The organism is Agromyces cavernae, from assembly GCF_021044935.1.
In the GTDB taxonomy this organism is placed as follows: domain Bacteria; phylum Actinomycetota; class Actinomycetes; order Actinomycetales; family Microbacteriaceae; genus Agromyces; species Agromyces cavernae.
The window spans coordinates 280961-509860 of sequence record NZ_JAJNMP010000003.1; the positions used below are offsets into that span (position 1 = coordinate 280961).

General features: G+C 69.3%; 205 protein-coding genes and 1 tRNA gene (1 of these 206 running past the window's edge). 94 read left to right on the forward strand and 112 right to left on the reverse strand.

Annotated features, from left to right (window positions below):
* Positions 1-78: 78 nt before the first annotated feature.
* The 3 genes from LQ757_RS12670 to LQ757_RS19420 form a co-directional block, all read right to left on the reverse strand.
* Positions 79-756 (reverse strand): response regulator transcription factor, encoded by a 678-nt coding sequence (locus LQ757_RS12670; RefSeq protein WP_231047610.1) that lies wholly within the window; start codon positions 754-756, stop codon positions 79-81.
* Positions 749-2824: a GAF domain-containing sensor histidine kinase gene (locus tag LQ757_RS19415; protein WP_231047611.1), complete on the reverse strand. Its 2076-nt coding sequence runs from the start codon at positions 2822-2824 to the stop codon at positions 749-751. The genes LQ757_RS12670 and LQ757_RS19415 overlap by 8 nt, the downstream gene beginning before the upstream one ends.
* 78 nt (positions 2825-2902) lie before the next feature.
* A complete protein-coding gene (locus LQ757_RS19420; RefSeq protein ID WP_231047612.1) occupies positions 2903-4975 on the reverse strand; it encodes a sensor histidine kinase in 2073 nt (690 codons plus the stop codon).
* 198 nt (positions 4976-5173) lie between these two features.
* Here LQ757_RS19420 and LQ757_RS12685 point away from each other — a divergent pair, with 198 nt between their 5' ends.
* Positions 5174-5656, forward strand: a complete 483-nt coding sequence (locus LQ757_RS12685; protein ID WP_231047613.1) for a hypothetical protein — start codon at positions 5174-5176, stop codon at positions 5654-5656.
* Positions 5640-7148: a multicopper oxidase family protein gene (locus tag LQ757_RS12690; protein ID WP_231047614.1), complete on the forward strand. Its 1509-nt coding sequence runs from the start codon at positions 5640-5642 to the stop codon at positions 7146-7148. The genes LQ757_RS12685 and LQ757_RS12690 overlap by 17 nt, the downstream gene beginning before the upstream one ends.
* 4 nt (positions 7149-7152) lie before the next feature.
* Here the strand turns inward: LQ757_RS12690 and LQ757_RS12695 are convergent, their stop codons facing one another.
* Positions 7153-7584 (reverse strand): MarR family winged helix-turn-helix transcriptional regulator, encoded by a 432-nt coding sequence (locus LQ757_RS12695; protein WP_231047615.1) that lies wholly within the window; start codon positions 7582-7584, stop codon positions 7153-7155.
* A gap of 94 nt (positions 7585-7678) precedes the next feature.
* On the opposite strand from LQ757_RS12695, the gene LQ757_RS12700 reads away from it, so the two are divergent.
* The gene (locus LQ757_RS12700) at positions 7679-8332 is read left to right on the forward strand and encodes an FMN-dependent NADH-azoreductase (protein ID WP_231047616.1); all 654 of its coding nucleotides are present in this window, start codon (positions 7679-7681) and stop codon (positions 8330-8332) included.
* 36 nt (positions 8333-8368) lie between these two features.
* On the opposite strand, the gene LQ757_RS12705 is transcribed toward LQ757_RS12700, so the two are convergent.
* Positions 8369-9052, reverse strand: coding sequence for a TetR/AcrR family transcriptional regulator (locus tag LQ757_RS12705; RefSeq protein WP_231047617.1), 684 nt, complete (start codon positions 9050-9052; stop codon positions 8369-8371).
* A 93-nt stretch (positions 9053-9145) separates the two neighbouring features.
* Between LQ757_RS12705 and LQ757_RS12710 the strand changes: the two genes are divergently transcribed.
* From LQ757_RS12710 to LQ757_RS12735, 6 genes are all read left to right on the forward strand, one after another.
* Entirely contained in the window at positions 9146-9961 is an 816-nt protein-coding gene (locus LQ757_RS12710; protein WP_231047618.1) for an alpha/beta fold hydrolase, read from the forward strand.
* Between the two features lie 161 nt (positions 9962-10122).
* Positions 10123-10716 carry an NADPH-dependent FMN reductase gene (locus LQ757_RS12715; RefSeq protein ID WP_231047619.1) on the forward strand — a complete coding sequence of 198 codons (594 nt, stop codon included), beginning with the start codon at positions 10123-10125 and terminating at the stop codon, positions 10714-10716.
* A gap of 164 nt (positions 10717-10880) precedes the next feature.
* Positions 10881-11453 (forward strand): GNAT family N-acetyltransferase, encoded by a 573-nt coding sequence (locus LQ757_RS12720; RefSeq protein WP_231047620.1) that lies wholly within the window; start codon positions 10881-10883, stop codon positions 11451-11453.
* Between the two features lie 104 nt (positions 11454-11557).
* Entirely contained in the window at positions 11558-14401 is a 2844-nt protein-coding gene (locus LQ757_RS12725; protein WP_231047621.1) for an MMPL family transporter, read from the forward strand.
* Position 14402: 1 nt separating this feature from the next.
* Positions 14403-16325 (forward strand): YhgE/Pip domain-containing protein, encoded by a 1923-nt coding sequence (locus LQ757_RS12730; protein WP_231047622.1) that lies wholly within the window; start codon positions 14403-14405, stop codon positions 16323-16325.
* Positions 16326-16517: 192 nt separating this feature from the next.
* Positions 16518-17837 carry an MFS transporter gene (locus LQ757_RS12735; RefSeq protein WP_231047623.1) on the forward strand — a complete coding sequence of 440 codons (1320 nt, stop codon included), beginning with the start codon at positions 16518-16520 and terminating at the stop codon, positions 17835-17837.
* A 329-nt stretch (positions 17838-18166) separates the two neighbouring features.
* On the opposite strand, the gene LQ757_RS12740 is transcribed toward LQ757_RS12735, so the two are convergent.
* A complete protein-coding gene (locus LQ757_RS12740; RefSeq protein WP_231047624.1) occupies positions 18167-18673 on the reverse strand; it encodes a MarR family winged helix-turn-helix transcriptional regulator in 507 nt (168 codons plus the stop codon).
* A gap of 40 nt (positions 18674-18713) precedes the next feature.
* Here LQ757_RS12740 and merB point away from each other — a divergent pair, with 40 nt between their 5' ends.
* Both merB and LQ757_RS12750 read left to right on the forward strand, forming a co-directional pair.
* Positions 18714-19409, forward strand: a complete 696-nt coding sequence (gene merB / locus LQ757_RS12745) for an organomercurial lyase (protein WP_231047625.1) — start codon at positions 18714-18716, stop codon at positions 19407-19409.
* Between the two features lie 159 nt (positions 19410-19568).
* Positions 19569-20555, forward strand: coding sequence for a hypothetical protein (locus tag LQ757_RS12750; protein WP_231047626.1), 987 nt, complete (start codon positions 19569-19571; stop codon positions 20553-20555).
* 31 nt (positions 20556-20586) lie between these two features.
* Here the strand turns inward: LQ757_RS12750 and LQ757_RS12755 are convergent, their stop codons facing one another.
* The 11 genes from LQ757_RS12755 to LQ757_RS12805 all read right to left on the reverse strand — a co-directional run bounded on the left by LQ757_RS12755 (position 20587) and on the right by LQ757_RS12805 (position 33178).
* The gene (locus LQ757_RS12755) at positions 20587-21384 is read right to left on the reverse strand and encodes an alpha/beta fold hydrolase (RefSeq protein ID WP_231047627.1); all 798 of its coding nucleotides are present in this window, start codon (positions 21382-21384) and stop codon (positions 20587-20589) included.
* A gap of 69 nt (positions 21385-21453) precedes the next feature.
* The gene (locus LQ757_RS12760; protein ID WP_231047628.1) at positions 21454-22818 is read right to left on the reverse strand and encodes a class I SAM-dependent methyltransferase; all 1365 of its coding nucleotides are present in this window, start codon (positions 22816-22818) and stop codon (positions 21454-21456) included.
* Positions 22815-24194 carry an FAD-binding oxidoreductase gene (locus LQ757_RS12765; protein ID WP_231047629.1) on the reverse strand — a complete coding sequence of 460 codons (1380 nt, stop codon included), beginning with the start codon at positions 24192-24194 and terminating at the stop codon, positions 22815-22817. Before LQ757_RS12765 ends, LQ757_RS12760 begins: the two co-directional genes overlap by 4 nt.
* A gap of 58 nt (positions 24195-24252) precedes the next feature.
* Positions 24253-24456, reverse strand: a complete 204-nt coding sequence (locus LQ757_RS12770) for a hypothetical protein (protein WP_231047630.1) — start codon at positions 24454-24456, stop codon at positions 24253-24255.
* Between the two features lie 82 nt (positions 24457-24538).
* Entirely contained in the window at positions 24539-25033 is a 495-nt protein-coding gene (locus LQ757_RS12775) for a bifunctional nuclease family protein (RefSeq protein ID WP_231047631.1), read from the reverse strand.
* Positions 25034-25136: 103 nt separating this feature from the next.
* Positions 25137-25562, reverse strand: a complete 426-nt coding sequence (locus LQ757_RS12780) for a DUF779 domain-containing protein (protein ID WP_231047632.1) — start codon at positions 25560-25562, stop codon at positions 25137-25139.
* Positions 25563-25574: 12 nt separating this feature from the next.
* A complete protein-coding gene (gene exaC / locus LQ757_RS12785; RefSeq protein WP_231047633.1) occupies positions 25575-27098 on the reverse strand; it encodes an acetaldehyde dehydrogenase ExaC in 1524 nt (507 codons plus the stop codon).
* Between the two features lie 200 nt (positions 27099-27298).
* On the reverse strand, positions 27299-28606 hold the full coding sequence (locus LQ757_RS12790; RefSeq protein ID WP_231047634.1) for a GAF domain-containing protein: 1308 nt from the start codon (positions 28604-28606) through the stop codon (positions 27299-27301).
* A gap of 146 nt (positions 28607-28752) precedes the next feature.
* Positions 28753-31113 carry a M14 family zinc carboxypeptidase gene (locus LQ757_RS12795; protein WP_231047635.1) on the reverse strand — a complete coding sequence of 787 codons (2361 nt, stop codon included), beginning with the start codon at positions 31111-31113 and terminating at the stop codon, positions 28753-28755.
* 550 nt (positions 31114-31663) lie between these two features.
* Positions 31664-32566: a lytic transglycosylase domain-containing protein gene (locus LQ757_RS12800; protein ID WP_231047636.1), complete on the reverse strand. Its 903-nt coding sequence runs from the start codon at positions 32564-32566 to the stop codon at positions 31664-31666.
* 147 nt (positions 32567-32713) lie between these two features.
* Entirely contained in the window at positions 32714-33178 is a 465-nt protein-coding gene (locus tag LQ757_RS12805; protein ID WP_231047637.1) for an Lrp/AsnC family transcriptional regulator, read from the reverse strand.
* Positions 33179-33257: 79 nt separating this feature from the next.
* Between LQ757_RS12805 and LQ757_RS12810 the strand changes: the two genes are divergently transcribed.
* Entirely contained in the window at positions 33258-33983 is a 726-nt protein-coding gene (locus tag LQ757_RS12810) for an AzlC family ABC transporter permease (RefSeq protein ID WP_304504435.1), read from the forward strand.
* Positions 33983-34306 (forward strand): branched-chain amino acid transporter permease, encoded by a 324-nt coding sequence (locus LQ757_RS12815; protein ID WP_231047638.1) that lies wholly within the window; start codon positions 33983-33985, stop codon positions 34304-34306. The genes LQ757_RS12810 and LQ757_RS12815 overlap by 1 nt, the downstream gene beginning before the upstream one ends.
* 75 nt (positions 34307-34381) lie before the next feature.
* Here LQ757_RS12815 and LQ757_RS12820 read toward each other — a convergent pair whose 3' ends face one another.
* Complete coding sequence (locus tag LQ757_RS12820) at positions 34382-34681, reverse strand: hypothetical protein (RefSeq protein WP_231047639.1); 300 nt, start codon at positions 34679-34681, stop codon at positions 34382-34384.
* A gap of 30 nt (positions 34682-34711) precedes the next feature.
* Entirely contained in the window at positions 34712-34993 is a 282-nt protein-coding gene (locus LQ757_RS12825) for a hypothetical protein (protein ID WP_231047640.1), read from the reverse strand.
* Positions 34994-35112: 119 nt separating this feature from the next.
* Between LQ757_RS12825 and LQ757_RS12830 the strand changes: the two genes are divergently transcribed.
* Positions 35113-35793, forward strand: coding sequence for a YdeI/OmpD-associated family protein (locus tag LQ757_RS12830; protein WP_231047641.1), 681 nt, complete (start codon positions 35113-35115; stop codon positions 35791-35793).
* A gap of 347 nt (positions 35794-36140) precedes the next feature.
* On the forward strand, positions 36141-37130 hold the full coding sequence (locus LQ757_RS12835; RefSeq protein ID WP_231047642.1) for a cell wall-binding repeat-containing protein: 990 nt from the start codon (positions 36141-36143) through the stop codon (positions 37128-37130).
* Between the two features lie 4 nt (positions 37131-37134).
* Here the strand turns inward: LQ757_RS12835 and LQ757_RS12840 are convergent, their stop codons facing one another.
* From LQ757_RS12840 to LQ757_RS12855, 4 genes are read right to left on the reverse strand one after another with little or no spacing between them, the layout of a single operon-like run.
* Positions 37135-37878, reverse strand: coding sequence for a formylglycine-generating enzyme family protein (locus LQ757_RS12840; protein WP_231047643.1), 744 nt, complete (start codon positions 37876-37878; stop codon positions 37135-37137).
* A gap of 39 nt (positions 37879-37917) precedes the next feature.
* Positions 37918-38769: a DUF6999 family protein gene (locus tag LQ757_RS12845; protein ID WP_231047644.1), complete on the reverse strand. Its 852-nt coding sequence runs from the start codon at positions 38767-38769 to the stop codon at positions 37918-37920.
* 1 nt (position 38770) lies between these two features.
* Complete coding sequence (locus LQ757_RS12850) at positions 38771-39514, reverse strand: iron-containing redox enzyme family protein (protein WP_231047645.1); 744 nt, start codon at positions 39512-39514, stop codon at positions 38771-38773.
* Positions 39511-40653: a 3-oxoacyl-[acyl-carrier-protein] synthase III C-terminal domain-containing protein gene (locus tag LQ757_RS12855; RefSeq protein WP_231047646.1), complete on the reverse strand. Its 1143-nt coding sequence runs from the start codon at positions 40651-40653 to the stop codon at positions 39511-39513. Before LQ757_RS12855 ends, LQ757_RS12850 begins: the two co-directional genes overlap by 4 nt.
* 83 nt (positions 40654-40736) lie before the next feature.
* On the opposite strand from LQ757_RS12855, the gene LQ757_RS12860 reads away from it, so the two are divergent.
* The 7 genes from LQ757_RS12860 (at position 40737) to LQ757_RS12890 (ending at position 44974) form a co-directional block, all read left to right on the forward strand.
* Entirely contained in the window at positions 40737-41348 is a 612-nt protein-coding gene (locus LQ757_RS12860; RefSeq protein WP_231047647.1) for a TetR/AcrR family transcriptional regulator, read from the forward strand.
* Positions 41341-42072, forward strand: coding sequence for an ABC transporter ATP-binding protein (locus tag LQ757_RS12865; RefSeq protein WP_231047648.1), 732 nt, complete (start codon positions 41341-41343; stop codon positions 42070-42072). The genes LQ757_RS12860 and LQ757_RS12865 overlap by 8 nt, the downstream gene beginning before the upstream one ends.
* Positions 42069-42830 (forward strand): ABC transporter permease, encoded by a 762-nt coding sequence (locus LQ757_RS12870; RefSeq protein ID WP_231047649.1) that lies wholly within the window; start codon positions 42069-42071, stop codon positions 42828-42830. The genes LQ757_RS12865 and LQ757_RS12870 overlap by 4 nt, the downstream gene beginning before the upstream one ends.
* Positions 42831-42912: 82 nt before the next feature.
* A complete protein-coding gene (locus LQ757_RS12875) occupies positions 42913-43278 on the forward strand; it encodes a CHY zinc finger protein (RefSeq protein ID WP_231047650.1) in 366 nt (121 codons plus the stop codon).
* 77 nt (positions 43279-43355) lie between these two features.
* Positions 43356-44264, forward strand: a complete 909-nt coding sequence (locus LQ757_RS12880) for an alpha/beta fold hydrolase (protein WP_231047651.1) — start codon at positions 43356-43358, stop codon at positions 44262-44264.
* A 30-nt stretch (positions 44265-44294) separates the two neighbouring features.
* Positions 44295-44507 carry a hypothetical protein gene (locus LQ757_RS12885; protein ID WP_231047652.1) on the forward strand — a complete coding sequence of 71 codons (213 nt, stop codon included), beginning with the start codon at positions 44295-44297 and terminating at the stop codon, positions 44505-44507.
* Positions 44504-44974 (forward strand): MarR family winged helix-turn-helix transcriptional regulator, encoded by a 471-nt coding sequence (locus tag LQ757_RS12890; RefSeq protein WP_231047653.1) that lies wholly within the window; start codon positions 44504-44506, stop codon positions 44972-44974. The genes LQ757_RS12885 and LQ757_RS12890 overlap by 4 nt, the downstream gene beginning before the upstream one ends.
* A 38-nt stretch (positions 44975-45012) precedes the next feature.
* Here the strand turns inward: LQ757_RS12890 and speB are convergent, their stop codons facing one another.
* Genes speB through LQ757_RS12910 form a run of 4 tightly spaced genes read right to left on the reverse strand, consistent with a single transcriptional unit; the run spans position 45013 to position 50730 of the window.
* On the reverse strand, positions 45013-46050 hold the full coding sequence (gene speB, locus LQ757_RS12895; protein WP_231047654.1) for an agmatinase: 1038 nt from the start codon (positions 46048-46050) through the stop codon (positions 45013-45015).
* Positions 46051-46098: 48 nt separating this feature from the next.
* Positions 46099-47718: a thiamine pyrophosphate-binding protein gene (locus tag LQ757_RS12900; protein WP_372459663.1), complete on the reverse strand. Its 1620-nt coding sequence runs from the start codon at positions 47716-47718 to the stop codon at positions 46099-46101.
* A gap of 22 nt (positions 47719-47740) precedes the next feature.
* Complete coding sequence (locus LQ757_RS12905) at positions 47741-49411, reverse strand: amidohydrolase (protein WP_231047656.1); 1671 nt, start codon at positions 49409-49411, stop codon at positions 47741-47743.
* Positions 49408-50730, reverse strand: a complete 1323-nt coding sequence (locus LQ757_RS12910) for an MFS transporter (protein WP_231047657.1) — start codon at positions 50728-50730, stop codon at positions 49408-49410. Before LQ757_RS12910 ends, LQ757_RS12905 begins: the two co-directional genes overlap by 4 nt.
* A gap of 246 nt (positions 50731-50976) precedes the next feature.
* Here LQ757_RS12910 and LQ757_RS12915 point away from each other — a divergent pair, with 246 nt between their 5' ends.
* A complete protein-coding gene (locus LQ757_RS12915) occupies positions 50977-51882 on the forward strand; it encodes an Lrp/AsnC family transcriptional regulator (RefSeq protein ID WP_231047658.1) in 906 nt (301 codons plus the stop codon).
* 9 nt (positions 51883-51891) lie between these two features.
* On the opposite strand, the gene LQ757_RS12920 is transcribed toward LQ757_RS12915, so the two are convergent.
* The gene (locus LQ757_RS12920; RefSeq protein WP_231047659.1) at positions 51892-52815 is read right to left on the reverse strand and encodes a LysR family transcriptional regulator; all 924 of its coding nucleotides are present in this window, start codon (positions 52813-52815) and stop codon (positions 51892-51894) included.
* 78 nt (positions 52816-52893) lie between these two features.
* On the opposite strand from LQ757_RS12920, the gene LQ757_RS12925 reads away from it, so the two are divergent.
* Positions 52894-54642, forward strand: coding sequence for an L-aspartate oxidase (locus tag LQ757_RS12925; RefSeq protein ID WP_231047660.1), 1749 nt, complete (start codon positions 52894-52896; stop codon positions 54640-54642).
* Positions 54643-54662: 20 nt separating this feature from the next.
* Complete coding sequence (locus tag LQ757_RS12930; RefSeq protein ID WP_231047661.1) at positions 54663-55070, forward strand: VOC family protein; 408 nt, start codon at positions 54663-54665, stop codon at positions 55068-55070.
* A gap of 58 nt (positions 55071-55128) precedes the next feature.
* On the opposite strand, the gene LQ757_RS12935 is transcribed toward LQ757_RS12930, so the two are convergent.
* On the reverse strand, positions 55129-56124 hold the full coding sequence (locus tag LQ757_RS12935) for a helix-turn-helix transcriptional regulator (RefSeq protein ID WP_231047662.1): 996 nt from the start codon (positions 56122-56124) through the stop codon (positions 55129-55131).
* Between the two features lie 103 nt (positions 56125-56227).
* On the opposite strand from LQ757_RS12935, the gene LQ757_RS12940 reads away from it, so the two are divergent.
* Together LQ757_RS12940 and LQ757_RS12945 are read left to right on the forward strand one after the other, a co-directional pair.
* Positions 56228-56695, forward strand: coding sequence for a VOC family protein (locus tag LQ757_RS12940; RefSeq protein WP_231047663.1), 468 nt, complete (start codon positions 56228-56230; stop codon positions 56693-56695).
* Between the two features lie 92 nt (positions 56696-56787).
* On the forward strand, positions 56788-57795 hold the full coding sequence (locus LQ757_RS12945; protein ID WP_231047664.1) for a hypothetical protein: 1008 nt from the start codon (positions 56788-56790) through the stop codon (positions 57793-57795).
* 79 nt (positions 57796-57874) lie between these two features.
* Here the strand turns inward: LQ757_RS12945 and LQ757_RS12950 are convergent, their stop codons facing one another.
* Positions 57875-58642 carry a hypothetical protein gene (locus tag LQ757_RS12950; protein ID WP_231047665.1) on the reverse strand — a complete coding sequence of 256 codons (768 nt, stop codon included), beginning with the start codon at positions 58640-58642 and terminating at the stop codon, positions 57875-57877.
* Complete coding sequence (locus tag LQ757_RS12955; protein WP_231047666.1) at positions 58639-59619, reverse strand: ArsR family transcriptional regulator; 981 nt, start codon at positions 59617-59619, stop codon at positions 58639-58641. The genes LQ757_RS12950 and LQ757_RS12955 overlap by 4 nt, the downstream gene beginning before the upstream one ends.
* Positions 59620-59876: 257 nt before the next feature.
* Here LQ757_RS12955 and LQ757_RS12960 point away from each other — a divergent pair, with 257 nt between their 5' ends.
* The gene (locus tag LQ757_RS12960; protein ID WP_231047667.1) at positions 59877-61340 is read left to right on the forward strand and encodes an SNIPE associated domain-containing protein; all 1464 of its coding nucleotides are present in this window, start codon (positions 59877-59879) and stop codon (positions 61338-61340) included.
* A complete protein-coding gene (locus LQ757_RS12965) occupies positions 61337-61915 on the forward strand; it encodes a hypothetical protein (protein ID WP_231047668.1) in 579 nt (192 codons plus the stop codon). The genes LQ757_RS12960 and LQ757_RS12965 overlap by 4 nt, the downstream gene beginning before the upstream one ends.
* 207 nt (positions 61916-62122) lie before the next feature.
* Here LQ757_RS12965 and LQ757_RS12970 read toward each other — a convergent pair whose 3' ends face one another.
* The 6 genes from LQ757_RS12970 to nrdH form a co-directional block, all read right to left on the reverse strand.
* Entirely contained in the window at positions 62123-63262 is a 1140-nt protein-coding gene (locus LQ757_RS12970; protein ID WP_231047669.1) for a hypothetical protein, read from the reverse strand.
* Between the two features lie 149 nt (positions 63263-63411).
* A complete protein-coding gene (gene nrdF / locus LQ757_RS12975; RefSeq protein WP_231047670.1) occupies positions 63412-64431 on the reverse strand; it encodes a class 1b ribonucleoside-diphosphate reductase subunit beta in 1020 nt (339 codons plus the stop codon).
* On the reverse strand, positions 64428-65216 hold the full coding sequence (locus LQ757_RS12980) for an NUMOD3 domain-containing DNA-binding protein (protein WP_231047671.1): 789 nt from the start codon (positions 65214-65216) through the stop codon (positions 64428-64430). Before LQ757_RS12980 ends, nrdF begins: the two co-directional genes overlap by 4 nt.
* 40 nt (positions 65217-65256) lie before the next feature.
* A complete protein-coding gene (nrdE, locus tag LQ757_RS12985; protein WP_231047672.1) occupies positions 65257-67383 on the reverse strand; it encodes a class 1b ribonucleoside-diphosphate reductase subunit alpha in 2127 nt (708 codons plus the stop codon).
* A 5-nt stretch (positions 67384-67388) separates the two neighbouring features.
* On the reverse strand, positions 67389-67805 hold the full coding sequence (gene nrdI, locus LQ757_RS12990) for a class Ib ribonucleoside-diphosphate reductase assembly flavoprotein NrdI (protein ID WP_231047673.1): 417 nt from the start codon (positions 67803-67805) through the stop codon (positions 67389-67391).
* Positions 67806-67862: 57 nt separating this feature from the next.
* A complete protein-coding gene (nrdH, locus tag LQ757_RS12995; RefSeq protein ID WP_026481845.1) occupies positions 67863-68096 on the reverse strand; it encodes a glutaredoxin-like protein NrdH in 234 nt (77 codons plus the stop codon).
* A gap of 521 nt (positions 68097-68617) precedes the next feature.
* Here nrdH and LQ757_RS13000 point away from each other — a divergent pair.
* On the forward strand, positions 68618-69415 hold the full coding sequence (locus LQ757_RS13000; RefSeq protein WP_231047674.1) for an alpha/beta fold hydrolase: 798 nt from the start codon (positions 68618-68620) through the stop codon (positions 69413-69415).
* A gap of 19 nt (positions 69416-69434) precedes the next feature.
* Here the strand turns inward: LQ757_RS13000 and LQ757_RS13005 are convergent, their stop codons facing one another.
* Positions 69435-70010: an HhH-GPD-type base excision DNA repair protein gene (locus tag LQ757_RS13005; RefSeq protein ID WP_231047675.1), complete on the reverse strand. Its 576-nt coding sequence runs from the start codon at positions 70008-70010 to the stop codon at positions 69435-69437.
* A 520-nt stretch (positions 70011-70530) separates the two neighbouring features.
* Between LQ757_RS13005 and LQ757_RS13010 the strand changes: the two genes are divergently transcribed.
* A complete protein-coding gene (locus LQ757_RS13010) occupies positions 70531-70920 on the forward strand; it encodes a glyoxalase superfamily protein (RefSeq protein ID WP_231047676.1) in 390 nt (129 codons plus the stop codon).
* A 177-nt stretch (positions 70921-71097) separates the two neighbouring features.
* On the opposite strand, the gene araA is transcribed toward LQ757_RS13010, so the two are convergent.
* From araA to LQ757_RS13045, 7 genes are all read right to left on the reverse strand, one after another.
* Complete coding sequence (gene araA, locus LQ757_RS13015) at positions 71098-72621, reverse strand: L-arabinose isomerase (protein WP_231047677.1); 1524 nt, start codon at positions 72619-72621, stop codon at positions 71098-71100.
* A 123-nt stretch (positions 72622-72744) separates the two neighbouring features.
* Positions 72745-74355, reverse strand: coding sequence for a xylulokinase (locus LQ757_RS13020; RefSeq protein ID WP_231047678.1), 1611 nt, complete (start codon positions 74353-74355; stop codon positions 72745-72747).
* Between the two features lie 119 nt (positions 74356-74474).
* On the reverse strand, positions 74475-75719 hold the full coding sequence (mmsB, locus tag LQ757_RS13025; protein WP_231047679.1) for a multiple monosaccharide ABC transporter permease: 1245 nt from the start codon (positions 75717-75719) through the stop codon (positions 74475-74477).
* Between the two features lie 26 nt (positions 75720-75745).
* Complete coding sequence (mmsA, locus tag LQ757_RS13030; protein ID WP_231047680.1) at positions 75746-77275, reverse strand: multiple monosaccharide ABC transporter ATP-binding protein; 1530 nt, start codon at positions 77273-77275, stop codon at positions 75746-75748.
* A gap of 85 nt (positions 77276-77360) precedes the next feature.
* Entirely contained in the window at positions 77361-78434 is a 1074-nt protein-coding gene (gene chvE / locus LQ757_RS13035; protein ID WP_231048181.1) for a multiple monosaccharide ABC transporter substrate-binding protein, read from the reverse strand.
* A gap of 163 nt (positions 78435-78597) precedes the next feature.
* Positions 78598-79323 carry an L-ribulose-5-phosphate 4-epimerase gene (locus tag LQ757_RS13040; RefSeq protein ID WP_231047681.1) on the reverse strand — a complete coding sequence of 242 codons (726 nt, stop codon included), beginning with the start codon at positions 79321-79323 and terminating at the stop codon, positions 78598-78600.
* A 302-nt stretch (positions 79324-79625) separates the two neighbouring features.
* Complete coding sequence (locus LQ757_RS13045) at positions 79626-80600, reverse strand: LacI family DNA-binding transcriptional regulator (protein ID WP_231047682.1); 975 nt, start codon at positions 80598-80600, stop codon at positions 79626-79628.
* Positions 80601-80859: 259 nt separating this feature from the next.
* On the opposite strand from LQ757_RS13045, the gene LQ757_RS13050 reads away from it, so the two are divergent.
* Genes LQ757_RS13050 through LQ757_RS13060 form a run of 3 tightly spaced genes read left to right on the forward strand, consistent with a single transcriptional unit; the run spans position 80860 to position 82961 of the window.
* Positions 80860-81567, forward strand: coding sequence for a hypothetical protein (locus tag LQ757_RS13050; protein WP_231047683.1), 708 nt, complete (start codon positions 80860-80862; stop codon positions 81565-81567).
* 36 nt (positions 81568-81603) lie between these two features.
* Positions 81604-82173 carry a PadR family transcriptional regulator gene (locus LQ757_RS13055; protein ID WP_231047684.1) on the forward strand — a complete coding sequence of 190 codons (570 nt, stop codon included), beginning with the start codon at positions 81604-81606 and terminating at the stop codon, positions 82171-82173.
* On the forward strand, positions 82170-82961 hold the full coding sequence (locus LQ757_RS13060; RefSeq protein WP_231047685.1) for an alpha/beta fold hydrolase: 792 nt from the start codon (positions 82170-82172) through the stop codon (positions 82959-82961). Before LQ757_RS13055 ends, LQ757_RS13060 begins: the two co-directional genes overlap by 4 nt.
* 43 nt (positions 82962-83004) lie before the next feature.
* Here the strand turns inward: LQ757_RS13060 and LQ757_RS13065 are convergent, their stop codons facing one another.
* From LQ757_RS13065 to LQ757_RS13095, 7 genes are all read right to left on the reverse strand, one after another.
* Positions 83005-84495 (reverse strand): MFS transporter, encoded by a 1491-nt coding sequence (locus LQ757_RS13065; protein WP_231047686.1) that lies wholly within the window; start codon positions 84493-84495, stop codon positions 83005-83007.
* Positions 84496-84545: 50 nt separating this feature from the next.
* Complete coding sequence (locus LQ757_RS13070; protein WP_231047687.1) at positions 84546-85376, reverse strand: aldo/keto reductase; 831 nt, start codon at positions 85374-85376, stop codon at positions 84546-84548.
* 55 nt (positions 85377-85431) lie between these two features.
* Positions 85432-86367, reverse strand: coding sequence for a cyclase family protein (locus LQ757_RS13075; RefSeq protein ID WP_231047688.1), 936 nt, complete (start codon positions 86365-86367; stop codon positions 85432-85434).
* A 53-nt stretch (positions 86368-86420) separates the two neighbouring features.
* Entirely contained in the window at positions 86421-87809 is a 1389-nt protein-coding gene (locus tag LQ757_RS13080; protein WP_231047689.1) for an APC family permease, read from the reverse strand.
* A 57-nt stretch (positions 87810-87866) separates the two neighbouring features.
* Positions 87867-88676, reverse strand: coding sequence for a slipin family protein (locus tag LQ757_RS13085; protein WP_231047690.1), 810 nt, complete (start codon positions 88674-88676; stop codon positions 87867-87869).
* A 161-nt stretch (positions 88677-88837) separates the two neighbouring features.
* The gene (locus tag LQ757_RS13090; RefSeq protein WP_231047691.1) at positions 88838-90004 is read right to left on the reverse strand and encodes a cystathionine gamma-synthase; all 1167 of its coding nucleotides are present in this window, start codon (positions 90002-90004) and stop codon (positions 88838-88840) included.
* 40 nt (positions 90005-90044) lie between these two features.
* Positions 90045-91412, reverse strand: coding sequence for a cystathionine beta-synthase (locus tag LQ757_RS13095; protein ID WP_231047692.1), 1368 nt, complete (start codon positions 91410-91412; stop codon positions 90045-90047).
* A gap of 314 nt (positions 91413-91726) precedes the next feature.
* Between LQ757_RS13095 and LQ757_RS13100 the strand changes: the two genes are divergently transcribed.
* Positions 91727-92410: a thioredoxin-like domain-containing protein gene (locus LQ757_RS13100; protein ID WP_231047693.1), complete on the forward strand. Its 684-nt coding sequence runs from the start codon at positions 91727-91729 to the stop codon at positions 92408-92410.
* Positions 92407-93141: a DUF305 domain-containing protein gene (locus tag LQ757_RS13105; protein ID WP_231047694.1), complete on the forward strand. Its 735-nt coding sequence runs from the start codon at positions 92407-92409 to the stop codon at positions 93139-93141. The genes LQ757_RS13100 and LQ757_RS13105 overlap by 4 nt, the downstream gene beginning before the upstream one ends.
* A gap of 82 nt (positions 93142-93223) precedes the next feature.
* Here LQ757_RS13105 and LQ757_RS13110 read toward each other — a convergent pair whose 3' ends face one another.
* From LQ757_RS13110 to LQ757_RS13130, 5 genes are all read right to left on the reverse strand, one after another.
* Complete coding sequence (locus LQ757_RS13110) at positions 93224-95143, reverse strand: ABC transporter ATP-binding protein (RefSeq protein WP_372459664.1); 1920 nt, start codon at positions 95141-95143, stop codon at positions 93224-93226.
* Positions 95144-95207: 64 nt separating this feature from the next.
* Positions 95208-96881: an alkaline phosphatase D family protein gene (locus LQ757_RS13115; RefSeq protein WP_231047696.1), complete on the reverse strand. Its 1674-nt coding sequence runs from the start codon at positions 96879-96881 to the stop codon at positions 95208-95210.
* Between the two features lie 110 nt (positions 96882-96991).
* Complete coding sequence (locus tag LQ757_RS13120; RefSeq protein ID WP_231047697.1) at positions 96992-97987, reverse strand: carbohydrate ABC transporter permease; 996 nt, start codon at positions 97985-97987, stop codon at positions 96992-96994.
* Complete coding sequence (locus LQ757_RS13125) at positions 97984-98952, reverse strand: carbohydrate ABC transporter permease (protein ID WP_231047698.1); 969 nt, start codon at positions 98950-98952, stop codon at positions 97984-97986. Before LQ757_RS13125 ends, LQ757_RS13120 begins: the two co-directional genes overlap by 4 nt.
* A gap of 111 nt (positions 98953-99063) precedes the next feature.
* Positions 99064-100422: an ABC transporter substrate-binding protein gene (locus LQ757_RS13130; RefSeq protein WP_231047699.1), complete on the reverse strand. Its 1359-nt coding sequence runs from the start codon at positions 100420-100422 to the stop codon at positions 99064-99066.
* Positions 100423-100719: 297 nt separating this feature from the next.
* Here LQ757_RS13130 and LQ757_RS13135 point away from each other — a divergent pair, with 297 nt between their 5' ends.
* Entirely contained in the window at positions 100720-101745 is a 1026-nt protein-coding gene (locus LQ757_RS13135; protein WP_231047700.1) for a LacI family DNA-binding transcriptional regulator, read from the forward strand.
* Positions 101746-101848: 103 nt separating this feature from the next.
* Here LQ757_RS13135 and LQ757_RS13140 read toward each other — a convergent pair whose 3' ends face one another.
* From LQ757_RS13140 to LQ757_RS13175, 8 genes are all read right to left on the reverse strand, one after another.
* Positions 101849-103012, reverse strand: a complete 1164-nt coding sequence (locus LQ757_RS13140; RefSeq protein WP_231047701.1) for a GDSL-type esterase/lipase family protein — start codon at positions 103010-103012, stop codon at positions 101849-101851.
* Positions 103009-105138 (reverse strand): hypothetical protein, encoded by a 2130-nt coding sequence (locus LQ757_RS13145; RefSeq protein ID WP_231047702.1) that lies wholly within the window; start codon positions 105136-105138, stop codon positions 103009-103011. The genes LQ757_RS13140 and LQ757_RS13145 overlap by 4 nt, the downstream gene beginning before the upstream one ends.
* 8 nt (positions 105139-105146) lie before the next feature.
* Positions 105147-105959, reverse strand: coding sequence for a carbohydrate ABC transporter permease (locus LQ757_RS13150; RefSeq protein ID WP_231047703.1), 813 nt, complete (start codon positions 105957-105959; stop codon positions 105147-105149).
* A gap of 2 nt (positions 105960-105961) precedes the next feature.
* Positions 105962-106903: a carbohydrate ABC transporter permease gene (locus LQ757_RS13155; RefSeq protein ID WP_231047704.1), complete on the reverse strand. Its 942-nt coding sequence runs from the start codon at positions 106901-106903 to the stop codon at positions 105962-105964.
* A 6-nt stretch (positions 106904-106909) separates the two neighbouring features.
* Positions 106910-108184: an ABC transporter substrate-binding protein gene (locus LQ757_RS13160; RefSeq protein ID WP_231047705.1), complete on the reverse strand. Its 1275-nt coding sequence runs from the start codon at positions 108182-108184 to the stop codon at positions 106910-106912.
* 190 nt (positions 108185-108374) lie between these two features.
* Positions 108375-110192 carry a class I mannose-6-phosphate isomerase gene (locus tag LQ757_RS13165; protein WP_231047706.1) on the reverse strand — a complete coding sequence of 606 codons (1818 nt, stop codon included), beginning with the start codon at positions 110190-110192 and terminating at the stop codon, positions 108375-108377.
* Positions 110189-111142, reverse strand: coding sequence for an ROK family protein (locus tag LQ757_RS13170; protein WP_231047707.1), 954 nt, complete (start codon positions 111140-111142; stop codon positions 110189-110191). The genes LQ757_RS13165 and LQ757_RS13170 overlap by 4 nt, the downstream gene beginning before the upstream one ends.
* Positions 111143-111230: 88 nt before the next feature.
* Entirely contained in the window at positions 111231-112265 is a 1035-nt protein-coding gene (locus LQ757_RS13175; protein ID WP_231047708.1) for a LacI family DNA-binding transcriptional regulator, read from the reverse strand.
* A 191-nt stretch (positions 112266-112456) separates the two neighbouring features.
* Between LQ757_RS13175 and LQ757_RS13180 the strand changes: the two genes are divergently transcribed.
* The 3 genes from LQ757_RS13180 (at position 112457) to LQ757_RS13190 (ending at position 114936) form a co-directional block, all read left to right on the forward strand.
* Complete coding sequence (locus LQ757_RS13180) at positions 112457-113584, forward strand: DUF5005 domain-containing protein (RefSeq protein WP_231047709.1); 1128 nt, start codon at positions 112457-112459, stop codon at positions 113582-113584.
* Between the two features lie 84 nt (positions 113585-113668).
* Positions 113669-114172, forward strand: a complete 504-nt coding sequence (locus LQ757_RS13185; RefSeq protein WP_231047710.1) for an SRPBCC family protein — start codon at positions 113669-113671, stop codon at positions 114170-114172.
* Positions 114173-114315: 143 nt separating this feature from the next.
* Positions 114316-114936 carry a peptidoglycan-binding domain-containing protein gene (locus tag LQ757_RS13190; RefSeq protein ID WP_231047711.1) on the forward strand — a complete coding sequence of 207 codons (621 nt, stop codon included), beginning with the start codon at positions 114316-114318 and terminating at the stop codon, positions 114934-114936.
* 161 nt (positions 114937-115097) lie between these two features.
* On the opposite strand, the gene rplL is transcribed toward LQ757_RS13190, so the two are convergent.
* Both rplL and rplJ read right to left on the reverse strand, forming a co-directional pair.
* The gene (gene rplL / locus LQ757_RS13195; protein WP_127792363.1) at positions 115098-115487 is read right to left on the reverse strand and encodes a 50S ribosomal protein L7/L12; all 390 of its coding nucleotides are present in this window, start codon (positions 115485-115487) and stop codon (positions 115098-115100) included.
* Positions 115488-115538: 51 nt separating this feature from the next.
* Positions 115539-116054 (reverse strand): 50S ribosomal protein L10, encoded by a 516-nt coding sequence (gene rplJ, locus LQ757_RS13200; RefSeq protein ID WP_231047712.1) that lies wholly within the window; start codon positions 116052-116054, stop codon positions 115539-115541.
* 313 nt (positions 116055-116367) lie between these two features.
* Between rplJ and LQ757_RS13205 the strand changes: the two genes are divergently transcribed.
* From LQ757_RS13205 to LQ757_RS13215, 3 genes are all read left to right on the forward strand, one after another.
* Entirely contained in the window at positions 116368-116754 is a 387-nt protein-coding gene (locus tag LQ757_RS13205) for a RidA family protein (RefSeq protein ID WP_231047713.1), read from the forward strand.
* Positions 116755-116895: 141 nt separating this feature from the next.
* Complete coding sequence (locus LQ757_RS13210; RefSeq protein ID WP_231047714.1) at positions 116896-118569, forward strand: MDR family MFS transporter; 1674 nt, start codon at positions 116896-116898, stop codon at positions 118567-118569.
* Positions 118570-118579: 10 nt separating this feature from the next.
* Positions 118580-119014, forward strand: a complete 435-nt coding sequence (locus tag LQ757_RS13215) for a MarR family winged helix-turn-helix transcriptional regulator (protein WP_231047715.1) — start codon at positions 118580-118582, stop codon at positions 119012-119014.
* Between the two features lie 46 nt (positions 119015-119060).
* Here LQ757_RS13215 and LQ757_RS13220 read toward each other — a convergent pair whose 3' ends face one another.
* Both LQ757_RS13220 and LQ757_RS13225 read right to left on the reverse strand, forming a co-directional pair.
* Positions 119061-119663, reverse strand: coding sequence for a TetR/AcrR family transcriptional regulator (locus LQ757_RS13220; RefSeq protein ID WP_231047716.1), 603 nt, complete (start codon positions 119661-119663; stop codon positions 119061-119063).
* A gap of 81 nt (positions 119664-119744) precedes the next feature.
* The gene (locus LQ757_RS13225; RefSeq protein WP_231047717.1) at positions 119745-120659 is read right to left on the reverse strand and encodes a sugar phosphate isomerase/epimerase family protein; all 915 of its coding nucleotides are present in this window, start codon (positions 120657-120659) and stop codon (positions 119745-119747) included.
* Between the two features lie 227 nt (positions 120660-120886).
* Between LQ757_RS13225 and LQ757_RS13230 the strand changes: the two genes are divergently transcribed.
* Positions 120887-125317: a ThuA domain-containing protein gene (locus tag LQ757_RS13230; protein ID WP_231047718.1), complete on the forward strand. Its 4431-nt coding sequence runs from the start codon at positions 120887-120889 to the stop codon at positions 125315-125317.
* Between the two features lie 177 nt (positions 125318-125494).
* Here LQ757_RS13230 and LQ757_RS13235 read toward each other — a convergent pair whose 3' ends face one another.
* Entirely contained in the window at positions 125495-127123 is a 1629-nt protein-coding gene (locus LQ757_RS13235) for a sensor histidine kinase (protein ID WP_231047719.1), read from the reverse strand.
* A complete protein-coding gene (locus tag LQ757_RS13240; RefSeq protein WP_231047720.1) occupies positions 127120-127869 on the reverse strand; it encodes a response regulator transcription factor in 750 nt (249 codons plus the stop codon). The genes LQ757_RS13235 and LQ757_RS13240 overlap by 4 nt, the downstream gene beginning before the upstream one ends.
* A gap of 192 nt (positions 127870-128061) precedes the next feature.
* On the opposite strand from LQ757_RS13240, the gene LQ757_RS13245 reads away from it, so the two are divergent.
* The 3 genes from LQ757_RS13245 (at position 128062) to LQ757_RS13255 (ending at position 132698) form a co-directional block, all read left to right on the forward strand.
* Positions 128062-129552 carry an ABC transporter permease gene (locus LQ757_RS13245; RefSeq protein ID WP_231047721.1) on the forward strand — a complete coding sequence of 497 codons (1491 nt, stop codon included), beginning with the start codon at positions 128062-128064 and terminating at the stop codon, positions 129550-129552.
* A gap of 146 nt (positions 129553-129698) precedes the next feature.
* On the forward strand, positions 129699-130367 hold the full coding sequence (locus tag LQ757_RS13250) for an ABC transporter ATP-binding protein (protein WP_231047722.1): 669 nt from the start codon (positions 129699-129701) through the stop codon (positions 130365-130367).
* A 537-nt stretch (positions 130368-130904) separates the two neighbouring features.
* A complete protein-coding gene (locus LQ757_RS13255; RefSeq protein WP_231047723.1) occupies positions 130905-132698 on the forward strand; it encodes a cell wall-binding repeat-containing protein in 1794 nt (597 codons plus the stop codon).
* Positions 132699-132716: 18 nt separating this feature from the next.
* Here the strand turns inward: LQ757_RS13255 and LQ757_RS13260 are convergent, their stop codons facing one another.
* Both LQ757_RS13260 and LQ757_RS13265 read right to left on the reverse strand, forming a co-directional pair.
* The gene (locus LQ757_RS13260) at positions 132717-133805 is read right to left on the reverse strand and encodes an alpha/beta fold hydrolase (RefSeq protein ID WP_231047724.1); all 1089 of its coding nucleotides are present in this window, start codon (positions 133803-133805) and stop codon (positions 132717-132719) included.
* Positions 133806-133837: 32 nt separating this feature from the next.
* On the reverse strand, positions 133838-134239 hold the full coding sequence (locus LQ757_RS13265; RefSeq protein ID WP_231047725.1) for a hypothetical protein: 402 nt from the start codon (positions 134237-134239) through the stop codon (positions 133838-133840).
* A 205-nt stretch (positions 134240-134444) separates the two neighbouring features.
* Here LQ757_RS13265 and LQ757_RS13270 point away from each other — a divergent pair, with 205 nt between their 5' ends.
* Both LQ757_RS13270 and LQ757_RS13275 read left to right on the forward strand, forming a co-directional pair.
* Positions 134445-135143 (forward strand): YqaJ viral recombinase family protein, encoded by a 699-nt coding sequence (locus LQ757_RS13270; RefSeq protein WP_372459657.1) that lies wholly within the window; start codon positions 134445-134447, stop codon positions 135141-135143.
* On the forward strand, positions 135140-135943 hold the full coding sequence (locus tag LQ757_RS13275) for an alpha/beta fold hydrolase (protein ID WP_231047726.1): 804 nt from the start codon (positions 135140-135142) through the stop codon (positions 135941-135943). Before LQ757_RS13270 ends, LQ757_RS13275 begins: the two co-directional genes overlap by 4 nt.
* 59 nt (positions 135944-136002) lie before the next feature.
* Here the strand turns inward: LQ757_RS13275 and LQ757_RS13280 are convergent, their stop codons facing one another.
* A complete protein-coding gene (locus tag LQ757_RS13280; protein WP_231047727.1) occupies positions 136003-136692 on the reverse strand; it encodes a Pr6Pr family membrane protein in 690 nt (229 codons plus the stop codon).
* A 127-nt stretch (positions 136693-136819) separates the two neighbouring features.
* On the opposite strand from LQ757_RS13280, the gene LQ757_RS13285 reads away from it, so the two are divergent.
* A complete protein-coding gene (locus LQ757_RS13285; RefSeq protein ID WP_231047728.1) occupies positions 136820-137791 on the forward strand; it encodes an NADP-dependent oxidoreductase in 972 nt (323 codons plus the stop codon).
* An 87-nt stretch (positions 137792-137878) separates the two neighbouring features.
* Here the strand turns inward: LQ757_RS13285 and LQ757_RS13290 are convergent, their stop codons facing one another.
* Complete coding sequence (locus LQ757_RS13290) at positions 137879-138838, reverse strand: ArsR/SmtB family transcription factor (RefSeq protein WP_231047729.1); 960 nt, start codon at positions 138836-138838, stop codon at positions 137879-137881.
* 56 nt (positions 138839-138894) lie between these two features.
* Between LQ757_RS13290 and LQ757_RS13295 the strand changes: the two genes are divergently transcribed.
* The 5 genes from LQ757_RS13295 (at position 138895) to LQ757_RS13315 (ending at position 146568) form a co-directional block, all read left to right on the forward strand.
* Positions 138895-140271 (forward strand): MFS transporter, encoded by a 1377-nt coding sequence (locus tag LQ757_RS13295; protein ID WP_231047730.1) that lies wholly within the window; start codon positions 138895-138897, stop codon positions 140269-140271.
* 146 nt (positions 140272-140417) lie between these two features.
* Entirely contained in the window at positions 140418-140930 is a 513-nt protein-coding gene (locus LQ757_RS13300) for a septum formation family protein (RefSeq protein ID WP_231047731.1), read from the forward strand.
* A 176-nt stretch (positions 140931-141106) separates the two neighbouring features.
* Positions 141107-141472, forward strand: coding sequence for a hypothetical protein (locus tag LQ757_RS13305; protein ID WP_231047732.1), 366 nt, complete (start codon positions 141107-141109; stop codon positions 141470-141472).
* A gap of 66 nt (positions 141473-141538) precedes the next feature.
* Positions 141539-142918: an ATP-binding protein gene (locus LQ757_RS13310; protein WP_231047733.1), complete on the forward strand. Its 1380-nt coding sequence runs from the start codon at positions 141539-141541 to the stop codon at positions 142916-142918.
* Between the two features lie 341 nt (positions 142919-143259).
* Positions 143260-146568 carry a 3-keto-alpha-glucoside-1,2-lyase-like domain-containing protein gene (locus LQ757_RS13315; protein ID WP_231047734.1) on the forward strand — a complete coding sequence of 1103 codons (3309 nt, stop codon included), beginning with the start codon at positions 143260-143262 and terminating at the stop codon, positions 146566-146568.
* A 140-nt stretch (positions 146569-146708) separates the two neighbouring features.
* On the opposite strand, the gene aceB is transcribed toward LQ757_RS13315, so the two are convergent.
* The 4 genes from aceB to LQ757_RS13335 all read right to left on the reverse strand — a co-directional run bounded on the left by aceB (position 146709) and on the right by LQ757_RS13335 (position 151835).
* Positions 146709-148388: a malate synthase A gene (gene aceB / locus LQ757_RS13320; RefSeq protein WP_372459665.1), complete on the reverse strand. Its 1680-nt coding sequence runs from the start codon at positions 148386-148388 to the stop codon at positions 146709-146711.
* 137 nt (positions 148389-148525) lie between these two features.
* On the reverse strand, positions 148526-149848 hold the full coding sequence (gene aceA, locus LQ757_RS13325) for an isocitrate lyase (RefSeq protein WP_231047736.1): 1323 nt from the start codon (positions 149846-149848) through the stop codon (positions 148526-148528).
* A 170-nt stretch (positions 149849-150018) separates the two neighbouring features.
* On the reverse strand, positions 150019-150696 hold the full coding sequence (locus tag LQ757_RS13330) for a response regulator (protein ID WP_231047737.1): 678 nt from the start codon (positions 150694-150696) through the stop codon (positions 150019-150021).
* Entirely contained in the window at positions 150693-151835 is a 1143-nt protein-coding gene (locus tag LQ757_RS13335; RefSeq protein ID WP_231047738.1) for a sensor histidine kinase, read from the reverse strand. Before LQ757_RS13335 ends, LQ757_RS13330 begins: the two co-directional genes overlap by 4 nt.
* Positions 151836-152014: 179 nt before the next feature.
* Between LQ757_RS13335 and LQ757_RS13340 the strand changes: the two genes are divergently transcribed.
* The 6 genes from LQ757_RS13340 (at position 152015) to LQ757_RS13365 (ending at position 158827) form a co-directional block, all read left to right on the forward strand.
* Positions 152015-152653, forward strand: a complete 639-nt coding sequence (locus tag LQ757_RS13340) for a hypothetical protein (RefSeq protein ID WP_231047739.1) — start codon at positions 152015-152017, stop codon at positions 152651-152653.
* Between the two features lie 210 nt (positions 152654-152863).
* Positions 152864-154033, forward strand: a complete 1170-nt coding sequence (locus LQ757_RS13345; RefSeq protein WP_231047740.1) for an ABC transporter ATP-binding protein — start codon at positions 152864-152866, stop codon at positions 154031-154033.
* A 35-nt stretch (positions 154034-154068) separates the two neighbouring features.
* A complete protein-coding gene (locus tag LQ757_RS13350) occupies positions 154069-155253 on the forward strand; it encodes a polyamine ABC transporter substrate-binding protein (protein WP_231047741.1) in 1185 nt (394 codons plus the stop codon).
* A gap of 7 nt (positions 155254-155260) precedes the next feature.
* Positions 155261-156235 (forward strand): ABC transporter permease, encoded by a 975-nt coding sequence (locus LQ757_RS13355; protein WP_231047742.1) that lies wholly within the window; start codon positions 155261-155263, stop codon positions 156233-156235.
* A complete protein-coding gene (locus tag LQ757_RS13360; protein WP_231047743.1) occupies positions 156232-157071 on the forward strand; it encodes an ABC transporter permease in 840 nt (279 codons plus the stop codon). Before LQ757_RS13355 ends, LQ757_RS13360 begins: the two co-directional genes overlap by 4 nt.
* 100 nt (positions 157072-157171) lie before the next feature.
* Complete coding sequence (locus LQ757_RS13365) at positions 157172-158827, forward strand: amidohydrolase (protein WP_231047744.1); 1656 nt, start codon at positions 157172-157174, stop codon at positions 158825-158827.
* Here LQ757_RS13365 and LQ757_RS13370 read toward each other — a convergent pair.
* The gene (locus LQ757_RS13370) at positions 158806-159819 is read right to left on the reverse strand and encodes a helix-turn-helix transcriptional regulator (protein WP_231047745.1); all 1014 of its coding nucleotides are present in this window, start codon (positions 159817-159819) and stop codon (positions 158806-158808) included. The two genes, LQ757_RS13365 and LQ757_RS13370, sit on opposite strands and share 22 nt — an antisense overlap.
* A gap of 103 nt (positions 159820-159922) precedes the next feature.
* On the opposite strand from LQ757_RS13370, the gene LQ757_RS13375 reads away from it, so the two are divergent.
* Positions 159923-160351 carry a VOC family protein gene (locus LQ757_RS13375; RefSeq protein ID WP_231047746.1) on the forward strand — a complete coding sequence of 143 codons (429 nt, stop codon included), beginning with the start codon at positions 159923-159925 and terminating at the stop codon, positions 160349-160351.
* A 12-nt stretch (positions 160352-160363) separates the two neighbouring features.
* Here the strand turns inward: LQ757_RS13375 and LQ757_RS13380 are convergent, their stop codons facing one another.
* From LQ757_RS13380 to LQ757_RS13390, 3 genes are read right to left on the reverse strand one after another with little or no spacing between them, the layout of a single operon-like run.
* Entirely contained in the window at positions 160364-161194 is an 831-nt protein-coding gene (locus LQ757_RS13380; RefSeq protein WP_231047747.1) for a dienelactone hydrolase family protein, read from the reverse strand.
* Positions 161195-161237: 43 nt separating this feature from the next.
* A complete protein-coding gene (locus LQ757_RS13385) occupies positions 161238-161717 on the reverse strand; it encodes a hypothetical protein (RefSeq protein ID WP_231047748.1) in 480 nt (159 codons plus the stop codon).
* Positions 161714-162862, reverse strand: a complete 1149-nt coding sequence (locus LQ757_RS13390) for an FAD-dependent monooxygenase (protein WP_231047749.1) — start codon at positions 162860-162862, stop codon at positions 161714-161716. The genes LQ757_RS13385 and LQ757_RS13390 overlap by 4 nt, the downstream gene beginning before the upstream one ends.
* A gap of 98 nt (positions 162863-162960) precedes the next feature.
* Here LQ757_RS13390 and LQ757_RS13395 point away from each other — a divergent pair, with 98 nt between their 5' ends.
* From LQ757_RS13395 to LQ757_RS19195, 3 genes are all read left to right on the forward strand, one after another.
* The gene (locus LQ757_RS13395; protein WP_231047750.1) at positions 162961-163557 is read left to right on the forward strand and encodes a TetR/AcrR family transcriptional regulator; all 597 of its coding nucleotides are present in this window, start codon (positions 162961-162963) and stop codon (positions 163555-163557) included.
* Between the two features lie 165 nt (positions 163558-163722).
* A complete protein-coding gene (locus LQ757_RS13400) occupies positions 163723-165213 on the forward strand; it encodes a helix-turn-helix transcriptional regulator (RefSeq protein WP_231047751.1) in 1491 nt (496 codons plus the stop codon).
* A gap of 127 nt (positions 165214-165340) precedes the next feature.
* Positions 165341-167980 carry a PKD domain-containing protein gene (locus LQ757_RS19195; protein WP_255681397.1) on the forward strand — a complete coding sequence of 880 codons (2640 nt, stop codon included), beginning with the start codon at positions 165341-165343 and terminating at the stop codon, positions 167978-167980.
* Positions 167981-168016: 36 nt separating this feature from the next.
* Here the strand turns inward: LQ757_RS19195 and LQ757_RS13410 are convergent, their stop codons facing one another.
* Entirely contained in the window at positions 168017-170374 is a 2358-nt protein-coding gene (locus tag LQ757_RS13410) for an arylsulfatase (protein ID WP_231047752.1), read from the reverse strand.
* Between the two features lie 220 nt (positions 170375-170594).
* Here LQ757_RS13410 and LQ757_RS13415 point away from each other — a divergent pair, with 220 nt between their 5' ends.
* Positions 170595-172046, forward strand: coding sequence for an NAD(P)/FAD-dependent oxidoreductase (locus tag LQ757_RS13415; protein ID WP_231047753.1), 1452 nt, complete (start codon positions 170595-170597; stop codon positions 172044-172046).
* Complete coding sequence (locus LQ757_RS13420) at positions 172043-172414, forward strand: cupin domain-containing protein (protein WP_231047754.1); 372 nt, start codon at positions 172043-172045, stop codon at positions 172412-172414. Before LQ757_RS13415 ends, LQ757_RS13420 begins: the two co-directional genes overlap by 4 nt.
* A gap of 8 nt (positions 172415-172422) precedes the next feature.
* On the opposite strand, the gene LQ757_RS13425 is transcribed toward LQ757_RS13420, so the two are convergent.
* Complete coding sequence (locus LQ757_RS13425) at positions 172423-173049, reverse strand: hypothetical protein (protein WP_231047755.1); 627 nt, start codon at positions 173047-173049, stop codon at positions 172423-172425.
* A 252-nt stretch (positions 173050-173301) separates the two neighbouring features.
* Here LQ757_RS13425 and LQ757_RS13430 point away from each other — a divergent pair, with 252 nt between their 5' ends.
* Entirely contained in the window at positions 173302-174732 is a 1431-nt protein-coding gene (locus tag LQ757_RS13430; RefSeq protein WP_231047756.1) for an HNH endonuclease signature motif containing protein, read from the forward strand.
* Between the two features lie 47 nt (positions 174733-174779).
* Here the strand turns inward: LQ757_RS13430 and LQ757_RS13435 are convergent, their stop codons facing one another.
* From LQ757_RS13435 to LQ757_RS13455, 5 genes are all read right to left on the reverse strand, one after another.
* Positions 174780-175517 (reverse strand): winged helix-turn-helix transcriptional regulator, encoded by a 738-nt coding sequence (locus LQ757_RS13435; RefSeq protein WP_231047757.1) that lies wholly within the window; start codon positions 175515-175517, stop codon positions 174780-174782.
* Positions 175518-175530: 13 nt separating this feature from the next.
* Positions 175531-175992, reverse strand: a complete 462-nt coding sequence (locus tag LQ757_RS13440) for a VOC family protein (RefSeq protein ID WP_231048184.1) — start codon at positions 175990-175992, stop codon at positions 175531-175533.
* Positions 175993-176101: 109 nt separating this feature from the next.
* Complete coding sequence (locus LQ757_RS13445) at positions 176102-176542, reverse strand: GlcG/HbpS family heme-binding protein (RefSeq protein ID WP_231047758.1); 441 nt, start codon at positions 176540-176542, stop codon at positions 176102-176104.
* A complete protein-coding gene (locus tag LQ757_RS13450) occupies positions 176526-178016 on the reverse strand; it encodes an APC family permease (protein WP_231047759.1) in 1491 nt (496 codons plus the stop codon). The genes LQ757_RS13445 and LQ757_RS13450 overlap by 17 nt, the downstream gene beginning before the upstream one ends.
* Before the next feature lie 170 nt (positions 178017-178186).
* Complete coding sequence (locus LQ757_RS13455) at positions 178187-179908, reverse strand: PucR family transcriptional regulator (RefSeq protein ID WP_231047760.1); 1722 nt, start codon at positions 179906-179908, stop codon at positions 178187-178189.
* 123 nt (positions 179909-180031) lie between these two features.
* Between LQ757_RS13455 and LQ757_RS13460 the strand changes: the two genes are divergently transcribed.
* From LQ757_RS13460 to LQ757_RS19310, 4 genes are all read left to right on the forward strand, one after another.
* On the forward strand, positions 180032-181597 hold the full coding sequence (locus LQ757_RS13460; protein ID WP_231047761.1) for a CoA-acylating methylmalonate-semialdehyde dehydrogenase: 1566 nt from the start codon (positions 180032-180034) through the stop codon (positions 181595-181597).
* Positions 181598-181716: 119 nt separating this feature from the next.
* Complete coding sequence (locus LQ757_RS13465) at positions 181717-183141, forward strand: aspartate aminotransferase family protein (RefSeq protein WP_231047762.1); 1425 nt, start codon at positions 181717-181719, stop codon at positions 183139-183141.
* A gap of 155 nt (positions 183142-183296) precedes the next feature.
* Complete coding sequence (locus LQ757_RS13470) at positions 183297-184529, forward strand: aminotransferase class I/II-fold pyridoxal phosphate-dependent enzyme (RefSeq protein WP_231047763.1); 1233 nt, start codon at positions 183297-183299, stop codon at positions 184527-184529.
* Between the two features lie 26 nt (positions 184530-184555).
* The gene (locus tag LQ757_RS19310; protein WP_304504436.1) at positions 184556-186082 is read left to right on the forward strand and encodes a flavin monoamine oxidase family protein; all 1527 of its coding nucleotides are present in this window, start codon (positions 184556-184558) and stop codon (positions 186080-186082) included.
* Here LQ757_RS19310 and LQ757_RS13485 read toward each other — a convergent pair.
* The 7 genes from LQ757_RS13485 to LQ757_RS13515 form a co-directional block, all read right to left on the reverse strand.
* Positions 185970-186728, reverse strand: a complete 759-nt coding sequence (locus LQ757_RS13485; protein WP_231047764.1) for a Pr6Pr family membrane protein — start codon at positions 186726-186728, stop codon at positions 185970-185972. The two genes, LQ757_RS19310 and LQ757_RS13485, sit on opposite strands and share 113 nt — an antisense overlap.
* Before the next feature lie 73 nt (positions 186729-186801).
* Entirely contained in the window at positions 186802-187929 is a 1128-nt protein-coding gene (locus tag LQ757_RS13490; RefSeq protein ID WP_231047765.1) for an NAD(P)/FAD-dependent oxidoreductase, read from the reverse strand.
* Between the two features lie 32 nt (positions 187930-187961).
* Positions 187962-188858, reverse strand: coding sequence for an amino acid ABC transporter ATP-binding protein (locus LQ757_RS13495; RefSeq protein ID WP_304504437.1), 897 nt, complete (start codon positions 188856-188858; stop codon positions 187962-187964).
* Entirely contained in the window at positions 188845-189510 is a 666-nt protein-coding gene (locus LQ757_RS13500; protein ID WP_231047766.1) for an amino acid ABC transporter permease, read from the reverse strand. The genes LQ757_RS13495 and LQ757_RS13500 overlap by 14 nt, the downstream gene beginning before the upstream one ends.
* Positions 189511-189584: 74 nt before the next feature.
* Positions 189585-190409: an amino acid ABC transporter substrate-binding protein gene (locus LQ757_RS13505; protein WP_231047767.1), complete on the reverse strand. Its 825-nt coding sequence runs from the start codon at positions 190407-190409 to the stop codon at positions 189585-189587.
* A gap of 154 nt (positions 190410-190563) precedes the next feature.
* Positions 190564-191760: an acyl-CoA dehydrogenase family protein gene (locus LQ757_RS13510; protein ID WP_231047768.1), complete on the reverse strand. Its 1197-nt coding sequence runs from the start codon at positions 191758-191760 to the stop codon at positions 190564-190566.
* A gap of 25 nt (positions 191761-191785) precedes the next feature.
* Positions 191786-193018, reverse strand: coding sequence for a CaiB/BaiF CoA transferase family protein (locus LQ757_RS13515; RefSeq protein WP_231047769.1), 1233 nt, complete (start codon positions 193016-193018; stop codon positions 191786-191788).
* 169 nt (positions 193019-193187) lie between these two features.
* Here LQ757_RS13515 and LQ757_RS13520 point away from each other — a divergent pair, with 169 nt between their 5' ends.
* Positions 193188-194552: an NAD-dependent succinate-semialdehyde dehydrogenase gene (locus LQ757_RS13520; protein WP_231047770.1), complete on the forward strand. Its 1365-nt coding sequence runs from the start codon at positions 193188-193190 to the stop codon at positions 194550-194552.
* Between the two features lie 184 nt (positions 194553-194736).
* Here the strand turns inward: LQ757_RS13520 and LQ757_RS13525 are convergent, their stop codons facing one another.
* A complete protein-coding gene (locus tag LQ757_RS13525) occupies positions 194737-196239 on the reverse strand; it encodes a flotillin family protein (RefSeq protein ID WP_231047771.1) in 1503 nt (500 codons plus the stop codon).
* A gap of 182 nt (positions 196240-196421) precedes the next feature.
* On the opposite strand from LQ757_RS13525, the gene LQ757_RS13530 reads away from it, so the two are divergent.
* Complete coding sequence (locus LQ757_RS13530) at positions 196422-196781, forward strand: SPW repeat domain-containing protein (RefSeq protein ID WP_231047772.1); 360 nt, start codon at positions 196422-196424, stop codon at positions 196779-196781.
* A 98-nt stretch (positions 196782-196879) separates the two neighbouring features.
* Positions 196880-197461, forward strand: a complete 582-nt coding sequence (locus LQ757_RS13535; RefSeq protein ID WP_231047773.1) for a TetR/AcrR family transcriptional regulator — start codon at positions 196880-196882, stop codon at positions 197459-197461.
* On the opposite strand, the gene LQ757_RS13540 is transcribed toward LQ757_RS13535, so the two are convergent.
* Both LQ757_RS13540 and LQ757_RS13545 read right to left on the reverse strand, forming a co-directional pair.
* Positions 197378-197785 carry a PQ-loop domain-containing transporter gene (locus tag LQ757_RS13540; RefSeq protein WP_231047774.1) on the reverse strand — a complete coding sequence of 136 codons (408 nt, stop codon included), beginning with the start codon at positions 197783-197785 and terminating at the stop codon, positions 197378-197380. The genes LQ757_RS13535 and LQ757_RS13540 overlap by 84 nt on opposite strands.
* A gap of 80 nt (positions 197786-197865) precedes the next feature.
* Positions 197866-198252, reverse strand: coding sequence for an iron chaperone (locus LQ757_RS13545; RefSeq protein ID WP_231047775.1), 387 nt, complete (start codon positions 198250-198252; stop codon positions 197866-197868).
* Between the two features lie 35 nt (positions 198253-198287).
* Here LQ757_RS13545 and LQ757_RS13550 point away from each other — a divergent pair, with 35 nt between their 5' ends.
* Positions 198288-198560 carry an acylphosphatase gene (locus LQ757_RS13550; protein ID WP_231047776.1) on the forward strand — a complete coding sequence of 91 codons (273 nt, stop codon included), beginning with the start codon at positions 198288-198290 and terminating at the stop codon, positions 198558-198560.
* A 15-nt stretch (positions 198561-198575) separates the two neighbouring features.
* On the opposite strand, the gene LQ757_RS13555 is transcribed toward LQ757_RS13550, so the two are convergent.
* Positions 198576-200198 carry a helix-turn-helix domain-containing protein gene (locus LQ757_RS13555; RefSeq protein WP_231047777.1) on the reverse strand — a complete coding sequence of 541 codons (1623 nt, stop codon included), beginning with the start codon at positions 200196-200198 and terminating at the stop codon, positions 198576-198578.
* A gap of 176 nt (positions 200199-200374) precedes the next feature.
* Between LQ757_RS13555 and LQ757_RS13560 the strand changes: the two genes are divergently transcribed.
* On the forward strand, positions 200375-201166 hold the full coding sequence (locus tag LQ757_RS13560) for an alpha/beta fold hydrolase (RefSeq protein ID WP_231047778.1): 792 nt from the start codon (positions 200375-200377) through the stop codon (positions 201164-201166).
* 74 nt (positions 201167-201240) lie between these two features.
* Here LQ757_RS13560 and rplA read toward each other — a convergent pair whose 3' ends face one another.
* From rplA to LQ757_RS13585, 5 genes are all read right to left on the reverse strand, one after another.
* Positions 201241-201930: a 50S ribosomal protein L1 gene (rplA, locus tag LQ757_RS13565; protein WP_231047779.1), complete on the reverse strand. Its 690-nt coding sequence runs from the start codon at positions 201928-201930 to the stop codon at positions 201241-201243.
* A gap of 146 nt (positions 201931-202076) precedes the next feature.
* Positions 202077-202505 (reverse strand): 50S ribosomal protein L11, encoded by a 429-nt coding sequence (gene rplK, locus LQ757_RS13570; RefSeq protein WP_231047780.1) that lies wholly within the window; start codon positions 202503-202505, stop codon positions 202077-202079.
* Positions 202506-202733: 228 nt separating this feature from the next.
* Complete coding sequence (gene nusG / locus LQ757_RS13575) at positions 202734-203660, reverse strand: transcription termination/antitermination protein NusG (RefSeq protein ID WP_231047781.1); 927 nt, start codon at positions 203658-203660, stop codon at positions 202734-202736.
* A gap of 63 nt (positions 203661-203723) precedes the next feature.
* Positions 203724-203999 (reverse strand): preprotein translocase subunit SecE, encoded by a 276-nt coding sequence (secE, locus tag LQ757_RS13580; protein WP_231047782.1) that lies wholly within the window; start codon positions 203997-203999, stop codon positions 203724-203726.
* Positions 204000-204039: 40 nt separating this feature from the next.
* Positions 204040-204112, reverse strand: a tRNA-Trp gene (locus LQ757_RS13585).
* A 316-nt stretch (positions 204113-204428) separates the two neighbouring features.
* Between LQ757_RS13585 and LQ757_RS13590 the strand changes: the two genes are divergently transcribed.
* Positions 204429-204839 carry a DUF7144 family membrane protein gene (locus LQ757_RS13590; RefSeq protein WP_231047783.1) on the forward strand — a complete coding sequence of 137 codons (411 nt, stop codon included), beginning with the start codon at positions 204429-204431 and terminating at the stop codon, positions 204837-204839.
* On the opposite strand, the gene LQ757_RS13595 is transcribed toward LQ757_RS13590, so the two are convergent.
* Positions 204836-207838, reverse strand: a complete 3003-nt coding sequence (locus LQ757_RS13595) for a hypothetical protein (RefSeq protein WP_231047784.1) — start codon at positions 207836-207838, stop codon at positions 204836-204838. The two genes, LQ757_RS13590 and LQ757_RS13595, sit on opposite strands and share 4 nt — an antisense overlap.
* Before the next feature lie 98 nt (positions 207839-207936).
* Between LQ757_RS13595 and LQ757_RS13600 the strand changes: the two genes are divergently transcribed.
* From LQ757_RS13600 to LQ757_RS13615, 4 genes are all read left to right on the forward strand, one after another.
* Positions 207937-209454: a deoxyguanosinetriphosphate triphosphohydrolase family protein gene (locus LQ757_RS13600; RefSeq protein WP_231047785.1), complete on the forward strand. Its 1518-nt coding sequence runs from the start codon at positions 207937-207939 to the stop codon at positions 209452-209454.
* A gap of 109 nt (positions 209455-209563) precedes the next feature.
* The gene (locus LQ757_RS13605; RefSeq protein ID WP_231047786.1) at positions 209564-211816 is read left to right on the forward strand and encodes an esterase-like activity of phytase family protein; all 2253 of its coding nucleotides are present in this window, start codon (positions 209564-209566) and stop codon (positions 211814-211816) included.
* 120 nt (positions 211817-211936) lie between these two features.
* Complete coding sequence (locus LQ757_RS13610; protein WP_231047787.1) at positions 211937-213154, forward strand: pyridoxal phosphate-dependent aminotransferase; 1218 nt, start codon at positions 211937-211939, stop codon at positions 213152-213154.
* Positions 213155-213217: 63 nt separating this feature from the next.
* Positions 213218-213433 (forward strand): dodecin, encoded by a 216-nt coding sequence (locus tag LQ757_RS13615; RefSeq protein WP_231047788.1) that lies wholly within the window; start codon positions 213218-213220, stop codon positions 213431-213433.
* A 9-nt stretch (positions 213434-213442) separates the two neighbouring features.
* Here the strand turns inward: LQ757_RS13615 and LQ757_RS13620 are convergent, their stop codons facing one another.
* Positions 213443-214357 (reverse strand): LysR family transcriptional regulator ArgP, encoded by a 915-nt coding sequence (locus LQ757_RS13620; protein ID WP_231047789.1) that lies wholly within the window; start codon positions 214355-214357, stop codon positions 213443-213445.
* Positions 214358-214432: 75 nt separating this feature from the next.
* Here LQ757_RS13620 and LQ757_RS13625 point away from each other — a divergent pair, with 75 nt between their 5' ends.
* The 12 genes from LQ757_RS13625 to LQ757_RS13685 all read left to right on the forward strand — a co-directional run bounded on the left by LQ757_RS13625 (position 214433) and on the right by LQ757_RS13685 (position 226400).
* The gene (locus tag LQ757_RS13625; RefSeq protein ID WP_231048187.1) at positions 214433-215140 is read left to right on the forward strand and encodes a LysE/ArgO family amino acid transporter; all 708 of its coding nucleotides are present in this window, start codon (positions 214433-214435) and stop codon (positions 215138-215140) included.
* A gap of 294 nt (positions 215141-215434) precedes the next feature.
* On the forward strand, positions 215435-216439 hold the full coding sequence (locus tag LQ757_RS13630) for an isopenicillin N synthase family dioxygenase (protein ID WP_231047790.1): 1005 nt from the start codon (positions 215435-215437) through the stop codon (positions 216437-216439).
* A gap of 106 nt (positions 216440-216545) precedes the next feature.
* Positions 216546-217388: a YciI family protein gene (locus tag LQ757_RS19425; protein WP_308195629.1), complete on the forward strand. Its 843-nt coding sequence runs from the start codon at positions 216546-216548 to the stop codon at positions 217386-217388.
* Positions 217385-218725, forward strand: a complete 1341-nt coding sequence (locus LQ757_RS13645) for an RNA polymerase sigma factor (RefSeq protein WP_231048189.1) — start codon at positions 217385-217387, stop codon at positions 218723-218725. Before LQ757_RS19425 ends, LQ757_RS13645 begins: the two co-directional genes overlap by 4 nt.
* Positions 218726-218832: 107 nt before the next feature.
* Complete coding sequence (locus tag LQ757_RS13650; RefSeq protein ID WP_231047791.1) at positions 218833-219717, forward strand: ABC transporter ATP-binding protein; 885 nt, start codon at positions 218833-218835, stop codon at positions 219715-219717.
* Positions 219714-220517, forward strand: coding sequence for an ABC transporter permease (locus LQ757_RS13655; RefSeq protein ID WP_231047792.1), 804 nt, complete (start codon positions 219714-219716; stop codon positions 220515-220517). The genes LQ757_RS13650 and LQ757_RS13655 overlap by 4 nt, the downstream gene beginning before the upstream one ends.
* A gap of 45 nt (positions 220518-220562) precedes the next feature.
* The gene (locus tag LQ757_RS13660) at positions 220563-221714 is read left to right on the forward strand and encodes a sensor histidine kinase (protein ID WP_231047793.1); all 1152 of its coding nucleotides are present in this window, start codon (positions 220563-220565) and stop codon (positions 221712-221714) included.
* Complete coding sequence (locus LQ757_RS13665) at positions 221711-222337, forward strand: response regulator (RefSeq protein ID WP_231047794.1); 627 nt, start codon at positions 221711-221713, stop codon at positions 222335-222337. Before LQ757_RS13660 ends, LQ757_RS13665 begins: the two co-directional genes overlap by 4 nt.
* A gap of 87 nt (positions 222338-222424) precedes the next feature.
* The gene (locus tag LQ757_RS13670) at positions 222425-223078 is read left to right on the forward strand and encodes a phosphatase PAP2 family protein (RefSeq protein WP_231047795.1); all 654 of its coding nucleotides are present in this window, start codon (positions 222425-222427) and stop codon (positions 223076-223078) included.
* Positions 223063-224019, forward strand: coding sequence for a diacylglycerol/lipid kinase family protein (locus LQ757_RS13675; protein WP_231047796.1), 957 nt, complete (start codon positions 223063-223065; stop codon positions 224017-224019). Before LQ757_RS13670 ends, LQ757_RS13675 begins: the two co-directional genes overlap by 16 nt.
* Before the next feature lie 75 nt (positions 224020-224094).
* Positions 224095-224739, forward strand: a complete 645-nt coding sequence (locus LQ757_RS13680) for a TetR/AcrR family transcriptional regulator (protein WP_231047797.1) — start codon at positions 224095-224097, stop codon at positions 224737-224739.
* Positions 224736-226400 carry an MDR family MFS transporter gene (locus LQ757_RS13685; protein ID WP_231047798.1) on the forward strand — a complete coding sequence of 555 codons (1665 nt, stop codon included), beginning with the start codon at positions 224736-224738 and terminating at the stop codon, positions 226398-226400. The genes LQ757_RS13680 and LQ757_RS13685 overlap by 4 nt, the downstream gene beginning before the upstream one ends.
* 47 nt (positions 226401-226447) lie before the next feature.
* On the opposite strand, the gene LQ757_RS13690 is transcribed toward LQ757_RS13685, so the two are convergent.
* The 4 genes in view from LQ757_RS13690 to LQ757_RS13705 are tightly spaced (at most 39 nt apart) and all read right to left on the reverse strand, a layout consistent with a single transcriptional unit that may run on beyond the window.
* A complete protein-coding gene (locus LQ757_RS13690) occupies positions 226448-226885 on the reverse strand; it encodes a VOC family protein (protein WP_231047799.1) in 438 nt (145 codons plus the stop codon).
* A gap of 38 nt (positions 226886-226923) precedes the next feature.
* The gene (locus tag LQ757_RS13695; RefSeq protein WP_231047800.1) at positions 226924-227685 is read right to left on the reverse strand and encodes an ABC transporter permease; all 762 of its coding nucleotides are present in this window, start codon (positions 227683-227685) and stop codon (positions 226924-226926) included.
* The gene (locus tag LQ757_RS13700) at positions 227682-228503 is read right to left on the reverse strand and encodes an ABC transporter ATP-binding protein (protein WP_304504438.1); all 822 of its coding nucleotides are present in this window, start codon (positions 228501-228503) and stop codon (positions 227682-227684) included. Before LQ757_RS13700 ends, LQ757_RS13695 begins: the two co-directional genes overlap by 4 nt.
* A gap of 39 nt (positions 228504-228542) precedes the next feature.
* Positions 228543-228900: the 3' end of a DUF4097 family beta strand repeat-containing protein gene (locus LQ757_RS13705; protein ID WP_231047801.1), read on the reverse strand. The gene runs 494 nt beyond the window's last position; 358 of the gene's 852 nt are visible here — the last part of the coding sequence; the start codon falls outside the window, past its right edge; its stop codon occupies positions 228543-228545.

Below are 228900 nucleotides of genomic sequence, written 5' to 3' on the forward strand. Positions count from 1 at the left end.
TGCGATCAGCGTGCTCCGGACTCGCGCGGGCGTCAAGCCTCGACCGCTCCGGAGCGGTCGCCCGAGCCTCGCCCGCCGTCAGGCCGCGTCGTTCTGCAGGAATGCGAGCACCGCCGCCACGCGCCGGTGCACGCCCGTCTCGGGCAGCCGCAGCTTCGTGAAGATCGCGTTGACGTGCTTCTCGACGGTCGACGAGGAGAGGAAGAGCGACTGCTCGATGCCCGCGTTCGTCTTGCCCTGCGCCATCTCGCGCAGCACCTCGAGCTCGCGCGGCGACAGCGCCGCGAGCGGGCTCGTCGCACCCGCGCTGCGACGACGCACGAGCGTGTCGACGATCTGGGGGTCGATGACCGACCCGCCCGCGCACACCTCGCGCAGCGCGTGCACGAGGTCCTCCAGGTCGCCGATGCGGTCCTTCAGCAGGTACCCGAGACCGGCCGAGCCGTCGGCGAAGAGGGCGAGCGCGTAGCTCTCGTCGGCGTGCTGCGAGAGCACCACGACACCCGTTTCCGGGTGGGTGGCACGGATGTCGCGGGCCGCGTCGATGCCCTCCATGTGGTGGCCCGGGGGCATGCGGATGTCGGTGAGCACCGCCTGGGGTGTGAGGCGCCGCACCGCGTCGCGCAGCTCGGTGGCGTTGCCGGTCGAGGCGACCACGTCGATCTCGCCGGAGTCCTCGAGCAGGCGGCGCAGGCCTTCGCGCACGAGGTAGTTGTCCTCGGCGATCACGACGCGCAGCGTGCCCGACTCATCCAACGCGGTCCGCCTCGCGCTCGGCGGCGACGGCCCCGGGTCGATCCACGGGGAGGTCGACGAGCACCGTCGTGCCCGTCGGCTGGGCCGCCGACACGGTGACGGTGCCGCGAAGCGCGGCCACCCGATCGCGGATGTTCGCGAGGCCGCCGGTCGCCACCGCGGCCGGTTCGAGGGCACCGATGCCGCGCCCGTCGTCGGTGATCCCGATGCGCAGGTGGCCGTTGCTGCGCGCGAGCGCCACCGACGCATGGGTCGCGTGCGCGTGCTTCGCGGTGTTCGCGAGCGCCTCGCGCACGACGTAGTACGCGGTCGTCTCGACCTCGTCGGGGAATCGCTCGCCGCGCACTCCCGCGTCGGCCTCGACGGTGAGCGGGATCGGGTAGCGGGCGACCCCCGACTCGACGGCGGCGACGAGCCCGTTGTCGCTCAGCACCGGCGGATGGATGCCCTGGGCGAGCTCGCGCAGGTCGGTGAGGGTCTCGCGGGCCTGGTCCTGCAGCTCGGCGAGCACGTCGGGCGTGAGCTCGCCGCGCTGCAGCCGATTCCGCGCGAGGCGCAGCCCGGCGATCTGCGCCACCACGTTCTGCTGGATGCCGTCGTGCAGGTCGCGTTCGAGGCGCTTGCGCTCGTCGTCCTGCGCGGCGACGAGCCGCTCGCGCGACGCGCTCAGCTCGTCGAGTTGCTCGGCGAGCTGCGCGGTGAGGCGCACGTTCGCAACGGATGCCGCGGCCTGGCCGGCGACCGTGCGCAGCAGCATCCGCTCGGCCTCGGTGTAGTCGCCGTGGAACCGCGGCCCCACCTCGATGCGACCCAGCGTCTCTTCGCCGCGCACGAGGTCGGCCGACAGCAACGGCTCCCCCGCTGCGTCGCCCGCAACCCCGACCGGCGACGAGTCGAGCACGCCATCCGTCGCGGCGAGCCGGATCCGCACCCAGGACGCGTCGAGGCCGTCCCGGACGGCGGATGCGAGCTGCATGAGCAGGTCGCGCGGCTCGCCCGCCTCCTCGAGTCGCACCCCGAGCTCGGAGAGCATGTCGAACTGCCGCTCACGGTCGCCGAAGAGCGCGCGATGGAGCCGCCGCTGCAACCACGAGCGCACCGGGAGCAGCGCGAGGGCGATCAGCGTCGTCATGAGCACAGCGGGGACGACGCGGATCCGATCGGACAGCAGCACGGCGGGCATGGCGACCGCGACACCGTAGAAGAGCGTGATGAGCAGGTTCGACGAGCGTGCGACGTTCCGCCCGCGGTCGCCCGGGGCGATGTCGAACGCCCCGTACCGCAGGATGCCATGGATCGCCGCGACCGGAAGGGCGATGAGCGTGGCGTACACGAAGAGCTCGACGATCAGGTAACCCGGCAGGAACACCCACAGCGCGAACGCGACCATGGCCGTGCCGACGGTCACCGCCATGACCCGCGTGCGGGTCCGCACCTCCGGTGCACCGAAGAGCGCTCGGGTGCCGAGCACCGTCAGTCCGAGGATGACGGCCGGCCACGCCTGGTAGACGAGGAGGTGCACGGCCGGCGCCGCCCACTCCAGCCAGGGCACGACGTACAGGTTCGGGATCCCGTCGCCGCTGATGCCGATATAGGGCGACATCACGACGTGCGGGGTCGTGAGCAGCGTCAGGGGACCGACGAGCATGGGCGTCCAGAGGAATGCCACGGCGATGCGCTGCCATCGCAGTTCAGGCACGCCGTCGGGGAACGTCGCGAACACGATGAGGAGCGCCGACGTCGCGGTGGCATCTGCCGTCAACCCGATCACGTTGAAGATCGGGAACCACGGCTCCGTCATGATCTCGATGTTGCGCTGCAGAAACGTCTCGTAGGCCGAGCCGACGAGCATCGCCGTTGCTGCGAGCGCGACGAGCACCGCGGTGCGCGATCGAGTCACGGTGAGCAGCCACATGCCAAGCACGAAGAACGGGAGCGCGCCGAGGAGCGGCCAGGCGAGTCCGTGGTCGGCGTCCGCCTCCACGAAGCCCCGCACGACGACGATGTACACCAGCGCGGCGACCCCGATCGGGCCGAGCGTTGCGATGCACACCCATCTTCGGTCCACGGTCCTATCGTCCTCCTGCTATGGCCGCCGCGGGAGAGGGCCATCCGTGTCCGCACGTGGGGGCTGTCCTCCATCGCCTCATGGGCTCAGCGGTCCCGCCTGCTCGGCCGCGACGAATCCCCGGACCGGCAGGTCGACGTCCACCGTCGTGCCGCTGCCCGAAGGGCCCGCGGAAGAGATCCGGACCGTGCCGCGCAGCACCGCGACGCGGTCGCGGATGTTCGCGAGCCCGCCGCTCGCCCTCGACACCGGGGAGACCGCACCCAGGCCGCACCCGTCGTCATGGATCGAGACGCGCAGCCGGCCGTCGGTCCGGGCCAGCGCGACGGTCGCCGTGCTGGCGTGCGCGTGCTTCGCCGTGTTGGCCAGGGCCTCCCGCACCACGTAGTAGGCGGTGGTCTCCACGTCGTCGCCGTACCGCTCGGCGCGGACCCGCGCGTCGGCGTCCACGATGAGCGGGATCGGGAACCGCGCCGCCCCGGACTCGATCGCGGCGACGAGCCCGTTGTCGCTCAGCACCGGCGGGTGGATGCCGTGCGCGAGCTCGCGCAGGTCCGTGAGGGTCTGACGGGCCTGCTCCTGCAGTTCGCTCAGCTCCGCCTCGTCGAGCTGGCCGCGCGCCAGCCGGTTGCGCGCCAGCCGGAGGCCGGCGATCTGCGCCACGATGTCCTGCTGGATGCCATCGTGCAGGTCGCGCTCAAGCCGGCGACGCTCGTCGTCCTGCGCCGCCACGAGGCGCTCGCGCGAGGCGGTCAGCTCGGCGAGCTGCTCGGCGAGCCGCGCCGTCAGACGCACGTTGGCGACGGATGCCGCGGCCTGACCGGCGACCGTGCGGAGCAGCGCGCGTTCGGCGTCGCTGTACTCGCCCCGGTGCCTGAGCCCCACCTCGATACGGCCGAGGACCTCGTCGGCGTGCACGAGGTCGGCCGCCTCGACCGGCTCGCCCACCACGTCGCCGGCGACACCCGCGGGCGACGTGGCGAGGGCGCCATCCGACGCCACGAGGCGGATGCGCACCCACGACGCGCCCAGTCCGTCCGCCACCGCGGCGGCCAGGTGCGTCAGGAGGTCGCTGGGCTCGCCCGCGCGCTCGAGCTCCGAGCCGAGCTCGCTGAGCATCGCGAGCTGGCGGTCGCGGTCGCCGAACACGACCCGGTGTATCCACCGCTGCAGCCACCCGCGCACCGGGAGCAGGGCGACGGCGACCAGTGCCGTGAGGAAGGCGATCCCGAGCGGCGTCATGACGTCGACGAGCAGCACGGCCGGTGCGACGACGGCGATGCCGTAGAGCACGGTGATGAGCACGGTGGAGGACCGCGTCACGAGGCGCGCCCGATCCTCGGCTGCGACGTCGAATGCGCCGTGACGGAGGATGCCGTGGATCGCCACGAGCGGGATCGCCGTGAGGACCACCAGCACCGCGGCGTTGAGCATCACGTTCTCGGGCAGGAACAGCGTGAGCGAGTAGCTCACGACGATCGCGAAGGCGAACCATGCCATCAGGCGCGTGCGGACGCGCACCTCGGGATCCCCGAAGAACGCCCGCGAGATCAGCACCGCGAGCGCGAGGAAGACCGCCGGCCAGAAGTAGACGATCCACTCCACGATCGGGTCCGCCCAGGCGAGAGCCGGCAGCGCGAACGGATTCGGGATGTCCTCGCCCTGCTCGGCGTGCACCTGCACCGTGAGGACGTGCGGCACGACCAGCAGCGAGAACGGGACGACGACCACGGGGACCCAGAACAACCCGACCGAGATTCGCTGCCACCTCCGCTCCGGGATGCCGGTGGGGAAGGTCGCGAACATACTGACGAACGCGGCGGACGCGACCGTGGAGGCCGTCAGCCCGACGATGTTGAAGACGGGGTACCACGGCTCCCGGATCACGTCGGCGTTCGTCAGCATGAACGTCTCGTATGCGGAGCCCACGGCCATCGCGGTCGCCGCCCACGCGAGGAACAGGGCCGAGCGAGCCGTGGAGGCCGTCAGCAGCCACATGGCGAACGCGAACACCGGCAGAATGCCGAGCAGAGGCCAGCCGAGGGCGGGATCCACGGTTCCTGCGAGGAATCCGCGCGCGATCACGACGTACAGCAGCGACGCCGCTCCGAGCGGCGCCAGGGCTGCGAGCCATCCCCACCTGCGGAGCACACTCCCATGGTCCTCCTCTCGCGCCGCCTTCGGGAGAGGGACATCCGTACCGACCCTTGGAGGCTGGCCTCCATCCGCGGTGCGGCACTCCGCCACGCGACATCCGGCCTGCCGTGTTCCGGCGCGCGCCGCCTTCGGCGAACGTTTCCACCAGCGGATGCCCCTCCGCGGCGCCGCACGAGACAGGGAGTGAAGCTCATGTGCAGGATCTACGCGGGCCTGGCCTGGATCATCGCCGCCGCGGTCGTCGTGCAGGCCGCCGCGATCGCGTTCGCATTCGGGGGCGTGCTCAACAACGTCGCCGAGGGCGGGGTCGTCGACAAGGCGCTCCTCGAGAGCGGCGGGGCCGGCGGCACCGGTGAGCTCGGCTTCTGGATCCACGGGATCGTCGGCGCCGGTGTCATCCCGCTGCTCGCCCTCAGCCTGCTCATCGTCTCGTTCTTCGCCCGCGCGAAGGGTGCGCGCCTCTGGGCCGCGATCACCCTCGGGCTGGTCGTGCTGCAGGTGACGCTCGGCTTCTCGATCACCGACATGCCGTTCCTGGGCCTCATCCACGGCGCGAACGCGTTCGCCGTCGTGGTGTCCGCGGTCGTGGCCGCGCTGCTCGCACGCCGCGCCCGTCGCGCCCGCGCGTCGCGCGCGACCGCCGAGGAGGCGACCGAAGATGCCGTCGCGGCGTGATCTCGTGCGGTGCGCCGTCGTCGGCGTCGCGGTCGCGACCGCGCTCGGCGCCGGCGCGCTGGCATGGAGCTCCACGCTGCTCGGCGAGTACTCGGTCATGGACATGGGAGGCGGCGGCCACGGGCACGCCGCGCACGACGAACCCGGGGCGACGGGCACCGGCGGGGCCGGGGCATCCGGAACCCTCACGGCGACCGGCGAGGTCAGCGTGACGTCGCTCGCCGCCGACCCCGACCGCCCCGCCGACGTGCGCGTCGAACTCGTGGCCCGGCAGCAGGTGATCGAGGTGCCCGGCGGGCACGCGGTCGACGGCTACACGTTGAACGGCACGTCGCCAGGCCCCGAGATCCGCGCACGGCAGGGCGATCTCGTCGAGGTCGAGTTCGTCAACGAGTCGGTCAGCGCCGGTGCCACCCTGCACTGGCACGGCATCGACGTGCCCAACGCCGCCGATGGGGTGGCGGGCATCACGCAGGACGCGGTGCCGGTCGGCGGCCGCCACGTCTACCGCTTCGAAGCTGCGGATGCAGGTACGTACTGGTACCACTCGCACCAGGTCTCGCACGAGCAGGTCAAGGGGGGCCTCCTCGGCGCGATCGTGATCGACTCCGCCGCGCCGCCCGCGGTCGTCGCCGACGTCGACGTCACGGCGCTGCTGCACGTGTACGGCGGGCAGCACACGCTCAACGGACGCGTCGAGGACCAGCACGTGGCGGCTTCGCCCGGCGAGACCGTTCGGGTCCGCGTCATCAACTCCGACCCGGGCACCGCCGCCGTCTGGTCGGCCGATACGATCCGGGTGCTCGCGACCGACGGGCACGAGGTGAACGCGCCGACCGCCGTCGAGGGGCAGCGGGTCCTCATCCCCGCCGGCGGGCGGGCGGATGTCGTGGTGCAGGCCCCGCCGAGCGGAGCCGTGCGCCTGCACGTGGGCGGAGCCCGCAGCATCGAGATCGGCGAGCCCGGGGCATCCACTCAGCCCGCCCGGCAGCCGTCGCGCACGCTCGACCTGCTCGCCTACGGCGACCCGGCGCCGCTCGGGTTCGAAGCGTCGTCACCCGACCGCTCGTACGACTACGTGGTCGCCCGTCGCTTCGGTATCATCGACGGCCGCCCGGGCAACTTCTGGACCATCAACGGCCGGCTCTTCCCCGATGTGCCGATGTTCCACGTGCGCGAGGGCGAGGTGGTCGCGATGCGCATCGTCAACGACTCGGGCGAGGTGCACCCCATGCACCTGCACGGCCACCACATCGCCGTGCTCTCCCGTGACGGCGTCGCGGCATCGGGAAGCCCCTGGATCGTCGACTCGCTCGACGTGCACCCCGGCGAGTCGTACGAGATCGCGTTCGTCGCCGACAACCCCGGCATCTGGAGCGACCACTGCCACACCCTCCCCCACGCCGTCGACGGACTCATCGCCCACGTCATGTACGAGGGCGTCACGACTCCGTTCACGATCAACGGCGACGCCGGCAACCAGCCCGAGTGAGCGGCTACGGCGCGATGTCGGCGAGCAGCGCCTGGAGCCCATCGGCGACATCCGCGAGGACGTCGCCGTCGACGGCCTCGAACTCCCGCTCGATCGCGGGAAGGTAGACGCGGGCCGCCGCGAGGAACCTGCGACGCCCCTCGGTCGTGAGCACGGCGTATGCCGAGCGTCGGTCGCCGGGATTCGGCTCGCGAGCAACGAGACCGGCGCCGACCATCTCGTCGACGAGCCGGCTCACGCGGGTACGGCTGAGCACCACGCGTTCGGCCAGCTGCCCCATGGTGAGACGACCGCCGCCGTCGCGGAGCTCGAGCAACACGTCGTACCAGGTGAGCGGCATGCCGCCGTGGCGGGTGACCGCGAGGTCGAGTCGCGGAAGCAACGCCGCATGCAGTCGCAGCACGGCCTCCCACGTGCGTTCGGCGTCGGTCGGCATGCGTTGATCGTATCGCAATTGTGTGCGTGCGCACGTACATGCTATCGTCGGCTCAGAATATATGTGCGTCTGCACGCAATGAAAGGACCAGCGCATGACCACACTCCTGCACATCTCCGCGTCACCCCGCGGCGAGGCATCCGAGTCGCTCGCCATCGCCCGCACGTTCATCGATGCCTTCAACGCGGCCGGTCCCACGACCACCGTCGACGAGTGGGACCTGTGGGACGGCTCGCTCCCCTCATTCGGCCCCGACGGCGCGGGCGCGAAGATGCGCATCTTCGCCGGCGAGCAGCCGGTCGGCCCCCAGGAAACGGAATGGCATCGGGCCCGCCTCGCGTTCGAGCGGTTCGCCGCCGCCGACCTCTACCTCTTCAGCCTGCCGATGTGGAACGGGGGCATTCCCTACATCGCCAAGCAGTTCATCGACGTCGTCAGCCAGCCCGGCATGGTGTTCGGCTTCGATCCCGAAGTCGGCTACACGGGCCTGCTCAGCGGGCGCCGCGCAGCTGTCGTCTACACGAGCGCGGTGTACGGCGACGATCGTCCGTCGTCGTTCGGCAGCGATTTCCAGCGGCCGTACTTCCACGACTGGCTGAACTGGGCGGGCATCACGGATGTCTCGTCCGTCACGTTCCGGCCGAACCTCGCCATCGCCGATGCCGAACCCGGCCGGCGGGCCGCGCACGACGAAGCCCGTCGGATCGGCGCCGAGTTCGGCCGGGACGCGATGCGCCTCGCGTCCTGACCGCCTCCCCGGCCGTCGCCTCAGAGGAACAGATGCTCAGCGGGCGCCGTAGGCGGCGAGGAACACCCGCACCGCCGCGCGCACGTGCTCGGTGCGCTCGGGCGCGGTCGGGATGGCCGAGTCGCCGAGCAGCATGGCGCGGTTCACCGGTTCGCCCATCACGAGCCAGTTGAATGCGGTGGCCGCCGCGGTCGCGTCGTCGACGTGCAGCAGGTCGCGTTCCGCCAGACGCTCGAACATCGCCGCCAGCATGCCGACGGCCCGCTTCGGGCCGTGCTCGTACAGCGCCTCGGCGAGGTCGGGGAACCGGCCGACCTCGCCGATCACGAGACGCCGCAGCTGCAGCAGCTTCGGCGTCATCACGACGTCGAGCTGCCGATCGGCGTAGGCCTCGAGGAATTCGACGAGGTCGTCGCCGTCGGCAGGGTCGGCGATGTCGTGGTGCACGCGGTCGCCGGCGGCATCGGTCATCGAGGTGACCAGCTCGACGAACAGCGCCTCTTTACTGCCGAAGTGCTTGTAGACGGTCTGCTTCGACACGCGCGACCGCGCGGCGAGCTCGTCCATGTTCGTGCCGAGGTAGCCGCCTGCGAGGAACATCTCTTCGGCGGCGGCGAGGATCGCGCGGTGCTTGCGCTCGGAGCGCCCGATCGGCTCCGCGCCTGCGTCACCAACCGTCACCACGTCGGGAGGCGTCGCCGCCACGACTCGATCACCCATCGCGAACCCCTCGTCGTTGACACCCAGTACTGATCAGTCTAGTCTGCTCGGAACGGAACTATACGGTCTAGTTTGATCAGAAGGGACACGACGATGACCGACTACCTCACCACCGCCCACGGCGACCGCGTCGCCTACGACCTCCGCGGCGACGGCCCCGCCCTGGTCTTCGTCGCCGGCGCCGGGCCGTACCGGGCGATCGACCCGTGGACCACCGAGACGGCCGAGCTCGCGGCCCGCGCCGGCATCCGCACGCTCGTGTACGACCGACTCGGCCGTGGCGAGAGCCCGGCCGCCGGGCGACTCGATCTCGACCGCGAACTTGCCGTGCTCGAGGCGCTCATCGAGCTCGCCGGAGGCAGCGCGGTGCTCTGCGGGCACTCCTCGGGCTGCTCGATCAGCCTCGCCGCGGCGGCCCGCGGCCTGCCCGTCACAGGCCTCGTGCTCTGGGAGGCGCCCTTCGGCCCGCACGGCGGACCGGCGCGGGAGTGGGCCGCCGAGGTCGAGCGCCGCATCGACGCCGGCGACCTCGAGGGCGCGCTCGAGCACTACATGAAGGACATGCCGCCCGAGTGGCTCGAGGGGGCTCGGCAGTCGCCCGAGTATCCCGAGTACGTCGCTCAGGTCGTGAGCTACCGCGCCGACGGCGAGTCGCTCGCCTGGGTCGAATCCGCGCCGATGGCCGAGCTCTTCCGCGACATCCGCGTGCCTGTCGAGGTGCTCCTCGGCGACGAGACGTTCCCCGAGCTCTTCGACGCCGCACGCGCGATCACGGCCGCCATCCCGGGTGCAACCTGGAAGCAGGTGCCCGGCGCCGACCACTCGTGGGAGCCGGCATCGATGGCGCGCGAGTTGGTCGAGTTCGTGACCGCAGCGGCGGCGCTGCCGACGCGCCGCGGCGGCGCCTGACGCAGCACGGATGCCCCAGGGCGGGCCGGCGGGCAGGGCGCGCGAGCCCGAACCTGTGAATTGCATGAGATTGCATACATCCGCTTCGTTGTCTCGACAACTATTGTGCGATAGTTGACGCGTCACCGACTCGGTGATCGGTTCTCATGAAAGGGTTCTCAGTGTCTGACCTCAAGATCGGCATCATCGTCGGAAGCACTCGTCCCGGCCGTCTCGGCCCGCTCGTCGGAGAGTGGGTGCAGCGCAACGCGAAGGCTCAGGGCGTGTCGTTCGAGCTCGTCGACCTGCACGACTTCAAGCTGCCGATGCTCGAGGAGCCCTTCCCCGCAGGAGCGGGCAACTACCAGGGCCCCGGTGCCAACGCGTGGGCGCACAAGGTCGCCGAGTTCGACGGCTTCATCTTCGTCACCGCCGAGTACAACCACTCGATCCCCGCTGCGCTCAAGAACGCACTCGACTATGTCAGCGCCGAGTGGAACAACAAGGCCGCGGGCATCGTGAGCTACGGCTCGATGGGCGGCGTGCGCGCCGGCGAGCACCTGCGCCAGGTGTTCGGCGAGCTGCAGATCGCCGACGTCCGCCAGCACGTCATGTTCTCGCTGTTCACCGACTTCGAGGGTGCGATGTCGGGCAACCCGACCTTCACCCCCGCCGCGCAGAAGGCCGACGAGCTGCAGACCCAGGTCGACCAGGTCGTCGCCTGGGCCGACGCGCTGCGCTCGGTTCGCGAGGGCGTCGAGCAGATCGCCGCGTAGCCGGGTTGGAACGGATGCCCCTGCCGGTCGGCGGGGGCATCCGTCTACGTTCGCATGATCGTGTCGGGAGAGCTATGGGCACGGATGTCGGAAACGCACCCCCGGAGTGTGATCGTGAGCTCGAGTGCGTTGGCGGTGTCGGAGGCCGGTGGCAGGGTGGGTGTATGGCGATCGAGGTGCGCCCGGCGACGGTGTTCGCCGACGTGAAGGCGATGGTGGGGCCCAAGCGGCCCGACGCGAACGTGTGCTGGTGCCTGAGCTACCGCGTCCCGTCGAAAGAGAACCTCGCCCTCAAGGGCACCGAGCGGGGCGACCGGGTTCGCGAGCTCATCGCGCAAGACCCGCCACCCGGTGTCATCGCGTACGACGGCGACGAGGTCGTCGGATGGGCGGGCGTGCATCCGCGGGCCGACACGAGCTTCGCGACGAACCGCAGGATCCCGCACGTCGACGACCTCGACGTCTGGTCGGTGTGGTGCATCCGCGTGCGGCCGGGGCATCGCGGCGAGGGCATTTCGCACCACCTGCTGGCCGGCGCCGTCGAGTTCGCCCGCGACCACGGTGCGCCGGCGATCGAGGGCTATCCCCTCGACAACCGTGGCGAGAAGATCGATCTCACCATGGCCTACGTCGGCACGCGCGCACTGTTCGAGAAGGCGGGGTTCACGAAGGCCGCCGCCACCGATTCGGTGCTCAACGGCTTCCCGCGCGTCCTCATGCGGCTCGACCTGCGCTGATGTTCACGCGCACCGGCGCGGTTGCCGCGGTCGGAGCACGGTCCTAACCTGAGAGGCACCAGTCCGCCGGACTGCCCTTCGAGACTGCATCTGATCGGGTCGCGATGTCTTCCGCCCTCTACGCCCTCGGCCGATGGGCGTTCCGGGCGCGCCGACGCGTGCTCGTGCTGTGGATCGTCGCGCTCGCCGTGCTGTTCGCCGGCGTCGGCCTGCTGAGCGAGGGCACCGACAACACCTACAGCATTCCCGGCACCGAGTCGCAGGACGCCCTCGATGCGCTCGCACGAACCTTCCCCCAGGTCAGCGGCACCTCGGCGCAGCTGATCGCGGTGGCGCCAGAGGGCGGCGACGTCACCGAGGCCGCCTTCGAAAGCGCGGTCGAGGATGCGATCACCGCGATCACCGCGATTCCGCAGGTGACGTCGGCCGCCTCGCCGTACGAGTCGACTCCGAGCGCGAACCTCAGCCCCGACGGTTCGGCCGCACTCGTGCCGATCCAGCTGTCGGTCGGCACCACCGCGGTGCTGCCGTCGACTTCCGAGGCCCTGCAGGCGGCCGGCGCGGCGCTCGAAGCCGCGCTGCCTGAGGGGTCGCAGGTGTCGGTCGGCGGCCAACTGTTCTCGCAGAGCGCGACGGGCATCAGCATCACCGAACTGCTCGGCATCGTGATCGCGTACTTCGTGCTGCTCGTCGCCTTCGCGTCGTTCGTCGCCGCCGGGCTGCCGCTCATCACGGCGCTGCTCGGCGTCGGGGCATCCCTCTCGGTCGTCCTCATCGGTACGCGGTTCCTCACGATCACGTCGACCACTCCCCTGCTCGCGCTCATGCTGGGACTCGCGGTCGGCATCGACTACGCGCTGTTCATCATCTCGCGGCACCAAGACCAGTTGAAGCGGGGAATCGAGCCCGAGGAGTCGGCCGCGCAAGCGGTCGCGACGTCGGGGTCGGCAGTGGTGTTCGCGGCGATCACGGTGATCATCGCGCTCGTCGGTCTGAGCGTCGCGGGAATCCCGTTCCTCTCGATCATGGGCATCGCCGCGGCGCTCGCGGTCGCCGTCGCCGTGCTCATCTCGATCACGCTCACCCCGGCCCTCCTGGGGTTCGCGGGGTGGCGGGTCGTCGCGAAACGGCACCGTCCGGGCGTGCCCGTCGAGACAGAGCGGGCGGATGTCCCTGCCGAGGCCGAGGCAGGCACCGAGGTCGCGACGGGCGCCGAGTCCGGCCCCGAGGCGCCCGACGCCGATGAATCCGACCCGTCCGACCCCGAGGCATCCGACGACCCGCGCCCCGGACGGTTCTTCCTCGGCTGGGTGCGTGCGGTCACCAGGTGGCCGATCGTCACGGTGGTCGTGATCGTCGCACTGCTCGCCCTTGCGGCGGTTCCGGCTGCGGGGCTGCGGCTGACGCTGCCCGACGCCGGCACCCTCGAGGAGGGCACTCCCGGTCGCGTCACGTACGACCTCATCGCGGACCACTTCGGGCCGGGGTTCAACGGCCCGCTCATCGTCACGGGCTCGGTGATCGAGAGCACCGATCCCGTCGGGCTCATGGACGACCTCGGTGCCGAGATCGCCGATGTGCGCGGGGTTGCGTCGGTGCCGCTGTCGACCCCGAACGAGACCGGCGACACGGGCATCGTGCAGGTCATCCCCGACGGCGCACCCGACTCGGAGCAGACCAAGCAGCTTGTGTCGACGCTGCGGTCGATGCACGACGTGTTCGAGCGGGAATACGGCGTCGATCTCTCGGTGACGGGATATACCGCTGCCGGCATAGACATCTCCGACCGCCTGGCAGGGGCGCTCCTGCCGTTCGGCCTGCTCGTCGTGGGGCTCTCGCTCGTGCTGCTCGCGATGGTGTTCCGCTCGATCGTCGTACCGGTCACCGCAGCACTCGGCTACGCGCTGTCGATCGGCGCGGCCTTCGGGCTGACCGCCCTCGTATTCGTCCATGGAGTGGGCGCCGACGCGCTCAACGTGGCGAGTGTCGGCTCGGTGATCAGCTTCATGCCGATCATCCTCATGGGCGTGCTGTTCGGGCTCGCGATGGACTACGAGGTGTTCCTCGTGAGCCGCATGCGCGAGGACTTCGTGCACCACGGCGAATCGCGCCGGGCGGTCGAACAGGGCTTCGTGGGCTCCGCCCGAGTCGTGACCGCCGCGGCGATCATCATGTTCTCGGTGTTCGCGGCGTTCGTGCCCGAGGGCGACGCGTCGATCCAGCCGATCGCGTTCGGGCTCGCGGTGGGCGTCGCGATCGATGCGTTCCTGGTGCGGATGACCCTGATCCCGGCGGTGCTCGTGCTGTTCGGGGCCGGGGCGTGGTGGATTCCTTCGTGGCTCGACCGTGCGCTGCCTCGATTCGACATCGAGGGAGAAGCGCTCGCGGCCGAGTTCGAGCTCGCCGAGTGGCCGTCGCCCGACGCGACGTTCGCGATCGCAGCCGAGGGTGTGCGCGTCGGAGGCGACGGTGCCGGGATCGCCCCGATCGATGCGATGGTCGGCGTCGGCGAGGCGCTCGTCGTGCACGGCGGCTCCCCGATCGACCGATCCTCGCTGCTGCTCGCGCTCGGTGGCCGAGCGGCCGTGACCGCCGGGCGGTTGAAGGTCGACGGGCTGGTGGTCCCGGCGCGGGCGTCGACCGTGCGCACCCGCACCGCGTACGTCCGACTCGAGCACGCATCGACCGCGCGCGAGGCGATCCACGACGGGCTCGCGAGCGGCGCCCGCATCGTCCAGATCGATGCGGCCGACGGCATCGACGTCACGGCCGCGGCCCGCGACATCCGCTCGCTCCTCTCGGCCGCGCGCGACGCGACCGGGCTCACGATCGTCGTCGCCGCCGGTGACGAGTCGAGCGCGCGCGCTCTGGTGCCGGAGGAAGCGGTCGTGCACACGCTGACGCTCGCCTCGGCGACGAGGGCGCGGGCGATGGCGGGGGTGAGGTGACGTGCGGGCGGCCGGAACGTTCGCGGCGACGGCGGGCTCCCGACACCTCGGATGGCTCGTCGTCGCGGGCCTGCTCGCGGTGCCGCTGCTCGTCGGCGGCGTCCTCAGCTGGGCACTCGCGACGCCGACGGCGCACCTCGACCGGGTGACGGCCGCGATCGTCAACGACGACGAGCCCGTCACGGTCGACGGGCAGACGGTGCCGCTCGGTCGGCAGTTCGCCGCCGGGCTCATCGCCGGCACCGCCGGCTCGGATCCGGGGAGCGCGAGCGCCGCCGCCGACGGCACGAGCCCCACGGATGCCACACCCGACGGCACGCCCGCTGCGTCGAACTTCGACTGGGTGCTCACGAACGACGACGAGGCATCCGCCGGCCTGAGCGCCGGGCGGTACGCGGCCGTCGTCACGATCCCGCCGACGTTCTCGGCCGCGGCGACCTCGATCGGCGGGCCTGCGGCCGCCGCGCATCAGGCCGTGATCGAGATCGAGACCACGCCGTCGTCGGCGTTCCTCGACCCCGCGCTGACCGACGCGGTCACCGCCGCGGCGACCGCGTCGCTCAACCAGCAGCTGATCTCGCAGTACCTCGGCAACGTCTACGCCGGCTTCAACACGATCAACGAGCAGATCGGCGAGGCCGCCGACGGAGCCGCGAGCCTGTCGACCGGTGCCGCGTCGGTCGCCGACGGTGCGCAGCAGCTGGCCACCGGCACCGACCAGCTCGTCGACGGCCTCACGGCACTCGACTCGGGTGCCGACGCGCTGGCCGCCGGCACCGCACAGCTCGCGACCGCGGCACAGCCGCTGCCGGGCGAGGCCGCCGAACTGGCACGGGGCTCCGCCGCGATCGCCACGGTCGTGGATGCCGTGACCGCCGCGCTCGATCGGGCGACCGACGAGTTCGCCGCGACGGTCGCCCAGGTCTGCCAGACGCCCGGCCGCGTGTGTGATCGTGCCACGGCGGCACTCACCCGCCTGCAGGCCGTCGACGCCCAGGTCGATCGGCTCGCCACGGTCGCCGACCGGGTCGCGACGGGCAACGCCGAGCTCGCCGCCGCGATGGGGCCGCTCATCGCCGGCATCGACGAGTCGGCGACCGGTGCCGGTGACGTCGCCGCCGGTGCCGACCAGGCGACGAGCGGCGCCGAGTCGCTGAACGCGGGAGCACAGAACCTCGCCGACGGTGCCGCGCAGGTCGACGCCGGGGCATCGCAACTCGCCAACGGGCTCACGTCGGCGGTCGAGCAGATTCCGACCTACTCCGACGACGACATCACCACGCTCTCGTCTGTCGTCTCGCAGCCCGTGCTCGCCGATCAGAACACGATCGCACCGGGATTCCAGTCCGTGCCGCTGTTCACGATCGTGGCGCTCTGGTTCGGTGGGCTCGTCATCGCCCTGGCCCGCCGCGCCGTACCGACCCGCATGCTGCTCACGGCGGCCCCGACCGGGGTCATCGTCGGAGGGTCGGTGCGGTGGACGGCGGCGCTCGGCGCCGGCCAAGGCCTCGTGGTCGCCGTCGCGCTGCTGTTCGGGGTGAGCATCGGACCGCTCGCCTGGCTCGGATTCACGGGGGCGAGCCTCGTCATCGGCGCCGCGTTCGCCCTCGTCAACCAGGGGCTGGCCGCCGCGTTCGGTGGAGTCGGGCGGCTGATCGCGGTGCTCATCGGCCTCGTGGCCCTGACCGCGGGCCTCACCTCGACGGTGCCTCCGGTGATCGAGTCGATCGCCGGGGCCCTGCCTACGTCGCCGGCGCACGACCTGTTGCTCGCCTCGCTCACCGGCAACGCGTCGGCCGTCGGGCCGGCGCTCGCGTGGCTCGCACTCGCGGCGGTGCTCGGCATCGGGCTCGTCGCCCTCGGCGTCGCGACCCGCCGCCGGCCGCGGCCACACGAGCTCACCGACGCGACCGACGCGGTGTGATCGCCGCCAGGCGAGGCGCTCACCGCTCGGCGCAGCGATGCCACCGCTCGTCGCACCATCCCTTCCGCTCGGCGCCGTACTGCGATATTTTCGACTACCTGACCGAACGATCGGTTGGTCAGGCAACCCGAAGCGCCCCACCCCGCGCTCCCCTCCCCCTACATGACCCAACGCCAGAACAACGGAGTTCGCATGACGTCTACCGTCCCCGAAACACAGTCGACCGGCCGCATGCCCCTCGAAGAGCGCAAGGTGCTCGCCAGCACGCTCGTCGGCACATCCATCGAGTGGTACGACTTCTTCATCTATGCGCAGGCGGCCGGCCTCGTGCTCGCACCACTCTTCCTCGCCCCTGTGGCCGAGTCCAATCCCGGTCTCGCACAGGTGCTCGCGTTCGCCACCATCGGCATCTCGTTCCTCTTCCGCCCGCTCGGCGCAGTGGTGGCCGGCTACCTCGGCGACAAGCTCGGTCGCAAGAAGATGCTGGTGTTCACCCTCATCCTGATGGGGCTGTCGACCTCGCTCATCGGACTACTGCCGACCTATGCCGCCATCGGCATCGCCGCTCCGATCCTGCTGATCCTGCTCCGCATCCTGCAGGGCTTTTCGGCGGGCGGCGAGTGGGGTGGCGCCGCGCTGATGGCCGTCGAGCATGCACCCACGGCCCGGCGCGGCTACTTCGGCGCCTTCCCCCAGATCGGCGTGCCGGTCGGCATGATCCTCGCGACTTCCACCTTGTGGATGCTCACGTCGTCGATGTCGCCCGAGGCGTTCATGGAGTGGGGTTGGCGCATCCCGTTCCTGCTTTCGATCGTGCTCATCGCCGTCGGCTACGTGATCCGCCGCGCGGTCGAAGAGAGCCCGGTCTTCAAAGACCTGCAGCGTCGCAAGCAGGAGTCATCGGCGCCGCTGCGCCAGCTCTTCCGCCACAACACCAAGTCGGTCATCCTCACCGCGGTCATCTTCATCGGCAACAACGCGGCCGGGTATCTGCTGATCGCGTTCTTCGCCACCTACGCCGTCACCGTGCTCGGCATGGACCGCCCGACCGTCTTGCTCGCGACGACACTCGCGTCATTCGGCTGGCTCGTCTTCACCCTCTGGGGCGGTCGCATCTCAGACCGGCTCGGCCGCGTGCGCACGTTCCAGATCGGCTACGGGTTCCTCGCGCTGTGGGCGGTGCCGATGTGGTTCCTGATCGACACGGGCGACATCGTCTGGTACTTCGTGGCGCTCTTCGTCATGACGTTCGGCCTCGGCCTGTCCTACGGCCCGCAGGCGTCGCTCTACGCCGAGATGTTCCCGGCGAACGTGCGCTACTCGGGCGTCTCGATCGGTTACGCGCTCGGCGCCATCCTCGGCGGTGCGTTCGCCCCCATGATCGCCGAGGCGCTCATGGGCGCCACCGGCCAGTCGTGGACGATCGGCGTCTACATCGCGGTGGCCGCGCTCGTCTCGCTCGCCGGCGTCTCGCTGGTGAAAGAGACGAAGGGCGTCGACCTGCACGCATAGCAGTGCATCGCGGCTTCGCCGCATCGAAGAAGGTAGCGGATGCGTCATCCGCTACCTTCTTCGTCTCGCCGGGCTGCCGTCGGGGGGGCAGGCATCGAAGCAACTCGAGGTTTTCTCATCTGGATCTCCCGCGACGCGCGAACCATCGGTATCGTTGAGGGGTCGAACGAGCCTCGGTCAGTCGCGGGGTAAGAGCGGGAAACCGGGTTTCAGACGACCTCCGGGTAGCGTCAAGCAGAGCGCGACTGGTCCCACCCGCCACCGACCCCAACTGATTCGCCGCGACCACACGGCGCGGCGATTCGAGGGGACGCGTGTGCGGGCATCGGCTAGTCGGGATCCTGCACGAGGCGACGAAGCAGGCGAACGAGCGTGGCTTGCTCTTCGCGCGTCAGGCCGCGCAGCTCGTTGCCCTCGCGTTCGGCAAGCTGACGCATCGCGTCATCGACGTACGACGCGCCCTCAGGGGTGAGCCGCACGAGGACACTGCGACCGTCGCGAGGATTCGGTCGCCGGTCGACGAACCCCCGCCGCGACAGGTTGTCGAGACGATTGGTCATCGCGGCGCTGCCGATCATGGTGGCCTCGATCAGCTGTGCGGGATTGAGCTCGTGCGGCGGCTCCTCGCGGCGCAGGGCCGCGAGCACATCGAACTCCCATGCAGCCAGGCCGGCAGACTTGAAGGCGTCGGCGCGCAGCCGGGCGAGCCGGTTCGCGGCACGCCGCAGGCGCGACATGACGTCGAGCGGCGTCAGGTCGACGTCGGGCAACCTGCGCGACCAGGCATCGATGAGCAGGTCGACTTCGTCGTCGCGCTCACTCGCCGTCGGGGACATACATCGAACGTACCGCGACTCATCGGCGTAGCCTTCACCCATGGACGCTGACACGGGCGAACCGACGCAGGCCGACATCGAGCGGGTTCGGGTCGAGGTCTATCGAAGCTACGCCGAGCAGGGACATCCGCCATCTCGTGCCGCGATCGAAGCGGCGACGCGACTGTCGCCCGCAGAGGTCGAGCACGCACTCGCCACCCTCGCCGAAACCCGTCACGTCGTGCTCGACGACGACGGCCGCATCATCATGGCGCACCCGTTCGCGAGCATCGACCTGCACTTCTCGGTGAAGGGCGAGCACACGCTCTGGTGGGGCGGATGCGCGTGGGACGCGTTCGCGATCCCGCACCTGGTGCCGGGCGAAGACGAGGTGCTCGTGGCGACGACGTGTGCGGCGTGCGGCACTCCCCACGCGTACGTCGTCGGCACGGTCGAGCCTCCCGCAGGCGACGAGGTGGCGCACTTCCTCGTTCCGGCAGCGCACTCCTGGGACGACGTCGTGCACACGTGCTCGAATCAGCGCATCTTCTGCAGCGAGCGCTGCGTCGACGACTGGCTCGCGTCCACGGGCAACGAACGCGGGTCGGTCTTCGATCTCGCGACCCTCTGGCGACTCGCGGCGCACTGGTACGAGGGTCGGCTCGACTCGCCCTACGTGCGACGGGAGCCGTCGGCGGCGCGGGCGTACTTCGCGGAGGTCGGCCTCACGGGCGCGTTCTGGGGGCTGGAGGCGTAGCGCGTTCGACAGGGTCGATCACACTCCGCGCGCAGCCGACCCGCGGCCCCCACGCCCGCGCCGTTTGACCTCCTCCGGAAAGGGGAGGAACCTTGTGTCGAGGGGTGAGCACCGAAGTGTCGACCGACGTCGACGCGGCGCCGAAGCAGGGGGTGCTTCGTGGCTACCGATTCCGCACAAGCCGAAGCAGTTCCGTGGTACCTGCGCGGCAAGACGATGATCATCGGGGCAGGAGCCGTCGCGGCAGCAGCCCTGGCCATCTTCGGGCTCTGGGACCGCCTGTTCCCGCCGGATCTCGCGGACGTGGCGACGGTGGAGTCGATCGACCTGATCCGCGCGTCATCGCTGCACGACTTCACCTCGATCGGCAGGGAGTTCCCGCTCGCGCCGAGCAGCGGCGATGCCTCAGGCGGGCCGAGCATCGAGCTCACCGCCGTCATGGTCCCGACGCCGGCCGCGCCGCAGGAGTCGCCCGTCGACCCGCTGCTCCCGCCGCCGATCGACGCTCCCGTCGCTCCCGACGCGCCCGCCGATCCGATCGAAGCTCCGACCGACGATCCCGGCCCCACTCCCGACCCCGACCCGGCGACGGAGCCGCCGACCCCGGCACCCTCGCCGACCGCCTCGGGCACGATGATCGATCCGCAGCGCTACCTGCCGTCGGATGAGTACCTGTCGACGATGACGTCGGACCCGGAGCTCGATGAGTACATTCCCGGAGACGTCTCGAAGCTGGCGGCCTTCCAGATCCAGCCCACCGACACCGAAGGCGGGGAGGAACTGCCCCCTGATGAGCTGGCGAGCAGGCTGAGCGAGGCGCTCAGCGTCGTCGAGGCGGCGGCGGTCGACGGGAAGGCCGACCCGCAGGGTTGGACCATCGCCGTGAGCCTCAGGCTCGGGGGCCTCGAAGGCGTCCCCCTCCTGCTGACCTGGTCGCTCGACGGCGGCGAGGTACCGGTGACGTGGAGCGCCGACAACGTCGCCTACCGCGTCGTACCCGACACCCCTGACGACACGGGCAGTGCTGAGATCTGGGTGCCCGACCTGCAGGCGCCGGGCGACTACCGCGTGAACGTCAAGATCTACCGCGAATCCGATCTCTCGCCGATCGCGCACGGCACGCCGTTGGCGATCCCGAACGAGTAGCGCCGGCCCGAGTGCGCGGATCAGCGGGACATCAGCCCGCCGCGAAGAACTCCACCGCCGCCTGCCGGAACACCCGCGAGCCGGGCGCATTGAAATGGTGCCGGCCGGGCAGCTCGACGAACCTACCGTGGGGAGTGGCATCCGCCAGCACTTTCGAACGCTCGAGGATGGCATCATCGCTACCGGTCGCGAACAGGATCGTCTGCGCGGGCGGGTTCGCCGGATCGGGGTCGGCGTCACCCAGCCGCATGCCCTCGGCGAGCGCGATGAGCGCGAGCAGGTCGTTTCCGTCGACCCGTTCGGCGAGTGTCACGTAGTTGTGGGTGACCTGGTCTTCGACCGGCGTGCCGTGCTCGGCGTACGCGCGTGCCTGTTCGATCTGCAGGCGGGCGAGCGGTCGCCCGTCGGGGATGCCGCCCAGCACCGCTCGCTCGACGTGCTCGGGCGCCTGCACCGCGAGCTGCCAGCCGACGCGCGCGCCGAGCGAGTAGCCGGCGTAGAGCACGCGGTCGAGCAGGTAGGTGTCGAGCACCGTGATCAGGTCGGCGACGAGCGCGTCCATGCCGTACTCGGCCGCATCGTACGGTTTGTCGCTCGCGCCGTGGCCGAGCTGGTCGACGCCGAGCACGCGATACCCGGCACGCGTGAGGTCGCGCACCCAGCCCGTGTTCACCCAGTTGTCGCGACAGCTCGACGCGAACCCGTGCACGCACAGCACCGTCGGCGCGTCGTCGTCACCCCACGAGTAGGTCGCGATGCGGCGGCCCTCGGCCGACATCACGAACTTCGGCTTCGGCATCTCGGTGAGAGCGGGAATCGCGGCATCCATGTCGCCATTCTTCCGGGCGAGCGGATGTCCCGGCCAGCGCCGCACTCGGATGCCGTCGGTCGGGCAGCTTCAGGGAGTCCACCACGGCCGCAGCGGCCGGTCGCCGACGCCGCCGCGGTCGCCGGGCCTGACCGCGAGCACCTGGTGCAACTGGATGCCGCCGCCCTCGAAGGCGAGCCGCGAGCCGGCCATGTACAGGCCCCACACCTTCGCGGTCGGGAGTCCGACCTCGGCGACCGCCTCCTCCCAGTGATCGACGAGGTTGGTGCACCAGTCCCGCAGCGTCATGGCGTAGTGGGGGCGCAGGTTCTCCTCGTGCAGAACTTCGAGTCCGGCATCCTGCGCCTCGGTGACGATGCGGCCCGAGCCGGTGAGCTCCCCGTCGGGAAACACGTAGCGGTCGATGAACCCGCGGGTCGACGGGCGGGATCGGTTGTCGGGGCGGGTGATGCAGTGGTTGAGCAGCAGCCCGCCGGGGCGAAGCCTCGACTGCAGGAAGCGGAAGTACGACGGATAGTTGCGCACCCCGATGTGCTCGAGCAGCCCGATCGACGAGACCGCGTCGAATCCCTCCTCGCGGATGTCGCGATAGTCGCCGTGACGGACCTCGGCCAGATCGGTCAGCCCCTCTTCGGCGATGGCCTGCTGCGCCCACGAGGTCTGCTCTCGCGACAGCGTCACACCGGTCGCGCGCACCCCGCGTCGGGCGGCGTAGCGCACCATACCGCCCCAGCCGCATCCGACGTCGAGCAGCCGGTCGCCCGGCTTCAGCCGGAGTTTCTCGAACACGAGCCGGTACTTGTTCTCCTGCGCCTCGTCGAGCGATGCGTCGATGCTCGGGTAGCAGGCGCAGGTGTACGTCATCGACGGCCCGAGCACCCACTCGTAGAACGTGTTCGAGACGTCGTAGTGGTGGTGGATCGCCTCGGCGTCACGGGCCTTGCTGTGCCGCAGGCCCTCGGCGACGCGTCGCCAGCGGGCCGGCACCTCCTGCGGCGGCGGCGCGATCGGCCGCAGGTGTTCGACCCCGATCGACCGAACGACCTTCGCCATCGCGCGCGGTGGCGGCATCCGGAACACCAGTTCGTCGGCCAGTGCCTTGAGCAATTCGTACGGGTCGCCCGGGTGCACCCCGTGGATCTCGAGGTCGCCTGCGATGTAGGCGCGCGCGAGGCCGAGGTCGCCGCGGCCGGTCGCGAGATAGGTCGTGCCCCGCGGCGTCTTCAGCTCCAGCCCGAGCGCTGCGTCGGGGGGACCCGCCGAGCTGCCGTCGTACGCGGTGAACCGCAGCGGCAGCCGGCCGCCCGCGAAGAGCCCCAGGATCTCGGCGAGGGTGAGCCTTCCCCCGGCGTCCGTCGTTTCCGGGGCATCCGTCGTCTCCGGCGTTGCCGGGACATCCGTCTCCTTCGGCGCCCGTCCCTTGATCGAGGTCATCGTCGTTGCACCGCCTTCGCGTAGAGGTCGAGGAGTCGTGAATCGGGGTCGTACCGCTCCTTCGCGGCTCGATAGGTTTCGCCGCCGTAGCGTTCGTCGAATTCCTTCCGCGAGTAGAACGCATCGGAGTACAGCGACTTGTGCCCGTCGAACTCGCTCACCTTGCGCTCGATCAGCCGGTTGGTCTCGCCCTCGGTCGCCCCGACCGGCACGGTCGCCCAGAATCCGACGTTGACGTAGGTGCGATTCGGCTGGAGCGGGTACAGCGGCCAGCGGTCGTCGTCACGCAGGCGGAGCGGGCACAGCCAGATCGGCTCGATCGGCACGTGGCCCAGGAACCAGTCGAGGAACTCCGCGCACCGCTCGATCGGCACCTCGACGTCTTGGATCACGCGTTCGCGCGGCGGACGGCCCTTGAGCTTCTCGAGGCGATCGCCGATGTCGAATCGCCGTTCGAATCGCATGAGCTTCGAGTAGGTGCTGCTGCGCCGGTATCGTCGCGGCCAGAACCGACGAACGAGCGGATGCTGCGCGCCGAACGCTCCCGAACACCAGAACCAGTCCGTGTCCCACCGCCACAGGTAGTCGTGGATGGTGAGGCGGTCGCGCTTCTCGCGGTCATCGTGCTGGATGGAGCGGTAGAAGATGCGCTGGCCGGTGTAGTCGCTGACCGGGCCCGGCGCGGCCGTCCGGGTGCCCACGCACAGGTAGCTCTCATCGGCGCTGAACACCACGCCGTCGAGGTAGTCGACGGCCACCCCGTCGAAGCGGCCTGTTTCGATGATGCGATCCATCGCGGTGACGAGGTCGATGAGCGCATGGAACCGCACGTGCGTGAGGGCGACGAACGGCTCGACCGGCTCCAGTTCGATGCGCAGGCGCACCGCGTAGCCGAGCGTGCCATACGAATTGGGGAATGCCCGGAACAGGTCGGCGTGCTCGCCGGGCGATGCGATGACGACTTCCCCGGCGCCGGTGAAGATGTCCATCTCGAGCACCGACTCGTGCGGCAGCCCGTTGCGGAACGAGGTCGACTCGATGCCGAGGCCGGTCACGGCGCCGCCGAGGGTGATCGTCTTCAGCTGCGGGACGACGAGCGGCGCGAGCCCATGGGGCAGCGTCGCGGCGACGAGGTCCTCGTAGGTGCACATGCCGGCCACGTCGGCCGTGCGCGCCTCGGGGTCGACCGCGATGACGTGCGTCAGCCCCGACGTGTCGAGGCCCGGGGCGCCTGTCATCGCGCGAGTTCGGAACAGGTTCGACGTGTGCTTGGCAAGCCGAACCGGGGCTGTCGCGGGAATTGCGCGAAAGCTCTCGAGCAGGCGCTCCACGCCGACGGCGTGAGCGGCCCGTGCGTCGCCTCGAGTGACGGACACGCCTCCACGCTATCCCTCAGCCGAGGCGACCACACCCACCCGACACCCGCGCGGTGGCTCAATGCTTCTTGTGCGCGCCATCCTTCTGATGCCAGGCGTCGGGCTTGTGCGCCCGGGCCGCCTCGTGCGCCTCTTGCACCGCATCGGACGCGGCGCTCATGTCGTGGTCGTGCTCCTTCGCGTGCCTCTCGGCGCGCTTCTCCTTGAGCGTCCTGGTGGCCGGTTTCTTGACGTGATGGTCGTGCGGCGACTTGTCAGGCATGATCTCTCTCCAACTACCCACTGTACGCGCCATGCCGCCGGTTCGAACGGTTTCAGCAGGCCATCAGGCGGGAGCGGGAGGCTCAGCCCTGGAAGTCCTCGGGGTCGACGTCGTCGAGGAAGTGCTTGAACTCGTCGACCTTCTCCTCGTCGTCGCGCAGGTCGGCCATCTCCGCGGGGATGCCCGCGTCGTCGAGCACCTCGTCGGCGACGAAGATCGGCGCCTCGGCGCGCACTGCCAGGGCGACGGCGTCGGACGGGCGGGCGTCGAGCACCTGAGGGCCGGTGGGCGTGGTGAGGGTGAGTTCGGCGTAGAAGGTGCCGTCGTCGATGCGGGTCACCTCGACCCGGTCGACCTTGGCGCCGACCGCGCCGAACAGCGTGGTGATGAGGTCGTGCGACAGCGGTCGCGGAGCGTGCTCGCCCTCGACCGCGATCAGGATCGACGTGGCTTCCTGGCCGCCGATCCAGATCGGCAGCACGCGCCCGGCGCCCTCGTCCTGGCCGATGGGCTTCAGCAGCACGATGTGCTGCCCGGCAGGGTCGAGCGCGATCCCGAGCACGCGGACTTCGATCATGACGCCTCCCGTCGAGCGATGGGCGATCGGGCGTGACACTGCCATGGTACGGCCGGCAGTCCGTCGCCGCTTCGGAGTGACGGACTGCCGGCCGAATCACGCGTCATCCCGGCATCAGGCGGGACCGGATGAGGAACCGTACTCCTTCGGGGGCTTCGAGCGAGAATCCGCTGCCGCGGCCGGGCACGACATCGACGGTCAGGTGGGTGTGGCGCCAGTACCCGAACTGCTCCGCAGACATCCAGAACGGGACGATGGCTTCTGCTCCCCCCGCGGCCGGCACCGGCCCGAGGTCGAGTTCGCCGAGCAGCACGTCGGCGTCGCTCGTCACGAACTCGTCGGCGGGATAGCACATCGGGGAGCTTCCGTCGCAGCATCCGCCCGACTGATGGAACATGAGCGGCCCGTGCTGCGTCCACAGGCGGCGGAGCAGGCCGGCCGCCGCGGGCGTGAGTTCAACCCGCGGCGACGCCTCCCCCGCGATCGTGATCGACCCGACCACGCGGCCGGCGATCGTCTCGAGGGACATCTGCTGCTCCGATCAGAAGAACCCGAGCGGGTTCTCGCCGTAGCTGACGAGCAGGTTCTTCGTCTGCTGGTAGTGGTCGAGCGCGAGCTTGTTGTTCTCGCGGCCGATGCCCGACGACTTGTAGCCGCCGAACGCCGCACCGGCGGGGTACGCGTGGTAGTTGTTCACCCACACGCGACCGGCCTGGATGTCACGACCGGCGCGATACGCCTCGTTGCCGTTGCGGCTCCACACCCCGGCGCCGAGCCCGTAGAGGGTGTCGTTCGCGATCGAGATGGCGTCGTCGTAGTCGGTGAAGCTGGTGACCGCGACGACGGGCCCGAAGATCTCCTCCTGGAACAGGCGCATGCGGTTCTGCCCCTCGAAGATCGTGGGCGCGACGTAGTAGCCCTCGCTGAGGTCGCCGCCGAGGTCGACGCGTTCGCCGCCGAGCAGCAGCTTCGCGCCCTCCTGCTTGCCGATGTCGATGTAGCTCAGGATCTTCTCGAGCTGGTCGTTCGACGCCTGCGCGCCGACCTGCGTCTCGGTGTCGAGCGGGTTTCCCTGCTTGGCGAGCTTCGTGCGCTCGATGGCGTCGTCGAGGAACGTGTCGTAGATCGACTTCTGGATGAGCGAGCGGCTCGGGCAGGTGCACACCTCGCCCTGGTTGAACGCGAACAGGCTGAAGCCCTCGAGCGCCTTGTCGTAGAACGAGTCGCGCCGGTCGGCGACCGACTCGAACACGATGTTCGGGCTCTTGCCGCCGAGCTCGACGGTCGAGGGGATGATGTTGTTCGACGCGTACTGCAGGATGAGCCGGCCGGTCGTGGTCTCGCCGGTGAACGCGATCTTGCGGATGCGGTTCGACGACGCGAGCGGCTTGCCGGCCTCGACACCGAAGCCGTTCACGACGTTGAGCACGCCCGCGGGCAGCAGGTCGCCGATGAGCTCGACGAGCACGAGGATCGAGGTCGGCGTCTGCTCGGCCGGCTTCAGCACGACGGCGTTGCCGGCGGCGAGCGCAGGCGCGAGCTTCCACACGGCCATGAGCAGCGGGAAGTTCCACGGGATGATCTGGCCGACGACGCCGAGCGGCTCCTGGAAGTGGTACGCGACGGTGTCCTCGTCGAGTTGGGTGAAGCTGCCCTCCTGCGCGCGGATGAGGCTCGCGAAGTAGCGGAAGTGGTCGCTCGCGAGCGGAAGGTCGGCGTTGAGCGGCTCGCGGATCGACTTGCCGTTGTCCCACGTCTCGGCGACGGCGAGCAGTTCGCGGTTCTGGTCGATGCGGTCGGCGATGGCGTTCAGAATGCCGGCGCGGTGCGCCGCGCTCGTGCGCCCCCACGCGGGAGCCGCCTTGTGGGCCGCGTCAAGTGCCGCGTCGATGTCGGCGGCGGTGCCGCGGGCGACCTCGGTGAACGGCTTGCCGTTCACGGGCGAGATGTTCTCGAAGTAGGCGCCGCCCGCCGGCCTCACCCACTCACCGCCGATGAAGTGCTCGTAGCGGGGCTTGAAGTCGATCAGTGCGCCGGGGCTTCCGGGCGCTGCGTACACGGTCATCGTGACTCCTCGGGACGTCGTCGTCTGGTTGCCCCCGCACCGTCGCAGGCGCGTGGTGCGGGGGTGCTCATCACGGTACGAGCCAGGGGGTTGCCGCTCGGTTGCGCAAGGGTTGCAGTCGCGTTGCAGTCGTTGTCGTCGTGTTGGGATGACGGATGCCGCAGCTCGCGCCGACCGTCGGACTCAGCGCAGGGACGGACTCAACGCAGCGCGGACTCGATGCGCGCGAGGTGCGCGACCACCGACGCACGGCGACGCGATCGCGGCGGCAGCAGCTCGAGGCACGCACGCCAGAGTTCGGCGTCGTAGCGGTGCTCGTCGCGCTCGGCGAATTCGAGCAGGAGTTCTGGCGGAGCATCCGACAGCATCGACTCGCGAACCCGGCCGGCGAGCTCCTCGCGGATCTCGACGATGCCGGGCGCGGTCGACGACGGCAACAGGGCGCCCGGGTAGCGCTCGAGCGCACGGCGCAGCGATCCCTGGCCGAGCAGGCGGGCGACGGATGTCGCGTCGAGGTCGACCTCGCGACCGAGGCGGTACGGGCGCGACTCGAGCGGCGGCTCGCCCGCGGCCTCGAGCACGCGGCGCAGCCGCACGAGTTCCGCGCGGAGCGTGACGGGTGACGCCTCGCCTTCGTAGAGCAGCGCCGCCAGTCGTTCGGCGCCGAGGCCACGCGAGTGCCACGCTAGCAGCGTGAGGATCTCGGCGTGCCGAGGACTCAGCTCATGCGTGCCGAGGCGCGGGCGCCGTTCGCCGAGCACGGTGAGCGTGGCGGGGGCGGGGCCCGCCGCGGATGTCGAGGGAGCGGCGCGCATGCGCGACCGGCGGATGGTGGCGCGCACGGTCGTCTCGAGGTTCGCGATGCGCAGTTCGGCCTCGACGGCGGCGACGGTCGCGGCGACGAGCGACATCGTGTGCGGCGCGACGGCGTGGTCGGTTCCCGTGATGTCGATGACGCCCAGGAGCGCGCCCGTCGCCGGGTCGTGCACGGGCGCCGCCGTACAGCTCCACGGGTGCACGATGCGGTTGTAGTGCTCGGCTCCCCGGATCTGCACGGCGCGGTCGAGTTCGAGCGCGGTGCCGGGGGCGCTCGTGCCGATGCTCGCCTCCGACCAGTCGGCACCCGCGACGAAGAGCATGTCCTCGGCTCGGCGACGCAGCCCGGCGTCGCCCTCGACCCACAGCAGGCGCCCGTTCACGTCGCCGACGGCGACGACGAGGCCCGATTCCTCGGCCCCGTCGACGAGCAGGCGGCGGATCACGGGCATGACGGGTGCGAGGGCGTGCGCCGCACGGTACTCGCGGAACTCGTCCTCGTCGAGGTCGAGACGCGGCAGGGCATGGTCGGGATCGATGGCGCCGCGGAGGGCCCGTTCCCACGACTCCCGCACGACGGGGCGCAGCGTCGGCGGCACGGTGCCGGTGGCGATCGCCGACTCCTGGGCGCGCAGCAGCCGCTCGCGCAGGTCGTGCAGGTCGAGTTCCTGCCCATGCTGCGGCACGGCCATGCCGACTCCGATCGCCATCAATCCGGGTGCAACCAGCATAACTGCGGCGCACGGACGTCGCCCGGCCGCCGTGCTCGCCCCGCAGACGCACCGCGGCCGCGGCGCCCCGTGGGGTTGCCGCGGCCGCAGCCGTCACCGACGTCGGATCAGCCTTGCGCCGTCACCGTCGTCGAGTTGTGGTTCTTCCCGTTCCCATCGGGACGGTAGTTCTTCTCGACGTTGCCCGCCGAGTCGACCGAGAACCAGTTGATCTTCGTGCCCGCCGGAACGGTGATCACCTCGGCGCCCTCCCGGAGACCGGCCGTGCCGTACAGCGTGGACTCGTAGGTCGGCTTCGAGCCGTCGAGGGTGTAGAACACCGCCGCCGACTCGGAGACGTCGAACATGACGTCCACCATGCCGGCCTCGGCGCTCGCGGACGCCTTCACCGAGCTCGTCGGGCGCTGCTTGTCCTTGTCGTAGTCGTACGCCACCCGCATGAGCTCGATGAGCCCGTTGGCGAACTCCTGCGACTCGGCGTGCGCGGATGCCCCGTTCGGGTCCTCGTTCTCGAACGGAGGCTGGAACTGCGTTCCGACCTCGAAGTTCCACGCGTAGATCCCGTGCTTGTACCAGAGCATGTCACCCGAGTTGCCGGCGGCGGAGTACAGCACATCTGAGATCGGGCCCGTGCGTGCCGGTGTCACCGACATGCCGCGGTAGCGCTTGATCTCCGTGAGGATCCGCGACGAGGCACCCCAGAAGTAGGACTCCTCCTCGAGCGTAGGGCGCGGCGTCGAGATGCGACCCGGCGTGATGTACGCGCCCGGCGACCACATGAAGTAGTTGCCCGAACTGTGCAGGTTCATCGCGAACTTGATGTTGGGGTTCGCCCCGGCGATCCAGTCGATGTTCGCGCTCTCGGGCTCGCTGAGCTCGGCCGGGCCCGCGTACGTGCCGCTCGTGCACGACGAGGACGCGCCGTTGTACCCGTCGAACAGGCTGTACGTGTCGTAGTTGCGGTTGTTGTCGACACCCCAGCTCGTCCGTGCGAGGAAGTCGGCGCTGCTGGTGCGCTCGCAGTGGTTGGTCATGTTCTTGCGCTGCGACGCGAAGTCGTAGAACGAGAAGTGACCGCCGTCGGGGTTGACCGAGGGGACGATCCAGATGTCCAGGTTGTTGACCAGTTGCTTGGTCTTCGCGTCCTGGGCGTAGTTGCGCAGCAGGCGCTCCGCGGACTCGACCGCGACGAGCGGCGGCACCCACTCACGCGCGTGCTCCTGGGCGTAGGCCAGCACGCCGGGCTTCGAGCCGTCACGCGTCTTGCCGATGCGGATCGCGTAGACCGGGTGCGGGTCGCGCGAGACCGTGTCGGGCGCCGAGAGACCGTCGCTGAGCGCGGCCGACGTCGGCGCGACGACTCCCGCTCCAGCGTTGCCGCGATACGTGTACGCGACGATCAATGCGGATGCCGCGGGCGAGGCGTTGAGCGCGGCGACCACCTGTGCCGCGGTGCTCGTGACTGCACCGCTGCTGTTCGTCGCCAGCGACACCGTGATGCTCGAGCCGTCGACGGCGACCGACAGCGGGGCGTCCGCGACTCCCGGGGACGTCAGCGCGACGCTGACGTCGTTGCCGCCTTCGTGACCCCATGCAAGCGAGTCGATCGCGACGCGGTTCGCGTTGCTGCTGCCGAGCACGGCCTGCGCGTGGCGCCGGTATCCGTTGGTCTGGTTCGGCAGTTCGACGATCTCCGATATCCCGGGGAACTCGGCGGCGAGCGCCTTGACCCGGTCGTAGAGCTCGGTGGGTGTGAGGTACGACGTGATGAAGTCGGTCTGGTAGTTCGGACCCCACGTCGCGTCGCCCTCGATCGGCAGCCAGTCGTTCACCTTGGCGGTGGCGACGTCACCGGTCGGGCTCGTGATCTGGATCGTGTCGGGCCGGGTCTCGACGACCGCCGCACCCCGGTGGTACAGGTACACGCTCGCGTCGACGAAGCGGCTGATGTTCTGGCTGCCGCCACTGCCCATCGGCGTGCCCGCTCCGCTGTCGCGCTGCACCGTCAGCTGGGCGGCGTTGGTCTGGCCGTCGGCCCATTTCGCCTCGACCGAGAGGTAGCCGACGCCGAACTGGGTGTAGTAGTCGGCTCGGATGATCTTGACGTCTGCGGCGTCGGCCGCGGCTGCGGCCGCGAACTCCTCGTTCTCCTCGACGGCAGCCGCGATGGTCGCATCGCGCTCGGCGAGCACGGCCTCGGTGTCGCCCTCGTCGTGGAGGGTGTCGCCGACCGCGAACCCGCGCGCCCGCAGGGCGTCGGCCTCGCCATCACTGATCACCGCATGGGCCGTGATGGTGCCGTCGGCGTTCAGGTGCGCGGCGTGGTCGAGATCCACTCCGGTGTCGACGAGTTCGTCGAGCTCGGTGTTGTCCGCGAGGGTCACCTCGACGACGCTGACCTCTTCGTCGGCGTTCCGTGTGAGCTCGGGGAGCGGCTCGGATCCGGCGGCCGGTCCGATCGGTGTCATCGAGGTGAGAACGAGCCCCAGGAGAGCAGCGAAAGCCGCCGACCCTCCAATGACTCTTCTTCGTTTCATCGTGTACATCGGGCATTACCTCCTCGTTGCGGTGGCGATGTCGTGCAGTCGAGCCGGAGTCATACGGATGGAGTCATGCAGAGTGGTCACTCCGACGGGGCACCGACTCGCTCCGGGTGGAGTCGGGTCGGTGCTTGCGTTCTGTCTATCGGACGGCAACTTGAAGCGTCAATACTGGCGAGCTCGCCATTCGTCCCTGTGCACTGTGCGAAGTTGTGCCAATCGTTCGGCGTAAGCTGCGCTGTCGAAGGCGAAACGGGCGGCGATGAAGCGGATGTGACCCTCCGGATTGGAAGCGCTCCCAGTCGATGCAGAACCCCCGAGTCCATCGGCCGGCGCGGACGCTCAGAGCGCATGCCGGCGTTCGCATAGGTGAGGTGCCGGGCCCTGGGATGTAAGCGTTTTCCCGCACTGCGCACGATCAGAACAGGCTGTGCGGCCTGAGGCGGGGGTTGCGACAGCGAGACGTGGGCCGTGCGTACTACCCGGCCGCCGCCGCGTACTCGATCGCGACCGACGCGACCTTGTCGACGTAGTCGTTGTCGTGGTTGTACGAGAAGATCGCCGCTCGCCAGCCCTCAGGGCTGGTCATCGATCCCGACGCGCACAGGTACCGCGCGGCTGCCTGGGCAGCGTCATCGATCTGGTTCGGGTCGGCGGCACCGTCGTCGTTCCCGTCGCTCCCCCACTTGTCCCAGGTCGAGGGGATGAACTGCATCGGCCCGACGGCTCGGTCCCATGTGGTGTCACCGTCGAGGACCCCGCCGTCGGTGTCTTCGATCGTGGCAACGCCGTCGCCGTCGAGCGCCCGGCCGATGATGTCGGGCTTCGGATACCCGTCGTCACCGAGCACGGAGTCGGCGTGGTTGCCGTGGTCGGACTCGATCGAGCCGATCGCGGCGATCGTGGTCCAGTCGACGCCGCACTCGGGTTGGTCCTCGGCGATCGCGACGTGCGCGAGCGCATACGCCGACAGGGCGCGCTCCGGAATCCCGGTGGCTGCGGACATGCGCGACGTCCACTCGGGGTCGACCTGGGGCATCGGCACGACCGTCGACTCGGACACCTCAGCCGACTCGGTCGGCGCCGTGGTGAGATCGTCGGCCGGCTGGGTCGGTTCGGCCTGCTCGAACGACTCGACCACGGGTGGAAGCGCCACCCTCGGTCCATCTGCGACGGGTGACCCGAACCCGCCGGGCCGGGCTGCGAGACCCGCGTAGTTCACCGCGACGACCACGCCGACGATCAGTGCGACCACGCCGAGCACGAGGCCCGTGTACCCGGCCGTGCGACGTACGAACTGCCAGCCGGCGGCCCGTCCCTTCGCCCGCGCTCGACGACCCTCGCCGTACTCGTCGGCGGAGAAATCATCATCCCAGGACATCGATGAACCGCTCCGTTCGGGCATTGGTGCGAAGGTCGCCCGCCCAGATCGGCCTGGCCCCACAGAGGTGCGCGCGGCCGACCCGCCCCTACAGACTACCCGCCACCTCGCGAACCGCCTACCCATCGACGACGAGCGCGAGGCACCTCAGTCTCTTCCGCGACGAACCGTCGACCGCAGCGACTTCAGTGTCTTCATCGGAAAGCGCGAGGCGACCTTCAGGATGCCCGGGATGGTGAGCACCCGCTCGGTGAGGAAGGCTTCGTACTCGGCGCGGTCGGCCACGGCGATGCGGACGATGTAGTCGGGCGAGCCGAACATGCGATGGAGCTCGATCACTTCCTGGCGATCCGCCATCGCCGACTCGAAGCGGCCGACACTGCCGCTGTCGAAGCTCGTGAGGTCGACGTCGAGGAATACCTCGAATCCCTGACCTACCGCATCGGGGTCGAGTTCGGCGCGGTACCCGACGACGACCCGGTCGGCCTCGAGCCGCTGCACCCGACGCAGGCACGGCCCCGGGGTGAGATTCACCCGGTCGGCGAGTGCGACATTCGAAATGCGGCCGTCGACACGCAACACCTCGATGATTGCTCGATCCGTAGCATCCATGCTTGATCATTGCACACGCCCTTGCTAGTCAAGCAAGAAATGCAATCGGATGCCCCGGCCGAAGTGAAATCGTGGATGCATGATCCTCTCCACACCGACGCGGCGCAGCGAGATCGCCGCCGGCTTGCGCGCGTCCCTCGCTGCCGGCCTCGGCATGTTCCCCCTCGGTATCGCATTCGGCCTGCTCGTCGTGCAGGCCGGGCTGCCGTGGTGGATGGCCCCCGCGCTCTCGGTCGCAGCATTCGCCGGATCGCTCGAGCTGCTGCTCATCGGCATGCTCACCTCGGGTGCGTCACTCGTCGCGATCGCGGCGACGACCTTCTTCGTGAACTTCCGGCACGTCTTCTACGCCCTTTCGTTCCCGCTCGCGTCGGTGCGGGGCGCTGTCGCACGGGCGTATTCGGTGTACGGCCTGATCGACGAGGCGTACGCTGTGACCGCCGCATCGCCGACCGGATGGACCGGCCCTCGGCTCGTCGCGATGCAGCTCGCGTTCCAGGCCTACTGGGTGGGCGGCGGGCTCGTCGGCGTGGCCGTCGCCGCAGCGCTGCCGCTTCGGATCGAGGGTCTGGAGTTCGCGCTCTGCGCGCTGTTCGTGACGCTCACGCTCGACGCCTGCCGCACCCGCAGACAGGTGCCGTCGGTCCTCCTGGCCGCGGCGAGTTTCTCGGTTGCCGTCGTCGCGACGCCCGACGCTGTGGTCTTCGTCGCCCTCACCGTGTTCGCAGCATCACTGCTCGTGCGCTTCTTCGCCACGAAGCTCATGGCGCGGGTGTCCGGCCGTCGCGCAGAGATGGAGTCCTGATGTCCCAGCCCGCCTACTTCGCCACAGCCCTCGCGATCGTCTTCGTCATCACCGTGGCGCTGCGCGCCGTCCCGTTCGCGGTGCTGCGGCCACTTCGGGAGTCCGAGTTCGTCGGCTCCCTCGCATCATGGATGCCGGCGGGCATCCTGGCGATCCTCACCGCCTCGACCCTGCGCACCTCGCTCGAAGGCGGCGACCGCGTCGCTGAGGCATCCCTCGCCGTCGCTGTCACCGTCGTCACGCACCTCGCGCTCGGCCGGCGGACCCTCCTCAGCGTCGGCCTCGGCACCATGAGCTTCGTCGTCCTCGCCAATATCCCCTGAGCCTGGACGCACAAGGCGCCGCCCGGGGACGAGCCCCGGACGGCGCCTCACCCCGACCATGCGAACGGGAAGGGTCTACGTGTTCCTCAGTGAGTCACTCCCGGGGCCCCCGACCTCGATCCACTCCGTGCCGTCACCTGGGCGAACCCGCGCGAGCCCGGCCAGTCCGAGCCCGCTGAGCACGCCCAGCACGCGGTCGACCACCTCGTCCCGCGCTGCCGCGGGGTCGATGTCGACATCGAAGTGCGCGCCGAACGCTCCGGAGCCGGCACCGCTGACCTCGCCCAGGCCGGCAAGTGCCTCGTTCAACTCGTCCTCGACGTCGTCCCGGTCTATCGGTAGCGCGCGGTCGAAGCGGATCTCCATGAAGTCCATGACTCCATCCTCACCCGAGCGGGTCGCCGCTCAGGTGCCGTCGTCGGTCGCGTCCTCCTCGGCGAGTTCGGCGAGCACGTCGGCCGCATCGCGATTGCCACCGGCCGCGAGTCGTCGCAGCTCCTCGAGGTCACCGGCTTCCGACGCGAGCTGCACGAGCTCGTCCATCGCATCCGTGCTGCCGCTCTCGGCGAGCTGACGCAGTTCGTTCGCGTCTCCCCGCTCGCCGGCCAACTCCACGAGTTGCGCGACCGCGTCCTGATCGCCGCGGGCGGCTCGTTCTCGCAGGTTCGCGAGCTCTGCATCCGACATGACGCCCCCTCTTGTCGATTCGACGGAGTCAATGTAATCCTCGGGGGCCACGGCCGCATCAGGCTCGTCGAACTCCGGCAGCGCCGCGCTCGGTCGGTGGCCGCTGGCAGACTCATGGCATGACCACGAGCATCGGCACTCCGGGCGGCACACCCGAACGGCCGGCCATCTTCTTCTCCGGGCCCGACGAGTTCCGCGCGTGGCTCGAGGCCAACCACGCCACCGAGACCGAGCTGTGGATGGGCCTGTTCAAGAAGCACGTGCCCGACGGCGGGCTGACGTGGGAACAGGCGGTGCCCGAGGCGCTGTGCTTCGGATGGATCGACTCGGTGTCGCAGCGCATCGACGACGACGCGCGCCGCCAGCGCTGGACGCCGCGCAAACCGTCGAGCATCTGGTCGAGCGTCAACATCGCCCTCGTCGAGAAGCTCACCGCCGAGGGCCGCATGCGGCCCGCGGGGGTCGCCGCCTTCGAACGACGACGTGAAGACCGATCGGGCGTGTACTCGCACGAGAATCCGAACAGCGAGTTGCCGCCCGAAGCGGCGGCACGCCTGTCATCGGATGCCGCTGCCTCCGCATTCTGGAACGCAGCGACCGCGACCTACCGACGCCAGGTCACCCACTGGGTGCTCTCCGCGAAGCAGGAGGCCACGCGCGAACGACGCCTCGCGCAGCTCATCGAAGACAGCGCGGCGGGGCGACTGGTGTCGTTCCAGCGCTACGGCGAGACACCGAAGTGGGTCGAGCGGGCGGCCGCCGCGGCGCGCGCCGCGGAATCCGATTCGGAGCCCGTCTGACGCGGCGTGATTCGCGATCGCGGCGTGATTCGCGATCCGAGATGACCTGCCCCGGTACGTGGGGTCAACGAGTCTGCCGGCGTCTTCGTCGACACCCCGGACCCTCACGACCCAGGCTGCGGCACCAGCATAGAACCGATGCTCGCGCCCAATCCGTGAGTTTGCTCAGAACTTCTTCGGCCGTGCGGCATCCTGAAAACAAGTAGGCTCCTGACTCGGTGCGGTCACGCGCCCGGAACCGATGCGGCAGAACCCGCATCCTGTGAGATTGGATGCGCGTGCAACGACGCCGACGCCCCGGCCGCTTGGTCGCGACCGCCCTCGCCTTCGCCCTGGGAGCCGCGACCATGAGCGTCGCTCCGGCGACCGACGCTGAGGCGGGGACCGTCTACTGCAATCCGCAGCCCCGAATGGTGCAGGACAAAGTCGAGCGGATCGCCGGGGCGGACCGCTATGCCACGGCCGTTGCCATCTCGAGGGCGGGATTCGCGCCGAGGGTGTGCAATATCTACATCGCGTCGGGCGTCGGTTACGCTGACGCGCTCGCGGCTGCCGCGGAGGCCTCAGGCCACTCCGGCCAAGACCCGGTACTCCTCGTCAGGCCGAACTCGATTCCAGCCGAAGTGGTGGCCGAGATCAAGCGCCTCCGCCCCTCTCACGTCACCGTCATGGGTGGCACCGGTGCCGTTTCCGACGCCGTGTTCAATCAGCTGTCTGCCTTGACCGAGAACGGCGACGGGCGTATCGCGGGAAGCGATCGCTATGCGACGGCAGCCGAGCTTTATCATGGCAGCGCCCCTGTCGACACCGTGTACGTCGCCTCTGGACAGAGATTCCCCGACGCGCTCGCCGGAGCACCGTACGCCGGACGGAACCGATGGCCGCTCCTCCTGGTACCGAGTACGAACGCGATACCCGAGAGCGTGCGGGTGCGCCTGCGCGACCTCAGGCCACGACAGATCGTGATCCTCGGCGGCACCGGCGCGGTCTCCGCAGCGGTCGCCTCGGGGCTGAAAGCGTACGCGGGATCGGTCGTGCGCCTCGCCGGCACCGACCGCTTCGCCACGTCGGTCGAGGTCTCGAAGAAGATGGCCCCGCCCGGCAGTTACACCGTCTACATCGCTTCGGGCCGCGACTACCCTGATGCGCTGGCGATCGCCCCCGTCGCGTCACTGTCGTGGGCACCCGTGCTCCTCGTCGAACGCGACTCGATCCCCGCGGTCATCGGTGCAGAACTCCGGCGACTCCAGCCGCGGCACATCGTGGTCCTCGGCGGCACTGGTGCGGTCTCGTCCGACGTCGAACGTCAGCTCCAGGAGTACCTCGTCGCTCCCTGAGCGCTCAGCGCCGTGGCGTCCACCCGAACGGTAGCGCGCCATCGAGCGCGGCGCGTTCCCGATCGGCTTGCGCCGACCAGCCCTGCGCGGCATCCGTACCATCGAAGCCGCCACGCGCGACCCGGAAGCCGACGTCCTCGTGGTGCATGCGCGGCGCACCCCCACGCCGGGTCGACGCCCGCACGCTCCACGCGTCGTCGGCGAACCCGCCGCCGCGGAAGACGCGGTACTGGTCGTATCGTGCGGGGTCCAGCAGATCCCAGCACCACTCCCAGACATTGCCGAGCGTGTCGAACAGCCCGTTGAGGTTCGGCAGCTTGGCGCCCACGGCCTGCGGCGTCGTGACGCCGTCGGCGCTCGTCCAGGCGACCTCGGCGAGCAGGCCGTAGTGCGGACCGGCGGAGCCGGCGCGGCAAGCGAACTCCCATTCGGCCTCGGTGGGCAGCCGGTAGCCGTCAGCGTCGACGTGCCACGTGACATCCTCACCGTCGAACGTGTACGCCGCGTCGAGCCCCTCCCACTCGGAGGCGGCGTTGCAGAAGCGAATTGCGCGCAGCCAGCTGACGTCGGTCGCCGGCCGACGCGGATGCGACGCCGTCTCGCCGAGCAGCTCGGCGAGTTGCTCTTGGGTCACCGGGTACACCCCGAGCTCGAACGGCTCGAGCTCGACACTCCATCGCACCTTGTTGCGCGCGTCATGCAAGGTGACGGCGCCGGCCTCGATGCGAGCCATCTCGATATCCGTCACCGATGCAGTCTCGCACGCCCCGTCGGGCGCAGGGCAGTGTCAGTCGAACTCGACGCTCGTGTGGCGCGGATAAGCTCCGTGGGCGAGCTTCACGAGGCGGGCGTGCGCGTATTCGCACACGAGCGCGTGCCGGTAGACCATGCGTGGCACGTCGACATTGGAGTCCATCCAGAGGCTCATGCCCGCGAGTTTCCAGTGGCGGAACGTGTCGTCGTCGGTGACGAGGGCGAGGATCTCGAGGAACGAGTCGTCGAATCGGATGGAGTGCACCGCACGTCGGTACTCCTCGACCGTGAGCGCCATCGAGAACGGGATGTTCATGAAGCAGAGGGCGGTCTGGATGTCGAGGCGCAGCAGCCGGCGACGCTGCCGTTCGGCATCGAGCAGCGGGATGTCGAGCTGCGTGAAGTCGAGCGTGTCGGGTCGCGTGAGTTGGACCGCGTCGAGGGCGATGAGCACGTCGTAGACGTTGACGTCGTGTTCGACGACGGCCTGGTCGCCGAGCCCGGAAAGCGCCTCGGGCCGCAGCGTGACCGGCTCCATCGAGACGGGCGTGTTGCGGATGATGAAGTTGACGAGGTTCGTCTCGACGACGAAGTGCCGGATGAGCAGCTCGACGGCGTCGGGCGACACGAACCGCCGCAGGAACCAGACGCACAGCACGTCCATCGTGTGGAGCGGCATCCACCGGAACGGCAGCACGCGCTTGACGATCGAGATGAGCGCGACCAAGATGCGGGACACCACGCGCGCGATCGGGTAGAGCCAGCGCCGCGAGAGACGGCGCTGGTCGTCGATGATCAGGCGCACCAGCGCACGATCGAGCGGCACGGAGGGATCGGCATACACCGCCTCCCACATGCTGGGGTCGGAGCGCACGAACTCCGCCATGTCAGCGATCCAGTTCTTCGAGTTGCAGCGCGTACAGCCGCGCGACGACCTGCGCGCAGCGGACGATCTCATCGGCGGCCGCGTCGTCGATGATCCCCGAGGTCAGGATCGCCTCGAGGTCACCGGTGTGCTCGCTGTCGGCCTCCTGGTGGTACTGCATGAAGTGCACCTGGTTGTCGGCCAGCCCGAGGACCTCCTGGAACCTCGCGGCCCACCCCGCCGCGCGCTTCGCGCCGAGTCCCTCGATGATGAACATCGCACCGAGCAGTCCGACCGGGTTGGGCCGATCGGCATAGGTGAACATGTACCCCGAGAGCGCTTCGGAACCGACGTTCTTGCGGCCGCCGCGCAGTTCGTCGAGGGAGCCGCCGATCGCGACGTAGTCGCGCTCGATCATGAGGTAGTCGCGGTGCTCTTCCTCGGCGTGGCGGATCGCCGCCGACCGCAGCTCGAAATGGTCGATGTCGAAGTTGGATGCCGCGCGGGAGATCCACGGCGACCCGTCGACGACCTGCTGGCGAAGGTTGAACAGCAGCCGCTGGTAGTCGTCGATGGTCACGGTGCCGTCGGCGAGCCGACGCAGCACCGGCACATGCTCGAGGCGCTCCTCGAGCTCGATCCATACCTCGGCGAGCCGGTCGGCGAGGGTGCGGGCGCCCGTGTCCGCGCCTGCGAGCGGCGCGTCGGCGGCGGATGTCGCAGCGATGGTCGTGGCGGTCGTCGTGTCGGTCGTCGTGTCGGTCATGTCGGGGCTCCTTGCTGATTCGGTGGGGCGACCACGGTGAGGTGGGCGAAGGCGAACGAGAAACGTCCGGACTCGGGCACCGCCAGCAGGACCGTCTCGCCCGGGGCGAATCTGCCGGTGCGCCAGGCCTCTTCGAGGGCGATGAAGATGCTCGCCGACCCGGTGTTGCCGCGCGTCTCGAGGTTCGAGAACCAGCGTTCGGTGTCGAGCGTCGGGATCCGGCGGCGCAGCCCGTCGAACGCGAGGTCGCGGAATGCGTTGGTGCTGTAGTGGCACACGACGTGGTCGAGGTGTCTGACGTCGACGAGTCCGATGTCGACGAGTTCTTCGAACTGCCGGAGCCCGGCCTCGGCGAGCTCGTCGAGCATGCTCACGTCCTGCCGCAGCACGAACATGCCGGCCGCCTCGGCGTCGGCGATGCCGACGTCCTGCCAGGTGGCGCCCGCGCTCGGCTCGGCACCCGCCATGCCCGAACGCATGCAGACGTCATGCTCGTGTGCGAGGGAGACATGGCGCACCCAGTCGAGTCGAAGCGATGGCCTGCTCGGGTGCGGCTGGAACTCGAGGACGACGGCACCGGCACCGTCGGACAGCATCCAACGGAGGAAGTGGGAGTCCATGCCCGCGCGGATACCGTCGAATCGAAGCTGCCGCAGGCTGCGGCTCGCCAGCTCGGAACCCACGACCGCGGCCCGCGGATGGTCGCCGAGCCTGATCTTGGCCGCGGCCGCATCGAGCGCAGCAAGGCTGGATGCGCACACGCCCGAGGCCGACAGCAGTTGCATCGGTCCGCCGCCGAGGCGACCGTGCACCATCGACGCGAAGCCGGGCACGAGCGCGTCGCCCATCGTGGTCGCGCACGCCAGCATTCGCAGGTCGGCCGCGTCGATCCCCCGATCGTCGAGCGCCGCACGCAGAGCCTTGACGGCGAGCTCCTCGTTGAGCTCGGTCGGCTCGCCGTGCTCGTCGAGCGCGTAGTGCCGCTGCCGGATGCCGTTCATTTCGAGGATGCGGCGCCGGATGCGCTCGGTCACCGCGTCGTCGCCGCCGAGCCGCGCCGCGATGCCGTCATTCTCGACCGGATCTCCGGGCAGGTACCGGCCGAAGCCCGTGAGGTATGCGGTCGCCGTCGTGCCCATGAGGTGACACTAGGGCACGTGGCCTCCCCGGCTGACATGACCAGGGGCTTGCCGCCCCGAATGTTAGTGACTAACATTCTGGCATGGCCACGGATGCCCCGACCAAGCGTGAGCGCACGCTCGCCCGTCTCATCGAAACGGGCCTCGAGCTCTTCGAGCGTCAGGGGTACGACGAGACGACCGTCGCGCAGATCGCCCGCACGGCGGGCGTGACCGAGATGACGTTCTTCCGGCACTTCCCCTCGAAGGAATCGCTTCTCCTCGACGACCCTTACGACCCCCTGCTCGTCGCCGCGATCGGGCGGCAGCCGATCGACCTTCCGCCGTTCCTCCGCGCCGTCCGCGGTATCCGGGAGGCGTGGCGCGCGGTGCCCGACCCCGATCAGCCGATGATCCGCCGACGCGTGCGGATCGCCGCGACGACGCCGTCGCTCCGAGGCGCGACGTGGAGGTCGACGGGCAACACGGAGCATGCCATCGTCGGGCGGTTGGTCGCCGACGGGGCGTCCGACCACGACGCGCGCATCGCCGCTTCCGCCGTGCTCGCAGCCCTCGTGGCCGGGCTCTTCGCTTGGGCCGAAGACGAGACGGCCGGGCTCGCAACGTCGATCGAGCGAGCACTCGACGTGGTGGACGTCGAGTGCGTCGTCCACGAGGCGGACGCGGCGGAGCCTGCGGAGGCGCGCGATGCCTGAGTCACGCGTCGAGCTCCGGGGCGTCCGGCGGGAGTTCCGCGGCGGGGCTGGCGTGCACGGTGTCGACCTCGCGATCGCGCCGGGCGAGATCCACGCGTTGGTGGGACTCAACGGCGCAGGCAAGACGACGCTCATGCGCCTCATGCTCGGGATGCTCCGACCGGACGCCGGCGAGGTGCGCATCGATGGCACGAGGATCGATGACCTCGCACCCGCCGCTTGGGCGAGGGTCGGGCAACTCGTCGAGCAGCCGCTCGCCTACGGCGAGCTCGATGTCCGCGACAACCTGCGTCTCGCGGCCCGGCTGCACGGCGCCTCCCGGGCCGAGGCGTCCGCGGTGGCGGATGCCGCGATCGAGGAGCTCGACCTCACGCGCTATGCGCGCGTGCGCGCCCACCGACTCTCGCTCGGCAACCGCCAACGGGTGGGACTCGCGGCAGCGCTGCAGAGCGGCCCGGCCCTGCTCGTCCTCGACGAGCCCACGAATGCACTCGACCCGGCGGGCGTGATCCTCCTCCGCGAGGCCGTCGTTCGCCGAGCTCGGTCGGGTGCCGGCGTGCTCGTCTCGAGCCACCACCTCGACGAGGTCGCCCGCGTTGCCGACCGCATCAGCGTCATCAACGAGGGGCGGCTCATCGGCATCCTCGACCCAGGCACGATCGACCTCGAGCGAGCGTTCTTCGCGCTCGTGCGCGCCGACGACGAAGCACAGAGCGCAGCATGAACGCCATCGGTATCGCAGTGGCCGTGGAGGCGCGCAAGGCCGTCGCGTCGCGTGTGGTCCCATGGACGACGGGGATCCTCGGCGTCGGGCTCGCGGCGCTCACCGGCGCCCTGCTCGCCGCGGCAGCCGTCGGCGACGAGCGAGTGCTCGCCCGGCTCGGTCCACTCGCGGAGGCCGACGGCTGGGCGCTGCTCGTGGGGACCGCGGCGCAGATCCTCGCGGCCGGCGGGTTCGGCGCATGCGGCATCCTGATCGCCTGGCTGTACGGCCGCGAGTTCGCCGACGGCACCGTTGCGGGGCTCTTCGCCCTGCCGGTGCGCCGATCATCGATCGCGCTCGGCAAGCTCGCCGTCTACCTGGCGTGGGCTGCGACCATGGCGGTGGGGCTCACCGTCCTGCTCACGGTGCTCGGCGCGGCGGCCGGATTGCCGGCGACCGATCCCGACGGCGCAACGCAGCTGCTGCGGATCCCGGTGCTGACGATACTCACGGCGTTCCTCGCCGTGCCGGCGGGTTGGGTTGCGAGCCTCGCCCGGAGCGTCCTCGCCGGCATCGCAACCACGATCATCCTTCTGGTGGCCGCCCAGGTCTGCGCCGTGCTCGGGGTCGGCTCATGGATCCCCCTCGTGGCACCCGCGCTCTGGGCGATCGACCCGGGGGCCGTGCCGTGGCCGGCCCTCGCCAGCGTGCTCGTGGTGCCCGCCGTGTTCGGCGGCGCGACCGCGCTCACCTGGGCGCGCATGCAGCTCGACCGCTGAGCGGGCGGGCAATAGCGCTCCGCGCGCGTCGTCGATCGACGTGGGCGGAGGCCGCGGCGGCATCGCTGCGATGATGGATGGCATGAACGAGGCCACGACACCTTCTGCGCCATCGCGCGAGGCGGGCCGGCCGCACGTGCGCGGCCTCGTCGTCGACGACATGACGCGGTGCGTGCACTACCGGACCGAGGTCGACATCGTGGCGATCCGCTTCGCGTGCTGCGGCGAGTACTACCCGTGCCACCTGTGCCACGCTGACACGGCCGACCATCCCGCCGAGCAGTGGCCCGTCGCAGAGCGCGACCGCGAGGCCGTGCTCTGCGGGGCATGCGGCGCCGAGATCACGATCGCGGCGTACCTCGCCACCACGGAGTGCCCCGAGTGCGGCGCGGCGTTCAACGAGCGCTGCCGGCTGCACACGCACCTCTACTTCGAGACCGAGGTCTGAGGGCGTCGAGCGTCGGGTGAGGTCACCCGGCACTTCTGGGGCTGGCCGACCAGGCTCTGCGTTTGGGAGAGTTGACCATGGCCAGCACGCCGCGATCACCGTCGCCGGAAGACCTCCGCGAGTGCCTCGAGGAGACGCCGCGAACCGTCTCGACGACTTCCGGACCGGTCGAGTACGCCGAGCGCGGAGACGGCGATCCGATCCTCGCCGTCCACGGCACCCTCGGCGGGTGGGACCAAGGGCTCGTGGGTGCGGAGTTCCTGCGCGTGAACGGGTTCCGCATCCTCGCTCCGAGCAGGCCCGGGCACCTGGGTACGCCGCTCTCGACGGGACGCACGTTCGCACAGCAGGGCGATGCCCTCGCGGCACTGCTCGACGCGCTCGATATCGACCGCATCCCGGTGATCGCCATTTCCGGCGGCGGACCCGCGGGCTACGAGCTCGCCGCGAGGCACCCCGACCGCGTGAGCAGGCTCGTCCAGGTCGACGGCGTCTGCATCCCCGGCCCTATTCCCGGCGCCGCGGCGAGAATCGCGGCGCGGGACTCCTTCGCCCGGGCGCAGCTCTGGCTCCTCCGCCATGCGACGAGGCCGACCCTCGCCGCCCTGCTCAGCGCCGTCGGCACCGATCCTCGAGCGGTCGCGTCCGATCGTGCGGCAAAGCTCGCGGCGATCCCGGGCCGCACCGCGACGCTCGAGGCGTCGCTGCGCGCCTCGCTCGGCGCTGCTCGACGACGCCCTGGGATGAACAACGACTTCACCGTCTTCACTCCCGCGCCGCTGGATCGCATCACCTGTCCGACGCTGATCGTGCACGCACGGTCGGACAAGATGGCCCCGCCGGCCAGTGCTGAGTACGCCCATGCGCACATCACCGGCTCCGAGCTCTACTGGATGGACGGATCGCACGTCGCGTTCGCGCTCGAAGCCGCCGACACTGCGCCGGCCTACGTCGTGAAGTGGCTGCGGAAACATGTAGTACACTAACTATTCGTGCCCAATCAAATGAATCCCTTCGTGGGGCGCTCCGGGTTCTGGAACCGCGTCAACCGCGTCGTCTACACGTTCACCGGTCCGGCCCAGGTGGGCATCGGGCTCGGAAAGATCGAGGCGCCCTACGTGCCACCTGCCGATCCTGCGTGCCCCATCTGCAACGAGCTCATGGCCGACCACGTGGTGCGGCGCGGCGACGCCAACACGCCCACCCACCTGATCTGCCCACGCCGATGAGCGAGACGACCGAGCGGCCGCTGCCCACGCCCGACGACCTGCTGCAGCTCGACCAGCAGGTGTGCTTCGCGCTCGCCGTCGCATCCCGTAGCGTGATCGCGCTCTACCGCCCCGTGCTCGAACCGCTCGGCCTGACGCACCCGCAGTATCTCGTGATGCTCGCGCTCTGGGAGCAGAGCCCGCGCACGCTCGGCGGGCTCGGTGCCCAGCTGATGCTCGAGTCCGCGACCCTCACCCCCATCGTGAAGCGACTCGAGGCCTCGGGCTTCGTGGTCCGGGCGCGAAGCGCGTCCGACGAACGGGCGCTCGCGATCGAGCTCACCGACGCCGGGCGCGCACTCCGCGCCGAATGCCTCGTCGTGCCGCAACGCATCATCGAACGACTCGGCGTCCCGATCGAAGAACTCGAGCGCACACGCGACGCCCTGCACGTGCTGATCGACGCCGCGCATCCACGCGCGAGCTGAGCCCGCACCGGTCGCAACGTCGGTCGGGATGTCGGCCCCTACGCCGGGGCCTGCTGCACGCCGCCGTCCCTCGGCGCCATCGCGCTGATGAGCTCGTACGCGACGTGGGATGCCGCGACCGCCGTGAGCTGCGCGTGGTCGTAGGCGGGCGCGACCTCGACGACGTCGGCGCCGACGATGTGCTTGTCCGCGAGCGCGCGAAGGATGCGCAGCAACTCCCGGCTCGTCAGGCCGCCCGCCTCGGGCGTGCCGGTGCCAGGGGCGTGCGCGGGATCGAGCACGTCGATGTCGATCGAGATGTAGAGCGGCGCGTCACCGATCCGCGCTCGGATGCGCTCGATCGCCGCGGCGACACCGTGCTCCTCGAGGTCCTCGCTCGTGACGATCGCGAAGCCGAGCCGCTCGTCGTCGGCGAGGTCCTCGACGCCGTAGAGCGGGCCGCGCGTGCCGACGTGCATGCTCGCGTTCAGGTCGATGAGCCCCTCCTCCGACGCGCGACGGAAGGGCGTGCCGTGCGTCACGGGAGCCCCGAAGTAGGTGTCCCAGGTGTCGAGGTGCGCGTCGAAGTGAAGGACCGCGACGGGGCCGTGCTTCGCGTGCACCGCACGCAACAGCGGGAGCGCGATCGTGTGATCGCCGCCGATGACGACGAGCCGGTCGGCGTGGCCGTCGAGCGCCCGCGCACCCCGCTCGATCTCGACCACGGCCTCGTCGATGCTGAACGGGTTGACGGCGAGGTCGCCGGCGTCGGCGACCTGCTGGGCGGCGAACGGGGAGACATCCTGCGCCGGGTTGTATGGCCGAAGCAGCCGGGATGCCTCGCGCACGTGCGCCGGTCCGAACCGCGCCCCGGGCCGGTAGCTCACACCGCTGTCGAACGGCACGCCGACCACGGCGATGTCGGCCCGCGGGACGTCTTCGAGGCGCGGCAGGCGCGCGAACGTGGCGATCCCCGCGAATCGCGGGACGCGGCTCGCGTCGACGGGTCCGACCGGCCCCGGGGCGGCAGTCGGAGGCGTCGTATCGGTGCCGGGTGCGGCGGCGGCATTCGGGTGCTCGGGGTGCGAGGAGTGCATCTCGATTCCTTTCGAAGAGCGGAAGTCAGTCGGAAGACGCCTGCGCGGTCACCCGCGCGGCTGTCGGATGTGCACGAGCTGGACGCCGCCCGCGGCGATCGCCGTGCGAATCGCGTCGCCGAGCTCGTCGGCGTCGTCGACGCGGCGGCCGGTCGCGCCGAAGGCGGTCGCGAGGGCGGCCCAGTCGGGCTGGACCAGGTCGACACCGATCGGGCGGATGCCCCGGTCGAGTTCGTTCTGCTTGATCTCTGCGTATCCGCCGTTGTCGACGCACACGATCGTCAGGTCGAGTCGCTGCTCGACCGCGGTCATGAGCTCGTTGACGGCGAACATGAGGGCGCCGTCGCCGAGCACGGCCACGACCGGGCGGCCGGCCTGCGCGACGCGCGCGCCGATCGCGGCCGGCAGCCCGTAGCCGAGCGTCGCGTAGGTCGGCGTGTACAGCAGGGAGTGTGGGCGTGACCGCCGCAGCACGTTGGCGAGTGCCAGGTAGATGATCTGCGACGAGTCCCCGGCGACGATCGCGTCCTCGGGCACCGCCTGCGCGATGCTTTCGGCGAGCGCGACCGTCTCGGGCGCGGTCGCCCGGATCTCTTCGGCGATCGCCCGCTTGGCCGCGGCGAGGTCCGGCTCGGCCCTATCGCCGGCGGGCAGTGCGGCGAGAAGCTCCTCGATCACCGCAGCGGTGTCGCCGACGATGCCGACGCTCGCCTCGAGGTTCTTGTCGACCTGGGCCGCCGAGCGGTCGATGCGCACGACTCGCCCACGGGGCTCGAGCCGGGGCGCCCACAGCTCGGCTTCCCCGAGCTTGGAGCCGAGTACGACGAGCACGTCGGCGGATTCGGCGACCTCTCGCCCGGCGACGAGCCGGAGGTTCGAGCCGAGGGACAGCGGATGACGCTCATCGAGCGTCCCTTTCCCGTTGAGCGTGGTCAGCACCGGCGCTCCGAGGCGTTCGGCGAGCGCGGTGACCTCGCGGACGGCGCGGGTGGCACCGCCGCCGACGATGATGACGGGCGCATCGGCCGCGGCGAGCATCGCGGCCGCCTCGCGGATGGCTGACTCGTCCCCGCGTGCAGCCGCCGGGGCCGGCCGCGCCGCCCTCGCAGCAGCAGGCACCTCGGCGGGCGACTCGAGCAGGTCGAGCGGGATCTCGATGTGCACGGGACGCGGACGCCCGGTGCGGAACAGCTCGAACGCGTCGTGCACGGCATCGACCGCCTCGGCCGCGCTCATGACACGCCGGGACCACTCCGCGATGGCGCCGACCATGGCCGAGGCATCCTTCGTCTCGTGCAGCGTGCCGACGTCGCTGAACTCGTCGCCGAGCGGAACGCCCGGTGAGAGCACGAGCAGCGGGCGCGACTCGCAGAACGCGGTGCCGATCGCACTCATCGCGTTCTGCAGGCCCGGTCCTGAGGTCGTGATGACGACTCCAGGAAGCCCCGTCTGCTGCGCCCAGCCGTCGGCGCCGTAGCCGGAGCCCTGTTCGTGCCGGTTCGTGACCGCACGGATGCCGAGGTCGGCGAGCGGCCGGTACAGCTCGAGGTTGTGCGTGCCCGGAATGCCGAAGACCGTCGTCACCCCGTAGGCGCGAATCGTCTCGAGCACCGCCCGCCCGGCGGTGTCGGCGTACGGTGCGGCGAGGTCGGCCTGCGTCTCCGCCATCGTCATCGACATCTCCCCTCCGTCATGCCGCACGGTGGCGCGGCTCGCCGCCCACCCACGTCTCGAGCACCGTGATCTCGGCGATCCGCTCCGGCGCGACCGCGAGCGGGTCGTCCGCGAGCACGGCGAAGTCCGCGTACTTGCCGGCCTCGAGCGAGCCGAGGTCGTCTTCGCGGCCGAGCGACACCGCGCCCTCGTAGGTGTGCGCGCGCAGCGCCGCTTCCGCCGAGACCCGAAGGCCGTCGGATCCGAGCCGGTGGCCGCGGCGCGTGACCCGAGTCACGGCGGTCTGAATCGCCTCGAGCGGGATCGGCTCGGCGACCGGGGCATCCGAGGAGATCGTGATCGGCACACCCGCCGCCTCGAACTCGCCGAGCGGGTTGAACCGCTCCCCCGGGGTGCCGATGGCGTCCTCGACGCCCTCACCCCAGTTGTAGTAGTGCTGCGGCTGGTTCACGGGGCGGATGCCGGCTACCGCCATTCGACCGATCTGCTCGGGTGTGGGCAGCCCGCAGTGCTCGATGCGGTGTCGCGCGTCGTCGTCGGGGCGCTCGGCGAGGGCCGCCTCGATCGCCGAGACGACCATCTCGATCGCGGTCGGCGACTGCGCGTGGGTCGCGGTCTGCAGTCCGGCGACGTGCGCCTTGCGGATCAGCTCGGCGTAGTCGGCGGGTTCGTGGTAGAGCTGGCCGGTGCGGCACGGGTCGCCGACATAGCCGTCGGGGAAGTACGCGGTCCAGCCGCCGAGCGTGCCGTCGGCGTAGAACTTGATGCCGGCGAAGCTGAGGTGCGCGTTGCCGAACTGGCCGACGAGCCCCATGTCGAGGGCGTCATCGAGCAGGTGCGAAAGCAGGTACATCGAAACCCGCAGCTCGAGCCGGCCGGCCTCGGCGAGCCTCAGGTACATGTCGAACTCGCGTCGCGACACCTGTGCGTCGCCGATCGTGGTGACCCCGCCGGCGAGGAACCGCTGCGTCGCGATGTCGAGCTGGCGCAAGTGCTCGTCGGGCTCGTCGGCGAGGTGGAAGTTCGGCCCGTGGTGGCCGATCTTCACGCCGTGGACGCCGGTCAGGATGTTGCACGCGGCATCCGACAGCTCACCGGTGAGCTCGCCGACGTCGTCGCGGAAGAACTCGCCGCCCTCGGGATTCGGCGTCTCGCGGTCGACGCCGTTGACGTCGAGCGTGTACGAGTTCACGACGCCCCCGTGGCCCGACGCGTTCATGAGGTACACCTCGCGGTCGGTCGCGACCTCGTCGAGCTCGAATCGGGTGGGATGCCGCTGCTCGACGAGGTTGCGGTGCTCGTATCCGTAGCCGCGCACGGGTCGACCGTCGGGCAGGTCGGCTGCCGCGGCCTGCAGCAGGGCGACGATCTCACGGATGCTCCCCGCCTTCGCCGGCCCGCAGTCGACCCAGGTCATCATCTGGCCGTACATGAGCGGATGCGCATGGGGGTCGATGAAGCCGGGCACGACGATCGCGTCGCCGAGCTCGACGCGCTCCGGGGCCAGCCCGGCGGCGTCGGCCGCCGCCTCGCAGTCGGCCGTCGAGCCGATCGCGAGGATGCGGCCACGGTCGAGGAGCATCGCGGTCGCCGTCGTCGACGCCTCGTCGACGGTGTGGATGGCGCGGGCGGTGACGATCCGCGGCGCGGCCTGGTTCGGCTGGTCGAAGGCGGTGAGCTTCCTCATGACAGGCGGGTCCCAGTCGTGTCGGTGCGGGCGGAGTACGACGCCGTCACGGGCGCCTCGTCGGAGTGCTGCGGTGCGAGCTTCGTGCAGATGCCGGCGAGCACGGCCATGCCGGTGAACATCGCGAGGACCGACCAGATGCTGCCCGTCCAGGCGATGAGCTGGGTCGCGAACCAGGGCGAGAATCCGGCCCAGATCGCCGCGCCCACGCCGTACGCGAGGGCGATCGAGGTGTACCGCGCCTGCGGACGGAACATCTGCGCCAGGATCGTCGCGAGCGGAGCGTATGTCGCGCTCATCGCGACGCGCACGAGCGCGGCCAACAGGAAGATGAGCGGCTCGACGCGGCCCGGGAGCACGAGCATGAACGGGACGAACGTCAGAACCGAGGTGACGAGGCCGATGTACATGACGTTCTTGCGACCCCACTTGTCGCCCAGCCAGGCGACCGGCAGCGTGACGAGGAACTCGATGAACGAGGCGATCGTCATGGCGTCGAGGATGACCTGCTCGCTCAGCTCGATCGGGGCACCGGTCGCGTACGCGGTGGCGAAGGTGGTCGCGAGGTAGTAGCCGCCCGTCGAAATGGGCAGCAGGCCGATGCCGAGCAGGATCGGCTTCCAGTTGGCACGCAGCGCGAACGCCAGCGGCATCGACTGCTTGCGACCCTCGACCTTCGCCTCGAAGACCGGGGTCTCTTCGACGCGGTAGCGCACCCAGAAGCCGACGCCGATCAGCACGATCGAGAGCAGGAACGGGATGCGCCAGCCGCCGTTCATGATGAAGTCGTCGCCGGCCCGCGACATGAGCGCGAAGATGCCGGAGGCCAGCAGTGCACCCGCGGGGTTGCCGAGCTGCGTGAATCCGCCGTAGAAGGTCTTCGACTTCTCAGGCGCGTGCTCGACGCTCATGAGCACCGCGCCACCCCATTCGCCGCCCACCGCGAGGCCTTGAAGGGCGCGCAGCAGGATGAGCAGGATCGGGGCGAGCATGCCGACGTTCTCGTACGTCGGGAGGCAGCCCACGAGCACCGTCGCGATGCCCATGAGCAGCAGCGTGATGACGAGCGACACGCGCCGGCCGAGCTTGTCGCCGATGTGGCCGAAGATGATGCCGCCGAGCGGGCGCACGAGGAAGGCGATGGCGAACGTGGCGAACGCGGCCGCGGTCGAGGCGAGCGGGTCGTCGCTCGGGAAGAACAGCGGACCGAAGACGAGCGCCGCCGCCGTTGCGTAGATGTAGAAGTCGTACCACTCGATCGTGGTGCCGACGAAGGCCGCGAAGCCGGCGCGCCTGGCCGTGCTGTGCGATGAGGTCATGACCGCTCCTTTGCGGGTGGGTGGGTGCCGGTGGATGGGGTGCCGGCGATTGGGGCGACGAGTTGGATGCTACGAGCGCCGGCGCACTGCGGCAAGCACGAAACTCCAGCGCAATGGGACATCCACTGGACTTTTGTGTACGCCGATGTGCAATTCACCGTTTCGCGTCCTCTTCCGAGTCGTCTACGCTGGCGATATGTCGATCACATCGAGCGTTCGAGGGAATCTCGGCAAATCGGGCCGCACATGGTGAACTTCGACGCCGAGCTCATCCGCGCCCTCCAGGACGACGGGCGGGCGAGCATCCACGACCTCGCCGCGGGCGTCGGCCAGACGCGGGCCGCGGTGTCGACGAGGCTGCGCGCGATGCTCGCCGACGGCACCGTGCGGGTCGTCGCCGCCGTCGACCCCGAGTTTCTCGGCCAGAACGTGCTCGCCCACGTGTCCATCCGCACCGACGGCACCGCCGAGCCCGTCGCCGAGCATCTGCGCGGCCTCGGGGAGACCGTGCTCGTCTCCGCGGTCGGCGGGGTGCACGACCTCGTCACCGAGATCCGGCTCGGCTCGATGCCCGCTCTGCATCACCTGCTCGAGCAGATCCGGGCGCTGCCGCGCGTCGTCGACATCAATACCCTGATCTACTCGACCGTGATCAAGGGCTTCTTCGTCTCCGAGTACCGCGGCGGGCTCAAGATCGACGCGACCGACGCCGCACTCATCGAGCACCTGCAGCGCGACGGCCGCACGAGCTTCCGAGGGCTCGGTGAGGCCGTGCGCCTGTCGCCGTCGGCGGTCGCGACCCGGGTCGAACGGCTCATCGCGGGCGGCGTCATCAAGATCAGCGCCGTCGAGGCGCGGGGTCTCGCGCATCGGCAGCTCTCACTCGGCGTGGGCCTGAACCTCGCAGGTGACGATGCCGCCATCCTCGACGCGATCCGCTCGTGGCGCGGCGTCGATTTCGCCGCGCGCACGCTCGGCCGGTTCGACCTGATCATGACGCTCGTCGAGCCGTCGGCCGGCGCCCTCTACGCCAGCCTCGAGCGGATCCGCGCCCTGCCCGGCGTGACCCGCACCGAGGCCTGGTTCCACCTCGCCGTCCTGAAGGAGGACTACGCACGCACCCTGCGCCCGGCCTCCGTTCGGGAGGGTTGACTGCCAGCGTCAGGCGAGCCGCATCGTCGCTCCCGCCCTGGCCGCGAACGCGGTCGCGGTGGTGGCGATCGTGTGCTGCATGACCTCGACCGCCGTAGTCGGCGCCACGTCGGCGGGCCGGGCGAGGCTGATCGTGCGCTCGAGTGTCGGGCCCCCGAACCGCACCGATCGCAGCCCGGGGCGGTCGATGAGCACCATCGCCGGGACGATCGCGACGCCGAGCCCGCGCTCGACGAACCGCAGCACGGCATCCATCTCTGCACCCTCGAGGACGACCTCGGGGGTCAGCCCGGCTGCGGTGACCGCCGAGTCGGTCGCGCTGCGAAGGTCGTACGTCGAGCTGAACACGATCTGCGGCAGGCGCGCGACCTCGTCGAGCCCGATGGTGTCGCGCGCGGTGAGCGGCGACCCGCCGGCCGACGAGATCACGACGAGCTCTTCCACGAGCAGCGGTGTCACCGTGAATCGCTCGGCCGACGAGGCATCCGATGTCGTGATCAAGGCGAGGTCGAGCTCGCCTCCCGCGAGCTCGTCGAGCAGCCGACGCGACCCCTGTTCCGAGAGGTGGAGTTCGATGGCCGGATGCTCCGCGTGGAACGCGCTCAGCACCTCGGCGACGAGGCTGATGCACAGGGTCGGGGTGGCGCCGAGGCGCACCCGGCCGCGTTCGAGGCCGGCGAGTTCGGCCAGTTCGCGCCTGACCGATTCGGCGTCGGCGAGCATGCGGCGGGCGAGCGGCAGCAGCGATTCGCCCGCGACCGTCAGTGTGCTGCCGCCGCGGGCGCGATGGAAGAGCTCGGCGCCGAGATCCTGCTCGAGCGCGGCGATCTGGCGGCTCAGCGAGGGCTGCGCGAGGTAGAGCTCCTCGGCGGCGCGGGTGAAGTTGCCGAACCGGGCCACCTCGACGAAGCTGCGCAGTTGCTCGAGGTTCACGAACGATAGCGTACGCGCATCGTCGCCACGACATAGATGCATTGGAGTAATCGGATGTCGCTGCCTAGCGTGGATCACATGACCACCTCAGGCAGAACCACTTCAGAGCGCCAGATCTCCACGACCGTGCTCGTGATCGGCACGGGCGGATCGGGCCTGCGCGCCGCCATCGAACTCGCCGAGGCGGGCGTCGACGTGCTCGCCTTGGGCAAGCGGCCGAAGTCGGACGCCCACACCTCGCTCGCGGCCGGCGGCATCAACGCGGCCCTCGCCACGATGGATGCCGACGACAGCTGGCAGCAGCACGCCGCCGACACCCTGAAGGAGAGTTACCTCCTCGCCAACCCGCACACGGTCGAAATCGTCACCCAGGGCGCGGCCCGGGGCATCGAGGACCTCGAGCGCTACGGCATGCCCTTCGCCCGCGAAGACGACGGCCGTATCTCGCAGCGCTTCTTCGGCGCGCACACCTACCGTCGCACGGCCTTCGCGGGCGACTACACAGGCCTTGAGATCCAGCGCACGCTGATCAACCGGGCCGCGCAACTGAACGTGCCGATCCTCGACACGGTCTACGTCACGCGCATTCTCGTCAACGACGACGGCGCCGTCTTCGGCGCCTACGGCTTCGATCTCGAAGACGGCACGCGCTACCTCATCCACGCCGACGCCGTCATCCTCGCCGCGGGCGGGCACAACCGCATCTGGCGGCGCACCTCGTCGCGGCGCGACGAGAACACGGGTGACTCGTGGCGCCTCGCCGTCGAGGCGGGCGGGCGCGTGCGCGACCCCGAACTCGTGCAGTTCCATCCGTCGGGCATCATCGAACCCGAGAACGCGGCCGGCACCCTGATCAGCGAGGCGGCGCGCGGCGAGGGCGGCATCCTCACCAATGGACTCGGCGAGCGCTTCATGGCTCGCTACGACGCTGAACGCATGGAGCTGTCCACGCGCGACCGCGTGGCCCTCGCCTGTTACACCGAGATCAAGGAGGGGCGGGGCACCCCCAATGGCGGTGTCTGGCTGGATGTCTCGCACCTGCCCCGCGAGACGATCATGCAGCGTCTCCCCCGCGTCTACCAGACCATGCTCGAACTGCAGATGCTCGACATCACGAAGGAGCCGATCGAGATCGCGCCCACGGCGCACTACTCGATGGGCGGCGTGTGGGTACGCCCCGAAGACCACGGCACGGATGTCCCGGGGCTGTACGCCATCGGCGAGGCATCCAGTGGTCTTCATGGAGCCAACCGGCTGGGCGGCAACTCGCTCATCGAACTGCTCGTCTTCGGACGCATCGTGGGGCAGGCCGCGATCGACTACTCGCGCGGGCTCTCCGTGCAGGGACGCTCGGCTGCCGCGGTGCAGACCGCGCGCGACGAGATCGCTTTGCTGCTTGCCTCGGATGGTTCGGAGAACCTGCGCGCCCTGCAGCGCGGCATCCGCAACACCATGACCGAGCACGCCGGCGTCGTGCGCGACGAAGCCGGCCTCCTCGCCGGGCTCGCCGAGCTCGACGCGATCGAGGCCCGCATGGCGGATGTCGGCGTGCACCCCGACATCGCCGGGTACCAGGATCTGGCGCACGCCTTCGACCTCAAGTCGGCAGCGCTGGCCGCTCGTGCGACGCTGTCGGCTGCGTTGGAGCGCCGCGAGACCCGCGGATGCCACAACCGCAGCGATTACCCTTCGCTGGATGACTCGCTGCAGGTGAACCTCGTGTGGTCGCCCGCGACCGGGGTGACGCGTGAGGCGATCCCGCCGATCCCTGAGGAGATCGCTGCGCTCATGCGAGAGGTGTCGACAGTCGGCAAGCTCGTCGAGTAGGCGAGTCATAGGATGTCCAGATGTCTCTCTTCGACCATCTCGGTATCTCCGTCGACGACCTGCCTCGCTCGATCGCCCAGTTCGATCCGGTGATGCAGGCGCTCGGCTGCACGCGGCAAGATGCGGACGACTCGGTGTCGTGGTACCTGGGCGAGGAGGAGCTGATCCTCTTCCCCGCCCGCGAGACCGGCACCGGACCGCACCGGCACGGGCGGGTGGGTTGGCAGCACCTCGCCTTCGCCGTCGAGACTCGTGCCGACGTCGACCGCCTGCACGAGATCGCCGTCGGCGCAGGTTGGACGGCAGTGCGCGAGCCGAAGGTGTACCCGCGGTTCAACGACCGCTACTACGCGTCCTTCGTCGAGGACGACAACGGCATCCGCCTCGAGTTCATGCACAACCCGCCCCGAGAGTCGGTCGCGGACTGAGTCTCGCGGTCGCTATCGACGCGTGTCGGTGGCGGCGTTTGGGTCAGTCCAAGGTCAGTCAGACGATCCCCGCTCGCGACGCTGTCGAGGCGTTGCGGGCCGCGAGTTCGGCGAACGCCTCGGTGAGCTCGGGCGGACCGATGACATCGACCTCGGTATCGAAGCGATTGAGTGACGCGGCGAGGGCTATCCAGGACCACGATCCGACTTCGAGACTGCACCGCTCGGGGCCGAGATCTTCGACGATGCCGTCGCCGGCGAACGGCAGCACTTCGCCGGCCGGCCGGTGGAGGACGACCTTCCCGGTGCAGGGCCACCGGTTGATCTGGTCGGATCCCTTGAACCGTGCGGACACGAATTCGGCGACGTCGCCTCCGGGCAGCTCTCGGGGTGCGAAACGGGGCCCGGTGGGGGTGCGTGGTGAAACGCGATCCGCGCGGAAGATTCGCCAATCGTCGTGCTCGAGGTCCCACGCGACCAGGTACCAGCGGCCGCGGGAAGTGACGAGGTGGTGCGGCTCCACCCTGCGCGGCGGTGCTGATCGGGGGTCGTCGCCGGGGCGGCGACTCGCGTAGTCGAACCGAAGCACCTCATGGGCCCGGGCCGCTGTCGACAACGCGACGAGGATATCCGGGGACACCGAGTCGGATGCCGCGTCCCCCGGCCGACCGGGGACTGTCGTGAACGCGAGGGCGTCGAGACGATGGCGCAGGCGCGACGGCATCACCTGTCGCACGGTGGTCAGCGCGCGCATCGCCGCTTCCTCGATCCCGGCGCCGGTGATGGTCGCTGCTCGAAGAGCGACAGCCAGCGCGATGACCTGTTCGTCGTCGAACAGCAGCGGTGGCAGTTCGCTCCCGGCGTCGAGGCGGTACCCGCCGTCAGGCCCCATCGTCGCGTGGATGTTGTAGCCCATCGCTCGCAGGCGATCGACGTCGCGACGAACGGTTCGATGGCTCACGTTCAGTCGTTCGGCGAGGACCGCGCCCGGCCAATCACGCCGGGCCTGCAGCAGCGACAGCAGATCGAGCAGCCGCGAGGTGGGCGTGGTCATTTCTCGATGCTAATCGAGGTCTAGGACCCGATCTGTCCTATACAGCTGGAAACGTAGGAGTTGCCGGGGAGACGCCCCGGCGAACGTCTCACGAGGAGCAGACATGAGCATCGCGACAACCACCCACCTCAACTTCCGCGGAGACGCCCGCGTAGCGCTGGAGTTCTACCAGTCCGTCTTCGGCGGCCGGGTCGTGATCGCGACCTACGGCGACTTCGGCATGCCGAAGGACGCGCCCGGTGCCGACAACGTCGTCTTCGGTCAGGTCGAGACCGAAGACGGATTCCGAGTGATGGCGTACGACATTCCTGGCCAGTCGGGAGGATCGGCGGGCAACGCGGGCTCCACTCGCCGCGAGAACGGTGCCACGATCACCGATCAGCCGTTCTTCGTCTCGGTGCGCGGCGAATCCCTCGATGAGATCCAGGGCTACTGGAACACGCTCTCGGACGGCGCGACGATCATCGAGCCCCTCGCCGCCTCGGCATGGAGCCCCGGCTTCGGCATGCTCACCGACGCCTTCGGCGTCACCTGGGTCATCGACGTCGCCGCGCCATACAACGCGGAGTAGTCGAGCACGGCCCCCCTGCCGTGTCATGGCCGGCGTCAGACGGGTGGCATGCTTGACGCCGGGGTCAGGATTCATCGAGGAGGACGCCCACCGTGAAGTTCGTTCGTCAGTTCAGGGCGTTCCCCATGTGGGCGAGGGTCGCGGCCATCGCCGCCGGCGCGGTCATCGTCGTCGGCGCCATCTCGATCCCGGTCGCCGCGGTCGCCGTCGACGAGCACAACCGGCAGCTGTCCCTCGAGAGAGCGGCGGCCGCCGAGCGGCAAGCCGCGGCGGAGGCCGCGGAAGCGCTCGCCGATGCGAAAGGCGACGCGGCCCGACTCAATGCAGGATTCGACGGGTTGACCGGCTCACTCGCCGCCACGGTGAGTCCCGACGCCGCGGCGACGTTCGAATCCGCACGCGTAAAACTCGCGTTCGCCATCGCGGACGGAGAACTCGACGAGGTATCGGCAGCCGTCACCGGCGTCACCGACGCCCTGGAGGGCCTCGCCGCCAGCGCCCAAGCACAGGCCGAGGCGCTCATCACGGCGAGTTCGCTCGCCGGCGCATCCCGAGACGCGCTCACCAAGGCCGTCGCCGAACTCGCCACCACCGACGACGTCACGGCAGCACTCACCCGGGTGAAGACCGCCGCAGACGCCGTCGTCGCCGCGCAGAAGGCCGGCAAGGCGGCGGCCGACGCCGCTGCGAAGGAGCGCGCCGAGGCCGAAGCGGAAGAGGATGCCTCGACCTGGGACGAGCCGGCCGACGAAGACCCTCCTGCCTACAGCGACCCCGGGGTCGAGCCCCCGGGGGTCATCGGGATGGAGCCGGGCGAGCGCGGAGACTGCGGCGCGAACCCGACGGGCCAGGTCGTCTCGATGAGCTTCAGCTGGCAGGCCCGCCAGGGCAACACCGTCGACGTCTACTACGCCCTCACCGACGGCGACTACAAGGCGACGAGCGGCTTCACGCAGCTCGTCTCGGGCGCCGGCCCATCGGGCTCGACGAGCATCCCGGTGACCTGCCCGGTCGGGCCGGGGCCCTACTCTTTCATCACCGTCAAAGTCGTCGCCAGCATCCCGGGCGACTCGGCTACCGCCCACTACTGGGGGCTCTGACGCAGGCTGCGTCGGAGACCCAGCAACGCGACCGGTGGTCGCGGCCGCCGACTTGGCGATGTCGTAGCCAACATTGGGGTCACGTGCGCGGTTGCCCGACCTTCGCCCGGATCAACGCGACGATCACCTCCGGTCGGACGCCGGATGCGTTCAGCATCGGATTCCGATGTGCTGTGGCTGCGAGCTGATACAGCTCGCGCTGCGCGTCGCCTCGCGACCCCGGCAGTTCGGGCTTGTCGATCCGCCACCCACCGATCTCGTCTGCGCCACGCAGATGGGCAACCTGCAGGAGGTTATGAATGTCGACGAGGTCTTTGGGCGCGTGGCGCGAGCTGTAGCTCAGCGCTTTCAGGATGAGGGCATGTTCGACGGTCGGTACCTTGATCGCGAACTGCAGCCGGGTGCCATCCGTGAGCGTCACATCGAGGTCGATGAGGATCGGATGGCCCGCCAAGACCACGCGCAAGCCGGGCACGGCATCGAATCCGCGCCCTCCCAGCTCGACCTGACGAAATCGGGTGTCGCTCGGCACGAGGACGTCGATCGCCCGGCCGTCTTCGGACTCGTACCGGTTCCCGCGCTTCGGCTCATATCCGAAACGGGTGAATGCGGAATGGAGAGCCCCCGACGCGGCCACTTGGGTGGAGAGGGCTGCATCAGCGTCGGCGGTCCTGCGGATGATCGCGGCCGCTGTCGGGAATGCGGCGAGCAGGAGCCCGACCATCTGGCCGCCCACAATGCGAGCATCATCGATGTCCTCGGTCGCAATTGCGACATCGTGGACTGCACGGTATGCGGCGTCGTCAGCATTCGACGTCGACACCGTGATTGCCGAACGACGAATCACCGAGCACCCCATTCGCGAGCAAGTTGCTTCACCACGTGTTCGACCGCTTCGTCGGCGTCGGAACCACCCGTGCGCAAGATGTCGTGCGCCACGATCAACGGGTCGGCCGTCGATGGGCGTTGCCCACCGGCATACGCGTTGGCGGTCGGCCACAGGGTTGGGTCTGCCGGCACCCGTAGCTCGAGGGTCGCCCGTTCAGCTGTGGTGTGCGCGAAGCCCGCCTTGGCCAGGTCGAGTCCCGCCGCTGCGTAGATGATCGCTTTCGCGGGAACGCGCCACGGAGCGATCCGGTCGGCGCCGACGTCGCCAGACAGGATCGCGTTCTCCGCGAGGCCCGCATTCAGCGCCGTCTCCGCTTGGGCATTCACCGGGTCAAGGGCGAACCAGTTGACCCCGATGCCGCCTGCGCCGGGGTAGTCCGCCAGAAACCTCGCTGCGAGCGGTCGCACATTCACGACCGACCATCCGGAGGATCCTCTCGCCACGAGATCGTTGAGCTTCGACACGGACTGCGACACGGCAGCCTGAGTGATGCCGACCTCGTCTGCCAGTTGCGCTTGCGTTCTTGGTTCGCGGGTGCGGCAGAGCGCCCGCATGACCGCGAACCTCCCCCACGGAGTGCGACGGGAGGACTTCGGCAGGGTCGGTGTGGTTGCGACCGCCGCCGACGGCCGGAACTCTTGACCGTCGATCAGCGCGACGCCGTCATCGACGGCGACGACGGCGAGATCCCGCTCCGCAGCCGCGCTTCTCAATGTGGGAGTCATGCGAGGCACTACGTAAAGCAGCTGTCCGCCCTCCGTTTGACGGAGGTCGCGGGCGATCTGCGACGGTGTTGCAGGCGTTTGTCGGACTTTCATCTCCACCGATCGCCGTCCGTCTCGGAGGAGGTCGACTCGGGAGGCGCCCTGCACGTCGACATCGACGCCTGATGCGATGAGCAGGTCGATCGCCCGGTCAGCCGTCACCCGATCCATCCGCTCACCCCACATAAGTTGATCTATCCATTCTCAGAATAACTTATATTGATGTTCTTCAACAGAACTTATGCTTGCGCAGTCGTCATCTGCGGGCTTTCCACCCGCAGAAGGTCGCCGAATCGAAGCTCACCCGATCGGGGGGTCTCGCGTAGAGGGCCTACCGGGCTAGCGTTTCAAGTTCGGTCCCTACATCGTGGAGGTCTCATGCGACCCGAACCAATGTCCAATATCGCGCGATCTGCTCGAGGCGCTCAATGACCGGCACGGCTCCCGCGGGCTGGTACCCAGACACTGCTTCGCCGAACACCCTTCGCTGGTGGGATGGTCAGCAGTGGACTGCGCACGTCAGCGAAGTTCATCCTGCCGCCGTAACCACGGTGCCAGCGGCAAGGACCGAACGGTCCACCGCGCGGATGTCGAAACGCGAGGCACGAGGTCGAGTGGAAGAGCTCGAGGCGCTCGTTGCGAAGCACGGGCTCAAGCAGTACGGAGAGATCGACGAGTATCGCGCGCGAGTCGAGATGGAGATCGCTGGCGCTCGGACGGCCGCGGACGCGGAGCACGCTTCACTTCGGGAGCAATGGGATCGGGCCATCGGGGACCTGGCCCGAGAGCATGACAAGCTCAGTGCGACGAATCAGTCCCTGCGTACCGAAATCGAGCAACACAAGCTGGAAGTCGTGAACCTTCGGGAAGCCGTCAGCCTCCAGGAGCTCGGGGTATTCGACTACGAACACCCGGCCGAGTCATCCGCTGATCTGGCAGGTGATCTGGAAGTGCTGCGAGGGCAGATCAAGGCGGCCATCAGGGACAAGCGAGCTTCGACTGCCAGCCAGAACTTCACGTTCAACAACTCCGCTGCAAAGGGCCGCAAGTTCGTCAACGACATGAGCAAGATCCTGTTGCGCGCTTACAACGCCGAGGCAGAGAACTGCGTCAAGACCATGCGTGCCGGCAACCTCGCCGCAGCGCAGCAACGTCTCGCGAAGGTGGCCGAGCAGATCGAGCGCCAGGGCTCGATGATTGATCTGAAGATCACGCCGTACTATCAACAGCTCCGGATGAAAGAACTCGCCCTCGCCGCAAAACATCTACAGGCAGTGCAGCGGGAGAAGGAGCTCGAGCGCGAACGTCGGGCCGAGCTGCGCGAACAGCGCAAAGCCGAGCAGGAACTCGCGCGCGAACATGAACGACTTGAGAAGGAGAGGAACCACTACCAGAGCGTGCTGGCGGCCCTCGAGGCGAGCGGGGATGTTGAGGGTGCCGACAGAATGCGGCAGAAGCTCGCCGATGTCGACCGCGCGATCGAGGACGTCGACTATCGGGCCGCCAACATCCGTGCGGGCTACGTTTACGTGATCTCGAATATCGGCGCGTTCGGCGAGAACATGGTCAAGATCGGGATGACCCGACGGCTCGAACCGATGGACCGCGTCAATGAGCTCGGCGACGCCTCCGTACCATTCAGGTTCGATGTCCACGCCCTGTTCTTCGCCGATGACGCCGTCGGCGTCGAGAACATGCTTCACGCGGCGTTCGCAGAGCAGCGCGTGAACAAGATCAACCTCCGCCGTGAGTACTTCCGCGTCACGCCAGCCGAGGTGCTCGACGCTCTCAAGGCGCACGACGTCGAGATCGTCGAGTACACCGTCGAACCCGCCGCTGATGAATACCGAGCGAGCAGCGCACCAGACCTACTCGAGCGGGTCGCACTGTGATGACGATCAGCCCCGAGACCAGCGCGAACGAGAAGCCGTCGAGCCCGAGGAGGCACACGACGCTACTTGTTGCCACGGCCGCTCTGCTTGTCGGCGGGATCGCCGGAGGTATGGCTGGCGCGGCAATCGGTAGCGCCGGCCCCTCGCAAGAACTTTCTGAGACGGATGCCGCCCTGGACGAAAGCGCGTCGAAGCTTGATGACGCCGAACGGCAAATCACCGAGCTGGAATCCGAGATCGACACCCTCGAAAGCGACGTGAAGGAACTCGCCCCTCAGGCGATCGCAGCAGATGCACCAGACGCGCCGCAACCGTCAGGTCCGGCCGGGAATCTCCCCGAGGGTTACCCCTTTGTCGTTCAAGTCTCGGAGCTGCCGGATCAAGTCAGGAACTGGTACGAAATGGGCTCGCACACCGAGGCGGTCGCGCTCGCGCCAGGAGTATGGACCGAGTTGCCGCCCGGTGCGGACATGGAGTCTGCGATCGCAGCCGGCATCGCCGACGGGTTCTGCGCGTCAGTTGAGGCGTACGAGCGCGACTACGCGAAGCGAGATCTCGCCGGGACCTGTTGGTAACGAGATCGCGCAAGCGAGGCTCGACCGCGGATCGAATGTCCTGCCGTTGCGACCTAGGTCAAGAATCGGAAGGTCGGAGAACCTGCGCGCCTGCAGCGCGCCACCCGCAACACCCTGACCGAATTCGGCTTGGAAGTTGGGCGTGTCCTTCTGCAGTGCCCGCCAAGGCCAGTAACCCGTTTACGGATACCTACGCATGCGCAAACGTCAGGCGTCGAGCCCCGGAAGGATCCAACTCCCGTGCTGTAGGTAGAACGCGAGAAACGGGTCTGCGACGTTGACGCGATCGTCCTTGTACGCAAATGCAGCGTCGCTTGTCCCCCGTCCCTTGCGTGCAATCTCGGCCATATGGCCGAGCGCACTGGTGAGCGGCTGGTTCTTCGGCACATCGATGAAGTAATTCTCAAGCTCATTCGCTAGAACCGAGTAGTGATACTCAAGCTTGGGACTTAGCGCCTTGATACCGAGCAGAATCGCGCCGTAGCTATCGGTCTTCCGGCCATCCTTCAAGAGTCGGCTCACTCGCTCCTGTCCGCGAGTAGGCGGGCCTTGCCGGAGCTTCTCAAATATTCCAGGAATATGGCGGTCAGCGACAGTCCGAAAGAATGTCGGCCACGAACCGGGCGCCGAAAGCGGCTGTGTGGATTCCCTGGATTTGTATGTTCCATTGGCCCACACGAGATCCTGACAGAGTTGCTGCATGATGAATGGTGCACCGAGGCTCGCCTCGGCCAGCTTTCCTCCGAGCTTGCCGCCATCGTCCAAGAGGTTTAGCACTCGGAACCCGTCGGTCGCGATCTCGGCCAGTTCGCCCACTTCCCAGGGCTCGACCTTTACGCCCCAGACACGACCGTTCATATCAGGACTGTCACGCACTGGATCGAACGCGACGTGCGGCACTGCGATCAGCACCACATGCGTCTTGAGGATTAGTTCCTTCACAACCAGCGTGACCTCTTTGCGCAGATCCTCATCCTCAATGTAGTGAAAGTCGTCGAGGACGATCGGGACTGGAGTGTGGGCAAGGTACTCGAGCACCGTGCTCGCCGCGGACCTCAAGTGCCGGCCGCTGATAGTAGCGCTCTTATCGAAGGCGGGGCGAACTCCTAGCTTCGCCTGCATGAAGTCTGGGATTCCAATCATGACGCTGGCTTCAACACCAACCTCAGATCCTTCAGACTCGGTTGTCGACACCTCGGTATAGGCGTCGAGCTGATCGACGATTGCAGACCAGACGTCTTCGATCGTCTTCAGCCGATTGCCGCTAATCCAGACAGCGAATTTCCGAGGCAGCATGTGCTCGACGAGTACCGTCTTTCCGGATTTGCTGGGACCGGAGATAACCAAGCACTTACCTCGTTGGCGGAGGTACGAGGTGATCTCTGACTCTAGGAGAGTCCCGCTGCGCGGATTGTATGTATGAGCAGGATAGTTGCCCGCCACAAAGACGTCGGCAACGTCAATCGGCTCATATTTCGTTCGCATGGTCAAAGGGCCTAGAAGTCCCAGTCCTCATCCTCAGTGACAACCGCCTTGCCGATCACGTACGAGCTCCCCGACCCCGAGAAGAAGTCGTGGTTCTCGTCGGCGTTCGGTGAGAGCGCCGAGAGGATGGCCGGGTTCACGTCGGTGACGGTCTTCGGGAACATCGGCTCGTAGCCGAGGTTCATGAGGGCCTTGTTCGCGTTGTAGTGCAGGAACTTCTTGACGTCCTCGGTGAGGCCGACGCCGTCGTAGAGGTCTTGCGTGTACTGCACCTCGTTATCGTAGAGCTCGTAGAGCAGCGAGAACGTGTAGTCCTTCAGGTCGTCGCGCTCGGCCTGCGACACCAACTCGAGCCCCTTCTGGAACTTGTAGCCGATGTAGTACCCGTGCACGGCCTCGTCGCGGATGATGAGGCGAATGAGATCGGCGGTGTTGGTGAGCTTCGCTCGCGATGACCAGTACATGGGCAGGTAGAAGCCCGAGTAGAAGAGGAACGACTCGAGCAGCGTCGAGGCGACCTTGCGCTTCAGCGGTGAGTCGCCACGGTAATACTCCATGACGATCGCGGCCTTCTTCTGAAGGTTCTCGTTCTCGACCGACCAGCGGAACGCCTCGTCGATCTCTTTCGTCGAGCACAGCGTCGAGAAGATCGATGAGTAGCTCTTGGCGTGTACCGACTCCATGAATGCGATGTTCGTGTACACCGCCTCTTCGTGCGGAGTGAGTGAGTCGGGGATCAGCGAGACCGCGCCGACCGTGCCCTGGATCGTGTCGAGCAACGTGAGGCCGGTGAACACACGCATCGTCAGCGTCTGCTCTTCGGGGGTCAGCGTGTTCCACGACTGCACGTCATTCGACAGCGGCACCTTCTCGGGCAGCCAGAAGTTGTTGACGAGGCGGTTCCAGACCTCGACATCCTTGTCGTCCTGGATGCGATTCCAGTTGATCGCATTGACGTGATCGACGAGCTTCACCTTGCCGCCGTGGGCCGGGTCGTTGCTGGCCGAGTTCACCGGGTCTGTGAGGGTCATTTGTTGTCTCTTTCGTTGTTGCGATCGTCGATGCAGTGCCGGCACGTCTCTTTGAAGACGCCCTTATTCGTATGGTGCCTCGTGTGTGCGTTTCGCACGCTCGAAGGCATTGCGCGTCCCTTTCGGACTGCAGACATCTTCGCCCGAGTCTCATCGCTTGCCGTTTTGCCGAAGTTCGGATTCAACTCTCCTCGACGCAACTCGGATAGTCGAGCGCGCGACTCCGCTGACATCGTGTGGCCGTAGCTCGGATGCTCAGAACCGAACTTGCCGAAGTTGGGATTCTCAGGCCCGGCGTTGGTGCCCTTCCGCATGGCAGACCACTTCGCCTTCTGCTCATCGGAATGGGTGCGCCCCCACATGGGAGCGTCCGGGCCGAATCGGTGAACGCCGGTCGGGCGTCCTCGCGCTCGGTCGCCAGCCGCCTTCCGCTGCTCCTCGGTCCAGACGTGCCCCTTCGATCCTCTTCCACCTTCCGCGAGGTTGAGCAAGCGATGCCCATCCCGCCTGAGCCGTGAGATCCACTCCCGCTCAGCCGCGCCGAGATCGTCAAGATTCGTCGTGACAACCGCGAGCGGAACCGCGATCGCGTGATCGCGACCGTGCTTCTTCAGCCAGTCGTGGAATGGGTTCTTCCGCCTGCCTGACTCGGCCGCCTTGAAGTGCTGACGCTCCCGAATCGTCACCGACTTTGTGGTGAGGCCGACGTACCGGAACTCACCGCTCTCGTACGTGCGGAACCCGTAGATCGCACCGATGAACGGTTCCCAATTCTTGGTGGCCATAGCCTCAGTCAACGCTGGCCTTCCTCCGGCATCCGTCACATCACAGCGTGCAACTGACGCAAAGATCCAGCTCGGTGCCCTCGAGCGCCAGCTGCCGCAGGCGGATGTAGTAGATCGTCTTGATCCCCTTCTTCCACGCGTAGATCTGGGCCCGGTTGATGTCGCGGGTCGTCGCCGTGTCCTTGAAGAAGAGCGTGAGCGAGAGTCCCTGGTCGACGTGCTGCGTGGCCGCGGCGTAGGTGTCGATGACCTTCTCGTAGCCGATCTCGTAGGCGTCCTGGTAGTACTCGAGGTTGTCGTTCGTCATGAACGCCGCCGGGTAGTACACGCGACCGAGCTTGCCTTCCTTGCGGATCTCGATCTTCGACGCGATCGGGTGGATCGACGCCGTCGAGTTGTTGATGTACGAGATCGACCCGGTGGGCGGCACGGCCTGCAGGTTCTGGTTGTATATGCCGTGTTCCTTGACGGATGCCGCGAGCTCGCGCCAATCCTCTTGAGTCGGGATGTGCACCCCTGCGTCGGCGAAGAGCTGCGTGACCTTCGCGGTAGCGGGCACCCACGGGGCATCCGTGTACTTCTCGAAGAATTCGCCGCTCGCGTACTTCGAATCGGCGAAGCCCTCGAACGTCTCGCCGCGCTCGATCGAGATGCGGTTCGACGCGCGCAGCGCGTGGAACAGCACCGTGTAGAAGTAGATGTTCGTGAAGTCGATGCCCTCTTCGCTGCCGTAGAAGATGCGCTCGCGGGCGAGGTAGCCGTGCAGGTTCATCTGGCCGAGGCCGATGGCGTGCGACTTGTCGTTGCCGTCTTCGATCGAGCGCACCGACGAGATGTGGCTCTGGTTCGACACCGAGGTGAGGCCGCGGATGGCGGTCTCGACGGTCTTGCCGAAGTCGGGCCCGTCCATCGTGAGGGCGATGTTCAGCGAACCGAGGTTGCAGCTGATGTCTTTACCGATCTGGTCGTACGAGAGGTCTTCGTTGTACGTCGTCGGGGTGTTGACCTGCAGGATCTCGCTGCACAGGTTCGACATGTTGATGCGGCCCTTGATGGGGTTCGCCTTGTTCACCGTGTCTTCGAACACGATGTAGGGGTAGCCGCTCTCGAACTGGATCTCGGCGATCGTCTGGAAGAACTCGCGCGCGTTGATCTTGGTCTTCTTGATGCGCGGGTTGTCGACCATCTCGCGGTAGTTCTCGGTGATGGGCACATCGCCGAACGGCTTGCCGTACACCTTCTCGACGTCGTACGGCGAGAAGAGGTACATGTCTTCGTTGTTCTTGGCGAGCTCGAAGGTGATGTCGGGCACGACGACGCCGAGCGAGAGCGTCTTGATGCGGATCTTCTCGTCGGCGTTCTCGCGCTTGGTGTCGAGGAACCGCATGATGTCGGGGTGGTGCGCGCTCAGGTAGACCGCGCCGGCGCCCTGGCGTGCGCCGAGCTGGTTGGCGTAGCTGAAGCTGTCTTCGAGCAGCTTCATGACGGGGATGATGCCCGACGACTGGTTCTCGATCTGCTTGATCGGTGCGCCCGACTCGCGGATGTTGCTGAGCAGCAGGGCGACGCCGCCGCCGCGCTTCGACAGCTGCAGCGACGAGTTGATGCCGCGCGAGATCGACTCCATGTTGTCTTCGATGCGCAGCAGGAAGCAGCTGACGAGCTCGCCGCGCTGCGCCTTGCCCGTGTTGAGGAACGTGGGCGTGGCCGGCTGGAAACGCCCGCCGATGATCTCTTCGACGAGGTCGGTCGCGAGCTGCTCGTCGCCCTGGGCGAGCCCGAGCGCGGTCATCACGACGCGGTCTTCGAAGCGCTCGAGGTACCGCTTGCCGTCGAACGTCTTGAGCGTGTAGCTCGTGTAGTACTTGAACGCGCCGAGGAACGTCTCGAACCGGAATTTCTTCGAGTACGCGAGGTCGTTGAGCTTCTGGATGAAGTCGAACGAGTACTGCGCGAGCACCTCGGGCTCGTAGTACTCCTTCTCGACGAGGTAGTCGAGCCGCTCCTTCAGCGAGTGGAAGAAGACCGTGTTCTGGTTGACGTGCTGCAGGAAGTACTCGCGAGCCGCCTCGCGGTCCTTCTCGAACTGGATCTCACCGTTCGCGCCGTAGAGGTTCAGCATCGCGTTGAGCGAGTGATAGTCCATCGCGGTGCGCGGAGCCTCCATGAGCGCTACGCCGTCTGTTGCTGCTGAGTTGACCAAAATGCGTCCAATCCATCGTTGACGGCGCGAACGTCGTCTGGGGTTCCGAATACTTCGAAGCGGTAGAGGTGCGGCACGTGGCATTTCGCGGCGATGATGTCGCCGGCGAGGCCGAAGGCCGAACCGAAGTTGGTGTTGCCGGCGCTGATGACGCCGCGGATGTACGAGCGATTCTCGGGATCGTTCAGGAAGCGGATGACCTGCTTCGGCACGGCGCCTTTGCCGTCGCCGCCGCCATAGGTCGGCAGGACGAGCACATAGGGCTCGTCAACGTGCACCTGCTGCTCACGCGCATACAGCGGGATGCGGGTCGCCGGGCGGCCCAGCTTCTCGATGAAGCGCTGCGTATTGCCCGAGACGCTCGAGAAGTAGACCAGGTTCGTCATGGTGCGTCCTCACGAGAGTGCGGGTTGAGGAGGCCGACGGCCGACTCGAAACCCGACCTAGGCGAGTCGCGAGGCGAGCTCGTCGATCTTGTCAGGGCGGAAGCCCGACCAGTGACCTTCATCGGTGATGACGACCGGGGCCTGCAGGTACCCGAGCTCTTTGACCTGCGCGAGGGCGTTCTCGTCGACAGACAGGTCGAGCACTTCGTACTCGATGCCCTTGCTGTCGAGGGCGCGATACGTCGCGTTGCACTGCACGCAAGAAGGCTTGGTGTAGACCGTGACCGTCATGATTTTCCCCTCGTTCTCTGCCCTGTTCAGGGCGTTCCCCCGTTGTGTGTTTCTGGACTTCTAATACTACATCTAGTGTTCATGGAACTCGACTGCCACAACATGATGTAGTTACATTCGTGTAGTTATCCACGGGGTTCTCCACCGGTTGTGAACAACGGATGTCGCGTGGATCGGCCTGTTTCCGCGGGAGCCGCCCGAGTTATCCACACCCGAGAAGAACTGGATCTCTTCGCCTGTGGAGTACCGCCGGGCGTGTCGCGGCGTGTCGCCGCCACGAGCCCTTGGGCCTCGAAAACCGCTCGACCCCTATATGTGGTGTTGTACCTCTCACGATGCCACCACCCACTGACATTGCCGTGGCTGCCGTTCGCCGGTCGAGTAGGCGCGCCAGCGCCGTATCGAGACCACGCACGTGATCTCGATACGCGTCCTCCTTCCTCGGGCGCTACTCGATCGGCGGTGGAGGACGGCCGCGGGGCGGCGTAGCCTGACCGCGAGGACTCGAGCAAGGGAGCCCGATGACCGAGTACGTGACATCCGCCGACGGCACGCGCATCGCCTATGACCGGCAGGGGTCGGGACCGCCGGTGATCCTCATCGCCGCCGCCATGCAGTTCCGCGCGTTCGACCCGACGACCGTCGAGATGGCGGGCCTGCTCGCGAGCCACGGCTTCGACGTCGTCAACTTCGACCGGCGCGGTCGCGGCGAGAGCCCCGCCGAGGCGCCGATCACGCTCGCGCAGACCATCGACGACCTGCGGGCGCTGATCGACGTGGTGCTCGACGGCACCGACGACGCGGTCGCGATGTTCGGCTTCTCGTCGGGCGCGTCGATCGCGCTCGCGGCGGCGGCCGCAGGCCTGCCCGTGTCGAAGCTGGCGCTCTTCGAGGTGCCGCTCGACCCGGAGGGCGGCAACGAGGGCGCCGTGTTCCTCGCGGAGTTGCGCGAGCGCATCGCGGCGGGTGACCGCGCCGGCACCCTCGAGACCTACATGGCCGACATGCCGCCCGAGTGGCTCGAGGGCGCGAAGCAGAGTCCCGCCTGGACGACGATGCTCGACGTCGCCCCCAGCCTCGAGGCCGACGCCGAGTCGCTCGCCTGGACGCAGTCGGCGCCGCGCGCCGAACTGTGGCGCGGCATCACGGCGCCGACGCTCGTGATGGTGGGTGAGCAGACCTTGCCGATCATGACCTCGGCAGCGGCATCCGTCGTCGCATCGATGCCGAACGCGCAGTCACGCGTCGTGCCCGCAGACAACCACGCGTTCGAGCCGCACTCGATGGCGCTCGCGATCGCGGAGTTCCTCGTCGGCTGACGGCGTCGCTTCGAGCGCGTCAGGACTTGGCGGACTTGGCCGCGGCCTTCGCCGCCTGCTTCGTGGCGCGCACCCTGGCGAGCGACTCGGGGTCGACGATGTCGGCGACCGAGCGGTGACTGCCGTCTTCGCCGTAGGAGCCGGCCGCCTCGCGCCAGCCCGCCGCCGCGACACCGAGCTGCTTGCCGAGCAGCGCCAGGAAGATCTTCGCCTTCTGCTCGCCGAACCCCGGCAGGGCCTTGAGGCGCTTCAGCACCTCGGCGCCGTCGGGGTCGCCCTGCTGCCAGATGGCCGCGGCGTCGCCGCCCCATTCGTCGACGACCGCCTGCGCGAGCGCCTGCACCCGACCCGCCATCGAGCCCGGGAAGCGGTGCACGGCCGGGGTCTGCTTGAACAGTTCGGCGAAGTGCTCGGGATCGTCGCCGGCGACGGCCTCGGGATTGATCGCGCCGAGGCGCTGCTTGATCTTGAGCGGTCCCGCGAACGCGGTCTCCATCGCGACCTGTTGGTCGAGCAGCATGCCGGTGAGCAGGGCGAATGCGTCGGTGCTGAGCAGCTCGTCGGCCGCGGGATCTCCGGTGATGTGCAATGCCATGCGCTCCATCCTTCCACCGCGGCACGCGGGTCGCCCAGCCCCAACCTCCGCCGCGATCCTTTCGTCGAGCGTGCACTCGGCGCCCCCGGGCGGGGCGGCGACTGCACTCTCGACGAAGGTCGGTTGCGCAGATGAGGCGTAGATGTGTGCCGAAAGTGCACTCCTCGCCCAAAGGAAGGGCGGCGACTGCACTCTCGACGAGTGAGGGAGGAAGAGAGAGAGAGAGAGAGAGGGAGGAAGAGAGAGAGAGAGAGTGAGGGAGGAAGAGAGCGAGCGCGTGCGGATGTCGCGGCTCGAGCGGATGTCGCGGCTCGAGCCGATGTCGCGGCTCCGGCGGATGTCACGACGGATGTCGCGGCGCGAGCGGATGTCGCGGCGCGAGCGGATGTCGCGGCGCGAGCCGGGGCATCCGTCGGTCGGATCTTGAACCGGACAGGAACTGGCCGCATGCTTGGCGAGACTGGTGGCAGGCGATTCGATGAGACGGATCGTGCCACACACACCCTACGAGGAGTGGAACATGGACTGGAAGATCGAACTCATCTTCGTGCCCGTCACCGATGTCGACCGCGCCAAGGAGTTCTACGTCGAGAAGCTCGGATTCAACGCCGACCACGACCAACGCGTGCACGAAGGCCTGCGGTTCGTGCAGCTGACGCCCCCGGGCTCGGCGTGCTCGATCGCGATCGGCGAAGGCCTCGGGCTCACGATGGCGCCGGGCTCGCAGGATTCGATCCAGGTCGTCATCCCCGACGCCGACGCCGTGCTGGCCGACCTGCGCGCGAAGGGCGTCGAGGCCGAAGGCGTCGACGAGCAGGCCTGGGGCCGGTTCATCACGCTGCAGGATCCCGACGGCAACCGCTGGACCCTGCAGCAGCTGCCGGACTGGTCAGCGTCCGCGAACGCTTGACCTGGCCCTGCGCAGCCCACGCGGCTCGCGCGGCTCGCGCGGCTCGCGCGGCTCGCGCGAGTGTTTCCGTTCGCGCCGAGTGTTTCCGTTCTGGCGGCGACATTCGGCGCGAACGGAAACGCTCGGCGGTGGGGGCGGCGACGCGGCGGGCCCGCCTGACCGGCCCGCGTGCTTCGATCAGAGGCCCTGGGCCAGTCGGAAGTAGGCCTGGTTCCAGCGTACTTCCCGCTGGAAATCAGGCAGCGTCGTCTGCTCGTCGATGACGAGCAGCTCGGTCTTCGCCATCTCGGCGAAGTCGCGGAACACGTCGACGCCGACCGCAGTCGACATCACCGTGTGGTGCGCGGCGCCGGCGGTGAGCCAGGCCGCAGCCGACGTGCGGAAGTCGGGCGCCGGCTTCCAGACGGCGCGTCCGACGGGCAGGTTGGGCAGCGGATGCCGCGGCTCGACGTTCTCGACCACGTTGGCCGTGAGGCGGAACCGGTCGCGCATGTCGCTCAGGGCGACGACGACCGCCGGACCGGGGTCGGCGGTGAAGACGAGCCGCACCGGGTCGTCCTTGCCGCCGATGCCGAGGGGGTGCACCTCGAGTGACGGGCGCGAGGTCGTGAGCGACGGCGACACCTCGAGCATGTGCGCGCCGAGGATGAGCTCGTCGCCGGGCGTGAGGTCGTAGGTGTAGTCCTCCATGAGGGAGGCGCCGCCGGGGAGCCCAGCGCCCATGACGTTCGCGATGCGGACGAGCACGGCGGTCTTCCAGTCGCCCTCGGCGCCGAAGCCGTAGCCCTCGGCCATGAGCCGCTGCACCGCGAGGCCCGGCAGCTGCTTCAACGCGCCGAGGTCTTCGAACGACGTCGTGAAGGCGCCGAAGCCGCCCTCCTCGAGGAACGAGCGCAGACCGAGCTCGATCGCCGCGCCGTAGCGCAGCGACTCGTGGCGGTCGCCGCCCGTGCGGAGCGACGGCACGACGTCGTAGAGCTCCTCGTACTCGGCGACGAGGGCGTCGATGTCGGCATCGGCCGTCGCGTGCACCGCGTCGGCGAGCTCGTTCACGCCCCACGTGTTCACCTGCACGCCGAACCGCAGCTCGGCCTCGGTCTTGTCGCCCTCGGTCACGGCGACGTAGCGCATGTTGTCGCCGAACCGGGCGAGCTTCAGGTTGCGCGATGCGGCGAGCCCGGCCGCCGCGCGCTGCCAGGTGCCGAGCTCGGACTGCACCCGCGGGTCGGAGGCGTGCCCCACGATTGTCTTGCGTGGCACCCCGAGTCGGGTCTGGATGTAGCCGAACTCGCGGTCGCCGTGCGCGGCCTGGTTGAGGTTCATGAAGTCGAAGTCGATCTCGCCCCAGGGCAGCTCGACGTTCGCCTGCGTGTGCAGGTGCGCGAGCGGCTTCTGCAGGGCGTCGAGGCCGGCGATCCACATCTTCGCGGGGCTGAACGTGTGCATCCACGCGGTCACGCCGATCACGCGGTCGTCGGCGTTGGCCTCGAGCGCGACCCGCTTGATCGCGGCCGAGTCGGTGAGCACGGGCTTCCACACGAGGCGCACCGGCACATCGGATGACCCGTCGAGCGTCTCGGCGATGACCCGAGACTGTTCGGCGACCTGACGCAGGGTGTCCCCGCCGTAGAGGCCCTGGCTGCCGGTGAGGAACCACACCTCGTACGCGTCGAGCGAGGTAGTGAGCGGGGTGCGGGTCATCGGTGTCTCCTCCTGGTGCGGTGGTCGGTGAAGCGTGTTCGGTGAAGCGTGTTCGGTGAAGCGTGTTCGGCGATGCGGTTCGGTGATGCGGTTCGGTGGATCGGTGTGCGGGGCGGCGCTCGCTTAGAGCGCGTCGACGGCGGCCGCCTCGGCGGTGAGGCCGGCTCGGTAGCGGTCGAGGTAGGCGGCGAAGCCGGCGACATCCGCCGGATCGGGGTCGACAGTGTCGACGGCGGCCTTCGCGAAGACGCGGTCGTTCAGGTACGCGCCGAGGTCGAGGTCGTCGGCGGAGGACAGGTACGACGCCAGCACGGCGATGCCCCAGGCGCCGCCCTCTGACGCGGTTTCGCCGACCGCGACGGGCGCGTCGAGCGCGCCGGCGAGGAAGCGCTGGGCTACCCCGGCGGTGCGGAAGATGCCGCCGTGCGCGAACATGCGGTCGAGTCCGACGCCCTCGCCGGCGAGCACCCGCATGCCGAGCGCGAGCGTGCCGTACACGCCGTAGAGCTGGGCGCGCATGAAGTTGGCGAGGGTGAGCCGGCTGTCGGGCGTGCGGACAACCATGGGCCGGCCCTCGGCGAGCCCCGCGATCGGCTCGCCGGCGAGGTGGTTATACGCGAGCAGCCCGCCCGCGTCGGCCTCGCCGTCGAGGGCCGCACGGAAGAGCACCTCGAACACGGCATCGTTGTCGACGGATGCCCCGGCAACGGCCGCGAACTGCCCGAATACGCCCGCCCAGGCGGCGAGCTCGCTCGCGCCGTTGTTGCAGTGCACCATCGCCACGGGATCGCCCGCGGGCGTCGTGACGAGGTCGAGTTCGTGGTGCGCCCGCTCGAGCGGGCGCTCCAGCACCACCATCGCGAAGATGCTCGTGCCGGCGCTGACGTTGCCGGTGCGGGGCGCGACCGAGTTGGTGGCGACCATGCCCGTGCCGGCGTCGCCCTCGGGCGGGCACAGCGGGGCTCCGGGCCGGAGCGCACCCGTCGGGTCGAGGAGGGCGGCGCCCTCGGCGGTCAGCTCCCCGGCATGCCGGCCGGCCGGCAGCACCTCGGGGAGCAGCTCGGCGACGTGCAGTCCGGGCGCGCGATCGGCGATGAGCCCGTCGCACGCCTCGAGCAGCCGGGTGTCGTAGTCGTTCGTCGAGGAGTCGATCGGGAACATCCCCGAGGCGTCGCCCACGCCGAGCACCTTGCGGCCCGTGAGTCGCCAGTGCACGTATCCGGCGAGGGTCGTGAAGAAGCGGATGCCCCGGGCGTGCGGCTCCTCGTCGAGGATCGCCTGATACAGGTGCGCGATCGACCAGCGCAGCGGGATGTTGAGGCCGAATCGCTCGCTGAGCTCGGCCGCGGCCGGGCCCGTCGAGGTGTTGCGCCAGGTTCGGAAGCGCACGAGCAGTTCGTCGTCAGCGTCGAACGCGAGGTAGCCGTGCATCATCGCCGACACGCCGATCGCGCCGAACGTGCGGGGCTCCACGTCGTAGCGGCGTCGCACGTCGGCGACGAGATCGGCGTAGGCGGCCTGCAGGCCCGACCACACCGCGTCGACCGAATAGGTCCAGCGACGGTCGACGAACTCGTTCTCCCATTCGTGGCCGCCGACGGCGAGCACCTCGCCCGCATCCTCGCCGATCAGGCACGCCTTGATGCGCGTCGAGCCGAGCTCGATGCCGAGCGACGTGCGACCCTCGAGGATCGCCGCTCGAGCGTCATCCGTCGTCTTCGTGGACTCGGTCATCGGCGTGCTTCCCTACTCTCGCCGTCAGCGTTCTGGATTGTCGTCACGGGGCTCCTTCGTGCGCAGCGACGGGCCCCCGCCGATGGCAGAGGCCCGTCGTCGGTCGCGCAGGGCTCGGGTCAGTTGCCGCCCGACCGGCGCTTGTTGTACACGTCGAACGCGACCGCGAGCAGCAGCACCAGGCCCTTCACGGCCTGCTGCCACTCGATGCCGATGCCCATGATCGACATGCCGTTGTTGAGCACGCCGATGATCAGGCCACCGATGATCGCGCCGCCAATCGTGCCGACGCCGCCCTGCACGGCAGCGCCGCCGATGAACGCCGCAGAGATCGCCTCGAGTTCGAAGCCGTCACCGGCCTTCGGCCCGGCGAGGTTCAGTCGCGCCGTGAAGATGAGGCCGGCGAGCGCGGCGAGCACGCCCATGTTGACGAACAGCCAGAAGTCGACCCGGCGGGTCTTGATGCCCGACAGTTCGGCCGCGTGGCGGTTTCCGCCGATGGCGTAGATGTGGCGGCCGAACACCGTGCGGTTCATGACGATGCCGTACACGAGTACGAGCACGGCGAGGATGATGAGCGTGATCGGGATGCCCTTGTACGACGCGAGCGAGTAGGCGAAGAAGCCGATCGCGACCGAGACGAGCACGAGCTTCGTGATGAACCACGCCATCGGCTCGACGTCTTGACCGTACTTCTGGCGGCCGCGGCGGGTGCGCACCTGCTGCACCACGAGCGCGAGGATCGCGAGCGCGCCGACTCCCAGTGTCAGCGGATCGATCTCGAACTCGCCGAACACGTCCGTGAGGAATCCGTTTCCGAGGGCGCGGTACTCGGCGGGGAACGAGCCGATGTTCGCATTGCCGAGCACGACGAGTGCGAGGCCGCGGAAGATGAGCATGCCCGCAAGCGTCACGATGAACGCGGGAATCCCCACGTAGGCGATCCAGAAGCCCTGCCAGACGCCGACGAGGGCGCCGATCGCGAGCGACAGGATCACCGCGAGCCACCACGGCAAGCCCCATTGCACGGCGAAGACGCCAGAGCAGGCACCGACGAAGGCCGCGACCGATCCGACCGACAGGTCGATGTGGCCGGCGATGATCACCATCACCATGCCGATCGCGAGCACGAGGATGTACCCGTTCTGCACGACGAGGTTCGAGATGTTCTGCGGACGCAGCAGGATGCCCTCGGTCAGGATCGCGAACAGCACGACGACCGCGATGAGCGCGATGAAGATGCCGTTCTTGCCGAGGTCGGCCAGGATGTGGCTCAGGCGGTCGGTGAGCTTGTTCTCGACGGGGTTGACATTGCCACCGCCGACGCGGGCTTCCTCGATGGTGGGGGGATTGGGGTTCGACATGGGGTTCTCCTGGTGGTCCGCCGGGGTCAGCGGGGCTTTTCCATGGTCATGAGCTTGAGCATCGACTCGGGCGTCGCCTCGGCGACGGGGAGCTCGCCGGTGATACGGCCCTCGGAGAGCGCGTAGACGCGGTCCGAGATGCCGAGGAGCTCGGGGAGCTCAGACGAGATGACGATGATGCCCTTGCCCTGGGCTGCGAGCCGATTGATGATCGAGTAGATCTCGTACTTCGCACCCACGTCGATGCCGCGGGTGGGCTCATCGAGGATGAGCACGTCTGGGTCGGAGTAGATCCACTTCGACAGGACGACCTTCTGCTGGTTGCCGCCCGAGAGCTTGCCGGTCTTCACGAGCACGTTCGGCGCCTTGATGTTCATCGAGGTGCGGTACTCGTTCGCGACCTTGTACTCCTCGTTGTCGTGCACGAGGCCGTACTTCTCGAGCTTCTTCAGCGATGCCATCGAGATGTTGCGCTTGATGTCCTCGATGAGGTTGAGGCCGTAGGTCTTGCGATCCTCGGTCGCGTAGGCGATGCCGTGCTCGATGGCCTCGGCGACCGTGCGCGTCCTGATCTCCTTGCCGCGCAGGAACACGCGGCCCGAGATCTTCGAACCGTACGACTGGCCGAACAGGCTCATCGCGAACTCGGTGCGCCCCGCGCCCATGAGCCCCGCGATGCCGACGATCTCGCCGGCGCGCACGTTGAGGTTGACCTTGTCGACGACCACGCGCGACGTGTCCTGCGGGTGATGCGCGGTCCAGTCCTCGACGCGCAGCAGCTCTTCGCCGATGTGGGGCGTGTGGTCGGGGTACCGGTGCTCGAGGTCGCGACCGACCATGTCCTTGATGATGCGGTCTTCAGTGACGTCGGTCTTCGCGATGGTCTCGATGGTCTTGCCGTCGCGGATGACGGTGACCGAGTCGGCGACCTTCTTGATCTCGTTCAGCTTGTGACTGATGATGATCGACGTGATGCCCTGGCCCTTGAGGTGCAGGATCAGGTTCAGCAGGTGATCGGAGTCCTCGTCATTGAGGGCTGCGGTCGGCTCGTCGAGGATGAGGAGCTTCACCTCTTTCGAGAGCGCCTTGGCGATCTCGACGAGCTGCTGCTTGCCGACCCCGATATCCATGATCTTCGTCGTGGGGTTCTCGCGCAGGCCGACGCGGGCGAGCAGCTTCGACGCCTCGAAGTTCGTCTTGTTCCAGTCGATGAGGCCGCCGCGCCCGCGAAGCTCGTTGTTGAGGAAGATGTTCTCGGCGATCGAGAGGTAGGGGCTGAGTGCCAGCTCCTGGTGGATGATGACGATGCCCTTGGCCTCACTGTCGGTGAGGTCCTTGAACTCGACGGTCTCGTTCTCGAAGACGATGTCGCCGTTGTACGTGCCGTGCGGGTAGACGCCCGAGAGCACCTTCATGAGGGTCGACTTGCCGGCGCCGTTCTCGCCGCAGATCGCGTGCACCTCGCCGCGCGCGACCGAGAGGTTGACGTTCGCGAGGGCCTTCACGCCCGGGAACGTCTTCGTGATGCCGCGCATCTCGAGAATGTCAGTGGTCATCGTTGCTCCTGCTTCACTGCCGGGTGATGAACCTGTCGGTGGGGGCTACCGTAGTACCCCCACCGACAGGTCGCGATGCACGGCTTCAGCCGTTGATTTCCTCTTCGGTCCAGTAGCCGCTGTCGACGAGGACCTCGGTGATGTTGTCCTTGACGACGATCTGCGACTCGAGCAGGTACGACGGCACGGTGATCACGCCGTTGTCGTAGTCCTTCGTGTTGTTGACCTCGGGCTCCTCGCCGTTCAGGATCGCCGCCGCCATGTCGACCGCGACGGCCGCGAGCTCACGCGTGTCCTTGAAGATGGTGGCGAACTGCTCGCCCGAGTTGATCGCCTTGACCGAGTCGAGCTCGGCGTCCTGGCCCGAGATGATCGGCCAGCCCTCGCCGACCGAGTAGCCCGCGTCGGTGAGCGCCGAGATGATGCCGCGCGACAGGCCGTCGTAGGGCGAGAGCACCGCGTTGACCGTCGAGCCGTCGGAGTACGTCGAGGTGAGGATGTTCTCCATGCGCTCCTGCGCGACCTCGCCGTCCCAGCGGAGGATGGCGGCCTGCTCGAAGTCGGTCTGGCCCGACTTCACGACGAGGGTGCCCGCGTCGATGTACGGCTGCAGCGTGTCGATCGCGCCGTTCCAGAAGAACGTGGCGTTGTTGTCATCCGGCGAACCGGCGAACAGCTCGATGTTGAACGGCCCGGCGGGGGCGTCGGCCGCCTCTGCGCCCTCGAGGTCGGTCAGGCCGAGGCCGTTGAGCAGCGACGTCGCCTGCTGCACGCCGACGATGTAGTTGTCGAACGACGCGTAGTAGTCGACGTTCTCGGAGTCGCGGATGAGGCGGTCGTACGCGATCACGGGGATCTCGGCGTCGGCCGCGTCCTGCAGCACCTGGGTGAGGGTGGTGCCGTCGATCGACGCGATGATGAGCGCCTCGGCGCCCTTCGTGATCATGTTCTCGATCTGCGAGACCTGGGTGGGGATGTCGTCTTCCGCGTACTGCAGGTCGACCTCGAAGCCCTGCTCCTCGAGCTGCGCCTTGACGGCGTCGCCGTCCTGGATCCAGCGCTCCGAGCTCTTGGTGGGCATCGCGACGCCGATGAGGCCGCCGTCGCCGCCGCCCTCGCCGCCGGCGGCGTTGCCCGAGCACGCGGCGAGCGCGAGCATCGAGCCGGCCGCGAGCGTCGCGAGAAGCACCTTCTTCGTGTTCTTCACGGTGTTTCCTTTCACTGTGTCAATCAATTGGACGTCGTTGTCTTGGTGACTGCCGGAGTCGGCTGCGTCCATGCCAACCGCCTCCCCTCGCCGACCGCCGAGGCGGTCGCAAGTCTCATGTGGAACTCTTCGCCGTTCGACGTGGGTCGGCGGCCTGCCCGTAGACGTTCTGGTATCGCTCGTGGAGGGAGTCGATCGCCTCCTGCGGGATCGGCACCAGCGGGCCGGCCTCGCGGGCCAGGTGCACGGTGCGGGCGACGTCTTCGACCATGACCGCCGTCTTCACGGCGTCCTTCGGGGTCGCGCCGATCGTGAACGGCCCGTGGTTCTGCATCAGCACGGCTCGGCTGCGATGCCCCGAGAGGGTCTGGACGATGCCGCGCCCGATCGAGTCGTCGCCGATGATCGCGAACGGGCCCACGGGAATCGACCCGCCGAACTCGTCGGCCATCGCCGTGATCACGCACGGGATCTCTTCGCCGCGCGCTGCCCAGGCGGTCGCGTAGGTCGAGTGGGTGTGCACCACGCCACCGACCTCGGGCATGTTGCGGTACACGTAGGCGTGCGTCGAGGTGTCGGACGACGGGCTGAGGGCGGCACCCGGGGTGCCCTCGATGACGTTGCCGTCGAGGTCGCACAGGATCATGTTCTCGGGCGCCAGCTCGTCGTACGAGACGCCTGAGGGCTTGATCACGAACAGGTCGGCGCCGGGAACGCGACCCGAGATGTTGCCGCCCGTCCAGACGACGAGCCCGTAGCGGGTCAGCTCGGCGTGCAGCCGCGCCACCTCGGCGCGGACTCGCGCCACGGCCACCTCGACCTGCGGTCCGAACGTGCTCATGCGACTGCCGCCGCCGCGGTGGCGCCCGCTTCTCGACCGGCGCACGGGTGATCGTGCAGCAACGGTGCAACGGTGGTCGGCACGGTCGGGACTCCTTCGTCGAGGGGATGTCGCGTCATGATCCGGTCTCGAATGTGACCGTTCACATGGCGACACTCATGTTAGCCACATGCCCGAACCCGCTGTCAACTCGCAAAAGTAACGGAACGGTAACGTCACGGTGGACGGCCGACGGCCGGCCACCCGAGCGGCCGGCAGTCGTCTGCACCCTGCCGCGGGGGCGGCGGGCAGGCACCGGCCGGTCAGAACGAGGGCCGGCTGGTCGATCCGCGCACGATGAGCTCGGGCACGATCGTGCTGTGATGTTCGACCGCAGTCGGGTCGATATCGCCCAGCAACAGGGCGACGCATCGCCGGCCGAGCTCCGCGAAGTCCTGGCGCACCGTCGTGAGCGGCGGCCAGAAGTGCGCCGCCTCGGGGATGTCGTCGAAGCCGATGATCGACACGTCGCCGGGCACATCGAGCCCCGCATCGCGCACGGCGTGCATGAGCCCGAGCGCCATCTGGTCGTTCGAGGAGAAGATCGCCGTGAAGTCGCGAACGGTGAGCAGCTCCCGCCCAACGTAGTACCCGAAGTCCGCGGTCCAGTCACCGAGGATCGGTGCGGTCGTGGGCACGTCCTGCGCGCTCATCTCGTCGAGGAACCCGCGCATCCGCGCCTCGGCCTCGATCCAGTCCTGCGGGCCGGCCAAGTGGTAGATGTTCCGATGCCCCAATTCGATCAGGTGCCGGGTGGCCAGGCGTGCACCCGCGATCTGGTCGACCGACAGTGTGCGAATGGGCTCGTCGCCGGTGGACTGCAGGGTCACGAACGGCACGTCGATCGACATCTCGGCGAGCGTCTCGAGCACCCGCACCTGCGGGGCGATCACGACGAGACCCTCGATGCTCTGCGCCGCGAGATGGGCGAGCGCGTCGGCGATCGATGCGGCGTCGGTCGACTCGAGGTTCGCCGTGCTGACCCAGTACCCCGACGCGCGTGCCGCCGCCTCGATCGCGGCGATGCTCGACGCGGGACCGTACTGGGTGCTCGACGCCGAAAGGATCCCGATGATGCGCGAACGGCTCGTGACGAGCGCGCGCGCCGCCCGGTTGGGCTTGTACTGCAGCTCGGCCATCACGTCGAGCACGCGCTGTTTCGTCTCGGGCCGAATGCTCGGATGATGGTTCAGCACACGCGACACAGTCTGGTGCGAGACCCCGGCGAGGCGCGCCACATCGCGAATGCTCGGCGCGCGACTGCGCTGTGTTTCCCCCGACACTGGACCTCGATCACGATTTCGGCATGTTCACGGTCACACACGCCGGCGAGTCCATTATGCACAGCACGCGAGGGAATGTGACAGTCACACATGTGACGGTCACATGACGCTCGAATGGCCTGAACGGCGGCGGATGCCCCGGCGTCCGACCCGTCGCGGTATCGTGCTGCCATCGCACCACCCGGTGCCACCGCGGCGACCTCGAAAGGCCCCGATGGCCGACTTCATGCACGACCTGCCCCTCAGCTGGCGCCCCCGGCGCGACGAGTCCGACGTCACGGGCGACTGGCGCGACGCCGTCGCCGAGATCCTCGACGTCGCGGCGACCCAGCTCGACGCCGCAGAGGTCGGCGACGCCACCCGCGAGTGGCTCGCGACCGACTTCCTGCGCGCGGCGAGCTCGCGGCGACTGAAGTTCGCCGAAGCCGAACCAGAATCAGAAACCGAGCCCGAGCCCGAGCCCTCCCCGGAGCCCGCCGCGGCGCACGACGCCGACGCAGGTCGGCCCGCACAGGGCCCGACCGCACAGGGCCCGACCGCACAGGGCCCGGTCGCCGCGCCCCCGGCCGATCGACTCCGCGCCGCCGCGGTCATGTCCCGCAACGCTCGAGCCGTGCCGGTGCGTGTCCTCGCGCGCGTGGTCGCCGCATACCTAGTTCTCGCACGCGAGATCGATGCCGCGCCGACCATCGCGTCGCGCACGAGCGGCGCCGTCGCCCTCTACCTGGCGGCGAAGGCACCGACGCCCATTCGCGCGGTCATCAACGGGCACACCCTGCGCGCCCGAGACGCCGACTGGGACTTCGGGCGCGGCCCGGTGCTCGAGGCCGATGCCGTGCCGATGCTCGAGTTCCTGCTCGGGCGCAGCGACTCGGCGCCGCGTCCCGCTCCGCGCTCGGCTCCGGGGACATCCGGATACTAGTTGACAATGCACCTAGGTGCGTTGTCTACTAGGGACATGATCCTCGCACGCATCATCCTCGGGCTGCTCGACATCGCGCCCATGAGCGGATACGACGTGAAGCGCTATGTCGACACGGTGGTGACCCACTTCTGGACCGCCGACAAGTCGCAGGTCTACCGCACGCTCGCCGGGCTCGTCGCCGACGGGCTCGCGCGCACCGAGACCGTGCCCGGAACGACGGCCCCCGACCGGCTCGTGCATCACCTCACCGACGCCGGCCGCACCGCGCTGCACGAGTGGCTCGTCTCCGCGCTCGACCGGCAACCCGAGCGCGACGCGTTCCTCGCACGGGCGTTCTTCGCCGGCGGCCTCGACGACGACGAGCTGGGCGAGCTGCTCGCGCGCCGCCGCGCCGCCGGCGAGCAACTGCTCGCCACCCTCGCCGCGATGCGCGAGAGCACGCCCGCACCTCGGGATCGCGCCGGGCGCCTGCGCCTCGCGACGCTCGAGAACGGCATGCGTCACGCCCGCACCGAGCTCGAGTGGCTCGACGACGTCGCCCGAGAACTCGAACTCGGCCACGACCGCGACCGCGACCACGACCTCGAAACGGCACGCTCATGACCGGCACCGACGCCCGACCCGTGTTCCCCGAGTTGCACCCGGCTTCGGCAACCTCGCGCGGCACGGTCGTGCTGCTGCACGGCGGCAACGTCGCGAACTGGATGTGGGCGCCGCAGCTGCCCGCCCTCACCGACTTCGACGTGCTCGCGCTCGACCTGCCGGCCTTCGGCGCCCGGGTCGGCGAGCCCTGGCCGGGCCTTCCCGGCGCCGCCGACGATGTCGTCGCGCGCATCCGGTCGTACGGCATCGACCGACCGGTGCACCTCGTGGGCCTGTCGCTCGGCGGCATCGTCGCGCTCCGGGCGCTGGAGCGGCATCCCGATGCGTTCACGTCGGGTCTCGCCTCGGGGGCTGCCGTGCTGCGCGTGGGCGGCACGGCCCGTTCGACCGCCTGGCTGCAGGACCGGTTCTGGGACTCCCCCGCGTTCTGGCGCGCGCAGGCTCGCGCGTTCCGGCTGCCGCGCGACTCGCGCGAGCTCTACGTCGAGCACGGCCTCTCGATCGATCGCGAGAGCGCCCGCCGCATGCTGGGCGAGGTCTACGCCGGCGGGGTCCCCGACCTGTCGGGATTCCCCGGCGATCTGCTCGCGGTCGCCGGATCGAGGGAACCCGCGGTCATCCGCCGCTCACTCGGCGCGATCGCCGGTGCCGGCCCTCACGTCACCACGCGCCTCGCACCCGGAATGCACCACGTCTGGAACATCGAAGACGTCGACCTCTTCAACGACATGCTGCGCATCTGGGTGCTCGAGCGCCGAGTCACGGCACGCCTGGTCGAGCCCCGCTGACGGCCGGCCGATCGCGTGCGGCCGCGCACGCGGCATCCGGGATTCAGACGTCGACGGATGCCCCGGAGCGAGGCCGCACGCGCGGCGCGAGCACCACCGCAACCACCGCGATCACGAGGGTCACGGCGAAGTCCGCGGCGAAGGCCCCGCCCGCGATCGCGCTCGACACGAGCGCCGTCGCCGCGAGCGCGACCGCCGCGCCGAGCGATTCGCCGATCGACAGCGCCGCGCTGTTGAACCCCTGTGCCGACACGGGCGAGAGGCTCAGCACCGCGACGGAGTGCCTCGGGTACATGAATCCCATCGCGGCGCCCGCGAGCGTCCAGGCGATGAACGCGATGACGGGGCTGAGCGTGAAGGCCGCGACCGCGAGCACGATCGCGAGCGCCACGGCGAGCAGCCCGGCACCGATCTGCACGGCCTGCGCGTTCGACACGCGGTCGCCGAGCCGGCCCTGCAGCCACGACGCGACCGCCCACGACACACCCGCGCCCGTGAGCACCGCGCCCGCGAGGCTCGGCGAGAACTCGTAGCGCTCGATGAACAGGTACGGCAGGTAGATCTCGCTGCCGAAGAACGCGCCCGCGACGATGAGCCGCAGGAGCACGGTCGCCGGAAGGCCGCGTGCAGCGCGGAGCGTGCCGACCGGCATGAGCGGGCGCACCGCCACGACGACGAGCACGATCGACACGACGGCGATGATCCAGCGCCAGGGCTCGGCGAGCTCTTTCGAGAGCGACAGCGCGAGCGCCGCCGCCGCCGTGAGCAGCGCCCAGCCGACCCGGCCGAGGCTCCACTGCACCGACCCGTCGCCCTGCACCTGGTCGCGCACCCGCAGGATGGGCGGCAGCATCATGCCGGCCGCGGGCAGGAGCAGCCCGATGACGCCGAGGAACACCCAGTGCCAGCTGAACGCCTCTGCGACGACGCCGGCGAGCGCGGGCCCGATGATCGACGGGATGACCCATGCCGCGGCGAACCCCGCGAAGACGCGGGCGCGCAACTGCTCGGGGTAGACCCGCGCGACGATGACGTAGAGCGGCACGATGACCGCCGCGCCCGAGAGTCCGTGCACGAATCGACCGACGATGAAGACGACCATGTCGGTGGCGGTTCCCGCGATGACGAGCCCCACGACGAACAGCACCGCCGAGGTGAGGAGCGACGGCAGGGGGCCGGCCCGGTCGGTCCAGTTGCCCGCGATGACCATGCCGATGATGCCCGCCGCGAGCGGAACCGCGAACGCGAGCGCGAACAGCGCCTCGCCGTCGAGGTCGTCGGCGACGAGCGGCATGATCGTGGTCACCGCCATCGCCTCGAATGCAGCGAGGAAGATGAGCGAGAACATCCCGATCGAGAGCCACCGGTAGGGCAGCGAGAGCACGCCCTTCGCGTGCGGCGGTGCGGCCGGCGCCGGCGCGCCCGACGCCCGCTCGGCCGAAGGCAGTGCCGCGGGCGACGACTCAGCCGCCGGCGCGCCCGATTCGTCGGTCGTGGTCGGGTTCGTCGGCGTCTCGGCGGTGGGTTCGGTCACCCGATCGACCCTAGGACTTCTCGTTCGTGCGAGCGCAATTCGGGGATCCCTCAGAACTCCTCGTGGGTGTCGGGATCGCCGCCCCACAGGCGTCCGCGCGACAGCGCCGAGATCGCGTCGACCTCTTCGGTCGAGAGCGCGAAGCCGAAGACGTCGAGGTTCGAGCGCCGGCGCGCGGCATCGGACGACTTCGGAATCGGCACGGTTCCCAGCTCGACGTGCCAGCGCAGCACCAGTTGGGCCGGCGTGACGCCACGGGCGGCCGCGAGCTCGACGATCACCGGCTCCTGCAGCAGCTGGCTGCGCTTGGCCAACGGGCTCCAGCTCTCGGTGCGGATCTCGTACTCGTCGTGGAAGGCTCGCAGCTGTGCCTGCGGGAAGTACGGATGCAGCTCCACCTGGTTCACCACGGGCGCCACGCTCGTCTCGTCGATGAGCCGCGTGAGCATTTCGGCGGTGAAGTTCGACACCCCGATCGAGCGCACGAGGCCCTTCTCGCGCAGCGAGATCATCGCGCGCCAGCTGTCGACGTACTTGTCGACGCGCGGCAGCGGCCAGTGGATGAGGTACAGGTCGACCCAGTCGAGGTCGAGCTTCTTGCGCGACTGCTCGAAGCTCGCGATGGTCTCGTCGAAGCCGTGGTGCCGGCCCGGCAGCTTCGTCGTGATGAGCAGGTCGCTGCGGTCGACGTCGGTGCGCCGGATCGCCTCGCCCACGGCCTCTTCGTTGCCGTAGTTGTAGGCGGTGTCGATCAGGCGATACCCGTCGGCGATGGCCGTCGTGATCGCGTCGATTCCCGCCTGGTCGTCGAGTCCGTAGGTGCCGAGCCCTATCGCCGGAATCGAGTTGCCGTCACGAAGCGCATAGGCGGGAGTGGTCATCTGTCCATCCTCACGTACGAGGGCGACGGATGCCACTGCCTGCCGGTCGCGTCGCCTAGCCTTCGGGCAGCCGCGCGAACGCTCGCACGGGGAAGGTGCCGAACCCGGCGACGCGGGGCGGCACCGCCGTGAAGCGCGCCCCGCGCACCGGGACCCGCTCGAGCGAGGTGAGGTGCTCGACGACGTGGATGCCCGCGGCGAGCAGGATCGAGTGCGCCGGGCGCGTGCCGCTGGATTCGGTGTCGTCGATGTTCAGCGCGTCGATGCCGACGATCGCGACGCCCGCATCGGCGAGGTGCTGCGCGCCCGCCTCGGTGAGGAACGGCGAGCCGTGGGCGTACCCGGGTCGTCCGAACCAGCGGCTCCAACCGGTGTGCAGCAGTACGGCAGTACCGGCGAGGTCGCGGTCGAAGAACACCTCGGCGGGGATGCCGCGCCCCGCGGCATCCGTCAATCGGAACACCTCAGCGGGGATGTCGACGAGCGTCTCGAGCGGCAGGCTCGCGAGGTCGCCGCCGTCGGCGTACCGGTGGAACGGACTGTCGAGGTAGGTGCCCGTGTTGCCCGCCATCGTGATGATGTCGATCTCGAACTCGGTGCCCGCCGCGTCGTGCTCGCGCGACGCCTCGCGGGTGAGGTGCGGCGTGATCGTCGGCGCGGGGATCCCCGGGTAGGTGACGAGCCCGGCGGCGATCTCGTGGCTGAGATCGACGAGTTCGCCGCCGGCCGGGCGGGTGGCGGAGGCCTCGGCCAGCACGTCGGTCGCGTCGATCACTCCGCGAGATCCGCGGTGCAGCTCCTCCACGATCTGGAGGTTCGACAGCTCGACGGCGTCGACGAGTGCGAGGCCGAGGTGTCGCACGAGGAGCTCGCCGATCTCGCGCTCGCCGAGTTCGGCCGACGGAAGATCGAGGCGGAACGACTCCGCTCGCAGCGACCCTCCGTTGATGAAGGCGATCTCGGCGTCGAAGTGGGCGCGGTACTCGGTCATGCGGGCTCCCGATCGTTGGGCACGTGCGTTGGTGCGGTCGCGGTGCTCGTGGGTCAGCGATCCGGCGCGGATGGCCCATACTCGGGGTTCGCGTGGGCGATGTGCGACGCCTCGACATCGGTCGTGCCTCGTCGAGCTCGCAGCCGGCGCACGACGGTGACCGCGACGGCCGCGGCGGCGAGCACGAGCGGCACGATGAGGTTCGCCCATGCGAGCACGAGCAGGCCGGCCGTCAGCACCGTCGCGACGACGGCGAGCCACCACCCGAACGACCAGCGGCGCAGCAGCAGCGTCGCGGCGAGCATGCCTGCGGCGTAGATCGCCACCATGTTGCTCGTGTGGATGAGGATGAAGCCCGTGAGGTCGAGGTCGTTCAGCAGCATGAGGCCGAAGTAGACGACGACGAGCACGCCCGTGAGCGCGAGCGCCCGGCGCGGCACCTCGCCGTCGGCCGCGCCCTTCGCGAAGAATCGAGGCAGGTCGCCGTCGCGCCCGAGCGCCGCGCCGAGCTTGCCGAACGCGGGCAGGTAGGCGTTCATGACGCCGAGCGTGACGATCGCGGCGATGATGGCGACGAACACCGGCCCCACTCCGGGTGCGGTGGTCTCGACGAGGTCGAGCAGGGGCACCTGCCCCTCGCCCGCACGGTCGCCGAGCACCGCGACCGTGACGAACTGCAGCGCCAGATATCCGGCGCCGACGACCACCACGGCGATCGCCGTCGCGAGCGGGATGGTGCGTCGCGGATTGCGGAACTCGCCCGCGATGTGGGTGCCGACCTCCCAGCCGGCGAACGCCCAGACGAACAGGCTGATCGCCACCCCGACTCCGGCCCAGCCGTTCGGCAGGAACGGCTCGAAGTTCGAGGCCTCGGCCGCCGGGAACGTCACGGCGACCACGGTGACGACCACCGTGATGAGCAGCCCGGTGAGCACGAACTGCACCCACCCGGCGACGCGCACGCCGAACCAGTTGGCGATGAAGGGCGGCACGAACACCGCGAAGCCGATGATCGGGACGGCGGCACGGTCGACGCCGAGCACCGCGACCACGTACTCGCCGCCGAGCACGGCGAGCACGGGCGCACCGACGCAGACGCCGAAGAAGAACCAGTAACCCGTCATGCGAGCCGCCGTGCCGCCGAGGGCGCGTCGCACGTAGCTCGCGACGCCGCCCGCATCGGGGAAGCGCGCGGCGAGGGCCGCGAACGTGCCGGCCAGCGGGATCGAGAGCACGAGCACGGCGGCCACGGCGACGATCGAGGCGGGGCCGGCGGCGGCGGCGGCGAGCCCGGGAAGCACGAGGATGCCGGTACCGAGCACGCTCGCGATGTAGAGCGCCGTGCCCTGCCCGAGCCCGAGCGTGCCGTGGTGCGCGCCCGCAGCGGTCGTCGCCGCGACCTCGGCGGTGGCGGTGTCGGGAGCGGGCTTGATCGAAGTCACCCGCTCATTCTGCGGCATCCCACCGTCATGCGACGTTGGCAGTAGCGACACTACCCGTCAAGATCCTGCCAGATTCGCCCCTCCGCGCACCTGCGCCGTCGCGGCCTCGCGGTCGATGAACCCCACGACCTCGCCGATCGAGTTCAGCAGCGGGGCCGGGAACACCACGAGCGTGTTCTTGTCGACACCCACCTCGACGAGCGTCTGCAACGTACGCAGCTGCAATGCGAGCGGATGCGACATCATCGTGTCGGAGGCGACGCCGAGCTTCACCGCGGCGAGCGCCTCGCCCTCGGCGGCGATGATCTTCGCCCGCTTCTCGCGCTCGGCCTCGGCCTGCTTCGCCATGGCGCGCTTCATCGAGTCGGGCAGCAGGATGTCCTTGAGTTCGACGAGCGTGACCTGGGCGCCCCAGTCGACCGTGGTCTCATCGAGGATCTCGCGGATGTTCACGTTGAGCTTCGCCGTCTCGGCGAGCGTCTCGTCGAGGTGGTGCTGCCCGACGACCTTGCGCAGCGTGGTCTGCGCGATCTGGTCGATCGCCGACTTCACGTTCTCGATCGCGATGACCGACTTCACCGGGTCGACGATGCGGTAGTACGCGACCGCCGAGACCCCGACGCTCACGTTGTCCTGCGTGATGATGCCCTGCGACTGGATCGGCACGGTCACGATGCGCAACGACACCTTGGTCATCACGTCGACGACCGGGATGATGAACCGGATGCCCGGGTCGCGCACGCTCTGCAGCCGGCCGAACCGCAGCACGACGCCCCGCTCGTACTGCTTGACGATCTTCACCGACATGAAGAACAGCACGATCGCGACGATGCCCACGATGATCAGGGTGACCCAGAACCAGACCATGGAGATCATCTCCTCGGCGCCGGTGACCTGCCGAGCGCCCGCAGTTCCATTCTCCCACCGCCCGCCGGTCGAGTAGGCGCGCCAGCGCCGTATCGAGACCCGGTGACGTGGTCTCGATACGCTCCTTCGTCGCTACTCGACCGACGGGCGAGCGGATGCCGCTACAGGCGCTCGAGGGTCTGGTCGATGTCGGCCAGCAGGTCGTCGACGTCTTCGATGCCCACCGAGAGCCGCACGATCGACTCGGGCACCTCGGCGTCGGTGCCCTTCACCGAGGCGTGCGTCATCTCGGACGGGTAGTTCACGAGCGACTCGACCCCGCCGAGCGACTCGGCGAGCTGGAACAGCTCGGTCGACTCGGCGAACCGACGGGCCGCCGCGCCCCCGCCCGCGAGCGAGATCGAGAGCATGCCGCCGAAGCCCGACATCTGCCGACCCGCCAGTTCGTGGCCCGGATGCGACTCGAGACCGGGATAGTAGACCCGCTCGATGCCGTCGTGCTCCTCGAGTCGCCGGGCGATCGCGAGGGCGTTCTGGCTGTGTCGCTGCATCCGGATGCCGAGCGTCTTGATGCCCCGCGACGTGAGGAACGCGTCGAACGGACCCGAGACGGCCCCGGCCGCGAACTGGGTGAACTTCACCCGCTCGGCGACCTCGGCGCGCTCATCGCCGGCACCGAACACGAGGGCGCCGCCGATGACGTCGGAGTGTCCGCCGAGGTACTTCGTCGTCGAGTGCACGATGACGTCGGCACCGAGCTCGAGCGGCTGCTGCAGGGCGGGCGACGCGAACGTGTTGTCGACGACGACGAGCGCCCCGGCCTCGTTGCCGAGCTCGGCGAGCGCGGCGATGTCGCTGATCTTCATGAGCGGGTTCGACGGCGTCTCGACCCAGAGCACCTTGGTGGTGCCGAGTTCGATCGCCGCCCGCACCGCGTCGAGGTCGCTCGTGTCGACGGTCGTGTGCCGCACGCCCCAGTCGCCGAAGATGCGGCGGATGAGCCGGTGCGTGCCGCCGTAGACGTCATTGCCGATGACGACGTGGTCCCCGGGCGCCAGCACGGTGCGCAGGAGCGCGTCTTCGGCCGCGAGGCCCGACGCGAACGAGAGCGCGCCGGCGCCGCCCTCGAGCGCGGCGAGCTGCGTCTCGAGCGCCGTGCGGGTGGGGTTGCCGCCGCGCGAGTACTCGTAGCCGCCGCGCAGGCCGCCGATGCCGTCCTGCACGTACGTCGAGGTCGCGTAGATCGGCGGGATCACCGCGCCGGTGGTCGGATCGAACTGCTGCCCGGCGTGGATCGCGCGGGTGTCGAATTGTGCGTCGCTGTTCATGGTGTCGTTCTCTTCCGGGTGCGTCGGGCCGGGCGGTGCCTCAGGCCGACAGGTAGGTGAGCAGGTCGGTGCGGGTGATGACGCCGAGCGCCTTGCCGCCGTCGGTGACGAGCATCGCGGATGCATCGGTGAAGGCGCTGCGGGCCGAAGCCACGGGCTCGTTCACGCCGATGAGCGGCAGCGGTTCGCCGACCACGCCGCCCACCTCGTCGGTGAGCTTCGCCCTGCCCGAGAAGACGAGGTCGAGCAGCGCCTCCTCGTGCACCGCCCCGACGACCTCGCCGAGCACGACGGGCGGCTCGGCCGAGAGCACGAGCAACTGCGACACGCCCGTCTCGTTCATGCGGTCGATCGCCTCGCGCACGGTGTCGTTGGGGTGCACGTAGACGAGCGGCTCGGTGCGGTCGGCCTTCGCCGCGAGGATGTCGGCGATCGTGTGGCCGGCAGGCGCGTTCCCGAAGCCGTATGCGCGCATCCACTTGTCGTTGAAGATCTTGCCGAGGTAACCGCGTCCGCCGTCGGGCAGCAGCACCACGAACACGTCGTCGGGGCCGGCGGATGCCGCGGCCTTGAGCGCCGCCACGACGGCCATGCCGCTCGACCCGCCGACGAGGATGCCCTCTTCGCGGGCGAGGCGGCGCGTCATCGCGAACGACTCGGCGTCGGAGACCTCGATGATCTCGTGCGGCACCTTCGGGTCGTAGGCGCCCGGCCAGAAGTCCTCGCCGACGCCCTCGACGAAGTAGGGGCGGCCCGTGCCCCCGGAATAGACCGAGCCCTCGGGGTCGGCGCCGATGATGCGCACCGTGTCGCCCGAGACCTCGCGCAGGTAGCGGCCGGTGCCCGTGATGGTTCCGCCCGTGCCGACGCCCGCCACGAAGTGCGTGACCTTGCCGTCGGTGTCGCGCCAGATCTCGGGGCCGGTCGTCTCGTAGTGCGAGCGTGGACCGTTGGGGTTCTCGTACTGGTTCGGCTTGAACGCGCCTGGAATCTCCCGGGCGAGCCGGTCGGAGACGCCGTAGTACGACTCGGGGCTGTCTGGTGAGACCGCCGTCGGCGTCACGACCACCTCGGCGCCGTAGGCCGTCAGCACGTTGCGCTTGTCTTCGCCGACCTTGTCGGGGCACACGAAGACGCAACGATAGCCGCGCTGCAGGGCCACGAGCGCGAGCCCCACGCCGGTGTTGCCCGACGTCGGCTCGACGATCGTGCCACCCGGCTTGAGCAGCCCGTCGCGCTCGGCGGCGTCGATGATTCGGCCGGCGATGCGGTCCTTCGACGACCCGCCCGGGTTCAGGTATTCGAGCTTCACCAGCACCGTGGCATCCGTCACGCCCTCGGTGACTCGATGCAGCTTGACGAGCGGGGTGTTGCCGACGAGATCGACGATGTTCTCTGCGTACTTCATGCCGTGTTCGTTCCTTGTGTCAGTGCGTCCGAGTGCGCCGAATGGTGCCCGACGCTGAAGAGGGGGTCGTCTGTCTCAGCGACGACAACACAGCAGCGAGGAGTTCACGCGCCCAGCCTAGCCCGAACGTGCACGGCGTCGCGGGGTGGTTGCGGGCACCCGATTCCCGCCGAGGGTACCGGCGAAGGGCGGTCGTGCCGCAGAATCGTAGGAACGGAATGCACGCACGCGACTGAGCGTTCTCCCAGCTGCATACGTTCGTATTGAACGAAGACGTCGTTCGATCAACCCCGTCCACCGAGAGAGGCCCACGCGTGAGCGCGACCCCGCCCGTTCCCCCCACCAAGGCGAAGAAGCCGACCGTCAAAGAGCAGCGCGCCGCAGAACGCCAGCGCAAGCTCGAGGAGTTCCGCCGCCGTGAGGCGAAGGCGCGGCGCAACCGTCGCATCCTCATCTGGGGTGGCTCGGTCGCCGCGGCCGTCGTCGTCGGACTGCTGATCACGTCGATCGTGCTCACCCCTCAGGCCGCCAGGTACACCGCAGGTGGCGAGGGCGCCACCATCGAGGGCGTCGAGACGTTCGAGAACACGTCGAACCACGTCGAAGGGGCCGTCGAATACGCCCAGACCCCGCCCGCCGGCGGCGAACACAACCCCGCGTGGCTCAACTGCGGCGTGTACACCGAGCCCGTGCCCAACGAGAACGCGGTGCACTCGCTCGAACACGGGGCCATCTGGGTCACCTACGACCCGAGCCTCAGCGACGCCGACCTCGAGACCCTCAGGTCGAAGCTGCCGTCGACCTACATCGTGCTCTCGCCGTTCGACGGCCTCCCCTCGCCCATCGTGCTGAGCGGTTGGAACACGCAGCTGCAGGTCGACGAGGCCGACGACCCCCGCATCGCGGAGTACCTCGAGGAGTACTGGCAGAGCCAGAACGTGCCCGAGCCCGGCGCGCTCTGCACGGGCGCGATCGACGGGCCCGGCAAGGTCTCGTGACCGAGGGGCGCGAGCACGACGGGGCGGGCGCGGGGCACGACGCCCATGAGCACCACCGCATGAGCCGCGGGGCTCGCGTCGCGGTCATCGTCGCGGCGGCCGTGGCACTCGTCATCGTCGCGGTCGCGGCGTTCTCGATCGGCCGCCTGTCGACGCTCGCCGAGCCCACCCCTACCGACACGAGCGCCGAGGCGGGCTTCGCCCGCGACATGCAGGTGCACCACCAGCAGGGCGTCGAGCTCGCGATGATCATCCGCGATCGCACCGACGATCCCGACGTGCGACTGCTGGGGTACGACATCGCGACGACGCAGGCCCAGCAGGCCGGGCAGATGTACGGATGGCTCGCCGAGTGGGATCTCTCACAGGCGGGCTCCGAGCCGTCGATGACGTGGATGACCCGTCCCGCCGAGGGCGGCGCCGGGCACTCCACTCACGACTCGCAGGACTCGCATGCGACGCACACCCCGGGCGAACCGATGCCGGGGCTCGCGACGCCCGAGCAGATCGCCGAACTCCAGGGTCTCGAGGGCCGGGCCGCCGAGGTGATGTTCCTCGAACTCATGATCGCCCACCACAGGGGCGCGGTCGAGATGGCCGAGGCCGCGCTCGAGCGCTCGTCGAACGACGTCGTCGTCGACCTCTCCAACTCGATCGTCGCCAGTCAGCAATCCGAGATCGACCTCATGAACGACATGCTCGCCGAGCGCGGCGCCGAGAGGCTCGAGTAGGCGCGCCAGCGCCGTCTCGAAACCCGTCGGGCAGGTTTCGAGACGCTCGCTGCGCTCGCTCCTCAACCCACGGATGGGCGGCCTACTCGACCGACGGGGTCTCGAGCACGGGGCGCTGCTCCTGCTGGCGGTAGAGCGAGGCGTAGACCCCGTCGACCCCGACGAGCTCGGCGTGCGTGCCCTGCTCGACGACGCGACCGGCGACGATGACGAAGATGACATCGGCCGCGACCACGGTCGAGAGCCGGTGCGCGATCGCGATCGTCGTGCGGCCGCGCGCGGCGTCGTCGAGCGCCTCCTGCACCACCCGCTCGCTGATCGTGTCGAGCGCGCTCGTCGCCTCATCGAGCACGAGCACGGCAGGATCCTTCAGCAGCACTCGCGCGATGGCGATGCGCTGCTTCTCGCCGCCCGAGAGCCGATAGCCGCGCTCGCCGACGACCGTGGCGTACCCGTCGGGGAACGACGCGATCGTCTCGTGGATGTTCGCCGCGCGGGCGGCCGCCTCGAGCTCGACATCGGTCGCGTCGGGGCGCGCGTACCGCAGGTTCTCGGCGATCGACGCGTGGAAGAGGTACGTCTCCTGGCTCACGATGCCGATGTGCGACATGAGCGACTCCTGGCTGAGCTCGCGCACGTCGGCCCCAGCGAAGCGCACCGCACCCGAAGACGCCTCGTAGAGCCGGGGCACGAGGTACGACACCGTCGTCTTGCCGGCGCCGCTCGGGCCCACGAACGCCGCGAACTGACCGGGCTCGATCGTGAAGCTCACGTCGTCGAGGGTCGGACGCGAGTCGCCGTCGGCGTCGGGGTACCGGAATGAGACCCGATCGAACTCCACCCGGCCGAGGACGCCGTCGGTGGGCACCGGGCGTGCGCCCGGGTCATCCGTGATCGCGGGCTTCAGGTCGAGGTACTCGAAGATCCGCGCGAACAGCGCGCTCGAGGTCTGCAGGTCGAGTGCAACCCGCATGAGCCCCATGAGTGGGAACAGCAACCGCGCCTGCACCGTGGTGAACGCGACGATCGTCCCGGCCGTGACATCCGCCGACCCGCCGGCGATCAGCCAGCCCGACACCAGGTAGACGATCGCGGGGATCGACGACATGAAGATGTTCACCATCGCGAAGAACCACTGGCCGGTCATCTGCTGGCGCACCTGCAGGCCGATCTGGTTCTGGTTCTCATCGGCGTAGCGCTCGATCTCGCTGCGCTGCCGGGTGAAGCTCTTCGACAGCAGGATGCCCGACACGCTCAGCGTCTCCTGCGTGATCGCCGTCATCTCCGACAGCGACTCCTGCGTCTTGCCCGCGATGCGCGCACGCACCTGCCCGACGCGTCGCTGTGCGATGACCATGAACGGCATCAGCACGAGCGCGATGATCGTGAGCTGCCAGTTCAGCAGCAGCATCGCGATGAACGCCGAGATCACCGTCACGGTGTTGCCGAGCACGCTCGACACCGTGTTCGTGAGCACGCTCGCGACGCCGCCGACGTCGTTCTGCAGCCGCGACTGGATGACGCCTGTCTTCGTGCGGGTGAAGAAGCTGAGCTCCATGGCCTGCAGGTGCGTGAAGAGCCGCACGCGCAGCGTGCCCATGACCTTGTTGCCGATGTTCGCCGTGAGCCACGTCTGCCACACGCCGAGGAGCGCCGACACGATGAACACGCCGATCATCGCGAGCACGAGCGTCGTCAGCACCGGGATGTTCGGGCCGGATGTCGCTCCACCGGCATCGACCGGGAAGAGGCCGTCGTCGAACGCGCGCTGGGTGAGCAGCGGCGGTATCACGCTCAGCGCCGCGCCGATGAGCACGAGCACGACCGTGGTGATGAGTGCGAGCTTGTGCGCCGCGAACAGCTCGGCGATGCGGCCCAGCAGGTGCGGGATCTTCGGCGCCTCGGCGTTCTCGGCGCGCTGCGCTGCTTCGTCGGCCGACGCGATGCGGGTACGCGCCTTGCCGTATCGGCCCGTCTGCCCGCCGGGCGCGCCCCCATGCATGCTCATGGGTTTCAGCCTATGCCGCGTGCTCCGCACTCTCGCAGGGTCCCACCCCTGCGAACGCTCACGCCGACAGCGGAATGTCGCGCGTCGAGGGCACGATGACCGACGCCACCTGCTCGAGCCGGGGGTGGAGCTCGTCGCCGTCCTCGACCACGCCGGTGCTCCACGTCATCCTCAGTCCGTCGTCGGCGTCGTGCAGCATCGCGAGGTTGTTGTCGAACCACGGCCCCTTGACGGTCTTCCAGCGGAAGGGCGGATCGGGAACCTTCACCGAGTGGGCGGCCGCAGCGCCCATCGGCGTGGCCACACCATACGACATCACGACGGCGAACCAGCGAAGGAATCGTGGGAGCGGGTTCCGTATCGGGGAGCAGACCGCCTGCACGATACGGCCCCCGCCGTCGCGCTCGACTTCGGCCAGGTAGGAGAAGTGCACATCACCCGACAGGAACGTCACGCTCAGCGGGGACGGGCCGCGCTCGCCGTCCGCGAGCTCGGTCGCGATGCGCGCCACCGCGTGGAAGCTGTTCTGGAAGGCGGCCCAGTGCTCGAGGTCGACGGCCTGCCTGAGCTTCTCGCCGACCCAGGCGGCGCCCCTCCCCCACGCCCCCAACGCGATCGCCTCGTCCCATGCTTCGACGTGGTGGAGTCCTCTCGGGAGGAGGAACGGCAGCGAGCTCGCCACCAGCACATGGCGGAATCCACCCTGCATCTGCTCGTCGAACCACGCGAGTTCCTCCTCGTCCAGCAGCCCGCGCGCCGACGGTTCGAGTTCCCTCGAGACTCGCGAGTCGACCACGATCAGGCGAACATCGTCGTAGTCCCGGCGATAGCTCCAGCGGTAGGACTCGGGATGCGCGTCGCACCGATCGGCGAAGGCGTCGAGGGCGTCGGTGAGGTCGAGTTCCCCATCGCCGTCGTGTTCGCCGATGGTCCGCCACAGTTCGTCCTCGGCGCGCTCGCGCGGTGAGAGGTTCCCGAGGTGCTGGTACACCCAGTACGACGCCAGCCCCGCGACGATTCGGCCCTTCCACCACGAGGTCTGCTCCATCTTCTTCCGCCAGTCGAGCGACGCATTCCAGTCGTCGCGGATGTCATGGTCGTCGAAGACCATCGCGGTCGGCACGCACGAGAGCAGCCACCGGTTCGCGGGGTCCGACCAGGCGAGCTGGTACAGGTGGGCATACTCCTCGTAGTCCTTGAGTTCCGTCCCGGGTTCCTCGCGGATGTCGCGCCGGCCGCGGATGAACTTCCGCATCTCCTCCGTGGTCGAGTCCGCGTACACCTGGTCGCCGAGGAACAGCAGCAGATCCGGTCGGATACCGGGGTCCCCCGCCGCCGCCAGAGCGAACGCGCGCAGCGAGTCGACGCCATGGGTACGGTTCCCCGAACGATCGTGCGGGACGCTGGTCCGGCAGGATCCGAAGGCCATGCGCAGCGGTCGTCCCGGCGTCCGAGTCGTGATCCGCGACTCCGGATACTCCGATCCCGGCTCGGGCCACACCGTCGCGCCGTCGATCTCCACCCGGTAGGCGAACTCGGCACCCGGATCGAGGCCGTCGAGCTCGACGAGCGCGTAGTGGTGGTCGTGGACGGCGAAGGTCGGGGCATCCCACGACACGCCCTCGGCGTGCACGCTCACCCGGCATTCCGCTCGTGTCTCCACCCAGATGCCTGCGGACGTCTCATCGACGTAGCGCACCATCGGGCCGAGCAGCAGTGGCGATGCGGCCATGCACCCTGTTCTACCGCGTCGACGCCCGGGCGGCCACGGGTTGCGCGTCGGAGGCCGCATCCCGAAGCATGCGGCCTCCGTTCACCATCACCGTGAGAACATCGGCCCGGCTAACCCTTCGTGGCGCCCGCGAGCAGTCCGCGCACGAAGTATCTCTGCAGGGCGAAGAACACGATGAGCGGGATGATGATCGAGATGAACGCCGCGGCCGTCAGCAACTGCCAGTCCTGGCCTCTCGTGCCGACCAACTCCGCCAATCGTTGGGTGATCGGTGCGACGTCCTGCGTGCCTCCCGAGAAGATGAGCGCGACGAGCAGGTCGTTCCAGACCCAGATGAACTGGAAGATCGCGAACGACGCGAGTGCCGGGGTCGCCAGCGGCAGCACGATGCGGAAGAAGATCTGCCCGTGCGTCGCCCCGTCGACCTTCGCCGCCTCGATGACATCGGCGGGGATCTCGGCGATGAAGTTGTGCAGCAGGAAGATGGCGAGCGGTAGGCCGAACATCGCGTGCGCGAGCCAGAGCGGCAGGTAGTTCTGCTCGGGAATGATCGGCACGACGTCGTGGAGCCACGCCTGCATCGGCCGGAGCCACGTCGAGAAGATCTGCAGCAGCGGCACGAGCGACATCTGCAGCGGGATGATCTGCAGGGCGAACACGAAGATGAACAGCCAATTCACCCACTTGAACCTGATCCACGCGAACGCGTATGCCGCCATCGAGGCGAAGACCAGCGTGATCAGTGTGCCGAGCAGGGTGATCGCGATCGAGTTCACGATGTAGGCGCCGAGCTGCGGCGATGACCTCGACGCCGAGAAGAGCACGTTCTGGTAGTTCTCGAGCGTGAAGCCGGGATTCTGGAAGATCGTCCACCAACCAGTGGTCTGGATGAGCTCGGCCGGACGGAACGACGAGACCAGCAGGCCGAACGTCGGGATCGTCCAGACCACGGCGATGATAATCGACGCGATCGTCGCGGTGCGTGAGGTGAGGCGCTTCTTGACGCGCGCCGTCTTGGTGCCGGGCTCGGAATCGGCGAGCTCGATGGCCTCGCCGTCGGCGAGTTCTCTGCCGATCGGGAGATCGGCCGGGGCGACGCTGCTCATCGGATCTCCCTCTGCTTGCGAAGCACGTTGACGTTGTAGATGATGATCGGCAGCACGAACACGAACAGGATGAGCGCGAGGGCCGACCCCCGCCCGATCTCGCTCGCCCGGAACGCCTGGGTGTACATCTCGTTCGCGACCACGCTGGTGTCGAAGTTGCCCGCAGTCATGGTTCGCACGATGTCGAAGACCTTCAGCGTCGCGATCGAGATCGTCGTGAACACCACGACGAGGGCGCCGCGGATGCCCGGGACCGTCACGTTCCTGAACCGTTGCCACGCGTTCGTGCCGTCGAGTTGCGCCGCTTCGATCTGCTCTGTGGGTACGCCCTTGATGGCAGCACTGAGCAGCACCATCGCGAAACCGGTCTGGACCCAGATCATGATGACGATCAGCAGGATGGTGTTGATCGGGTCGGTCTGCATCCACTGCACCGGTTCGCCGCCGAGTGCCACGACGATCGCGTTCAGCAGGCCGATCTGCTCACGACCGCCGGAGCGGTACTCGTAGACGAACCGCCAGATGACACTGGCGCCGACGAACGAGATCGCGATCGGCATGAACAGGATCACCTTGTAGTACTTCTCACCGCGCGACCGATCGATGAACACGGCGTACGCGAGGCCGATCACCGTCGACACGATCGGCGCGAGCGCCACCCAGATGAACGTGTTGATGAGCGTGCGGATAGCGGCGGGCTGGGTGAACATCCAGATGAAGTTGTCGAGGGTCCAGGCGCCGGAGTTGTCCTGGAACGCGAGAAAGCTCGTGCGGATGGCGGGATAGACCAGGCCGATCGCGACGAAGAGCATCGCCGGCAGCAGGAACAAGCCGAGCTGCCAGTAGTCGCGGCCCTTCTTGGGCGCCTTGTCGATGAAGAAGATGAGCAGGCCGACGACCGCCGCGAAGATCGCGAGACCCATCACCACCTGAAGGATCTTGCCGAGGAGATCGGCCGTGGTCATCGTGCCTCCCAATGTTCGTCATTGAACGGTCGTCGTTGAGACTGGGTGACGAGGGGCGGGGTTTCGAAGCCCCGCCCCTCGATCATGCCGCGTGCGGCGTGATGCGCGCTACTAACTCGCCGGCCAGCTGGCTTCGATGGTGTCGAGCACCTGTGGGGTGCTCTCTCCGCCGACCCAGGCCACGATGCCCTTCCAGAAGGAATCGGCGCCGACGGCACCGGGCATCAGGTCGGACCCGTCGAACCGGAACGTCGTCTCGGGGTCCTGCAGGATCTCGACGGCCTGCACGAGCAGTTCGCTCGACGCATTCTCGGGATCGAGCCCCTTGTTCGCGCTGACGACGCCGCCCAGGCTCACGCGGTTGTTCGCCCAGGTGTCACTCGAGAGGTAGTGGCGGAACGCCTCGACCTCTTCGGCGTCGCGGAACGCGACCGGGAACTCGCCACCACCGGTCACCGACAGCGGGTCGTCGGCGTTCGCGGGCGGGAGGAGGAATCCGAAGACCGTGCCGTCGGATGCCACCGTGTTCGCGTCGCCGCCCTCGGGGTTCCAGAAGGTCTCGTAGAACGAGGCCTGGTGGTGCAGCGAGCATTCGCCGTCGAGGATCGGCAGGCCGCCGGTCTGGAACGCCTCGGTGACGAGCGTCGACACGTCGCCGATGCCGCCGTTGACCATCTCCTCGTTCTTCAGGTACGCACCGACAGCGTCGAACGCCTCGGCGACCTGCGGGTCGTTGAACGGGATGCCGTGCGTCACCCACTGGTCGTACACGTCGGCGCCGTGCAGGCGCAGCATGTAGTCCTCGATCCAGTCGGTCCCGGGCCATCCGGTGGCGTCACCCGACTCGAGGCCGACGCACCACGGCTGGCGCCCGCTGTCGGCCGCGATCTGGTCGGAGAGCGCACTGAGCTCGTCGAGCGTCTGGGGGATCTCGTAGCCGTTCTCCTCGAACTCGGCGGGCGAATACCAGACCCAGCCCTTCACGCTCGCCATGAGCGGGGCGGCGTACACGGTGCCGTCGACGGTCGCGTACTCCTTCCAGATCGGGTCCCACCACTCGTCGATGTTGTCGACGACGGGCTGCGACGCCGGAATGAGCCAGCCGCCGTCGGCCAGCCGGTTCAGCAGGCCGGGCTGCGGCACGATGCCGACGTCGGGGGCGTTGCCGCCCTCGGCGAGCACCGCGATCTGGGCCTCGAACTCGCTCGAGCCCTGGTAGTCGACCGTGATGCCGGTGCACGTCTCGAAGTCGGCCCACGACTCGACGAGCCGGTCGGCCTCGAGGTCGAGGATCGTGCCGGCGACCGTGACCTCGGCGCCGTCGAAGGTGCCGTACTCCTCGTAGTCGGCGCAATCGGTGTCGGCCGCATCTTGCTGGGCGATATCGCCGGTACACGCGGTGAGCGCGAGGCCGGCCGCTGCGGCTACGGCCACGGGGCCGATCCAACGGCGATGCCGTGTGAGTCTCATGTCCATCTCCTCGTCGAGTGTGGTGCAGGTGGTGGTGCCGGTGTGGTGCCCAGTGCGAAAGGAAGACCGGGAACCGGTTCCAGCCTCCACGCTAGGACAGGTGCACGGGCGACCACAAGGGAACGCAGATCACGAATCGGGCACCATGCGCGAGGCCTCACGCTGCTGGTGGAGAGCGCTCCCACGGCGCGTGAGGGCCGCGGCGAGGCATCCGATTCGCACTCTGGAACCGGTTCCATGTCGGCGGTCGCAACCACTATGCTCAGCACCGGAACTGCCCGATGGAGGGGGTTGCTGATGGCCGCGATCGGCGACGTGGCACGGCTCGCCGGGGTCTCGAAGGCCACGGCGTCGCGCGCGCTCTCGGGTCGCGGGCATGTCGCCGAGGCCACCCGCCGCCGGGTCGAGGTCGCGGCCGCCGAGATCGGCTATATCGCGTCGCCGGCCGCAGCGAGCCTCGTCACGGGGCGCACCATGAACGTCGGCGTCGTGATCCCGTTCGTGAACCGCTGGTTCTTCGGCGAGGTGCTCGAGGGCATCGAGCGCGCGCTGCTCGAGGCGGGCTACGACCTGACGCTCTACAACGTCGGCTCGGCCGGCGAGGACCGCGATCGGGTCTTCGACTTCTTCCTCGCCCGCAAGCGGGTCGACGCGGTGATCGCCGTCGGCGTCGATCTCACCGAGCGCGAGACGGCCTCGCTCGACCGACGCGAGAAGCCGTTCGTGAGCCTCGGCGGCAGCGGCGCGGGTGGTGCGCGCCTCTCGATCGACGATCGCGCGGCCGGCGCCCTCGCGACCGAGCACCTGCTGCACCTCGGCCACACCCGAATCGCACATCTCGCCGGCGAGGGCGCGGCCTCGACCCCGGAAAGCGTACCGGGATGTCGCCGCGAGGGCTTCCTCGAGGCGATGGCGGCTGCCGGCCACGCGTCCGATGCCGACGCGCACATCGTCGAGGCCGAGATGACCATGCCGGGCGGGTACACGGGGGCGCTGCAGCTGCTCGGCCATCCCGGCCGACGGCCGTCGGCGGTGTTCGCGGCCTCAGACGAGATGGCGTTCGGCGCCATCCGTGCCGCCGAACGGCTCGGTCTCGCGGTGCCGGGCGACCTGTCCGTCATCGGCGTCGACGGCCACGAGTACGCCGAGATGTTCGGGCTCACGACGATCGAGCAGTACCCCGGCGCCCAGGGCCGTCTCGCCGTCGACGTGGTGCTGCACCTGCTCGGCGAAGACGCGGTGGCGGACCCGCTTCCCGACTCGGGCGCGCCGCTGCCGACCCGCCTGGTGGTGCGCTCGAGCACCACGGCCGCGCCACGCTGAGTCGGCCGCCGGCGCATCGACACGCGCCGCACCGCTACCCGCGCCGAGAGTGCACCTCCCGCCGCTTGGATGGCGTCGACTGCACTCTCGTGGCCGGGCTCCGTCAGGTGGTGTGATTCGTGAACGGGGTCAGGACCAGTTCCGCGAACCGCTCGCCGATGTGACGCTGGGCGTCGGGCCCCGGATGGAGGTTGTCGGGAAGCGGCATCCTCGCGGCGGCGTCGGGCCCGTAGAGATCCAGACCGTCCACGTATCGGAGCTCGGGGTCGGCGACTGCCCGAGTGGCGACGATCTCTCGGAGGTCCTCGCGGATCGAGGCGAGCGAGAGCTTGCCCTGGGCGACTTCGTCGCGGGTGCCCCCTGCCACCGACCACTCGAATGCCTTCGTCGGATCTTGGATCGTCGGTCCGGCGGCTCGCTCGGCCGGCTCGCACCAGATCGGCGAGACAACGACGATCGGCGTATCGGGATGTCCGTCGCGAATCGTGTCGATGAACCCGTGCACCGCCGGCAGGAACGCGCGTCGGCGCATGACATCTCCGTTCACGAGGTTGATGCCCACCTTCAGGCTGATGAGATCGGCGGCAGCATCACGCATCGTCCTCGCGGTGAACGGGTCGAGCATCGCGTTGCCCGAGAAGGCGACGTTCGTGAGGTCGGCACCCGCGGCGAGCGCGGCGACGACCGGCCAGGTGCCCGTCGTGAAGTCGGCGCGATACCCGTGGCTGATCGAGCTGCCGTGATGCAGCCATCGCGTTCGCTGGGCGTCACGCGGACGCTCGACCGGTGCATCCGCTCGCAGCGCCAGCACCTCGACCGCATCGGTGTACGGAAGCCACAGCTCGAGGTCCAGCGCGTCGCCGTCGAGCCCGGTGAACCGCACGGTCGATGCCGGTCCGTCGATGACCATGCCCTCGGGCCGATCGAACGAGAAGACATAGCGGGATCCTGCGGCCGCGTGGGACCGCCCGACCACCTCACGGCCCGAGGTGAGTTCGTAGGTGCTCGGCGGCAGCGGTGACTCCGCATCGGGTGTCATGCGCCGCGCCCGAACGTCGAGTTCGATCACGGTCGCAGTCGTGCGGAACGCCAGTCGGATCCCCGCGCTCTCGGCCGAAGTCTGGACCATGAACGCGTCGGGGATCTGCGCTCGCGCCCATTCTGGAAGGCGTCGGGGGAACAGTCCGTAAGGGGTGTGATCGACGGTGATCGCTCCGCGTATCTCGATCTCGTCCAGCCGCACGTCGCTGAGCCGCTCCGCGATCATCGAACGTCGACGACCGTTCCGTCGGCGTGGACGTCGACGATCCTGTCCCCGACGCGGAGGCCGCGGAGAACGGCGTGCGGATCGATCCGGTCGACGCATCCCTCGACCGTGCCGAGCCCGCCGATGCCGGGCGCGGCGCCGAACAGCGACTCGATGACGAGCGCGACGTAGGCGCCCGACGAGGAACACGCCCAGTCGTTGATGTACGGCAGCTGCGGTGGGGCCTTGCGCGCGCCGCCGTTGACGAGCGGTTGCGCCTCCGCCACGAAATGCGCCTGCGCGGGCGGCCCCTGATTCGCCGTGCGGGCGAGGCCGGGGAGCCAGTCGAGCGCGACCTCCGGATCGCCGAGCGCGACCAGCGCGCGTGCGGAGTCTGCCGGCCAGGCGGTGTACGCGCCGTTCCACTGGTGATCGGGCCGCACGCTGTACGAGGCATCAGGGTCCCAAGGCGAGAGGGCACGGAGCCACTCGGGCGTCTGCAGTTCGCGCCGGAAGAACGCGACCATCTCCTTCCGTGTCGCCTCGTCGAGATCGTCGGGGATCGTCGTGCCGACGATGTTGAAGTCGTAGCAGTGTCGAACCGGCAGCCTGGACCCGTCGGGCTGACGCGCGGCGAAGAAGCCCTCGCCGGGCAGGTACAGCTCCCGAACCTCGACGACCAGTTCGTCGGCCTCGGCGCGCAACCCGGCCGCGCCGGCCGCATCGCCACGAGACTCGAGAACATCGGCCGTCACCCGCAGGTTCCACACGTTCGCCGCATTGAAACTCGCGACCTCGTGCGTGTACGAGCTCACGCACTCGAGCAGGTTCTCGATCTCGCCGTAATCGGCGAGCTTCGAGGACCGTCGCAGACCCTGCCACGCACGCGCCCAGAAGCGCAGGTGATCGAGCACGCTGCGACCGTCGTCCAGCTGCTCGTCGAGGAACGCGTCGTCGCCCGTGAATCGCAGGTAGTCGCGCACGAGTCGCGTCATCGCGTAGTCGTTCACCGAGTACCACTGGCCGACCGGACCGCCGGTCAGCGACGACGTGCCGAACAGCGTGTGCGTGTCGTTCGTGACCCAGTGGGTGAGCTGCTTCCGCATCGCATCGGGATCGAGCAGTGCATGGGTCAGCGAGCTCAAGCTGAAATCCCAGAGGAACGTCGTCGTCGCCCAATAGTTCGGCATGAGCGTGTCGTAGCTGCGGCCGAGCACGTTGCCGTCGTAGTCACGACGGAAGTAGAGGATCCCCAGGATGCCCCACCAGTACAGCCGGCGCAGCGGCTCCGAAGTCGTCTCGAGCACCGGCAGATGGCCCGAGAACTCGCTGTTTCCCGGCGTTACCGCAGCCTCGAGCTGGGCGTTCCAGTATCGTTCGGATGCCGCGACCGCGCCCGGCACGTCGGCGGCGACCGCCTCGTACTGGCCGACTGCATCGTCGCGTCTCCTGCCGACGGCGTGCACATAGCCGAACCGTGCCTCGCCACCGGCCGGGACATCGAGGACCACGGTGACATCGCCGCCGCGGCCCATGCCGCCGATGCCGACCATGTAGTCCTCGGAGGGCGGTGCGACTCCACTCAGGCGCGCGGTCGCCGGGACGTCGACGCCCTGTACGCTCCACGCCGTCTCGGCGTCATCGGCGAAAACGAGCCGTGCTCCGTCGACTGATGCGACGTTGCTCGCATCCGGCGACTCGGGAGTGTTCCACGCCTCGGCCCCGGCGACGACCCGGGCGGCGAGCGAGAGCATGACCTCGACCGTGCGGTCCTCGCCGCCCGTGTTCCGGAGTCGCACGTCGATCGCCACCGCGGTCCGTCCGGGGACCGCCACCGTCGTGGTCTCGAGATCGAGGCCCGGCAGTCCGGCGCGGCGGATGACGCGGTCTGGACGCCACTCGTGCGTCACCGGAGCGCCGTAGGACTTCAAGATCCGGCCGTCGACGAAGGCCACTGCCGTCGTCGCGAGGCCCTGCGACACCGGCGGGAACTGGACCGCCGTGATGGACGTGAGGTCGTGGTCTACCCGAACCGTGCCGAGGTGGTTCGTCAGGCCGGCCGGCGCGATCATGTCGTCGTAATGGTGGGTGATCGGATCGGCTGCCAGATCGGCGACCGTGGGCACGTGGGACGTGCGAAGGGACATCCGTACTCCTAGTACTGCCCGAGGGCGAGCCCGCGGGAGAAGAACTTCTGCGTGAAGAGGAACAGCACGACGGTCGGCAACGACACGAGGACGGCCGCCGCGAGGACGGTCGACATCTGCGCTCCACCGTACGTACTCTGCATCCCGGACAGCGTCGTGACGATGGGTCGCACGTTGTCCGACTGGCTCAGGGTGAGGCCGAGCAGGAGGTCGTTCCAGATGAACGTCGCCTGCAGGATGAAGATCGCGACGAGCGCGCTCGATGCCATGGGCAGGTAGATGCGCGTGAAGATGCGCCACGTGGTCGCTCCGTCGAGCACCGACGCCTCGAACACGTTGTGGGCGACTCCGGTGAAGAAGTTGCGCATGACGAAGGCAGAGAACGGGATCGAGATCGCCGTGTACACGATGATCATGCCGGCATGGGTGTCGTAGAGCCCCACTCGCGAGTAGGCATCGAAAAGCGGCAACAGCACCATCTGCAGTGGGAACACTGTGCCTCCGAAGATCACGACGAACCACAGGAACCCGCGCTTGAGCCGGAGGGCGACGATCGCGAAGCCGGCTGCCGCGCCGACGACCACCGCGATGATGGGTGAGACGATCGCGTATGCCAGCGTGCTGACGACGCTGTCGCTGAGGCCCGAGAGCTGCATCGCGTCGGCGATGTTCGCGAACAGGGAGAAGTCGGTCGGGATCCATGCCTCGGTCGACGTGAATGTCGTCGGCGACTTGCTCGCGTTGATGATCAGGAGGTAGACGGGCAGCAGCCACACGATGCCCAGTGCGACGAGCGTTGCGGTGCGAAGGAATCTCGACATGATCACATCTCGTGCTTCTGGGAGAGCTGCTGGCGAAGGTAGAGCACCGACGCGACCAGCGTGACGACCGAAAGGAATACGGCGATCGCTGACCCGAGGCCGTAGTCGCTGTTGACGAAAGTCTCGCGGTACATCGTGAGCGCGAGCGTCTCGGATGCCCGACCCGGGCCGCCCTTCGTCATGCTGAGCACGATGTCGAAGGTCTTCAGGCTCGCGACGATCGAGAGTCCGACGACGACCGCGGTGAGCGGGCGGAGCATCGGCCACAGGATGCTCCCGAAGAGCCGGACGCCGGTTGCTCCGTCGACACGGGCGGCCTCGAGCGGCTCCTTCGGGATGGACTGGAGGCCGATCGTGAAGAGGAGTGCATTCACTCCGACGCCCTGCCAGGAGGCAGCGATGATCATCACGACCGTGTTCAGCGGGGCGTCGACGAGCCATCGAGGCGGGTCGGCGATGCCGATCATCGCGAGGGCCTGGTCGAGCGCTCCGTTTGCCGAGAGGATGAACGACCAGATGACGCCGACGCCGATGCCCGAGATCGCGTACGGAATCAGGAACGGCAGCCGGAGCCAGATGCCTCCGGGGAGGTTCCAGGTGAGCAGGGCGAGCGCGAGGCCGACGCCGACCGGGATCAGCAGCGTACCGGCGACCCAGAGCAGGGTGTTGAGCAGGGATCCGACGAACGACGGGTCGTCGAACATCTCGACGTAATTGTCGAGGCCGACCCACTCGGGGTCGCCGAGACCGTTGTACTCGGTGAAGCTGAGGAACGTCGTCCAGAGCAGCGGAAGGTAGAGGAGGACGGCGACCATCAGCACGCCCGGGGCGATGAAGCCCCGGGCGGCAGCCTGGTACGGCGTCTTGCGGCGGGGAGGACGGTGAGCGGCCTCGGGGAGACCCCCCACCGTCCGTTCCCTTTCGGGCGTCTGCAGGACAGCCATGCTGTATTACTCCTGGTCGGCCCAGTACTTGTCCGCCTCGGCCTGGATGGCCTCGAGGAACGGCATCGGGTCGCCCGGGTTGGCGTTGAACGCGCCGAACTGCTCGAGCGCAACCGTGAGGATCGGCGTCGGCGTCGCCTCGAAGTAGCGCGTGAACAGCTCGTGCTCGCCATCGGCGACCGTCGTGCCGAGGTCGGCGAGCATGGGGTCGTTGACCGTCGCCTTCGGGTTGAAGGCCACGTCGCCGCGGGCGGCGTTCCAGGCGGTCTGGGCGTCGGCCGACATCCACCACTCGGAGTACGCCAGGCCGAGATCCTTCTGCTTCGAATTCTCGGCGACGCAGAGCGGACCGGACTCCACGGCGACCGGGGTTGTGCCGAGGTCGGCGTTCACTGCGGGGATGACGAACATGTCGTAGTCCTCGCCCGAGACCATGCCGGCACCGTCGAGCGAGCCGTTGAAGAACGAGCCGAAGTTGATCATCGCGAAGTCACCCTGCTTGAGGCCGACCGCCGGGTCGACCGTGCTACCCGCGTCGCTGAACCAACCCTTCTCGTGCTGGTCGAGCCAGATGTCCATGATCTCGACGATCTCGGGGTCGGTGTACTTCACTTCTCCCGTCGAGAGGCCCTTGTACAACTCGGGGTCCGTGCCTGCGACGAGCTGCTGGAACCACTGGAAGGTGAACAGGGTGCTCGTCTGGTAGTACGGCGTGATGCCGGCGTCCTTGAGCGTGCCCGCGGCGGCGTCGAGCTCTTCCCAGGTCGTGGGCTTCTCGATGCCGTGCTCCTCGAAGATGTTCTTGTTGTAGTACATGACCCAGTAGGCGATGTTCATGGGCACGCAGTACTGCTTGTCGTCGATCGTGTACTCAGCGCGGAGGCCCTCGGTGGCCCAGCCCTCGTCGATCGCCTTCGTCCAGAGGTCGGTCGTCTCAGCGACGAGACCCTCATCCACGAGTTGCTTGAGCGAGTCGCCGGTGTGCCAGGTGAACAGTCCGGGGCTCTTCTGCGTGCGGAACGACTGCTTGATGAATGCGTCGTACTGGGCGGCATCGGAATAACCGGTGGTGTTCAGGGTGATCTCGGCCTGCTCTTCGCTCGCGGCGTTGAGCTCGTCGAAGTCGGGCTCCCACGCTGCCTTGTCGGTGTAGAAGTCGAGCGTGCCGGTGGTCGCCCCGGCCTCGTCGGAGCTGCCGTCGGTGCCAGAGCAGCCCGTCAGCAGGAGCGTCGCGGCGGTGAGTGCGGCAATGCCGGCACCGACCATGCGTCGTGAATTCATGGAACTCCCTCGTTCTCTGATTGGTATCGTTACCAACCGGCCCCGCAAAGTTACCAACTCTCGCGAGCTGATGCAAGGCGGCGACGGCCGGCCTGCGGATGGTCCGCAGTGCGGTGCGTGGTGCGTGTTCAGTTGTCGTGATGCGTATTCAGTGGTGCTACGTGTTCCGTCGTATCTATGGTGTGCACGCTCAGGAGTCGCTCGAACGCGTGCCCCGCACGTACGCCTTCACCGTCGCAAAACGACTGCTCTGCGAGCCGGCCGTCCGGCGGATGACGTACGGCCCGACAGCTGCGGGCACGATGAACGTCTCCGCGTAGTGGATCGTGTACGGCGCGAAGGCTCCGGTCGGGCTCACGACCTCCACTTCGTCGCCCTCCACCAGGTTCAGGACGTTGACGGTGCCCTCGGTATCGTGGGCGGCCTCGTCCTCGAACCAGTGCCTGCGGACCTCGATGAACTCGAGCTCGTGCAGGCCGGTGCGTTCCTCGATGAGGCCCGGGTCCCGCCGGAGTTCTTCGACCTGGCCGACGAGGTTCTCCTCCACCCACTCGGTGTCGCGATCCCATTGGATGTTGCGCTCGCCGTGGTCGAGGTGAACGGGTCGCGGCACGCCGTCGAGGCCGAGACGGCCCCAGTCCCAGAGCTTGAAGGTGAAGATGAACGGCGTCGCAGAGATCTCGAGCACCATCGAGTTCGCGCCGGAACAGTGGATGGTGCCTGCGGGGATGGCGAAATGGTCGTGCTTGCGTGCCGGGAACACGTTCACGTACCTCTCAGCGTCGAACGGGTGGTCGCCGTCGGTCGCCGCGCGGAGGGCCGAGATCATCTCCTCGGGGTCGACGCCGGTCTTCACGCCGAGGTACACCACGGCGTCGTCGTCGGCATCGAGCATGTAATAGCTCTCGTCCTGTGTGTAGGCCATGCCGAACGTCTCGCGGATGTACTCAGTGAGCGGGTGAACCTGGAGCGAGAGGTTGCCGCCGCCCATTGTGTCGAGGAAGTCGAACCGGATGGGGAACTCGGCCCCGAAACGGGCGAAGGTCCGGTCGCCGAGGAGTTCACGCGGGCGGCTGAGCACGAGGTCCATCGCCGGGATCTCGACGACCCGTCCGTCGGCCTCGAGCAGCAGCGAGTTCTCCTCGGGCACGCAGTCGAAGCACCAGGCATAGTTGGCCATCGATGGGTCGAGGTCGAGCGTGCTCTTCATCCATTGACCGCCCCAGACACCCGGGTCGAAGAACGGGACGACCCGGAATGGCCTACCGGTCGCGCCGGCGAGCGCCGTGCGGAAGTCCGCGCCGCGCACGGCGCCCGCGGTTTCGAATGCGGCGTTGCCGTCGACCAGCAGGTCGATGCGATCGAACAATGTTCGCTTATGCCGGTCGGCGGCACGCCACTCGACGAAGAATCCGCGCTTGTACTTGCGCAGAGCGTCCTCGCTCCCGTTGCCGGCGCGCCAGTTCGGCGCGCCCGCGCGTTGCCGCTGCTGGATCTCCCAGCGGGCGAGGTCGACGAGCACGAGCGCGTCCGCGGCACGGCCAGCCGCCAGGTCGGCACCCCAACCGACGAGCACGGTCGGGCCGTTCCGCTCCTCGACACGGCGTTGCAGCGCAGAGAGCCGATCGGCATCGTAGAACTCGTCGACCGTGAAGTGGCTCATCACGCCGAAGACACGGTCGTCGGTGAGGTTTCGCGAGATCAGGGCGTCGATTACCCCACGGTCTGCCGCAGCCGCGTCTTCGATGTCGATGACGTCGGCCTCCGGAAGCGCTTCGCGGATACGGGCCGCGATCGCGGCGACATCGGCGCCGGGATACACGTCCACGGCTATGAGCGGGTTCCCTGTCTTGGCCGCCCCGATCTCCATCGCGGTCTCCCAGGCCTCGTCGCCGACGAGTACGGTACTGCCTTCCGGCAGGGCCACGGTGGGCAGCTTCACATAGCTGCTCCGGTCGTCGAGCATGTAGTCCTCAAGCGGGATTCCGGGCGAGTCAACGGTCGTCATGGCCGTCCTTTGCTGTTGCTGATTCTGTTGCGGTCGAGGTCGGCGGCCAGTTCTGCGACTCCACGCAGAACAGAGGTGGAGGGGTCTTCGGGCGTCACGAATGACGGTCGGAACGAGGAGGACCAGAGATCGGCGTGCACGCGGTCTCGAAGCGCAGGGAGGATGACCTCGACTGCGCGCAGGACGCCGCCGGTGACGATGACGATGTCGGGATCGAACGCGTGACACTGGGTCACGATGACGGCGGACCAGATGCGGAGGTACCGGTCGAGGATCGCCGCGGACTCGGACTCGTCGCGCGTCTCGACGACGTCGCGGATTCCGATGCCCCCGTGCGCGGCGAGACGACGGGCCAACTCGGGGCCGAGCTCCTGGCGGCCGGTCGAGGCATCGCGGGCGAGTGCCCAGGTGCTGGCGAGCGCTTCGGCGCACCCGATGTTCCCGCATGGGCAACGCGGCCCGTCGATGTCTACGGTGATGTGTCCGCCGAGGATGGCCGCGTGACCGTGGCGTCCGCGAACCACATGACCGTCGAGCACGGCGGCCGCGCCGATCCCCGTGCCGAGCACGACGAGCACGGCGTCGCGAGCGCCTTGTGCGCAGCCGTCGGTGATCTCGCCGATCAGTGCCGCACGGGCGTCATTCTCGACGACGGCGGGACATTCGAACCGGTCGCGCGCCCACGACGAGAGGTCGAGGTCGTGCAGCGCGGCATACTTGCCGTGTGCGGCGAGGAGCCGCGAGCCGTCGGGATCGACGATGCCGGGGACAGCGATGCCGATCGCGTCGGGGCGCTCGCCCGCGAGCAACCGTTCGACCCGATCGGCGGTCTCGTCGAGGCCGATCTGTCCGTCGAAGGCGGCGGATTCCTCGACCGAGACGAGCCGGCCGCTATCGAACACTCCGAGCTTGACGGCGGTGCCGCCGAGGTCGATCGCCACCGTGCGCATGCTCGCCTCCTCGTCGTCGTCGGGCCGGATGTCTTGGTAACGTTACCATAGCGAGCGGCCCGAATTCGCGCAAGTGCGTGTCGTCGGGTCAGGGGGACGGCGCCGGTGCGAGCTTCACCGGCATTTCCACAAGGCGCGCAGACCCCTGGTGGCGTTCGCCGTTGCCCAGCCGCGAGAGGAGCAGCTTGGCGGCCTCCCGCCCGAGCTGGCGAGGATCATGGTCGACCACGGTGACCGGAACCGGCATGAGCTCGGCGAGCTCGAAGTCGTCGAAGCTCACGAGCGCCGGCATCTCGTCGGGTCGGGCACCGGAGCGCAGGCGGCGCCCGATCTCGCGCAGCGCCCCGATGCTGTTCCGGTTGTTCGCGCTGAAGATCGCGGTCGGCGGATCCTCGAGGTCGAGCAGGCGACCGGTCGCCTCACCGGCCGACCCGATGGCATGCTCGCGCAGGATGAGATCGCTGTCGGGTTCGATGCCGCGCTCCGCCAGCGCCCGCAGGTAGCCCTCGTAGCGTCGCGCGCCCGTGAACTCCGAGCTGACGTTGCCGAGGTAGCCGATACGCGTGTGGCCGGCGTCGAGCAGGGCGAGGGTGCCGCGGTACGCACCACCGACGTCGTCGAGCAGCACGACATCGACGTCGAGGCCGTAGATCCTGCGGGAGGCGAGGACGAGCGGCACGTCGCCGAGGCGCTCGGGCCGCAAGTGATCGGATGACCCGCCCGAGGGCACGAGCACGAGGCCCTCGACCTGACGGCCGAGGAAGTCCGCGACGAGCTGGCGTTCGCGAGCCGGATCGCCGCCCGTATTGCCCAGCACGATTCGGCGGCCGGTCTCGGCGGCGACTTCCTCGACCCCGAGCGCGAAATTGCCGTAGTACGGGTTGCCCAGGTTCGTGATGGCGACGCCGATGAGTCCGCTCGCCTGCCCGGGCCTCAGGCTCCGCGCGTTCTCGTTCCGGTGGTAACCCAACTCGCGGACCGCGGAGAGAACCTTCTCCTGCAGGTCGGGCCGCACATTCGCGCCGCCCGCAAGTGTGCGCGAGACCGTCATCGGGCTCACCCCGGCGTGCTGCGCGACCTCCTTGATGGTCGGCTGCTTGCGGGGTCGGGCACCACCGACCATGTGGATTCTCCTCTCGCGTGGTCGCCGGACTCACGGTACCGCTCCGCAGTCGTGTGACCCCGGAAGTTCGTGAAGCGCTAGGCAAGGTGTCGACCCGCTGCTACGCTCCCCGCTTGATAACGTTAACAGGAACGGAGCCGGAGCGCTCCCGTTCCCCGACCGGCAACGTTGCCGGGGAGGAGCACAACGGCATGCCCCAGCGAATTCGCACCCGATCCCGCCGGATCGCCATTACCTCGACCATCGGCGCGCTGGCGATCGTCACGACATCCGTGCCCCTGTCAGCAGCAGCGGCGACGACCTGCACCGACATCACGGCCAGCGTCGACACCGAACTGCGCGATCGCTTCGGCGAGTACGGCGACACCGCGGGTCGCTGGACGGGCGCAGACTCCGCGTACAGTGTCGAACTCCCCGACGGGCGGATCGCCTGGATCTACTCCGACACCTTCCTCGGCGCAGTGAACGAGACGCATGGTCGCCCGCTCGACTCGATGTTCATCCACAACTCGATCAACGTCGACGACGACGGCGAGATCGTGACATACACCGGTGGCACGCCCGAGGCGCCCGAGTCGCTGGTGAAGGTCGCCGGCGCCGACGAGGGCAAGGACTGGTACTGGTTCGGCGACGCGACCGTGCACGACGACGAACTCCAGGTGATGCTCGTCGAGTTCGTGAAGACGGGCGACACGATGTGGGACTTCAAGTTCGCGGGCAACGGGGTCGCGACCTTCGACGCATCGACCCTCGAGCTGCGGTCCGTCGACGACATCACGACCGACGGCATCAACTGGGGTTCGGCGATCTACGAAGACGGCGGTTACACCTACGTCTATGGTGTCGAGGACCTCGGCGCCCAGAAGTTCGCACACCTCGCGCGAGTGGCCGGAGGCGACCTCGCCGACGGCCAATGGGAGTACCTCGGCGAGGCGGGCTGGTCCACCGACCCTACGAGCACGAAGCGGATCCTCGAGGGGGTCTCGAACGAGTTCAGCGTGAGCAAGTTCCAAGGCCGCTACACCCTCGTCACGGGCGACGCGACCGAGATCCTGAGCTCGAAGGTCGTGATGTACCGCAGCGAAAGCGTCGAGGGGCCATTCACCGGCAAAACCGTGCTCTATTCGACTCCCGAGACGGGCGGCAATATCTTCACCTACAACGCGAAAGCGCACCCGCAACTCGGCGACGGGCACACCCTCTTCATCACGTACAACGTGAACAGCTTCGACACGAACGACCTTTACGTCGAGGTCGACAACTACCGACCGCGCTACGTCGCGGTCGACACCAAGGTGAAGAACGGCCGGTGCGACTGAGCGCACGCCCTTGACAGGCGGATGCGGCGTGGATCGAACTGCGCGAACCTTGACCTGCCGTTCCACCACTGGAAGGGTCGAGTCATGGCCGAGTCGACGCATGACGTGCACGTCATCCGCGAGTTCAACGCGCCGATCGAGCGCGTGTGGACCTCGTGGACGGATCCCGACGACCTCCGCGCGTGGTGGGGTCCCGCCGGATTCACCTGCCCACGGGCATCTGCAGACGTCCGGGTTGGCGGGCGGATCTTCGTCACCATGCGCGCACCCGACGAGTGGGGCGGCTTCGAACAGCACAGCACGTGGAACATCACCGAGGTGGATCCGCCGCAACGCCTGCGCTACGTCTTCCATTTCGCCGACGCCGACGGGAACACGATCACCCCGGCAGAGGCAGGCATCCCGGCCGACGGCGTCCCCGACGCCGGTGAACACGAGGTCGTGCTGACGGCTCTCCCCGATGGGCGTACGCGGCTGGAGATGACCGAGCACGGGTACACGACCCCCGACGCGCGGGACATGTCGCAGGCCGGCCTCGAGCAGTGCCTCGACAAGATGGCGGCGCTCGTCGAGAGTGGTTCTGTGTGATCGGTGACGCATCCCCACTTCGCCGTGGGGGTGTCAGTGGCAGCCCGGTGACGGTCCCGCGGCCGCGGTCGTAGCCTCCGCATCGGGCGACCCTGCGGTACCGATCGGACCGCAAGCCGTCCGCACTGATGAAGGAGGGCACTATGACCACCGAAACCGCTGCCGCCTCGAGCGGGGCGATCACCCCCGCCGATGGAATCACACTGCAGAGAATGGCCCGCGCGGGCGGCTACCGAGGTCCCAACGACGGACTACCGGGAGTGAACACTTGGAAGGGCCTCCAGCAGACCGTCAAGGGCTACGCCTACGCCGGACACCTCGACGGCGCTCCAGGCCCGGCTACGTGGGATGCCCTTCAGCGGCTCGCCGCCAAGGGCGGATACACGGGTCCCAATGACGGCGTCATGGGGCCCGCATCGTGGAAGGGCGTTCAGACCGTGCTCGCGGGATTCGGCTACGCCGGCCCCGTCGACGGCGTCCCGGGACCGGCCACGAACGCTGCGCTCCAGGTACTTGCTCGGATCGGCGGCTACTTCGGACCCTACGACGGTGTCCTCGGGCCGAACTCCTGGCGAGGTGTGCAGACCGTGCTCACGGGCGCCGGGTACACCGGCCCCATCGACGGCTTCCCCGGACCGAACACCTGGAAGGTCTTGCAGCGCATCGCCCAGCGGGGCGGGTACACGGGGCCGGTCGACGGCGTTCCGGGTCCCAACACCTATGCCGGACTCGCCAAGCTCCTCGTGCGGAGTGAGCACGACTGAGCAGAGCGAACGACGGATGCCCCGTGCCGAACGAATCGGCACGGGGCATCCGTGTGTTCAGGTGACGCAGGTCACCTCAAGCTGCGGCGCTCTCGCGAGCGCAAGCACTTGCTTGAGGGTGACGGTCGCACCCAGTGTGCTGCCCTCTTCGAGGGCGGCGACTACTTGAGGGTGACGGTTGCGCCGGCCTCTTCGAGAGCGGCCTTCGCCTTGTCGGCGGTCTCCTTGTTCGCGCCCTCGAGCACGGCCTTGGGGGCACCGTCGACGACGGCCTTGGCCTCGCCGAGGCCGAGCGAGGTGAGCTCGCGGACGACCTTGATGACCTGGATCTTCTTGTCGCCGGCAGCTTCGAGGACGACGTCGAAGGAGTCCTTCTCCTCGACCTCTTCAGCAGCAGCGCCGCCGCCTGCGGCAGCGGGGCCGGCAACGGCGACGGGGGCGGCCGCGGTGACCTCGAAGGTCTCCTCGAACGCCTTGACGAACTCCGAGAGCTCGATGAGGGTCAGGCCCTTGAACTGCTCGAGCAGCTCTTCAGTGGACAGCTTCGCCATGATTCTTCTCCTTTAGATTTCTTGGTTACTCACCGCTTGAGAGGCTCGCGCCTACGCAGCGGACTCCTGCTTCTCACGCAGCGCGTCGACCGTGCGAACGGCCTTCGACAGCGGTGCGTTGAACAGATATGCGGCTCCGAACAGCGAGGCCTTGAAGGCGCCGGCGAGCTTCGCCAGCAGCACTTCGCGGGACTCGAGGTCGGCGAGCTTGCCTACCTCTGCTGCGGTCAGGGGCTTGCCATCGAAGTAGCCGCCCTTGACCACGAGGAGAGGGTTCGCCTTGGCGAAGTCACGCAGCGCCTTCGCGACGGCGACCGGGTCACCGTGCACGAACGCGATCGCCGACGGACCCTTGAGGTCGTCGTCGAACGCGCTGATCCCGACGTTGTTGGCCGCGATCTTGGTCAGCGTGTTCTTCACCACGGCGTAGCTCGCGTCCCCACTGATGGACTTGCGCAGCGTCTTGAGCTGGGCAACAGTGAGGCCGCGGTATTCGGTCAGCAGAACGGCGGTCGAGCTCTCGAACAGGTTCGTGAGTTCGGCAACCGAGGCTTCCTTGTTCGCCATGGCCACTCCTTGTGAATTCAACGTGCATCGCGGAGGCGGTGCACGGCCTGGGAGCGCTGGAAGAATATGGAGAAAGAAAAAAGCTCCGGCGCAGTTGCGCGGAGCTCGGCCCGATTGCTCGGAAGTCTTCGTCACACCTGCGCGGGCCCTTGCTTTCGCAAGACTTCGGTCGGCGCCCGTTCTGTGATCAACACAGCGGGGCGCGCGACAACCAGCGGTCTTCGGCTCCGTCAAGGGTAACGGATGCCCCACCGAACGGCCAAATCGCTGTCGCTGAGGCCGAATCGTCGGTGGCTGACGGTAGACCGGAGGCATGGAGATCACACACCTCAACCCCGACACGCTCCACACGAATCCAGCCTTCAGCCAGGGCGTGATCGTGCGCGGCGCCCACGACACGCTGTACGTCGGCGGCCAGAACGGAACGGATGCCTCGGGCGCGATCGTTCCCGGCGGCCTCGGGCCGCAGACCGAGCAGGCACTCTCGAACGTGCTCGCCGTGCTCGCCGACGCGGGCGCCGACCAGTCCAATGTGGTGCGCATGGCCGTGTACGTCGTGGCCGGCCAGTCGATCGACGAGGGCTACGCCGCCTCCCTCAAGGTCTGGGGCCCGAACCCGACCGCGCTCACCGCGCTTGTCGTGCCGGGACTCGGGCGCCCCGATGCGCTCGTCGAGGTCGAGGTCATCGCGGCGGTCTGAGGAATAGTTGACACTCAGCAATAGTTGACATCAATCATCTAATTCTCGTAGAGTTGATCGAAGTCAACTATTTTCTGGAGCCCTCACCGAATGTCACGTACCTCAACGGCGCCCACCGAAGGCGCTCTCACCGAGGGAGGCATGACGCACCGCCAGGTGCTCGCCGCTCTCTCGGGCCTCCTGCTCGGCATGTTCGTGTCGATGATCGCGTCGACCGTCGTCGGCACCTCGCTGCCGCTCATCATCGCCGACCTCGACGGCGACCAGAGCGCCTTCACATGGGTCGTCACCGCGACGCTGCTCGCGACGACGGTCTCGACCCCGATCTGGGGCAAGCTCGCCGACCTCTTCAACCGCAAGCTGCTGCTGCAGCTCGCCCTGGTCATCTTCGTCGCGTCATCTGCGATCGCGGGCTTCGCGCAAGACCCGGCCATGCTCATCACGATGCGCGTGTTCCAGGGCCTCGGCGCAGGCGGGCTTGCCGCGCTCAGTCAGATCGTCATGGCCGACATCCTCAGCCCGCGTGAGCGCGGCCGCTACGCCGGCCTCTTCGGTGCGGTCATGGCCGTCGCCACGATCGGCGGACCGCTGCTCGGCGGGGTCATCACCGACACGCTCGGATGGCGCTGGAACTTCTTCGTCGGCCTGCCGATCGCGATCGTCGCCCTCGTGCTGCTGCAGCGCACCCTGCACCTGCCGAAGCTCCCGAAGAAGAAGGTGTCGATCGACTACCTCGGCATCGTCCTCATCTCGGCGGGCGTGTCGCTGCTGCTCATCTGGGTGTCGCTCGGCGGCAGCCAGTTCGAGTGGAACTCGCTCGAGTCGTGGCTCATGATCGGCGGCGCGGTGGTGCTGCTCGCGATCGCCGTCGTCGTGGAGCTTCGGTCGAAGGAGCCGCTCATCCCCCTCGGGCTCTTCAAGAACCGCACGTTCACCCTCTCGGTCGTCGCGAGCCTCAGCGTCGGTGTCGCCATGTTCGGCACGGCGGTGTTCCTCAGCCAGTACATGCAGCTCGCCCGGGGCGCGACGCCCACCGAGTCGGGGCTGCTCACCATCCCGATGATGGCCGGCGTGCTCATCTCGTCGACGATCGTGGGGGGGCTCATCTCGCGCCGCGGCAAGTGGAAGGCGTACGTCATCACGGGCGCCGTGCTCGCCGTCGCGGGCACGCTGCTGCTCAGCCGGCTCGAGTACGACACGAACTTCCTCTACGTCGGCTTCTCGATGTTCGTGCTCGGCGCCGGCATCGGCATGGTCATGCAGAACCTCGTGCTCGTCGTGCAGAACACCACCGAGGTGAAGAACCTGGGCGTCGCCACGAGTGCCGTCACGTTCTTCCGTAGCCTCGGAGGCACCGCGGGCGTCGCGGTCATGGGTTCGATCCTCGGCACGGTCGTGGCCGACCACATCAAGAGCGGCATCGAGAGCCTCGAGCCCGAGCAGCAGGCCGTGGCCGCCCAGTCACTCGGCGGCGGCATTCCGCACATCGCCGAGCTCCCCGACTTCCTGCGCGTCGTCGTCGAGTCGGCCTACGGCATCGGCGTTGGCAGCGTGTTCCTCGCGGCGCTCCCGCTCACGGTGATCACGCTCATCGCCGTGATCTTCCTGCCCAACGTGCAGCTCGGCACCCTCACCGCCGTGCAGCGCGCCAAGCACGAGGCGACCTCCGACCGCGCGCCCGACCACTCGCTCGAGGCGGAGCTCGAGCATGTCGGTGAAGAGCTGCTCGAGGTCTCCGAGGCTTCGGTCGGCGTGCCCATCACCACCTCCACCACGGTGATCGACTCCGCCCCGCGCGAGATCGGCCGAGCATAAGATGTCGCCTGTGACCACCGAACCCGACCTCGAGGCGTCGATCGCTGCCGTCGAAGAGGAGTTCGGCCGCCTCTTCCACCGGGCCCGCACGATGTGGCGGCTCGCCGCGGCACGGGTGCACCCCGACCTGCAGCCCACGGGCTACAAGGTCGTCTCGACGCTCGTGTCGAGGGGGCCCGCGCACGCGGGCTCCCTCGCCGAAGAGCTGCAGATCGACAAGAGCCTGCTGAGCCGTCAGCTGCGCCAGCTCGAAGAGCTGGGACTCACCGAATCCCGGGTCGACGAGCACGACGCCCGCTCGCGTGTGATCGCAGCCACGCCCCTCGCGATCGAGAAGGTCGGCGAGGCGAAGGCGGCCAACCGGGCTCAGATGCGCGAGCGCCTGCGCGAGTGGGAGCCGCACGAGATCGAGCTGTTCGCCGAACTGCTGGGCCGCCTGCTCTGAGTGGCACTGGTGGTCCCACCGACCACGCGACGCGGCCGATCGGCGCTCAGGCGAGCGCGGACACCCGTTCGCCGAGCAGCGACATGAGCCGTCGGCACGTGCGCTGCTCGTTCTCGGGGAGGCACGCCTGGGGTCGGAACAGCGCGATCTGCTTGATGCCCTCCATCGCGGCGAGCATCAGGTCGACCGCACGGTCGACGTCGTCGCACCGAAGCTCTCCGGCACCGACCGCACGGTGGGTGAGGCCGAGGAAGAATCGTTCGGTCTCATCGAGGAAGCCGGCCCAACTGGCACGAACCTCGGAGTCGTAGAGGGACATTGCCACGATCTCTGTCGTGAACACCCGGTTCGCATCATCGAGCAGGCAACTCCGCACGGAGAAGGCGACGGCGGCCTCGAGCTTTTCAGCGGGTCGATCCGAGGATTCGGTGGCCTCGAGGATCTGGCGGCGCCACGCACGGTAGTAGAGGTTGCACGCCGCGAGGATGATCTCCTTCTTCGACGCATAGTGCCAGTACAGGCTCCCCTTGGTGACGCCTGCACCTGCCGCGATCGCGTCCATGTTGACACCCGCGATCCCGCGCGTCGAGAACAGCTCGAAGGCTGCGAGCGCGAGTTCGTCGGGTTTCGCGGAGGTGAGGTTCGCCACCATGCCACCGTAGCATCCCGCCATACTGGGCAGTATTGAGCGTTCGACTCCGGCCGGAGATCCTCCGGCCGGAGTCGATGGTCAGGCGACGGCGGGGGCGCGGTCGACGAAGTCGGGGACCCGCTCCGTGAAGCCCGCCGCGGCCACCTCGGCGCGCAGCCAACGCACCGAACTGGCGAGCATCGGCCCGCCCTGGCCCTCGCACTCGATGTTCAGCACCCCGCTGAAGCCGGCCGCGCTGAGTCGCCGTAGGATCTGCCGGATGTTCTCGGCGTTCACGCCGTCGCCGGCTGCGACATGGCTGATGGCGATCCCCGTCGCGCCACCTCGAACCGCCTCCGCGAGCGAGGCCGAGACGTCCTTGATGTGCACATGGGCGATGCGATCGAGGAACTGCTCGGTGAACGCGACCGGGTCGTTGCCGGCAATGAAGGTGTTGCCCGTGTCGAGGTTGAGGCGCAGCCACGGCGTGTCACCGCAGAAGTCGAGCATCTCCGCGAGGTACTCGGGCCGCGTCGTGAAGTAGCCGTGCGTCTCGATGGTCACGACCACCTCGTGCGCCTCGGCGACGCGGATGATCTCGGTGTAGCTGCGCTTCATCAGGTCCAGCGCCTCGCGGTCGTCGAGGCCTTCCGGCTTGAAGAGGCCGTCGGTGGTGGCCACCCGGGGACACCCCGCTTGCGCCGCCCAGGCGATCGCGCGCTGCACGTAGGGCACACCGATCGATGGACCGTCGAGCCCGGACAGGGGGTACGCGGCGTCGATCTGCGAGAACTCGACGCCGTATCGCTGCATCTTCTGGCGGAGCAGGACCGGATCCTCGAGGAAGGACACGTGCGGGAAGTAGCCGAGGCCCTGGATCCAGCACGCGCCGTCGATCGTTCCCGGCTCGATGTAGTGGATGTCGTGCTCCTGCGCCCAGGCCAGCGCCTGCTCGAAGGACTTGTGGCTGGAATTGAAAGCATCGGTGTGGAAGCCGATCCCGATCTCTGGCATGGTGCCCTCTTCTCTCGATTCGATACCGGAGCGTCGGTGCGCCCGCACAGACAGCCGGTATGGGAAACATCGGCGACTCGCCGCTGTAATTCTGCGACATTCGCCCCGGCGCCATACTGACCAGTATTGACGTGCCGGTGCCGTTGAACCTACCATGCTGCCTGTCGGCTTACGACAGACACGCGACAGAAGTCGCCCGTTCAATGTTGAGAGGCGCAGTACGCACGATGAAGACGAAACGAACAACACCGGTGCTCGCGATCGGCCTGGCCGTGGCCACCGCGCTGGGGGCGGGAATCGCGAGCCCCGCATCAGCACACCCCGGCCATGACGCCGAGCCGGAGTTCCGCGCCCTGGTCTTCTCGGAGACGGCGGGATTCGTCCACGACTCCGTCGCCGAGGCGAAGGCGATGTGGGACGAGGTCGCCGCAGCAAACCACTTCGAGGTCGTTCAGGCGACCGACTCCGCGCTGTTCACCGAGGAAGGACTCGCCGACTTCGACGTGATCGTTCTCGCGCAGGCATCCGGCGACGTCTGGAACTCGGCCGAGGAGGATGCGTTCGAGAGCTACGTCCGAGGTGGAGGCGGCGTCGTCGCCATGCACAACCCACTCGACATGGAGCAGGGCAACACGTTCTACCGTTCGCTGATCGGCACCGAGTTCACCGCCCACTCGGCGGCGAACACGCCGGGGGTGCTCGACGTGGTCGACCACGATCATCCGTCGACCGCCGAGCTGCCGCACAGCATCACGCGGAACGAGGAATGGTACGGATTCACGAAGTCGGTGCGCGGAGACAAGCACGTGCTCACCGAACTCGACCCCACGAGCGTGCCGGGCAACACCGCCGGTCGCATGCTCGACCACCCGGTGACCTGGTGCGCGCCGTATGAGGGCGGTCGTACCTGGATCACGTCGATCGGCCACTCCAAGTCGTCGTACAGCGAGCCGCTCGTGCGCCAGCACGTGCTCGGCGGTATCCGTTACGCCGCAGGAGTCGCCGAGGGCGACTGCACTGCCACCGATTGGAACAACTTCGACAAGGTCCCGCTCGACACCGACACCTCGGCACCCTGGGGAATCGCGGTCGCACCCGATGGGCGGGTGTTCTTCACGGAACTCGTGCGCGGGCAGGTGCGCATCTACGACCCCGAGCTGCAGTCGACGGTGACGGCCGCGACCATCCCGGTCTACGGCGACGGCGAGAACGGCCTGACCGGACTCGCGCTCGACCCCGATTTCGCAAGCAACGGCTGGGTCTACGTCTACTACTCGCCGACCGGCGACGAGCACGTCAACCGGCTGTCGCGGTTCACGATGGACGGCAACACCATGCAGCTCGACACCGAGAAGGTGATGCTCGAGGTGCCGGCGACCCGCGTCGCGGGTGAGATCGGCCACACCGGCGGTACCCTGCGCATCGACGGTCAGGGCGACCTGTGGCTCTCGGTCGGTGACGACGTCGTGCCGTTCGAGTCGTCAGGCTACACGCCCATCGACGAACGCCCCGGACGAGCGCACTTCGACGCGCAGGGCACGTCGGCGAACTCGAACGACCTGCGTGGCAAGCTCCTTCGCATCCATCCCGAAGACGACGGCACCTACTCCATCCCCGAGGGCAACATGTTCGCCCCGGGCACCGAGAAGACGCGGCCCGAGATCTTCGCGATGGGCTTCCGCAATCCCTTCCGCTTCAGCGTCGACCCGAGCGGCACGGTCTACCTCGCCGATTACGGCCCCGATGCCGGCAGTGCGAACCCGAACCGCGGCCCGGCCGGCTACGTCGAATGGCAGGTCATCCGCGAACCGGGCAACTACGGCTGGCCGTACTGCCACGCGAACAACATCGCCTACAACGACTTCAACTTCGCGACGAACACGTCGGGAGCGAAGTTCGACTGCGCGAACCCGGTGAACGACTCGCCGAACAACACGGGCCTCACGCAGTTGCCCGCGTCGATCCCGGCCGAGGTGTACTACTCCTACGGCGCATCCGCCGAGTTCCCGCAGCTGGGCAGCGGGTCGGGCTCGCCGATGGCGGGACCGGTCTACCAGTACGACGAAGCACTCGAGTCCGATCGCAAGTGGCCGAAGTACTTCGACGGCACACCGCTCTTCTACGAGTGGGGTCGCAACTACATCAAGGAGTTCCAGCTCGATGGAGATGGCAGGCTCAAAGCCATCAACCCGGTGCTGAACAACCTCCAGTTCCTCTCACCGCTCGACCTGCAGTTCGGACCCGACGGTGCGCTCTACCTGCTCGAATGGGGCGGCGGCTTCGGCCGTGACAACCCGAACTCGGGGCTCTACCGCATCGACTACTCGTCGACCGGCCGGGCGCCCACCGCGTCGGCGTCGGCCGATGTCACCTCGGGCGGTGCGCCGCTGACGGTCGAGTTCTCGAGCGAGGGAACGGTCGACAAGGACGGCGACGAGTTCGAGTTCCTCTGGGAATTCGGCGACGGCACGACGTCGACCGAGGCCGATCCGACTCACGTCTATGAGGAGAACGGCAACTACGAGGCTCGCCTCACGGTCACCGAACTCACCGACTACGCGAAGACGGGCACCGCTACGGTTTCGATCGTCGTCGGTAACACTGCACCGGGGGTCAAGATCACCGAACCTTCGAATGGCGGCTTCTTCAGCTGGGGTGACACCCTGCCTTGGAAGGTCGAGGTCACGGATCCCGAAGACGGCGAGATCGACTGCGGCGACGTTGCCGTGCAACCGGCACTCGGTCACGATGACCACGCACACCCGGTCGACGCGGTGCACGCCTGCGAGGGTGAGACGTTGACGATCCTCGACGAGGGTCACGCCGAAGCCGACGCGTTCTGGGCGATCGACGCGCGCTACACCGACAAGGGAGGCGCAGGCGGGATTCAAGCGCTGACGTTGAGCGATACGAACGTCTATCGTGCAAAGCGATTCCAGGCCCACTACTACGACGAGGCCGAGGGCCTCGCCGTGGAGTCGAATGCCGCGGCCGAGTACGGTCAGTACGTCGGCGCGATCCAGAACGACGACTGGCTCCGCTACGACGACATGAACTTCCAGGGCATCGACGCCGTTCGGTACCGCGTCTCGGCCGGTCCCGAAGGCGGTGGCACCATCGAAATGCGCCTCGGCTCCCCCACCGGCGAGCTCGTGGCGAGCACGCCGGTGGCGAGCACGGGCGGTTGGTTCACGTTCAAGGAGACCGCACCCACGCCGATCACCGCACCCGAAGGCACGCATGACGTGTACCTCGTGTTCAAGTCGAATCCGGGAGTCAACTGGTCGATGACGCTCGACGTCTTCGAAGCAGTCGGCGACGGTGTCGGCACGCCGCCTCCCGGTACCCCGCGCATCGACACCACGACGCAGGGCGACTGGATCGGCAGATACGGCGAGCTGGGGTACGCGATTCCCAACATCGGAACCCAGCTGCCCGACGGCGTCACGGTGGCGCCGGCTGCAGGCACGTCCTCGTGGACCTTCGAGCAGACCTCGACCGACAAGGCGGCGTTGCAGGTGCCACCCGATGGAACCGCGCGTCGAGCGTCCACGTGGTTCGCCGGGACTGCCCAGGTGAACGTCGGCGTCCCCGAAGGCAAGGCTTACGAGCTGTCGGTGTACGTCAACAGCTTCGACGGCACCCGCCAGGAGTCGATCACGCTCCAGCGCCCCGACGGCACGCCGATCGGCCCAGTGCAGACGGTCAGCGACAACAAGCGCGGCGTCTGGCTCACGTATCAGGTCGTCGGATCCGTGGAGGTGAAGGCGGCGAGGATCACCGGACCCAATGCGGTGATCGGCGGCATCTTCCTCGATCCGGCGGATGCACCGACCGATGAGGTCGCACCGACGGTCTCGGCGACGACGGGGCCGGCTGAGCCCGGCGAGTCGGGCTGGTATACCGAGGGCGATGTCAGGGTCGAGCTCGCGGCCACCGATGGCGACGGGTCCGGCATCGAGTCCATCGAGGTTGCGATCGGCGACGGCGCGTGGGCGGCATACCTCGGCACGGTCGTGGTGGCGGACGAGGGCGAGACACTCGTCCGCTACCGCGCGACTGACCGGTCGGGCAACGTCAGCGAGATCGGCGAGCTCACGGTGCGTGTGGACCGCACCGCACCGACGGCGACCGCGACGACCGTGGAAGCTCCGTCCGACAGCGGATGGCACACGCAGGGAGTCGAGCTCACGATCGACGGCGAGGACACCGGTGGGTCCGGCGTGGGCACGCTGCGGTACTCGATCGGCGAGGGAGGGTGGATCACCTACACGGATCCGGTGCGGATCTCATCGGAGGGTCCGAACCTCGTGCGATACCAGGTGATCGATGTCGCCGGAAACGAGAGCCCCGTAGGAGAGGTCAGCATCCAGATCGACTCGGATGCACCGACACTCGAGCTCTCCGTTTCGCCGAAGCCGTCTGGCGGAAAGGTGAAGGGCAAGGCGACCGTGACTGTGGATTCCGCAGACACGGGGTCTGGTGTCGCGGCCGTGCAGTACTCCATCGACGGGTCGGCATGGACGAACTACCCGGCACCGCTCCAACTCGACGAGAAGGGAACATGGACGGTTCGTGCGAGGGCGACGGATGTCGCCGGCAACACGAGCGAGATCGAGGCGGTCACGGTCCGGATCGTCGGGAGGACGAACGGGTGAAGCCGGTCCGCTGACCAACCAGCCGAGGCGGGCGCATCTGTCGAGATGCGCCAGCCTCGGCCGTCACCGGGAGCGGGGACCCCGGCTGCGCCACCTGCTCTGAGGCGGCGAGCGTCGGCGACGAGGTCTCGAGACGCTCGCTGCGCTCCCTCCTCGACCAACGGGTGGGGGTGCTCGTTACTCGCCCGGCTTCGACAGCGGCAGCTCGACGGTGAAGACCGTCGAGCCCGACTCGCTCACCACCCCGACCGAGCCGTGGTGCGCTTCGACGACGGCCTTCACGATCGCGAGCCCGAGGCCGGTGCCGCCCGCGCGGCGCGAGCGTGAGGCATCCCCTCGCTCGAATCGCTCGAAGAGCGTGTCGCGCACCTGCGGGTCGATTCCCGGCCCGTCGTCGGCGACCGTGATCGTCGCCAGGTCGCCCTCGCGGGCGAGACGCACGCGTACGGACGTGCCCGCGGGAGTGTGAATGCGGGCGTTCGCGAGCAGGTTCGCGATCACCTGGTGCAAGCGTGCGCGGTCACCCGAGACTTCGACGGCCTCCTCGGCGAGTTCGACCGACCAGTCCTGGTCGGGGCCGGCCACCTGGGCATCGCCCACCGCGTCGGCGACGAGTGCACCGAGGTCGACCCTGGCGTGCACGAGCTCGCGCCCCTCGTCGAGCCGGGCGAGCAGCAGCAGGTCCTCCACGAGCTCGGTCATGCGCACCGACTCCGACTCGATGCGCCCGAGGGCGTGTACCACATCGTCGGGCAGCTCGCCGCGGTGCATGCGCGTGAGCTCGGCGTACCCGCGGATCGATGCGAGCGGGGTGCGCAGTTCGTGCGAGGCGTCGGCGACGAAGCGGCGCACCTTCTGCTCACTCTGCTCCCGAGCCGAGAGCGCGGATGCCACGTGCCCGAGCATGCGGTTGAAGGCGGTGCCGAGCCGGCCGACCTCGGTGTGCGGGTCGTCGACCGCGACGCGTTCGGTGAGGGCGACGTCACCGCGGGCGAGCGGCAGCTCCGAGACCTCGAGTGCGGTCGAGGTCATCCGCGAGAGCGGTGCGAGGGCGCGGCGCACGATGAGGGACCCGAACCCGATCGCGACGATGAGGCCCGAGAGCGCGACGACCGCGATCGTCACGGCGAGCTCGGTGGTCGACCGTTCGACGCCCGCAAGCGGCAGGGCGAGCACCACGCGGGTGTCCGGCGCGAGGTCCTTGCGCTCGGCGAGCGCCCGGAACGAGCCGAGTGGGCTGCCCGTGTGGATCGTGTGGAGCTCTCCGTCGGCGGGCACCGCCGAGAGCGCACGGGTGGCGCGGTCGCCGAGCTCGACGATGCCCCCCTCCGCCTCCTCCGAGATGTAGGCCGCGCTCGCCGCGCCCTGGTCGGGAACGACCGCGGCGAGGGTGCCTGCGGACTGGCCGGCGACGTCGAGCAGCAGGCTCGGACCGGCCGTGCCGCCCGGCAGCGGGACCGGACCGCGGATGTTCAGCTCGGCACGATTCATCGCCGACCGCAATTCGGCGTCGACCGATGCGACCGATGAGGCGTGGAACACCGTGACGCTCACGATCCCGACGACGAGGCTCACGGCGGCCACGAGGCCGGCGAGCACGACGAGCAGGCGCCGCTCGAGGGTCCATGGCGGGCGGCGCGACGGCGCTTCGGTGTGCTCGGCGGGCGAGGTGTCGACCCGTTCGCCCGGCTCGGGCGGCGCCGAAAGGGAAGCCGCCGCGGTCGCCGCGGACGTGCGCGCATCGGCCGCCGCCGTCGCGGTCGCGCGTGCGGCCGAGGCGTATCCGGGATCGCCGGGGTGGGTCATCCGACGGCCTTCAACATGTATCCGGCGCCGCGCACCGTGTGGATCATGGGCTCGCGACCGGCGTCGATCTTCTTGCGCAGGTACGAGATGTAGAGCTCGACGACCGACTCCTTGCCGCCGAAGTCGTAGCTCCACACGCGGTCGAGGATCTGCGCCTTCGACAGCACGCGGCGCGGGTTGCGCATGAGGAAGCGCAGCAGTTCGAACTCGGTCGCCGTGAGCTCGATCGGGCTGCCGTCGCGGGCGACCTCGTAGGAGTCCTCGTCGAGCGTGAGGTCGCCGACGGTGAGCACGGGGTCCTTCGCCTGCGCGAGGGTCAGCGTCGAGCGGCGGATGAGTCCGCGCAGGCGCGCCACGACCTCTTCGAGGCTGAACGGCTTGGTGACGTAGTCGTCGCCGCCCGCGGTGAGCCCGGCGATGCGGTCGTCGAGCGAGTCCTTCGCGGTGAGGAACAGCACGGGCGTCTCGGTGCCGTCGGCGCGCACGCGCGCCAGCACCTCGAGGCCGTCGATGTCGGGCAGCATGATGTCGAGCACGATCGCGTCGGGCCGGAACTCACGGGCGATCTTCACGGCGCCGAGCCCGTCGGAGGCGGTGCGCACGTCCCAGCCCTCGTAGCGCAGCGCCATCTTCAGCAACTCGGTGAGGGAGTGCTCGTCGTCGACCACGAGCACGCGCACCATCGAGCCGTCGCCCTTCGCGATGACGGGGGCGCGGTGCGGCGTGGCGGCGGGCTGCGTGCTCATGTTCCCAGTATCCGCGCCTGCCTATGCGCTTGCTATGGGTTCGATGAGCGGATGCCCCGCGCCCCGGCCGCCCGCCGGCCGCGGAGCCCCATAGGGATTCCGTAGGCCGGACATCGGTCGCGCAAAGCCGGCGTCCTTAGCGTCGCCGACGATGCTCCGACCGGGGCGTCTCCCCCGACCACGAGGATGCCCATGTTCTTCACCTACCTCCGGCGGGAGCTCGCCGGGCGCCGCAGGCAGACCGCGATCATCGCGGCCGGCATGGCACTCGCGATCGCGCTCGTCATGATCGTGAATGCCGTCTCGACCGGCGTGCGCGATGCGCAGGCCGCGGTGCTCGAGTCCGTGTACGGCGTCGGCACCGACCTCACCGTCGCTCAGGAACCGGCGCCACCCGGCGAAGGCGAGGGCGGTCCGCGCTTCGAGTTCGATGCGGGCGCCGGAACGACCACGGACGGGTCGACCGAGATCAGCCAGTCGCGCCTGATGGCGGGCTTCGGGTCGACGACGTTCGAGGACGACGCGCTAGCAACCGTCGAGGCCCTCGACGACGTCGCGGCCGCGGCAGCGACCCTCTCGCTCACCAACACGACGTTCAACGGCGAGCTGCCCGAGTTCCGTCAGGGTTCCGACAGCACGGCACCGACCGAGGGCGAACAGCCCGTCGCGCCCCCGGAGGGCGGGTTCGACGGCGCGGGCGGCAGCGCATTCGACGTCGACAGCTTCACCGTGCTCGGGCTCGACCCCGCTGCCGACGCCGTCGGGCCGCTCTCGGCAGTGGCACTCGACGAGGGACGCGGGCTCGAGGCATCCGATACCGGCGACGCCGTCGCCGTGCTCGACGCGACGTATGCGACGAGCGCCGAGCTCGCGGTCGGCGACACGATCGACGTCGGCGGCACCGAGTTCGAGGTCGTGGGCACGGTGACCTCGACCTCGGCCGACACCGAGACGGCGGCGAACGTGTACATCCCGCTCGACCTCGCCCAGTCGATCTCGGGCGAGGAGGGCATGATCAGCTCCATTGCAGTGCAGGCGACCTCGGCCGACCGAATCGACGCCCTGCAGGCCGACCTCGAAGAGGCGCTGCCCGACGCGACGGTGTCGACGCAGGCCGGGCTCGCCGCGTCGGTCTCGGGCTCGCTCGCGAGCGCGTCGAGCCTCATCTCGAACCTCGGGCTGTGGGTCTCGCTCGCCGTGCTCGTGGCCGCGTTCCTTATCGCGATCCTGTTGACGATCCAAGGTGTCACCCGGCGTACCCGCGAGTTCGGCACCCTCAAAGCCATCGGCTGGTCGAACCGGCGCATCGTGGGGCAGGTCACGGGCGAGTCGATCGTGCAGGGCCTCATCGGCGGCGCCGCGGGACTCGTGCTCGGGCTCGCGGGCATCTGGGTCGTGAACCTCATCGCGCCGACGATCGGGGGCGCGACGGCCACCGACGTCGTCGCAGGCGGCCCCGGCGGTCGGCAACTCGCGATTCCGGGCGGCCCGGGCGGCGGCTTCGCCGATGCCGCGTCAGCTTCGGCCGGGTCGGCCGAGGTCGTGCTGAACGCCCCGGTCACGATCGGCGTCATCGCGATCGCGATCGGACTCGCCGTGCTCGGCGGACTCGTCGCCGGGTCCTTCGGCGGCTGGCGTGCCGCGCGCCTGCGCCCGGCCGAGGCCCTGCGGAGCAACGCATGAGCGCCTCCACCGGCGGAGCTGCCGCGCCTCCGACACTGATGCCAACTGGCATCAGTGTCGGAGTCCCCCAGGACCGACTTCACACACCAGCATCCGCACCGGCACCACGCGTCGGGACCGCCGCCGTCACCTCGAAGGGATCACGCATGTACACGCTCGAGAACGTGTCGAAGGCCTACACCCGGTCGACCCGCAAGATCGCCGCGCTGAAGAACGTCAGCCTCACGATCGGCGCCGGCCAGCTCGTCGCGATCCAAGGGCCGACGGGCGGCGGCAAGTCGACGCTGCTGCAGATGCTCGGTGCGCTCGACCGGCCGACGTCGGGCCGGGTCGCCCTGGGCGACGCCGAGCTCTCGCACCTCCCCGACAGCCGGCTGGCGGGGATCCGCGCGAAGGAGATCGGGTTCGTGTTCCAGGGGTTCAACCTCATCCCGACGCTCAGCGCGCAGGAGAACGTCGAGACCGCGCTCGAACCGCTCGACGTGCCGGGCGATGAGCGTCGGAGGCGGGCGCTCGCGGCGCTCGAGTCGGTCGGGCTCGGCGATCGCGCTGCGCACGTCCCCAGCGAGCTCTCGGGCGGTCAGCAGCAGCGCGTCGCCATCGCGCGGGCGCTCGTCAAGGAGCCCGACGTGCTGCTCGCCGACGAACCCACCGGCAACCTCGACGAGGAGACCCGCGACGAGATCATCGACCTGCTGGAGGGGCTGTGGCGCGACCGAGGGCTCACCCTCGTCATCGTGACGCACGACTCGGCAGTCGCCCGCCGGGCGGAGCGTCGCCTGCACATCAAGCACGGCACCGTCACCGAGCGCTGACGGCGGGTTGCGAACGGCGGATGCCGCGACCGGGCTTCGGCCGCGCGGCATCCACGGGGCGTCGCGCGCGGCCGCCCGGTCGGGCGGGGCGACGGCGCGGTCGCCGCCCTGCTGACTCGACGGGAGTCACCCCGGGGAGGCCTTACCGACGCGGCGCTGAAGGCGTAGGGTTGGCGTGCCGCACGGTGCACCCGACCCAGAGCGGCTCGATGCACGCTCGCCACACGGTTGTGCCGTTTTTTGGCTACACACCCGCAGGGGATGAGCATGGCGAAGAGTCGATGGTTGGCCGCGGTCTGCCTTGCCATCGTGATGATTTCGGCACCCGCGGGGGCGGCCGTTGCCGAACCGAACGGGCAAGAGCCTGATCCTGAAAGCATCCGATCAGCCAGCGAGCCGCCCGGGCGCCCGGATGACCCGCCTCAGGGTTCAGAGCCGCCGGAGCGGCCGAGCACGATCCATGATCTCGACGGAGCGCCGAGCACATTCGATCGCTCGCTCGCCAGGGGCTTCCAGGCGGCCCCAGCCGAAAACCGAGTGGTCGGATCGGTGCTCGGTGTCGGCGGCAGCGGCGCGGTACTCGATACAACGTTGGCGGCGGTCGCCTCGCTGGCCGACCGGACTGCTTCGCGAAGCGGTGGACAGAATCGCTACGACACGGCGGTCGCACTCTCGGCGCAGAGCTTCCTCACGGGCGCGGCGAACGTCTGGCTCGCGACTGGCGAGAACTTTCCCGACGGTCTCGCGGCATCGGCGGTCGCGGGAGCCCATGGCGGGCCGGTACTCCTCACCCCGTCGCGTGCGCTGCCGCCGAGCGTCGCCACGGAGCTGGCTCGCCTGGCTCCGCAGAACATCTGGATCACGGGGGGCGTCGGCGCCGTCTCCGACGGGGTGCTCGAATCCGTCAAGAGCGCCGTTCCCACGGCCGCGGTGACGCGGCTCGCGGGCTCCAATCGCTTCGGCACCGCGGCTGCACTGGCGGAGTCCTTCTTCCGGTCCGCTCCCTCGGCGTTCGTCGCCACCGGCATCGACTTCCCCGACGCCCTCGGCGGGGGCCCGGCGGCGGCGAGCGAGCAGGCACCGGTCCTACTCGTCACAACGAACACGGTGCCGCCATCGACGGAGGCCCAGCTTCGTCGGCTCCGCCCAGCGATCGTCTATATCGTCGGCGGCCCGGCCGTCGTCAGCGATGTCGTCGCAGCACGGATCCGCACGATGACCGGAGGTCGGGTCGAGCGGGTGTCGGGTCCCAACCGCTACGCTACCGCCGCCGCCGTCGCCGACCGCTTTTTCGAAGCGACCACGCAGAGCGTCGTCCTGGCGACCGGGTTGAAGTTCGCCGACGGTCTCAGTGCCGGAGCCGTTGCCGGCGCGCTCGACAGCCCGCTGCTCCTCGTCGATCGACGAGATGCTCCGCCTCGCGCGACCGTCGATGCGGCGCGCCGAGTCTCGTGGTGGCTCCCGGACTCAGGCCGGGCAGTGCGCTACACCGTGATCTCGCACCCCGACGATGAGTTCGCCGCGTGGTCGATCTCCGGGATGCACGACCCACGGCTGTATGACGTCCTGATCGTGCTGACCACCGGTGAGTCGACGGTGTACTGCAACGGCAGACCCGTGAGCAACCCATGGGCTTCGCAACAGTTCCTGCCCCAGCCTCAGCCCACCGGACTCCAGTACTCCGAGCGGTGCAGGAAGCACCGCATGGACAGCTGGAATGAGTTCATCCATGGTGCGGGTGTCGGCCAAGTCGGACCCGACGAGCGTCTGGCCGGTGGCCCGATCCGGTTCGGCGGTCGAGAGATCCCCGTGCCGCTCGGACGCGACGAGGTCGGCGAAGTCATCGAGGCCGCAGCCTTCGACGTCGGCGTGGGTCCTGACACTGCGATCGTCTCCTTCGATATGGGCGCGTTGACCCCCGACGAAGTCCTCTGGGCGGTGCAGACGACCCGAGGCCTCACCGATCGCTTCCCGACCCAGGTCGAGGGCGACATCATCGGAGCAGGCTTCTTCAACGATGCCCCGACCGGATACCCCAACCTCCATGCCGACCACCACGCGGTCTACCAGATGCTGGGCAGCGTCGACCTCGGCCTACCGGGAAGCCAATACACCACGGTCGGCCACGCTCAGTCTGCGCGCGCGTTCGGCGCCACCGTTGCGGACTACTGCGCGTTGATGTGCCACCCGAACGCCCAATCGGGGTTCCGCGGCAATATGGGACACTTCCAATACTCCTACGGATGGCTCAGCGGCGGGCTGTGGCGACCCGGCGATGTCGACGCACCCGCGGGATTCTCCCGATACCAGTCGTTCGCCAAGTGGTTCTGATCGGCTCGCCCCCCGCGGTCAGATCAGCTCGTTGCGCAGCGCCCAAGCGGCTGCGGCCGTGCGCGAGGGCACGCCGAGCTTCGTGCGGATGTTCGCGATGTGACGGTGCACGGTGTGCGTCGAGAGCACGAGGTGCGCGGCGATCTCGGCGTCCGTCTCGCCGTGCGCGACGAGGCGCAGCACCTGGCGCTCACGCTCGGTGAGCCGCGCGGCGGCGCCGGCCGCCCCGGCCCTGCCGACCGACGCGGCCCCGCCCGACGTGGTGGAGGCGGGCGCCCGCTCGACGGGCGCGCCGAGGAACGCGAGCGTCTCGCGCACGACCGCATCGGAGTCGCCCCTCCACGGGAAGTGGTCGTCGCCCTCGAGCGCGACGAAGCGGGCGTTGCGCACACGACCCGCGAGCTCCTTGCCGAGGGCGAACGGGATCGCCCGATCGTCGCGTCGATGCAGCACGAGCGTGGGAGCCAGGACGTCGCCGAGGTGACCCGTGGCATCGAAGTCGTAGACCGCGCGCAACGACGCGAGCGCGACCTCACGCGAGGCGGAGCGCCGCTGGAGCTCCGCGAATTCGGCACGCTCGTCGGCGGTCGCGTCGGGCAGGAACAGGTCGGCGAGCACCCGGGAGCCGAGCCCCCAGTGCCGGTCGACGATCGAGAGCATCGTCTCGCGCGCTGCGGGCGGGGCGAGGTCGACGCCGCGCGCGTACGTTCCATAGAGCACGAGCCGTTCGACGCGCTCGGGGTGCCGCGCCGCGTACAGCGAGGCGACCCCGCCTCCCGAGGACGCACCGAACAGCGAGATCGTGCCGGGCGTCGGCGCCGCCTCATCGATGAGGACCTCGAGCGTGGCGAGTTCCTCGTCGAGCGTGCGCGCGGGCATCGCGCCGCGATCCGAGACCCCTGCGCCGGGGCGGTCGTACCGGATGACCGTCCGGTACTCGGCCAGTGCCGCCGCGAACCGGCGGAACTTCGGGTTGCGCCAGTCGAGGTCGAGGTGACTCGACCACCAGCCGCCGATGACGAGCGGCGGGCCCTGCCCGACCGCCGACCACGCGATCGAGGCGCCGTCGTGCTCCGCGTAGCGGATGACCTGATCCTCCGGCTGCACGCCCCAAGTCTAGGAACGCGCCGGGTGCCTGACTACAGGGCGGCGAGCGCCGGCGGCAGCGCAGCGCGATGTGCGTCGAGCATCGCGCGGGCACCCTCGAGCTCGGGCGCGTCGAGCGCGCCGGGCTCGCCATCGTCGCCGAGCAGGATCGGCACGTATTCGCCGGGAAGCAGCAGCTCGTCGTGATCGCCGTCGGGCGAGGCGACGACGCGCAGCACGCCCGCGGCGAGCTGCTCCTCGAGCCAGGTGCGTCCGAGGCGCTCGCTCACGCCGGCGAGGCGTGCGAAGGTCGCGGCGTCGACCGGGCCGGCATCGAACAGGAGGCGGAAGTAGCCGCGCTTGCGGCCGAAGGCGATCGATGCGCGGGCGATCCGCTCGGCGGAGGTTTCGTCGACGACCGGCCGACCGGCCGCGGTGGTCATGGTGGTGGGCATTTCGACTCCTCGGTGTGGGTGATGCAACTGGTGACGAGTCCGATTCCACTCCGAACAGCCGCGTGGATCATCGCGCGTTCGGGCCACCTCCGAATGGCCCGAACGGGCCACGCCGCTCGTGAATCGGGCATCGGCCCTGCCGGCTGAGCGACACCCTGTGCAGGAACCCTGCCCGATGACCGCGGCGGCGAGTACGCTCGATGCCGTGCCAGATACCCCGTTCGCCCTCTTCGACCTCGAGGGCGCATGGTCGGCCGCAACCCCGGAGCCGCGGCCGAGACTCCCGCATGAGACCCGGGTCGTGGCAGATGCGGGCGACCGCGTCGCCTGGCTCCGAGCGCGGGCGCGCGGCGTCACCGCGACCGATGCCGCGAAGCTCGCCACGCGCGAATCGGTGCGCACGGCGGCGTACGAGAAGTTGCACGGCACCCGCACGAGCTTCGGCGGCAGCCGGTTCACCGACCACGGCCGCGAGCGCGAGCCCGTCATCGCCGAGTGGGCGCGCCGCACGCACGGCATCGACCCGTCGACGCTCCTCTTCCACGCCGAGTTCGAGCGCCGCCACCTCGCGACCCCCGACGGCCTGCGCGTCGCGCCGAACGGCGCACTCGAGCTGTGCGAGATCAAGACCACGTCGAAGCCGTGGCGGCGCATCCCACGCGGATACCTGCGACAGGTCTGGTGGCAACAGTACGTGCTCGGCGCCGAGCGCACGCTCGTCGTCTGGGAGCAGCACGACGACTTCGTGCCCGTGAGCGATGAGCCCCGGTGCCGTTGGGTCGACCGCGACGACGACCAGATCGCGATCCTCGTGCGCCTCGCCGACGAACTGCTCCTGGCGATCCGCCCGACCGCCGCCGTCGAGGACCCCCGAGCGGTGTATCGCCCGGGTGCACTCGCGTGACGACGCTGCTGCTGCACGGTCTCGGTGCCGACCGCCGACAGCCGATCGACCTGCTGAGTTCGCCGGTACGCGCCTCATGCGGTGACGACGAGCTCATCATCGCGCCCGATGTGCGGGCCCACGGTGGATTCCTCGAGGTCGGCAGCCCGACCGACTTCGAGATCGACCGCCTCGCCGCCGAGCTCGCGGTCACGGTGCGCGATCAGGTGACGGATGCCTCCGGCGCTGCGCTCGACGCGTCCCACCCGCTCACCGTCATCGGCATCTCGATGGGTTCGGCGATCGCGCTCCGCCTGATCCTGGGCGACCTGCTGCCGATCGAGCGTGCGGTGTTCATCCGTCCGGCGTTCGACGACCGGTCGCTGCCCGACAACCTGCGCCCATACCCCGTGATCGGCCAGTTGCTCATCGACGCCGGCCCCGGAGGCGCCGATGAGTTCCGCGAGCGGTCGGTCTACCAACGGGTCGCCGCCGAGTCCCCGGCCGGGGCGAAGGGCCTGCTCGGCCAGTTCACGGCGCCCGACGCAGCGCGTCGCGCGATGCGTCTCGTCGAGATCCCCCGCAACCGTGCGTTCCACGACGACGCCGAACTCGCGGCGCTCGAGGCACGGGGCATCCGCTCGCTCGTGGTGGGCGCCCCGCGCGATCCCGTGCACCCGACCGCGATCGCCGAGCGCTGGGCCGGCGCTCTCGGCGCGCCGCTCGGCATGGTGTCGGCGCGCGACGAGGGCCAGGCCCACCAGAACATGATGGTCGGCCAACTGGTGGCGCGCTGGCTGCACCGCGCGCGCCAGACCTGAGCGCGCCAGACCACCTCAGGGTTTCGAGACGCTCCTTCGTCGCTCCTCAACCCACGATCTCAGGCCTCGACGCGCTCCCCGCGCGACTCGCCGCCGTCGACCCGCGCGTCGGCCGCGCGATACGGCCAGCGCACCTGACTGAGGCCGACGATGGCCGAGCCGACGAGCAGGATGAACGAGGCGATGGCGATGACGTATACGGTGACGCCGTCGTAGCCGACACCGGGTTCGACGGCGGGGTCGAGGAACGGGTAGGGGTACCAGCCCACGACCGCGCCGCGGATCATCGTGTAGACGACCCACGCGATCGGGAACGCGGCGATCCACCAGAACCGGCTCCACGGCACGCGACTCCGGCCGGGCGCGAGGATCCAGTCGAGCAGCAGGTACAGCGGCGCCCACACATGCAGGATCTCGTTCGACCACGGCACCGTGGTGGCCTGGTCGAGCGAGATGTCGCGCAGCAGCAGGTTGTAGACGACGAGCGTCGTGGTCATGTAGGTCACGATCGCAGCGCGCGCGAACGTGTACCAGTCGGGCTCGACGGCGCCCCGGAGTCCGTAGACCGCGCCGATGAGCAGCACGATCGCCGCGAGCGCATTCGAGAGGATCGTGAAGAAGCTGAAGAAGTTCACGACGAAGGCTGCCGCGTCGGGCACCATCGAGAGGCTGTTCGCGAACTGCCCGACGATCGCGACGATGATCGCGACTGCCGCGAACAGACGCAGGACTCCGAACAGTCGACGCACGATTCCGCCCCTCCCCCGCTCGCCACCCGGCGACGCTGACTGCAGCATATTGGTGAACGAGAATGAAGGGCAGCGGATGTCGCGACAGGCGCCCGCCCCACGTGACGGATCGGAGAACACCGCAGAGATGACCGAGACGATGCGCGCACTGGTGATCGATCGCACAGGCGATGCCGACGAACTGCACCTCGCGGAGGTCCCCGCCGCGCGACGCGTGATCGACGAGGTGCTCGTGCGGGTGATCGCCGCCGGCGTGAACCCGATCGACATGAAGACCCGCGCCGGGCGCGGCGTCGCCAGCGAGCTCGCATTCCCGGCAGTGCTCGGATTCGACTTCGCCGGTGTCGTCGAGGCGACCCCCTATGCGGCGCACCCGCTGCAACCGGGCGACCGCGTCTACGGCATGGCCAAGGTGCCGCGCGCCGCCGGCAGCTACGCCGAACTCGTCGCGGCGGCGTCGCTCAGCGTCACGCCGATGCCGACCTCGCTCGACTTCGTCCGGGCCGCCGCCGTACCGCTCGCCGCGCTCACGGCGTGGGGCGCCGTGGTCGACACGGCACGCGTGCACGACGGGCAGCGCGTGCTGATCCACGCCGGTGCGGGGGGCGTGGGCCACTTCGCGGTGCAGCTCGCGGCGTACTTCGGCGCGACCGTGACGACGACGGGTTCGGCGCGCAATGCCGAGTTCCTGCGCGAGCTCGGCGCGCACCGGGTGATCGACTACACGAGCGAGCGGTTCGAGGCGGTCGCGGGCGAGCAGGACGTCGTCATCGACCTCATCGGCAACGCACACGACGAAACCGGCACCCGCTCGCTCGACGCGCTGCGCCCGGGCGGCCTCATCGTCAACATCCCCACCGCGTCATGGCCGACCATGGCCGCCGAGGCCGAGGCACGCGGCATCCGTGCCACCGGGTACTCGATCGTGCCCGACGCGCGCACGCTCGCGGTGATCACCCGCCTCATCGACGACGGCGCCGTGCGCGTGCACGTCGACCGCGAGCTGCCGCTCGAGCAGGGCGCCGAGGCGCATCGCCTGCTCGAGGCCGGCCACGTGCGCGGCAAGGTCGTGCTGCGCGTCGCGCCCGATCCCGCCTGACCGTCGGTCGAGTAGGCGCGCCAGCGCCGTATCGAGACCTCGCGACGGGTCTCGATACGCTCCTTCGTCGCTACTCGACCGGCGAGATCAACCCGCCCGCGCCTCGAGCAGGGCGGTGCCGAGTTCGCTGCGCAGGTAGAGCACGCTGTGCCCGTAGCGCGTCGAGATCAGCAGGCCTGCGTCGCGTAGCGCCCGCAGGTGCTGGTTCACCGCCGAGGCGGTGACGCCGAAACGAACGCCGAGCTCGGTCGACGACGCCGGGTCACCGAGGGCTGAGAGCAGGCTGGCCCGGGTCTCGCCGAGGATCGCGGCGAGTGCCGCGGGATTCGCGACCCGCTCGGCCTCCCAGAGCGCACCCTGCCCGCGGGCCGGATACATGATGAGCGGCGGCCCATCCCCGACCGGGGCCGAACCGCGGCGCGTGAACATCGTCGGCACGAGCGTGAGGCCGTGCCCGTCGATGCGCTGCACGCGATCGTTCGGGTCCTTGAGGCGCACCGAGACCACGCCGTCGGCGTAGTCGACCGTCGATGAGATGCCGTTCAGCATGACCGAGAGACCGCCCTGCGCGATCTGCCGTCCGCGGTAGGTGACGTCGGCCTCGAGGACCGCCCGCATGCGCGGCCAGTACGGCTCGAACGTCGCCGACCAGAGCTCGCGCAACGCTCGCACGATGCGTCGCACGGCGAGTCGTGGCGGCCCGGCGAACACCTCGGGCACGCGGCCGTGCACCGCGACGAGGTCGCGCAGGAACTCGTCGGGGGGCGTGTCGGCGAGCACCTCGAACTCGTCCTCGAGGCGGGTCAGCGGTGAGGCCGGGCGGGGGTTCAGGAAGTCGGGGGTCCACAGCCGGTCGTCGATGAGGGCGAACAGCGCATCGAGGTCGAGGTCGGCGCGCGACGCCTCGGTCCGGCGCAGCCAGGGCAGCTGCAGCGGGAAGCGCGACGGGTCGCGGATGGCCCGCAACGAGAGGCCCAGTTCGCACAGCGGGGAGATGCCGAAGCGCACCGTCGCGACATCCGCTTCGTTCAGCACGTATCGCAACATGAAGCGTTACGCTACATCAATTTCGGCGGTCGGATGTCTCTGCCAGAACTGGATGCGTGAGCCCTACCTCCGCCCCCGAATCCGACACCGGCACGATCGACGTCCCCGAACATCCGCGACCCGGGCTGTTCGCCCGGCTCGCCGCATCCGTCTCCGACCCGGTGCTGCGCATCCTCGTCGGTGCAACGCTCATCTCGAGGGTCGGCCGCGGCATCTTCCTCACCGTCACGGTGCTGTACTTCACGTTCATCGTGGGCCTCGCGCCGCACGAGGTCGCCATCGTGCTCGCCGCGGCGAGCGCGGCAGGCGTCGTGGCGTCGCTCGCCGGCGGATGGCTCGCCGACCGCTTCAGCGCGAAGCGCCTCGTGATCGCGTTCACGGCGATCGAGGGGGTCGCCCTGATCAGCTACGTGTTCGCCGGCGACTTCATCTCGGCCCTCGTCATCGCCGTGATCTGCGGCACGTTCGAGTCGGGCGCGAACTCCACCCGGTCGGCCATCATCGCGCGGGCGTTCGAGGGCGAGAGCCGGGTGCACGCGCGCGCGGTGCTGCGCACCGTCACCAACCTGTCGATCGCGGTCGGATCGGGGCTCGGCGCCCTCGCCCTCGCCGTCGGCACCGCCGAGGCGTATCGCGGGCTCATCGTCGGCGCCGGCGTGCTCTACCTGCTCGGGCTCTTCCAGCTCGTGAGGCTGCCCGCCCGGGTCGATGCGCCGCCGCGACCCGAGGTGGCCGCCGTGACCACCGCGACCGGATCGGTCGACGCCGAGGCCACCGCCGACGCGGCGGCTGAATCGCGACGCGACTGGGGCCGACGCTCACCGTGGCGCGACCCGCGCTACCTCGTGTTCACCGCCCTGAGTGCCGTCTTCGGCATGCAGTTCGGCGTCGCCGAGCTCGGTGTGCCCTTGTGGATCGCGCACGAGACCGCGGCGCCCGAGGTGCTCGTCGCGCTGCTGCTCATCCTCAACACGGTGATCGTCGTCATCTTCCAGGTGCCGCTGTCGAAGGGCACGCACGACTTCCGCGTCGCCGCCCGCGTGTCGGCGATCAGCGCATGGCTCATGGCCGGCGCGTGCCTCGTGTACGCGGCCGCGGCCGGCCTGCCCGTGGGGTTCGCGATCGCCGTGCTCGTGATCGCAGCACTCGCCCACGCGTTCGCGGAGGTGCTCTCGCAGGCGGGCGGCTGGGGGCTCAGCTTCGAGCTCGCCGACCCGATGCGGGCAGGTGCCTACCAGGGCGTGTTCGGGATGGGGTACTCGGTCGGCGCGCTCGCGGCACCGATCGTGGTGAACGCGACCGCGATCGCGCACGGCTTCGCGGGCTGGGCGACGCTCGCCGCGATCTTCCTCGGCTCGGGGCTCGGCACCTGGTGGATCGCGCGGCGCGCGGCGGCGACGAGCTCGACAGCCGGGTCGACGGCGGCTGCGTAGAACCGGCTTGCGAGCAGTGCGGCGCACGACCTCGCGATGGGGATCGCAACCCATCGCCCGCGCCGACGGCCGGCCGATAGGCTTGCGCCGCCATGTGCCGCTCCGGCACCCGCAGCACCCCCCTACTCGAACCGAGAGAGTTCCGCATGCCCGCACGTCGTTCCCTCACCCGCCTGCTCGTCATCGGCGCCGCCGTCGCCGTCGCGCTGCCCCTTACCGGATGCAGCGCGCTCGGCTCCCTCTTGTCGGCCCCGGAGCCCGAGCGCGACGAGACCACGCAGGAGATCATCGAGGGGGGCGAGGCCGACGTCTTCGCGCTTCGCGTCGGCGACTGCCTCACCATGCAGGAGGACGCCGAGGTCGAAGCCGTTCCGGTCGTGCCGTGCAGCGAGCCGCATAACGACGAGGTCTACTTCGACTTCCAGCTCGACGACGGCGAGTTCCCGGGTGACGAGGCGATCACCACCGCCGCCGAAGACGGATGTCTCGCCGAGTTCGAGTCCTTCGTCGGCCTGCCGTACGAGTCGTCGAGCCTCGACATCGGCTGGTACCTGCCGACAGCCGACTCGTGGGAGTTCCGCGACGATCGGGTCGTCTCGTGCACCATCTTCGACCCCGCCGGAGAGGTCACCGGTTCGCTCGCCGGAGCCGCGTACTGAGGCTTCGGACGACGTTGGGCCCGCCGCGAGGGCTCACTCCGTCGGCAGTGGTCGTCGGGTTCCACGGCGCCGAAAGATGTTGACAAATCCTCGGTGCTGAGTAGCGTCGGTGAACGGGCCCAACCCTGCTGCGGGTCTCGACCTTCTGCTGTATCCAACGCAACGACGGAGGAAGCATGTTCAAGAAGTCACTCGCGGCGATCGGCCTGACCGCGGCGTTCGTGTTCATTCCCACCGCGGCGAACGCGCTCGACTGTGTCAACGTCTCGAAGCCGCCCGCTGCATGCGGTGCCGTCTGCACCGACGGCCCCATCATCCACGGCAACTGGGCGTGGCTGCCCAGCGTCTTCCCGGGGGCGGCGCAGGTCTGGGCGTTCGTCCCGCCGGGCACGGTTCAGGGCGCCGGACTCCCAGGCGAGAACGGAAACTTCCAGGGCGGCGAGGGGTTCGCCCTTCTCGTGAATGCCATCTGCAACTCGAACGGAGCCGTGCTCGACAAGCGCCAGACCGGTCACGGCATCCAGCTCATGGAGGTCTGCTAGCAGCCGGCCGTCGCGTCTGAAGCGGCATTACCGGAAGCATCGCCGCAGGAGTGGGATGATCGGCGCATGGATGCAGCGACCCCGCCGATCGCCCGCTCCGACGACGGACGTTCGTTCCTCGTCGGCGACGCCTCGGGCTCGAACCTCATCGCCGGTTCGCTCGTCATCGTCTCGGGCGGTGGCGAACGGCAGCTCGCGCTCGTCGAGGAGCGCACGGAGTCGCCGCCCGCCCGCCTCCGAGGGCGACTCATCGGGGTGCTCATCGACGGCGGGCTCGACACCGCTCGCAGCCACCCGTTCGAGGTGGGCACGGTCGAGGAGGTCGACGCGGCCACCATCGCGATGCTGCACGCGACCACCGGCGCCCTGCTCGAGGTCGGCACGAACCTGACCGACCCGGGCGGTGCGGCGAAGCTGCTGCCCCACCGATTCAACCGGCACACATTCTGGTGCGGGCAGAGCGGCTCGGGCAAGACCTACGCGCTCGGCGTCGTGCTCGAGCAGCTCGTCGCGCACACGGCCCTGCCGGTCGTGATCTTCGACCCGAACTCGGACTTCGTGCGACTCGGCGAGCTCAACCCCGACGCGGGCGGCCCTACCGCCGATGCGCTCGCGCAACGCGACATCCGCGTGCTCCGCCCCCGCGGCGAAGGAGACGGCGGCCTGCGAGCGCGATTCCTCGACATGAACCTGCCGTCGAAGGCCGCGGTGCTGCGACTCGACCCCATCGCCGACCGCGACGAGTACAACACGCTCATCCACCTGCAGGAAGTCGTGCGCGTCGGCGACATCGGCCAGATGCTGCCGATGATCCAGGCCGCACAGGGATCGGGTGACACGCACCCGCTCGCCGATCGCATCGAGAACCTCCGCGTGCTCGACTGGGAGGTGTGGGCCGGCGACCAGACCGCCGTCACCGACGTGGTCGCGCAACGTCCCGATGCCACCGTGCTCGACCTCGGCGGCTTCTCGACGCCCGAGCAGCAGCTCGTGGTCGCCCTCTCGCTGCTCGACGACCTCTGGGAGCGGCGCGAGGAACGACGCCCCGTGCTGCTCGTCATCGACGAGGCCCACAACCTCTGCTCACCCCTGCTCGACTCGCCCCTCGCGATCGCGGTGCGCGAGCGGATCGTGCAGATCGCCGCCGAGGGGCGCAAGTTCGGCCTGTGGTTGCTGCTGTCGACCCAGCGTCCCTCGAAGGTGCATCCCGGCATCCTGTCGCAGTGCGACAACCTCGCGCTCATGAAGATGACCTCGCCGGTCGACCTCGCCGAGGTCGGCACGTACTTCGGCTACGCGCCGGCGTCGCTGCTCGCCCGGTCACCGTGGTTCCGCCAGGGCGAGGCGCTGTTCGCCGGCGGGTTCGTGCCGACGCCCTCGCTCGTGAAGATGAACGCCCGGCTCACTCCCGAGGGCGGCAGCGACGTCAAGGTGCCGCTGCGCTGACGGGCGCCGCACTCTCGGCGCACTTGCCGCGCTCTCGCCGCGCCGGCCGCGCTCTCGTCGCGCCGGCCGCGCTCGGCTCAGGAGAATGGGCGCCATCCCACCCTCACGGGAGGTGATGGCGCCAATTCTCCTGAGTTGTGCCATCGTCCTGCGGCTGCCCCTCTCTTTGAATTGACATTGAACAATCACAAGTCGCACACCTGTCGCTGATTTTCGAAGCTCAGCTGGCGGAACCTGTAGACGGCACGTGCGAAAGCCGCCTAGGCTCTGGACGTTTGTTGTTGGCGAAGGTGGCAGTGACTCGCTTCGTCGACGCGTCACGATCGACCAAAGGAGCGATGATGCCTGTATCCGCAAGTCCGCCGGTGCGACGCCGGTTCGGTTCCCGCCTCGGCGCTGGAGCGCTCACCCTCGCAGCGATCGCCAGTGTGCTGACGGTCGCGGGAGCGGCCGCACCGGCTTCGGCAGAGCTGCCGGAGCAGGAGCCCGGGGTCACGCTCCGCACGTTCAACGTGCCGCCCGGAATGACCCAGCTGTGCACGCTGAAGTCGGGAACGACGCCGAACGTCGACAAGCTGATGCAAACGATCAACTTCGTCACGGACGCCGACTTCGGCGGCACCGACTACTTCGTCACGCACGTGATCGCGAACCTCAACGTGCCGGCCGACGGCGACTACACGTTCCGCCTCACGAGCGATGACGGCTCGAGGCTGACACTCGACGGGGAGCGCATCATCGACAACGACGGGCTCCAGGCCCCGACGGCGGTCGACGGCACGAAGACGCTCACCGCGGGCAGCCACTCGCTCTTCATCGAGCACTTCGAAGACAAGTACGGCCAGATGCTGAAGCTCGAGTGGCGTCGGCCCGGCGCCGCGGCGTTCGAGGTCGTACCGAACAGCGTGCTGAGCACCGACGCGAACGTCGTGCGGGTGACCGCTCCCGGCACCAAGTACTGCGAGGGAGCAACCGATACGGCGGGCGACGGCCTGCGGCTGGACACCGTCAATCCGGACTACGACCTCATCGACCTCCGTCCCGCCGGGTTCGAACCGAAGGTCTCGGGCCTCGACTTCACCGACGACGATCGTCTCGTCGTGGCCACGACCGGTTCCGTGAGCTCCGGCGGATGGGTGCCGGGCGCGGAGCCCGGGGAGGTGTTCCTGCTCGACAACGTGATCGATGCCACCGGGCCCGGCGACGTGGAGGTCACGAAGGTCGCGACCGACCTGCTCAACCCGATGGGCGTCGACGTCATCGGCGACAAGATCTACGTCTCGGAGCGGCACCAGCTCACCGAACTCAGCGACCCCGACGGCGACGGCTTCTACGACGTGCACACGAAACTGGCGGAGTGGCCCTACGGCGGGAACTTCCACGAGTTCGCCTTCGGTCTCGTCCATGACGACGAGAACTTCTACGTGAACCTGTCGGTTGCGATCAACAACGGTGGGGCGACCACCAATCCGCAGCCCGCACCGAACCGCGGAACCACGCTGAAGGTCGACCGGGCGACCGGAGAGGTGAGTTACGTCGCCGGCGGCCTGCGCACCCCGAACGGCATCGCCTTCGGTCCCGACGACGAGCTGTTCGCCATGGACAATCAGGGCGCCTGGCTGCCTGCCTCGAAGCTCGTGCACGTCGAGCAGGACCGGTTCTTCAACCACTTCACGAACCCGGCCGGGCCGTTCGACGCCAAGCCGGTGACCCAGCCCGTCGTCTGGATCCCCCAGAACGAGATCGGCAACTCGCCGAGCACGCCGATCCTCCTCGACGAGGGACCCTTCGCCGGCCAGATGCTGTTCGGTGACGTGACCTACGGCGGGTTGCAGCGCGCGTTCATCGAAGAGGTCGACGGGGAGTACCAGGGCGCGGTCTTCCGTCACTCCGCCGGCCTCGAGTCGGGCGTCAACCGGGTGATCGTCGGACCGGACGGTGCGCTCTACGTCGGCGGGACCGGCGAGGGCGGCAACTGGGGCGAATCGGGCAAGCTCCGGTTCGGGCTGCAGAAGCTCTCGCCGGTGAGCGAGAGCACGTTCGACATGACGTCCGTTCGTATCGTCGAGGGCGGGTTCGAGATCGCGTACACCGAACCGATCTCCGAGGAGACCGCAGCGAACATCGCGAAGGCCTATCGTGCCGAGCAATGGCGATACGTGCCGACGACCAGCTACGGCGGGCCGAAGATCGACGAGGAGCCGCTGCGCGTCACCGGCGCCGAGGTGTCCGAGGATCGAACGACCGTCACGGTGAGCCTCGACGGCCTCAAGCCGAACCGCGTCGTGCACCTGCGTTCGCCGCGGCCGTTCGTGTCGGAGACCGGCCAGGAGCTGTGGAGCACCGAGGCGTGGTACACGCTGAACACCCTCCCGGGGTACGTGCCTCCCGCCGACCGAGGCTGGTACGAAGCCGAGGAGGCTGCACTCCTCGGTACCGCGGGCATCGACATCGAGCACAACGGCTTCTCGGGCTCCGGGTTCGTCGACGGGCTCGGCAACATCGGTGCCGGGGCATCCTTCTCGGTGACGGCCGACGAGGCCGGGACCCATCCGGTCAACCTGCGCTACGCCAACGGGCCGAACCCGTTCCAAGGCATGAAGGAGCTCTCGCTGTACGTGAACGGGACGAAGGTCGGTCCGTGGGCGCTGCCGAGCACGGGTGACTGGAAGACGTGGAAGACGGTCACTCGCGATATCGACCTCCCTGCGGGCACGAGCACCATCGCGCTCAGGTACGACACCGGCGACGACGGGCACGTCAACATCGACATGCTCTCCGTCGGCGGAGGCGGCGACATCTGCGCGCCCGCCGAGGTCGAGGAGGGCTACACCGGCCTCTTCGACGGAACGCTCGCCAGCTTCGAGAACTGGCGGCTCGCCGGCGCGGGCGGGTTCGGCCGGACGGCCGATTGCACGCTGCAGACCCACGGTGGCATGGGGCTGCTCTGGCACACCGCTCAGGAGCTCGGGGAGTACAGTCTCAAGCTCGACTGGAAGCTCACGCAGGATCACAACGGCGGCGTGTTCGTCGGCTTCCCCAACCCGGGGACCGACCCGTGGGTCGCGGTGAACAAGGGCTACGAGATCCAGATCGACGCGAGCGATGCGCCCGACCGTACGACCGGTGCCATCTACACGTTCCAGGGCGCCGATCCTGCTGCCGTGAAAGAGGCGCTCAACCCGGTGGGCGAGTGGAACGCGTACGAGATCATCGTGAAGGGGCAGACCATCACGGTGGTCCTGAACGGCACGGTCGTGAACGAGTTCACGAGCACCGATCCTGCGCGCGACCTGGCGCAGGGCTTCATCGGCGTCCAGAACCACGGGGGCGGCGAGACGGTCCACTACCGCAACATCCGCGTGAAGGAGGAGCTCGAGGTCAGTGCGACCGCTGAGGTGCGCTGCTCGGTGCACAAGGCGTATCTCGAGGTTCGTGCGACGAACGACGACACCGTCCCCGTCGACATCACCCTGTCGACCGCGTATGGCAAGCGCACGGTGACCGATGTCCAGCCCGGCGCCTCGATCGTCGAGACGTACACCAGGCGCGCGACCGCGGTCGACGCGGGGACCGTGGACGTCGCGGCGGCCGGAGCCGGCCGGACGGGAGAGGTGAGCGCCGACTACGCAGCGAAGAGCTGCGGCTGATCCAGGCCTTCGGGGGCGAGTGGCGCATGCCACTCGCCCCCGAAGCAGACGGGCGGGCCCGCCCAGGCCGTCGCACCTCCGGGTTCTCCGGAATCGACCTGAACGGGCCCGCCCAGTCAGCGAAGCCGTGGCTCAGCAGCTCACAGGTGCCGCGCGTACGCCCCGACCGTCAGGAACGTCGGGAACTCGGGCTCGAGCGCCACGCTGCGGAACACCGAGATCGCATCGTCGAACCGGTCACCCTCGAAGCGGGGCAGTTCGGCGACCGCTGCGGCCATGATGCGCACGATCGACGTCTGGTCGATGCGCGTGCCCTCGGCCGTCACGGTGTTCTCGTTGAGCCACTGCCAGACCTGCGAACGCGAGATCTCGGCGGTCGCGGCATCCTCCATGAGGTTGTCGATGGCCGCCGCACCCGTGCCGCGCAGCCACGACTCGATGTAGCGGATCGCGATCGAGACGTTGTCGTGAACCCCGGCCTCGGTCACCTCGCCGCCGACCGACGGGATGTCGAGCAGCTGCGCCGCCGTCACCTCGACGTCGTCGCGCAGGCGGTCGACCTGGTTCGGCCGGTCGCCGAGCACCGCGTCGAACTCGGCGCGCGCCGTCGGGATGAGGTCGGGGTGAGCCACCCACGTGCCGTCGAAGCCGTCGCCGGCCTCGCGACGCTTGTCAGCCGAGACCGCGGCGAGCGCGCGCTCGGTCACTTCGGGGTCGCGGCGGTTCGGGATGAACGCGCTCATGCCGCCGATGGCATGTGCACCGCGCTTGTGGCACGTCTGCACGAGCAGCTCGGTGTACGCCCGCATGAACGGCACCGTCATCGTGATCGACTTGCGGTCGGGCAGCACCCAGCGACGGCCGCGGCTGCGGAACGTCTTCACGATCGAGAAGATGTAGTCCCAGCGGCCGGCGTTGAGGCCGGCGCAGTGGTCTCGCAGCTCGTAGAGGATCTCATCCATCTGGAAAGCCGCCTGGATGGTCTCGATGAGCACCGTCGCACGAACCGTGCCCTGCGGGATGCCGAGGGCGGTCTGCGCGTACACGAAGATGTCGTTCCACAGTTTCGCCTCGCGGTGGCTCTCGAGCTTCGGCAGGTAGAAGTACGGTCCGCGGCCGGCCTCGATGAGCGCCTTCGCGTTGTGGAAGAAGTAGAGGCCGAAGTCGACGAGCGAGCCCGACGCGTGCATCGCACGCCCGGCGCGGTCGTGGAACTTCAGGTGCTTCTCGACGAGGTGCCAGCCGCGCGGGCGCATCACGATCGTGGGCGTCTCCTCGGCCGTGACGCGGTACTCCTTGCCTTCGGGGCTCGTGTACTCGAGGCTGCCGTGCAGGAAGTCGCGCAGGGTCAGCTGGCCCTCGATGACGTTCGCCCAGGTGGGGCTCGTGGCATCCTCCTGGTCGGCGAGCCACACCTTCGCACCCGAGTTCAGCGCGTTGATCGCCATCTTGCGATCGGTGGGCCCGGTGATCTCGACGCGACGGTCCTCGAGGCCCGGTGCGCCGCCCGCGACACGCCATGACGTGTCGTTGCGGATCCACTCGGTCTCGGGCAGGAACTTCGGGTCGCGGCCGTTCGCGGCGTCGACCCGCGACTGCAGGCGCACCGCGAGCAGCTCGTGCCGGGTGTGCGCGAAGCGGTCGTGCAGTTCGGCGACGAACGCGAGGGCCTCGGGGGTCAGGATCTCGTCGTACCGCGCGCCGAGGGGCGCGGTGATCTCGATCCGCGGGTCGACGGTCTGGAAGCTTCCGGTCGTCGGCTGCGGTTCGATGCGACGAGCGGATGTCGCGGCATCCGTTCGTTCGCGCTCGAGCGTCATGGCTGGTGTGGTGTTCATGGTCTTGTCTCCTTGCCTTCGCGGGTTGAGGAGGCCCGCCAGGGCCGTCTCGAAACCTGGCCGTTCGTGGCGTGGGTTTCGAGACGGCGGCGGGCCCGCCTCCTCAACCCGCGGATGAATCAGTGGTTGAACTGTTCTTCCTCGGTCGATCCGACGAGGGCGAGGGTGGCGCTGTTGGGGTTCAGCGCCGTGGCGATCTGGTCGAAGTAGCCGGTGCCGACCTCGCGCTGGTGGCGCGTGGCGGTGTAGCCGGCCGCCTCCGAGGCGAATTCCGCCTCCTGGAGTTCGACGTAGGCCGACATGTGGCGCTCGGAGTAGTCCTTGGCGAGCGTGAACATGCCGTGGTTCAGGGAGTGGAAGCCCGCGAGGGTGATGAACTGGAACGCGTAGCCCATCGATGCGAGCTCTCGCTGGAACTTCGCGATCTGGTCGTCGTCGAGGTGGCGCTTCCAGTTGAACGACGGCGAGCAGTTGTACGAGAGGCGCTTGCCCGGGAACTTCGCGTGCACGGCCTCGGCGAAGCGGCGGGCGAGGTCGAGGTCGGGCTCGGCCGACTCGACCCAGAGCAGGTCGGCGTACTCGGCGTAGGCGAGGCCGCGGGCGATGACCGGTTCGATGCCGTTCTGCACCTCGTAGAAGCCCTCGGCCGTGCGCTCACCGGTGACGAACGGCCGGTCGCGCTCGTCGTGGTCGCTCGTGAGCAGGGTGGCGGCGAGTGCGTCGGTACGAGCGATGATGATCGACGGGACACCCGCGACATCGGCCGCGAGTCGTGCCGCGTTGATCGTGCGGATGTGCTGCGAGGTCGGGATCAGCACCTTGCCGCCCATGTGACCGCACTTCTTCTCGCTCGCGAGCTGGTCCTCCCAGTGCACGCCGGCCGCGCCCGCCTCGATCATCTGGTGCATGAGCTCGTAGGCGTTGAGTGGGCCGCCGAAGCCGGCCTCGGCGTCGGCGACGATGGGAGCCATCCAGTCGCGGTCGTCGGTCCCCTGCTCGATCTGGCCGGCGCGGAGCAGCGCGTTGTTGATGCGGCGCACGACGGCGGGAACCGAGTTCGCCGGGTAGAGCGATTGGTCGGGGTAGGTCTGGCCCGAGAGGTTCGCGTCGGCTGCGACCTGCCAGCCCGAGAGGTAGATGGCCTTGAGGCCCGCGCGCACCTGCTGCACGGCCTGGTTGCCGGTGAGGGCGCCGAGCGCGGCCGACCACTCGGGGTCCTCCATGCGCTCGAAGGCGTTGCCGGTGTTCTTCTGGATGTTCTCCCAGAGCTTCTCGGCACCGCGCTTCGCGAGCGTGCGCTCCTCGCGGACGGGTCCGCGGAGGGCGATGACGTCGTCGGCGGTGTAGTCGCGGCGGATGTCGCTCCAACGCGGGTTCGCGTCCCACTCGAGCTGCAGCTCGGCTGCGGTCTGGGTCTGGTCGCCGGGGCGGTCGGTGCTCATCGTCGTGCTCCTTCGGTGGTTGGTGCGGGTGCTGTGAACCCACTCTGCGCCCGGCGCGACAACCCACCCCGACGAATTCGGGGGTGAACTTTCCCGGTTCTTCTGCGCGACGGAAAACTCGTGCTCGAGCAGCCCTCGAGCGGACACCCGACCCTGCCGTGGGCGAAGGATCAGTGCGTCGCGCGCTGCGCGCCGGGCCGCACGAGACCGGACTCGTACGCGACGACGACCGCCTGCACCCGGTCGCGCACGTCGAGCTTCACGAACAGCCGCGTGAGGTGCGCCTTCACGGTCGCCTCGCTGAGGTAGAGCCGCGCGCCGATCTCGTGGTTGGAGAGGCCCTCGGCGATGAGTTGCCAGACCTCGCGCTCGCGCGGGGTGAGCTCGGTCGCCGGCGCGGCGAGCACGCCCGGTGCCGGCGCGGCGAGGTACCGCTCGATGAGCCGCCGGGTGAGCGCGGGGGCGAGCAGCGCCTCGCCGCGAGCGACCGTGCGCACGGCGTCGACGAGCCGATCGGGCGGTGCGTCCTTGAGCAGGAAGCCGGAGGCCCCGACCTGGAGCGCGCGGTAGACGTACTCGTCGAGGTCGAACGTCGTGAGCACGAGCACGCGCGGCGGTTCGGGCATCGCCATGAGCCGTGCCGTCGCCTCGATGCCGTCGAGGCCGGGCATGCGGATGTCCATGAGCACGACCTCGGGCCGAAGCCGCCGTGCCTGCTCGATCGCCTCGAACCCGTCGGATGCCTCGCCCATGACCTCGAGGCCGGCCGCCTCGAGGAGTCCGACGATGCCCGAGCGCACGAGAGCCTGATCGTCGACGACGAGCAGCCGCGGCTCCCGGGCGGTCACACGCCCTCCCCGAGCGGCAGGGTCGCGCGCACGCGCCAGCCGTGGTCGAGCGGCCCGGCCTCGAGCACGCCGCCGTAGACCCGCACCCGCTCCCCCATGCCCGGAAGCCCGCGGCCGCCGCCGGCCTGGGCGGGCAGCCCCCGCGCGGCCGCACCGTTCACGACCTCGACGTCGATGCCGCTGCCGTGCCGGCGCACGCGCACGTCGACGGGTGCCTCGGGCGCGTGCTTGCGCACGTTCGTCAGCGATTCCTGCACGATGCGATGCACCGCGAGGGCATGCCCTTCGGGGGCGGCATCGAGCGAGGGGTCGAGTTCGAGGCGGACCTCGTGTCCGGCCGCTTCGGTCTCGGCGACGAGTTCGGCGATCCCCCCGAGGCCGGGTTGCGGGGCGTACACCGCGTCGTCCTCACGCAGGACGCCGAGCAGGTGCCGCATCTCGTCGAGCGCCCCTTGCGCGGTGCGACGGGTCAACGCGAGATGGTGCCTGGCGCGCTCGAGATCCTTGTCGAGGAACTGCTCGGCCGCGCCCGCCTGCAGGGTGACGATCGAGAGCGCGTGGGCGACGATGTCGTGCAGCTCGCGCGCGATGCGCACACGCTCGGCAGCCACGGAGTCGCTCGCGAGCCGGTCGGAGTCCTCGCGCGTGCGCTGCACCGCGAGCGCCCGGTGCCGCACGATACGGCCGGCCGCCCAGGTCGCCCCCACGAAGAAGACCAGGAAGATCGTGCCCGCGTGCTCGATGCCGGGCGAACCGAAGTACCCGAGGGCGTGCGCGCCGAGCATGGCCGCGACCGGCACGACGCCGAGCAGCGCGGCGGCCCACCATGCGGCGACTCGTTCGGCGACCGTGAAGGTCGCCACGAGCAGGCTCGGGAACGGGTTGAACGTCGCGTCGGGGCCGCTCAGCGCCGCGTGCACGACGAGGGCGGCGGCGATCGCGAGCATGACGGCGGCCGGGAATCGCCGCCGTACGACGAGCGGGGCGGAGACCGCGACGGCGAAGCCGAGTTGCGCGGCCATGTTCGACGAGGGCACGAGCACCGCTTCGAGCACCGCCCAGAGTCCGATGCCGGCCGCGATCGCGAGGTCGAGCGGTGTCGTCCACCGCCTCCATCCCGCGCCCTGTTCGCTCGTCACGATCCGATGCTAGGGCGGGCCGGTCGCCTGCGGACAGCGACGAAGGTCGACATTGCGGCCGACCGAGGTCGCGACATCCGTCGACCCGCGGCCGATGCCGTGGCGCAGCGGCCGAATCTAGCTTCGATTCCGGCCGGTCGAACCCCGCCCGGCGCCTCCGATCCAGTGAAAGGCCTCCGATGCCCCCTCTCGTCTCCGATTCCGCTCCCGCTCCGGCCGTCGCTTCCGGCCGGCCCGTGCCGGTCTTCCCCCGCGACGGCCGGCTCATCGGCCTGGTCGGCACCCGCCTCGCGGGCGCTGCGGCGATCACGGCCGGCGCGCTGTCGATCATCATCGGCGTGCTGCAGTTCCTCTTCCCGCAGGACGAGGACCCGGCGATCGACCCGCGCACCCGGGTCATCCTCGCGATGTTCACCGTCAGCCTCTGGGCGCTCGCGGTGCTGTTCCTCGGGCTGGCCCGCCACGCGCGTTCGAGCTGGGGTGCAGTGACCGCCGCGACCGGCACCGTGCTGCTGACCGTGGGCACGATCACGAGTGCCGTGAACGGCATCGACCTCGAGTTCTTCCCCGCCGTCGCGATGCTCGCGAACGCCCTCTGGCTCGTCGGTGCGATCGCCCTCTGCGTCTCGCTCGTTCGGGCCCGCCGGGTCTCGCTGTGGATCGCGCTGCCGCTGCCGTTCGTGCAGGTTCCCCTGCTCTTCTTCTCGCAGGTCGGTGGGGGCGTTCCCGCGGGGCTCTTCCTCGCCGCGGTCGGCTTGGCCCTCCTGGCAGGGGGAATCGACGCCCGGGCCCGCCGCCTCGCTCGCCGGGCCGGGTGATCCGGGCCGGGTGATCCGGGCCGGGTGATCCGGGCCGGGTGATCCAGCCGGGTGCAGCGGCGCCGTGAGCACACCGGACGGACTGTCGGGTTCTCCTTGCGAGGCCGATGGTTCGTCCGGTTCTCGCTGCGGCCATTGCCTTCGCGGAGCCGTCGCGGATTGAATGGCCGGACGCGACGTGGCGTGCAGCGAACCGGGAGGTGCCATCAGGTGACAGCGGCGACGACCGAGGCCCGGGCGGCCTCCCCCATGAACCGGGCCGAATCCGAGGGCACCGTCGTGCTCGAGGGTGTCACCAAGCACTACGGCCAGGCCACCGCGGTCGACGGCATGTCGCTCACGATCGAGGCGGGCGAGTTCATCTCGCTGCTCGGCCCGTCGGGCTGCGGCAAGACGACGACGCTGCGCATGATCGCCGGATTCGAGCAGCCCGATGCCGGCGACATCCGCATCTCCGGACGATCCGTGCTGGGCACCCCGCCCTACCGCCGCAACGTCAACACGGTGTTCCAGGCCTACGCGCTCTTCCCGCACATGTCGGTCGCCGAGAACGTGGCGTACGGATTGCAGCAGCGCCGCACGCCGAAGTCGGCGATCCGCGAGCAGGTCTCCGAGGCGCTCGACCTCGTGCAGATGCGCAGGTTCGCCGACCGCAAGCCCACCCAGCTCTCGGGCGGGCAGCAGCAGCGCGTCGCGCTCGCACGGGCCCTCGTGAACCGCCCGTCGGTGCTGCTGCTCGACGAGCCGCTCGGTGCGCTCGACCGGCAGTTGCGTGAAGAGATGCAGCTCGAGCTCAAGCTCCTGCAATCACGGCTCGGCATCACGTTCGTGTTCGTCACGCACGACCAGGGCGAGGCGCTGTCGATGAGCGACCGCATCGCGATCATGCGCGACGGCCGCATCGACCAGCTCGCCGATGCCGACACCGTCTACGCGCGCCCGGCCTCGGCGTACGTGGCCGCGTTCGTCGGGCAGCAGAACTTCTTCCGCGGCACGGTCGTCGAGGGCGGCGCAGCCGTCGAGTCACCGCACGCCCTGGTGCGCGGCACACGCGCCGACCTGGTCGACGGGCACGGCGGGCAGGCTGCGGTCCGCCCCGAGAATGTGCGCATCGAAGCGGATGTCGCGGGCGAGCCATCCGCCGCCGTCAATGCCGCCCGGGGAGAGCTGATCGGCCTTTCGCACCTCGGCGAGACCATGCAGTTCCTGGTGCGGCTCGGCGACGACCAGAGCCTCATCGTGCGTCGCCCCACTCCCGAGGCGCCGGGCCTCGCCCTCGGCGACGCGGTCGTGTGCACGTGGAGCGCCGGGAGCGTGCGGCTCTTCCCGGCCGACGACGCCGCAGCCGCGGCCGGCCACGTCGCTCCGCCCACGCTCTGACCGATCCCACCCACCCAGTCCCCATGGAGACCGAGATGACCCACACCCGCACGCCCGTCCGCATCCTCGCCAGTGAGAGCGCGGCGAAGGTGATCCGCAGCGAGCTCTCCCGGCGGCGCTTCCTCAGCTTCGCGGCGGCGGCGAGTGCCACCGGCCTCCTCGCCGCGTGCAGCACGGGCGGCGGCACCTCGAGCGCACCCCAGGCCGTCGGCGCCGAGCTCGAGGACGCGCTGTCGATCTACACGTGGGGCGACTACGACAACCCCGACGTGCTGACCGCGTTCACCGACGAGCTCGGCCCGACGATCACCCTCGACTCGTTCGGCTCGAACGAGGAGCTCATCTCGAAGCTCGTCGCGGCGAAGGGCACGTCGGGCTACGACATCGTGGTGCCGACGGGCGTGTTCATCCCGCAGATGATCGAGAACGGCCTGCTGCAGCAGCTGAACCTCGACCTCATCCCGAACCTCGAGTTCATGGATCCGGCGTTCCTCGGGCGCGCGTGGGACCCCGACAACGCCTACTCGATCTGCAAGGCGTGGGGCACGACGGGCTTCGTCTACGACAAGACCGTCATCACGCGCGAGCTCACCTCGTGGGCCGACTTCCTCGACGCCGCGCAGAACGAGGCGAGCGGCAAGACGAGCGTGCTCGACGACCCGGGCGACCTGACGGGCATGTACTTCTGGGCCAACGGCATCGACTGGAACACGACCGACGCGGGCGACCTCGCCGCGGCCGAGGACTTCCTCGTGAACACGCTCGCGCCGAACATCTCGGCGTTCGACTCGTACCCGGGCGGCGCGGCGATCCCGCAGGGCACGCACGTGCTCATGCAGTCGTGGAACGGCGATGCCCGCATCGGCATCCTCGAGAGCCCCGACCCCGACCGGTGGCAGTGGGTGTTCCCGGGCCCCGAAACCGAGATCTGGATGGACAACTGGGCGATCGCGACGGGCGCACCCAACCCCGAGGCCGCGCACGCGTTCATCGACTACGTGCTCACCCCCGAGAACCAGTTGCTGCAGCTCGACTACATCGGCTACCACACGGGCGCGAAGGGCATCGAGGCGGCGGCGGCCGAGGCCGAGCTGCCGATGCTCGACCTCGTGTTCTTCACGCCCGAGCAGATCGCGACCATGCGCGAGGGCGAGGTGAACGACGCGCAGCAGGCTCGCGTGGACATCTGGAACAAGACGAAGGCCGCCGCCGGTGCGTAGTTCGCGGATGCCGCGCTTCGCCCTCGCGATTCCGGCGTGGGCGTGGCTCGTCACCTTCTTCGTGGCGCCCGTGGCGATGGTGGTCTGGTTCAGCTTCGGCTACAAGCCCGGCATCTTCGGCACGCACGCGAACGACGTGCTCTCGTTCGACCGGTATCTCGAGGCGCTCTCGCCGACGTTCTTCACGACGTTCCTGAACACGCTCTGGATCGGCCTCGCGGGCACGGCGCTGTGTCTCGTGATCGGGTTGCCGGTGGCGTACTGGATGGCGGTGAAGGCGCCGCCGTCGCGACGCGGCCTGCTCCTCGCGCTCGTGATGGTGCCGTTCTGGACGAACTTCCTGGTGCGCACGATCGGCTGGCAGGTGATCCTCGCCCCCGAGGGCTGGCTCTCGACGCTGCTGCAGGGCGTGGGCGTCATCGACGGCCCGCTCGACATCCTGTACACACGTACGGCCGTGCTCATCGGCGTGGTCTACAACTACCTCCCCCTCATGATCCTGCCGCTCTACGTCGCGTTCGACCGCGTCGGGAACCCGCTGCGCGAGGCGTCGAAGGACCTGGGTGCCGGCAAGTGGCGCACGTTCGCGCGAGTCACGCTGCCGCTTGCTCGCCCGGGTGTCATCGCCGGGGTCCTGCTCGTCTTCATCCCCCTGATGGGCGACTACATCACGGCGACGGTGCTCGGCGGCGCGAAGGGCAACATGGTCGGCCAGCTCGTGGCGAGCCAGTTCCAGACCGCGCAGAACTGGGCCCTCGGATCGGCGATGGCCGTCCTGCTCATCCTCGTCATCATGGTCACCGTCGCGCTCGGCGCGCTCGTCGTGTGGCTCGCGACATTGCCGTTCCGATCCCGCAACCGGCTGGTGCTCGGCGAGCCGCCGTCGACGCGAGCCGCGCCCGCCGCGCCGTCGGGCGCCGATTCCGCGGCTGACACCGCTCCTGCCGCTGCCGACCGAGTCCCCGAGGAGGTCGCTTCGTGAAGCGTTCGTGGTCGGATGTCGCACTCAGCGTGTGGGGCGTCCTCGTCTTCCTCTTCCTGTTCGCCCCGATCATCGTCATCATCGTGTCCGCGTTCAACACCGGGCGCCTGCTCGTCGCCTGGGACGGCTTCGGGTTCGACGGATTCATCGCCCTGCTCGCGAAGCCGGCGATCCGCGACGCGGTGTGGGTCTCGGTGCAGACGGGCGCCATCGCCGCCCTGGTCGCCACGGTGCTCGGCACGCTCGCGGGAATCGCGATGGCGCGGCATCCGGGCAAGTGGGTCTTCTGGTTCATCGGCCTGCTGCTGCTCGTCTCGGTGACGCCCGAGATCGTCGACGCGGTCGCGCTGCTGCCGTGGCTCGTGTTCCTCGGTCAGGACCTCGGCCTCGCGCTCTTCAGCGACGGCGTCGTGCGGCTCGTCGTGGGCCACTCGCTGTTCGCGACCGCGGTGGTCTCGTACATCGTTCGCGCCCGGCTCGTGGGGCTCGACGCGCAGCTCGAGGAGGCCTCGTCGGATCTCTACGCCAAGCCGCTCACCACGTTCCGCCGGGTGACGCTGCCGCTCGCGATGCCCGCCGTGCTCGCCGGATTCCTGCTGTCGTTCACGCTGAGCCTCGACAACACGGTCATCGCCGCGTTCGTGCAGGTGTCGGGCACGACGCCGTGGCCCGTCTACGTGCTGAGCGCGCTGCGGAGCGGCCTGCGACCCGAGATCGCCTCGGTGTCGACGATCATGCTCGTGCTCACGCTGGTCGCGCTCGGGCTCGTCGCGTTCGTGCTGCGGCGTGCGGGCGACTCGGCGACGCAGATCGCCCGCACCATGACCGGAAACTGATCACCGCCGATCGAGTAGGCCGCCAGGCCGTATCGAGATCCCAGGTCTCGATACGCTCCTTCGTCGCTACTCGACCGACGCAACTGAGAGGACCAACCCCATGCCCCACGCCGATCTCGTCTTCACCGGCGGGCCCGTCTTCACCGCGGACGCGGTCCGCTCGCGGGCGAGCGCCGTCGCGGTCACCGACGGCCGCATCGTCGCCGTCGGCTCCGATGACGACGTTCGCGAACTCATCGGCTCACGTACCGAGGTCGTCGACCTCGCCGGCCGGATGCTCCTGCCCGGGTTCCAGGATGCACATGTGCATCCCGTCTGGGGCGGCCTCGACCTGATGCGCTGCGACCTTGCCCCGTTGGGCACCGAGCCCGAGTACCTCGCGCGCATCGCCGAGTACGCGGCCGAGCATCCCGACGACGAGTGGGTGCTCGGCGGAGGATGGCAGATGTCGGCGTTCCCCGGCGGCACGCCCACCGCGGCGTCGCTCGACCGGGTCGTGCCCGATCGGCCGGCGTTCCTGCCGAACCGCGACGGCCACGGCGCGTGGGTCAACTCGGCGGCGCTTCGACTGGCGGGCATCGACCGGAACACGCCCGACCCGGCCGACGGGCGCATCGAGCGCGACGCCGACGGCAACCCGAGCGGCACGCTGCACGAGGGGGCGATGTCGCTCGTGAACCGGCACCTGCCCGAGACGAGCCTCGAAACGCTCACCGAGGCGCTCCTGCTCGGACAGGAGTATCTGCACTCGCACGGGGTGACGGCGTGGCAGGACGCGATCGTCGGCAGCTATGGCGATGCGGGCGATCCCGGTCCGGCGTACCTCGCTGCCGCGGCATCCGGCAAGCTCACCGCCCGCGTGGTCGGTGCGCTCTGGTGGGACCGCACGGCCGGGCTCGAGCAGATCGACTCGCTCGTCGATCGGCGCGAGCGCTACCGCGGGGGCCGGTTCGCCGCGTCGAGCATCAAGGTCATGCAAGACGGCGTGGCCGAGAACTTCACGGCGTCGATGCTCGAGCCGTATTGCGACGGGCACGGGCACTTCACCGACAATTCGGGCATCTCGTTCGTGCCGCCCGAGATCCTGAACGAGGCGGCCACGCGCCTCGATGCGCTCGACTTCCAGTTGCACTTCCACGCGATCGGCGACCGCGCGGTGCGCGAATGCCTCGACGCCGTGCAGCACGCGATCGCCGCCAACGGGCGAGGCGACAACCGCCACCACATCGCCCACCTGCAGGTGGTGCACCCCGACGACATCGCCCGCTTCCGCGAACTCGGGGTCGTGGCGAACATGCAGTCGTTGTGGGCGGCCCTCGAACCGCAGATGGTCGAGCTGACCTTGCCGTTCCTCGGGTCGCCGCGGGACGCGTGGCAGTACCCGTTCGGCGACCTGTTGCGCTCGGGTGCGGTGCTCGCGGCCGGCAGCGACTGGTCGGTGTCGACTCCCGATCCGCTCGCGGCGATCCACGTCGCCGTCAATCGAAAGGCCGCACCCGGTCACGAGGAAGGCGAGTACGACGCCTTCCTCCCCGAGCAGGCGATCGACCTTGCCACGTCGCTCACCGCCTACACGGCCGGCTCGGCATTCGCGAACCACCTCGACGACACCGGCACGATCGCCGTGGGAAAGCTCGCCGACCTCGTGGTGCTCGACCGCGACCCGTTCGCTGCGCCGGCGTCGGAGATCGGTGCGACCCGGGTGCTGCAGACGTTCGTCGAGGGAGAACGGGTCTACGCGTCGTCCGACGCGTAGCCGTGGCCTGAGTCCTCGGCACCGCTCGACGTCGTGGCACCGCTCGACGTCTCGGCACCGCCGTACTGCGCCGCGAGGGCGGCGCCGAGGCCGGCCAGCAGCCGCCGAACCGCCGGAGGCTCGACGACTTCGGCCTGGGCGCCCCACGCCGCGAGCCTGCGCGCGAGCACGAGCTCGGTCTGGCCGGCGACGCGCACGATCACCCGGCCGTCGACGGCCGCTCCCAGGACCTCGGCCTGCCCGACCCAGCCACGGAACTCGTCTTCGACCGCCGGATCGACGAGCACCGTCGCCGTCGTGCGCACCCGGGTCTGCTCGATCTCGGCCGAGAGGCTCGCCCACGCGGCATCGAGGTCGAATCCGGCGGGCGGCTCGAACCGATCGTCACGGGTTTCGACGTCGGTCATGCGATCGACGCGGTAGCTGCGAAGGCCGCGGTCGGTGTCGGCGACGAGGTACCAGCGGCCTGCCTTGTCGACCAGGCCGAGCGGTCGCACGACGCGGTCGGCGGGCTGCCGGCCCCAGGCGGCGTACGTGAACCCGACGAGGCGACGCTCGACGACCGCGTGCTGGAAGGCGTGCACGGCGGCGGGCGTCGAGGCGGGTGCGCCCCAACCGCCTGCCTCGACGACGACCGCATCGGCCGCAGCCTCGGCGTCGGCGCGAAACGTCGGTGGGAGCGCACGCATGACCTTGCGCAGTGCCGACGCGGCCGACGTCGACTCGCCGGCTCGAGGGCCGAGCAGCAGGAAGAGCGCTCGCGCCTCGGACGCGGTGAACCCGCTCAGGTCGGTTCGCCCGTCGCCGAGCAGCGACCACCCGCCGCCCCGCCCTGACTGCGGATACACCGGTACGCCCGCGGCCGAGAGCGCCTCGAGGTCGCGGCGGGCGGTCGCGACCGAGATCTCGAGCTCGTCGGCGAGCTGGCGCGCGGTGACCCGGCCCCGAGCCTGCATCAGCAGCAGGGTGGCGACGAGTCGGTCTGCACGCACGTTTCCATTCTCATCGAGAAAGTAGTCAGAAGGTGAGCACTTCTGTGCGGCATCCTGAATTCGACGACGACAACCGGTCGTCGAATGAAGGGAAGAACAGACCATGCTTCGAGGCATCGCCACCGTGAACTGCTACGTCGAGGACCCGGCCGCGGCCGCCGCCTGGTACACCGAGGTGCTCGGTATCGAGCCGTACTTCAACCGCCCCGGTCCCGATGGACGCGCCGCTTACGTGGAGTTCCGCATCGGCGACCACCAGCAGGAGCTCGGCTTCATCGACCGGCGATTCGCACCGAGCAGGCTGGCTGCGGGCGGCGGCGCCGGGCCGATCGTGCACTGGCACGTCGACGACCTCGAGACGGCCGTCGCGCGGCTCGTCGAACTCGGCGCAACTCCGCTGCTGCCCATCACCGAACACGGTCCCGGATTCGTCACCGCATCGGTGGTGGACCCGTTCGGCAACGTGCTCGGGGTCATGACGAACGTGCACTACCTCGACATGCTGGGCGAGGAGCGCGCCGCGATCGGCTGAGATCCCGCGCGATCAGGTGAGGCGGTCGTTCAGGAACCGGACGACCTTCTCCCTCGCCCCGTGCGCCTCGTTCGGCGGCTCCTCGCGCACCTCGCCGGTCAGTACCGAGTGCGCCATCGGCCCGTTCCCGCCGGGGTTGCCCCATGACGAGTCGAGCTCGATGATCTCGAACGCGTCGCCGAGGCGCCGCTTCAGCGCCGCGAACCGCTGCTTCGGCGCGATGCGATCGTCGCTGAAGCGCAGCCCGAGCACGCAGAGCCCGTCGTCGCGGGCACGCCGGGAGATCTCGGTCATCTCCTCACGACCGACCGGCAGGGCACGACTCCACGGCCCGGGCAATGCATACGGCAACGAGGGCTGGCTGAGCACGGGCGCGACGACCGCATCGTCCATGGCCGCTGCGAGCGCGAACCCTCCCGTGAAGCACATGCCGATGACGCCGACGCCGCCAGGCGAATCATTGGCCTTCAGGGCCGCGGCGAGCGCACGCAGCTTCACGCTGAATCCTCGCTCAGACCGCAGCCCGAGCGCACGGAACTCGCTCATGATGCAGATGCGCGCCTGCACGGACGGCATGAACGCCTGACGGGCATGATGATCGGGCTCACCGAACAGATACGGCATCACGACCGTGAACCCTTGGGCGACGAGGTGATCGCCGAGGCCGATCACAATCGGCGTGATACCGAACGCCTCATGCAGGAGGATCACTGCCGGCCCTGGGCCCCCGTCTGGATCGCGGCGGTAGACCGGATAGTCGAAGATCTCGGCATCCTTGATCTTGCCGGCGGCGATCGGCTCGCCCCAGGCTGCGATGTCCCCGATCGGTGCCTGCGTCTTCATCGGACGACCCCCAACGTCGATGACGGGCGTATCGTCGGCCAGCCTAAACCCGCGACGGGCGACCGCGGAAGGTCACCGTGCGACCGTGTCGATCAGATGAGCACCGGCGCACCGAGGTGACGACGATCCACCCCGAGAGCAGTGCCCAGAGCACGCCCGATGCGACGAGCACCCCACGTGGCGTCACGATCGGCCCGGACGCGAAGGCCTCGCCGAGCCCGCCGACGAGGGCCGCAAGCGCGACCACGACGCCGGCGACCGTGACGACCATGCCCCAGCGACCGTTCAGGAGCGCCGCGCCGAGGGTCATGACGAGCATCGCACCGAGAACGCTCAGCGGCGGGGTGAGCGCCGACCCCTCGAGGATCCAGCCCCAGCCCGTCGGAGTCGAGCCGTCGTCGGCGAACTCGGCGGGCCACGACGCCCACGCTGCGAGGGCGATGAGCGGCACCTGCAGGAGGAGCGCAGTCGACCACGCGAGCACATGAGCTCGCTCCACCTGCGTTCGTCGTGGCCGGTTCATGCGCCGACCGTCCGCGCCGGCGGCTCCCACACCCCGACGGCCGCTGCTGCGCGGGCGAGGGCTGCGGTCGGGGTCATCCGGATCGCCGTGTCGCGCAACGCCGCCACCGGCCGCCAGCCGACGTGGGCGATGCGGCCCATCGACCTGGCGCGGCGCGCGATCGACTGGGTGCGCGGCCGGCGCAGCGCGTCATAGGCGGCGAGCGCCGCATCGAGGTCTGCGCCGTCCCCGACGAGGTTTCCGAGGGTCGCCGCATCTTCGAGCGCCTGCCCGCCGCCCTGCCCGAGGTCGGGCGTCATCGCGTGCGCGGCGTCGCCGACGAGCACGCATCGACCCCGCACGAAGGTGGGCAGGGGCCGGGCGAGATCGTGGATGTCGTGCCGCAGCACCGACGCCGGATGGGTCGCGTCGAGCAGGGCGGGGATCGGGGCGTGCCACTCCTCGAAGCGGCGCCGGACCTCGGCGAACTCGTCATCGAACCGGGTGGCCTCGGGCAGGCTCGCGACCGCGAACCAGTAGACGCGACCGTCGGGCAGCGGGGCGATGCCGAAGCGTTCGCGGAAGCCCCAGGTCTCGCCCGCGGCATCCGACAGGTCGACCGGATGTCGCGTCACCGCCCGCCACGCCGTGTAGCCCGAGTAGCGCACCCCGGGCTCCGCGGTGACCGTCGCTCGATTGCGGCTGCGGATACCGTCGGCGATGACGACGAGGTCGCCCGACAGCAGTTCGCCGGCATCCTCGCCGCCGGCGCGCGACGCGACCACCGCACCGCATGCACCTTCGACGCGAGCGCCCACGCCGAGGAGCAGCCTCGCTCCCGACGCGCGCTCGAGCAGGGCCCGTTGCAGGTCGGCGCGGTGCAGCACGCCGAACTCGCGCGACGGATCGCGGGGCAGCTCGGCGAGCACGTCGCCGCCGGGCGTGCGCTGCAGCGTACGCAGCGCGGGATCGATCGGATGCCGCAGCCTGTCGGCCAACCCGAGCTCGTCGAGCGCACGGAAGCCGTTGGCGAAGATCGAGATCCCGGCCCCGATCGGCTCGATGGCCTCGGAGCGTTCGATCACCGTGACCTCGTGCCCCTCGCTTCGCAGTGCGCCGGCGGTGGCGAGTCCGCCGATTCCGGCGCCGATCACGATCGCGTGCATGGGTTCCTCCTACTTCGGCCGCTAGATACGCTCCCGTATCTTACAATGAAGATACGCCTCCAGACACCCGGCCCGCAACCCTCTTCTAGAATTGCGCGATGAGCCGCAACGAGCCCGTGACCGGCCGAGCGACCCGCCGCTCGGGCGCCGCGGTCGAGGCCGCCGCCCACGCGGCCGCGATCGAACTGCTCATCGAGGGCGGCCCGACCGCGGTCACGATGGAGGCCGTCGCCGATCGCATCGGAACCTCCAAGCCGGTGCTGTACCGGCGCTGGGCCGACAGCGGCGCGCTCGTGCGGTCGGCGCTGCTCACGGGCGCCCAGTCACTCATCACCGCGCCCGACACGGGATCGCTGCGCGACGACATCCGTGCCGTGCTCACGCAGTGGGCGGCATCGTTCGACACGCCCGCCGCCCGCCTCTATCCCGTGATCGTCGGCGTGATGGCGCACGACGCGGAGTTCGCCCGCGAGTTCCGCGGCGGGGTCATCGCGTGGCGTCGCGACGCGATGCGCGAGATCTACCGGCGCGCCGCCGCCAGAGGTGAGATCGACGCGAATCTCGAGGTCGACCTCGTGAGCGAACTCGGCCAGGCCGTGCTCTGGCATCGGCTCCTGATCACGGGCGACCCGGTCGACGAGGCGTTCATCGACCGCGTGCTCGACGACGTCGTCATGCCGCTCTCGACGCGGTGACCGCGAACCGCCCGACACCGCGCCCGCCGCGATGCGAATAGGTGCCTCTTCTTCTACGACGAAACCCGTCGAACGTCGCAACTTCCTGCGGCAAATGCCGCCACGCACAGAACTTGCCCGATAGTTCCGTTTGCGACATCCGCCCGCTCATGTGACCATCGAAAGATGATCACCGCGGATCGAAGCGCCCTGCTCACCCCCGTCGAACCGGCCGAACCGGTCGATGAGGTCGACGCGCTCACGCTCGGCCGCCGCATCCGCGAGCGCCGTACCGCCCGCGGCATGACCCTCGGCGAGCTCGCCGCGGCCATCGACCGGGCGCCGTCGCAGGTGAGCGCGATCGAGAACGGCAAGCGCGAGCCGCGCCTCTCGATGCTGCGCACGATCGCGCTGGCGCTCGGCACCACGGTCGACGAGCTACTGCGTGCCGACGCGCCGAGTGAGCGCGCCGCCCTCGAGATCGCCGTCGAGCGCGCCCAGCGCGGGCCGGTGTTCGCGGCGCTCGGGCTGCCGGCGTTCCGCGTCGCGAAGACCATGAGCGACCAGACCCTGCAGACGATCCTCGCGTTGCACCACGAGATCGACCGCTTGCACCGCGAACGTGCCGCGACACCCGAAGAGGCGCGTCGGGCGAACGCCGAACTGCGCGCCGAGATGCGCGCCCGCGACAACTTCTACCCCGAGCTCGAGGCGAAAGCCGCCGAGCTGCTCGAGGCGGTCGGGCACACCGGTGGGCCGGTGTCGCACCAGCTCGTCGCCGACATGGCGAGCCACCTCGGCTACTCGCTGCACTACGTCGGCGACCTGCCGCACTCGACCCGGTCGGTGACCGACAAGCGCAACGGCCGCATCTACCTGCCGACTCAGCAGTCGCCGTCGCGCGACTCGCGCTCTCCCATCCTGCAGGCGCTCGCCAGCCATCTGCTCGACCACGACGAGCCGGCGAGCTACGCTGACTTCCTGCGCCAGCGCATCGAGACGAACTACCTGACCGCGGCGATCCTGTTGCCCGAGCAGGCCGCCGTGCGGTTCCTCAGCGAGGCCAAGAACCTGCGTCGCATCTCGATGGAGGAGTTGCGCGACGCGTTCGCCGTGTCGTACGAGACCGCCGCGCACCGGTTCACGAACCTCGCGACCGCGCGCCTCGACATCCCGGTGCACTTCATGAAGGTGCACGAGTCGGGCACGATCATCAAGGCCTACGAGAACGACCGGGTGCGCTTCCCGTCCGACGCACTCGGGGCGGTCGAGGGCACGACGGTCTGCCGCAACTGGACGGCGCGCACCGTGTTCGACATCGAAGACCGGTTCAGCCCCTGGTACCAGTACACCGACACCCCGTCGGGCACGTTCTGGTGCACGTCGCGCATCGAGAAGGCGAAAGAGGGCGAGTACTCGGTGTCGGTGGGCGTGCCGTTCGAGCACGTGAAGTGGTTCCGCGGGCGCGAGACACCGCATCGTGCGGTTTCGCGTTGTCCCGACGAGTCCTGCTGCCGACAGGCGCCGGGCGCACTTGCCGAGAAGTGGGCGGATGCCTCGTGGCCGGCCGCCCGCACGCCCACGAGCCTGCTCGCCGCCCTGCCGACGGGCACGTTCCCGGGTGTCGACCAGACCGAGGTGTACCAGTTCCTGGAGGCGCACGCGCCGCGCACCTGACCCGCGGGAGCGGGCGCCGCCTCCCGAACTGGGGTATGGCAAGCGACCCGCCCGCCGGTGCCGTCGCAGAGCCCCGGTGGTAAAATCCACGCCATCCAGCGTCGAATCTCCCTGTGGAGGTGTCTCGATGCACACCCGATGGATGGCACGCATCGGCACGGCCGCGCTCGCGGTCGCCGTCGGGGTGTGCGCCGCCTTCGTCCCTGCCCCGGCATCCGCGGGCGGCGTCGCTCCGGCGGCACCGGTGCTGGTCTCGTCGACCTCAGGCTCGATCGCCTCATCGAGCGCGTCAGCGGCCGTCGCGTCGGTGGCAGTGCAGGCGGGCGATCCCTTCACCTTCGCGGTGCTGCCCGACACCCAGAACTACGTCATCACGCCGACGAACAGCCACATCATGGCCGCGCAGGCGCAGTGGTTCGTCACCCAGCGCGACGCCCTCGACCTCGCGTTCGTCGCCGGCGTGGGCGACGTCGTCGACAACTACACCTCGGCCGCGCAGTGGACCCGGGCATCGGACAACCTGGCGATCATGGATTCCGGCGGCGTGCCGAACTCGGTGCTCCCGGGAAACCACGACTTCAACCTCACGACCGGTGACTTCACGATGTACAACCAGTACCTCCCGGTGAGCCGCTACCGCGACGCCACCTGGAACTCGCCCGCGGCCTCCTATGGCGGTTACTACGGGCAGAACCAGTTCGGCCCCGACGCCGCCGACCGGCAGAACATGGACAACTACGCCCTGTTCACGGCGGGCGGCATGGACTTCCTCCTCATCAACCTCGAACTCAACCCGCCCGACGACGTGCTGGCGTGGGCGCAGCGCGTGCTCACCGCCCACCCGAACCGGCGGGCGATCGTCGCCACGCACGCCTACGTCAACATCACCGGCGCGTTCAGCGCCCAGGTGCAGCGCACCGACGTGCCCGGCAACAGCGGGGCCGCCATCTGGCAGGAGCTCGTCCAGCCCAACTGCAACGTGTTCCTCGTCATCAACGGGCACTTCACGGACGGGCTCGACGGCGAAGCCAACCGCACCGACCTCAACGCCTGCGGCCGCCCGGTGCACGCCGCGCTCTCCGACTATCAGGGGAGGCCGAACGGCGGCGACGGGTGGCTGCGCTACTACACGTTCACCCCGGCGACCAACGAGATCCGCGCCACGACGTACTCGCCGACGCTCGACCAGTTCGAGACCGACGCGGACAGCTCGTTCGTGATGTCGTACGAGATGGCGGCGCCGCCGCCGGTGGGGGTCCTCGCGCAGGACGCGTTCTCGCGCACGGTCGCGTCGGGCTGGGGCACCGCCGACACCGGCGGAATCTGGACGGTGAACTCGACCACGAAACTCTCGGTCGCCTCCGGCGCCGGCCGAGTCGCAGCGAACGCCGGCTCCACCCTGAACGCGACCCTCGGCCAAGTCTCGACGTCCGCGATCGACGCCCAGGTCAGCGTCGCGGTCGACAAGCTGCCCAACCAGGTCATGTACACCACCCTCGCCGCCCGCGTGGTCGGCACCTCGCTCTACGGCGCCCGCCTGCGCATCAACCCCAACGCGACCGCGCAACTCCAACTCATGCGCGACGGCACCGCCCTGACCAGCACCACCCTGCCCGGCATCACCGTCACCGCCGGCACCCCCATCCGCATCCGCGTCCAGATCGAGGGCACCAACCCGACCACCCTCCGCGCCCGCGCCTGGCCCGCCGGCAGCACCGAACCCACCACCTGGCACACCACCACCACCGACAACACCCCCGCCCTCCAAGCCACCGGAAGCCTCCGACTCAGCACCTACCTCAGCAGCTCCGCCACCAACGGCCCCATCACCACCACCTACGACGACCTCACCGCGACCGCCATCGGCGCACCACCGCCACCGCCACCGAACACGCCCCCGACGGCGGCGTTCACGTGGGCGGCCGACGGGCTGACGGTCGACGCCGACTCGACCACGTCGTCGGACCCCGACGGCACCATCGTGTCTCGGTCGTGGGACTTCGCGGGCGTGTCCGGCGGCACGGGGATCCTCGCGTCGCACACGTTCCCGGCCGCGGGCACGTACCCCGTCTCCCTCACGGTGACCGACGACGACGGGGCATCCCACACGGCGACGCAGTCGGTGACGGTTTCGGCGCCGCCTCCGGTGGGGGTCCTCGCGCAGGACGCGTTCTCGCGCACGGTCGCGTCGGGCTGGGGCACCGCCGACACCGGCGGAATCTGGACGGTGAACTCGACCACGAAACTCTCGGTCGCCTCCGGCGCCGGCCGAGTCGCGGCGAACGCCGGCTCCACCCTGAACGCGACCCTCGGCCAAGTCTCGACGTCCGCGATCGACGCCCAGGTCAGCGTCGCGGTCGACAAGCTGCCCAACCAGGTCATGTACACCACCCTCGCCGCCCGCGTGGTCGGCACCTCGCTCTACGGCGCCCGCCTGCGCATCAACCCCAACGCGACCGCGCAACTCCAACTCATGCGCGACGGCACCGCCCTGACCAGCACCACCCTGCCCGGCATCACCGTCACCGCCGGCACCCCCGTCCGCATCCGCGTCCAGATCGAGGGCACCAACCCGACCACCCTCCGCGCCCGCGCCTGGCCCGCCGGCAGCACCGAACCCACCACCTGGCACACCACCACCACCGACAACACCCCCGCCCTCCAAGCCACCGGAAGCCTCCGACTCAGCACCTACCTCAGCAGCTCCGCCACCAACGGCCCCATCACCACCACCTACGACGACCTCACCGCGACGTCACTCCAGTGATGCCTGCCGATGCGCTGGCGACAGCCGGCGGTGTGATCACCCTGCCGACTGAGGCATGGCATACGCGATGTGCACGTCGTCGATCTCGCCGTCGAACGCGAACGGCATCCTGTCGGCGTACTGCCGCGAGACGGCGCCCCCGTAGGCGCGGCCGATGTCGAGGCAGTCGTTCGCGGTGAACAGCAGCGGTGCGCTGATCGGCACCGTGCCCGATCCCACTTCCGCACCGTCAACCGAGAGCACGACCTCGAGCGGCCCGCCGGGCCTCGGCGCGACGTAGCTCGTGGCGATCTCGATCGTCGCCTCACCGGCGGGCAGCGGCGCGGACGACGTGATCGTCGTGCGCTGGATGAGGAAGAGGTTGTACTCGTAGGTCAGCACCCCGTCGACGAGGAACAGCGTGAGCCCGCCGCCGACGCCGCCCAGCTTGTAGAGCACGCCGTTGGCGCGCTCGGGCAGACGCACCTTCATGGTGACGGTGTTCGGCTTGTTGCCGAGTGCGGGGGCGCAGAACTCCGGAATGCGTACGGTGTCGCCGCTCAGCCGCCACTCGGTGTACGGCGGGCCCAGTCGGAACTCGGGGTGGTAGACCGGGATCCAGAGACCGCCGCCGATCGGCAGCACCTCGTTCCTGGCGGCTTCGATGGCGAACACCTCCTTGAGCTCGGCGAGCTTCTCGGGGTGCTGCGCCGCGAGGTCGTTCGCCTGCGTCCAGTCCTCGTCGAGGTGGTACAACTCCCACCGGTCCTGATCCGGCGTCCAGGTCGCGATCCCGGCAGGCAGGCCGGGCACCCAGGGAAGCCGCGGCCCCATCGCCGACGCCATCCACCCGTCGGAGTAGATCGAGCGACTGGCCATGATCTCGAAGTACTGCGTGCGACGCCGCCCGTCGGCTGCGGGGTCGTCGATCGAGTACCCGAGGCTGATGCCGTCGATGGGGTCTTGCGGGATGCCGTTGACCATCTCGGGGTGCGAGATGCCGATGATCTCGTAGATGGTCGGAACCACATCGATGACGTGATGGAACTGCGTACGCGGAACGGGGTCGTGCGAGATCCGCCCCGGCCACTGCACGAACATCGGGTTCCTCGTGCCGCCGAGGTGCGAGGCGAGGAGCTTCATCCCCTGGTAGGGCGCCGATCCGGCCCACGCCCAGCCGGCGTGGTACATGTTGTCGGTCGTCGGCGTGCCGAGCGCGTCGAGGCCGCCGAGCTCCTCGAGCGCCGCGATGTGCTGCTCGACGGTCGACGGAATCCCGTTCTGGGCGAGCAGTTCGCTGATCGTGCCGTTCTGCCCTTCGCCCGATGAGCCGTTGTCGCCCCAGATGTAGATGACGATCGTGTTGTCGCCGTAACCGAGCCGCTCGAGCTCGTCGACGACGCGCCCCGCCTCCACGTCGGCGTGTTCGCCGAACCCGGCGCAGACCTCCATGAGTCGCCGCTGGAACGGCTTCTGGTCGTCGGGGATGTCGTCCCATCCGGCGAGCGTCTCGTGCCGCGGGGTGAGGTCGGCATCCTGCGGGATCCAGCCCGCGGCCTTGGCCCCCTCGTGGGCCCGCTCGCGGTACGCGTCCCAGCCGTCGTCGAACTTGCCCGCGTACTTGTCGGCCCACTCCCTCGGCACGTGGTGCGGTCCGTGGATCGCCCCGGGCGCCCAGTACATGAAGAACGGCTGGTCGGGCGCATTCGCCCGGTGCTCGCGCAGCCACTTCATCGCGTCGTCGGCGATGTCCTCGCTGAGGTGGTAGCCCTCTTCGGGAGTCTTCGGCGGCAGCACCGACGTCGTGTTGCGCACGAGGTTCGGCTCGTACTGCGAGGCTTCGCCCGCCAGGAAGCCGTAGAAGTACTCGAACCCGTATCCCGTCGGCCAGCGATCGTACGGCCCTGCCGAGGTCGTCTCCTCGGCCGGGGTGTTGTGCCACTTGCCCCACGCCCCGGTGGCGTACCCGTACTGGCGCAGCACCTCGGCGATGGTCGCACTGCTCTTCGGGATGTGGCCGGAGTACCCGTCCCAGTCGTTGGCGAGCTCCGCGATCTGCCCGCTTCCCACGCGGTGGTGGTTGCGGCCGGTGAGCAGCGACGCTCGGGTCGGCGAGCACATCGCGGTCGTGTGGAAGCGGTTGTAGCCGACACCGTTCGACCGCACCCGCTCCATCGTCGGGGTCTCGACCAGGCCGCCGAGCGGCTTCGGCAGGGCGGGTCCGGCGTCGTCGATGAGGATGATGAGCACGTTCGGCGCGTCGGCCGGCAGGTGCGATTCCGGGGGCTTCGGCGAGTACGTCGACTCCTGCAGGGTGCGGCCCGCGACGCTGCCGGATGCGCGCGGCGGGAAGGGCAGCGTTCGATTCGGCGCGAGCGGTGCTCCGATCACCGACGGTCGTCGTGCTTCAGTCATGGACTCGTTCCCCCTCAGATGGCAGTTCTCACAGGGTCGTCGCTGCTTGCGCGGGATGCATCACCCAGATCAGGTGAACCGGCCGCGACGCGTCGCGAACGCAGCGTCGCGACATCCGTGCGCTCTGTACGACGGCGAGCGGATGTCGGGACACGGCGCGCTGGCGCGGGGCAGGTGCCGCGCGGGAGGATGGGAACACAGACCGCATCGGAGTGATCTCGTGGCAACCACCGTCTTCGAACGACGCCGGCCGCCGGCATCCGTCGTGCAGCACTCGCTCGCCGACACGCACCAATCGGTGTTCTGGCTCGACGACCTCGCCGCATCCGGCGGGCAACCGTCTCGCCAGGTGCTCACCCACAACCACGTCGCCGACCTCGCCATCGTCGGCGGCGGCTACACCGGCCTGTGGACCGCGATCCTCGCGAAGCAGCGCAACCCCGATTCGCGCGTCCTCCTGGTCGAGGCGAAATCGATCGGGTGGGCGGCATCGGGCCGCAACGGCGGGTTCTGCGAGGCGAGTCTCACGCACGGTCGCGAGAACGGCCTCTCCCGGTGGCCCGACGAGCTCGACACGCTCGATCGCCTCGGGCTCGAGAACCTCGACGCGATCGAGGCCGCCGAGGCCGAACTGGGGATGTCGTTCGAGTTCGAGCGCAACGGCTCGCTCGACGTCGCGGTCGAACCGCACCAGCTCGAGTGGCTCGAGGAGTCGCTGGCCGACGCGGCCGGTCGTGGCGACGATTCGGTGATCTACCTCGAGGAATCGGCGGTGCAGGCCGAGGTGGCGTCGCCCACCTACCTCGGGGCCGTGTGGAACACCCGCACGAGCGCGATCCTGCACCCGGCGAAGCTCGCAGCCGAGCTCGCGCGGGTCGCCGAAGGACTCGGTGTCGAGATCTTCGAGCGGTCACCGGTGCGCAGGCTCGAGACCCCCGGTTCGACCGGGGCGGCGAGCCTCGTCACCGACGTCGGCCGCATCGATGCGGCTCGCGTGGTGCTCGCGACGAACGTGTTCCCGTCGCTGCTGAAGCGCAACCGGCTCATGACCGTGCCCGTGTACGACTACGCGCTGATGACCGAACCGTTGTCGGCCGAGCAGCTCGCCTCGATCGGGTGGTCGCGCCGGCAGGGCATCGGCGACATGGCGAACCAGTTCCACTACTACCGGCTGTCGCGCGACAACCGCATCCTCTTCGGCGGCTACGACGCGATCTACCACTACGGTCGCCGCATCCGCGACCGTTACGAGCAGCGGCCCGCCGCGTTCGAGATGCTCGCAAGCCACTTCTTCACGACGTTCCCGCAGCTCGAGGGACTGCGCTTCTCGCACAAGTGGGCGGGTGCGGTCGACACGAGCACGCAGTTCACCGCGTTCTTCGGCACCGCCCGCGACGATCGCGTCGCCTATGCCGCGGGATTCACGGGCCTCGGCGTCGCCTCGACGCGATTCGCGGCCGAGGTCATGCTCGACCTGCTCGAGCAGCGCGACAACGAGCGCACGTCGCTCGAGATGGTGCGCAAGCGCCCGCTGCCGTTCCCGCCCGAGCCGGTCGCGGCGATCGGCATCAACGCCACGCGATGGTCGCTCGATCGGGCCGACCACAACCAGGGCAGGCGCAACCTGCTGCTGAAGACGCTCGACGCGCTCGGATTGGGGTTCGATTCATGAGCGACGCCTCCAGCGATTCGGTACGCCTCATCGCCGGCGCGATCACGGATGCCGCATCCGTCGCCCTCTCGCACGAACCGGTGCCGGCTGACCAGGTGGTCGAGGGCTCGCCCACCACGGGCTACGTCGCGCTCGACGAATCCGACGCGGGTGAGATCGGCGTCTGGGAGATGACGCCGGGCGCGATGCGCGACGTCGAGGTCGACGAGGTGTTCGTCGTGCTCTCGGGCGCGGCGACCGTCGAGTTCGAGCATCCGCACTCATCGCCGATCGTGCTCGCGCCCGGCTCGGTCGTGCGTCTCGACGCCGGCATGAAGACCATCTGGACTGTGCGCGAGACGCTGCGCAAGGTGTTCATCGCCAGGTGAGAGTGCGGTCAGCCGCAGAACTCCCTGGGCGCGGCCTGGCGCTCGGACGAGCCGATGGTCGTGACGATGCCGCCGTCGACGATGAAGTCGATCCAGCCGGTCGCGTCGTCGCCGACGGCGTAGCCGTACGTGTCAGCGCCGATCTGGGCGACGGTCTCGAGGTCGGGGTACGCGGCGGCGAGCTCTTCGCCGGACGAACCGAGACGAATCCCGGCGTCGGTCGCGGGCGAGGCCGGGACGACCCCGTCATCGCCGGCTCGTCCGGCGACCCACACCGTCGCCACCTCGGTGCCGTCTGCCGACAGGCTCAGCAGGACTCCCGCGGTCGCGTCGCGCGAGAGTTCGACCGCGCCGGGGCACAGTTCCGCAGCTTCGAAGGTCGTCAGTTCGGAGAGCGCATCGGGATAGGCGGCGGCGCGCTTGATCGGGCCGATGCCTTCGGCGGTGATCGTCCACGTCGTCACGTCGGCGGGATCGACGGTGGGTGCCGGAGAGGGCGTCGGCGGAGACACCGCTGAGGCGGTCGGCGACGGCTGACCGGTGCTGCCAATCTCGGCCGATCCGGGCGAGGCGCACGCGGCGAGTGCCAGGATGGCGATGAGGGCGCAGGCAACGGGGGCGGGACGGAATCGCATCGAGGGCGTCTCCTTCGGCCGGAATCCTCGGCGGCTCCGAGTTCGGTCAGCATATCCTTCACGCGGACGAGAAGCTGTGGCGCCTTCGTCTCGTTCGGATAACACCCACCGGGACGCGCGGGTCGCGACCGCGTGACGCCTCCGCTCGTCCTCAACAGGTTGCTCCTCCAGAGAGTTCTCCACAGATTTTTCGCTGTTGATCGGCGATTTCATCGCGATTCGAATGTCGGTGGGTCGTGATCGAATGGGTCCATGACGGAGTTCGGAGCGAGTGCGGCGAGCAGCCGTCATGCTCGCGTCCGCGGTGGCGCCTCAGTGCGCGCCGCCGAGGCTGCGCTCGATGCCGAACTCGAGGCGATCGTCGAACTCGAGCGTTCCATCCGCGCTGCACAGGCCGAGCAGTTGCGGCGCATCGAGCGCGCGCACGGCTGGGCGCACGCGGTCGAACGGGTGCATGAGGGCAGCAGCTCGACCGATCGAGAGCTGGCGACGCGATGTTTCGTCGCTGAACTCGCGACGGCACTGCGGGTGCACGAGCGACAGTCGGGTGCGATGGTCGCCGACGCCCAGCGGCTTCGATCGCTGCCCGCGACGCTCGACGCACTCGCGAGTGGCACGATCGGGCTCGCCCACACCCGAACGATCATCGAAGCGACGCAGGGCATGCCGCAGCCGCTCACCGCCGAGTTCGAGGTCACGGCGCTCGACCGCGCGGCCCGCATGACCAACGCCTCGCTGCGGCGCAGCCTGCGGGGCTTGCGTGAGCGCCTGCTCGCCGAGCCGCTCGAGCAGCGACAGGCGCGCAGTGCGCTCGACCGGCGGGTGTGTCTCGAACCCGAGCCCGACGGCATGGCCTGGCTCAGCCTCTACCTCGAGGGAGAACGCGCGACGGCCATCCGTGCTCGGCTCGACGCCCTCGCCGGGGCATCGCTCGACGGCCGCACGGCGGCGCAACGAGCACTCGACATCGCGGCCGACCTGCTGCTCGGAAACCCGGTCGTGGGCGGCGCGACCGACGACGGCGACGGGCTCGGCGCCGGCGACGGGCTCGGTGGCGGCCCGGCCGGAGTCGGCGAAGCCGATATCTCCCGGCGCCGTCCGCTGGGTGCCGTGGTTCCCCGGGTGTACGTGACGGTGCCGGTGATGACGTTGCTCGGCCACTCCGATGAACCCGCCGAACTCGACGGGTACGGCCCGATCGACGCCGAGACCGCTCGAGAACTCGCGGCGCACGCGCCGTCGTTCCAGCGCATCCTGACGCACCCCGAGACCGGTGCCTACCTCTCCTACGGTCGCGCGAGCTATCGGGTTCCGGCCGATCTCGCCGGGTACCTGCGGGTGCGCGACGGAGGGTGTCGATTCCCGGGATGCGGTCGCCGGGCGGTCTCGAGCGACATCGACCACACCGTCGATTGGGCGTTCGACGGGCGCACCGAGCATGACAATCTCGCGCACCTCTGTCGCAAGCACCACCGGCTCAAGCATCGAACCGGGTGGCGAATGGCGCAGGAGCCCGGCGGCGCCGTCCGTTGGGAGTCACCTGCCGGTCGTGTCTACCGAAGTCGACCCGAGCATCCGTTCGCGCCGAGGCCGGCATCCCGAAATGCAAACACCCGCACGTCGAGCCGGCCACCCGATGCGATGGAAGACCCCGAGGCTCCGCCTCTGGCGGCAGGGTTCTGAGCGCGGCCCCACGTGCGGGTGCCAGCGCATTGCGCGGTGTTACTGAGTCAGGCGACCGAGACCTCGGCTGCGCCCGACCCGACCACGGCGTCGGGCGCCGGACCGACCGGGTCGATGTGGAACATGCGGGCGAAGCGCACGACCGCGTCGTGCTCGCCGGCGAGCAACTGCACCCCCGCCGGATCGAGCGAACCCGAGAGGAGATCGCGGAACTCCGCCGCGCTGAGCACGAACTCGGCGCTCACCTCGAACGCGACTTCCGGTGCGCCACCTCGCTGGGGCTGCGGCAGGGCGCCGGGCCCGATGGGCGACACCTCGAGCGTCGCGTTCACGACGATCGCGACGAGTGAGACACCGCTCACGTGCAGCACGTACTCGGTCGGGGGTGCGCCGGCAGCGGCATCCGACCGGAACGCCGCCCGCAACGCGACGGCCAGCGAATCGGCCGTGACGATCTCGCCCTCGGCGGGCTCGCCGAGCGCCGACCACCCCCAGCGCTCGAGCGCGACGACGACGGGTTCGAGCGCACGGCCGAACGCCGTGAGCTCGTACCCGCCGCGCACCGTCGGCACGCGCCTGATGACCCCTGACTCCTGCAGTTCCTTGAGCCGGTCGCTCAGGATGTTGGTGGGGATGCGCGGGAGTCCCGCCTTCAGGTCGCCATACCGGCGCGCGCCGACGAGCAGGTCGCGGACGATGAGCATCGCCCACCTGTCCCCGACCCGCTCGAGTGTCCGCGCCGCGCCGCTGTACTGGCCGAAGCCGCGCGCGGCGCGTGTGGCCATGTGCCGGCCCCGGTCAGGCCGACGCCGAAGGCGCCGAGGCTCCCTGCTCGGCCAGGTAGGCCTCGGGGCCCTGCTCGGCTGCCGCGGGCTCCATGTAGAGGAATCCGAGGATGTTGCCGTCGGGGTCCTCGAGGTCGCGCGAGTACATGAAGCCGTAGTCCTGCGCCTCGCGGGGCTCGGTGCCACCTGCGGCGAGACCCTTGGCGAGCGCGTCGTCGACCTCGTCGCGCGAGTCACGGGTGAGGGCGATGCTCACCTGCGCCTGCGTCTTGGTGTCGATGATCTGCTTGTCGGTGAACGTGCCGAGGTACTCGCGGGTGAGCACCATGAAGTAGAGGTTGTCGCCGAGCACGACGCATGCGGCGTTCTCGTCGGTGAACAGCGGGTTGATCGAGAACCCGAGGGCCGTGTAGAAGGCCTTCGAACGCTCGAGGTCGGTCGAGGGAAGGTTCACGAAGATGCTCGAGGTGGTCATCATTGCTCCAGGGTGTGTGGGTCGTGTTGTTCTGTCAGGCCAGCTTGCTCTTTGCAAGTGCACTTGTCAATAGCAAGTGTTTTCTTCTCTGCCGCAGCTCAGGACGGGTTCAACCCCGACTCGCGAACAGCTCGACCGCGACCCGCGCGCACGCCTCATCGTCGGCCGCATCCGCACCGCTCACACCGACGCCTCCGACGACCACGCCCTCGACCGCGAGAGGCATCCCGCCCGGGAACAGCACGTACCGACCGCCGCCGTTCGCGTGCAACCCGAACAGCACACCGCCCGGCACCGCGAGCCCGCCGAGCTCGGAGGTCGGCGCCCGGTGCGCGACCGCCGTGAACGCCTTGTCGACCGCCAGCGTCGGGCCTGCGATCTCGGCACCGTCCATCCGCGCGAACCCGATAAGGTGCCCGCCCGCATCGACGACCGCGATGCTCACCGCGACCCCGAGCTCCTCCGCGCGGCGGCGGGCCGCCCCGACGAGCTCGACCGCGAGGTCGAGCCCGATCGAGACGGCCGCCCGCAATTCAACGGGTTCCGGCATCCGCCTGCTCCGTCGCGCCGGCACCGGCGTTCGAAGATGCCTCGGACGAGGCATCCTCGTCGCCCCCGACCTCGCTCTCACCGCCGGCGAGCACCGCACCCGCCCGGGCGAGCACCTCAGGACGCCTCCGCCCGAACACCACCGCGATGACCGCCATGGCCGCGATGAAGGCGAGCACGATGTACGGGAAGTACCGCAGCGGCTCGGCCGGCACCGGGTAGACCTGCCCGTAGATCGGGATGCCCAGAAGCACGATGCCGAGCACCGGCAGCACCGCGTGCCGCCAGACGTTGCGCTCGGCGCGCCCCTCGCGGGCGAAGTGCCGCATGCACGCGATGTTCGTGAGGATGTACACGGGGATGATCGCGAGCGTGAGGATCGAGCCGAGGTAGACGTACGCGTTGAATGGCCCCGCGAGCAATCCCACACCGAAGGTGAACACCACGGCGACGATCGCCTGCAGCCAGATCGCTGTCGTCGGCGTACGGTGCACCGGGTGGATGCGGCCGAGCGACGACGGGAGCATCCCCTCACGACCCATCGCGAAGATGATCCGCACGACGCCGTTGTTGGCGTTCATCGTGACGGCGAAGATGCTCGAGATCCCGGCGAGACCGATCAGCAGGTCGAGCCACGGCGCGTACGTGCGAGCGAGCTCGTTGAACGGCGCGGCATTGCCGACGAGGCTGTCGAGCCCGGAGACGCCGAAGCCGATCATCTCCGCGTAGGTGCAGAAGATGTAGATCGCGCCGACCAGCAGCAGCGAGTAGAGGATGCCCCTGGGGACGTTGCGGCGCGGTTCGCGCACCTCCTCGCCGAGGGTCGTCGCCGCCTCGAAACCGACGAAGGAGAGGATGCCGAAGGTCATTCCAAGCGCGAGCCCCGAGATCCCGTTCGGGGATTCAGCCGGGCTGAACGGCTCGAGCGTGAGCCCCGCGGCTCCGCCTTGCATGAGCACGATCGCGCTCAACAGCACGATGACCCCGACCTCGATGCAGAAGAGGATCGCGGCCGTGCGCAGCGACCCCGAGATGCCGCGCAGCGAGAGCACCACCATGAGCACCGTGAAGATCGCCGAGATGATCGTCCAGTGCACCTGGATGCCGTAGCCGGCGAGCACGTCCTGCGTGTACACCCCGATGAGGGCGAGCTCGGCGGGCACGAGCAGCGCGTACGCTATGAACATCAGCCCGCCGGTCACGAAGCCGGTGCGCGGCCCGATGCCCCGCGAGACGTAGGTGTAGAACGACCCGGCGCTCGGGAACGCCTTTGCCATCGCCATGATGCTGCTCGCGACGACGAGCATCACGACGAGCGCGATGACGAACACGAGCGGCATGGCCGCCCCGGCGCTCGCGGCAACCACCTGGGGGTTGAAATAGACCGACACCGCGGGGCCCATGAGGGCGGCCGACATAATGACCGCGCCGCCGAGTCCGACCGCGTTGCTGCGAAGTGCGCTTCCTTGCGCCATCGATGCTCCAATCCGAGGTCTCGCGTCAGTACGAGACTGGAGAGACGCTAGGGCTCGGGCGGATCCGTCGTAAAGATCCCTCACCGGTGCTCGATCGATGTCCGCACACTGTGACCTGACGGCGCCGTTTCGCCGGTCGGATCGACGGCCCCTCGGATGAGCTGCAGAACTCAGCGCGAAGCGCTGCGACGCACGAGCAGCGCGAGATGCAACGCGGTCAGCGTCTCGCCGTCGTCGAGGTCGACACCGAGCAGGTCGCCGATGAGTGCGAGCCGCTGGTAGAACACCGACCGCGAGAGATGCGATGCGGATGCCGCAGCGGTGCGATTCGCCGGATGTGCGAGCATCGCCCCCAGCACGTGGAGCAGGTCGCCGCCTCGGGCGAGGTCGTACTCGATGAGCGGCGCGAGCATCCGCTCGCTGTGCCGCAGCAGCCGATGGTCGTCGCGCAATGAGGTGACCAGGCGCATGAGCGGCCGATCCTCGCCGCGCCGCAACGTCGGCCCGTGAGCAACCCGCCCACCGGGGGCGCGCGCGAGGTCGAGCGCCTCCTGCACCGAGCCGAGCAGCCCGTCGAGATCGGCCGCGGCCGCACCGATCGAGAGCACGAGACGATCGGCGGATGCCCCTCCACCCGCGATCTCGTGCGCGAAGGCACTGGCGTGGCGGTCGCCGAACGAACTGCTCGCGGGGAGCGACAACAACACGACCGTGGCGTGGCCCGACGACGTGGACCCTGGGGCGTCGCCGGCGATCGCCCGCCCGCCGAGGGTTCGCGCCGCGACATCCGCCGCCTTTCCGGTCACCGGCGCACCCGTGGCGACGAGCCCGTGCAAGACCGCCCCGTCGAGCGGCAGCCCGGCCGCGACGAGGCGAGCGGATGCCGCGGCGAGACCCGCGAACCGGCCGGCGAGCAGGCCGTCGATGAGTCGTTGCCGGCTGGCACGCACCCACTCGTCGGCGTCGGCATCACCCTCGGCGAGACGGCCCAGCGCGAGCGCGATGGCTCCCTGTTCGAGCACCGCGGTGCGACCGGCGGGATGCGTCGGGCCGGGCAGGGCGATGAGGTAGCCCCAGCGGGTGCCCCGTGCCTCGACCGGCACGATGAGCCAGTCGTCGGATCGACGTGAGAAGCCCTGCCCGGGCGTCGTCGTCGCGGGCGGTTCCGCGGCGGGCGGTTCCGTCGCACGCCGATGCGCGCGACGCGACCGCGACTCCCAGTCGGCGAGCACCTCGCCATCGGCACCGAACGCACCCTCGGCCGCGACCACCTCGTGCGCGAGATTCTCGAGCACGACGGCCGCGCCGAGCGTGTCGGCCAGCTGGCGAACGACGTAGTCTGCGGGCGCCCCGCGCAGGCTCAGTGCGGTGAACCGTTCGCGCACCTCGTCGCGGGCGCGAAGCGCCGCGGTCTGCTCGCTGATGATGCGGCTGTGCACGGCCTCGGTGAGCGTGACGAACTTGACCTCGTGGTGCAGGGCCACCAGCGCGAGCCCGCGCTCGCGAGCGGCCGACTCGACGATCGCGGGCACGTACCGGTAGTGCACGCCGAGCTCGAGCACGAGGCCCGAGAGCCCGGCTTCGACGAGTCCCACGATGAAGTCGGCGAGCTCGTCGGGCTCGGTCGGCCAGCCCGAACCTGTCGAGAGCAGCAGCTCGCCGCCGTTGAGCAGACGGGCGACGCCCGCGCTGTCCGACACGTGCACCCAGCGCACCCGGGCATCGAGCGCGCTCTCGCTCGACAGCACCTCGGGAACACCTGCGGCGACCGGCGGGAGCGTCAGGATCTCGCGGACGGTGGGCAGTCCGCCGTCGGCAGACGGCACGCTCGGGGCACTCGGGGCGCTCGGACGATCCGTTCGGATCGCGGCATCTTCGCGACGATCTGGCATCTGGTGCGGCTCACATCCTCTGTCATGCTGGGGAATACCAAGCCTAGAGGATGCCGGTCGATCTGTCCGGATCGGCGATTCCATCCTCCCCGTTCGCCCTGCCATTCACCTCGAAGGAGCGCCATGAGCCTCACCGAAACCGCATCCTCGCCGACCTCGACCCCCGAGGCGCCGGTGATCGGGCACTGGATCGACGGCGCGCTGCGCGCATCCACTTCAGGTCGAACCGCCCCGGTGTACAACCCCGCGACCGGTGCCGTGCAGGCCGAGGTCGCGCTGGCCGATCAAGCGGAGATCGATGCGGCGATCGCGTCGGCGCAGGCCGGGTTCGAGGAATGGAGCCGCTACTCGATCGCGAAGCGGCAGACCGTGCTGTTCGCCTTCCGCGAGCTGCTCAACGCGCGCAAGGGCGAGCTGGCCGCCCTCATCACCGCCGAGCACGGCAAGGTCCTCTCCGACGCGATGGGCGAGATCCTGCGCGGCCAGGAGGTCGTCGAACTCGCCACCGGCTTCCCGCACCTGATCAAGGGCGCCTACTCCGAGAACGCCTCGTCGGGCATCGACGTGTACTCCCTGAAGCAGCCGCTCGGGGTGGTCGGCATCATCAGCCCGTTCAACTTCCCGGCCATGGTGCCGATGTGGTTCTTCCCCATCGCGATCGCCGCCGGCAACGCCGTCGTCCTGAAGCCGAGCGAGAAGGACCCTTCGGCCGCCCTCTGGCTCGCTGAGCTCTGGAAGGAGGCCGGCCTGCCCGATGGCGTCTTCACGGTGCTGCAGGGCGACAAGCTCGCGGTCGACGGGCTGCTCACCTCGCCGGAGGTGCAGTCGATCTCGTTCGTCGGGTCGACCCCGATCGCGCAGTACATCTACGAGACGGCGTCGAAGCACGGCAAGCGAGTGCAGGCGCTCGGCGGCGCGAAGAACCACATGCTCGTACTGCCCGACGCCGACCTCGACCTCGTCGCCGACCAAGCCGTGAACGCCGGGTACGGCGCCGCCGGCGAGCGGTGCATGGCCATCTCGGTCGTCCTGGCCGTCGAGCCGGTCGCCGACGAGCTCATCGGCAAGATCACCGAACGCATCGCGAAGCTCAAGATCGGCAACGGCGCGGGCGTCGACGGCATCGAGCCCGACATGGGCCCGCTCATCACGGGAGTTCACCGCGACAAGGTCTCGGGCTACGTCGACATCGCCGAGGCCGATGGCGCCGAGATCGTGGTCGACGGCCGCGGGTTCACCGTCGACGGGCACGAGGACGGGTTCTTCTTCGGCCCGACCCTCCTCGACCGCGTGCCCACCACGTCGCGGGCGTACACCGAGGAGATCTTCGGCCCGGTGCTCTCGATCGTGCGTGTGGCGAGCTACGACGAGGGCCTCGACCTCATCAACTCCGGCCGGTTCGGCAACGGCACCGCGATCTTCACCAACGACGGCGGGGCCGCCCGCCGCTTCCAGACCGAGGTGCAGGTCGGCATGATCGGCATCAACGTGCCGATCCCGGTGCCCGTCGCGTACCACTCGTTCGGCGGGTGGAAGCAGTCGCTGTTCGGCGACGCGAAGGCCTACGGCGTTCACGGGTTCGACTTCTTCACCCGTGAGAAGGCCATCACGAGCCGCTGGCTCGACCCGGCCACGCGCAACGACTCCGCCCACGGCGGCATCAACCTGGGCTTCCCCCAGAACCACTGAACACTCACCACTCCGCGGGTTGAGGAGGCGCGCCAGCGCCGTCGCGAAACCCACTACCGCAGCGGGTTTCGAGACGGCCCTGCGGGCCTCCTCAACCCACGAACGCAAGGACTTCTCTCATGACCGACACGATCGAGCTGACGGATGTCGCGACCGCGACGTTCGCCGACCGCTTCGGCACGCGGCATCCGCTGCCCGACACCGCCGCCGATGCGCAGGTGCGCGCCGACGACCGCGGCCACGTGTTCCACTCGTGGAGCGCGCAGGCCCTCATCGACCCGCTGCCCATCGCGGCGGGCGAGGGCTCGACGTTCTGGGACTACGCGGGCAACGCCTACCTCGACTTCTCGTCGCAGCTCGTGAACCTGAACCTCGGGCACCAGCACCCCGACCTCGTCGCGGCGATCCAGCAGCAGGCCGGGCGCCTCGCGACGATCCAGCCGTCGATGGCGTCGGATGTGCGCGGCGAGCTCGCCCGCCGCATCGCCGAGGTCGCGCCGGGCGACCTCGACAAGGTGTTCTTCACGAACGGCGGCGCCGACGCCAACGAGTACGCCGTGCGCATGGCCCGCGCCGTGACCGGCCGCCGCAAGGTGCTCTCGATGTACCGCAGTTACCACGGCGGCACCGCGACGGCGATCTCGCTCACGGGCGACCCGCGCCGCTGGGCGAACGAGCCGAGCGACGGCAGCGTCGCCCACTTCCTCGGTCCGTACCCGTACCGCTCGTCGTTCCACGCGTCCGACGTGGCGCAGGAGACCGAGCGCGCGCTCGCGCACCTCGAGCAGGTCATCACCCTCGAGGGCGCATCGACGATCGCGGCGATCATCATCGAGACCGTGGTCGGCACCAACGGGGTGCTCGTGCCGCCGCCCGGGTACCTGCAGGGCGTCCGCGAGCTCTGCGACAAATACGGCATCGTCTACATCGCCGACGAGGTCATGGTCGGATTCGGTCGCGTCGGCGAGTGGTTCGCGGTGAACCACTTCGGCGTCGTGCCCGACCTCATCACCTTCGCGAAGGGCGTGAACTCGGGCTACGTGCCCCTCGGCGGCGTCGTCATCTCGCAGCGCATCGCTTCGCACTTCGACACGGTGGCGTTCCAGGGCGGACTCACCTATTCGGGACATCCGCTCGCGTGCGCTGCCGGCGTCGCGACGTTCGAGGTGTTCGTGCGCGACGGCATCCTCGAGCGCGTACGCGACCTCGGCGCCCGGGTCGTCGAGCCGCGCCTACGGGCGATGGCCGCCACGCACCCGAGCGTGGGCGAGGTGCGCGGGCTCGGACTGTTCTGGGCGATCGAGCTCGTGAAGGACGCCGAGACGTGCGAGCCGCTCGTCCCGTTCAATGCGAGCGGTTCGGATGCTGCTCCGATGGGTGCGGTCGCCGCCGCCTGCAAGCAGGCAGGCCTGTGGCCGTTCATCCACTTCAACCGCATGCACGTCGCCCCTCCGCTCGTGATCACCGAGGACGAGCTCGCGCGCGGCCTCGACATCATCGACGAGGCGCTCACCGTCGCCGACGGGTTCGTTTCCGCGGGTTGAGGAGCGAAGCGTCTCGAAACCCGCGGGCGCGCGCCGGGTTTCGAGACGGGCGCTGCGGGCCCTCCTCAACCCGCGGTTTCGCCATCACGGAGTAGCATGGCGGAATCCGCGGGACCTCCGTGTCCGGAGGCTCCCAGATCCCCTGGGGAGGGCTCATGGACGACCGCCTCACCTCCGATCGGGTCGCGACCGTCGCCGCCGCGACTCCGTTCCAGCTGCTCTACGAGTTCTACCGGCTCTCGGGCTACGAGCAGCGACGACATGAGCCGGGCGTGCTCGACTTCACGTTCGGCGATCCGCACGACCCGCCCTCCGAGGCGTACGTCGAGATCCTGCGCGAGGCGCTGATCCCGCAGCACGAACTGTGGTTCGCGTACAACTTCGGCGACGCGAAGGCGATCGAGGCCGCGACCGATTCGCTGCGGCGCCACATCGACCTGCCGTTCGAGCCCGACGACGTGCACCTCACGACGGGCGGGTTCGCCGCGATCTCGATCGCGCTCAAGATCGTCGGCGACCCGGGCGACGAGGTCGTCTACAGCCTGCCGCCCTGGTTCCTGTACGAGCCCCTCGTGCTCGAGGCCGGCCTCGTGCCCGTGAAGGTGTCGATCGACCGGCAGACCCTCGACCTCGACCTCGACGCCATCGCGGCCGCGATCACGCCACGCACCCGCATCGTGATCGTGAACAGTCCCAACAACCCGACGGGCCGCATCTATCCCCCGGCGACGCTCGAACGCTTGGCGAAGATCCTCGACGAGGCATCGGAACGCAACGGCCGCCGCATCTTCCTGATCTCCGACGAGCCCTACAACCGCATCGTCTACGACGGCGCCCGCTTCCGCAGCCCGCTCGAGTTCTACCCGTGGAGCTTCCTGGCCTACAGCTACGGCAAGACGCTGCTGTCACCGGGCGAGCGCCTCGGGTACCTCGCCGTGTCCCCGACGATGCCCGGCCACGAGCAGTTCCGCGACGCGATCGAGGCCGTCCAGATCTCGGGCGGATGGCTCTTCCCCAACTCCTCGATGCAGTACGGGCTTCCGCGCCTCGAGCAGCTCGCGTTCGACATCGAGCTGTTCCAGCGCAAGCGCGACACGATGGTCGCCGCGCTCCGCGAGATCGGCTACAACCTCACGGTTCCCGAGGGCACCTTCTACTTGTTCCCCGAGTCGCCGCTCGCAGACGACGTCGCGTTCACGCAGGCGCTCGATCGCGAGGGCGTGCTCGTGCTGCCGGGGCGCATGTTCGAGACCCCCGGGTTCTTCCGCATCTCGCTGACCGCCACCATGGAGACCATCGAGGCGGGCATTCCACGGTTCGCCGCCGCATTCCGTGCCGTCGAGGCCCGGAACGCCGAAGCGGGGAGGGCCGCCGCGCCGACCGGCTGAGCGCGTCGGGCGCTAGCCTGAAACACATGGACTCACGGGCGGCGCCCGGCGGCATGGCCCGGCGAACCTTTCTCGCCGCCTCGCTGTCGGGCATCGCGGGCGTCGTGCTCGCGAGCTGCACCGGGCCGCAGCCGACACCGACGCCGGAGCCGACCGGCACGGCCACCACGACGCCGACCCCCACGCCGACCCCGCCCGTCGATGGCGTTCCGCAGCCCACCGCGATGAGCCGGTCCCGATGGGGCGCCGACCCGTTCGCCCGCGGCTCGTTCACGTTCGACGCCGCAGGCGCCGCGCCCGAACTGCGCGAGGTGCTCGCCCAGCCGGTCGGCGATCGCATCTTCTTCGCGGGCGAGGCGTGCGACCCCGATGCGCCCGGCACGCTCCAGGGTGCGCGCAACTCGGGTCTGCGCGCCGCGGCGAGCGTCGCCGGCGTGGCCGAGCCCGGTGAGCGCGTCGCCGTGATCGGCGCGGGCCTCGCCGGTCTCACGGCTGCCCGCGAACTCGTCGGGCACGGCCTCGAGGTCGTCGTGCTGGAGGCGCGCGACCGCATCGGCGGCCGCATCGACACCGTGGAGGCGGCCGGCTTCGACCGCCCGATCGAGCTCGGCGGGATGTTCGTGCGGGGAGGCACGCTGACTGCGCAGCTCGCCCAGGCCTCCGTCGAGCTGCACCCCGTCGCGCCCCCGACCGAGGCGCGAACCCCCGACGGGCTCACCGTGGCGATCCCATCGACGGGATCCGATGCGATCGCGGCCGCGCAGGCCTGGGCGGCCGCCCAGCCCGCCGCGCGCACCCGCGACCTGTCGCTCGCGACCGCGATCGTCGAATCGGGCACCGCCGCGTCGATGTCGACGACACACGACGCCGCCGGGGTCTCCCCCGCCGACTGGCTGGCCCACTCCATCGCGAGCGGCGTGGCGACGGTGACCGGGGCGACCGCGAACCGGGTCTCGGCGCTGGTCGCGTTGCCGGGGACGCGGTCCGACGTCGACCTCATCGAGGTGGGCGCCGCACCCGGAGGCGACCTCGCGACGGGCATCGCCGCGGCCCTCGAGCCCTACGCCGACGAGCTCGACATCGCCGTGATGAGCGTCGTCACCCGCATCGTCTACGACGAGCGCCGGGTGAGCCTGCGCCTCGACTCGGGCGAGTCGCTCAACGTCGACCGAGTGGTCGTGACCGTGCCGCTCGGCGTACTCAAGACCGACACGCTACGCTTCTCCCCCAGCCTGCCGTTGCTGCACCAGCGGGCGATCACCCGTCTCGGCGTCGGCATCGTCGACACCGTCTGGCTGCGTTTCGATTCGGCATTCTGGCGAACGGATAACTCGGGCCCCGGAGCATCCGTCGACGTGCTGACCGTCGTCGGCGAGACGCCGACGGTCGCCGCCTGGGTCGACGTCGGCCGTCCCGACGACGAACCCGTGCTCGTCGGGCTCATCGCCGCGACGCAGGCCGAGCGACTCGAGGCGCTCGACGATGAGCAGTTCGAGGCGGCGGTGCTGGCCGATCTCGCGCCCTTCGCGCCTGCCGCCACAGCAGGCGGTTGATCGCGACGAGCCCCGCGGTCAGCGCCACGAAGATCACGAGCACGAGCGCGCAGTAGAACGCGACGCCGACCGCGCCGCCGACCTGCGCCTCGTCGAGGAAGAAGTACGGGTACCAGCCCACGTCGGCGCCGCGCGCGAGGGTGTAGGCGAGCCAGATCGAGGGGTACACGAGCACCCACCCCACGGTCGTCCACGGCACCTTCGGGTTGACCGCGATGATGCTGTCGGCCGTCCACGCGACGATCGCGAGCGTGGGCACGACGAAGTGCAGCAGCGTGTCCGACCACGGAACGTCGACGCGGTAGTCGCGGGTCGACGCCTGCGCCACGATGATCCCGAACACGATGCCCGAGACCAGCACGTACACGGTCACCATCGTGCGGACGATGCCGAGCCACGCCGGGTCGCGCGGGGCGGCGAGGGCGTAGATGCCCGCGACGGTCAGCGTGATGACGGCGGCGAAGGCCGCCTGCACCGTGAAGTAGCTGAAGAAGTTCGCGGTCGCGAAGAAGCGGAACCCGAGCACGTACTCGAAGTTGCCGACGAGTGCGATGACCTCGAGCGCGGCCACGAGCAGCCGGAAGACGCCGAGCACCCGCCTCGCACGCACCTCACCCGGGGCGCTGCGGGAACGCGGGCCGGGCATGGCTCCACGCTAGCCCCACCCCCGTTGGTCGAGTGCGACGAAGGAGCGTATCGAGACCGGTCTGCCCCGAGGCTCACGCTCCGAACCAGCGTGCGCGTCGTGTCGCGCCGAACTCCGCTTTCTCCGCCACGTACTCCGATGAGGGTCCGAGGAGCGGCGCGGTCGGGCCGCCGGCGGCGTGGAAGTCGACGTCGACGCGTCCGACCTCGCCGTTGCCGAATTCCATGTAGCAGAGTCCGGTGCCTCCCGGCGCGAGTGCGCCGGCACCTCGGATGCTTCGCACGATGTCGTCGGCGGCGACGTGCGCGGTGCTCTCGGCGAACGTGCCGGCCTTGGGGATCCCCGTCTCGGTGCAGTCGCCGATGGCGTACACGCCGGGGTACCCGGTTCGCATCGTGCGCGGGTCGACCGCGACCCAACCCTCTTCGGCGAGCCCCGCGTCACTGAGTACGTCGGGGACCTTGTGCACCGGGATCCCGATGAACAGGTCGTACGGCTCGTCGTGGTCCTTGAACCGCGCGACCCGCGCAGCGGGATCGATGCCGTAGACCCGTCGGCGCGTCGTGTACGCGATCCCACGCTCGCCCATCGCCCGTTCGAAGGCCGCCGAAGCCTGGGGCGACACCGGGATCGGGGCCGGTTGGGGAGTGACGACGTGCATGTCGGTGACATCGCGGATGCCCCGGCCGACGAGTTCGTCGTGCAGCAGCAGGATCGCCTCGTAGGGGGCGGGCGGACACTTGAACGGAATGGAGAGGACCGCGAGCATCACCCTGCCACCGCGGAATGACCGGAGCTCGTCGCGCAACCGTTCCGCGCCGGTGACCGTGTAGTACTCGAAGCCGCCGTCGGCGAAACCCGGGGTCGCGGCGACGTCGTAGTCGGCGCCGAGCGCGACGACGATGACGTCAGGGTCGTAGGCGCCGGCGTCGGTCACGACGTGCCGGGTCGCCGGGTCGAGCGCGAGCACCTTCTCCTGCCGGAACGCCACACCGGGCGCTCGCATCGGGCGATAGGGGATCCGCACCTGCTCCGCGCTCTGGCGTCCGAAGAGGACCTCGAGCTTGGAGAAGCCGAACACGAAGTCGTCGTGCTGGTCGACGAGGGTGACCTCGACCTCGCCGGCGAGGCGCTCGGACAGGCTGCTCGCCAACTCCAGCCCGCCGAAGCCGGCGCCGAGGATCATGACGTTGGTCGGCATGCCCCCATCCTTCGCCGCGGATGACCCGGCGTCTAGGTTGAATCCGGCGAATCCGAGCCGTCCTCGTCGAGCGGCCGCAGGATGCGGTCGAGGAATCGCCTCGTGCGTTCCTCGGTCGGCTTCGTGAAGATCTGCGCGGGGGCACCGCGCTCGACGACGACACCGCCGTCCATGAACAGCACCTCGTCGGCCGCCTGCCGCGCGAAGCCCAGCTCGTGCGTGACGACGACCATGGTCCATCCCTCGTCGGCGAGCTCCTTGATGACCTGCAGCACCTCGCCGACGAGCTCGGGGTCGAGCGCACTGGTCGGCTCGTCGAAGAGCAGCAACCGTGGCTTCAGCGCGAGCGCCCGCACGATGCCGACGCGCTGCTGCTGCCCGCCCGACAGCTCGAACGGGTAGGCGTCGCGCTTGTCGGCGAGGCCCACGCGATCGAGCAGCGCGGATGCCTCGGCGATCGCCTGCGGCTTCGGCACCCGCTGCACCCGCACGGGGCCTTCGATGACGTTCTCGATGACGGTCATGTGCGGGAACAGGTTGTGCTGCTGGAACACCATGGCCGAGCGGTCGCGCAACGCGAACCGAGACGCCTTCGCGATCGGCGCCGCGAAGTCGAGCGACGGGCCGCCCTCGAAGTCGATCGTGCCCGCGTCGGGGGTCTCGAGCCCGTTCAGCGATCGCAGCACCGTCGTCTTGCCCGAGCCGCTCGGCCCGATGAGGACGACGACCTCGCCGCGACGCACCTCGAGATCGATCGAGCGCAGCACCTCGTTGTCACCGAACGACTTTCGGATGCCCCGTGCCGTGAGCAGCACCGAATCGTCGGGCGTCTCGGAGGGTGCGAGGGGGTCGCCGCCCGGGACATCCGCTCGCCGTTCATCGTCTCGCCTGCCTGGGTCGCCGCTGTTATTGGGGTCACTGCGCGACATAACGGTCCAATCGCTTCTCGAGCATGCTCTGCCCACTCGAGAGCACGAGGCAGAACAGCCAGTAGATGAGTGCCGCCTCGAGGTAGATCAGCATGAACTGGCCGCTGAACGCGGCGATGTTCTCGGCGACGCGGAACAGTTCGGTGACGAGGATGAGCGACGCGAGCGACGTGTCCTTCACGAGCGAGATGAAGGTGTTCGACAGCGGCGGCACCGACACGCGCGCGGCCTGCGGCAGGATGATGCGCCGCAGCGCCGTGCCTGGCGACATGCCGATCGTGTATCCGGCCTCCCACTGGCCCTTCGGCACCGAGAGGATCGCGGCGCGGATGACCTCGGCGGCGTACCCGCCGACGTTGAGCGAGAACGCGATGATGGCGCTCGGCCACGGGTCGAGCACGATGCCGATCGACGGCATGCCGTAGAAGATCACGAACAGCTGCACGAGCAGCGGCGTGCCGCGGATGACCGAGATGTAGAACCGGGCGATGCCCGACACCACCCGGTTCTTCGAGAGTCGCATGAGCGCCACGGCGAGCGCGAGCACGAGGCCGATCGCGAACGATGCGAGGGCGAGCGGGATGGTGCCCGTCAGCCCGCCGACCACGATCGGCCAGAACGATTCGAGGAACAGCTGCCAGCCATCGGCCACGACGGACCGCCCTTCGCGTCAGGAAACACCGTCGGCCCCGCACCTGGCGAGGCCGACGGTCACGGAACCAGAGACTACTCGGAGACGTCGGCGCCGAAGTACTTCTCGCCCAGCTCGGCGAGCACGCCCTCGGCGCGCAGCTCCTCGAGCGCCGCGTCGACTGCGGTGACGAGGTCGGCCTTGTCCTTGGTGAACGTGAGCGCGCTCAGCGACGAGTCGTCGGTGGTCGCAGCGACCTCGATGCCCGACTGGCCGTTGGTGTTCACGAAATCGAGGTAGGTGAGCTCGTCGTTGATGGTCGCGTCGACACGGCCCTGCTGCAGCAGTGCGACGGCCTGTGCCCAGCCTTCGACGGCCTCGACGTCCGCGCCCGACTCGGTCGCGAGCTCGTACCAGTTGCTCGTCAGCGACTGAGCGGTGGTCTTGCCGGCGAGGTCGTCGAAGCTCGAGATCGAGCTGTCGCCCTGGTTGACGACGATGACGCCCGACGACACGGTGTACGGCGCGCTGAACAGGTACTGCTCTTCACGCTCGGGGTTGATCGAAACCTGGTTCGCGACCACGTCGAAGCGGCCCGCGTCGAGGCCCGCGAAGATCGCGTCCCACTGGGTCTCCTGGAACTCGATCTCGAGGCCGAGCTTGTCGGCGACCGCCTCGGCCACCTCGACGTCGTAGCCGACGAGGTCGCCCGAGCCGTCCTCGTGGAAGCTGAACGGGCGGTAGGTGCCCTCGGTCGCGACCGTGAGCGTGCCGGCCTTCACGAGTCCGAAGTCGTCACCTGCGGCGGATGCCCCGGCCGAAGCCTCGGGCGCAGCGCTCGAGCATGCGGCGAGTGCGACGACGGCAGCGGAGGCCGCGGCGAGGCCGAGCAGGGTGCGGACGCGAGAGGCGCGGGTCATGGAGGCTCCGTTCATGGGGAGGTGTGCGGCCGCGGATGTGCGGCGCTCGATGCGGTCGAGTCCATCACGACCCGGCCTCATGGATGAAACGGCGTTACTCCGCGTTTCATTCCTCCCGGAGCGAACGCGCCGGGCGTTCGGGACGCGCGTCCGGTCAGAACGCGTTCAGCCCGGTGAGCTCACGGCCGAGGATGAGCTGGTGGATCTCGTCGGTTCCCTCGTACGTGCGCACCGACTCCAGGTTCGCGGCGTGCCGCATCACGGGCCACGCGTTCGTGATGCCGTCGCCCGCGAGGATCGCCCGCGCCTCGTGCGCGATCGCGAGCGCCTCGCGCACGCTGTTGAGCTTGCCGACGGAGATCTGCGCCGGCGTCAGCGTGCCGCGCTCCTTGAGCCGGCCGAGGTGCAGGGCCAGCAGGATGCCCTTCTCAACCTCGAGGAACATGTCGGCGAGCTTCGCCTGGATGAGCTGGTTCGCGCCGATCGGCCTGCCGAACACCTCGCGGTCGATCGACCGTGAGAGCGCCGCCTCGAGGCATGCACGCGCGGCGCCCATCGCCCCCCACACGATGCCGTAGCGCGCCTCGTTCAGGCAGCCGAACGGGCCAGAGAGGCCCTTCGCGCTGGGCAGGATCGCGTCGGCGTCGACCCGAACCCCGTCGAACGTGAGGTCGCACTGCACCGACGCGCGCATCGAGAGCTTGCCGTCGATCGGCGTCGCGGTGAACCCGGGCGTCGAGGTCGGCACGAGGAACCCCCGCACCGCGTGGCCCCCGGTGCCGCCGCCGAAGGACGGATCGTCGACCTTCGCCCACACGACGGCGACATCGGCGAGCGACGCGAGTCCGATCCACCGCTTCGCCCCGTCGATGACCCAGCCGTCGCCGTCACGCCGCGCCGTCGTCGTCATGCCGGCCGGGTCGGAGCCGCCCTGCGGCTCGGTGAGCGCGAAGCATCCGATGAGGTCGCCTGCGGCCATGCCGGGCAGCCACCGCTGCTTCTGCTCCTCGGAGCCGTACTTGTGGATCGCGCTCATCGCGAGCGACCCCTGCACCGACACGAAGGTACGCCACCCCGAGTCGGCGGCCTCGAGTTCGAGGCACACGAGCCCGTATGCGACGGCGCCGGCCCCGGCGCATCCGTACCCCTTCAGGTGCATGCCGAGGAAGCCGAGCTCGCCGAGCTCCTTCACGAACTCGCGGCGGAAGTGCGTCCGCTCGAAGTCGTCCTCGATGACGGGCACGATGCGCTCCTGCGCGAAGCGCCGCGCGCGCTGCTGCCACTCGCGCTCGTCTTCGCTGAGCAGGGCGTCGAGGTCGAACACGGCGTCGATGCGCGGTGCGGTGGTCATCGTGGTTCCTTTCGGGGGCGGAGGGTCACTGCGCGGAGGTCTCGAGCCAGTCGGCGCCCGCGTGCTCGTCGAGCGCGGGCGGAGCGGTTCGGTGGGCGGCGGGGTTCGCGGCGAGTCCGATCGGGTTCGCGACCGTGCGGCTCGTGTGCCCGGCTTCGGTCGCGATCTCGGCGACCGGGTCGAGCCCGAGTCCCGCGGCGAACGCGATCGCCTCGCCGACGTCGTTCACGAGTCCGGCGGGAACGCCGACCGCTGCGAATGCGGCGATCCAGTGGTCGGCGGATGCCCCGGCCAGCCGTTGCTCGATGAGGGCGGTGAGCTCGGGGCGATGCGCAACGCGATCGGCGTTCGTCGCGAACCGCGGGTCGTCGAACCCCGCTGATCGAGGAGCGCCCGACGAAGGAGGACGCGCCCCCGCCGATCGAGTAGCGCCCGACGAAGGAGGACGCGTATCGAGATCCGTCGGAATCTCGAGCACTCCGGCGAGCGCGCGGAACTGCTTGTCGTTGCCGACGGCGATCACGAGCTCGCGGTCGGCGGCGTGGAACACCGCGTACGGCGCGATGCTCGGGTGCGCGTTGCCGAGCCGACGCGGCGCGGTGCCGGTGGCGAGCGTCGAGGCCGCCTGGTTCGTGAGCGCCGACAGCAGGCTCTGCAGCAGGTTCACCTCGACCAGCTGGCCGACACCGGTGCGGTCGCGCTCGCGCAGCGCGAGCAGGATCCCAGCGAACGCGTTCTGGCCGGTGAGCACGTCGACGAGGGCGACACCCGCCTTGGCCGGATCGCCGTCGGGCGCGCCCGTGATCGACATGAGCCCGCCGACGGCCTGCACGAGCAGATCGTACCCGGCGAGCACGGCGCCCTCACCGGTGCCGAAGCCCGTGATCGAGCAGTACACGACGCCCGGGTTCGCTCGGCGCACCTCGTCGAACGAGAGCCCGAAGCGTGCCATGACGCCGGGCCTGAAGTTCTCGATCACGACATCGGCCGAGGATGCGAGGCGGTGCGCCTCGGCGCGGCCCGCGACATCCGTCAGATCGAGCGCGACCGAGCGCTTGTTGCGGTTCACGCTGCCGAAGTAGGTGGCCTGGCCGGTCGCATCGACCGGCGGCGTCCAGTGCCGGGTGTCGTCGCCGGCAGGCGGCTCGATCTTCACGACGTCGGCGCCGAAGTCGGCGAGCATCATCGTCGCGTAGGGGCCCGCGAGCACGCGGGAGAAGTCGGCGACGCGGATGCCGCGGAGCACGCCGTCTGCCATTGCGCCACCTCCGCCTTCGCCGGCACGACCACAGGCCACGATACCGAGCGCCAGTTCCGGTCGCTTGTACGCGCTGTCGATCCGATCAGGGCAATCCGCCACCACGTCGAATTCCAGCTCGGTCGCTCTCGGCATAGGCTGGGGACAGGCCTAACGACAGAGGAGTCCCATGAGCTACGCCGTGGTCAATCCGGCTACCGGAGAGACGATCAAGACCTTCCCCACGATCACCGACGCCGAACTGACGGCGGCGATCGCCTCGGCCGACGAGGCGCACCGCACCTGGTCGAAGGCGTCGAGCGTCGAGGAGCGCGCCGCGCTCGTTCGCCGCGTAAGCGAGCTGCACACCGAGCGCCGCCAGGAGCTCGCCGAGATCATCGTTCGCGAGATGGGAAAGCCCATCGAGCAGGCGCTCGGCGAGGTCGACTTCGCCGCCGACATCTACGGCTACTACGCCGACCACTCGGCCGACTTCCTGAAGGACGAGCCCATCACGCTGCTCGCCGGCGACGGCTCTGCGGTCGTGCGCCGCTCGTCGCTCGGCGTGCTGCTCGGCGTCATGCCGTGGAACTTCCCGTACTACCAGGTCGCCCGCTTCGCCGGACCGAACCTCATCATCGGCAACACGATCGTGCTGAAGCACGCCGAGCAGTGCCCCGAGTCGGCCGCGGCGATCCAGCAGATCTTCCTCGACGCCGGCTTCCCCGCGGGCGCGTACGTGAACATCTACGCCACGCACGACCAGATCGCGACCGTCATCGCCGATCCGCGCGTGCAGGGCGTCTCGCTCACGGGCTCCGAGCGCGCCGGTGCCGCCGTCGCCGAGATCGCCGGGCGCCACCTCAAGAAGGTCGTGCTCGAGCTGGGCGGTTCCGACCCCTTCATCCTGCTCTCGACCGACGACCTCGACACCGCCGTGCAGAACGCGGTCGATGCACGCCTCGACAACAACGGCCAGTCGTGCAACGCCGCGAAGCGCTTCATCGTCGCCGACGAGTACTACGAGCCGTTCCTCGAGAGGTTCACGGCGAAGCTCGCCGAGATCGAGACGGGCGACCCCACCTCGGCCGACACCGCGCTCGGCCCGCTGTCGTCGCTCAAGGCTGCCGAGGGCCTCGACGCCCAGGTCAAGCGCGCGGTCGAGCACGGTGCGACCCTCGTGCACGGTGGTGCCCGCGACGGCGCGTTCTTCCAGACGACCGTGCTCACCGATGTCACGCCCGAGAACCCCGCCTCGAAGGAGGAGTTCTTCGGACCGGTCGCGCAGGTCTACCGCGCGAAGGACGAGGCCGACGCCGTTCGCCTCGCGAACGACATCCCGTTCGGCCTCGGCTCGTACGTCTACACGACCGATGAGCAGCAGGCGCAGCGCGTGGCCGACGGCATCGAGGCCGGCATGGTGTTCGTGAACGTCGTGCTCGCCGACGGCGCCGAACTGCCCTTCGGCGGCGTGAAGCGCTCGGGCACCGGCCGCGAGATGGGCCGGCTGGGCGCCGACGAGTTCGTGAACAAGAAGCTCATCCGCATCGGCTGACCTCACGCGCCCGCCGAGCCGCGTACCGAAAACAGGAACGGATGACCCGAGTCGGGTCATCCGTTCCTGTTTTCGTGTCCGCCTCGGCGTGTCTGCCTGTTTTCGTGACGCACCGCAGCGGTCGCGAGGCGGCGACGGCGGCGGCGGCGGCGAGACGAGCCGATAAGCCGGGCCGCGAGCGGCGCTACTCCGTGACGGCTGGAACCTCTCGGTCGGTCGACTCGTCGAGCGCGTCCTCGGCGACGCCCTCGAAGCGCGTGCCGTCGTCGTCGAGCCCGACGAGTTCGCCTGCGACGGGCGCGGGCTCGGCGTTGCGGGCGACCGCGGTTGCGGCGGCGGCGCCGGCGGCCGTGCCGCCCACGAGCGACCCGATGAGCTCGCGGATGCCGACGCCCATCGTCGAGCTGAGCATCGCATCGACCTCGGTGATGCCCGAGACGGCGTTCTTCGCGAGCTGCGACGCGCCGTCGGTCGACACGACCGTGAGCTGGTCGATGTTCGACATCGGCGCGGCGAGCTCGCGGGCGATGAGCGGCAGCGCGTCGATGAGGCGCATCTGCAGCAGCGCCTCGGACTGCTGGGCGACGGCCTCGGCGGCGGCCTTCGTCGCGGCCGCCTCGGCGGCACCCTTGGCGTGGATGGCGTCGGCCTCGGCGAGACCTTCGGCCTTCAGCGCCTCGGCCGACGCGGTGCGGGCGACGCGGTCGGCATCGGCGGCGATGCGCACGGCGTCGGCGGCCGCCTCGGCCTCGACCTTCACCTTGTAGGCCTGCGCGTCGGCGACGGCTTTGACCTCGGAGTCGAGCTCCGCCGCGCGCAGCGCGGCCTTCTTCTGCGCCGTGATCTCCTGCTGGGCCACGACCTCCTGCTGCGAGAGCGCCTCGGCGAGCGGGCGGGCCGCGGCGGCCTCGGCGGTCGCCTTGTCGGTCTCGCGCTGCAGCGCGGCCTTGCGCTGGGCGAGTTCGGCCTCGCGCTCAGCGACGGTCTGCTCGGCGGCGATGACCGCCTCGCGGGCCTCGCGCTGCGCCTCGGCCTCGGCGATCTCGGCCTGCTTTCGCACCTTCGCCTGCTCGGCGCGGCCGAGGTCGTCGATGTAGCCGTTGGTGTCGGAGATGCCCTTGATCTCGAACGAGTCGACGTCGAGGCCCTGGTTCACGAGCGATTCGCGGGCGACGCCGAGCACCGCTGCCGAGAGCTCGTCGCGGCGGTTGATGATCGTGAGCACGTCGGTCGCACCGATCGACGCCCGCAGTGAACCCGAGAGCACCTCCTGCGCGAACATGTCGATGTTCTTGTCCTGCCCCAGGAACCGCTGCGCGGCGGCACGGATCGATGCGGCGCTGTCGCCGACCTTCACGATCGCCACGGCGTCGACGTGCACGGTGATGCCGTTGTTCGTCTGCGCCTCAGCGCGGATCTCGATCGCACGCGAGCGCAGCGAGATCTTGTGCGCCTTCTGGAAGAACGGCATGATCCAGACGCCCTGCCCGTGCACGACGCGCTGGCCCGACTCCTCGGTGTCGACGCCGTCGACGACGCGGCGGCGCGAGCGCTTGCCGGTGACGACGATCGCCTCGTCGGGCGACACGTTGCGGTAGAGCACCTTCGCCCAGACCCACACGATGATGAGCGCGACGATGACGAGGGCGATGACGGCGAAGACTGGACTGAAGAGCAGGTCGGGCACCGGGGTTCCTTCTGTGGGGGTGGAGTAGGGCTCCGTCAAGAATGGATGCCCCGCGCTCCGCGCGCAATGGATACTTCTGCATGGGCCGAGACCGATCTGGATCTTGACCGGGCGGTCAATCAGTTCTACCGTTGAACTGTCCCCCGGACGGGGGTGCTGCCGACTCGGAGGAGGTTGGTTCGATGAAGAAATGGACACGCTGGGAGGACTGGGTGGCGATCGCCGTCGGCATCGTCGTGGCCGTGTCCGCGCTGCTCATGCCCCCGATGGGGTCATCGCTCGCGCTCATGCTCACGCTCGGCGCACTGTTGATCGTCTCGGGCGTCGTGAACCTCGCGATGCCGGGCATGGTCGCCATGGAGTACGTGCAGGGGGCCCTCGGCCTGCTGCTGATCGTCTCGCCATGGATCGGCGGATACGCAGACCCGATGACCTTCGGTCCCGCCTGGATGTCGTGGATCGGTGGAGCCGTCGTCGTCATCGTCGCCGCCCTCGCCATCCGCCCGAGCATGAAGGCGCATCACGACGCGATCACGCACTGAGCCGATCACGCACTGAGCCGATCACCCACTGAGCACCGATCCGATCACGGGGCGGGCGCGCACGCGTCCGCCCCCCTTCCCGTTCGAGAGAGCAGGCCATGACCGAACCGCCGGGCACTCGCGAGCGCATCCTCGACGCTGCGGAGCGCCTCTTCGCCGAGCGCGGCTTCGACGCCACGCCGACCTCGAGCATCGCCGCGGCGGCCGGGGTGCCGAAGGGGCTGCTGTTCTACTACTTCCCGACGAAGCACGACCTGCTGCGCGCGCTGGTGTCCGAGCGACTCGACCTCGGGCCCATCGACGCGAACGCCCTCGTCGAGCCGGGCGACCCCGTCGGCGCCCTGCTCAACCTCTCGAAGGCCCTCTCCGACATCCAGGCCGAGTCGGCGGTGCTCGGCGTCATCGTCTGGCGCGAACAGCGCACGCACCCCGATGTGCGGGCGAAGCTTCGCGAGTATCGACAGCAGGTGCAGGGCATCGTCGAGCGGGTGCTGCGCGGCAGCGTGCTCGCCCCGATCGCCGCGCGTGCGCTGCACGCGGCCGCCGCCGCCTGGGTGGCGATCCTGTCGATCCGGCCGCATGCCGACCACGGGGAGTCAGGCGAAGACGCCGGAATCGACCTTCGGGCGCTCGCCGAGCTCATCTGCGCCGGGCTCGACGCCTCGGCCGCGCCCGCGTGACTGCGGGGCGTCGCCCCGCGAGGCGTCGCCCCGCGAACCGCGGCCCCGCGAATCGTTGCCCGTCGAGGCGCGACGCGCCCGCACGCACAGTACGAGCATGATGCCGCACGAGACGAGGTAGAACGTGTGCAGCGCCCAGATCGGCCCGAACGGCAGGCTGAACACGTACAGCGAGTAGGCCACGTTCGCTGCGTTGATCATCAGCAAGCTCGACAGGCTGTACGACGAGACATCCCGCGTGCGCAGCGCCTTGCGCAGCATCGGCAGATTGCTGACCGCGAAGACCACGGTCGAGATCGTGCCGGCGAGGATCGGGATGTCCATGACCAGAACGCTAGGCGCGACATCCGATCGCCCGCGTCGGCCGAACCGCGCATCTTGGTCGGCCGGCCGCATGGGTAGATCTATGTAGACGCGCCTGCGGGTGGGCGTCGCTTCTTGTCGAGCTGGGCGTCGATCTGCGACATCCGATCGGTGATGATGCGGCGCAGCAGGTCATCGGGCACCGGATGTTCCGCAGTGAACTGCAACGCGCCCGGCGACCAGTCGAAATCGTCGAGGTCGGCGGCGAGGCCGGGCAGCACCTGCCCGCTGAACGGGTAGAGGCCGAGGTGCGCCTTCGCCTCCAGCACGGCGACGAGGCCCTTGCCGCGATAGAGCAGCGCCGGCATGCCGTAGCTCTCACCCTCGGTGGCGTCGGGCGCGAGCTCGCGAGCCACGGTGATGACGTGTTCGAGCGCCGTGCGGTTCTCGCCCTCGCGCGCGGCCAGGTAGTCGGTGACGATGCCCATGGCGGGCATCCTACTCGCGGGGCTATCCTCGCCACATGGTCGTCCGAGTGCGCGTGACCGTGCAGGGTGCGGTGCACGGCGTGGGGTTCAGGTTCGGCACCCGTGTCGAGGCGCAGCGACTCGGCGTGGCCGGCTGGGTGCGCAATCGATCGGATGGCGCGCTCGAGGCCGAGGTCGAAGGCGAGGCCTCGGCGGTCGATGCGATGCTGGCGTGGTTCGACGAGGGGCCGCCCGGAGCCAGTGTCACGATGCTCACGACCACCGACCTCGAGCCGACGGGCGAACCGGGGTTCCACATCAGGTCGTGAGGGTCGTGAGCCCGCTTAGACGAGCCCGTTCTCGTAGGCGTACGCCGTGGCCGCCGCCCGAGTCGAGAGGCTGAGCTTGCCGAAGATGTTGCTGACGTGACGCGCGACGGTCTTCTCGCTGAGTGAGAGACGTTCGCCGATCGCGCGGTTGGTGAGCCCGGTCGAGACGAGGCGCAGCACCTCGACCTCGCGCGGCGTGAGCACCCCGGCGCGGCGATCTCCGATCAGGTCCTCGAGCTCAGCGAGCGCAGGGTTCGCGCCCAGCGAGGCGAACACACCACGCGCCCCGTCGAGTTCTGCGCGCCCCTGATCTGCCTCGCCCAGCGCTCCGAGAGCACGACCGACGAGCACCCTTCCGCGGGCGGTCTCGTAGGGGACGCCGAGCGCGCGCCACCCCTCGACCGAGGCGCGCGCCGATACGAGTGCCCCGGCTGCGTCGCCCTCGGCGAACCTGACCTGCGCGTCGGCGAAGGCGATCGCGGCGGACAGCATCGGAGTCGGGATGGGGCCTCCGAGCGTCGTCAGTTCACGGAGTGTTCGCCGCGCCGCTCCCGGGTCCCCTGCGGTGACCTCGATCTCGACGACGGCAGGAAGGAGGGAGCGCCGAGTGAACACGTCTGCCGCGGACGCGCTTCGCAGGATCTCCTCGCGCGCCCGCGTACCCTTCCCCTGCGCGAGGTGGAGGAGCGCGAGCCCCGGCTGCGGGTCCCAAACGGTCTCACCGGCCCGCCGGTACGACTCCTCGGCGGCGTGCGTCGCTCCGCGAAGTCGCTGGACCTCTCCGTGGTAATACGGCGCCCCGAACACCGCTCGATAGTCGCCCGCCCGCAATCGCGACATCGCCAGGTCAGCGGCCGAAGAGGCCTCGGACCACGCGCCCTGCAGGACGAGGAGCGAGGATCGAAGCGCGTACCGTTGGCCGCTGTACGTGACGAGGTCGGGCTGTTGCCGACACCAGTCATCCAGTGCTCTGGACCACGCCACGGCGCGGTCGAAGTCGAATCCCATGAGTGCCGTGACGACTACGGTACAGAGGATGACCCCTGACGGGATCGGCCCGACGTCACCGCGGGCGACGGCCTCGACTGCGGCGTCGAAGCACGCGAACGCGGGGGCGTCCTCGCCCATCTCGACGAGGCAATTCCCTCGGCTGAACACGGCGATGGCAGCCAGCTCACCATCACCGAATCGCTCTGCAATGGCCTCGATCTCGCGGAAACGCTCTGCGGCGCCGCTCGGATCACCGCTGGCGAGTTGTGCGATCGCGGGCGGCACGCGGACGAGTCCGGTGACGGAACTCGGATGCTCGACGCCCTCCGCGAGACGAATGCCGCGCGGCAACCACTCGACGTAGTGCGCCATGTCCCCGAGCTCGATCAAGTAAAGCGCGAGCCAAGCGGCCGTCCTCGCAGCCCCCTCGAGATCGTGACTCGCGACGGATACGGAGTGCGCGCGAGTCAATGCGTCGACTGCCGCCCCAGCCTCACCACGCAGGAACGCCGCCGTCGCGAGCAACTCCAGATCTGTCGCGGCCAGTCCGCTCGAAGCGTCAGCGGTGGCGAGCTGCTCGTACGCCTCAGCCCAGCGCCGATCGGCCGCGGCCGCGCGGCCCGCGTCGAGTGCGCTGGACGAGGTCATGTCGCTCCCCCGCCGGTCGCTCCCAGTGGCAGGTCGGCGCCGGCGCTCGTGCGGGAACGGTACCGCCGATTCGTCGGGCTCCGCAAGGCCCGGCCTCCGCGAGGCCTGCAGGAGGGCGACGGGACGATGCGCGCGAGAGCAAGCAGGGGCGCGGCCCGCGGGAGTACGATCGCGACATGGAGACGGTGCGCGTCGACGCCATCGATGTCGCGTACCGGCGCAGCGGAGCCGGCACCCCGATCGTGCTCCTGCACAGCGCGTTCGGCGACTCGTGCGACTGGGCGAGCGACATCGTGGCACTCGGAACCGACCACGAGGTCGTCGCCTGGGACGCTCCCGGGTGCGGTGCGTCGAGCGATGTGCCGGCGGGCTGGACGGATCGGGATTGGTCCGATGCGCTCGCCGGGTTCATCACCGGACTCGGCCTCGACCGCCCGGTCGTGTGCGGCCTCTCGCTCGGGTCGGTCATGGCGCTGCTCCTCGCCCGCGACCATCCCCGCGCGCTGCGGGCCCTCGTGCTCGCCGGGGCGTACGCCGGCTGGGCGGGCTCGCTCTCGGCCGCCGAATTCGATCGCCGCGTGGCCTCGGTCGAGGCGACCATCGACCGCCCGCCCGCGGACTGGGCCGATGCCTTCCTCGAGTCGGTGTTCCCGCCGGATGTCTCGGCTGAGCGGGTGGCAGCCGCCCGAGCGTCACTGCTCGCGTGGCGCCCGGCGACGACGAGGGTGCTGCTCTCCTCGCTGGTCTCCCTCGACCTCCGGCCCGCGCTGCCGCACATCGACGTCCCGACGCTCGTCGTGCGCGGGGAGGCCGACCAGCGAAGTCCGTGGCGCGCAGCCCTCGCGATCGCGAGCACGATCCCACACGCGCGGTTCGTCGAGTTGCCGGGCCTGGGCCACGACTGCACGGGGCCGGGGTTCGACGTGCTGGTCCGCGACTTCGTCGCGCGCCTCCCGGCAGCGGCCTGAGGCTCGGCCCTGACGACGAACGACGAAGGGCCCGCCGGCGAACCGGCGAGCCCTTCGTGCAGTCGGCGTCGCGACTAGATGGCGTTGACGTCCAGCGGGATGCCGGGGCCGAACGTGGTCGACACGGCGCCCTTCTGGATGTAGCGGCCCTTGGCGCTCGACGGCTTGAGACGCACGACCTCTTCGAGTGCGGCCTTCGTGTTCTCCTCGAGCTGCTCGCTCGAGAACGACGCCTTGCCGACGACGAAGTGCACGTTGGCGTGCTTGTCGACGCGGAACTCGATCTTGCCGCCCTTGATGTCGGAGACGGCCTGGCCCACGTTCGGGGTCACCGTGCCGGTCTTCGGGTTCGGCATGAGGCCACGGGGGCCGAGCACCTTGCCGAGACGGCCGACCTGGCCCATGAGCTCGGGGGTCGAGACGGCCGAGTCGAACGCGGTGTAGCCGCCGGCGACCTTCTCGATGAGCTCGGCGCCGCCGACCTCGTCGGCGCCGGCTGCGATCGCGGCCTCGGCCGCGGGGCCCGTCGCGAACACGATGACCCGGGCGGTCTTGCCGGTGCCGTGCGGGAGGATGACGGTGCCGCGCACCATCTGGTCGGCCTTGCGCGGGTCGACACCGAGCTTCAGCGCCACCTCGACGGTGGAGTCGAACTTCGCCGAGCCGGTCTCCTTGGCGAGGGCGACGGCCTCGCTCGGGGTGTAGTACTTGCCGGCCTCGATCTTCTCGGCCGCGGCCCGGTAGGCCTTGGACTTCTGTGCCATGTTGGTTCTCCTTGAGAGAGTGTGGTCATCTGCGCCTGGCGGGCGCTGCCACGAGTGTGAGTTCTGAAGATGGATGCCTCAGCCGAAGCATCCACCAGCCGGTTTCGAGACGGCGCTGCGCGCCTCCCCAACCAGCGGAAGCGGCCTTATTCGACCGTGATGCCCATCGAGCGAGCGGTGCCCGCGATGATCTTCGACGCGGCGTCGATGTCGTTCGCGTTGAGGTCGACCATCTTCTGCTCGGCGATCGCGCGGACCTGGTCCTGCGTGAGCTTGCCGACCTTGGTGGTGTGCGGGACGCCCGAGCCCTTGGCGACGCCGGCGGCCTTCTTGATGAGCTCGGCGGCGGGCGGGGTCTTCAGGATGAAGGTGAACGAGCGGTCTTCGTAGACCGTGATCTCGACGGGGATCACATTGCCGCGCTGCGACTCGGTCGCCGCGTTGTAGGCCTTGCAGAACTCCATGATGTTCACGCCGTGCTGACCCAGCGCCGGACCGATGGGCGGTGCGGGGTTGGCGGCGCCGGCGTTGATCTGAAGCTTGATCAGACCAGTGACCTTCTTCTTCGGTGCCATGATTTCTCTCTTTCTGTTCGAACGCCCGCTCCTCGAACTCGTCGAAGGGCGGGGCACTCTCCCGCAGGCCCGGCGGATCCGGGATGCGGTGGTCGGGGGGGTCGTGCGCGAGCGCACAACCTGTCAATGATAACGGAAAGTCGCCGGTCGAGTAGCGAAGCGTATCGAGACCCGGTGCGAGGGTCTCGATACAGCGCTGGCGCGCCTACTCGACCGGCGACAGAGTTTCTAGAGCTTCGTGACCTGGTCGAAGCTGAGCTCGACCGGGGTCTCGCGCTCGAACAGCGAGACGAGCACGGTGAGCTTGCCGCTCTCGGGCTTGATCTCGCTGATCGTGCCGGGAAGGCCCGCGAACGAGCCGTCCTTGATCGTGATGGTCTCGCCGACCTCGAAGTCGACCTCGGCGGGAAGCTGACGGGCTGCACCGGTCGCGGCACCGGCCTTCGCACCCTTGGCGGGGGCGACGTCCTTGATCTCGACGAGGCTCTTCAGCATGCCGAAGGACTCTTCGAAGCGCAGCGGAGTCGGGTTGTGCGCATTGCCCACGAAGCCCGTGACACCAGGGGTGTGGCGGATGACCGACCAGCTCTCCTCATTGAGCTCCATGCGCACGAGCACGTAGCCCGGGATACGCACGCGGGTGACCATCTTGCGCTGGCCGTTCTTGATCTCGACGACGTCTTCCATGGGCACTTCGACCTGGTAGATGTAGTCGGCCATGGCCATCGACTCACGGCGCTGCTCGATGTTCGCCTTCACGCGACGCTCGAACCCGGCGTAGGAGTGGATGACGTACCACTTGCCGGGGAGGAACCGAAGCTCTGCGCGGAACTCGGCGTAGGGGTCGGTGGTCTCTTCTTCTTCTTCGGTGACGGCCTCGAAGGCGGCCTCGGCCTCTTCGGGCGAGTCGATGTCGAGGGCGTCGTCGATGACGGCGTCGGCCTCGGGATCGTTCGACTCGGCCATGGCGTCGAGCACGGCATCGAGGTCGACCTCGTTGCCCTCGTCGTCGACGACGTGCACCGCACGCTGCTCAGCGGGCTCGACCGAGTTCTCGTCGTGCTCGAGCGAGCTGCCCGTCTGGGCCTCGTCGTCTTCTGCCGACTGCTCAGCGGCAGTGGCCCAGTCGACGTCGTCGCGCTCAATCTTTGACACTTGTCTCAATCCTTCTCTCGCGTGCGCCTACGGCGAACCGGGTACCTCGAGCCGAAGGCCCGATCAGGCCCCGCCCGTTCCGAAGACGTACAGCACCAGCCACCCGAACAGCTGGTCGAGCCCGTACACGATCGCCATCATGATGATGACGAACACGAGCACCACGACCGTGAAGCTGAAGAGCTCTCTGCGGGTCGGAGTGACGACCTTCTTCAGTTCAGCGATGACCTGCCGGATGAACAGTGCGATGCGCGAAAAGGGATTCCGACGCGCCGCGCGCTCGCGCTTCGCGTTGGCGACGACGTCTTCACTCGGCTCGTCGATTACTTTTCGTGCCACTTCGTACACCTTTCGTGGGCCGGCATTCATCGCCGGCTCGCAGGGCGGACAGGACTCGAACCTGCAACCTGCGGTTTTGGAGACCGCTGCTCTACCAATTGAGCCACCGCCCTATGGATGCCCGGGACCTGCCCGGCCTTCCACGGGTTGAGATTTCCACGACCCGAACCTCGCAGAACCCGTGAAAACGGGCGCAGTGAAGCTTGGCCGACTCAACAACCTCACCAAGTGTATGCGACCGGGTTGGCAGAGTAAAACCGAGGCGGAACCGGGCGGATGCCGCGGCGCGAGCAGGGGCATCCGCTCGGCAATCACGCGAACTGCGTGATGACGGCGCCGGGCCGCGTGCATACGGTCACGATCAGCACCAACCGTGCGCGGCCGAACCGAGCCCTGCACATCGAAACGAATGCAAGGGAGTTGTTCCACATGAGTGACACCCAGGTGACCGGTTGGGTCGGATGGGGCTGGTTCGCCGGCATCGTCCTGCTGATCGCCGGTATCTTCGATGCGGTCAGGGGGTTCATCGCCCTCCTCCAGCCCGACAGCGCGTACTTCGTCGTCAACGGGAACCTGTTCCTGCTCGACGTGCAGGGCTGGGGCTGGTGGCACCTGATCATCGGCGCGCTGCTGATCCTCGTCGCGATCGCCCTCTTCACGGGGGCCACGTGGGCGCGGGTGATCGCGATCATCCTCGCCGCGGTGAGCGCCATCAGCCAGCTCGCCCTGCTGCCGACGCAGCCATGGTGGTCGCTCACCGTGATCGCCCTCGACATCTTCGTGATCTACGCGCTCACGGTGCACGGCAAGGAGATGAAAGCGGCCCGCGAGGGCTACTAGCGCCGCTTCCTCGGCAGGGCGAGGGCGGTGCCCGCGAGTGCGAGCACCGCTCCCGCCACCGCGGCGTACCAGGCCGCGTCGGCCGGCACGTCGAGGTAGACCGCGATGCCGAGGATGCGCGAGAGCCCCCACGGCACCAGCGCCATCTGGTCGTTCCAGGCGGTGAGCGCGGCCTCGACGCCGATCACGCCGATGAGGGCGCCGAAGGTCGCGAGCACGATGCCGACCCCCGCGATGACGACGCCTGCGGCGCGGCGGCCGCCGATCTGGGTGGCGAGCGCCCACGCGGCGGCGACGATGACCCAGCCGAACGCCGCGAAGGCGACGGTCACGTAGAGCGAGCGCGCGAACGGGTCGGTCCAGAACGCGAACCAATAGCCACCCGGCCCGGTGGCGGTGAGGACGGCCAGGAGCAGGCCGACGCGCAGCGTCGCGGCCCCGCCGATGGCGGCGAGTACCGGCCAGGCCGGTCGCCGACCGATGAGGCGCAGTGCAAGGAGCACCACGAGCACGAAGACGAGCCATGACCCGAGCGCCACCAACAGGTGCGCCGGGGCGAGGAACCAGGTCTGGATGCCGCGGCTCCCGACCAGCAGCACCGCGGGCACCGCGACGACGAGGACGCGGTCGAGCGGCCCGAGACGCTCGGTGACCTCGGCTGCGCGCCAGGGCCGCGTGCCGGCCACCCAGAGCGCACGGGCAGCGCCGGCTCCGCGGCGACGAGACCCACTGCGCCCGGCGAGGATCCCGTACACCAGCCACGCCGCGAGCAGTACGAGCGCGATACGGGCGGCCCACGCCATCGGGAGGTCGCGCTCGGCGCGCTCCACGCCGAGTTCGGCCGCCGTGAGGTTGTAGGCCGGGTAGTAGGGATCGCCCGCGTAGGCCGCCTCGTGCGCGGCGGCGGATGCCTCGAACGCCCGCCGCGCGGCATCCCACTGCTCGTGCGCGGCGGGGTCGCGCGTGTCGTGCCACTGCGCCTGCCGCAGGAACATCGCGCGGTAGTCGCCGAGCATGTCGTAGGTGCTCGCCTGGTAGTCGAGGGTGTCGAGGAACGCCGTGCGCAGCTCGGGGTCACGCCAGGTCGCGGCATCCGTCGCCTCGATCGACGCACGCATGCGCTCGACGGCGGCGAGTGCACGGTCGCCGCCGACGATCGCCTCGTCGAGGTCGTCGCGGCTTATCTCGTAGATGACGTCGAGCACGGCACTGTCGCCGGTGACGATGTCCCACTCGAAGATCCACATCATGGGCGGTGGTTCGAGGCCGATCGCGAAGACCCGCCGGTCGGCGAACGGGCCGATGTACAGCCCATCGGTGATCGCCTCGCGCGACTGCGCCATCGCCTTGCCGATCGCCTGCACCGTGGCCGGGTCATCCGAGAACCATCGACGAGCCCAGTCGGCGGTGATCGCCGCCGGGTCGGCGTCGGGGTCGCGCGCGAGCCGCACGGCGAGCTCGGTGTTGAGCTCGTAGAGCTGCCAGAACCCGGCCTTCAGCTCGAGTGAGAGCGGGCCGGCCCGCCAGGGGCCGCCGTCCTGCGTCCACGTCCAGATGCCCTCGACGTTCGGGTTCGCGGCGATGAACCGTTGCAGCGCCTCCTGGTAGAGCACACCGAGGTCGTTGGGGAAGGCGCCGAAGTTCTCGAACTCGCGCCGGCTCTGGAACTCGACGATGCGGCGCTGGTGGCCGACCTCAAGGGTGTCGTTGAACGGGAGGTGGCTGTAGAAGTCGCCGAGGGTGTACTTCGTCGACACGATGAGCCGGTCCGAGTCGATGCCGTCGAGCACCGCATGGTACGAATCGGCGTTCGTGTGCATGTCGCCGACCGCGCCGACTCCGACGCTCCAGCTGCGGAAGATCACCTCGCGGTCGGCGCGCTCGGCCTGCTCAGTGAACGCGGTGAGCATCGCGCGCACCCCGTCGACGCTGGTGACCGCCAGCGCGGAGTAGTAGTCCCAGCCCGGAAGGTCGTAGACGCGGCCCGCCTCGCCGATGCGGATCAGCAGGCCGTCGAGGTAGGGCATCGCCTCGTACAACTCGTCGAGTCCGGCGGCATAGACGTCCCAGAACTCGGGGTTCTCGGTGTCGAGGCTGCCGAACCGCTGCTCGAGGTACCGCTCGAGCGGTGTCGTGAGCGCGAGCATGTCGGTGCGGAAGTACACCTTCAGACCGAGGTCGTGCGCGTACTCCCACATCGGGCCGAATGCCGCGCGCATCGCCTCGGCCCGGGCGACGTGGGTGTCGTCGGGCCCGTACACGTCCTCACCGTCGCCCACGCCTTCGAAGGTGAGGTACTCGATGAAGCCCGGGATCGCGATCGCGTTGTACCCCTCGGCGAGCACGTGCTGCACGTAGGTCTCGAAGTCCGCCCGGGCGACCTCGAGTGCCGCGTCGTCGATGTACGGCGCCTCCGGCAGGATGACGTCGGCGAACGCCTTCGAGTTGTGCGAGTAGTCGTCACCGGCCGCCCACTCCGCCTCGTCGACCGTCACGCCGACCGCGCCGAGGTCGACCATGCGGAACCCGAGTCGCGATTCGACCGTTTCGCCGAGGTGCTCGGTGACCGACCGCCGATCGCGCACGGCGGCGGCCAGGTCGTAGACGCCGCGCGCGGCGCCCGCCTCCCCCGCGGCGACGATCCGCAACGCGCTCGCCTCGCCTTCGAGGCGGTACGACTCGTCATCCGCTGGGCCGTCGCCGGCGACGATCTCGAGCGTCGTCGTGCCTTCGGTCGCCTCGGCTTCGGAGATTGCGGCCTGCAGTTCACCGACGGCGAGATCGAGCCGGGCCGATACCGGCGCCGCGATATCGGTGAATGCCGGCGGCGCCACGGCCGCGGTCTCGGGCAGGGCGGTCGGCGTCTCGGTCGGGAGGTCGGCCGGCTCGCTGCGGATGCCGAGCTCGTCTCCGATGACGAACGCGACCCCGGCGCCGAAGGCGAGGAGCAGTGCGAGCGCGATCCCGACGAGCACCGGTCGCCGGGGGTGCGTCTTCACGCCGAGCAGCGTAACAAGAGTGGGTCAGATGTCCCAGTTAAATCTTCGCCCCGACGCGATCGCGGCACGCCGACTGGCCCGCGGCATAGATTGGGCGTATGTCGATCGACCGTGCGTCACGCCGGGTTCCCGAGCCGCGCAGCAGCGCCGAGGTCACCGGCGAGCACTCGCAGTTCCGCCTCGATCTCGAGCGCATCAGGTTCTCGCCGTACTTCTCCCGACTGTCGGCGGTCACGCAGGTGATCGCGCAGCCGGGCGCGGGCCCGTTGATCCACAACCGGCTGACGCACTCGATCAAGGTGACGGCGGTCTCGCGCGCGATCGCCGTGAAACTGACGGATGCCGCTTCACCGACCCGCGCGTTCGCACTCGCGCACGGCTGCGACGCGGTCGTCGTGCAGGCCGCGGCGAGCGCCCACGACCTGGGGCACCCGCCCTTCGGGCACCTCGGCGAGCGCGTGCTCGACCGCCTCGCACGCGAGACGCTCGGGCTCGAGGACGGGTTCGAGGGCAACGCGCAGAGCTACCGCATCCTCACGGCGCTCGACGTGAGCGAGGCGGCGCCGCGCGGCCTCAACCTCACGGCGGCGGTGCGCACGGCGGTCGCGAAGTACCCGTGGACGACGTACGTCGACGGCGATGCGCTCGGCGACGGGCCGGTGCCGCGCGGCATGCGCCGCACCGCCGACGGCGTCGAGGCGCAGAAGTACTCGGCGTACGGCATCGACGCCCACGACCTCGAACAGGCTCGGTCGGGACATCCGTCGCTGCAGCAGTCCCTCGAGTGCTCGATCATGGACATCGCCGACGACATCGCGTACTCGATCCACGACGTCGACGACTTCTACCGCGCGGGCGTGCTCAGCCAGGGTGACGTGGCGCGCGAGTTCCGGGGCTGGATGGAGACGGGTACCGAGCTTCGCGACCTCGACGACGAGACGCTCGCGGCGCGCACCGCACCGCCGGGGAGCGCGCTCGAGGGGCTGCGCCGCAAGCTGTTCCGCAGCGACCCGTGGATCGCCGATGACGACGCCTTCGCCGACGCCGTGCACGGGGTCGCCGACGACCTCGTCGACGGCCTGCTCGCGAGCCCGTTCGACGGCTCGATCGCGTCGGAGCGGGCGCTCTCGTCGTTCACGAACCGGTGGATCAGCCACCTGCAGTCGTCGGTCGTGCCGGCGGCGCCCGACGTGGTGCGTTCGGGACTCGTGACCCTCGACCGCCGAGCCTGGCACGAGGTCGAGACCCTGAAGTTCGTGCACCGGCACTTCATCCTCGACCGAGCCGACATCATCATGTACCAGCGAGGCCTCAGCCGGGTGCTCGCCCGTGCGGTGAAGGGGCTCAGCGCCTGGGCGACCGACGAGCACGACCGCGACCGGGTGCCGCAGCGACTCAAGGAACTCGTGGAGATCGCGACCGACGGCTACGCGAGGCTCCGCGAGACGCGACCCGACAGGGTGCCGATCCCCGACCCGGCCGACGTGCGTCGGCTCGGCGTCGGCCGCGGCGTCATCGACTACGTCGCCTCGCTCTCCGACGACCAGGCCCTCGCGGTGTCGGAGGCCCTCGACGGCCGGCCCGACCGGTTGTGGGACATCGGGAAGAACCTCTGATCGGATTGCGCGTCGCGGCGAGTCGTCGCGCCCCGCGTTCACCCGGCCGCCCCCGAACCTTCGCCTTCCGGTCACGCGCGCGCCGTTCGCGCTCGATTGGCTCCGAGGCATGAGCCGAACATCCCTACGCCGCGCGATACCGCGCACCCTCGCGATCGCCGCTGCTGTCGCCACCGCCATCGCCCTCGTCCCGTCGGCCGCCCTCGCGGCCGACGATGATCAGGGCCAGGGCTCCGGTCCCACCGTCAAGACCCATGTGCCGACGCTCGTCGCCCGCGCGACGCTCTCGGCCGATCACCTCGAGGACGGGCCCGCTTCGGGCGCGCTCGCCTCGGCGGCCAACGGCCGGCAGGGCCCGTGGGACGGCCAGGTCATCCCCGGCTTCTCGGCCGCCATCGACAACGGCGACGGCACCTTCTGGGCGCAGCCCGACAACGGGTTCGGCTCGAAGGGCAACTCGGCCGACTTCCTGCTGCGCAACTACCTCGTGCGCCCGGCCTGGCAGACCGCCGAGGGCGGCGACGGCTCGATCGCCGTCGAGCGCTTCATCTCGTACAACGACCGCAATGACGTGCTCGACTTCGAGATCGTCAACGACGGGACATCCGATCGCCTGCTCACCGGCGCCGACTTCGACATCGAGTCGGTCGTGCGCGCGAAGGACGGAACATTCTGGGTCGGCGAGGAGTTCGGGCCGTTCCTGCTGCACTTCGATGCCGAGGGCACCCTGCTCGAGAAGCCGTACTCGCTCGCGGGCGCGAAGTCGCCGCAGAACCCCTACCTGGAATCGGGCGAGACGCCTCGCGTTCGCGCGAGCCGCGGGTTCGAGGCGCTCGCCGCCTCGAAGAACGGCCGCTACCTCTACCCGGTCATCGAGGGCTCCTACGCCGACGAGACCGACCTGCGCCGTCGCGAGATCCACGAGTTCGACACGAGGGCCGGCGCCTACACCGGACGCACCTGGAACTACGAGACCGACCAGGAGGCGAACGTCATCGGCGACGCCTTCACCGTGAAGAACGACGTGCTGCTGCTCGTCGAGCGCGACGACTTCGAGGGCGACCAGTCGGTGACCAAGCGGGTCTACGAGATCGACCTGAAGCGCACCGACGCCCGCGGATTCGTCGAGAAGACGCTCGTGCTCGACGCGCTGCGCATCGCCAACCCCGACGGCATCGGCGCGGGGGACGGGTACGGCACCGGCGAGGTGTTCTCGCTGCCCGTGCAGTCGTTCGAGACCGTCGTGCAGCTGAAGGACGGCCGCCTGCTCATCGGCAACGACAACAACTACCCCGGCAACGACGCACGCATCCCGGGCGCGCCCGACGACACCGAGTTCGACATCATCGACCTGCGCAAGACCCGCATCGAGCCGTCGGACGTCACCCTCGTCGGCCACCGCGGCGCGAGCGGCCACCGCCCCGAGCACACGCTCGCCGCGTACGAGACCGCGATCGTGCAGTGCGCCGACTACATCGAGCCCGACGTCGTCGCCACTAAGGACGGCGTGCTCGTCGCCCGTCACGAGAACGAGATCAGCGGCACGACGGATGTCTCGTCCCGGGCCGAGTTCGCGGACCGCCGCGCGACGAAGGTCATCGACGGGGTGAACGTCACCGGATGGTTCACCGAGGACTTCACGTTCGCCGAGCTCCGCACCCTGCGGGCGAAGGAGCGCCTCCCGCTCACCCGGCCCGCGAACACCGCCTTCGACGGCCTCTACCAGGTGCCCACGCTCGACGAGGTCATCGACCTCGCCCGGCGCTCGGTGAGCTGCGACGGCCGCCAGGTGGGCGTCTACCCCGAGACGAAGCATCCGACGTACTTCGACTCGATCGGCCTCTCGCTCGAGGAACCGCTCGCGGCCGCGCTGCAGGCGAACGACGTCGACCGCGCCGACGCACCCGTCATCCTGCAGAGCTTCGAGGTCGGCAACCTCCGCGACCTCGACGACCTCACGAACGTGAAGCTCGCCCAGCTCATCAGCCCGTCGGGTCGGCCCTACGACTTCGTCGCGGCGGGCGACCCGCGCACGTACGCCGACCTCGTGACCCCGGCAGGGCTCGCCGAGATCGCCGGGTACGCCGACGGCGTCGGCCTCGAGAAGTCGGTCATGATCCCGCGCACGGCATCGGGCAACCTCGGCGAGCCGACCTCGGTGATCGCCGACGCGCACGCGGCCGGGCTGACCGTGCACGGCTGGACGTTCCGCCTCGAGAACCAGTTCCTTCCGGTCGAGTTCCGCTCGAGCGCCGACCCGAGCGCCCCCGGCGACCTCGTCGGCGAGATCGGCGTGTTCCTCGCGGCCGGCATGGACGGCTTCTTCAGCGACCACCCCGACGTCGCGGTCACGGCGGGCTGATCGAACCTGCACCACGCGACGGGTGGGCGGATGCGAGGCATCCACCCACCCGTCGCATCGCAGGGTCATGATGACCACAGACATACCCCACGCGGCATCCGCTCGCTCTAGGCTGTGAGGGTGACCGAGCACCCGCGCCTCTCCGCCCGAATCGCCGCCATCGCCGAGTCTGCGACCCTCAAGGTCGATGCGAAGGCGAAGGCCCTGCAGGCTGAGGGCCGGCCGGTCATCTCGTATGCGGCGGGTGAACCCGACTTCGCGACGCCCGAGTACATCGTCGAGGCGGCGCTCGCGGCGACTCGCGACCCCAAGAACTACCGCTACACGCCCGCGGCCGGCCTGCCCGACCTGCGCGAGGCGGTCGCGGCGAAGACGCTGCGCGACTCGGGGCTCGAGGTGTCGCCCGGCCAGGTCGTCGTGACGAACGGCGGCAAGCAGGCGGTGTACCAGGCGTTCCAGGTGCTGCTCGACGAGGGCGACGAGGTGCTCGTGCCGACGCCGTACTGGACGACCTACCCCGAGGCCATCAAGCTCGCGGGCGGGCGGCAGGTCGACGTGTTCGCCGGAGCCGACCAGGGCTATCTCGTCACGGTCGAGCAGCTCGAGGCCGCGCGCACCGAGCGCACCAAGGTGCTGCTGTTCGTGTCGCCGTCGAACCCGACCGGTGCGGTCTACTCGGCCGAGCAGACGAAGGCGATCGGCGAGTGGGCGCTCGAGCACGGCATCTGGGTCGTCAGCGACGAGATCTACCAGAACCTCACCTACTCCGACGAGGTCGGCGGCCCGGCGCCGCGCGCGGTCTCGATCGTCGAGGCGGTGCCCGGGCTCGCGAACCAGACGATCCTCGTCAACGGCGTCGCCAAGACCTACGCCATGACCGGGTGGCGGCTGGGCTGGATGGTCGGCCCCGCCGACGTCATCAAGGGCGCCGCGAACCTGCAGTCGCACCTCTCGTCGAACGTGTCGAACATCTCGCAGCGTGCCGCGATCGCCGCGCTCAGCGGCCCGCAGGACGCGGTCGAAGAGATGCGTCAGGCGTTCGACCGCCGTCGTCGCACGATCGTCGCCGAACTCTCGAAGATCGAGGGCGTCACGGTGCCCGTGCCGCAGGGCGCGTTCTACGTGTACCCCGACGTCACCGGGCTGCTCGGCCGCGAGTGGGGCGGGGTCACCCCGACCACCTCGCTCGAGCTCGCCGACCTCATGCTCGAGCGGGCCGACGTCGCGGCGGTGCCCGGTGAGGCGTTCGGGCCGTCGGGCTACCTGCGGTTCAGCTACGCGCTCGGCGACGCCCCGCTGCTCGAGGGCGTGCAGCGCCTGCAGCGACTCTTCGGCTGAGCCGCCCCTCGGGGTAGGGTCGGCACCAGCGGGCACGACGGCGTCCCCGCCGAGGAGGACACGATGAGCAACCACACCTACCGCGTCACCGAGATCGTCGGCACCTCGCCCGACAGCATCGACACCGCGATCCGCAACGGCCTGGCGCGCGCGGCGGCGACGATCCGCAACATGGACTGGTTCGAGGTCGTCTCGGTGCGCGGCGAGATCGAAGACGGGGCGGTCGCCCACTTCCAGGTCACGCTCAAGGTCGGCTTCAAGATCGAGGATCCCGCGTAGCGCCGAGGTTCAGGCGCGCAACTCACTGCGCGCCTCGGCGATCACGGCGTCGGCGATCGCATCGAGCAGCGGTGATCGCAGGTTCCACTGCTGCCAGTACAGCGGCACGTCGATCGGCGACCCGCCGAGCCGCACGAGCTCGCCCCGCTGGAGTTCCGCCGCCGACTGGAATGCCGGCAGCAGCCCCCAGCCGAGTCCGAGCTTGATCGCGGTGGCGAAGTCGTTCGATGCCGGCACGTAGTGACGCGGCGGCCGGTCGGCATCGATACCCCGGCCCACGAGGTATTCGCGCTGCAGGTCGTCGCGGCGGTCGAAGTCGACGACGGGCGCCGTGGCGAGCGCGTCGGCCCCGCGTTCATCGGCCACGCCCCATTGCTCGGCGAACCCGGGCGTCGCCACGGCCTCGTACCGCATGACGCCGAGCGGGCGCACGATGCAGCCCGCCACGGGAGTCGCCTGCGACGTGACGGCGCCCATGACCGTACCCGATTCGAGCAGGCCGGCGGTGAAGTCCTGATCGTCGCGGTGCAGGTCGAAGACGACCGGATGCCGCTGCGCGACCCGCGCGAGCGCCGGGAGGAACCACGTCGCGAGCGAATCGGCGTTCACCGCGAGCGGCACCGACACCGGCCGGGCGGCGACGCCGTCGGCCTCGGGGTCGCCCTCACCGAGGCCGAACTCGGTCAGCGCATCGTGCTCGAGCAGTGCCAGTTGCCGCGCGAGGCGCACGATCGCCGCACCCGCCTCGGTCGGCCGGGCCGGCTTCGACCGCACGACGAGCACGCGGCCCAACTGGTGCTCGAGCGACTTCACGCGCTGCGAGACCGCCGATGGGGTGAGGTGCAGGCGCCGGGCCGCGGCGTCGAAGGTGCCCTCGTCGATGACGGCGGCGAGTGTGCGGGCGAGGTCGAGTGGGATCTCCATCTGAAGCAATGCTAATGCTCATGAAGAATCTCCAGCTGGATTGATGTCACGATGGCTCGTACGGTCGATTGCGTGATGTTCTCCTCGGCACTCGCGGGCCTCGGCCTCGGCCTTTCGCTCATCGTCGCCATCGGCGCGCAGAACGTGTTCGTGCTCCGACAGGGCATCCGCCGTGAACACGTGTTCGTCGTGGCCGCGATCTGCGCGCTCAGCGACCTCACCCTCATCATCGTCGGGGTCTCGGGTATCGGGGCCGTACTGCAGGCGGTGCCCTGGCTCGTCGACGTCATCCGGTGGGTCGGCGCCGCCTTCCTCGTCGGCTACGGCGTGCTCGCCGCGCGGCGGGCGTTCAAGCCCGGCGGCGAGGCGCTCGTCGCCGACGAAGCCCAAGGTCTCGATACGGCCCTGCGGGCACACTCGACCGACGAGGAACGCACCGGCCACGGGACATCCGCCACCGTGCTCGCGCCGACGCGCACGCGACCGGCGCGCTCGACGCTGACCGTCGCGGTGCTCACCTGCCTCGCGCTCACGTGGCTGAACCCGCATGTCTACCTCGACACGGTGTTCCTGCTCGGATCGGTCGCGAACACGCACGGCGACGGGCGCTGGGCGTTCGCCGCGGGTGCGGGCGTCGCGAGTATCGTGTGGTTCTTCGGCCTCGCCTACGGGGCGCGGCTGCTCGGCAGGGTGCTCGCGAGCCACCGCGCGTGGCGCATCCTCGACGCGCTGATCGCCGTCGTGATGGTCACACTCGGCGTGCTGCTCGTGCTGCCGCACTGAGTCGGTTTCGGGCGCGCCGCCCTCCGTGCTAGCGTTTCGGCATCGTGAGTACTGACACCTGTCGCTGCTGTCGCCGCTAGGCGATCGTCTCCCCGACGATCCCAGGGCGCGAATCCTCACGCGCCGCCGACCGCAGCCCCCGTGCTCACGCCGCATCCGACGCGTCCGCGTCAGCTCCGCGGCATCCGCTCCCGAGGCACTCGTCTCGAATCGGATGCCACGCAGCCGACGTCGAAGGATGCCGGGGCCGCCTCATCGTCGGCGCACCATCCGGCACCTCGAAAGGACCAGCACATGTCCGGCATCCCCATCCTCGACCTCTCCCTGCTCAACGGCACGACCGAGCAGCAGGCGCAGTTCCGCGACGACCTCCGCCGTGCGACGCACGAGGTCGGCTTCTTCTCGCTCATCGGCCACGGCGTGCCGACCGAGCTCATCGACCGCGCCTACGCCGCGGCGCGCGCGTTCTTCGCGCTCCCCGAGTCGCACAAGCTCGCGATCGAGAACGTCACCAGCCCGCACTTCCGCGGCTACACCCGCATGGGCGGCGAACGCACGCTCGGTCGCGTCGACCTCCGCGAGCAGATCGACCTCGGCGCCGAGCGCCCGGCCGTCCCGATGACGGCCGACACCCCCGACTACTGGATCCTCGAGGGACCCAACCTGTGGCCCGAGGCGCTGCCCGAGCTCCGAGCCGTGTCCGAGGAGTGGATCGCCCGGCTCGACGAGGTCGGCACGCGGCTCCTGCGCAGCTGGGCCGAGGCCCTCGGCGCGGCGCCCGACACCTTCGACGCCGCCTTCGAACGCCCTTCGCCGTACCTGAAGATCGTGCGCTACCCCGGCGTCTCGGCCGAGCAGCCCGCGCAGGGCGTCGGCGCGCACAAGGACCTCGGCGTGCTCACCCTGCTCTCGGTCGAGGACGGCAAGGCCGGCCTGCAGGTCGAGAAGGACGGCGAGTGGATCGACGTCACCCCGCCCGCGGGCGCCTTCGTCGTGAACATCGGCGAGCTGCTCGAGATCGCCACGGGCGGCTACCTCAAGGCGACCCTGCATCGCGTGGTGTCGCCGGCACCGGGTACCGAGCGCATCTCGATCCCCTACTTCCACGGCCCCGCGCTCGACGCCGTCGTCCCGACGATCGAGCTCGCCCCCGAACTCGCCGCCGAGGCGCCCGGCATCACCCGGGACCCGGCGAACCCCCTGCACGCCGTCTTCGGCGAGAACTGGCTGAAGAGCCGGCTCCGCGCCCACCCCAACGTCGTCGAGGCCCAGCACCCGAGGCTCCTCGTCGGCGCCTGACCGAGTTGTGGGAGCGCCGCTCGCCCGCGAACTCACGTGAGGTGTCGAAAACGGCTACCGCCGTTCGTCGTACCTGCGTAGCGTGATCGAGAGAGAGGAATCCACCATGGAATACGCGCTGTTGTATGCAGAGGGCACGGACGCCCTGCCCTACGTCGCCGCCGACGACAACGTCGGCGAGTGGGTCGACGAGGTCGTCGCGCGCGGCGTCTCCGAGTTCGGCGAACGGCTGCGCCCCGAGCAGGATGCCACGACCGTCCGCGTGCGGGGCGGCGAACTGCTGGTGAGCGACGGTCCGTTCACCGAGTCGAAGGAATCGATCGGCGGGTTCGACGTCATCGACGCCCGCGACCTCGACGAGGCGATCGAGATCGCATCGCGGCACCCGGTCGCGTCGTTCGGTCGCGTCGAGGTACGCCCGTTCATGCGATGGCCCGACGCGGAGCCCGGCGCCCGCATCGTGCCGGCCGGTTTCGCCGAACGGGTGCCGGCGGGCCGGCGGTACCTCCTGCTCGTGATCGTCGACCCCACCGGTGAGCGTCCCGCGAGCGACGGCGCCGATGCCGACAACGATCCCGAGGCGTGGGTGACCGAGATGGACGGCCGCGGCGTGCGTCTCTTCGGCGAGGTGCTGCGCGGCCCGGAGGACGCCACCTTCGTGCGCCGGAGGAACGGCGAAGTGCTCGTCGCCGACGGGCCCTTCACCGAGGCGAAGGAGTGGATCGCGGGCTTCGACCTGCTCGAGGTGGCCGACCTCGCCGAGGCGATCGAGGTCGCGTCGAAGCATCCGATGGCCCGTGGCGGCACGCTCGAGCTGCGCCCGCTGTGGCCGTTCGACCCGCACGAGGACCACACCGAACGGGTCGAGCGCGAGGCGGCCGAGGTCGCGGTGCGACTCGAGCCCCGCGCGGCCGACGCGGTCGGGGCCGTCGCGGGGGCGGGGTCCTGACGCAGGCCGGTCGCGCGCACGGCGCGCCGGATGCGGCTCCGCCCGAGCAGGGCGGGGCCGTTCCGGTCGACGTCGATCGGGCGCTCCGCGACGCGTTCGACGGCGAGTGGGCGCGCGTCGTCGCGACCCTCATCCGCATTACCGGCGACTGGGACGTCGCCGAGGAGGCTGCGGCAGGGGCGTTCGAGCGGGCGACCGCGACCTGGCCGCGCGACGGGATTCCGCGCAATCCGGGTGCCTGGCTCACGACGAGCGCTCGACGCATCGCGCTCGACAGGCTGCGGCGCCGCGGCGTCGAGGCGGCGAAGGTGAACGAATGGCTGTTGGACGCCCGGGCGGACGGGAGCCTCGACGGCCCCGTCGATCCTGCCGACGTCATCGCGCGCGGCGGGGACCCGGCGTGGGACGACCGGCTCCGTCTCGTCTTCACGTGCGCCCACCCGGCGTTGCCGATGGAGGCGCACGTCGCCCTCACGCTGCGCACGGTCGGCGGGCTGGAGACCCGCGAGATCGCGAGGGCGTTCCTCGTGCCGGAGTCGACGATGGGGCAGCGGATCGCTCGGGCGAAGCGCAAGATCCGGAACGCCGGGATCCCCTATCGCGTGCCGCCGGCCGACGCATTGGCCGAGCGGCTCGGCGGAGTGCTCGCGGTCGTGTACCTGATCGCGAACGAGGGCTACCTCGCGTCCTCGGGCGATCGGTTGCAGCGCCTCGATCTCGCGGCCGAGTCGATCCGGCTCAGCCGCCTCCTCACCGACGTGATGCCCGAGGCGGACGAGGCCCGGGCGCTGCTCGCACTGCTGCTGCTGCAGCACTCGCGAGCGGCGACCCGCGTCGACGGGGCAGGCGACCTGGTGCCGCTCGCCGAGCAGGATCGCGCGCACTGGGACGCGCACGAGATCGCCGAAGGGCTCGCCCTGCTCGCCAGGGGGTCTCGGGCCACTCGTGCGAGCGACGGCCCGTACCGCCTGCAGGCCGAGATCCAGGCGGTGCACGCACGTGCGGCGACCGCCGCCGAGACCGACTGGGCCGAGATCGCCGCCCGCTACGACGATCTCGCGCGGCACGCCGACTCGCCGTTCGTCCGGCTGAACCGCGCGATCGCGATCGGCGAGGCGAACGGTGCCGGCGCCGGGCTCACGGCCCTCGCCGAGGTCGAGGCGGAGGGCCGCCTTGCGGGGTACCATCTGCTGCCGGCGGCGCAGGCGGAGTTCCTGCGCCGTGCCGGCCGGCTCGATGAAGCGGCAGCCCGTTGCCGCGACGCGATCGCGCTCGCGCCGACCGAACCCGAACGGCGATTCCTCGAACGTCGGCTGGCCGAGATCTCGATCCGATAGGCGGCGTCGGGGCAGCACCCGTCAGGCGATATCCACCGATCGGTGGATGCCGGAATCCGACGGTCGACCGCTGCCGCTGCGGCCCGCGCGCTGCCACGCTGGTACCCATGAAAACCAACGACGCGGCCGTGCAGGTGCGGGAGCTCCGCAAGACCTATGGCCAGAAGAACGCGGTCGACGGGGTGAGCTTCGACATCAGCGCCGGCGAGACGTTCGCCCTGCTCGGGCCGAACGGGGCCGGCAAGTCGACGACGATCGAGATCCTCGAGGGCTACCGCAGCCGCACGGGCGGCGAGGTCAGGGTGCTCGGCACCGACCCGGCGAAGGGCGGCCTCGACTGGAAGTCGCGGCTCGGCATCGTGCTGCAGTCGACCGGTGAGACCGGTCTCGTCACCGTGGCCGAGCAGCTGAAGCACTTCGCCGGGTTCTACCCGAACCCGCGCGACGTCGACGAGGTGATCGCCGCAGTCGGCCTCGAACCGCAGGCGAAGACCCGCATCGCCAAGCTCTCGGGCGGCCAGCAGCGCCGCGTAGATGTGGCACTCGGCATCATCGGCCGGCCCGAGCTGCTCTTCCTCGACGAGCCCACGACGGGCTTCGACCCCGAGGCGCGCCGCCACTTCTGGCAGGTCATCCGCGGACTCAAGGCCGAGGGCACCACGATCCTGCTCACCACGCACTACCTCGACGAGGCGGCCCAGCTCGCCGACCGCGCGGGCGTGATCGCCGGCGGGCGACTCGTCGACATCGGCGGCATCGACGAGATCGGCGGGGCCGACGCCCGTGTGCCGCTCGTGCGGTGGCGCGACCGCGACGGGGCACTCCGCGAGGAGCACACCGACGAACCGGGCCGTGTCGTGGCATCCGTCGTCGCCTCGCTCGGCGGCGAACCCGCCGATCTCGAGGTGATCCGTCCGAGCCTCGAGGACATCTACCTGCAACTGATCCGCAGCGTCGACAGCGCTGCCCAGCCCGAGGAGGTGCTCGCATGAGCATGGTCACGCTCGGTGCCTCGCGCATCGGTTACGAGACGAAGACGTACTTCCGCTCGCCCGACACGCTGTTCTTCACGTTCTTCTTCCCGTTCGTGATGCTCGCCATCTTCACGGCCGCGTTCAGCGCGCAGGGCGAGGTCGGCCCTCCCGGGGCCGAGATCTCGATCGGCGCGTACTACCTGCCCGGCATGATCGCCGCCGGCATCCTGCTCTCGGGCGTGCAGAACCTCGCTGTCGACATCGCGATGGAGAAGAGCAACGGAACGCTCAAGCGACTGGGCGGCACGCCGCTGTCGCCGATCAGCTACTTCCTCGGCAAGATCGGCCAGGTGTTCGTCACCGGAGTCCTGCAGGCGGCGCTGCTGATCCTGGCCGGATGGCTCGTGCTCGGCATCGAGCTGCCCACCGAGCCCGAGAAGTGGTTCACGTTCGCGTGGGTGTTCGTGCTCGGGCTCGTGACGTGCGCACTCGTGGGCATAGCGCTGTCGGCGGTGCCGCGCAGCGGCAAGAGCGCGACCGCCGTGGTGATCCCGATCGTGCTGCTGCTGCAGTTCATCTCGGGCGTGTACCTGCAGTGGAACATGCTGCCGGCGTGGCTGCAGGACATCGCGAGCCTGTTCCCCCTCAAGTGGATCGCGCAGGGGATGCGCTCGGTGTTCCTGCCCGATGGCTGGGAGGCGCTCGAGCAGAACGGGTCGTGGAACCTGACCGGCGTCGCGATCGCGCTCGGCATCTGGCTCGTCGTCGGCCTCGTGCTCAGCCGGGTGACCTTCCGCTGGATCCGGCGCGACGCGTGACCCCCGTGCGGGATCAGCGGGTGCATCCGGTGCGAGAGTAGGGCCATGCACAACATGCGCTGGTGGGATGCCGCCGTGATCGGGATGGCCCTGATCACCGGCGGCATTCTCGCCATCGACCCGCCGTACGGGATGGCGGAGTACGGCGCCTGGGCGGCGATCGGCGTGTTCGTCGTGCTGTACTTCGCCTTCGCCCGGCGTGTGATGCGACGGCCGCGCGCCCCGCACGATCTCATCCTCGCCGCGCTGCTCGCCGTGGTGCTCGGAGTCGGCTTGTCATTCGAGCCGTTCCTGTCATTCCTGCAGGCGATCGTCTATCCGATGGTGTGGGTCGCCTCAGCGAACCTGCGCCGGGCGATCATCGGCAATGTGATGGTGGGGGCGGGGGTCTTCGCGGGGTATTTCGCCTGGACGAACTTCGAGAACCCCCTGCTGGCCGGCGGTGTCGCGACGCTCTCGGTCGCCTTCAGCCTGTCGCTCGGGCTCTGGATCACCCGTATCGAGCAGGCCGGAGAAGAGCGCGGGCGCCTGCTCGCCGAGCTCGAGTCGATGCAGGACGAACTCGCCGCGATGCACCGCGACGCCGGCGTCACGAGCGAACGCGAACGTCTCGCCCGTGAGATCCACGACACGCTCGCGCAGAGCCTCACCGGACTCGTGCTGCTCGCCCAGCGGGCATCGCGAGAGATCGAACCGACGGATGCCGCGACGCAGACCATCGCGCTCATCGAGCAGACCGCCCGCGAGGCGCTCGGCGAGGCTCGCGCCCTCGTGGCCGCGAATGCGGCGGTGCCGGTGGAATCGGGCCTTGCGGTCGCGCTCGTGCGACTGGGCGAACGCTTCGCCCGCGAGACCGGCGTGCATGTCGAGACCCGGGTCGACTCCGTACGCCTCGACCGCGACCTCGAGGTCGTGCTGCTGCGGTGCACGCAGGAGGCCCTCGCGAACGTGCGCAAGCACGCGCACGCGACATCCGCCCGGGTCGATGTGATCGCGCGTGACGGCGAGGTGGAGCTCACCGTCGAAGACGACGGCGTCGGGCCGGCCGGCGCCGACGAGGAGTCGGGATTCGGCGTCAGCGGCATGCGCGAGCGCCTCGCGCTCGTCGGTGGCCGGCTGAGCCTCGAACCGGGCGCGGCGACGGGCACCGTGCTCCGGGCGACCGTGCCCGTCCGAGAACGAGAGGTGGATGCATGATCCGCGTGCTGGTCGCCGACGACCACCCCATCGTGCGGGCCGGCGTCGTCGGCCTGCTGTCGGCGGCGGTCGACATCGACGTGGTCGGCGAGGCGGCCGACGGGATCGACGCCGTGCGACTCGCCGAAGAGCTCGAACCCGACCTCGTGCTCATGGACCTGCGCATGCCCGCACTCGACGGCGCCGAGGCCACCGCCCGCATCATCGCGGCACGCCCGAACGCGAAGGTGCTCGTGCTCACGACCTACGAGACCGACGAGCACATCCTCGGCGCGATCGAGGCCGGCGCATCGGGCTACCTGCTGAAGGCGGCGCCCGAGGCCGAGATCCTCGCCGGCGTGCGGTCGGTCGTCGCGGGCGAGACGGTGCTCGCACCCTCGATCGCCGCGAAGCTCGTGTCACGGGTGCGGCAGGACGCGACATCCGCCGCCCCCTCGCTCTCACCGCGCGAGCTCGAGGTGCTGCAGCTTGTGGCCGACGGCCGCTCGAATCCCGAGATCGCGCGGGCGCTGTTCATCGGGGAGGCGACCGTGAAGACCCACCTGCTGCACGTGTTCGAGAAACTCGACGTGAACGACCGCACGCGTGCGGTCACCCGGGCGATGGAACTCGGGCTGCTGTGAGCGCCGGTCGGTCGGAGAAGCACGCAGCATCGTATGGGGACTGCGCAACCCCCTGACGAAGCGCGACGCGGCGTCTACGCTGGCGGCGTGGACCTCACGAGCCTCCGCGTCGCGGTGCGGCGCACGAGGATCCTTCCGAAGTGGGTGCGGCGAGCGGATGCCGCGACCACGCGGTTCGTGAACCGCCGGCACACCCATCCGATGGTCGACCGGTTCTGGTCGCAGCTCACGAGCTTCGCTGACCGAGGGGTGCTGTGGTGGACCCTCGCCGGAGTGCTCCTCGTGACACGGCGCCGTCGAGCGGGCGCGCGCGGTCTCGCGTCGCTCCTTGTCGCGAGCGCACTCACGAACCTCATCGCGAAGCAGGTGTTCGGCGGCGACCGGCCGCTCCTCGCGGACGTGCCGATCGGGCGACGCCTTCCGAAGCCGCCGATCACCCCCTCGTTCCCGTCAGGTCACGCGGCGAGCGCCGCGGCCTTCGCAGCCGGCGTGGCGCTCGAACGCCCGAGGATCGGGGCGGCGATCGCACCGGTTGCGCTCGGGGTGGGCTACTCGCGCCTCCACGTCGGTGCGCATTGGCTTCCGACGTGGTCGGGGGACTCACGCTCGGCGCAGGCGTCGCGGGAATCGGGGCGCTCGTGGTGCCGCCCCGACCTCACGAACCCGAGCTGCCGCCGACCATCGGCGATGATGTCTCGCTGCCGGCGTCCCCGGACGGCGACGGCGTGTTCATCGTCGTGAATCGCTCCTCGGGAACGAGCGTCGTGCGTGCCGATCCGGTCCGAGTCATCGCCGCCCGCCTGCCGCGTGCCGACGTGCGTGTGCTCGAAGAAGGAGAGGATCCGCGCGACGTCGCCCTCGAGGCCGTCAACCGCCCCGATGCGCCGCGCGTGCTCGGCGTCTGCGGCGGCGATGGCTCGGTCGCGACGGTCGCCCACGTGGCACGTGGGGCCGACCTCCCGCTGCTCGTCATCCCGGGCGGAACGTTCAATCACTTCGGACGATCGGCTGGTGCGGCATCCGTCGATCTCGCGATCGACGCGCTGCAACGGGGCGAGGGAGTGCGGGCGGATGTCGCGGAGCTGGTGTTCGGCGACGAGGAACCGATCACCGTGCTCAACGCCGCGTCCGTCGGCGTCTACGCCGACTTCGTCGCGACGCGCGAGCAACTCGAGGCCCGCTGGGGCAAGTGGGTGGGAGCGCTCCTCTCGGCGGCACGCGTGCTTCGTCGGAGCGAACCCGTCGACCTGGTGGTCGATGGCCGGCGCGCACGGGTATGGTCCTTGTTCGTCGGCGCCGGCCCGAACGATCCGGGCACGGCGGCGCCGCTCCAGCGCCAGCGCCTCGACGGGGGCGTCCTCGATGTGCGCGTGCTTCACGCGGGTTCCCGCCTGCGCGCGGCGGCCTCCCTCGCGTTCGGGCGTCGGACGAGCGCGATACTCCGTGGGCTTCGGCTGCTTCCGCGCCGGTACGAGGCGTTCACGGCCACCTCGCTCGACGTCGTCGTGCGTCCGCGGCGCGGGCAGCCACCGGGGTTCGGGCACGACGGCGAGGTGGCGCTCGAGTCGCCCGCCGAGGCATCCGCCGCCTCTCGCGGCGCGGGGTATCGCACGACGATCCGCATCGTGCCGCTCGCGCTCGACGTGTACCGGCCGTCGGCGGACCGTGGAGCAACCGGGTAGCGGCAACGGTCGATCCGAGCGGCGGAGACCCAGACGATTTTGCACTTTTGACTCAATAGTGCAAACTTGCACTTTATGGTCGAGAGTGCAACGAAATCGCCGGGAGTGCGCGAGCAGCGCCGAGAACGGACGCGTCGGGAGCTCACCCGCCAGGCGCGCCTGCTCACCATGGAGCACGGGCTCAACGGCTTCACCGTCGAAGAGCTCTGCGAGCGCGTCGGCGTCTCGCGCCGCACCTTCTTCAACTACTTCCCCTCGAAGGACGACGCCGTCATCGGACACCGCGACGACACGCTCGACGAGCACGCGCTCACCGATTTCGTGAACGCGAGGCCGAGCGGATGCCTCGGCATCTCGCCGACGCTCATGGACGACCTCGTGGCACTCGCCATCGCGAGCATCCCGTTCGATCACGCGTCGCTCGAGGACGAGCCGAATCCCGAGATGCTCGTCGAACGCGAGCCGCACCTCCTCCCCAGGTTCGTGCGCGAGGGCGCCGAGCTCGAGCGCATGCTCACCGGTGTCGTCGCGACCCGCGAGCAGATCGCCATCGACGATCCCCGCGCCGCCATGGCCGTGCAGCTCATCGGCACGCTCGTGCGCCGTTCCGCCGCGGTCTACTTCTCGCCCGGCAACACCACCGAGTTCTCGGCGCTGCTCGTCGAATCGCTCGACGCCGCCCGCGCACTCTTCACACCGATCGCCCAAGGAACCGAATGACCTCCGCACCACCCGCCGCGCCGGCACCGCTGCTGCTCACCAAGCGGCGCATCTGGATCATCTTCGCCGCGCTCATCGCCGGCATGCTGCTCTCGAGCCTCGACCAGACGATCGTCTCGACCGCGATGCCGACGATCGTCGGCCAGCTCGGCGGCGTCGAACACCAGGCGTGGATCACCACCGCCTACCTCCTCGCCACGACCATCGTCATGCCGATCTACGGCAAGTTCGGCGACGTGCTCGGGCGCCGCAACCTCTTCCTCATCGCGATCGCGCTGTTCACGCTCGCCTCGATCGGTTGCGCCTTCGCGGGCGACTTCTGGAGCTTCGTCGCGTTCCGCGCCATGCAGGGCCTCGGCGGCGGCGGGCTCATGATCCTCTCGCAGGCGATCATCGCCGACATCGTGCCCGCCTCCGAGCGCGGTAAGTACATGGGCCCGCTCGGCGGCATCTTCGGCCTCGCGGCCGTCGCCGGCCCGCTGCTCGGCGGCTACTTCGTCGACCACCTCACCTGGCAGTGGGCGTTCTACATCAACATCCCCGTCGGCATCGCGGCATTCGCGATCGCCTGGTTCACCCTCAGGCTGCCGAGCAAGAAGGCCGAGAAGCGCATCGACGTGCTCGGCGTGATGCTGCTGTCGGCCGCGACGGTGTGCCTCATCTTCTTCACCGACTTCGGCGGCAGTGCCGAACACGGCTGGGGCGCCCTCGAGACCTGGGCCTGGGGCCTCGGACTGCTTGCCGCGGCCTGCCTGTTCGTCTGGGTCGAGGCGAAGGCCGACGACCCGATCATCCCGCTGTCGCTCTTCAGGAACCCGATCTTCATCAACGCGACCGCGATCGGCTTCACCCTCGGGCTCGGCATGTTCTCGGCGATCGCGTTCGTGCCGACCTTCCTGCAGATGTCGTCGGGCACCTCGGCGGCCGTCTCGGGCCTCCTGATGCTGCCGATGATGGCGGGAATGATGGGCACCTCGATCTGGTCGGGCATCGCGATCTCGAAGCGCGGCCGGTACCGCATGTATCCGATCGTCGGCACCCTCGTGACGGCGCTGGCGATGCTCGCCATGACGACGCTCGCCGCGTCGACGCCGATCTGGCTGATCTGCGTCTACCTGTTCGTCTTCGGTGCGGGGCTCGGGCTCATCATGCAGGTCGTGGTGCTGGTCGTGCAGAACGCTGTCCCTGCGACCGAGATCGGCACCGCGACGAGCACGAACAACTACTTCCGCGAGGTCGGCGCCTCCCTCGGCGTCGCGATCTTCGGCGCGCTGTTCACCACGCGCCTCTCGGAGAACCTCACGAAGGTGTTCACCGACGCCGGCGCCTCGGCCGCCGACGCCGGCGACGCGACGGCGACACTCGACCCGCAGACGCTCGCCGCGCTCCCCGACCCGATCCGCGACGGCATCGTCACGGCCTACGCCGACTCGCTCGCGCCCGTGTTCTGGTACCTCATCCCGTTCGTCCTCGCGGCGTTCGTGCTCGCTCTCTTCCTCAAGCAGATCCCGCTGTCGGAGCAGTCGGGGATGGTCGCCCGAGGCGAGGCACTCGAGGGGGACGAGGCGATCGCAGCCGAGCGGGCGCAGCGTGCGGAGCAGGCGCAGCGCGCGGAGCTCGACGAGGTCGGCGCCTCGACCGGCTCGACCCCCGCGCACTAGGTGAACTGTCGCAGCATCGCACCCCCGTTGGGCCGGCCGACCGACGGTCAGCTCTTCCGCAGCTCCTCAGCGAGCATCACGAGGATGCCACTGGGACCACGGAGATACGTGAGCTTGTAGACATCCTGATAGGTCGCCACGCCGCGAAGCGGACGGCAGTCATGCCTCGCTGCGATCTCGAGGGCCTTGTCGAGGTCGTCGACCGAGAAGGCGACGCGGTGCATGCCGATCTCGTTGGGGCGAGTGGGCTCCGACTCGATCGCTTCGGGGTGGATGTACTCGAAGAGCTCGAGGCGACCCTGACCGTCGGGAGTCTGGAGCATCGCGATGTCGGCGTGGTTGCCATCGAGGCCGACGGCAGTGTCGGTCCACTCACCACTGACCGTGTCGCGGCCGACGACCGTGAGCCCGAGGTCGGTGAAGAAGGAGATCGCTGCCTCGAGATCGCGAACGGCGATGCCGACATTCTCAAGTCTGATGGCCATGCGTCACATGCTAACGAGCCGTCGTTGATCCTGATTCGTCAGGCGATCCTGCGCCGGTACGCGGCCATGGCGAAGCCGTAGGCGACGAGCAGGATTCCGACGCACCAGGCCAGCGCGATCCAGATGTCTCTGCCGACCGGCTGCCCGGCGAACAGGTCCTGGATCGAGTTGACGATCGAGGTCACCGGCTGGTTCTCGGCGAAGACGCGGACCGGACCCGGCATCGTGGCTGTCGGGACGAAGGCCGAACTGATGAACGGCAGGAAGATCAGCACGTAGGAGAATCCGCCGGCACCGTCGACCGTTTTCGCCGTGAGGCCGGCGATGACAGCGAGCCACGTGAGCGCGAGGGTGAACAACGCCAGGATTCCGGCGGCGGCGAGCCACGCCAGCAGGTTTGCCGAGGTGCGGAATCCCATGAGGAGGGCGACCCCCACGATGATCACGAGCGTGAGCCCGTTGGCGACCATCGAAGTCAGCACATGTGCCCACAGCACGGACGATCGCGCGATCGGCATGGAATGAAATCGCTCGAAGATGCCGCTCTGCAGGTCGGTGAACAATCGAAAGGCGGTGTACGCGATGCCCGACGCGATCGCGATCAACATGATTCCCGGCAGCAGGTAGTTGACGTAGTTGTCGGTGCCGGTTTCGATGGCGCCGCCGAACACGAAGACGAACAGCAGCAGGAGGGCGATCGGCGTGATCGCGGTCGTGATGATCGTGTCCGCGCTGCGGGTGATGTGACGCATGGAGCGGCCGGTCAAGACGGCCGTGTCTGCGAAGAAGTGCGTGCTCATGACTGTTCCTTTCTCGACTCGTTCGTGCCGTTGTTGCCGACGAGGACGAGGAAGACCTCCTCGAGGGTCGGCTGCTTCTCGACGTACTCGGTCTTCGCCGGCGGGAGGAGTCGCTTCAGCTCGGCGAGCGTGCCGTTCGCGATGATGCGCCCCTGATGAAGGATGGCGATCCGGTCGGCGAGCTGCTCGGCCTCGTCGAGGTACTGCGTGGTGAGCAGCACGGTGGTGCCCTGCTCGGCGAGCTCCTGAACGACCTTCCACACTTCGAGGCGCGCTTCGGGGTCGAGCCCCGTGGTCGGCTCATCGAGGAAGATGACCTCGGGCTCACCGATCAGGCTCATGGCGATGTCGAGGCGACGGCGCATGCCTCCGGAGTACGTCGACACCTTCCGCGAACCGGCATCGGTGAGGTCGAACTGCGCGAGCAGATCGTCGGCCACGTCGCCCGGGTTCTTCAGATGCCGCAGCTTGGCGACCAGCACCAGGTTCTCCCGCCCGGAGAGGATCTCGTCGACCGCCGCGAACTGCCCGGTCAGGCTGATGGACTCCCGAACCCGGCGCGCGTCGCTCGTGACCTCGACGCCCTGAACGGCGGCAATGCCCGCGTCCGGTCGCAGCAGCGTGGACAGGATCCTGACGATCGTGGTCTTGCCCGCCCCGTTCGAGCCGAGCAGGGCGAAGATGCTGCCCGCCGCCACGTCGAAGTCGACGCCGCGCAGGACGTGCAACTCCTTGTACGACTTCTCGAGACCCTGCACACGGATCGCGGGTTCGCGACGCAGCTCGGGCGTCGCCTCGATGGTGTTCATGCGTGTCATTCCCTTCTCCTCGGCTTGCCCGGCTGTCGGTTGGCACCGTCATCGGGCGCGCTGGATGGTGATGTCCCCGTGCTGCGTGCGCGCACGTACCGCGACAGTCTGTTCGGACGCATCGGGAGCACGGTCGCCGTCGAGCTGGTTGCGCACATGCCCGTCCTTCGAGAACAGGTCGAGCCAGGCGGGGACGCCGGGGCGCACACCGATGGTGACCTGCCCGTAGCCGCTCTCGACCTCGATGGAACCGCTCGAGACCTCTTCGAGCTCGATCGCGCCGTACGCGGTCTTCGCGGTGACGGAAGCGAGCGCGTTCCTGATCTCGAGGTCGCCGTACGAGAGCTTCGCCTCGAGGTCGCCACCGGACTCCCCGATCATGATGGTGCCGTGCGACGCCTTGAGG

Excerpts from the sequence above, each read along its gene's own strand:
- nrdI (WP_231047673.1), bottom strand. The coding sequence starts at position 67,805 with ATGACGAACCTGGTCTACTTCTCGAGCGTCTCGGGCAATACGCAGCGC.
- LQ757_RS12760 (WP_231047628.1), bottom strand. The coding sequence starts at position 22,818 with ATGACCTCGATCAAGGGACGGGCGCCGAAGGAGACGGATGTCCCGGCA.
- LQ757_RS13000 (WP_231047674.1), top strand. The coding sequence starts at position 68,618 with ATGACCGAGTACGTGACATCCGCCGACGGCACGCGCATCGCCTATGAC.
- LQ757_RS12955 (WP_231047666.1), bottom strand. The coding sequence starts at position 59,619 with ATGGATCGGGTGACGGCTGACCGGGCGATCGACCTGCTCATCGCATCA.
- LQ757_RS13070 (WP_231047687.1), bottom strand. The coding sequence starts at position 85,376 with ATGACCACTCCCGCCTATGCGCTTCGTGACGGCAACTCGATTCCGGCG.
- LQ757_RS13515 (WP_231047769.1), bottom strand. The coding sequence starts at position 193,018 with ATGGCAGACGGCGTGCTCCGCGGCATCCGCGTCGCCGACTTCTCCCGC.
- mmsA (WP_231047680.1), bottom strand. The coding sequence starts at position 77,275 with ATGACCACTGACATTCTCGAGATGCGCGGCATCACGAAGACGTTCCCG.
- LQ757_RS13545 (WP_231047775.1), bottom strand. The coding sequence starts at position 198,252 with ATGGGCATCGTCACCGACTACCTGGCCGCGCGCGAGGGCGAGAACCGC.
- LQ757_RS12710 (WP_231047618.1), top strand. The coding sequence starts at position 9,146 with ATGACCGACTACCTCACCACCGCCCACGGCGACCGCGTCGCCTACGAC.
- exaC (WP_231047633.1), bottom strand. The coding sequence starts at position 27,098 with ATGACCGTGTACGCAGCGCCCGGAAGCCCCGGCGCACTGATCGACTTC.
- LQ757_RS12805 (WP_231047637.1), bottom strand. The coding sequence starts at position 33,178 with ATGGATGCTACGGATCGAGCAATCATCGAGGTGTTGCGTGTCGACGGC.
- LQ757_RS13385 (WP_231047748.1), bottom strand. The coding sequence starts at position 161,717 with ATGAACCGGCCACGACGAACGCAGGTGGAGCGAGCTCATGTGCTCGCG.
- LQ757_RS13240 (WP_231047720.1), bottom strand. The coding sequence starts at position 127,869 with ATGAGCACGCAGCCCGCCGCCACGCCGCACCGCGCCCCCGTCATCGCG.
- LQ757_RS19310 (WP_304504436.1), top strand. The coding sequence starts at position 184,556 with ATGGACTCACGGGCGGCGCCCGGCGGCATGGCCCGGCGAACCTTTCTC.
- LQ757_RS13465 (WP_231047762.1), top strand. The coding sequence starts at position 181,717 with ATGACCGACACGATCGAGCTGACGGATGTCGCGACCGCGACGTTCGCC.
- LQ757_RS12855 (WP_231047646.1), bottom strand. The coding sequence starts at position 40,653 with ATGGGCACGACGGCGACCGCATACCTCACGGGCTTCGGCCGGTACCTG.
- LQ757_RS19425 (WP_308195629.1), top strand. The coding sequence starts at position 216,546 with ATGGAATACGCGCTGTTGTATGCAGAGGGCACGGACGCCCTGCCCTAC.
- LQ757_RS13470 (WP_231047763.1), top strand. The coding sequence starts at position 183,297 with ATGGACGACCGCCTCACCTCCGATCGGGTCGCGACCGTCGCCGCCGCG.
- mmsB (WP_231047679.1), bottom strand. The coding sequence starts at position 75,719 with ATGTCGAACCCCAATCCCCCCACCATCGAGGAAGCCCGCGTCGGCGGT.
- LQ757_RS13550 (WP_231047776.1), top strand. The coding sequence starts at position 198,288 with ATGGTCGTCCGAGTGCGCGTGACCGTGCAGGGTGCGGTGCACGGCGTG.
- LQ757_RS13530 (WP_231047772.1), top strand. The coding sequence starts at position 196,422 with ATGAAGAAATGGACACGCTGGGAGGACTGGGTGGCGATCGCCGTCGGC.
- LQ757_RS12915 (WP_231047658.1), top strand. The coding sequence starts at position 50,977 with ATGGTGAACTTCGACGCCGAGCTCATCCGCGCCCTCCAGGACGACGGG.
- LQ757_RS13665 (WP_231047794.1), top strand. The coding sequence starts at position 221,711 with ATGATCCGCGTGCTGGTCGCCGACGACCACCCCATCGTGCGGGCCGGC.
- LQ757_RS13180 (WP_231047709.1), top strand. The coding sequence starts at position 112,457 with ATGCCCCAGCGAATTCGCACCCGATCCCGCCGGATCGCCATTACCTCG.
- LQ757_RS12940 (WP_231047663.1), top strand. The coding sequence starts at position 56,228 with ATGAGCATCGCGACAACCACCCACCTCAACTTCCGCGGAGACGCCCGC.
- LQ757_RS13615 (WP_231047788.1), top strand. The coding sequence starts at position 213,218 with ATGAGCAACCACACCTACCGCGTCACCGAGATCGTCGGCACCTCGCCC.
- LQ757_RS12820 (WP_231047639.1), bottom strand. The coding sequence starts at position 34,681 with ATGGACTTCATGGAGATCCGCTTCGACCGCGCGCTACCGATAGACCGG.
- rplJ (WP_231047712.1), bottom strand. The coding sequence starts at position 116,054 with ATGGCGAACAAGGAAGCCTCGGTTGCCGAACTCACGAACCTGTTCGAG.
- LQ757_RS13355 (WP_231047742.1), top strand. The coding sequence starts at position 155,261 with ATGCCGCGCTTCGCCCTCGCGATTCCGGCGTGGGCGTGGCTCGTCACC.
- LQ757_RS13460 (WP_231047761.1), top strand. The coding sequence starts at position 180,032 with ATGAGCCTCACCGAAACCGCATCCTCGCCGACCTCGACCCCCGAGGCG.
- LQ757_RS13620 (WP_231047789.1), bottom strand. The coding sequence starts at position 214,357 with ATGGAGATCCCACTCGACCTCGCCCGCACACTCGCCGCCGTCATCGAC.
- LQ757_RS12865 (WP_231047648.1), top strand. The coding sequence starts at position 41,341 with ATGCCTGAGTCACGCGTCGAGCTCCGGGGCGTCCGGCGGGAGTTCCGC.
- LQ757_RS12930 (WP_231047661.1), top strand. The coding sequence starts at position 54,663 with ATGTCTCTCTTCGACCATCTCGGTATCTCCGTCGACGACCTGCCTCGC.
- LQ757_RS12880 (WP_231047651.1), top strand. The coding sequence starts at position 43,356 with ATGGCCAGCACGCCGCGATCACCGTCGCCGGAAGACCTCCGCGAGTGC.
- LQ757_RS12780 (WP_231047632.1), bottom strand. The coding sequence starts at position 25,562 with ATGTCCCTCGAGACGATCGCCGGCCGCGTGGTCGGGTCGATCACGATC.
- LQ757_RS12795 (WP_231047635.1), bottom strand. The coding sequence starts at position 31,113 with ATGACACCGATCGGACCGGCCGCCGGATCCGAGCCGCTCCCCGAGCTC.
- nrdE (WP_231047672.1), bottom strand. The coding sequence starts at position 67,383 with ATGGAGGCTCCGCGCACCGCGATGGACTATCACTCGCTCAACGCGATG.
- LQ757_RS13170 (WP_231047707.1), bottom strand. The coding sequence starts at position 111,142 with ATGCGCACGGTGGCGATCGACCTCGGCGGCACCGCCGTCAAGCTCGGA.
- LQ757_RS13420 (WP_231047754.1), top strand. The coding sequence starts at position 172,043 with ATGAGCGACGCCTCCAGCGATTCGGTACGCCTCATCGCCGGCGCGATC.
- araA (WP_231047677.1), bottom strand. The coding sequence starts at position 72,621 with ATGACCCGCACCCCGCTCACTACCTCGCTCGACGCGTACGAGGTGTGG.
- LQ757_RS13095 (WP_231047692.1), bottom strand. The coding sequence starts at position 91,412 with ATGAAGTACGCAGAGAACATCGTCGATCTCGTCGGCAACACCCCGCTC.
- LQ757_RS13150 (WP_231047703.1), bottom strand. The coding sequence starts at position 105,959 with ATGTCGAGATTCCTTCGCACCGCAACGCTCGTCGCACTGGGCATCGTG.
- LQ757_RS13075 (WP_231047688.1), bottom strand. The coding sequence starts at position 86,367 with ATGACCGAGTACCGCGCCCACTTCGACGCCGAGATCGCCTTCATCAAC.
- LQ757_RS13395 (WP_231047750.1), top strand. The coding sequence starts at position 162,961 with ATGAGCCGCAACGAGCCCGTGACCGGCCGAGCGACCCGCCGCTCGGGC.
- LQ757_RS13315 (WP_231047734.1), top strand. The coding sequence starts at position 143,260 with ATGCCTGTATCCGCAAGTCCGCCGGTGCGACGCCGGTTCGGTTCCCGC.
- LQ757_RS13085 (WP_231047690.1), bottom strand. The coding sequence starts at position 88,676 with ATGGTCTGGTTCTGGGTCACCCTGATCATCGTGGGCATCGTCGCGATC.
- LQ757_RS13495 (WP_304504437.1), bottom strand. The coding sequence starts at position 188,858 with ATGTCGCGCAGTGACCCCAATAACAGCGGCGACCCAGGCAGGCGAGAC.
- LQ757_RS13265 (WP_231047725.1), bottom strand. The coding sequence starts at position 134,239 with ATGCCCACCACCATGACCACCGCGGCCGGTCGGCCGGTCGTCGACGAA.
- LQ757_RS12875 (WP_231047650.1), top strand. The coding sequence starts at position 42,913 with ATGAACGAGGCCACGACACCTTCTGCGCCATCGCGCGAGGCGGGCCGG.
- LQ757_RS12960 (WP_231047667.1), top strand. The coding sequence starts at position 59,877 with ATGACCGGCACGGCTCCCGCGGGCTGGTACCCAGACACTGCTTCGCCG.
- LQ757_RS13380 (WP_231047747.1), bottom strand. The coding sequence starts at position 161,194 with ATGAAGACGCAGGCACCGATCGGGGACATCGCAGCCTGGGGCGAGCCG.
- LQ757_RS13485 (WP_231047764.1), bottom strand. The coding sequence starts at position 186,728 with ATGCCCGGCCCGCGTTCCCGCAGCGCCCCGGGTGAGGTGCGTGCGAGG.
- LQ757_RS12735 (WP_231047623.1), top strand. The coding sequence starts at position 16,518 with ATGACGTCTACCGTCCCCGAAACACAGTCGACCGGCCGCATGCCCCTC.
- LQ757_RS12790 (WP_231047634.1), bottom strand. The coding sequence starts at position 28,606 with ATGGCCGTGCCGCAGCATGGGCAGGAACTCGACCTGCACGACCTGCGC.
- LQ757_RS13590 (WP_231047783.1), top strand. The coding sequence starts at position 204,429 with ATGAGTGACACCCAGGTGACCGGTTGGGTCGGATGGGGCTGGTTCGCC.
- LQ757_RS13390 (WP_231047749.1), bottom strand. The coding sequence starts at position 162,862 with ATGCACGCGATCGTGATCGGCGCCGGAATCGGCGGACTCGCCACCGCC.
- LQ757_RS13650 (WP_231047791.1), top strand. The coding sequence starts at position 218,833 with ATGAAAACCAACGACGCGGCCGTGCAGGTGCGGGAGCTCCGCAAGACC.
- speB (WP_231047654.1), bottom strand. The coding sequence starts at position 46,050 with ATGCACTCCTCGCACCCCGAGCACCCGAATGCCGCCGCCGCACCCGGC.
- LQ757_RS13300 (WP_231047731.1), top strand. The coding sequence starts at position 140,418 with ATGCCCGCACGTCGTTCCCTCACCCGCCTGCTCGTCATCGGCGCCGCC.
- LQ757_RS13005 (WP_231047675.1), bottom strand. The coding sequence starts at position 70,010 with ATGGCATTGCACATCACCGGAGATCCCGCGGCCGACGAGCTGCTCAGC.
- LQ757_RS13425 (WP_231047755.1), bottom strand. The coding sequence starts at position 173,049 with ATGCGATTCCGTCCCGCCCCCGTTGCCTGCGCCCTCATCGCCATCCTG.
- LQ757_RS12925 (WP_231047660.1), top strand. The coding sequence starts at position 52,894 with ATGACCACCTCAGGCAGAACCACTTCAGAGCGCCAGATCTCCACGACC.
- LQ757_RS13450 (WP_231047759.1), bottom strand. The coding sequence starts at position 178,016 with ATGGCGCAAGGAAGCGCACTTCGCAGCAACGCGGTCGGACTCGGCGGC.
- LQ757_RS13020 (WP_231047678.1), bottom strand. The coding sequence starts at position 74,355 with ATGACCGAGTCCACGAAGACGACGGATGACGCTCGAGCGGCGATCCTC.
- LQ757_RS13040 (WP_231047681.1), bottom strand. The coding sequence starts at position 79,323 with ATGAGCACGTTCGGACCGCAGGTCGAGGTGGCCGTGGCGCGAGTCCGC.
- LQ757_RS13630 (WP_231047790.1), top strand. The coding sequence starts at position 215,435 with ATGTCCGGCATCCCCATCCTCGACCTCTCCCTGCTCAACGGCACGACC.
- LQ757_RS13120 (WP_231047697.1), bottom strand. The coding sequence starts at position 97,987 with ATGAGCAGCGTCGCCCCGGCCGATCTCCCGATCGGCAGAGAACTCGCC.
- LQ757_RS13135 (WP_231047700.1), top strand. The coding sequence starts at position 100,720 with ATGGCCGCGATCGGCGACGTGGCACGGCTCGCCGGGGTCTCGAAGGCC.
- LQ757_RS13235 (WP_231047719.1), bottom strand. The coding sequence starts at position 127,123 with ATGACCCACCCCGGCGATCCCGGATACGCCTCGGCCGCACGCGCGACC.
- LQ757_RS12835 (WP_231047642.1), top strand. The coding sequence starts at position 36,141 with ATGAGCGTCGCTCCGGCGACCGACGCTGAGGCGGGGACCGTCTACTGC.
- LQ757_RS13225 (WP_231047717.1), bottom strand. The coding sequence starts at position 120,659 with ATGCCAGAGATCGGGATCGGCTTCCACACCGATGCTTTCAATTCCAGC.
- LQ757_RS13520 (WP_231047770.1), top strand. The coding sequence starts at position 193,188 with ATGAGCTACGCCGTGGTCAATCCGGCTACCGGAGAGACGATCAAGACC.
- LQ757_RS12910 (WP_231047657.1), bottom strand. The coding sequence starts at position 50,730 with ATGACCTCATCGCACAGCACGGCCAGGCGCGCCGGCTTCGCGGCCTTC.
- nrdF (WP_231047670.1), bottom strand. The coding sequence starts at position 64,431 with ATGACCCTCACAGACCCGGTGAACTCGGCCAGCAACGACCCGGCCCAC.
- merB (WP_231047625.1), top strand. The coding sequence starts at position 18,714 with ATGGACGCTGACACGGGCGAACCGACGCAGGCCGACATCGAGCGGGTT.
- LQ757_RS13205 (WP_231047713.1), top strand. The coding sequence starts at position 116,368 with ATGGAGATCACACACCTCAACCCCGACACGCTCCACACGAATCCAGCC.
- LQ757_RS13555 (WP_231047777.1), bottom strand. The coding sequence starts at position 200,198 with ATGACCTCGTCCAGCGCACTCGACGCGGGCCGCGCGGCCGCGGCCGAT.
- LQ757_RS13190 (WP_231047711.1), top strand. The coding sequence starts at position 114,316 with ATGACCACCGAAACCGCTGCCGCCTCGAGCGGGGCGATCACCCCCGCC.
- LQ757_RS12850 (WP_231047645.1), bottom strand. The coding sequence starts at position 39,514 with ATGACCGACACGACGACCGACACGACGACCGCCACGACCATCGCTGCG.
- LQ757_RS13605 (WP_231047786.1), top strand. The coding sequence starts at position 209,564 with ATGAGCCGAACATCCCTACGCCGCGCGATACCGCGCACCCTCGCGATC.
- LQ757_RS12720 (WP_231047620.1), top strand. The coding sequence starts at position 10,881 with ATGGCGATCGAGGTGCGCCCGGCGACGGTGTTCGCCGACGTGAAGGCG.
- rplK (WP_231047780.1), bottom strand. The coding sequence starts at position 202,505 with ATGGCACCGAAGAAGAAGGTCACTGGTCTGATCAAGCTTCAGATCAAC.
- LQ757_RS13145 (WP_231047702.1), bottom strand. The coding sequence starts at position 105,138 with ATGTCCCTTCGCACGTCCCACGTGCCCACGGTCGCCGATCTGGCAGCC.
- LQ757_RS13680 (WP_231047797.1), top strand. The coding sequence starts at position 224,095 with ATGGTCGAGAGTGCAACGAAATCGCCGGGAGTGCGCGAGCAGCGCCGA.
- LQ757_RS13655 (WP_231047792.1), top strand. The coding sequence starts at position 219,714 with ATGAGCATGGTCACGCTCGGTGCCTCGCGCATCGGTTACGAGACGAAG.
- LQ757_RS13510 (WP_231047768.1), bottom strand. The coding sequence starts at position 191,760 with ATGACCACCGCACCGCGCATCGACGCCGTGTTCGACCTCGACGCCCTG.
- LQ757_RS13165 (WP_231047706.1), bottom strand. The coding sequence starts at position 110,192 with ATGACGACCGTTGACTCGCCCGGAATCCCGCTTGAGGACTACATGCTC.
- LQ757_RS13625 (WP_231048187.1), top strand. The coding sequence starts at position 214,433 with ATGTTCTCCTCGGCACTCGCGGGCCTCGGCCTCGGCCTTTCGCTCATC.
- LQ757_RS12815 (WP_231047638.1), top strand. The coding sequence starts at position 33,983 with ATGTCCCAGCCCGCCTACTTCGCCACAGCCCTCGCGATCGTCTTCGTC.
- LQ757_RS13490 (WP_231047765.1), bottom strand. The coding sequence starts at position 187,929 with ATGCCGACCAACGTCATGATCCTCGGCGCCGGCTTCGGCGGGCTGGAG.
- LQ757_RS12700 (WP_231047616.1), top strand. The coding sequence starts at position 7,679 with ATGACCACACTCCTGCACATCTCCGCGTCACCCCGCGGCGAGGCATCC.
- LQ757_RS12800 (WP_231047636.1), bottom strand. The coding sequence starts at position 32,566 with ATGTCCTGGGATGATGATTTCTCCGCCGACGAGTACGGCGAGGGTCGT.
- LQ757_RS13695 (WP_231047800.1), bottom strand. The coding sequence starts at position 227,685 with ATGAGCACGCACTTCTTCGCAGACACGGCCGTCTTGACCGGCCGCTCC.
- chvE (WP_231048181.1), bottom strand. The coding sequence starts at position 78,434 with ATGCTCGCGCTCGCCGCGTGCTCGGGCAACGCCGCCGGCGGCGAGGGC.
- LQ757_RS13690 (WP_231047799.1), bottom strand. The coding sequence starts at position 226,885 with ATGGCCATCAGACTTGAGAATGTCGGCATCGCCGTTCGCGATCTCGAG.
- LQ757_RS13110 (WP_372459664.1), bottom strand. The coding sequence starts at position 95,143 with ATGCATGGGGGCGCGCCCGGCGGGCAGACGGGCCGATACGGCAAGGCG.
- LQ757_RS13160 (WP_231047705.1), bottom strand. The coding sequence starts at position 108,184 with ATGAATTCACGACGCATGGTCGGTGCCGGCATTGCCGCACTCACCGCC.
- LQ757_RS13435 (WP_231047757.1), bottom strand. The coding sequence starts at position 175,517 with ATGGCCACACGCGCCGCGCGCGGCTTCGGCCAGTACAGCGGCGCGGCG.
- LQ757_RS13445 (WP_231047758.1), bottom strand. The coding sequence starts at position 176,542 with ATGCCGGAACCCGTTGAATTGCGGGCGGCCGTCTCGATCGGGCTCGAC.
- LQ757_RS12685 (WP_231047613.1), top strand. The coding sequence starts at position 5,174 with ATGTGCAGGATCTACGCGGGCCTGGCCTGGATCATCGCCGCCGCGGTC.
- LQ757_RS13060 (WP_231047685.1), top strand. The coding sequence starts at position 82,170 with ATGACCGGCACCGACGCCCGACCCGTGTTCCCCGAGTTGCACCCGGCT.
- LQ757_RS13340 (WP_231047739.1), top strand. The coding sequence starts at position 152,015 with ATGCCCCCTCTCGTCTCCGATTCCGCTCCCGCTCCGGCCGTCGCTTCC.
- LQ757_RS13230 (WP_231047718.1), top strand. The coding sequence starts at position 120,887 with ATGAAGACGAAACGAACAACACCGGTGCTCGCGATCGGCCTGGCCGTG.
- LQ757_RS12860 (WP_231047647.1), top strand. The coding sequence starts at position 40,737 with ATGGCCACGGATGCCCCGACCAAGCGTGAGCGCACGCTCGCCCGTCTC.
- LQ757_RS13350 (WP_231047741.1), top strand. The coding sequence starts at position 154,069 with ATGACCCACACCCGCACGCCCGTCCGCATCCTCGCCAGTGAGAGCGCG.
- LQ757_RS12740 (WP_231047624.1), bottom strand. The coding sequence starts at position 18,673 with ATGTCCCCGACGGCGAGTGAGCGCGACGACGAAGTCGACCTGCTCATC.
- LQ757_RS13310 (WP_231047733.1), top strand. The coding sequence starts at position 141,539 with ATGGATGCAGCGACCCCGCCGATCGCCCGCTCCGACGACGGACGTTCG.
- LQ757_RS12830 (WP_231047641.1), top strand. The coding sequence starts at position 35,113 with ATGACCACGAGCATCGGCACTCCGGGCGGCACACCCGAACGGCCGGCC.
- LQ757_RS12870 (WP_231047649.1), top strand. The coding sequence starts at position 42,069 with ATGAACGCCATCGGTATCGCAGTGGCCGTGGAGGCGCGCAAGGCCGTC.
- LQ757_RS12845 (WP_231047644.1), bottom strand. The coding sequence starts at position 38,769 with ATGGCGGAGTTCGTGCGCTCCGACCCCAGCATGTGGGAGGCGGTGTAT.
- nrdH (WP_026481845.1), bottom strand. The coding sequence starts at position 68,096 with ATGACGGTCACGGTCTACACCAAGCCTTCTTGCGTGCAGTGCAACGCG.
- LQ757_RS13250 (WP_231047722.1), top strand. The coding sequence starts at position 129,699 with ATGTACACGCTCGAGAACGTGTCGAAGGCCTACACCCGGTCGACCCGC.
- rplL (WP_127792363.1), bottom strand. The coding sequence starts at position 115,487 with ATGGCGAAGCTGTCCACTGAAGAGCTGCTCGAGCAGTTCAAGGGCCTG.
- LQ757_RS12695 (WP_231047615.1), bottom strand. The coding sequence starts at position 7,584 with ATGCCGACCGACGCCGAACGCACGTGGGAGGCCGTGCTGCGACTGCAT.
- LQ757_RS13210 (WP_231047714.1), top strand. The coding sequence starts at position 116,896 with ATGACGCACCGCCAGGTGCTCGCCGCTCTCTCGGGCCTCCTGCTCGGC.
- rplA (WP_231047779.1), bottom strand. The coding sequence starts at position 201,930 with ATGGCACAGAAGTCCAAGGCCTACCGGGCCGCGGCCGAGAAGATCGAG.
- LQ757_RS13560 (WP_231047778.1), top strand. The coding sequence starts at position 200,375 with ATGGAGACGGTGCGCGTCGACGCCATCGATGTCGCGTACCGGCGCAGC.
- LQ757_RS13010 (WP_231047676.1), top strand. The coding sequence starts at position 70,531 with ATGGACTGGAAGATCGAACTCATCTTCGTGCCCGTCACCGATGTCGAC.
- LQ757_RS13140 (WP_231047701.1), bottom strand. The coding sequence starts at position 103,012 with ATGATCGCGGAGCGGCTCAGCGACGTGCGGCTGGACGAGATCGAGATA.
- LQ757_RS13290 (WP_231047729.1), bottom strand. The coding sequence starts at position 138,838 with ATGTTGCGATACGTGCTGAACGAAGCGGATGTCGCGACGGTGCGCTTC.
- LQ757_RS13535 (WP_231047773.1), top strand. The coding sequence starts at position 196,880 with ATGACCGAACCGCCGGGCACTCGCGAGCGCATCCTCGACGCTGCGGAG.
- LQ757_RS13440 (WP_231048184.1), bottom strand. The coding sequence starts at position 175,992 with ATGACCACCTCGAGCATCTTCGTGAACCTTCCCTCGACCGACCTCGAG.
- LQ757_RS13505 (WP_231047767.1), bottom strand. The coding sequence starts at position 190,409 with ATGACCCGCGCCTCTCGCGTCCGCACCCTGCTCGGCCTCGCCGCGGCC.
- LQ757_RS13090 (WP_231047691.1), bottom strand. The coding sequence starts at position 90,004 with ATGAACAGCGACGCACAATTCGACACCCGCGCGATCCACGCCGGGCAG.
- LQ757_RS12725 (WP_231047621.1), top strand. The coding sequence starts at position 11,558 with ATGTCTTCCGCCCTCTACGCCCTCGGCCGATGGGCGTTCCGGGCGCGC.
- aceA (WP_231047736.1), bottom strand. The coding sequence starts at position 149,848 with ATGAGCACCGACCGCCCCGGCGACCAGACCCAGACCGCAGCCGAGCTG.
- LQ757_RS13285 (WP_231047728.1), top strand. The coding sequence starts at position 136,820 with ATGACCGAGACGATGCGCGCACTGGTGATCGATCGCACAGGCGATGCC.
- LQ757_RS13540 (WP_231047774.1), bottom strand. The coding sequence starts at position 197,785 with ATGGACATCCCGATCCTCGCCGGCACGATCTCGACCGTGGTCTTCGCG.
- LQ757_RS13410 (WP_231047752.1), bottom strand. The coding sequence starts at position 170,374 with ATGACTGAAGCACGACGACCGTCGGTGATCGGAGCACCGCTCGCGCCG.
- LQ757_RS13175 (WP_231047708.1), bottom strand. The coding sequence starts at position 112,265 with ATGGTCGGTGGTGCCCGACCCCGCAAGCAGCCGACCATCAAGGAGGTC.
- LQ757_RS12770 (WP_231047630.1), bottom strand. The coding sequence starts at position 24,456 with ATGCCTGACAAGTCGCCGCACGACCATCACGTCAAGAAACCGGCCACC.
- LQ757_RS12825 (WP_231047640.1), bottom strand. The coding sequence starts at position 34,993 with ATGTCGGATGCAGAGCTCGCGAACCTGCGAGAACGAGCCGCCCGCGGC.
- LQ757_RS13430 (WP_231047756.1), top strand. The coding sequence starts at position 173,302 with ATGACGGAGTTCGGAGCGAGTGCGGCGAGCAGCCGTCATGCTCGCGTC.
- LQ757_RS12755 (WP_231047627.1), bottom strand. The coding sequence starts at position 21,384 with ATGGATGCCGCGATTCCCGCTCTCACCGAGATGCCGAAGCCGAAGTTC.
- LQ757_RS13155 (WP_231047704.1), bottom strand. The coding sequence starts at position 106,903 with ATGGCTGTCCTGCAGACGCCCGAAAGGGAACGGACGGTGGGGGGTCTC.
- LQ757_RS13600 (WP_231047785.1), top strand. The coding sequence starts at position 207,937 with ATGTCGATCGACCGTGCGTCACGCCGGGTTCCCGAGCCGCGCAGCAGC.
- LQ757_RS13115 (WP_231047696.1), bottom strand. The coding sequence starts at position 96,881 with ATGGCCGCATCGCCACTGCTGCTCGGCCCGATGGTGCGCTACGTCGAT.
- LQ757_RS13375 (WP_231047746.1), top strand. The coding sequence starts at position 159,923 with ATGCTTCGAGGCATCGCCACCGTGAACTGCTACGTCGAGGACCCGGCC.
- LQ757_RS13055 (WP_231047684.1), top strand. The coding sequence starts at position 81,604 with ATGATCCTCGCACGCATCATCCTCGGGCTGCTCGACATCGCGCCCATG.
- LQ757_RS12775 (WP_231047631.1), bottom strand. The coding sequence starts at position 25,033 with ATGATCGAAGTCCGCGTGCTCGGGATCGCGCTCGACCCTGCCGGGCAG.
- LQ757_RS13305 (WP_231047732.1), top strand. The coding sequence starts at position 141,107 with ATGTTCAAGAAGTCACTCGCGGCGATCGGCCTGACCGCGGCGTTCGTG.
- LQ757_RS13245 (WP_231047721.1), top strand. The coding sequence starts at position 128,062 with ATGTTCTTCACCTACCTCCGGCGGGAGCTCGCCGGGCGCCGCAGGCAG.
- LQ757_RS13685 (WP_231047798.1), top strand. The coding sequence starts at position 224,736 with ATGACCTCCGCACCACCCGCCGCGCCGGCACCGCTGCTGCTCACCAAG.
- LQ757_RS13700 (WP_304504438.1), bottom strand. The coding sequence starts at position 228,503 with ATGACACGCATGAACACCATCGAGGCGACGCCCGAGCTGCGTCGCGAA.
- LQ757_RS19195 (WP_255681397.1), top strand. The coding sequence starts at position 165,341 with ATGCACACCCGATGGATGGCACGCATCGGCACGGCCGCGCTCGCGGTC.
- LQ757_RS13365 (WP_231047744.1), top strand. The coding sequence starts at position 157,172 with ATGCCCCACGCCGATCTCGTCTTCACCGGCGGGCCCGTCTTCACCGCG.
- LQ757_RS13400 (WP_231047751.1), top strand. The coding sequence starts at position 163,723 with ATGATCACCGCGGATCGAAGCGCCCTGCTCACCCCCGTCGAACCGGCC.
- LQ757_RS13185 (WP_231047710.1), top strand. The coding sequence starts at position 113,669 with ATGGCCGAGTCGACGCATGACGTGCACGTCATCCGCGAGTTCAACGCG.
- LQ757_RS13455 (WP_231047760.1), bottom strand. The coding sequence starts at position 179,908 with ATGCCAGATCGTCGCGAAGATGCCGCGATCCGAACGGATCGTCCGAGC.
- LQ757_RS12935 (WP_231047662.1), bottom strand. The coding sequence starts at position 56,124 with ATGACCACGCCCACCTCGCGGCTGCTCGATCTGCTGTCGCTGCTGCAG.
- LQ757_RS12690 (WP_231047614.1), top strand. The coding sequence starts at position 5,640 with ATGCCGTCGCGGCGTGATCTCGTGCGGTGCGCCGTCGTCGGCGTCGCG.
- aceB (WP_372459665.1), bottom strand. The coding sequence starts at position 148,388 with ATGACGCTCGAGCGCGAACGAACGGATGCCGCGACATCCGCTCGTCGC.
- LQ757_RS13125 (WP_231047698.1), bottom strand. The coding sequence starts at position 98,952 with ATGACCACGGCCGATCTCCTCGGCAAGATCCTTCAGGTGGTGATGGGT.
- LQ757_RS12890 (WP_231047653.1), top strand. The coding sequence starts at position 44,504 with ATGAGCGAGACGACCGAGCGGCCGCTGCCCACGCCCGACGACCTGCTG.
- LQ757_RS13130 (WP_231047699.1), bottom strand. The coding sequence starts at position 100,422 with ATGAGACTCACACGGCATCGCCGTTGGATCGGCCCCGTGGCCGTAGCC.
- LQ757_RS12980 (WP_231047671.1), bottom strand. The coding sequence starts at position 65,216 with ATGGCCACCAAGAATTGGGAACCGTTCATCGGTGCGATCTACGGGTTC.
- LQ757_RS12900 (WP_372459663.1), bottom strand. The coding sequence starts at position 47,718 with ATGGCGGAGACGCAGGCCGACCTCGCCGCACCGTACGCCGACACCGCC.
- LQ757_RS13660 (WP_231047793.1), top strand. The coding sequence starts at position 220,563 with ATGCACAACATGCGCTGGTGGGATGCCGCCGTGATCGGGATGGCCCTG.
- LQ757_RS12810 (WP_304504435.1), top strand. The coding sequence starts at position 33,258 with ATGATCCTCTCCACACCGACGCGGCGCAGCGAGATCGCCGCCGGCTTG.
- LQ757_RS13050 (WP_231047683.1), top strand. The coding sequence starts at position 80,860 with ATGGCCGACTTCATGCACGACCTGCCCCTCAGCTGGCGCCCCCGGCGC.
- LQ757_RS12705 (WP_231047617.1), bottom strand. The coding sequence starts at position 9,052 with ATGGGTGATCGAGTCGTGGCGGCGACGCCTCCCGACGTGGTGACGGTT.
- LQ757_RS12905 (WP_231047656.1), bottom strand. The coding sequence starts at position 49,411 with ATGAGGAAGCTCACCGCCTTCGACCAGCCGAACCAGGCCGCGCCGCGG.